The sequence below is a fragment of the Neisseria chenwenguii genome (genome assembly GCF_002216145.1).
GTDB classification, from domain to species: domain Bacteria; phylum Pseudomonadota; class Gammaproteobacteria; order Burkholderiales; family Neisseriaceae; genus Neisseria; species Neisseria chenwenguii.
In genome coordinates this window covers 1,409,461-1,640,146 of the sequence record NZ_CP022278.1, presented here as the reverse complement: position 1 = coordinate 1,640,146, position 230,686 = coordinate 1,409,461, and the positions used below count along the sequence as shown (strand labels likewise).

At 53.3% G+C, this 230,686-nt stretch carries 199 protein-coding genes, 7 tRNA genes, 3 rRNA genes, 1 other RNA gene and 7 pseudogenes (2 of these 217 running past the window's edge); 92 read left to right on the top strand and 125 right to left on the bottom strand.

The genetic code is table 11. The features are described from left to right. The 13 genes from BG910_RS08055 to BG910_RS07995 form a co-directional block, all read right to left on the bottom strand. Nucleotides 1–246, bottom strand: partial view of a Na+/H+ antiporter family protein gene (locus BG910_RS08055; RefSeq protein WP_089036389.1) — the 5' end (the start) only. Its footprint begins 1,125 nt before the window's first position; only the first 246 of its 1,371 coding nucleotides appear in the window; its start codon is at nucleotides 244–246; its stop codon lies off the left edge, out of view. A 325-nt stretch (nucleotides 247–571) separates the two neighbouring features. Beyond that, a complete protein-coding gene (locus BG910_RS08050; RefSeq protein WP_089036388.1) occupies nucleotides 572–949 on the bottom strand; it encodes a glycine zipper domain-containing protein in 378 nt (125 codons plus the stop codon). Nucleotides 950–1,082: 133 nt separating this feature from the next. Further along, a complete protein-coding gene (gene prmC / locus BG910_RS08045) occupies nucleotides 1,083–1,901 on the bottom strand; it encodes a peptide chain release factor N(5)-glutamine methyltransferase (protein WP_089036387.1) in 819 nt (272 codons plus the stop codon). 325 nt (nucleotides 1,902–2,226) lie between these two features. Continuing rightward, on the bottom strand, nucleotides 2,227–3,141 hold the full coding sequence (locus BG910_RS08040) for a DUF58 domain-containing protein (protein ID WP_089036386.1): 915 nt from the start codon (nucleotides 3,139–3,141) through the stop codon (nucleotides 2,227–2,229). Next, nucleotides 3,128–4,036 (bottom strand): AAA family ATPase, encoded by a 909-nt coding sequence (locus BG910_RS08035; RefSeq protein WP_089036385.1) that lies wholly within the window; start codon nucleotides 4,034–4,036, stop codon nucleotides 3,128–3,130. The genes BG910_RS08040 and BG910_RS08035 overlap by 14 nt, the downstream gene beginning before the upstream one ends. Nucleotides 4,037–4,434: 398 nt before the next feature. Beyond that, the gene (locus tag BG910_RS08030) at nucleotides 4,435–5,613 is read right to left on the bottom strand and encodes an NADH-dependent flavin oxidoreductase (protein ID WP_089036384.1); all 1,179 of its coding nucleotides are present in this window, start codon (nucleotides 5,611–5,613) and stop codon (nucleotides 4,435–4,437) included. A 243-nt stretch (nucleotides 5,614–5,856) separates the two neighbouring features. Continuing rightward, on the bottom strand, nucleotides 5,857–6,516 hold the full coding sequence (locus BG910_RS08025) for an NAD(P)H-dependent oxidoreductase (RefSeq protein ID WP_089036383.1): 660 nt from the start codon (nucleotides 6,514–6,516) through the stop codon (nucleotides 5,857–5,859). Between the two features lie 200 nt (nucleotides 6,517–6,716). Next, nucleotides 6,717–9,926: a carbamoyl-phosphate synthase large subunit gene (carB, locus tag BG910_RS08020; protein WP_089036382.1), complete on the bottom strand. Its 3,210-nt coding sequence runs from the start codon at nucleotides 9,924–9,926 to the stop codon at nucleotides 6,717–6,719. A 25-nt stretch (nucleotides 9,927–9,951) separates the two neighbouring features. Further along, nucleotides 9,952–10,704: an LEM-3-like GIY-YIG domain-containing protein gene (locus BG910_RS08015; protein ID WP_089036381.1), complete on the bottom strand. Its 753-nt coding sequence runs from the start codon at nucleotides 10,702–10,704 to the stop codon at nucleotides 9,952–9,954. A 587-nt stretch (nucleotides 10,705–11,291) separates the two neighbouring features. Beyond that, nucleotides 11,292–11,819 (bottom strand): REP-associated tyrosine transposase, encoded by a 528-nt coding sequence (locus BG910_RS08010; RefSeq protein WP_089036380.1) that lies wholly within the window; start codon nucleotides 11,817–11,819, stop codon nucleotides 11,292–11,294. A gap of 379 nt (nucleotides 11,820–12,198) precedes the next feature. After that, on the bottom strand, nucleotides 12,199–13,332 hold the full coding sequence (gene carA / locus BG910_RS08005) for a glutamine-hydrolyzing carbamoyl-phosphate synthase small subunit (RefSeq protein ID WP_089036379.1): 1,134 nt from the start codon (nucleotides 13,330–13,332) through the stop codon (nucleotides 12,199–12,201). A gap of 356 nt (nucleotides 13,333–13,688) precedes the next feature. Next, nucleotides 13,689–13,763: transfer RNA gene (locus tag BG910_RS08000), tRNA-Arg, on the bottom strand. 15 nt (nucleotides 13,764–13,778) lie between these two features. Further along, entirely contained in the window at nucleotides 13,779–14,753 is a 975-nt protein-coding gene (locus BG910_RS07995) for a polyprenyl synthetase family protein (RefSeq protein ID WP_089036378.1), read from the bottom strand. Nucleotides 14,754–14,998: 245 nt separating this feature from the next. Between BG910_RS07995 and rplU the strand changes: the two genes are divergently transcribed. Together rplU and rpmA are read left to right on the top strand one after the other, a co-directional pair. Beyond that, nucleotides 14,999–15,307 (top strand): 50S ribosomal protein L21, encoded by a 309-nt coding sequence (gene rplU / locus BG910_RS07990; RefSeq protein WP_089036377.1) that lies wholly within the window; start codon nucleotides 14,999–15,001, stop codon nucleotides 15,305–15,307. A gap of 27 nt (nucleotides 15,308–15,334) precedes the next feature. Beyond that, the gene (gene rpmA / locus BG910_RS07985) at nucleotides 15,335–15,604 is read left to right on the top strand and encodes a 50S ribosomal protein L27 (RefSeq protein WP_066080875.1); all 270 of its coding nucleotides are present in this window, start codon (nucleotides 15,335–15,337) and stop codon (nucleotides 15,602–15,604) included. A gap of 162 nt (nucleotides 15,605–15,766) precedes the next feature. On the opposite strand, the gene BG910_RS07980 is transcribed toward rpmA, so the two are convergent. After that, on the bottom strand, nucleotides 15,767–16,153 hold the full coding sequence (locus BG910_RS07980) for a hypothetical protein (RefSeq protein WP_089036376.1): 387 nt from the start codon (nucleotides 16,151–16,153) through the stop codon (nucleotides 15,767–15,769). Nucleotides 16,154–16,438: 285 nt separating this feature from the next. Here BG910_RS07980 and BG910_RS07975 point away from each other — a divergent pair, with 285 nt between their 5' ends. Both BG910_RS07975 and BG910_RS07970 read left to right on the top strand, forming a co-directional pair. Next, nucleotides 16,439–17,329 (top strand): YoaK family protein, encoded by an 891-nt coding sequence (locus tag BG910_RS07975; protein ID WP_089036375.1) that lies wholly within the window; start codon nucleotides 16,439–16,441, stop codon nucleotides 17,327–17,329. Nucleotides 17,330–17,495: 166 nt separating this feature from the next. Continuing rightward, nucleotides 17,496–18,176: an OmpA family protein gene (locus BG910_RS07970; RefSeq protein ID WP_089036374.1), complete on the top strand. Its 681-nt coding sequence runs from the start codon at nucleotides 17,496–17,498 to the stop codon at nucleotides 18,174–18,176. 239 nt (nucleotides 18,177–18,415) lie between these two features. On the opposite strand, the gene BG910_RS07965 is transcribed toward BG910_RS07970, so the two are convergent. Further along, entirely contained in the window at nucleotides 18,416–19,393 is a 978-nt protein-coding gene (locus BG910_RS07965; RefSeq protein WP_089036373.1) for a hypothetical protein, read from the bottom strand. Between the two features lie 380 nt (nucleotides 19,394–19,773). Here BG910_RS07965 and BG910_RS07960 point away from each other — a divergent pair, with 380 nt between their 5' ends. The 3 genes from BG910_RS07960 (at nucleotide 19,774) to rpmG (ending at nucleotide 21,724) form a co-directional block, all read left to right on the top strand. Further along, nucleotides 19,774–21,021: a M23 family metallopeptidase gene (locus BG910_RS07960; protein ID WP_089037197.1), complete on the top strand. Its 1,248-nt coding sequence runs from the start codon at nucleotides 19,774–19,776 to the stop codon at nucleotides 21,019–21,021. 281 nt (nucleotides 21,022–21,302) lie between these two features. Further along, nucleotides 21,303–21,536: a 50S ribosomal protein L28 gene (gene rpmB, locus BG910_RS07955; RefSeq protein ID WP_002216391.1), complete on the top strand. Its 234-nt coding sequence runs from the start codon at nucleotides 21,303–21,305 to the stop codon at nucleotides 21,534–21,536. 32 nt (nucleotides 21,537–21,568) lie between these two features. After that, entirely contained in the window at nucleotides 21,569–21,724 is a 156-nt protein-coding gene (gene rpmG, locus BG910_RS07950) for a 50S ribosomal protein L33 (RefSeq protein ID WP_003684373.1), read from the top strand. Between the two features lie 309 nt (nucleotides 21,725–22,033). Here rpmG and ubiM read toward each other — a convergent pair whose 3' ends face one another. Together ubiM and BG910_RS07940 are read right to left on the bottom strand one after the other, a co-directional pair. Continuing rightward, nucleotides 22,034–23,218, bottom strand: coding sequence for a 5-demethoxyubiquinol-8 5-hydroxylase UbiM (ubiM, locus tag BG910_RS07945; RefSeq protein WP_089037196.1), 1,185 nt, complete (start codon nucleotides 23,216–23,218; stop codon nucleotides 22,034–22,036). A 240-nt stretch (nucleotides 23,219–23,458) separates the two neighbouring features. After that, nucleotides 23,459–24,616, bottom strand: a complete 1,158-nt coding sequence (locus BG910_RS07940) for a cytochrome-c peroxidase (protein WP_089036372.1) — start codon at nucleotides 24,614–24,616, stop codon at nucleotides 23,459–23,461. 302 nt (nucleotides 24,617–24,918) lie between these two features. Here BG910_RS07940 and BG910_RS07935 point away from each other — a divergent pair, with 302 nt between their 5' ends. The 7 genes from BG910_RS07935 (at nucleotide 24,919) to BG910_RS07905 (ending at nucleotide 28,644) form a co-directional block, all read left to right on the top strand. Further along, nucleotides 24,919–25,908, top strand: coding sequence for an NAD(P)H-dependent glycerol-3-phosphate dehydrogenase (locus BG910_RS07935; RefSeq protein ID WP_089036371.1), 990 nt, complete (start codon nucleotides 24,919–24,921; stop codon nucleotides 25,906–25,908). A gap of 111 nt (nucleotides 25,909–26,019) precedes the next feature. Continuing rightward, nucleotides 26,020–26,466, top strand: a complete 447-nt coding sequence (locus BG910_RS07930; protein WP_089037195.1) for a hypothetical protein — start codon at nucleotides 26,020–26,022, stop codon at nucleotides 26,464–26,466. 9 nt (nucleotides 26,467–26,475) lie between these two features. After that, nucleotides 26,476–26,772 (top strand): cell division protein ZapA, encoded by a 297-nt coding sequence (locus BG910_RS07925; protein ID WP_089036370.1) that lies wholly within the window; start codon nucleotides 26,476–26,478, stop codon nucleotides 26,770–26,772. A gap of 10 nt (nucleotides 26,773–26,782) precedes the next feature. After that, a non-coding RNA gene (ssrS, locus tag BG910_RS07920) (6S RNA) lies at nucleotides 26,783–26,961 on the top strand. Nucleotides 26,962–27,102: 141 nt separating this feature from the next. After that, nucleotides 27,103–27,534 carry a 50S ribosomal protein L13 gene (gene rplM, locus BG910_RS07915; protein ID WP_089036369.1) on the top strand — a complete coding sequence of 144 codons (432 nt, stop codon included), beginning with the start codon at nucleotides 27,103–27,105 and terminating at the stop codon, nucleotides 27,532–27,534. 9 nt (nucleotides 27,535–27,543) lie between these two features. Continuing rightward, nucleotides 27,544–27,936 (top strand): 30S ribosomal protein S9, encoded by a 393-nt coding sequence (gene rpsI, locus BG910_RS07910; protein WP_002227789.1) that lies wholly within the window; start codon nucleotides 27,544–27,546, stop codon nucleotides 27,934–27,936. Between the two features lie 456 nt (nucleotides 27,937–28,392). Next, on the top strand, nucleotides 28,393–28,644 hold the full coding sequence (locus BG910_RS07905; RefSeq protein ID WP_089036368.1) for a GlsB/YeaQ/YmgE family stress response membrane protein: 252 nt from the start codon (nucleotides 28,393–28,395) through the stop codon (nucleotides 28,642–28,644). 218 nt (nucleotides 28,645–28,862) lie between these two features. On the opposite strand, the gene BG910_RS07900 is transcribed toward BG910_RS07905, so the two are convergent. From BG910_RS07900 to BG910_RS12330, 9 genes are all read right to left on the bottom strand, one after another. Beyond that, the gene (locus BG910_RS07900) at nucleotides 28,863–30,911 is read right to left on the bottom strand and encodes a M3 family metallopeptidase (RefSeq protein ID WP_089036367.1); all 2,049 of its coding nucleotides are present in this window, start codon (nucleotides 30,909–30,911) and stop codon (nucleotides 28,863–28,865) included. A 308-nt stretch (nucleotides 30,912–31,219) separates the two neighbouring features. Continuing rightward, nucleotides 31,220–32,083 (bottom strand): hypothetical protein, encoded by an 864-nt coding sequence (locus BG910_RS07895; RefSeq protein WP_089036366.1) that lies wholly within the window; start codon nucleotides 32,081–32,083, stop codon nucleotides 31,220–31,222. A 97-nt stretch (nucleotides 32,084–32,180) separates the two neighbouring features. Continuing rightward, entirely contained in the window at nucleotides 32,181–33,038 is an 858-nt protein-coding gene (locus BG910_RS07890; RefSeq protein ID WP_089036365.1) for a mechanosensitive ion channel family protein, read from the bottom strand. A gap of 33 nt (nucleotides 33,039–33,071) precedes the next feature. Further along, nucleotides 33,072–33,374, bottom strand: a complete 303-nt coding sequence (locus tag BG910_RS07885; protein ID WP_089036364.1) for a HigA family addiction module antitoxin — start codon at nucleotides 33,372–33,374, stop codon at nucleotides 33,072–33,074. Between the two features lie 10 nt (nucleotides 33,375–33,384). After that, complete coding sequence (locus tag BG910_RS07880; protein ID WP_089037194.1) at nucleotides 33,385–33,660, bottom strand: type II toxin-antitoxin system RelE/ParE family toxin; 276 nt, start codon at nucleotides 33,658–33,660, stop codon at nucleotides 33,385–33,387. A 132-nt stretch (nucleotides 33,661–33,792) separates the two neighbouring features. Then, nucleotides 33,793–36,009 carry a UvrD-helicase domain-containing protein gene (locus BG910_RS07875; protein ID WP_089036363.1) on the bottom strand — a complete coding sequence of 739 codons (2,217 nt, stop codon included), beginning with the start codon at nucleotides 36,007–36,009 and terminating at the stop codon, nucleotides 33,793–33,795. A gap of 195 nt (nucleotides 36,010–36,204) precedes the next feature. Next, nucleotides 36,205–43,881, bottom strand: coding sequence for a YadA-like family protein (locus tag BG910_RS07870; RefSeq protein WP_198344771.1), 7,677 nt, complete (start codon nucleotides 43,879–43,881; stop codon nucleotides 36,205–36,207). Continuing rightward, entirely contained in the window at nucleotides 43,838–44,692 is an 855-nt protein-coding gene (locus BG910_RS07865) for an ESPR-type extended signal peptide-containing protein (RefSeq protein WP_089036361.1), read from the bottom strand. Before BG910_RS07865 ends, BG910_RS07870 begins: the two co-directional genes overlap by 44 nt. Before the next feature lie 270 nt (nucleotides 44,693–44,962). Next, a complete protein-coding gene (locus tag BG910_RS12330; RefSeq protein WP_157694052.1) occupies nucleotides 44,963–45,109 on the bottom strand; it encodes a hypothetical protein in 147 nt (48 codons plus the stop codon). A 122-nt stretch (nucleotides 45,110–45,231) separates the two neighbouring features. Here BG910_RS12330 and ubiB point away from each other — a divergent pair, with 122 nt between their 5' ends. Continuing rightward, nucleotides 45,232–46,743 (top strand): ubiquinone biosynthesis regulatory protein kinase UbiB, encoded by a 1,512-nt coding sequence (ubiB, locus tag BG910_RS07860; protein ID WP_089036360.1) that lies wholly within the window; start codon nucleotides 45,232–45,234, stop codon nucleotides 46,741–46,743. Between the two features lie 337 nt (nucleotides 46,744–47,080). On the opposite strand, the gene BG910_RS07855 is transcribed toward ubiB, so the two are convergent. Together BG910_RS07855 and hemN are read right to left on the bottom strand one after the other, a co-directional pair. After that, nucleotides 47,081–47,344: a DUF1289 domain-containing protein gene (locus tag BG910_RS07855; protein ID WP_089036359.1), complete on the bottom strand. Its 264-nt coding sequence runs from the start codon at nucleotides 47,342–47,344 to the stop codon at nucleotides 47,081–47,083. 66 nt (nucleotides 47,345–47,410) lie between these two features. Next, complete coding sequence (gene hemN / locus BG910_RS07850; RefSeq protein WP_089036358.1) at nucleotides 47,411–48,814, bottom strand: oxygen-independent coproporphyrinogen III oxidase; 1,404 nt, start codon at nucleotides 48,812–48,814, stop codon at nucleotides 47,411–47,413. A 145-nt stretch (nucleotides 48,815–48,959) separates the two neighbouring features. Here hemN and fnr point away from each other — a divergent pair, with 145 nt between their 5' ends. Next, nucleotides 48,960–49,694 carry a fumarate/nitrate reduction transcriptional regulator Fnr gene (fnr, locus tag BG910_RS07845; RefSeq protein WP_089036357.1) on the top strand — a complete coding sequence of 245 codons (735 nt, stop codon included), beginning with the start codon at nucleotides 48,960–48,962 and terminating at the stop codon, nucleotides 49,692–49,694. A 99-nt stretch (nucleotides 49,695–49,793) separates the two neighbouring features. Here fnr and BG910_RS07840 read toward each other — a convergent pair whose 3' ends face one another. Further along, nucleotides 49,794–50,744, bottom strand: a complete 951-nt coding sequence (locus BG910_RS07840; protein ID WP_089036356.1) for a CysB family HTH-type transcriptional regulator — start codon at nucleotides 50,742–50,744, stop codon at nucleotides 49,794–49,796. A gap of 429 nt (nucleotides 50,745–51,173) precedes the next feature. Here BG910_RS07840 and BG910_RS07835 point away from each other — a divergent pair, with 429 nt between their 5' ends. After that, complete coding sequence (locus BG910_RS07835; protein WP_089036355.1) at nucleotides 51,174–51,917, top strand: OmpA family protein; 744 nt, start codon at nucleotides 51,174–51,176, stop codon at nucleotides 51,915–51,917. Between the two features lie 213 nt (nucleotides 51,918–52,130). Here the strand turns inward: BG910_RS07835 and BG910_RS07830 are convergent, their stop codons facing one another. Together BG910_RS07830 and BG910_RS07825 are read right to left on the bottom strand one after the other, a co-directional pair. Further along, nucleotides 52,131–53,030: a metal ABC transporter solute-binding protein, Zn/Mn family gene (locus BG910_RS07830; protein WP_089037193.1), complete on the bottom strand. Its 900-nt coding sequence runs from the start codon at nucleotides 53,028–53,030 to the stop codon at nucleotides 52,131–52,133. Nucleotides 53,031–53,301: 271 nt separating this feature from the next. Beyond that, nucleotides 53,302–54,675 carry a 3'-5' exonuclease family protein gene (locus BG910_RS07825; RefSeq protein WP_089037192.1) on the bottom strand — a complete coding sequence of 458 codons (1,374 nt, stop codon included), beginning with the start codon at nucleotides 54,673–54,675 and terminating at the stop codon, nucleotides 53,302–53,304. 117 nt (nucleotides 54,676–54,792) lie between these two features. On the opposite strand from BG910_RS07825, the gene BG910_RS07820 reads away from it, so the two are divergent. From BG910_RS07820 to trhA, 3 genes are all read left to right on the top strand, one after another. Beyond that, nucleotides 54,793–54,869, top strand: a tRNA-Arg gene (locus BG910_RS07820). Between the two features lie 12 nt (nucleotides 54,870–54,881). After that, nucleotides 54,882–54,956: transfer RNA gene (locus BG910_RS07815), tRNA-Glu, on the top strand. A gap of 248 nt (nucleotides 54,957–55,204) precedes the next feature. Beyond that, complete coding sequence (gene trhA / locus BG910_RS07810; protein ID WP_089036354.1) at nucleotides 55,205–55,831, top strand: PAQR family membrane homeostasis protein TrhA; 627 nt, start codon at nucleotides 55,205–55,207, stop codon at nucleotides 55,829–55,831. A 91-nt stretch (nucleotides 55,832–55,922) separates the two neighbouring features. On the opposite strand, the gene BG910_RS07805 is transcribed toward trhA, so the two are convergent. After that, on the bottom strand, nucleotides 55,923–57,344 hold the full coding sequence (locus BG910_RS07805; protein ID WP_089036353.1) for an alanine/glycine:cation symporter family protein: 1,422 nt from the start codon (nucleotides 57,342–57,344) through the stop codon (nucleotides 55,923–55,925). 335 nt (nucleotides 57,345–57,679) lie between these two features. Here BG910_RS07805 and BG910_RS07800 point away from each other — a divergent pair, with 335 nt between their 5' ends. Next, nucleotides 57,680–58,408 (top strand): YebC/PmpR family DNA-binding transcriptional regulator, encoded by a 729-nt coding sequence (locus tag BG910_RS07800; RefSeq protein WP_089036352.1) that lies wholly within the window; start codon nucleotides 57,680–57,682, stop codon nucleotides 58,406–58,408. A 311-nt stretch (nucleotides 58,409–58,719) separates the two neighbouring features. Beyond that, the gene (locus tag BG910_RS07795) at nucleotides 58,720–60,378 is read left to right on the top strand and encodes an electron transfer flavoprotein-ubiquinone oxidoreductase (protein ID WP_089036351.1); all 1,659 of its coding nucleotides are present in this window, start codon (nucleotides 58,720–58,722) and stop codon (nucleotides 60,376–60,378) included. A gap of 334 nt (nucleotides 60,379–60,712) precedes the next feature. Here BG910_RS07795 and BG910_RS07790 read toward each other — a convergent pair whose 3' ends face one another. Further along, nucleotides 60,713–61,846 (bottom strand): polyamine ABC transporter substrate-binding protein, encoded by a 1,134-nt coding sequence (locus BG910_RS07790; RefSeq protein WP_089036350.1) that lies wholly within the window; start codon nucleotides 61,844–61,846, stop codon nucleotides 60,713–60,715. Between the two features lie 157 nt (nucleotides 61,847–62,003). Between BG910_RS07790 and BG910_RS12570 the strand changes: the two genes are divergently transcribed. The 3 genes from BG910_RS12570 (at nucleotide 62,004) to parE (ending at nucleotide 64,810) form a co-directional block, all read left to right on the top strand. Then, the gene (locus tag BG910_RS12570) at nucleotides 62,004–62,144 is read left to right on the top strand and encodes a hypothetical protein (protein WP_198344852.1); all 141 of its coding nucleotides are present in this window, start codon (nucleotides 62,004–62,006) and stop codon (nucleotides 62,142–62,144) included. After that, entirely contained in the window at nucleotides 62,132–62,677 is a 546-nt protein-coding gene (locus BG910_RS07785) for an RNA pyrophosphohydrolase (protein WP_089037191.1), read from the top strand. The genes BG910_RS12570 and BG910_RS07785 overlap by 13 nt, the downstream gene beginning before the upstream one ends. Before the next feature lie 150 nt (nucleotides 62,678–62,827). Beyond that, nucleotides 62,828–64,810, top strand: a complete 1,983-nt coding sequence (parE, locus tag BG910_RS07780) for a DNA topoisomerase IV subunit B (RefSeq protein WP_089036349.1) — start codon at nucleotides 62,828–62,830, stop codon at nucleotides 64,808–64,810. 154 nt (nucleotides 64,811–64,964) lie between these two features. Here parE and porB read toward each other — a convergent pair whose 3' ends face one another. The 5 genes from porB to BG910_RS07755 form a co-directional block, all read right to left on the bottom strand. Then, on the bottom strand, nucleotides 64,965–66,062 hold the full coding sequence (gene porB / locus BG910_RS07775) for a trimeric porin PorB (protein WP_089036348.1): 1,098 nt from the start codon (nucleotides 66,060–66,062) through the stop codon (nucleotides 64,965–64,967). Nucleotides 66,063–66,674: 612 nt separating this feature from the next. After that, on the bottom strand, nucleotides 66,675–67,226 hold the full coding sequence (orn, locus tag BG910_RS07770) for an oligoribonuclease (RefSeq protein WP_089036347.1): 552 nt from the start codon (nucleotides 67,224–67,226) through the stop codon (nucleotides 66,675–66,677). Between the two features lie 83 nt (nucleotides 67,227–67,309). Next, complete coding sequence (locus BG910_RS07765) at nucleotides 67,310–67,714, bottom strand: type II toxin-antitoxin system HicB family antitoxin (protein ID WP_089036346.1); 405 nt, start codon at nucleotides 67,712–67,714, stop codon at nucleotides 67,310–67,312. A gap of 108 nt (nucleotides 67,715–67,822) precedes the next feature. Beyond that, nucleotides 67,823–68,005: a type II toxin-antitoxin system HicA family toxin gene (locus BG910_RS07760; protein ID WP_089037190.1), complete on the bottom strand. Its 183-nt coding sequence runs from the start codon at nucleotides 68,003–68,005 to the stop codon at nucleotides 67,823–67,825. A 197-nt stretch (nucleotides 68,006–68,202) separates the two neighbouring features. After that, the gene (locus tag BG910_RS07755) at nucleotides 68,203–69,879 is read right to left on the bottom strand and encodes a formate--tetrahydrofolate ligase (RefSeq protein WP_089036345.1); all 1,677 of its coding nucleotides are present in this window, start codon (nucleotides 69,877–69,879) and stop codon (nucleotides 68,203–68,205) included. 159 nt (nucleotides 69,880–70,038) lie between these two features. On the opposite strand from BG910_RS07755, the gene BG910_RS07750 reads away from it, so the two are divergent. From BG910_RS07750 to tyrS, 5 genes are all read left to right on the top strand, one after another. After that, nucleotides 70,039–70,470, top strand: a complete 432-nt coding sequence (locus tag BG910_RS07750; RefSeq protein WP_089037189.1) for an EamA family transporter — start codon at nucleotides 70,039–70,041, stop codon at nucleotides 70,468–70,470. A gap of 111 nt (nucleotides 70,471–70,581) precedes the next feature. Then, nucleotides 70,582–71,673 carry a redox-regulated ATPase YchF gene (ychF, locus tag BG910_RS07745; protein ID WP_089036344.1) on the top strand — a complete coding sequence of 364 codons (1,092 nt, stop codon included), beginning with the start codon at nucleotides 70,582–70,584 and terminating at the stop codon, nucleotides 71,671–71,673. A 171-nt stretch (nucleotides 71,674–71,844) separates the two neighbouring features. Then, a complete protein-coding gene (locus BG910_RS12325; RefSeq protein ID WP_123805963.1) occupies nucleotides 71,845–72,195 on the top strand; it encodes a hypothetical protein in 351 nt (116 codons plus the stop codon). Between the two features lie 60 nt (nucleotides 72,196–72,255). Continuing rightward, nucleotides 72,256–72,561, top strand: a complete 306-nt coding sequence (locus BG910_RS12320; RefSeq protein WP_123805964.1) for a hypothetical protein — start codon at nucleotides 72,256–72,258, stop codon at nucleotides 72,559–72,561. A 792-nt stretch (nucleotides 72,562–73,353) separates the two neighbouring features. Continuing rightward, entirely contained in the window at nucleotides 73,354–74,649 is a 1,296-nt protein-coding gene (gene tyrS / locus BG910_RS07735) for a tyrosine--tRNA ligase (RefSeq protein WP_089036342.1), read from the top strand. Nucleotides 74,650–74,845: 196 nt separating this feature from the next. Here the strand turns inward: tyrS and BG910_RS07730 are convergent, their stop codons facing one another. From BG910_RS07730 to BG910_RS07700, 7 genes are all read right to left on the bottom strand, one after another. Beyond that, complete coding sequence (locus BG910_RS07730) at nucleotides 74,846–75,316, bottom strand: type IV pilin protein (protein WP_089035780.1); 471 nt, start codon at nucleotides 75,314–75,316, stop codon at nucleotides 74,846–74,848. A gap of 210 nt (nucleotides 75,317–75,526) precedes the next feature. Continuing rightward, entirely contained in the window at nucleotides 75,527–75,832 is a 306-nt protein-coding gene (locus tag BG910_RS07725) for a ComEA family DNA-binding protein (RefSeq protein ID WP_089035781.1), read from the bottom strand. Between the two features lie 437 nt (nucleotides 75,833–76,269). Continuing rightward, nucleotides 76,270–76,383 (bottom strand): 5S ribosomal RNA (gene rrf, locus BG910_RS07720). A 110-nt stretch (nucleotides 76,384–76,493) separates the two neighbouring features. Continuing rightward, nucleotides 76,494–79,381 (bottom strand): 23S ribosomal RNA (locus tag BG910_RS07715). A gap of 331 nt (nucleotides 79,382–79,712) precedes the next feature. Then, nucleotides 79,713–79,788 (bottom strand) — tRNA-Ala (locus BG910_RS07710). A gap of 28 nt (nucleotides 79,789–79,816) precedes the next feature. Beyond that, nucleotides 79,817–79,893 (bottom strand) — tRNA-Ile (locus tag BG910_RS07705). Nucleotides 79,894–79,983: 90 nt separating this feature from the next. Beyond that, nucleotides 79,984–81,524 (bottom strand): 16S ribosomal RNA (locus BG910_RS07700). The 16S, 23S and 5S rRNA genes sit together here with 2 tRNA genes alongside, the layout of an rRNA operon. A 514-nt stretch (nucleotides 81,525–82,038) precedes the next feature. Between BG910_RS07700 and BG910_RS12815 the strand changes: the two genes are divergently transcribed. Together BG910_RS12815 and BG910_RS12810 are read left to right on the top strand one after the other, a co-directional pair. Further along, entirely contained in the window at nucleotides 82,039–82,512 is a 474-nt protein-coding gene (locus BG910_RS12815) for a DDE-type integrase/transposase/recombinase (protein ID WP_232462177.1), read from the top strand. After that, nucleotides 82,509–82,649, top strand: a complete 141-nt coding sequence (locus BG910_RS12810) for a hypothetical protein (protein ID WP_232462176.1) — start codon at nucleotides 82,509–82,511, stop codon at nucleotides 82,647–82,649. Before BG910_RS12815 ends, BG910_RS12810 begins: the two co-directional genes overlap by 4 nt. A gap of 113 nt (nucleotides 82,650–82,762) precedes the next feature. Here BG910_RS12810 and BG910_RS07690 read toward each other — a convergent pair whose 3' ends face one another. Continuing rightward, nucleotides 82,763–83,572 carry a cytochrome C assembly family protein gene (locus tag BG910_RS07690; RefSeq protein ID WP_089036341.1) on the bottom strand — a complete coding sequence of 270 codons (810 nt, stop codon included), beginning with the start codon at nucleotides 83,570–83,572 and terminating at the stop codon, nucleotides 82,763–82,765. Nucleotides 83,573–83,722: 150 nt separating this feature from the next. Here BG910_RS07690 and ffh point away from each other — a divergent pair, with 150 nt between their 5' ends. Continuing rightward, entirely contained in the window at nucleotides 83,723–85,093 is a 1,371-nt protein-coding gene (gene ffh, locus BG910_RS07685; protein ID WP_089036340.1) for a signal recognition particle protein, read from the top strand. Between the two features lie 190 nt (nucleotides 85,094–85,283). Here ffh and BG910_RS07680 read toward each other — a convergent pair whose 3' ends face one another. Continuing rightward, on the bottom strand, nucleotides 85,284–85,889 hold the full coding sequence (locus BG910_RS07680; protein ID WP_089036339.1) for a nitroreductase family protein: 606 nt from the start codon (nucleotides 85,887–85,889) through the stop codon (nucleotides 85,284–85,286). Nucleotides 85,890–85,911: 22 nt separating this feature from the next. Next, complete coding sequence (locus tag BG910_RS07675; RefSeq protein ID WP_089036338.1) at nucleotides 85,912–86,313, bottom strand: DoxX family protein; 402 nt, start codon at nucleotides 86,311–86,313, stop codon at nucleotides 85,912–85,914. A gap of 100 nt (nucleotides 86,314–86,413) precedes the next feature. Here BG910_RS07675 and BG910_RS07670 point away from each other — a divergent pair, with 100 nt between their 5' ends. The 3 genes from BG910_RS07670 (at nucleotide 86,414) to BG910_RS07660 (ending at nucleotide 88,171) form a co-directional block, all read left to right on the top strand. Further along, nucleotides 86,414–87,304, top strand: coding sequence for a LysR family transcriptional regulator (locus tag BG910_RS07670; protein WP_089036337.1), 891 nt, complete (start codon nucleotides 86,414–86,416; stop codon nucleotides 87,302–87,304). 41 nt (nucleotides 87,305–87,345) lie between these two features. Continuing rightward, nucleotides 87,346–87,693 (top strand): C40 family peptidase, encoded by a 348-nt coding sequence (locus BG910_RS07665; protein ID WP_089036336.1) that lies wholly within the window; start codon nucleotides 87,346–87,348, stop codon nucleotides 87,691–87,693. Nucleotides 87,694–87,859: 166 nt separating this feature from the next. Next, complete coding sequence (locus tag BG910_RS07660; protein WP_089036335.1) at nucleotides 87,860–88,171, top strand: C40 family peptidase; 312 nt, start codon at nucleotides 87,860–87,862, stop codon at nucleotides 88,169–88,171. Nucleotides 88,172–88,215: 44 nt separating this feature from the next. On the opposite strand, the gene BG910_RS07655 is transcribed toward BG910_RS07660, so the two are convergent. The 4 genes from BG910_RS07655 to zupT all read right to left on the bottom strand — a co-directional run bounded on the left by BG910_RS07655 (nucleotide 88,216) and on the right by zupT (nucleotide 92,302). Beyond that, a complete protein-coding gene (locus tag BG910_RS07655; protein WP_089036334.1) occupies nucleotides 88,216–88,668 on the bottom strand; it encodes a DUF417 family protein in 453 nt (150 codons plus the stop codon). 332 nt (nucleotides 88,669–89,000) lie between these two features. Then, nucleotides 89,001–89,990 (bottom strand): S49 family peptidase, encoded by a 990-nt coding sequence (locus BG910_RS07650; protein ID WP_089036333.1) that lies wholly within the window; start codon nucleotides 89,988–89,990, stop codon nucleotides 89,001–89,003. Between the two features lie 91 nt (nucleotides 89,991–90,081). Further along, nucleotides 90,082–91,302: a bifunctional glutamate N-acetyltransferase/amino-acid acetyltransferase ArgJ gene (gene argJ / locus BG910_RS07645; protein WP_089036332.1), complete on the bottom strand. Its 1,221-nt coding sequence runs from the start codon at nucleotides 91,300–91,302 to the stop codon at nucleotides 90,082–90,084. A 181-nt stretch (nucleotides 91,303–91,483) separates the two neighbouring features. Next, nucleotides 91,484–92,302 (bottom strand): zinc transporter ZupT, encoded by an 819-nt coding sequence (gene zupT, locus BG910_RS07640; RefSeq protein ID WP_089036331.1) that lies wholly within the window; start codon nucleotides 92,300–92,302, stop codon nucleotides 91,484–91,486. 534 nt (nucleotides 92,303–92,836) lie between these two features. On the opposite strand from zupT, the gene gap reads away from it, so the two are divergent. The 9 genes from gap to thrB all read left to right on the top strand — a co-directional run bounded on the left by gap (nucleotide 92,837) and on the right by thrB (nucleotide 101,130). Beyond that, nucleotides 92,837–93,868, top strand: coding sequence for a type I glyceraldehyde-3-phosphate dehydrogenase (gene gap / locus BG910_RS07635; RefSeq protein WP_089036330.1), 1,032 nt, complete (start codon nucleotides 92,837–92,839; stop codon nucleotides 93,866–93,868). Nucleotides 93,869–94,156: 288 nt separating this feature from the next. Further along, on the top strand, nucleotides 94,157–94,483 hold the full coding sequence (locus BG910_RS07630) for a hypothetical protein (protein WP_089036329.1): 327 nt from the start codon (nucleotides 94,157–94,159) through the stop codon (nucleotides 94,481–94,483). A gap of 127 nt (nucleotides 94,484–94,610) precedes the next feature. Beyond that, entirely contained in the window at nucleotides 94,611–95,852 is a 1,242-nt protein-coding gene (locus BG910_RS07625; RefSeq protein WP_089036328.1) for an aromatic amino acid transporter, read from the top strand. A 69-nt stretch (nucleotides 95,853–95,921) separates the two neighbouring features. Beyond that, nucleotides 95,922–96,365 (top strand): DUF7832 domain-containing protein, encoded by a 444-nt coding sequence (locus BG910_RS07620; protein WP_089036327.1) that lies wholly within the window; start codon nucleotides 95,922–95,924, stop codon nucleotides 96,363–96,365. 44 nt (nucleotides 96,366–96,409) lie between these two features. Further along, nucleotides 96,410–97,483 carry a glycosyltransferase family 4 protein gene (locus tag BG910_RS07615; protein WP_089036326.1) on the top strand — a complete coding sequence of 358 codons (1,074 nt, stop codon included), beginning with the start codon at nucleotides 96,410–96,412 and terminating at the stop codon, nucleotides 97,481–97,483. 20 nt (nucleotides 97,484–97,503) lie between these two features. Further along, on the top strand, nucleotides 97,504–98,073 hold the full coding sequence (gene gmhB / locus BG910_RS07610) for a D-glycero-beta-D-manno-heptose 1,7-bisphosphate 7-phosphatase (RefSeq protein WP_089036325.1): 570 nt from the start codon (nucleotides 97,504–97,506) through the stop codon (nucleotides 98,071–98,073). Between the two features lie 279 nt (nucleotides 98,074–98,352). After that, nucleotides 98,353–99,087, top strand: coding sequence for a lysophospholipid acyltransferase family protein (locus tag BG910_RS07605; RefSeq protein ID WP_089036324.1), 735 nt, complete (start codon nucleotides 98,353–98,355; stop codon nucleotides 99,085–99,087). A gap of 3 nt (nucleotides 99,088–99,090) precedes the next feature. Beyond that, nucleotides 99,091–99,780, top strand: coding sequence for a M48 family metallopeptidase (locus tag BG910_RS07600; RefSeq protein ID WP_089036323.1), 690 nt, complete (start codon nucleotides 99,091–99,093; stop codon nucleotides 99,778–99,780). 432 nt (nucleotides 99,781–100,212) lie between these two features. After that, nucleotides 100,213–101,130 (top strand): homoserine kinase, encoded by a 918-nt coding sequence (gene thrB / locus BG910_RS07595; protein ID WP_089036322.1) that lies wholly within the window; start codon nucleotides 100,213–100,215, stop codon nucleotides 101,128–101,130. A 44-nt stretch (nucleotides 101,131–101,174) separates the two neighbouring features. Here thrB and BG910_RS07590 read toward each other — a convergent pair whose 3' ends face one another. From BG910_RS07590 to BG910_RS07575, 5 genes are all read right to left on the bottom strand, one after another. Next, complete coding sequence (locus BG910_RS07590) at nucleotides 101,175–102,701, bottom strand: DHA2 family efflux MFS transporter permease subunit (protein WP_089036321.1); 1,527 nt, start codon at nucleotides 102,699–102,701, stop codon at nucleotides 101,175–101,177. An 18-nt stretch (nucleotides 102,702–102,719) separates the two neighbouring features. Beyond that, a complete protein-coding gene (locus tag BG910_RS12315; protein ID WP_123805976.1) occupies nucleotides 102,720–102,950 on the bottom strand; it encodes a hypothetical protein in 231 nt (76 codons plus the stop codon). Continuing rightward, on the bottom strand, nucleotides 102,931–104,118 hold the full coding sequence (locus BG910_RS07585) for an HlyD family secretion protein (protein ID WP_089036320.1): 1,188 nt from the start codon (nucleotides 104,116–104,118) through the stop codon (nucleotides 102,931–102,933). Before BG910_RS07585 ends, BG910_RS12315 begins: the two co-directional genes overlap by 20 nt. Nucleotides 104,119–104,589: 471 nt before the next feature. Continuing rightward, on the bottom strand, nucleotides 104,590–105,987 hold the full coding sequence (locus BG910_RS07580; RefSeq protein ID WP_089036319.1) for an efflux transporter outer membrane subunit: 1,398 nt from the start codon (nucleotides 105,985–105,987) through the stop codon (nucleotides 104,590–104,592). A gap of 42 nt (nucleotides 105,988–106,029) precedes the next feature. Beyond that, nucleotides 106,030–106,524, bottom strand: coding sequence for a MarR family winged helix-turn-helix transcriptional regulator (locus BG910_RS07575; protein WP_089036318.1), 495 nt, complete (start codon nucleotides 106,522–106,524; stop codon nucleotides 106,030–106,032). Nucleotides 106,525–107,164: 640 nt separating this feature from the next. On the opposite strand from BG910_RS07575, the gene queF reads away from it, so the two are divergent. Both queF and BG910_RS07565 read left to right on the top strand, forming a co-directional pair. Next, nucleotides 107,165–107,638, top strand: coding sequence for a preQ(1) synthase (queF, locus tag BG910_RS07570; RefSeq protein ID WP_089036317.1), 474 nt, complete (start codon nucleotides 107,165–107,167; stop codon nucleotides 107,636–107,638). A 138-nt stretch (nucleotides 107,639–107,776) separates the two neighbouring features. Next, complete coding sequence (locus BG910_RS07565) at nucleotides 107,777–108,463, top strand: 7-cyano-7-deazaguanine/7-aminomethyl-7-deazaguanine transporter (RefSeq protein WP_089036316.1); 687 nt, start codon at nucleotides 107,777–107,779, stop codon at nucleotides 108,461–108,463. Between the two features lie 66 nt (nucleotides 108,464–108,529). On the opposite strand, the gene BG910_RS07560 is transcribed toward BG910_RS07565, so the two are convergent. The 3 genes from BG910_RS07560 to BG910_RS07550 all read right to left on the bottom strand — a co-directional run bounded on the left by BG910_RS07560 (nucleotide 108,530) and on the right by BG910_RS07550 (nucleotide 111,191). Further along, a complete protein-coding gene (locus BG910_RS07560) occupies nucleotides 108,530–108,880 on the bottom strand; it encodes a L,D-transpeptidase (protein WP_089037188.1) in 351 nt (116 codons plus the stop codon). Between the two features lie 91 nt (nucleotides 108,881–108,971). Beyond that, a complete protein-coding gene (locus BG910_RS07555; RefSeq protein ID WP_089036315.1) occupies nucleotides 108,972–109,484 on the bottom strand; it encodes an outer membrane protein assembly factor BamE in 513 nt (170 codons plus the stop codon). A 408-nt stretch (nucleotides 109,485–109,892) separates the two neighbouring features. Beyond that, nucleotides 109,893–111,191 carry an OmpA family protein gene (locus BG910_RS07550; protein WP_089036314.1) on the bottom strand — a complete coding sequence of 433 codons (1,299 nt, stop codon included), beginning with the start codon at nucleotides 111,189–111,191 and terminating at the stop codon, nucleotides 109,893–109,895. A 13-nt stretch (nucleotides 111,192–111,204) separates the two neighbouring features. Here BG910_RS07550 and BG910_RS12310 point away from each other — a divergent pair, with 13 nt between their 5' ends. Beyond that, nucleotides 111,205–111,372, top strand: a complete 168-nt coding sequence (locus tag BG910_RS12310; protein WP_157694051.1) for a hypothetical protein — start codon at nucleotides 111,205–111,207, stop codon at nucleotides 111,370–111,372. 49 nt (nucleotides 111,373–111,421) lie between these two features. Here BG910_RS12310 and BG910_RS07545 read toward each other — a convergent pair whose 3' ends face one another. Next, the gene (locus BG910_RS07545; RefSeq protein WP_089036313.1) at nucleotides 111,422–112,054 is read right to left on the bottom strand and encodes an MBL fold metallo-hydrolase; all 633 of its coding nucleotides are present in this window, start codon (nucleotides 112,052–112,054) and stop codon (nucleotides 111,422–111,424) included. Nucleotides 112,055–112,357: 303 nt separating this feature from the next. Between BG910_RS07545 and BG910_RS07540 the strand changes: the two genes are divergently transcribed. After that, complete coding sequence (locus tag BG910_RS07540) at nucleotides 112,358–113,167, top strand: DNA ligase (protein ID WP_089036312.1); 810 nt, start codon at nucleotides 112,358–112,360, stop codon at nucleotides 113,165–113,167. A gap of 80 nt (nucleotides 113,168–113,247) precedes the next feature. Here BG910_RS07540 and BG910_RS07535 read toward each other — a convergent pair whose 3' ends face one another. From BG910_RS07535 to pilB, 10 genes are all read right to left on the bottom strand, one after another. Further along, a complete protein-coding gene (locus BG910_RS07535; protein WP_089036311.1) occupies nucleotides 113,248–114,396 on the bottom strand; it encodes a 5-methyltetrahydropteroyltriglutamate--homocysteine S-methyltransferase in 1,149 nt (382 codons plus the stop codon). Nucleotides 114,397–114,511: 115 nt separating this feature from the next. Further along, a complete protein-coding gene (locus tag BG910_RS07530; protein WP_089036310.1) occupies nucleotides 114,512–115,225 on the bottom strand; it encodes a class I SAM-dependent methyltransferase in 714 nt (237 codons plus the stop codon). Further along, nucleotides 115,216–116,154, bottom strand: coding sequence for a glycosyltransferase family 2 protein (locus BG910_RS07525; RefSeq protein ID WP_089036309.1), 939 nt, complete (start codon nucleotides 116,152–116,154; stop codon nucleotides 115,216–115,218). Before BG910_RS07525 ends, BG910_RS07530 begins: the two co-directional genes overlap by 10 nt. Nucleotides 116,155–116,161: 7 nt before the next feature. Further along, nucleotides 116,162–116,494: a GtrA family protein gene (locus tag BG910_RS07520; RefSeq protein WP_157694050.1), complete on the bottom strand. Its 333-nt coding sequence runs from the start codon at nucleotides 116,492–116,494 to the stop codon at nucleotides 116,162–116,164. A 29-nt stretch (nucleotides 116,495–116,523) separates the two neighbouring features. Next, a complete protein-coding gene (locus tag BG910_RS12565) occupies nucleotides 116,524–118,014 on the bottom strand; it encodes a hypothetical protein (protein WP_198344769.1) in 1,491 nt (496 codons plus the stop codon). Between the two features lie 284 nt (nucleotides 118,015–118,298). Further along, on the bottom strand, nucleotides 118,299–118,484 hold the full coding sequence (gene yacG / locus BG910_RS07505; protein WP_089036306.1) for a DNA gyrase inhibitor YacG: 186 nt from the start codon (nucleotides 118,482–118,484) through the stop codon (nucleotides 118,299–118,301). Between the two features lie 13 nt (nucleotides 118,485–118,497). Then, complete coding sequence (gene coaE, locus BG910_RS07500) at nucleotides 118,498–119,112, bottom strand: dephospho-CoA kinase (RefSeq protein ID WP_089036305.1); 615 nt, start codon at nucleotides 119,110–119,112, stop codon at nucleotides 118,498–118,500. A gap of 1 nt (nucleotide 119,113) precedes the next feature. Next, a complete protein-coding gene (locus BG910_RS07495; RefSeq protein ID WP_089036304.1) occupies nucleotides 119,114–119,977 on the bottom strand; it encodes a prepilin peptidase in 864 nt (287 codons plus the stop codon). Between the two features lies 1 nt (nucleotide 119,978). Next, entirely contained in the window at nucleotides 119,979–121,220 is a 1,242-nt protein-coding gene (locus BG910_RS07490) for a type II secretion system F family protein (RefSeq protein ID WP_089036303.1), read from the bottom strand. Between the two features lie 70 nt (nucleotides 121,221–121,290). Continuing rightward, nucleotides 121,291–122,970: a type IV-A pilus assembly ATPase PilB gene (gene pilB / locus BG910_RS07485; protein ID WP_089036302.1), complete on the bottom strand. Its 1,680-nt coding sequence runs from the start codon at nucleotides 122,968–122,970 to the stop codon at nucleotides 121,291–121,293. Between the two features lie 511 nt (nucleotides 122,971–123,481). On the opposite strand from pilB, the gene rfaQ reads away from it, so the two are divergent. Further along, nucleotides 123,482–124,552 (top strand): putative lipopolysaccharide heptosyltransferase III, encoded by a 1,071-nt coding sequence (rfaQ, locus tag BG910_RS07480; protein WP_089036301.1) that lies wholly within the window; start codon nucleotides 123,482–123,484, stop codon nucleotides 124,550–124,552. Between the two features lie 171 nt (nucleotides 124,553–124,723). Here rfaQ and BG910_RS07475 read toward each other — a convergent pair whose 3' ends face one another. From BG910_RS07475 to BG910_RS07460, 4 genes are read right to left on the bottom strand one after another with little or no spacing between them, the layout of a single operon-like run. Further along, nucleotides 124,724–125,596, bottom strand: a complete 873-nt coding sequence (locus BG910_RS07475) for a peptidylprolyl isomerase (RefSeq protein ID WP_089036300.1) — start codon at nucleotides 125,594–125,596, stop codon at nucleotides 124,724–124,726. 21 nt (nucleotides 125,597–125,617) lie between these two features. Beyond that, entirely contained in the window at nucleotides 125,618–125,887 is a 270-nt protein-coding gene (locus BG910_RS07470) for a BolA family protein (RefSeq protein WP_089036299.1), read from the bottom strand. Continuing rightward, on the bottom strand, nucleotides 125,887–126,177 hold the full coding sequence (locus tag BG910_RS07465; RefSeq protein WP_089036298.1) for a YciI family protein: 291 nt from the start codon (nucleotides 126,175–126,177) through the stop codon (nucleotides 125,887–125,889). The genes BG910_RS07470 and BG910_RS07465 overlap by 1 nt, the downstream gene beginning before the upstream one ends. A 2-nt stretch (nucleotides 126,178–126,179) precedes the next feature. After that, nucleotides 126,180–126,713 carry a septation protein A gene (locus tag BG910_RS07460; protein WP_089036297.1) on the bottom strand — a complete coding sequence of 178 codons (534 nt, stop codon included), beginning with the start codon at nucleotides 126,711–126,713 and terminating at the stop codon, nucleotides 126,180–126,182. A gap of 307 nt (nucleotides 126,714–127,020) precedes the next feature. Here BG910_RS07460 and BG910_RS07455 point away from each other — a divergent pair, with 307 nt between their 5' ends. The 3 genes from BG910_RS07455 (at nucleotide 127,021) to BG910_RS07445 (ending at nucleotide 132,895) form a co-directional block, all read left to right on the top strand. Then, nucleotides 127,021–129,342 (top strand): FimV/HubP family polar landmark protein, encoded by a 2,322-nt coding sequence (locus BG910_RS07455; RefSeq protein ID WP_089036296.1) that lies wholly within the window; start codon nucleotides 127,021–127,023, stop codon nucleotides 129,340–129,342. A 253-nt stretch (nucleotides 129,343–129,595) separates the two neighbouring features. Beyond that, nucleotides 129,596–130,339 carry a class I SAM-dependent methyltransferase gene (locus BG910_RS07450; protein WP_089036295.1) on the top strand — a complete coding sequence of 248 codons (744 nt, stop codon included), beginning with the start codon at nucleotides 129,596–129,598 and terminating at the stop codon, nucleotides 130,337–130,339. A gap of 531 nt (nucleotides 130,340–130,870) precedes the next feature. Next, nucleotides 130,871–132,895, top strand: coding sequence for an OPT family oligopeptide transporter (locus BG910_RS07445; protein ID WP_089036294.1), 2,025 nt, complete (start codon nucleotides 130,871–130,873; stop codon nucleotides 132,893–132,895). 168 nt (nucleotides 132,896–133,063) lie between these two features. On the opposite strand, the gene aroG is transcribed toward BG910_RS07445, so the two are convergent. From aroG to mraZ, 21 genes and pseudogenes are all read right to left on the bottom strand, one after another. Next, nucleotides 133,064–134,107: a 3-deoxy-7-phosphoheptulonate synthase AroG gene (gene aroG, locus BG910_RS07440; RefSeq protein ID WP_089036293.1), complete on the bottom strand. Its 1,044-nt coding sequence runs from the start codon at nucleotides 134,105–134,107 to the stop codon at nucleotides 133,064–133,066. Nucleotides 134,108–134,517: 410 nt separating this feature from the next. After that, nucleotides 134,518–135,720 (bottom strand): cell division protein FtsZ, encoded by a 1,203-nt coding sequence (gene ftsZ / locus BG910_RS07435; RefSeq protein ID WP_089036292.1) that lies wholly within the window; start codon nucleotides 135,718–135,720, stop codon nucleotides 134,518–134,520. A gap of 332 nt (nucleotides 135,721–136,052) precedes the next feature. Then, the gene (gene ftsA, locus BG910_RS07430; RefSeq protein ID WP_089036291.1) at nucleotides 136,053–137,294 is read right to left on the bottom strand and encodes a cell division protein FtsA; all 1,242 of its coding nucleotides are present in this window, start codon (nucleotides 137,292–137,294) and stop codon (nucleotides 136,053–136,055) included. A gap of 134 nt (nucleotides 137,295–137,428) precedes the next feature. Further along, a complete protein-coding gene (locus BG910_RS07425) occupies nucleotides 137,429–138,163 on the bottom strand; it encodes a cell division protein FtsQ/DivIB (protein ID WP_089036290.1) in 735 nt (244 codons plus the stop codon). Then, nucleotides 138,153–139,064, bottom strand: a complete 912-nt coding sequence (locus BG910_RS07420) for a D-alanine--D-alanine ligase (RefSeq protein ID WP_089036289.1) — start codon at nucleotides 139,062–139,064, stop codon at nucleotides 138,153–138,155. The genes BG910_RS07425 and BG910_RS07420 overlap by 11 nt, the downstream gene beginning before the upstream one ends. Nucleotides 139,065–139,121: 57 nt before the next feature. Then, on the bottom strand, nucleotides 139,122–140,528 hold the full coding sequence (gene murC / locus BG910_RS07415; RefSeq protein WP_198344768.1) for a UDP-N-acetylmuramate--L-alanine ligase: 1,407 nt from the start codon (nucleotides 140,526–140,528) through the stop codon (nucleotides 139,122–139,124). Between the two features lie 311 nt (nucleotides 140,529–140,839). Next, entirely contained in the window at nucleotides 140,840–141,907 is a 1,068-nt protein-coding gene (gene murG, locus BG910_RS07410; protein ID WP_089036288.1) for an undecaprenyldiphospho-muramoylpentapeptide beta-N-acetylglucosaminyltransferase, read from the bottom strand. A gap of 3 nt (nucleotides 141,908–141,910) precedes the next feature. After that, nucleotides 141,911–143,074, bottom strand: coding sequence for a putative lipid II flippase FtsW (gene ftsW, locus BG910_RS07405; RefSeq protein WP_089036287.1), 1,164 nt, complete (start codon nucleotides 143,072–143,074; stop codon nucleotides 141,911–141,913). A 62-nt stretch (nucleotides 143,075–143,136) separates the two neighbouring features. After that, entirely contained in the window at nucleotides 143,137–144,474 is a 1,338-nt protein-coding gene (gene murD, locus BG910_RS07400; protein ID WP_089036286.1) for a UDP-N-acetylmuramoyl-L-alanine--D-glutamate ligase, read from the bottom strand. A gap of 26 nt (nucleotides 144,475–144,500) precedes the next feature. Beyond that, nucleotides 144,501–145,253, bottom strand: coding sequence for an SLATT domain-containing protein (locus BG910_RS07395; RefSeq protein WP_089036285.1), 753 nt, complete (start codon nucleotides 145,251–145,253; stop codon nucleotides 144,501–144,503). Nucleotides 145,254–145,332: 79 nt separating this feature from the next. After that, nucleotides 145,333–146,415: a phospho-N-acetylmuramoyl-pentapeptide-transferase gene (gene mraY, locus BG910_RS07390; RefSeq protein ID WP_089036284.1), complete on the bottom strand. Its 1,083-nt coding sequence runs from the start codon at nucleotides 146,413–146,415 to the stop codon at nucleotides 145,333–145,335. A 362-nt stretch (nucleotides 146,416–146,777) separates the two neighbouring features. Continuing rightward, the gene (locus BG910_RS07385) at nucleotides 146,778–148,154 is read right to left on the bottom strand and encodes a UDP-N-acetylmuramoyl-tripeptide--D-alanyl-D-alanine ligase (RefSeq protein ID WP_089036283.1); all 1,377 of its coding nucleotides are present in this window, start codon (nucleotides 148,152–148,154) and stop codon (nucleotides 146,778–146,780) included. 154 nt (nucleotides 148,155–148,308) lie between these two features. Beyond that, on the bottom strand, nucleotides 148,309–149,094 hold the full coding sequence (locus BG910_RS07380) for an Abi family protein (protein WP_198344767.1): 786 nt from the start codon (nucleotides 149,092–149,094) through the stop codon (nucleotides 148,309–148,311). Nucleotides 149,095–149,437: 343 nt separating this feature from the next. Next, a complete protein-coding gene (locus BG910_RS07375; RefSeq protein ID WP_408633795.1) occupies nucleotides 149,438–149,929 on the bottom strand; it encodes a M23 family metallopeptidase in 492 nt (163 codons plus the stop codon). Nucleotides 149,930–150,119: 190 nt separating this feature from the next. Beyond that, nucleotides 150,120–151,128 (bottom strand): annotated as a pseudogene (locus tag BG910_RS07370) (hypothetical protein). A gap of 187 nt (nucleotides 151,129–151,315) precedes the next feature. After that, nucleotides 151,316–152,116, bottom strand: coding sequence for an NYN domain-containing protein (locus tag BG910_RS07365; protein ID WP_089036282.1), 801 nt, complete (start codon nucleotides 152,114–152,116; stop codon nucleotides 151,316–151,318). Between the two features lie 278 nt (nucleotides 152,117–152,394). Further along, nucleotides 152,395–153,897, bottom strand: coding sequence for a UDP-N-acetylmuramoyl-L-alanyl-D-glutamate--2,6-diaminopimelate ligase (locus BG910_RS07360; RefSeq protein ID WP_089036281.1), 1,503 nt, complete (start codon nucleotides 153,895–153,897; stop codon nucleotides 152,395–152,397). Nucleotides 153,898–154,012: 115 nt separating this feature from the next. Next, nucleotides 154,013–155,764, bottom strand: a complete 1,752-nt coding sequence (locus tag BG910_RS07355; protein WP_089036280.1) for a peptidoglycan D,D-transpeptidase FtsI family protein — start codon at nucleotides 155,762–155,764, stop codon at nucleotides 154,013–154,015. Between the two features lie 243 nt (nucleotides 155,765–156,007). Further along, nucleotides 156,008–156,271: a cell division protein FtsL gene (ftsL, locus tag BG910_RS07350; protein WP_089036279.1), complete on the bottom strand. Its 264-nt coding sequence runs from the start codon at nucleotides 156,269–156,271 to the stop codon at nucleotides 156,008–156,010. 47 nt (nucleotides 156,272–156,318) lie between these two features. Further along, a complete protein-coding gene (gene rsmH / locus BG910_RS07345) occupies nucleotides 156,319–157,278 on the bottom strand; it encodes a 16S rRNA (cytosine(1402)-N(4))-methyltransferase RsmH (protein WP_089036278.1) in 960 nt (319 codons plus the stop codon). Continuing rightward, nucleotides 157,275–157,730, bottom strand: a complete 456-nt coding sequence (gene mraZ, locus BG910_RS07340) for a division/cell wall cluster transcriptional repressor MraZ (RefSeq protein WP_089037185.1) — start codon at nucleotides 157,728–157,730, stop codon at nucleotides 157,275–157,277. Before mraZ ends, rsmH begins: the two co-directional genes overlap by 4 nt. Before the next feature lie 370 nt (nucleotides 157,731–158,100). Between mraZ and BG910_RS07335 the strand changes: the two genes are divergently transcribed. The 11 genes and pseudogenes from BG910_RS07335 (at nucleotide 158,101) to BG910_RS07290 (ending at nucleotide 165,762) form a co-directional block, all read left to right on the top strand. Continuing rightward, on the top strand, nucleotides 158,101–159,252 hold the full coding sequence (locus BG910_RS07335; protein ID WP_089036277.1) for a class I SAM-dependent methyltransferase: 1,152 nt from the start codon (nucleotides 158,101–158,103) through the stop codon (nucleotides 159,250–159,252). Between the two features lie 157 nt (nucleotides 159,253–159,409). Further along, a tRNA-Met gene (locus BG910_RS07330) sits at nucleotides 159,410–159,486 on the top strand. 7 nt (nucleotides 159,487–159,493) lie between these two features. Beyond that, a tRNA-Ala gene (locus BG910_RS07325) sits at nucleotides 159,494–159,569 on the top strand. A gap of 357 nt (nucleotides 159,570–159,926) precedes the next feature. After that, nucleotides 159,927–161,742, top strand: a pseudogene (hutW, locus tag BG910_RS07320) (heme anaerobic degradation radical SAM methyltransferase ChuW/HutW). A gap of 165 nt (nucleotides 161,743–161,907) precedes the next feature. Then, nucleotides 161,908–162,699 (top strand): heme/hemin ABC transporter substrate-binding protein, encoded by a 792-nt coding sequence (locus BG910_RS07315; RefSeq protein WP_232462266.1) that lies wholly within the window; start codon nucleotides 161,908–161,910, stop codon nucleotides 162,697–162,699. A 93-nt stretch (nucleotides 162,700–162,792) separates the two neighbouring features. Continuing rightward, nucleotides 162,793–163,666: pseudogene (locus BG910_RS07310) on the top strand (FecCD family ABC transporter permease). Between the two features lie 3 nt (nucleotides 163,667–163,669). Next, nucleotides 163,670–163,945: pseudogene (locus BG910_RS13005) on the top strand (ATP-binding cassette domain-containing protein); the annotation flags it as partial. A gap of 61 nt (nucleotides 163,946–164,006) precedes the next feature. Next, nucleotides 164,007–164,405, top strand: a complete 399-nt coding sequence (locus BG910_RS13000; protein ID WP_267897804.1) for an ATP-binding cassette domain-containing protein — start codon at nucleotides 164,007–164,009, stop codon at nucleotides 164,403–164,405. Between the two features lie 123 nt (nucleotides 164,406–164,528). After that, complete coding sequence (locus BG910_RS07300; RefSeq protein WP_089037183.1) at nucleotides 164,529–164,891, top strand: VacJ; 363 nt, start codon at nucleotides 164,529–164,531, stop codon at nucleotides 164,889–164,891. Beyond that, a complete protein-coding gene (locus BG910_RS07295) occupies nucleotides 164,891–165,277 on the top strand; it encodes an acyl-CoA thioesterase (RefSeq protein ID WP_089036276.1) in 387 nt (128 codons plus the stop codon). Before BG910_RS07300 ends, BG910_RS07295 begins: the two co-directional genes overlap by 1 nt. Continuing rightward, on the top strand, nucleotides 165,274–165,762 hold the full coding sequence (locus tag BG910_RS07290) for a peroxiredoxin family protein (protein ID WP_089036275.1): 489 nt from the start codon (nucleotides 165,274–165,276) through the stop codon (nucleotides 165,760–165,762). Before BG910_RS07295 ends, BG910_RS07290 begins: the two co-directional genes overlap by 4 nt. Before the next feature lie 358 nt (nucleotides 165,763–166,120). Here BG910_RS07290 and BG910_RS12305 read toward each other — a convergent pair whose 3' ends face one another. Next, nucleotides 166,121–166,261, bottom strand: a complete 141-nt coding sequence (locus tag BG910_RS12305) for a hypothetical protein (protein ID WP_157694049.1) — start codon at nucleotides 166,259–166,261, stop codon at nucleotides 166,121–166,123. Here BG910_RS12305 and BG910_RS07285 point away from each other — a divergent pair. Then, on the top strand, nucleotides 166,242–167,612 hold the full coding sequence (locus BG910_RS07285; RefSeq protein ID WP_089036274.1) for a chloride channel protein: 1,371 nt from the start codon (nucleotides 166,242–166,244) through the stop codon (nucleotides 167,610–167,612). The two genes, BG910_RS12305 and BG910_RS07285, sit on opposite strands and share 20 nt — an antisense overlap. Nucleotides 167,613–167,723: 111 nt before the next feature. On the opposite strand, the gene BG910_RS07280 is transcribed toward BG910_RS07285, so the two are convergent. After that, nucleotides 167,724–168,419 carry a thiol:disulfide interchange protein DsbA/DsbL gene (locus BG910_RS07280; protein ID WP_089036273.1) on the bottom strand — a complete coding sequence of 232 codons (696 nt, stop codon included), beginning with the start codon at nucleotides 168,417–168,419 and terminating at the stop codon, nucleotides 167,724–167,726. Between the two features lie 303 nt (nucleotides 168,420–168,722). Here BG910_RS07280 and murJ point away from each other — a divergent pair, with 303 nt between their 5' ends. Further along, nucleotides 168,723–170,264 (top strand): murein biosynthesis integral membrane protein MurJ, encoded by a 1,542-nt coding sequence (gene murJ, locus BG910_RS07275; protein ID WP_089036272.1) that lies wholly within the window; start codon nucleotides 168,723–168,725, stop codon nucleotides 170,262–170,264. A 343-nt stretch (nucleotides 170,265–170,607) separates the two neighbouring features. Here murJ and lysS read toward each other — a convergent pair whose 3' ends face one another. Then, complete coding sequence (lysS, locus tag BG910_RS07270) at nucleotides 170,608–172,119, bottom strand: lysine--tRNA ligase (protein WP_089036271.1); 1,512 nt, start codon at nucleotides 172,117–172,119, stop codon at nucleotides 170,608–170,610. A 489-nt stretch (nucleotides 172,120–172,608) separates the two neighbouring features. On the opposite strand from lysS, the gene BG910_RS12995 reads away from it, so the two are divergent. Continuing rightward, complete coding sequence (locus BG910_RS12995) at nucleotides 172,609–172,731, top strand: hypothetical protein (RefSeq protein ID WP_269766450.1); 123 nt, start codon at nucleotides 172,609–172,611, stop codon at nucleotides 172,729–172,731. A 350-nt stretch (nucleotides 172,732–173,081) separates the two neighbouring features. Continuing rightward, entirely contained in the window at nucleotides 173,082–173,204 is a 123-nt protein-coding gene (locus BG910_RS12300) for a class IIb bacteriocin, lactobin A/cerein 7B family (RefSeq protein WP_123805981.1), read from the top strand. Nucleotides 173,205–173,391: 187 nt separating this feature from the next. On the opposite strand, the gene BG910_RS07265 is transcribed toward BG910_RS12300, so the two are convergent. From BG910_RS07265 to ccoN, 9 genes and pseudogenes are all read right to left on the bottom strand, one after another. After that, entirely contained in the window at nucleotides 173,392–174,024 is a 633-nt protein-coding gene (locus BG910_RS07265) for a 7-carboxy-7-deazaguanine synthase QueE (RefSeq protein ID WP_089036270.1), read from the bottom strand. Continuing rightward, on the bottom strand, nucleotides 174,024–174,395 hold the full coding sequence (locus BG910_RS07260; RefSeq protein WP_089037182.1) for a DUF1304 domain-containing protein: 372 nt from the start codon (nucleotides 174,393–174,395) through the stop codon (nucleotides 174,024–174,026). Before BG910_RS07260 ends, BG910_RS07265 begins: the two co-directional genes overlap by 1 nt. After that, complete coding sequence (queD, locus tag BG910_RS07255) at nucleotides 174,395–174,817, bottom strand: 6-carboxytetrahydropterin synthase QueD (protein ID WP_089036269.1); 423 nt, start codon at nucleotides 174,815–174,817, stop codon at nucleotides 174,395–174,397. The genes BG910_RS07260 and queD overlap by 1 nt, the downstream gene beginning before the upstream one ends. 67 nt (nucleotides 174,818–174,884) lie before the next feature. Continuing rightward, nucleotides 174,885–175,277: pseudogene (locus BG910_RS07250) on the bottom strand (DUF1543 domain-containing protein). A gap of 289 nt (nucleotides 175,278–175,566) precedes the next feature. Continuing rightward, nucleotides 175,567–176,214 (bottom strand): annotated as a pseudogene (queC, locus tag BG910_RS07245) (7-cyano-7-deazaguanine synthase QueC); the annotation flags it as partial. Nucleotides 176,215–176,376: 162 nt separating this feature from the next. Continuing rightward, nucleotides 176,377–177,774 (bottom strand): cytochrome-c oxidase, cbb3-type subunit III, encoded by a 1,398-nt coding sequence (gene ccoP / locus BG910_RS07240; RefSeq protein WP_089036267.1) that lies wholly within the window; start codon nucleotides 177,772–177,774, stop codon nucleotides 176,377–176,379. A gap of 30 nt (nucleotides 177,775–177,804) precedes the next feature. Then, nucleotides 177,805–177,969: a cbb3-type cytochrome oxidase subunit 3 gene (locus tag BG910_RS07235; RefSeq protein WP_089036266.1), complete on the bottom strand. Its 165-nt coding sequence runs from the start codon at nucleotides 177,967–177,969 to the stop codon at nucleotides 177,805–177,807. 4 nt (nucleotides 177,970–177,973) lie between these two features. Then, entirely contained in the window at nucleotides 177,974–178,585 is a 612-nt protein-coding gene (gene ccoO, locus BG910_RS07230) for a cytochrome-c oxidase, cbb3-type subunit II (protein ID WP_089036265.1), read from the bottom strand. Nucleotides 178,586–178,607: 22 nt separating this feature from the next. Continuing rightward, nucleotides 178,608–180,041 carry a cytochrome-c oxidase, cbb3-type subunit I gene (gene ccoN, locus BG910_RS07225; protein WP_198344765.1) on the bottom strand — a complete coding sequence of 478 codons (1,434 nt, stop codon included), beginning with the start codon at nucleotides 180,039–180,041 and terminating at the stop codon, nucleotides 178,608–178,610. A 324-nt stretch (nucleotides 180,042–180,365) separates the two neighbouring features. On the opposite strand from ccoN, the gene BG910_RS07220 reads away from it, so the two are divergent. Both BG910_RS07220 and BG910_RS07215 read left to right on the top strand, forming a co-directional pair. Further along, nucleotides 180,366–182,120 (top strand): M61 family metallopeptidase, encoded by a 1,755-nt coding sequence (locus BG910_RS07220; RefSeq protein WP_089036263.1) that lies wholly within the window; start codon nucleotides 180,366–180,368, stop codon nucleotides 182,118–182,120. Nucleotides 182,121–182,405: 285 nt separating this feature from the next. Continuing rightward, nucleotides 182,406–182,840, top strand: coding sequence for a TIGR01244 family sulfur transferase (locus BG910_RS07215; protein WP_089036262.1), 435 nt, complete (start codon nucleotides 182,406–182,408; stop codon nucleotides 182,838–182,840). A 497-nt stretch (nucleotides 182,841–183,337) separates the two neighbouring features. On the opposite strand, the gene BG910_RS07210 is transcribed toward BG910_RS07215, so the two are convergent. From BG910_RS07210 to BG910_RS07195, 4 genes are all read right to left on the bottom strand, one after another. Further along, nucleotides 183,338–183,772, bottom strand: coding sequence for an ExbD/TolR family protein (locus tag BG910_RS07210; protein WP_089036261.1), 435 nt, complete (start codon nucleotides 183,770–183,772; stop codon nucleotides 183,338–183,340). Nucleotides 183,773–183,775: 3 nt separating this feature from the next. Further along, nucleotides 183,776–184,435, bottom strand: coding sequence for a MotA/TolQ/ExbB proton channel family protein (locus tag BG910_RS07205; RefSeq protein ID WP_089037181.1), 660 nt, complete (start codon nucleotides 184,433–184,435; stop codon nucleotides 183,776–183,778). Nucleotides 184,436–184,500: 65 nt separating this feature from the next. Beyond that, entirely contained in the window at nucleotides 184,501–185,418 is a 918-nt protein-coding gene (locus BG910_RS07200) for an energy transducer TonB (protein WP_089036260.1), read from the bottom strand. A 285-nt stretch (nucleotides 185,419–185,703) separates the two neighbouring features. After that, nucleotides 185,704–186,147 carry an RrF2 family transcriptional regulator gene (locus BG910_RS07195; RefSeq protein ID WP_089036259.1) on the bottom strand — a complete coding sequence of 148 codons (444 nt, stop codon included), beginning with the start codon at nucleotides 186,145–186,147 and terminating at the stop codon, nucleotides 185,704–185,706. A 140-nt stretch (nucleotides 186,148–186,287) separates the two neighbouring features. Between BG910_RS07195 and BG910_RS07190 the strand changes: the two genes are divergently transcribed. Continuing rightward, a complete protein-coding gene (locus BG910_RS07190) occupies nucleotides 186,288–186,653 on the top strand; it encodes a hemerythrin domain-containing protein (RefSeq protein WP_089036258.1) in 366 nt (121 codons plus the stop codon). Nucleotides 186,654–186,791: 138 nt separating this feature from the next. Further along, nucleotides 186,792–187,949 (top strand): NnrS family protein, encoded by a 1,158-nt coding sequence (locus tag BG910_RS07185; RefSeq protein WP_089036257.1) that lies wholly within the window; start codon nucleotides 186,792–186,794, stop codon nucleotides 187,947–187,949. Between the two features lie 354 nt (nucleotides 187,950–188,303). On the opposite strand, the gene BG910_RS07180 is transcribed toward BG910_RS07185, so the two are convergent. After that, nucleotides 188,304–188,681: a carboxymuconolactone decarboxylase family protein gene (locus BG910_RS07180; protein ID WP_089036256.1), complete on the bottom strand. Its 378-nt coding sequence runs from the start codon at nucleotides 188,679–188,681 to the stop codon at nucleotides 188,304–188,306. On the opposite strand from BG910_RS07180, the gene BG910_RS07175 reads away from it, so the two are divergent. Continuing rightward, nucleotides 188,655–189,116 carry a MerR family transcriptional regulator gene (locus tag BG910_RS07175; RefSeq protein ID WP_232462175.1) on the top strand — a complete coding sequence of 154 codons (462 nt, stop codon included), beginning with the start codon at nucleotides 188,655–188,657 and terminating at the stop codon, nucleotides 189,114–189,116. The two genes, BG910_RS07180 and BG910_RS07175, sit on opposite strands and share 27 nt — an antisense overlap. Before the next feature lie 129 nt (nucleotides 189,117–189,245). Here BG910_RS07175 and uhpT read toward each other — a convergent pair whose 3' ends face one another. The 3 genes from uhpT to BG910_RS07155 all read right to left on the bottom strand — a co-directional run bounded on the left by uhpT (nucleotide 189,246) and on the right by BG910_RS07155 (nucleotide 192,752). Further along, the gene (uhpT, locus tag BG910_RS07170; protein WP_089036254.1) at nucleotides 189,246–190,640 is read right to left on the bottom strand and encodes a hexose-6-phosphate:phosphate antiporter; all 1,395 of its coding nucleotides are present in this window, start codon (nucleotides 190,638–190,640) and stop codon (nucleotides 189,246–189,248) included. A gap of 593 nt (nucleotides 190,641–191,233) precedes the next feature. Beyond that, nucleotides 191,234–192,118 carry a prephenate dehydrogenase gene (locus tag BG910_RS07160; protein WP_089036252.1) on the bottom strand — a complete coding sequence of 295 codons (885 nt, stop codon included), beginning with the start codon at nucleotides 192,116–192,118 and terminating at the stop codon, nucleotides 191,234–191,236. Nucleotides 192,119–192,212: 94 nt separating this feature from the next. Then, complete coding sequence (locus tag BG910_RS07155; protein WP_089036251.1) at nucleotides 192,213–192,752, bottom strand: DUF924 family protein; 540 nt, start codon at nucleotides 192,750–192,752, stop codon at nucleotides 192,213–192,215. 319 nt (nucleotides 192,753–193,071) lie between these two features. On the opposite strand from BG910_RS07155, the gene BG910_RS12295 reads away from it, so the two are divergent. The 4 genes from BG910_RS12295 (at nucleotide 193,072) to BG910_RS07135 (ending at nucleotide 196,901) form a co-directional block, all read left to right on the top strand. Further along, complete coding sequence (locus tag BG910_RS12295; protein ID WP_157694048.1) at nucleotides 193,072–193,215, top strand: hypothetical protein; 144 nt, start codon at nucleotides 193,072–193,074, stop codon at nucleotides 193,213–193,215. 253 nt (nucleotides 193,216–193,468) lie between these two features. Further along, nucleotides 193,469–194,098 carry a 16S rRNA (guanine(527)-N(7))-methyltransferase RsmG gene (gene rsmG / locus BG910_RS07145; RefSeq protein WP_089036249.1) on the top strand — a complete coding sequence of 210 codons (630 nt, stop codon included), beginning with the start codon at nucleotides 193,469–193,471 and terminating at the stop codon, nucleotides 194,096–194,098. An 84-nt stretch (nucleotides 194,099–194,182) separates the two neighbouring features. Next, nucleotides 194,183–194,959 carry a ParA family protein gene (locus BG910_RS07140; RefSeq protein ID WP_089036248.1) on the top strand — a complete coding sequence of 259 codons (777 nt, stop codon included), beginning with the start codon at nucleotides 194,183–194,185 and terminating at the stop codon, nucleotides 194,957–194,959. Between the two features lie 166 nt (nucleotides 194,960–195,125). Further along, nucleotides 195,126–196,901, top strand: coding sequence for an acyl-CoA dehydrogenase (locus BG910_RS07135; protein WP_089036247.1), 1,776 nt, complete (start codon nucleotides 195,126–195,128; stop codon nucleotides 196,899–196,901). Between the two features lie 51 nt (nucleotides 196,902–196,952). On the opposite strand, the gene BG910_RS07130 is transcribed toward BG910_RS07135, so the two are convergent. The 4 genes from BG910_RS07130 to BG910_RS07115 are packed head-to-tail and all read right to left on the bottom strand — an operon-like array spanning nucleotide 196,953 to nucleotide 200,766. Next, complete coding sequence (locus BG910_RS07130) at nucleotides 196,953–197,603, bottom strand: ABC transporter ATP-binding protein (RefSeq protein WP_089036246.1); 651 nt, start codon at nucleotides 197,601–197,603, stop codon at nucleotides 196,953–196,955. Continuing rightward, nucleotides 197,600–198,397, bottom strand: coding sequence for an ABC transporter permease (locus BG910_RS07125; protein ID WP_089036245.1), 798 nt, complete (start codon nucleotides 198,395–198,397; stop codon nucleotides 197,600–197,602). The genes BG910_RS07130 and BG910_RS07125 overlap by 4 nt, the downstream gene beginning before the upstream one ends. Then, complete coding sequence (locus BG910_RS07120; RefSeq protein ID WP_089036244.1) at nucleotides 198,397–199,563, bottom strand: capsule biosynthesis protein; 1,167 nt, start codon at nucleotides 199,561–199,563, stop codon at nucleotides 198,397–198,399. The genes BG910_RS07125 and BG910_RS07120 overlap by 1 nt, the downstream gene beginning before the upstream one ends. A 24-nt stretch (nucleotides 199,564–199,587) precedes the next feature. Then, complete coding sequence (locus BG910_RS07115; protein ID WP_089036243.1) at nucleotides 199,588–200,766, bottom strand: polysaccharide biosynthesis/export family protein; 1,179 nt, start codon at nucleotides 200,764–200,766, stop codon at nucleotides 199,588–199,590. 195 nt (nucleotides 200,767–200,961) lie between these two features. Between BG910_RS07115 and BG910_RS07110 the strand changes: the two genes are divergently transcribed. The 12 genes and pseudogenes from BG910_RS07110 (at nucleotide 200,962) to BG910_RS12805 (ending at nucleotide 221,545) form a co-directional block, all read left to right on the top strand. Continuing rightward, the gene (locus BG910_RS07110) at nucleotides 200,962–202,170 is read left to right on the top strand and encodes a stealth family protein (RefSeq protein WP_089036242.1); all 1,209 of its coding nucleotides are present in this window, start codon (nucleotides 200,962–200,964) and stop codon (nucleotides 202,168–202,170) included. Further along, a complete protein-coding gene (locus tag BG910_RS07105; protein WP_089036241.1) occupies nucleotides 202,121–205,870 on the top strand; it encodes a CDP-glycerol glycerophosphotransferase family protein in 3,750 nt (1,249 codons plus the stop codon). Before BG910_RS07110 ends, BG910_RS07105 begins: the two co-directional genes overlap by 50 nt. 32 nt (nucleotides 205,871–205,902) lie before the next feature. Next, nucleotides 205,903–209,484 (top strand): PIG-L family deacetylase, encoded by a 3,582-nt coding sequence (locus BG910_RS07100; RefSeq protein WP_089036240.1) that lies wholly within the window; start codon nucleotides 205,903–205,905, stop codon nucleotides 209,482–209,484. 10 nt (nucleotides 209,485–209,494) lie between these two features. After that, nucleotides 209,495–209,770, top strand: a pseudogene (locus tag BG910_RS07095) (SDR family NAD(P)-dependent oxidoreductase); the annotation flags it as partial. 288 nt (nucleotides 209,771–210,058) lie between these two features. Continuing rightward, the gene (gene rffG, locus BG910_RS07090; RefSeq protein ID WP_089036239.1) at nucleotides 210,059–211,123 is read left to right on the top strand and encodes a dTDP-glucose 4,6-dehydratase; all 1,065 of its coding nucleotides are present in this window, start codon (nucleotides 210,059–210,061) and stop codon (nucleotides 211,121–211,123) included. Nucleotides 211,124–211,299: 176 nt separating this feature from the next. Further along, on the top strand, nucleotides 211,300–212,166 hold the full coding sequence (gene rfbA, locus BG910_RS07085; RefSeq protein ID WP_089036238.1) for a glucose-1-phosphate thymidylyltransferase RfbA: 867 nt from the start codon (nucleotides 211,300–211,302) through the stop codon (nucleotides 212,164–212,166). Between the two features lie 156 nt (nucleotides 212,167–212,322). After that, on the top strand, nucleotides 212,323–212,862 hold the full coding sequence (rfbC, locus tag BG910_RS07080) for a dTDP-4-dehydrorhamnose 3,5-epimerase (protein WP_089036237.1): 540 nt from the start codon (nucleotides 212,323–212,325) through the stop codon (nucleotides 212,860–212,862). Between the two features lie 127 nt (nucleotides 212,863–212,989). Then, nucleotides 212,990–215,065: a capsular polysaccharide biosynthesis protein gene (locus BG910_RS07075; protein WP_089036236.1), complete on the top strand. Its 2,076-nt coding sequence runs from the start codon at nucleotides 212,990–212,992 to the stop codon at nucleotides 215,063–215,065. 160 nt (nucleotides 215,066–215,225) lie between these two features. Continuing rightward, entirely contained in the window at nucleotides 215,226–216,563 is a 1,338-nt protein-coding gene (locus BG910_RS07070) for a capsule biosynthesis protein (RefSeq protein ID WP_089036235.1), read from the top strand. A gap of 193 nt (nucleotides 216,564–216,756) precedes the next feature. Next, the gene (polA, locus tag BG910_RS07065; RefSeq protein ID WP_089036234.1) at nucleotides 216,757–219,552 is read left to right on the top strand and encodes a DNA polymerase I; all 2,796 of its coding nucleotides are present in this window, start codon (nucleotides 216,757–216,759) and stop codon (nucleotides 219,550–219,552) included. Between the two features lie 106 nt (nucleotides 219,553–219,658). After that, nucleotides 219,659–220,975 carry an acyltransferase family protein gene (locus BG910_RS07060; RefSeq protein WP_123805968.1) on the top strand — a complete coding sequence of 439 codons (1,317 nt, stop codon included), beginning with the start codon at nucleotides 219,659–219,661 and terminating at the stop codon, nucleotides 220,973–220,975. A gap of 399 nt (nucleotides 220,976–221,374) precedes the next feature. Beyond that, a complete protein-coding gene (locus BG910_RS12805) occupies nucleotides 221,375–221,545 on the top strand; it encodes a hypothetical protein (protein WP_232462174.1) in 171 nt (56 codons plus the stop codon). 317 nt (nucleotides 221,546–221,862) lie between these two features. Here the strand turns inward: BG910_RS12805 and BG910_RS07050 are convergent, their stop codons facing one another. Beyond that, nucleotides 221,863–222,075 carry a PspC domain-containing protein gene (locus BG910_RS07050; RefSeq protein WP_089036232.1) on the bottom strand — a complete coding sequence of 71 codons (213 nt, stop codon included), beginning with the start codon at nucleotides 222,073–222,075 and terminating at the stop codon, nucleotides 221,863–221,865. A 198-nt stretch (nucleotides 222,076–222,273) separates the two neighbouring features. Between BG910_RS07050 and BG910_RS07045 the strand changes: the two genes are divergently transcribed. Continuing rightward, on the top strand, nucleotides 222,274–222,852 hold the full coding sequence (locus BG910_RS07045) for a DJ-1/PfpI family protein (protein ID WP_089036231.1): 579 nt from the start codon (nucleotides 222,274–222,276) through the stop codon (nucleotides 222,850–222,852). A gap of 285 nt (nucleotides 222,853–223,137) precedes the next feature. Then, nucleotides 223,138–223,362, top strand: coding sequence for a cytochrome-c oxidase (locus BG910_RS07040; protein WP_089036230.1), 225 nt, complete (start codon nucleotides 223,138–223,140; stop codon nucleotides 223,360–223,362). Between the two features lie 86 nt (nucleotides 223,363–223,448). Here BG910_RS07040 and BG910_RS07035 read toward each other — a convergent pair whose 3' ends face one another. Together BG910_RS07035 and BG910_RS07030 are read right to left on the bottom strand one after the other, a co-directional pair. Further along, nucleotides 223,449–224,789, bottom strand: a complete 1,341-nt coding sequence (locus BG910_RS07035; RefSeq protein ID WP_089036229.1) for an MFS transporter — start codon at nucleotides 224,787–224,789, stop codon at nucleotides 223,449–223,451. 324 nt (nucleotides 224,790–225,113) lie between these two features. Further along, nucleotides 225,114–226,151 (bottom strand): LacI family DNA-binding transcriptional regulator, encoded by a 1,038-nt coding sequence (locus BG910_RS07030; RefSeq protein WP_089036228.1) that lies wholly within the window; start codon nucleotides 226,149–226,151, stop codon nucleotides 225,114–225,116. 409 nt (nucleotides 226,152–226,560) lie between these two features. Between BG910_RS07030 and pgi the strand changes: the two genes are divergently transcribed. Further along, nucleotides 226,561–228,192, top strand: a complete 1,632-nt coding sequence (gene pgi, locus BG910_RS07025) for a glucose-6-phosphate isomerase (protein ID WP_089036227.1) — start codon at nucleotides 226,561–226,563, stop codon at nucleotides 228,190–228,192. A 162-nt stretch (nucleotides 228,193–228,354) separates the two neighbouring features. Here pgi and BG910_RS07020 read toward each other — a convergent pair whose 3' ends face one another. After that, nucleotides 228,355–229,245: a viperin family antiviral radical SAM protein gene (locus BG910_RS07020; protein ID WP_089036226.1), complete on the bottom strand. Its 891-nt coding sequence runs from the start codon at nucleotides 229,243–229,245 to the stop codon at nucleotides 228,355–228,357. 371 nt (nucleotides 229,246–229,616) lie between these two features. Beyond that, a protein-coding gene (locus BG910_RS07015) for a hypothetical protein (protein WP_089036225.1) crosses the window boundary here: on the bottom strand, nucleotides 229,617–230,686 show its 3' portion. The gene runs 529 nt beyond the window's last position; 1,070 of the gene's 1,599 nt are visible here — the last part of the coding sequence; its start codon lies off the right edge, out of view; the stop codon is at nucleotides 229,617–229,619.

The window sequence follows — 230,686 nt, the reverse complement described above, 5'->3', positions numbered from 1 at the left end:
CGCCATCGCAAACGCACCGAGCATGGCGTAAGACAGCGCAATCGTCGCTCCGCCCGCCAAACCTTTCTGGAACACGGTGATAATACCCTCCACCGCTTTTCCGTCCGCGCCCGCCGCCACATCGGTCAGCGGCATACCTGCTACCAGCCCGCCGACAAACGCGCCGATGACCAAACTCAACACGACGTGCACCCGCGCCAACGACAGCGCCAACATCACTACAACCGCAATCACAACGGCATTCATGTTTCCTCCATTCTATTAGACCGCAGCGCGGTTTCAGGGGTGATCAAGATAACGTCAGAAGAAATATCATAACCTAACACGCTTTTACATACCAGTTTTAAGCAGTTCCCAAAACGCAGAAAGACCGTCCGAAACAGCCCTCCGAACTGCACTGTTTCCTTAGGACTAACGCCGGCAGATCTTGGCCGGTCTTCCGTTTTGTCCAAAAGACCATGCTGTCTGAAACAGAGACCCGGCAAAAAACAAAAAGGCCGTCTGAAAAGCATTCTGGCTTTTTCAGACGGCATGAGTCAGGGAGTTGTGATACTGGGAAATCCTATCGGAATCAGGTGTTCTCGTCATCCCAATCTTCATCCCACTCGCGGTAATGGCGTTTGTGATGGCGCTTTGCCTTGTGCTTGCGATCCTTATACCAGTCGCGACGGGCATCGTGCCAGCGGCGTTTACGCTCTTCGCGCGCGTCTTCCTGATTTTTCTTCTTATTGCGGTAGGCATAGGCATTACCCGCCAAACCGCCGGCTGCTGCACCGACCAGCATACCTTTGCCGTTCGCACCCATGATGCCCGCCAGTGCCGCGCCTGCGGCCGCACCGGCCAACGTGGCTTTGGTACGGTTCTCCGTACCGCGCGCCTGAACGGTGGTACTTGGGAAAATCAGCGCAGCGGCGGTCAGCGCGACTGCGATTTGTTTTTTGTAACTCATGTCCTCGTCCTTTCATACATACGGGAGTGAATGTATGGTGATTATGCCCCCATTTCCGCCGCCGTTTTGTAGCCGCTCGGCAAAAGCGCGTAAACAAAACCCGCCCTTTCGTCATCTTACCAAAAGATAACTTTCACGCGCGTAACCATTGTCCGAATGTCACCCTGTCAAGCCCTGCCAGATCAGGCAGCGTTTCCACGTTTTCAAACTCTTGATTTATAAGAATTTTTTGAACCTCATTACCCTGATTGTAACCGTGTTCCAACAAAATCCAACCGCCCGTTTTCAGATATTCCGGCGCACCCGACGCCAGCGCGCGGATGCAGGTCAGGCCGTCTGAAAAATCCGTCAGCGCGTTTTGCGGCTCGAAACGCAGGTCGCCCTGTTGCAGATGCGCATCATCTTTTTCGATATACGGCGGGTTGGAAACAATCACATCATAGCTGTTTTTTTCAGACGGCCTGTCAACCGCAAACCACGAACCGAGCGCAAATTCCACCGCCGCGCCCAGTTTGGCCGCATTGCCCTGCGCCGTTTCCAGTGCCTCCTCGCTGATGTCCGACGCGCGAACCGCTGCATCGGGGCGTTCCAACGCCAACGTCACCGCCACCGCGCCGCTGCCCGTTCCCAAATCCCACACGCGCCCGCCCTGCGGCAGCCGCGCCATCGCCGCTTCGACCAAATGCTCGGTCTCGGGGCGCGGAATCAAAACGCTCGGATTGACCGCAAACATCCGCCCGTAAAACCCGCGTTCACCCAAAATATACGCCACCGGTTCCCCCGCCTGCCGGCGTGCAACCAATGCCGCCAATGCCTCCGCTGCCACACCGGGCAGCGCTTCATTTCCACGCGTTACCAGCTCCGCCCGCGAAAACCCGCCCGCAAACTGCAACAGCATCCGCGCTTCCGAACGCGGCAGCGGACAGGCGCGCAGCCATTCATCCAAAGTCATTTCAGACGGCCTTTTTCCATAAATAAAACGGCCTGCATTATAACAGGCCGTCTGAAAAGGGCTTGGGTTGGCAAGATGCCGTCTGAAAGGTTTGGACTTTTCAGACGGCATTATCATTCGGACGGTTGAGCTTTGCTTAGGGATAAAGCTAAGCGTTCCTCGCGACCTGCCTACTGAAACGCCGTTTGCCGTAGGCCGGGCTTCAGCCCAGCAGGTTTAATGAAATGTTTCGGAAAATTTTGCCGGGCTGAAGCCCGGCCTACAAAGCCTCCTTATTCAGGCCGTCTGAAATATTTTCAGACGGCCTCTGCCCTTCCATCCGACCCTACCACAACGCCAGCGCCGTCAGCGCCATTTCCCGCTGCCCTTTCTGCGGGGCAACGGTTTGGCTGGGCAGCTCTAATTCGTAGCGCAGGCCGCAGCGTTCGGCTTCTAGGATTCGGAAACACAGCCGTCCGGCGAGTTGGTCGGTGCTGCTGTCGGGCGGGTAGTCGCGGTAGGAAATGATGTGGCTGCCGCGGTTTTGTTCCACGGATTCAAAGCGTTTGTCGAGCATTTCGCCGGTTTTGGCGTAGGCTTTCCATGCGATGTGCTGCAATGACGTGCCGTCTTGGTGCGCTTGCAGGTGGGACAGGTCGTCGCTGCTTTGGGCAAACACAGCCTGTGTTTCGCGGCTTTCATCGGCGTGGAAACCCGGCGGGGCATCGTGGGCGATGGGCGCGGGGAAGACGATTTTGTCGCTGTGCCATGTCCACGCGGCTTCGGCGGTGCAGATGCCGAAGGGGGCGGCTGTGGCAATGCGGATTTCAGGCAGGCGCAGATAGCCGCGCATGGGTGCAGTAAGGGTTTGCGGCAGGCTGTCCATACCGTCTGAAAGCGGCCACTGCTGCCAGTTTTCCTGATGGTTGTGCACCAGCCGGAGATGGCGGCGGCGGGTGTTGCCAGCGGCGTTTAGGGTAAACGCGGCGGGCTGGCCTGCGAAAATTTCAGACGGCATCGTCCATTCGAGGCGCAGGCCGGTAAGCTGGCGCAGGTTTTGCATCACGGCGGCAATGATGAAACCGAACAGCCAAAACGCGGCGATGTAGGCGAGGTTGGCTTGGTAGTTCAGCCCGACCAGCCAGAGCAGCCCGACCATCACCGCCAATCCGAGGCCGAGCCGTGTCGGTCTGAAACGGATGTGGCGCAGCGCTGCGGCTTCGTGCGGCGCGACGGGCGGGCAGTTTTCAGACGGCCACATGGTCGAGCATTTCCGTCAGAACCTGCGCCGAAGACACACCCTGCTGCACGGATTTGACGCGGTGGTTGGCCACGGCGACCCACACGGCTTTGATGTCGTCGGGCAAAACGTGGCCGCGCCCCTGCATATACGCCCACGCTTTGGCGGCGTTTACCACGGACAAACCCGCGCGCGGGCTGAGCCCCATCACAAAACGCCCCGATTGGCGCGTGGCCTGAACCAGGCGGAACACATAATCCGCGGCAGCCTGCGAAAACGCGACGTCTGCCGCTTCGTACTGCCAAAGCTGCAAAGTTTCGGCGTTGCACACCGCCTGCAAAGCGCCAATCAGGCTGCGGCTCGTACCCTGAAAATAAAGCTGCCGCTCGGCCTCGGCGCTCGGATAGCCCATGCTCAGGCGCATCATGAAGCGGTCGAGCTGCGATTCGGGCAGCGGAAACGTGCCGAGCTGTTCGGTCGGATTCTGCGTCGCCATCACGATAAACGGGCGCGGCAGAGGGTAGGTTTTGCCGTCCACCGAAACCTGCCGCTCCTCCATCGCCTCCAGCAGCGCGGATTGCAGCTTGGGCGACGCGCGGTTGATTTCGTCGGCAAGCAGAAATTCGTGGAACACGGGGCCGGCGTGAAACTCGAATCTGCCCTCGTTCGGCCGGAAAATGTTCACGCCGAGCAGGTCGGAAGGCAACATATCGTTGGTGAACTGAACGCGCTGGTAGCGCAAACCCAAAACCGCCGCCGTACCCTGCGACAGCGTGGTTTTACCGACGCCCGGCACGTCTTCGAGCAGAATGTGCCCGCCCGCCAAGACTGCGGCGAAAAGCTGCTGCAAAACGTGTTCCTTGCCCAGAATCAGACCGCCGAGCTGATGTAATGCGTGTTGGATTTTTGTATTCATGATTGTTAATTTCGTCATTATAAATTCAGACGGCATTTTAACACGACAAACGGCATCAGGCCGTCTGAAAACGACGAAACGATATTTCAGACGGCCTTGAGTGTTGTATCAGCGGGAAGGTTTGAGGAAATCAGGATGGCAGCAGTAGGTACGGTTAGCCGCCCCAAAGGCGGCGTAACCGTACAAACCCGCAAAAGCCGTATCGCACAAATCCCCAAAGCCCGCAGCCTTATTTTTCAGACGGCATAGCCGGCAGGTACGTCCAAACAGCGTACGGTTACGCCGCTTTAGAGCGGCTAACCGTACCTACCACTATTCAAAACGAGGCCGTCTGACTTCGGCTGCGCTCAGCAACCAATTTTCAGACGGCCTCGTTCACAAAAAAAACAGCCTAACGCCTAACCCGCGTCCAGCGGTTTCCAATCCGCACTTTTGCCTTTCACGGGCGGCAGGAAGTCCAAGCCCAACGGTTGCAGGTTCCAGAGGTAATCGGAATAGCCGTAGCGGTCGGGGCGGTCGAGGTCGATTTCGGTTTGGATTTCGGCTTCGCGGCCTTCTTTAATCAGCGTGGCGAAATTCGGGTTGATGAGCACGGTTTTGCCGAACGCGAGGAACTCTGCCCAGCCGGTGTTCAGCGCGTTTAACGCATCGTCGGCGGTAAACAGGTTGCCGACGCCGATGAGCGGCAGCGCGCCGCCGAGACGTTCGTGAATCAGGTCGAGGCGGCTGCGCACGGTGTCGGCGCCGCGGCGGGCTTTTTTGTAGAAATCCCACAGCGAAGCGTGCAGATATTGCAGCGGTTTCTGTTTCAGCGCGTCAATCAGCGCGAAGGTGTCGGCCATTGTGATGCCGTCTTCCTGCGGCTCTTCGGGTGAGAAGCGGTAGCCGACGATAAAATCATCGCGGGCGTGTTTGGCTTTCGCCGCGCACACGGCGTCCACCACCGCCATCGGGAAACGCAGGCGGTTTTCGATGCTGCCGCCCCATTGGTCGCTGCGGCGGTTGAAATGTCCGGACACGAATTGTTGCAGCAGATAGCCGTTGGCGCCGTGGATTTCCACGCCGTCAAAGCCTGCGCGGATGGCCAAATCGGTTGCAAAACCAAAGGCTTGAATCACGTTTGCGATTTCTTCTTCCGTCATCGCGCGGGCGGCGGTAGTCGGCGTGCCGGTGGAACTCACACCGGGCGGCACGTCGGACGGCGCGACTTTGTCCGCCCCGCCGATGAGTTCGTCAACCGCCTGATAACCGCCGTGATGAAGCTGCAAAACCGGCTTGGCGCCCTGTTTTTTAATAATATTGGCCGCCTCGGTCAGACCGGCAAGCTGCGTTTCGGCAAACGCGCCCGGCTCGCCCGCAAACGCCTTGCCCTCGGGCGACACCAGCGTCGCCGCCATGATAAACATGCCGAAATCCTGCGCACGGTTGCCGATAAACGTGCGCTCGGCGTCGGAAAGCGTGCCGTCTTCGTTTGACGCCCAATGCGTCATCGGCGCGACGACGAGGCGGTTTTTGATTTCGACGCCGTTGTTGAGCGTATAGGGCTGAAACAGCGGCGCGTATTTTTCGTGGGTCATTTTTTTGCCTTCTTTAAAGTGAAACGTTGTGTTGATGTTGGCACGGTTTGGCAGATTTCAAGCACGGGGGAAGATAAAGGCCTGAGGCTTTTGCAAAAGTCTCAGGCCGTCTGAAAACCGTACAGACAACAATGCCGTCTGAAAACTAACAAACTTTTCAGACGGCATCTTAATCAATCCCAACCGTTCGTACGATTACGCCGCTTGCGGCGGCTAATCGTACCTACGCAGTTGAAAGACGGCCTATTCCACCCACTGAACCACTTCTTCCACAGGTTTGCGCGCTTTTTTGGCGATGTCTTTGGCGCGGTAGCCGAAAGTGCACATCGTCGCGATGCCCCATTCGGCAGGGTCGAACACGCCCGCGTCGGTGAAGAGTTGGTTCACTTTGTCGTATTCCAAACCCTCAATCGGGCATGAGTCGATGCCGATTAACGCCGCGCCGGTCATCATATTGCCCAGCGCGATATAGGTTTGCTTGGCCGCCCAGTCAAACAGCGTCTGCTCGTTTGCCGCCTGTTTCATATCGTTTACCTGAAACGCCTTATATTTTGCCAAACCTGCCTCAAGCTGTTCGCCCGAGAGGCCGCGGCGGATCAAGACGTTGCGCATGAATTCGCTGTCGTAGCGGGCGTTTTTCTTGGCCAGAATGACCACCAGATGGCTGCAATCGTCCAACTGCCCTGCAACGCCCCAGCCTATGGGTTTGATGGCATCGCGCAGCGCTTTGTTTTGGACAACCACGAATTTCCACGGCTCGGAGCCGACGGAGCTGGGCGAAAGCCGCCCCAATTCGAGGATGTAGTCCATGTCTTCGCGGCTGATTTTTCGGCTGCCGTCGTAGTGGCGGCAGGCTGCACGGAAGGTGAACGCGTTTAAAACGTCTTGTTTGGATACGGTCATTTTTCAGCCTCGTTTACAGAGTTGGAAAGAATGGGAACATTATACGGCGGACGTTCGCCCGGGGAGAAGCGTTGGGGCGGTTTGCCGAACAGGAAGTACCCGCACTGAGCGTAATCGAAGTGTCAGACGTCCTGAGACCTTTATAAAAATCAAAAAGGCCGTCTGAAAATTTTCAGACGGCCTTTTACGCTCTTACCGGCCTACTTCTTCAATCTTCCATGCAGTTCCTGCACGCTGTAAACATGCGTGTCGTTCAAACTGCGCAAGCCCGTGCTGATGGCTTCGCCGCCGGCTACGGTGGTGTATTGCGGGATGCGCTGGGTGAGCGCGCTGCGGCGGATGCTGTGGCTGTCGGTGACGGATTGGGGATCGCTGCCGACGGTGTTGACGACGACGGCGATATCGCCGTTTTTAATCATGTCCACGATATGCGGGCGGCCTTCGAGCACTTTGTTGACCGGCTGGGCGATGACGCCGTGTTCGGCCAGATACGCTGCGGTGCCGCGGGTGGCGCAGAGGCCGTAGCCGAGCGATTGGAAGTTTTTGGCGGTTTGCAGCACCAGCGGTTTGTCTTCGTCGCGCACGGCGATAAAGACTTTGCCGATGGCAGTGAAGCGCTCGCCTGCGCCAAGCTGGGCTTTGAGGTAGGCTTCTCCGAAGGTTTCGGCCACGCCCATCACTTCGCCGGTTGAGCGCATTTCGGGGCCTAAAATCGTGTCCACGCCGGGAAATTTGATGAAGGGGAACACGGCTTCTTTGACGGCGTAGAAGTCGGGGATGACTTCTTTTTCAACGCCTTGTTCTTTCAGCGAAATTCCAGCCATCGCGCGTGCGCCGACTTTGGCGAGCGGCACGCTGGTGGCTTTGGAGACGAACGGTACGGTGCGGCTGGCGCGCGGGTTCACTTCGAGTACGAACACCACGCCGTCCTGCACGGCGAACTGTACGTTCATCAGGCCGACCACGTTCAGCGCATAGGCCATAGCTTTGGTTTGGCGGCGGATTTCGTCTTGGATTTCAACGCTTAAGGAATACGGCGGCAGCGAGCAGCCGGAGTCGCCCGAGTGGATGCCGGCCTGTTCGACGTGCTGCATGATGCCGCCGATGACGACGTCGGTGCCGTCTGAAACGCAGTCCACGTCCACTTCGATGGCGTTGTTCAGGAAGAAATCGATCAGCACGGGGCTGTCTTCGGAAACCTGAACGGCTTCGCGCATATAGGTTTTGAGCTGTTCCTGCGAATGCACCACCTGCATGGCGCGGCCACCGAGTACGTAAGACGGGCGCACCACCAGCGGATAACCGATTTCTTCCGCCAAAACAAGGGCTTCTTCTTCGTTGCGCGCGGTACGGTTGGGCGGTTGGCGCAGGCCGAGGTCGTTCAGCACTTTTTGGAAACGTTCGCGGTCTTCGGCGGCGTCGATGCTGTCGGCGGACGTGCCGATGATGTTCACGCCGTTTTCAACCAGCGCGTTGGCGAGTTTGAGCGGGGTTTGCCCGCCGTAATGCACAATCACGCCCCACGGGTTTTCTTTTTTCACGATTTCCAGCACGTCTTCCAGCGTGAGCGGCTCGAAGTAGAGGCGGTCGCTGGTGTCGAAGTCGGTGGACACGGTTTCGGGGTTGCAGTTCACCATGATGGTTTCGAAACCGCTTTCGCGCAGGGCGAGCGCGGCGTGTACGCAGCAGTAGTCGAACTCGATGCCTTGGCCGATGCGGTTGGGGCCGCCGCCCAAAATCATCACTTTTTTGTTTTCAGACGGCCTCGCTTCGCATTCTTCTTCGTAGGTGGAGTAGAGGTAGGCGGTGTCGGACTGGAACTCGGCGGCGCAGGTGTCCACGCGCTTGTACACGGGGTGCAGCTTCAGGCCGTAGCGGTGTTCGCGCACTTCTTTTTCAGACAGGCCTAGCAGTTGCGCCAAACGCCTGTCTGAAAAACCTTTGCGTTTCAGACGGCGTAAGGTGTTGAAATCCAAATCTTTCAGGCTGCCTGAAGCGACGGTTTGCTCTTCTTTCACCAAGTCTTCGATTTGCGCCAAGAACCACGGGTCGATGGCGCAGATTTCGTGGATTTCGGCGATGGTGAAGCCCGCACGGAACGCGTCGGCGACATACAGAATGCGGTCGGGGCCTGGGTTGGCCAGTTCGCGGCGGATTTCGGCTTTGTCGTCGGTTTTCGGGTTGAAGCCGCACAAGCCGGTTTCCAGCCCGCGCAGGGCTTTCTGCATGGATTCCTGAATGGTGCGCCCCATCGCCATCACTTCGCCCACCGATTTCATCTGCGTGGTCAGGCGGTCGTCGGCGGCGGGGAATTTTTCAAAGGCAAAACGCGGGATTTTCGTTACCACATAATCAATCGAAGGCTCGAACGATGCCGGCGTGCGGCCGCCGGTGATGTCGTTGCGCAATTCGTCCAAAGTGAAACCCACCGCCAGCTTGGCCGCCACTTTCGCAATCGGAAAGCCCGTGGCCTTGGAAGCCAGCGCCGAAGAACGGCTCACGCGCGGGTTCATCTCGATCACAATCATCTCGCCGTTGGCCGGGTTTACCGCAAACTGCACATTGGAGCCGCCCGTGTCCACGCCGATTTCGCGCAACACCGCCAAACTCGCGTTGCGCATGATTTGGTATTCCTTGTCAGTAAGCGTTTGCGCGGGCGCAACCGTGATGCTGTCGCCCGTGTGCACGCCCATCGGGTCGAAGTTTTCGATGGAACAGATGATGATGCAGTTGTCGTTTTTGTCGCGCACCACCTCCATTTCGTACTCTTTCCAGCCGAGGACGGACTGTTCAATCAGCAACTCATGCGTGGGCGACGCATCGAAACCGCGTTCGCAAATCGCCAAAAACTCGTCTTTATTGTAGGCAATGCCGCCGCCCGAACCGCCCATCGTGAAAGACGGACGGATGAGCGTCGGAAAGCCGACCTGTTCCTGCGCCGCCAAGGCTTCGTTCATCGTGTGGCAGACAAAAGATTTCGGGCAGGAGAGGCCGATTTTCTCCATCGCCTCCTTAAAGCGGCCGCGGTCTTCCGCCTTGTCAATCGCGTCTTCCGTCGCGCCGATTAACTCGACGTTATACTTCGCCAGCACACCGTTGCGCGCCAAATCCAGCGCGCAGTTCAACGCCGTCTGGCCGCCCATGGTCGGCAGCACCGCATCAGGGCGCTCCTTGGCGATAATCTTTTCCACGGTCTGCCACATAATCGGCTCGATATAGGTAACGTCGGCCATATCGGGGTCGGTCATAATCGTGGCAGGGTTGGAATTGACGAGAATGACTTTATAGCCCTCCTCGCGCAAAGCCTTGCACGCTTGCGCGCCGGAATAGTCGAACTCGCAGGCCTGGCCGATTACGATGGGGCCGGCGCCGATGATTAGGATGGATTTTAGGTCGGTACGTTTGGGCATGGTGTTTTACCTTAGAGATTTTGAGTTATTTAAAGCTATATTTAACGGGATTGCTGGCACTCCGTTTACGATATTCTTCGGGCAGCCTTTTGCGTTGATATTTATGGCGTACTTCATTATTTTTAGAAAGTGATTCTCCGTGAAAACCAAAACGTCCTTCTATGGTTTCATTAAGCTCAGGAAAATTTTCCTTAGTAGCAGGCAGCCATTCATGCGCTTGCAAAACATCCACAATTAAGCCTTTTTCAACCGCCAAGATGTAATGCGCACGCTTTGCCCGCTCAACATCAAGCCGCCAGGCTAGGCGAACAGCATCATAAGCTGATTTTTCTTTATCTAAAGAACGATTAATATTAATAATCAATAAATTGTGATTACTGTCAAATTGTGCAACAGGTGCATCGTATTTACCTTGTATTTCGGATACATGCATCGAACCAAATTCACTATTGCCATGCCCGTTTTGTTCATTTGATAGCCCTGGATAGGCATCTATTAAAGCAGCTTCTACTTCAAAAGCGGTTTTCTCATTCATGCCATGTCGATGAATGATATGGATAACTTCCAATCCGGCTTTTTGGATAGCGCGAATCCTACTATATTTCAAAGTCAGTTCATCTTCGCCATCTTCCGTTATTTTCAAACATTGTTTCAAATGTTCAAAAACTCGGTTGTCCTTGCCTTTGCCCACATAAAAAGTTTCACCATTTCTTGGGTCAATTAAGCGGTAAACGTAATATGCAAGGGCTTTGCAAACTTCAGATGAAAACTTGTTCATATTCTTTTTTCCTCAAATGTATTTAGATAGCAAGCGTAGGTTGGGTTGAAAACCCAACATTACATCGTTCAATTATTTCAAAACGTTGGGTTCGACAACCCAACTTCTTTAACGGGTCAATACCCAACCTCTTCTTAAATTTAACGGTTTTGTTGGGTTTGCAACCCAACCTACGGGGTTGCTGTTGTTTCAAAGCAACCGTAGGTCGGGCATTTATGCCCGACTGTTACTTGGGTGCGAATTATTTCGGGCATTAATGCCCGACCTACCAAAAGCAAGCAAGCGTAGGTTGGGTCGTGACCCAACATTTTCTTAAATTTCACGGTCTTGTTGGGTTTGGCAACCCAACCTACGGCGTTGCCGAAACTTCAAAGGCCGTCTGAAAACGTGGAATTTCTGTGTAGGTTGGATCATGACCCAACGCTTTCTTAAATTTCACGGTTCTGTTGGGTTTGGCAACCCAACCTACGGTGTTGCCGAAACTTCAAAGGCCGTCTGAAAACGTGGAATTTCTGTGTAGGTTGGGTCATGACCCAACGCTTTCTTAAATCCTACGGCTTTGTCGGGTTTGGCAACCCAACCTACCGTTATTCCCCAAAATTTCCTTCAATTTCCGCGCCGTTGCCCGCCCAATCTTTCGGCAAAATCCCGTTTGCCACATACCGGTGAAACGATGAAAACGGCCAATCCGCCACGCGCGTTACATATCCGTGTTTGACGGGATTGAAATGAATGTAATCAATATGGGCATTCAAATCGCGCTCGTCGCGGATTTCGTGTTCCCAATAACGCCGCTGCCAAATACCGCGTTCGTTTTTGCTTTGGCGTGAAGCGGACAGGTTTTCTGTCTTGGGTAACGCCTGCGAGAATTTGGCTTTAATCAAGCGCAGGCGGGTGGGGTAGTCGCTGTCGTTTTCAGGCAGCCTGACCAATAAATGCAGGTGTTCGGGTAAAACGCATACGGCAATGATTTCAAAAGGATGCCGTTTTTTGACCACATAAAATGCCTGTCTTAATTCGTCAATATGCCGCACCAGCGTGTCTTGTTTCCTGTCTTGCAGGGCAAGGGTAAAGAAATAGCAGCCGCCTCGGGTAAAGGCACGACGGTAGCGCATGGCGGTTCCTGTGTTTCATGTGATTGGGTGTTTTGAATTCGAGACGCGATGCGTCACAAACCATACTTAAATTCAGCCCAATCGTTTTTGTTGGGTTTTCAACCCAACCTACGGTATTGCCGAAATTTCAAAGGCCGTCTGAAAATTCGGCTGCCGTCATTCCCGTGTAGGCGGGAATCTATGGTTAAAATCAAGCAATATGCTGTTTTGAAATATGTTTCATAAAATCAGGCATGGATTCCTGCCTGCACCGGAATAACGGCAGTTGGCATTTTGTCTGTTGCAAACGGCTTTGAGGCAGACATTTTGTTTTGTGCAAAGGTCTCAGCTAGAACGGTTTTTCAGACGGCCTTATTGTGTGGCAGGCCGTCTGAAAGTTTTATGCTGCTTTGGCCGCTTTCATGCTGTCGATGAATTTGTCGAACAGGTAGGCGACGTCGTGCGGGCCGGGGCTGGCTTCGGGGTGACCTTGGAAACTGAAGGCGGCGCGGTCGGTGAGTTCGATGCCTTGCACGGTGCCGTCGAACAGGGAACGGTGGGTAACGCGCACGTTGTCGGGCAGGGTGTTTTCGTCGACTTGGAAGCCGTGGTTTTGGCTGGTAATCATCACGCGGCCGCTGTCCAAATCCTGCACGGGGTGGTTGGCGCCGTGGTGGCCGAAGGGCATTTTGCTGGTTTTGGCGCCGCTGGCGAGGCCGAGCAGTTGGTGGCCGAGGCAGATGCCGAATACGGGTTTGCGGGTGGCAAGGATTTCCCGAATGGCGGTGATGGCGTAGCCGCAGGGTTCGGGGTCGCCGGGGCCGTTGGACAGGAATACGCCGTCGGGGTTCATGGCGAGCACGTCGGCGGCGGGGGTTTGCGCGGGCACGACGGTCAGGCGGCAACCGCGTTCGGCAAGCATACGCAGGATATTGGTTTTGACGCCGAAGTCGTAGGCGACGACGTGGTAGGGCATTTCAGACGGCCTGCCGAAGCCTTTGCCGAGCTGCCATTCGCCTTCGGTCCATTGGTAGGCTTCGGATACGGTTACTTCTTTGGCGAGGTCTTTGCCGACCATGCTGCCGAATTGGGCGATGAGTTCGCGGGCTTTTTCGGCGGTGGCGTCGGCGCCGGTGAGAATGGCACCGGCCTGTGCGCCTTTGTCGCGCAGGATACGGGTGAGACGGCGGGTGTCGATGTCGGCGATGGCAACGGTTTGGTTGCGAACAAGATATTCCTGCAGGCTTTCACTGCTGCGGAAGTTGCTGTGCAGCAGGGGCAGGTCGCGGATAATCAGGCCGGCGGCATAGACGGCGCGGCTTTCGGTGTCTTCGCCGTTGGTGCCGGTGTTGCCGATGTAGGGGTAGGTCAGGGTAACGATTTGTTTGCAGTAAGACGGGTCGGTGAGGATTTCCTGATAGCCGGTCATCGAGGTGTTGAACACTACCTCGCCGGAAGTCGAACCGTCAAAACCGACGGATACGCCGTGAAATACGCTGCCGTCTGCGAGAACCAAAAGTGCCGGAGTAGTCATGGGGGAATTCCTGTCTGCGTGATTTTTTTGAAGAGGCCGTCTGAAAACTGGGGTTGCTTTTCAGACGGCCTGTAAGGTATCTGCTTAAAGTATCAGGTTAAAAAAAAACACGCCCCGCAGATTTCAAACCTGCGTAACGTGCTTTTTTCGGCCTCAGCCGCCATCTCGGGCTGCGCCGTAGAAGCAATGCATTCTAAGCCAAAACGGCTTCGGTTTCAAGGCGGCAGAGGAAATTTTGTTGACAATCTGTCTGGAAGTCCTGCTGTGTTGGCTTTAGGGTTTATTCTAAGTGTTTGAAACGGCAGATCATAAGGAAAAAGGCTGTCTGAATTTTTCAGACGGCCTTTTCTCGAATCTGGCCCCGCCGACAGGAATCGAACCTGTATTTTACGCTTAGGAGGCATACGTTCTATCCGTTGAACTACGGCGAGGTTCCCAAAACTTTATCAGCTTACCCGCGCCAGCGATTCCTCCGCCAGTTGGCGCATGGCTTCGGTGATTTCGTTCTGCGGCAGCGCGTTCAGGCAAGCCACCGCCTGTTCCACCGCCTTGCGCGCCTCACCGACGGAATACGCCAGCGCATCGGAATTGACGACATGGTCGTGGATTTTCTCAAAATAACTGCGGTCGGCATTTTCCAAAGCCGTGCGCACATCGTTTGCCGCCTGTTCCGAGCCGTTTCGCATCAGATAAATCAGCGGCAGCGTCGGCTTGCCCTCGGCCAAATCGTCGCCGACGTTTTTGCCGATTTCTTCCGTTTCGCCCGAATAATCCAACACATCGTCAATGATTTGGAACGCCGTGCCGACGTACATCCCGTAATCCTTCAGCGCCTGTTCCTGCTCGGGCGTGGCACCGCCCAAAATCGCGCCGACCTGCGCGGCGGCTTCAAACAGCTTGGCGGTTTTGTATTGAATCACCCGAACATATTCGGCTTCGGTAATGTCGGTGTTGCCGATGTTCATCAGCTGCATCACCTCACCCTCGGCAATGATGTTGGTCGCATCCGCCATCACTTCCAAAATCTTCATGCTGCCCGAACCGACCATCAGTTGGAACGCGCGCGTATATAAGAAGTCGCCCACCAACACCGCCGCCGCGTTGCCAAACAGATTATTGGCCGTTTTTCGTCCACGCCGCAATTCGCTCTCATCGACCACATCGTCGTGCAACAGCGTCGAAGTATGGATAAATTCCACCATCGCCGCCAACGAATACAGTTTTTCATCATCATAACCGACCGCCTTGCCCGCCAAAATCGTGATAATCGGGCGCAAACGCTTGCCGCCTGCGCCGATAATGTAGGTACCGATTTGGGAAATCAGCGCCACATCAGACTGCACGGCCTGGTTGACGACCACATTGACTTTGGCCAAATCATCGGGCAAATGGCGTTGGAAATAAGGCAGATTTTCGAGCATGACAGAAACTTTAACGGGAAACGCAAACGCGCAGGGTTTGTCGGCAGGATAAGAATGTTACGGCACGCGATTATAGCAGCAACGTGCCGACAAAACATCTTTCCGCTGCCCTTTTCAGACGGCATCATACCGCAGACTGCCAAGCACCCGAAATATCTTTGACAAAACAGCCCGATACCGATAAAATTCCGCGTTCTGCACATGGCGTGCAGATTGATTTAACCATAATTCTCATGGAGTTGAGTATGTACGCGGTCGTAAAAACCGGCGGTAAACAATACAAAGTTACCGTTGGCGAAAAATTGAAAGTAGAACAGATACCAGCCGAACTCGACAGCCAAATCGAACTGACCGAAGTTTTGATGATTGCTGACGGCGAATCTGTAAAAGTAGGCGCACCTTTTATCGAAGGCGCAAAAGTAACGGCTAAAGTAGTGGCACACGGTCGTGGCGAAAAAATCCGCATTTTCAAAATGCGCCGCCGCAAACACTACCAAAAACGCCAAGGCCACCGTCAGAATTTCACCCAAATCGAAATCGTGGCAATCGCCTAATTTCAAGCTAGTTTAGGAGTATTACAAATGGCAAGTAAAAAAGCAGGCGGCAGCACCCGCAACGGCCGCGATTCAGAAGCCAAACGACTGGGCGTGAAAGCCTACGGCAACGAGCTGATTCCCGCCGGTTCCATCATCGTCCGCCAACGCGGCACCAAATTCCACGCCGGCGACAACGTAGGCATGGGCAAAGACCACACCCTGTTTGCCAAAGTGGACGGCTACGTCGAGTTCAAAACCAAAGGTGCATTGAACCGCAAAACCGTTAGCATCCGCCCTTACACCGGCGAAGAATAAGCGGCATCAGGAAAAACGCGCTTCTTTTTTTGGGAGGCGCGTTTTTTGTTTGCCAGTTTCCGTTTTTACCACGCCAAAGCGGGAAAAGGCCGTCTGAAAAGCCGTTCCCACAATGCAACTTTTCAGACAGCCTCTGTCATTTTCCCAAACACCCCGGCCAAACTACCACCAAAACGGATGGCGGCGGAACGGATAGCCGTAAAAATCGTCCCAATAATCATAGCGGTTGCGCATTTCCTGCAAACGCTGCTGCGAGATATAGTTCTGCCAAGCCAATTTATAGCAGGATTGGAACATCGGATCGGCGGTTTTATCCACATAGCGCAAACGAAACGCTTTCGGCGCCTGAACGCCCTGCTCCATCATATCGAACTGCCGCCGCATCAAATCCGCAGTTTCCCTGTCGCACTGCGCCGCCAGCGATACCTGAAGATTCTGCTCATAACGCCGCTGCGCCGCCTCGCGCGCGGCTTTCTGTTCGGGTGTCAGCGCGCAGGCGGCAAGCGCGGCAGCCGAAGCAGCCAATAATAAAATCCGGACAACTTCCATAGTCCCTCCTTTGTCGAAAACTGTTCTCAACAACTAAAATCTACGCCTGTCATCCTTATTTCGCAACAAGAAATTTCCACTACATTTTTCAGACGGCCTAAGCTGCCGACATCCCCCTACATTCTGAATCATTGATAAAATTCCCATATGGCAACAGGCCGTCTGAAAAACGAAAAATATAGTGAATTAAGATAAAAAATCTACTTCGTTGGCTGCAGCTTGTCGTACTACCCGTACTGTCTGCGCCTTGCCGCCTTGTATCTTTCTTATTTTATTTCACTATATATGGAAAACGACATCCGCCATCATGCGCCCAAACGGCGCAAACGCCGCCACGCGCCGCCGTTTTGGCAGGCCGACCGCCCCTACCTGCGCGAGCAGCAGGTATCGGACGCGCGTTTCCGTTTTTTAGGCTACATCATGGCCTTTCTGGCCGGAGCGATTAATGCCGGCGGCTTTTTTGCCTTTGCCCGCTACACTTCGCACGTTACCGGTTCGATGTCGCTGCTTTCCGACATGATTTATCTGGGCGAATGGGGCATTGCAGCCGTTGCCTTTATCAGCATCCTCTGCTTTATCGGCGGCGCGGCGCATTCGAGCTGGATTGTCTTTTGGACGCAGCAGAAACGCTTTCGCGGCAGCTTCGGCTTTTCCATGTGGCTGGAAGCGGTTTATTTACTGGTTTTCGGCCTGTTCGGCACCACCGCGCTGCATTGGAACGTCGGACTCGACGGCATGGTGATGCCGTCGTTGGCCTTGTTTTTACTGTGTTTCATCATGGGCATGCACAACACCGTCATTACCCTGCTCTCAGGCGGCGCCATCCGCTCCACCCATATGACCGGTTCCGCCACCGATTTGGGAATCGAGCTTTCCAAGCTGTTGTATTACAAAAAGAAACAACACCCCTGCTTACCACACGTCAACGTCAACCGCCCCAAAATACGCCTGTTAACCGGGTTGATGAGCGCCTTTCTCGGAGGAGGGTTCATCGGCGCATGGGGGTATCAAACCATCGGCCACCATTTCGCCCTGCCCGTTGCCGCCATTCTCTTCATACTCGGCGCAGGATCCGTGGGCTACGATGTCAAACTGCGGATTAAATTCATGTTGGTCAGATGGTATAAAAACCATCAGCAAACCAAAAACGGCCGTGAAAAATCCCTGCGCCCGTAAGCCCCGACGCCACATAATGATTAACATCCGCTAACAGTTGTAATATCAGGTTAAGCAAATTCTAAAGCAGCAATCAGGTTGGTTATCATAACTAACGTTTCAGCCTTCTGAGGCACAAGCGTTCTTCAGACGGCCATTACATCATCCACACCCGAAAGGAAAAAACATGAAACTCCTGAAACCCCTGACCCTCGCCGTTTTGGCAGCTCCCCTCGCATTGGCAGGCTGCGTAACCGACGCCTACACCGGCCAGCAAAAAGCCAGCAAAACCGCCATGTACGGATTGGGCGGCGCCGCAGCCTGCGGCATCGTCGGCGCCCTGACCCACGGCGGCAAAGGCGCGCGCAACTCCGCATTGGCTTGCGGCGCGCTCGGCGCAGGCATCGGCGGCTACATGGACTACCAAGAGAAAAAACTGCGCCAAAGCCTCGCCAACACCAACGTGGCCGTCGAACGCCAAGGCAACCAAATCAAACTCGTGATGCCTGAAAACGTCACCTTCGCCACCGGCAGTGCCGCCTTGAGCAGCAACGCCCAAAGCGCTCTGAACGCCGCTTCCGAAACGCTGGTTCAATATCCCGACACCACCCTGACCATCAACGGCCACACCGACAGCACCGGCTCCGACGCCATCAACAACCCGCTTTCGCGCAACCGCGCCCAAGCCGTTGCTTCCTACCTGCAATCCCGCGGCGTCAGCGCCGGCCGCCTGACCACCGCCGGTTACGGCTCGCGCCAACCCGTTGCCTCCAACAACACCGCTGAAGGCCGCGCCCAAAACCGCCGCGTCGAAATCCTGATCAACCCCGATCAGAACGCCGTTAAAGCCGCGCAACAGCAAATGTAAGCAGCGTTAATTGCGTAAAGAAACAGGCCGTCTGAAAGTATCAGACGGCCTGTTTTAAATTTGTATAGTGAATCAAAAAAAGAAATCTACAGCATTGGCTGCGCCTTGCCGTACTACCTGCACTGTCTTCGGCTTGCCGCCTTGTATCTTTCTTATTTTAATTCACTATACAACAGCTTGAGCATGAAGTTTCAGACGGCCTCAAAATACAGAACTTCACAACGCAAGGTTTCCGCGCATTACCAAATCCCCGCAAACGGCTTCTCTTTGCGCCAAAACGCCAGCCGTGATTTCGACGTAACCGCCAGTTCGCCGCCGTTTTCGCCGTCAGTGGCAATGGTCAGTTTTTTCAGACGGCCTCGCGCCAATGCCTGCTGTGCAGGGGCAAACCAGCGCGTTTCCCAGTTTTGCAGAATATCGTGATAAGCCCACACATCGCCGGTTTGCCCGCTCACGACCAAATCATCGAGAAAAATCAGGCCGTCTGAAAACTTCAGTCCGGCCGCATCTTCCAGCCATGCGGCAAGGTTGTCGGGCAGCGCGGTTTTTGCGCCTTGGTAAAACTGCGCCCAGCCGCTGTCTGCCGCCAAACGCGCTTCGGGCTGACTGCCCTGCCAATCCCGATTCCACAGCCACAGGCCGTTGATGGGGGCGGCGCCGTTATCCGTGCGGGTTTGGTTGAGCGGGTGGTTGTGCAGCCACATTTGGATTTCGGTCTGCCTGCCCAGCCAGTCGAACCCGTCGGCTGAGGCCGTCTGAAAAGTGTCGATGCCCTGCCCGCAGATGTCCAACACGGGCGCAGCGTCCCAATCGGGTTCAGACGGCATGGAAAGCAGCCAGAAATCAGGGCGCAGCGGGTAAAACTGCCAGCCGTCGACGCGGTAAAATTCGTTTAGCCCGCGGCAAAGTTCCGCCGCTTCTTCGGCGCGGATGCCGATATAGCTGCCGCCGATAATGTTGGCCTGATGCAGCCCCATTTCCTGCGAAACGGGCGCGGCAAACGCGACGGGTTGAGCCGACGGCAGGTTCAGCGCGGCTTTGGCCTGCGCCGCCAGACTGCCGCGCCAAAGATAACGGCTGTAAAATTCAGACGGCCTTGATGCCTGCTTACGCAATCTGCCGTAACGCAGCAAACGGTTAAATGCAGGAAGGTCGAGCGGCGGAACTGTTTCATCGCTGCAACGGTTGAGCGAGGGAACGGCAAACGTCAGATTCATGGCGGCAAACGGCGGTTAAAACGCGCATTTTACGCGACCGCACCCCACCCTCCAAGCAGATACCGCAAGGCTTTTTCAGACGGCCCACATGCGGATTGTGGTATAATATCCACAAGGTAAAGTTCAGAAAACAATGGTGTAGATCAAACAGTCAGCCCCGATAATATCGGATGCTGTCAGGGCGGTTTTCCACCGCCGCACTTTTCAGGCCGTCTGAAACGGTTTGACAGCGCAACAAAAAATGCCGTCGATACCGATTAAAAACAGACGATTCGGCAAACAAACCATGAATAAAAGGATGAAGAGTGTCAAAACAAGCCAAATTCTCATTTCTCAGCCGTTTTTGGAAAAACAAGCCCGTGCGCTGGTCGCTCTTGGGCATGCTGTTGCCCGTATCCGGCGTGATGACCGCTTATGCCGTTACCGATCCGATGCCCAAACGCTATGATTTCAAAGTAGAACGCGTTTCGGAAGAGCTGCCCGCGGTGTTTGTGGAAGCCAACAAATTCCAGTCGAGCTACTGGACACAGGAAGTCGTTCAGGAAGGCGACTCGCTGGCCGACGTTTTGAAACGCATGGGCGTGGCCGATGCCGACATCAAAGCCATCATGGCAAAAAACAATGCCGACCGCGACATGACCAATCTGCGTCCAAACCAGTCGGTTAATGTCCGTGTGGACGCCTCCGGCGCGGTAACCGATGTGCAGTTTTTTGCCGACGAAGAGCTGGAACGCAATTTGGTCGCACTGGAAAAAGTGGACGGCAAATGGCAGGCTTCCACCTCCGAAATCGACATGAAAACCATGCCGACGCTGCGCGCCGTGCAAATCCGCAGCTCCGCCATCGGCGATATGCTTCGCGCCGAAATCCCGTCGGATGTCTATATCCAGTTGAAAGAAATCTTTGCCGATTCTTTCGATATGCAGGAACTCAAAGAAGGCGACTCCATCCGTCTGCTGTATAACAGCATGTATTTCCGTGGCCAGCCGATGACAGCCGGCGACATTCTCGCCGCTGAAGTCGTCAAAGGCGGCAAAGCCTACCGCGCGTATTATTACAGCCAGGGCAAAGGCGACGAGGAAAACGGCAGCTATTACGACGAAAACGGCAAATCGCTGCAACACAAAGAAGGCTTCAACACCCAGCCTGTTATCTACACCCGCATTTCCTCGCCGTTCGGCTACCGCGTCCACCCAGTATTGCACACCGTCCGTATGCACACCGGTATCGACTACGCCGCCCCGATGGGCACGCCGATTCGTGCTCCGGCCGACGGAAAAATTACCTTTAAAGGCTGGAAAGGCGGCTACGGCCACACCGTGATGCTGACACACGCCAACGGCGTTGAAACGCTTTACGGCCACATGAGCGCATTTTCCGATGCCAACGGCAGCGTTCGCGCCGGCGACATCATCGGTTACGTCGGCTCATCCGGCCGCTCCACCGGCCCGCACCTGCACTACGAAGCCCGCATCGGCGACCAACCCGTCAACCCAGCCACCGTCGCCCTGCCGACTCCGAAGCTGACCCCGACCAACATGGCTGCATTCCGCAACCGGCAGAAAGAGTCGGACGCCACATTGGCAGCCGTACGCGACTTGCCCGTATCCGTTGCACAGTTGGATTAGGCCGTCTGAAAAGCCGGTCAAAGCCCCTGAATATTCAGGGGCTTTGTTTTCCCGAAACACTCAAAAAACCCGTTTATTTTTTCCAGACGGCCTTACTATTTCTGTTGAAAAATATTCTTTTAAATTCAACCAGATAATAAAGTTCCCCCACATTCGCACAGACACAACAAACCCGTTTTCCCGCACAGCAAAACACCGTTTTTTCAGAAAGATACTTGAACCAAAACCCTGTTTTGTGGTATAAATCAAGTTTTACTATATTTAGAAGTTTGGAGACCAACATGGCACGAGTTTGCAAAGTGACCGGTAAACGCCCGATGTCTGGCAACAACGTATCACACGCCAACAACAAAACCAAACGTCGTTTTTTGCCTAACTTGCAATCACGCCGTTTTTGGGTTGAAAGTGAAAACCGCTGGGTTCGCCTGCGCGTATCTAACGCTGCATTGCGCACCATCGACAAAGTAGGCATTGACGTCGTATTGGCTGATTTGCGCGCCCGCGGCGAAGCTTAATTTAACGAACGCTTATTTTAAGGATTACTGCGATGCGCGATAAAATCAAACTGGAATCAAGTGCAGGTACTGGTCATTTCTACACCACGACCAAAAACAAACGCACTATGCCCGGCAAACTGGAAATCAAAAAATTTGACCCGGTTGCCCGCAAACACGTTATCTACAAAGAAACCAAACTGAAATAATCCGGTTTCTTTCAAAAACGGCAAAAGCCTCTGCATTTCGCAGAGGCTTTTATATTTGGCTGCGCATTAACAATATGGTGATTTTTGCGTAGGGTGGGTACTTGCACCCACGCAGCTTGGGTTGTTATTTGTTTTATATTCCCTGAAAGCATTAAAACGCGTGGGTGCAAATCCACCCTACAGGAACTTTCATCATATCAGCGCATTATCCAAACACAGCCTGAGACCGTTACAAAAATCAAAAGGCCGTCTGAAAACCAAGCCGCACAAGCAGCGGGGTTTTCAGACGGCCTTTCGTCAACATTCAAACTAACCCGTCAACTGTTTGGTAATCAACGCTTTCAGCGGCGGGAAATTGTTGCTGGCGCGCAAAACCAAGCCGCGCAGAATTTTAGCGGGGGCGGTTTCGTTGGTAAACAGTTTCAGCAGCATATTGGTGCCGTGATAAATCGGATGGGCGTGCATCATGTGTTTGCTGCCGTATTTTTCCAGCAACGAAGCCGTGCCGACATCCTGACCGCGCTGCTCTGCTTCCAACACCAGCTTGGACAGCAGATCCGCGCCGGACAAACCCAAGTTGAAACCGTGCGCGGTAACGGGGTGCATGCCGACCGCCGCATCACCGATCAACGCGCTGCGCTTGCCGTAAAAACGCTGGGCAATCATGCCGACCAACGGATAATTGTGAACCGTGCTGACCAGCTCCATATCGCCTAAACGGCCTTTGAGCTGTTCTTTCACCGTCACCGCCAACTCCTCGGGGCTGAGTTTTTTGACGGAATCGGCCTTATCGCTATCCACCGTGATCACGGTATTGGTTAGATTTTCTTCAAGCGGCAAGAGCGCGATGGTACGGCCGTAGTGGAAACATTCAAACGCCGTATGCTGGTTTGACAAGGTATGTTTCATACGGCAGACGAACATCGTTCGGCTGTAATCGTGCATATCCGACGAAATGCCGAGCTGGCGGCGGGTTTGCGAGAAACGGCTGTCGGCTGCCAAGAGCAGGCCTGCGGTCAGCACTTCGCCGCTGTCCAAAACCACCTGCGCTTCATCATCGGAAACCGCCACTTCTTTCACGCCCGTACCCGCCAAAATAGTCACATTGTCGAGTTCGGACACCACTTCATAAGCGGCCTTGCGGATATTGTGGTTGGAAATCAGAAAGCCCAAACAATCCGCCGGCTCGCCGCGCGCCTGAGTCGGCGCAGGAAAATGAAGCTGGTAGTCGGACTGCCCGTTCAACACTTTCGCGTCGCGCAACGGGTAAATCTCATCTTTCGGAATCAAATCCCACATCCCCAAACGCTGCATAATTTCGCGCGACACATGCGTCAGCGCAATCTCGCGCCCGTCGTAAGGCGGATTTTGCAACACCTCAAGCGGGCTGCGTTCAAGCAACGTCACCTTCAAACCGCTACCCGCCAAGCCGGCGGCAAAACTCAAACCTGCCGGTCCTGCGCCGACAACGAGAATATCGCTGTGTACACTCATGAGGTATCCTTTATTTTTTATATGGCATTTTGTATTTTTCAGACGACCTTCCATACGCTTCCTGTATAAACGGCTCGGGGCATACAAAGGCCGTCCGGACATCTTGGTAGTTTATAGCAAAATATCCGATAGGACAAAGTAAAGATTCAAACAAAATACCGCTTTCAAAGAATGCAAAAGCCGTCTGAAAACCAAACGTTTCAGACGGCCTGCCAGCCCGTTCAGGCAAAACGGAAACCGTTATTTATTGTCGGGGTGCGACTCCAGCGGTTTGGAAAGCGGCAACTCAGGCACGGTACGCGCCTCGGCTGAAACCGAACCGGACAAAGCGCCCAAGAACGCCACGATATTGTCCACATCCTCTTTCGGCAAGTCCTTGCCCAGCTGGGTCTGACCCATGATTTTCACCGCCTTATCCAACTCCCAAACGCTGCCGTTGTGGAAGTACGGATACGTTTTCGCCACATTGCGCAAGCCCGGCACGCGGAAGAAGAATTTGTCTTCTGCTTTTTTGGTTACCTCCTCGCGACCCGTATCATGCTTCGGATCGTCGATAAACTTCCAGTAAGGCCCCTGCACCAAGCCGAATTTTTGGAACGAGCTGCCGCCCAAGTTCACACCCGCATGGCAGGCGATACAGCCGTTGTCCATAAATGCGCGCACACCCTTGCGCTCCTGCTCGTTTAAGGCATTGATATTGCCTTTCAGGTAATCATCCCATTTGGTCGGCGTCAGCAGCGTGCGTTCAAATGCCGCGATGGCTGTGGTAATGTTTTTAAACGATACCGCGCCGTCTCCCGGAAACGCCGCTTTAAACAATTCCTGATATTCAGGGATATTGGCAATTTTGCCCGCCGCCGCCGCTTCATCGGCATTGGCCATTTCCACCGGATTCAGCAGCGGGCCGCCGGCCTGCTCTTCCACATCTTTTGCACGGCCGTCCCAAAACTGGGTATCCAACAGCGCCGCATTCAGCGCCGTCGGCGAATTGCGGCCACCAAATGCACCTTTGTGCCCCTGGCTGGTCGGCAGGTTGTCTACACCTGCAGAAGCAAGGTTGTGGCAGGAGTTACAGCTGACCGTATTGCCTTTCGACAGACGCGGCTCATACCAAAGCTGGTGTCCGAGTTTGACCTGCTCCTCGGTAAACGGCCGGATTTTCTGCATTTCCTCCGCGTTTGGCAGCGGTTTGAAAACACCTTGTGCACGTTTGAGCAAATCTTGGTCTTCCGGCGAAGCATTGCTGTTGTCAACCGCAGCACCTGTAGAAGATTGGGACGATTGGACAGCCGATGCCGCCGCACCGTCTGCTTTTTGCGCAGCCTTGTCGCCGCAGGCCGCCAATGCGGCCAAAACGGCAAAAGACAGAGCCGCTTTTTTAAGGATGACGTAATTCATAATGTATTTCCTTTTGGCAAGTTAGTTTGGTTCAAAACTCGAATGTTCTTCAAAACTCGAATGTTCGAACAGGTATAAACCTTCTTTCTCCGCCACCTGCATCCTGTTGTATTATGTAGCCGGAGTATAGCCAGTCTTTCAAAGGACGTTTTTGCGATAAATCAAAAATAAATTTACGATAGCATTATTTAATTTAATTAATAGATAAGACACTCTAATACAGAACCCGGAAACTGCCGAAAACTTGCGGCGTACCGCCGATTGTTTTAAAGTTAGGCGCAACTTTTACACGGAAGACCACCATGAAAATCACCGTTATGGGCGCAGGCTCTTGGGGAACCGCGCTTGCCCTGCACTTCGCACATCACGGCAACGACGTCGCCCTCTGGGCACGCAATGCCGAACACGTCGCCACGCTCCAAGCCGATCGCGAAAACAAACACGCCCTGCCCGGCTTCGCTTTTCCTGAAAATTTAAACGCACACGCCGAATTGTCCGACGCGCTGCAAAACGCCGATTTGGCCTTAATCGTGACCTCCGTCGCCGGCCTGCGCAGCAGTTGCGGGCTCTTAAAAGCCAACGGCGCGGCAGATTTGCCCGTGCTGACCGCCTGCAAAGGTTTTGAACAGGATACCGGCCTGCTGACGTTTCAAGTGGTCAAAGAAGTTTTGCCCGACAACAAAAAAATCGGCGTCCTCTCCGGCCCCAGCTTCGCGCAGGAATTGGCACAGCAACTTCCCTGCGCTGTTGTACTCGCCTCTGAAAACAAAACCTGGATTGAAGAACTCGTACCCCAACTCAACACCAACGTAATGCGCCTTTACGGCAGCAGCGACGTCATCGGTGTCGCAGTCGGCGGCGCGGTAAAAAACGTCATGGCCATCGCCACCGGTCTTTCAGACGGCCTCGAATACGGCTTAAACGCCCGCGCTGCACTGGTTACGCGCGGTCTGGCCGAAATCACCCGCCTCGCCGTTGCCATGGGCGCACAACCCAAAACCATGATGGGTCTGGCCGGCATCGGCGACCTGATTCTAACCTGTACCGGCGCCCTCTCGCGCAACCGCCGCGTCGGCCTCGGCCTCGCCGAAGGCAAAGAGCTGCATCAGGTTTTGGTAGAAATCGGCCACGTTTCCGAAGGCGTGAGCACCATCGAAGAAGTGTTCAACACTGCCTGCAAATACCAAATCGACATGCCGATTACCCAAACCCTGCTGCAACTCATCCGCAAAGAAATGACCCCGCAGCAAGTCGTCGAGCGGCTGATGGAACGCAGCGCGCGTTTCGAATAAACCAACCATACAGGCACCGGCCGTCTGCCCCCTTTTCAGACGGCCTTTTATTGACAGCCGCAAAGCAACTCTCTATGCTTGCAAACCATTATCCAACGCAAAAAACACGCTATGAACCAATCTCTCGACAAACTGGAAGCCAGCGTTTACCGGCTTACCCAGAAGTTTGAAACGCTCTTGGGCGAGAATGCCCGCCTCAACAGCGTCATTACCCAACTCAAACACGAGCAGGAACAAAAAACGCGCGAGCACCAAGCCGAAACCGAGCGCCTCAAGCGCGAGCATCAGGAAGCCGCCGAAAAGCTCAAACAGAGCCACAACGAAGAAACCCTGCGCCTCACTCAGGCACAGGAACGCCAAAAGCTCGAACACGAAGCCGCCGTTAACGAATTGAGCGAAGCCCTACTGGTTCAAGTCGGCAGACTCAAAGAAGACCTGCAAACCAAAATCGATGCCCTGACCGAAGAGAAAAACCGCTACCGCAGCGCCCTCGAAGAAAGCGCCGACCATCTGCGCAGCCTGCTCTCGCGCCTGCCCAAAGAAGAACATTCGCACTAAGGACAAACAATGAGCATCGAACAAGTCAGCCTCGACATCCTGCACATCAACCTGACCATCAACACTCCGAGCGAAGAAAAAGCCACCTTGATGCAGGCCGTTGATTTACTAAACAAAAAAGCCGAAGCCATCAAAGACAGCGGCCGCGTCGTCGGCAGCGACCGCATCGCCGTCATGGCCGCCCTCAATGTCGTGCACGATCTACTCAAAATCAGCCTGAAAGATGATTTGGCAATCGGCGAATTTGAGCGTAAAATAACCGACATGACTAATGCGTGTGAAAAAGTATTACACCGCTTAGATTAACATTTTTCCTTTTTCCCTGCGGTGTTCGTGAAGGCATACATTCCTTTGAACCAATACGTTCGCTTAAGGTTGCCGGGAGTTGCAATGGGCGCGATTGTCTCTCTGAGACGAACCCGAAATTGCCCGAGGTGACCGCCTTGTCAGCAAGGTTCAAGCGGATTCAGTCGAAACGGCATCTGCGGGGATTCCCCATAAAGCCATACCCTTACCGGTATGGCTTTTCACTTTCCGCCGCCCGATAAAAGCATTTCAGACGGCATCAACACGATTGACAAAAAGCAATCCGACCTTTAAAATCTGCAACTTTCTATATCTATTTGGATTTCCACCATGAAAACCTTTTCAGCAAAACCGCACGAGGTGAAGCGCGAATGGTTTGTCATCGACGCTCAAGACAAAGTTTTGGGTCGCGTTGCAGCCGAAGTTGCCCACCGCCTGCGTGGCAAACACAAACCCGAATACACGCCCCACGTTGACACCGGCGACTACATTATCGTAATCAACGCCGACAAACTGCGTGTAACCGGCACCAAATTCGAAGGCAAAAAATACTACCGCCACTCCGGCTTCCCCGGCGGTATCTACGAGCGCACTTTCCGCGAAATGCAAGAGCGGTTCCCCGGCCGCGCTTTGGAAAAAGCCGTTAAAGGCATGCTGCCCAAAGGCCCCTTGGGTTACGCCATGATCAAAAAGCTGAAAGTGTACGCAGGCGCCGAACACGGCCATGCTGCGCAACAGCCTAAAACTTTAGAATTGAAATAAGGACGCGACATGAACGGTAAATACTACTACGGCACAGGCCGCCGCAAAAGTTCAGTGGCTCGTGTATTCCTGACCAAAGGCACCGGCCAAATCATCGTAAACGGCCGCCCTGTTGACGAATTTTTTGCCCGCGAAACCAGCCGCATGGTCGTCCGCCAACCGCTGGTTCTGACTGAAAACGCCGAATCTTTCGACATCAAAGTAAATGTTGTCGGCGGCGGCGAAACCGGCCAATCCGGCGCAATCCGTCACGGCATTACCCGTGCACTGATCGACTTTGACGCAGCATTGAAACCCGCTCTGTCACAAGCCGGCTTCGTTACCCGCGATGCCCGTGAAGTCGAACGTAAAAAACCGGGTCTGCGCAAAGCACGTCGCGCAAAACAATTCTCAAAACGCTAATCCGTTTTACCCGATACAAAAAGTCCGCTACTGGCGGACTTTTTCTTTTTTTCCCTTTTCCTTTTGAATTTCAACCAAGCTCATACTTGAGGCCATCTGAAAAACAGCATTTTTTTCAGACGGCCTCTTCATAAAACATAGTGAAATAAAATAAGAAAGATATAAAGCGGCAAGGCGCAGACAGTACAGTTAGTACGCGACAGATGAACTTGGCGCTTCAGCGCCGCGCCTTAGTGAATCGTCCTCTTTGAGCCCGGCCGCAGCCAACGAAGTAGATTTTTTATTTTAGTTTACTATGTTAACGATATGCAAATTCATGCAATTACCCCACATCAAATCCAACCAAACCAGTATGATGCTGCCCGCAACACCCGTTATAAAACAGCTTGACAAATCCCACCGCAACATCCGCCGAAACTTGGCGGCTTGCAACACATCACAACGAAAGGAACCATCATGGGCTGGTTAGTTACAGTTATCGTCGGCTTTATCGTCGGTGTTTTGGCAAAATTTCTGCACCCGGGTAACGACAATCTCGGCTTCATCATGACCACAATTCTAGGTATCGCAGGCGCTGCTTTGGCCGGCTTTGTCGGCGAAGCAGCCGGTTTGTATCAGGTTGGCCAGCCCGCAGGCTGGATTGCCTCAACTGTCGCCGCCGTCGTCATCTTGGCGGTTTACACCCGCTTCATCAAAAACCGCCGATAAAAGCCAATAAAAAAAGCAGGCCGAAAGCCTGCTTTTTTATTTCAATATTCCCCCATCCAAATCAATACCTCATCGAATTCTATTTTTCTCTGCCTCAATAAATCACGGCAATACAAACGTCAGAAGCACTCAATCATTTTAGCGGGGGAGACCTTTGGACGGATACAAAATCCGCCCAAGCAACTGCTGCGTTGAAACTTTATTTCTATGCAAACCCGTTATGCAGCGTTGTCAAAACCGCTGTGGCGCAGCAGCGCGTCTATGCTCGGTTCGCGGCCGCGGAAGGCTTTGAATGATTCGGCGGCGCTGCGGCTGCCGCCGACGGCGAGGATTTCCTGCCAGAATTTCTGGCCGGTGGCTTTGACGTCGTTGCTTTCTTCAAAGGCGGCGTAGGCGTCTGCACTCAAGACTTCCGCCCAGGCGTAGCTGTAATAGCCTGCTGAGTAGCCGCCGGCGAAGATGTGGCCGAAACTTTGGGCGAAGCGGTTGTATTCGGGCGGGCGGATGACAGCGACTTCGCGGCGCACATCGTCCAAAACCTGCTGCCAGTTCTTCAGACGGCCTGCGTCGCACTCACTGTGGATCAGCATATCAAACAGCGCAAATTCCATCTGGCGCACCATAAACATGCCGCGCTGGTAGTTTTTAGCGGCAACCATTTTGTCGAACAGCGCACGCGGCAGCGTTCCGCCGCTTTCTTCGTGCGCCGACATTCCGGCCAAAACGTCGTATTCCCAAACGAAATTTTCCATAAACTGGCTGGGCAGTTCGACCGCATCCCATTCGACGCCGTTGATGCCGGAAACGCCGAGTTCTTCGACTTGGGTGAGCAAGTGGTGCAGGCTGTGGCCGGTTTCGTGGAAGAGCGTGATGATTTCGTCGTGGTTCAGGCGCGCTTCGCGGCCGGCGACGGGCGGGGTAAAGTTGCAGACGAGGTAGGCGGTCGGGGTTTGAAGCTGTCCGGCGTTTTCGCCGCTGAGGATACGGCGGCGGCCTTTGTAGTCGTTCATCCACGCGCCGCCGCGCTTGCCTTTGCGGGCGTACAGATCCATGTAAACGCCGCCGATGAGGCGGTTGTCTTTTTCGAGCTCGAAATAGCGCACGTCTTTATGCCACGCGGGCACGGTTTTTTCGATGAAGTTCACGCCGTATAATTTATTGATTTGGCTGAATAATCCTGCCAACACTTTGCCGACGGGGAAATATTTTTTCACTTCGGTTTCGCTGAAGGCGTATTTGGCTTCGCGCAGTTTCTCGCCGGCGTAAGTCAAATCCCACGGCTGCGGTTCGGCCAGACCGAGTTTGTCGGCGGCAAAGGCTTTGACTTCGGCCAAATCTTTTTCGGCAAACGGTTTGGCGCGGGCGGCGAGGTTGTGCAGAAAGGCCAAAACCTGCTCGGGCGTGTCGGCCATTTTGGTGGACAACGACAATTCGGCATAGTTTGCAAAACCCAGCAACTGCGCGGCTTGCAGCGAAATTTCCAGCGTGCGCGTGATATTGGCGGTGTTGTCGAATTTGCCGTCGTTGCTCAATTCGCTGGCGCGGGTCGTGTAGGCGCGGTAAATCTGTTCGCGCAATTCGCGGTTGTCGGCATACTGCATCACGGCCAGATAATGCGGCATCTGCAAGCCGACTTTGTAGCCGGTTTTGCCCTCTGCTTCGGCGGCGGCAGCAAACATCGCCAGCGAATCTTCGGGAATGCCCTCGAGCGCGTCGGCGCTGTCGAAATAGAGCGCAAACGCATCGGTGGCGTCCAACACGTTTTGCGAAAACTGCGCGCCAAGCTGCGCGCCTTCGGTTTGCAGCGCCGCCAGTTCGGCCTGTTTTTCAGACGGCAGTTCCGCGCCGCTCAAAACGAAATCGCGCAAATCGTGGGCGAGTTTGGTCTGCTGCGCGCTCGTGAGTTTGTCGAATTCGGCGGACTGCTTAATCGTTTTGAAACGCTCGTAAAGCGCAATATCTTGGCCGATTTCGGTGAAAAATACGGTAACTTCGGGCATCAGCTCGTTATAAACGGCGCGCAGTTCGGGCGTATTAACAACGGAATTCAAATGCGCCACCACGCCCCAAATGCGGCCGACGCGCTCGGTAATGTCGGTCAGGCGCTCGACCGTGTTCGCCCAAGTGATCTCGCTTTGGGCTTTGACCGCGGCAACCGCTTCGCGCGCTTCGGTAATGGCAGTCTGCACTACAGGCTTGATGTCGGCGGTCTGAATCTCGTTGAAACGCGGCTCGTCGCCGAGGTTGAGGAGGATGTTGTCGCTCATCGGTGTTCCTTCTTGTTGGTGAAAGTGGGTTTCAGACGGCCTTTTTGGGGTGAGGCCGCCTGAAAAAATCGGTTGGGATAATAAGGTATGGCGGTTTGTTATTTCGGATACTTCGGTTCGGCTTCAAACAGTCCTCTCCCCACCCCTCTCCCGCGGGGAGAGGGAGCGGGTTTGCGGAACGCCTAAAATTTCCGGCATCTCCAAACAAACCGTATTTCAATCTTTCAGACGGCCTGAAAACCAAAAGGCCGTCTGAAAAACCATTCCTTCCAAACAGATAGTGCCACCCCGCAAATTTTCCAAGCCGTTTATTCAAATCCGCGCGGATTGGATTTCAGCGGAGCTTCGGTCTCGAGGCGCATGGGCACGCCTTTGGGAGCAGACACGGCTCTCGAGAGGTTGGTTTGCAGTGATTCGGCAAACGCGCCGCTGTAAATTTTCGCGCCCTGATGGGTCAGGTTGGACTGCACGTCAACGTAAACTTCGCCGCCGATTTGCTGCCAGAGGCGGCAGAAGGCATAGTCTTCAGAGAGGTAGCGGCGGCTTTCGGGATCGATCATGCAGTCGTAAAAACGGTAGTGAAAACCGTTGTCTTCGGCGTAATCGCTGTCGGAAACGTAGCGCAGCTCGGGATAGGCGGCAGCCATTTTTTCAAACACGCTGCGTTTGACCGCCATAAAGCCCGTGGGCGCGTCTTCCACGCGCATGAAGCCGTCGGCATCGACTTTGAGCGCGATGTTGCCGTTTTCGTCGGTTTGCTGGGCGTTGATGGTGTAAGAGGCGTAACGGCGTTCGAAATCTTCGCGCGTCGTGCCCTCGGGCAAACCTTCTTGCGGCCAGTTTTCGCGCTTGAGCGGATAAATGCCCGCGGCGATGTCGCGGTCAGCCAGCAGCAGGCGCCGGAAGGCTTCGGCGGAAAAGCCGATGTCGGAATCAATCCAGACGAGGTGCGTCCATTCTTTGTTTTCCAAAAACTGCGCCACGCAATTATTGCGCGCGCGGGTAATCAGACTCTCGCCGCGCTGCATGACGACCTGCACGTTCAGGCCGTCTGAAGCGCAACGGTGGACAAGGTTGAGCAGCGACAAAACGTAATTGTGGAAATATTTGCCGTCGTGGCTCGGCGTCATGATGACAGGGTACATTTCTTTCAGGGCTGATACGGGCAGCATCGGTTTCCTTATTATTTCAAAAAGTTTGCAATGTTTGATTTGTTTTTTTCAGACGGCCTGAAACAGTTATAAAAACCAAAATGGCCGTCTGAAACTACTAAGCCGGCGACAGCGCGTTCAACAACCGGTACTGCACGCGCATAAATTCGTCCAACACCGCCTGCTGGATTTCCAAACGGCGGTACACGGGCGAAGCGAAGCGCACGACCACATGATAAACCTTGTCGTCATGCGGAACGCGGGTAATGCGCGGCTGCGCGGCGGGCGTGATAAACAGTTTTTCAGCCTGCACCGCCTCGAGATGGCGCGCGATTTCCTCGACATAAGGCAGGCAAAGCGGATTGAGCACCGCTTTGAGCGCATTCACAACTGCGTCGGAATCCAAATGAACCGGCACGGGAATTTCCACCGTATGAATCACGTACGACCCCAAAATATTGTCACGGCGCACGGGATGGCTCAGCAGCAGGCTGTTGGGAAACGACACCGTCTGCCCCGACAGCTGCCCGACAGAAGGATGCGGCCCGAGCTGCATCATCAGCGTGTTTAAAAGATTAATATCGACCACCCGCCCGCGCAAGCCGTTGATTTCAATATAATCGCCCACCGAATACTGCTTGGTCGCCAGCCGCAGGATACTGCCCGACACACACATAATCAGCTCTTTCGTCGCCAGCACGAAAGCTGCCGCAACGGCAAACATCGACAGCGCCAGCGTCTGAATCTGCGCCGCCCACACCATCGCCAGCCCCATCAGCGTCACCACCAGCGTCAGATTGCGGCTGAACACCACCGAGCGGCGTTTTTCCTCAATTTCAAGCTCGGGATGGCTGCGGAAATACGCACCCAAAAAAATCCCGCGCAAAGCCAAAACCGCGGCAATCATCAAAACCGATTCGATGACTTCCGCGCTGACGGGCAGGTTTTCAAGCCATTTTTGCAGGGTGTCGAACATGAGGAATCCTGTGGTGTAGAGACGTTTTTCCAGCTAGTGCATTGAGGCCGTCTGAAAATTCAGCGGCTTGACGGTAACGGCTTGCGGCTGTTTGCGCAGCTGCCACAAATCATATTTTGCTTGGAGGTTGAGCCACATTTCGGCGGTACTGATGCCCGCCTGTTCCAAACGCAGCGCCAGTTGCGGCGTAATCGGCGTTTTGCCGTTAAGCGTGCGGCTGAGGGCTTCGCGGGTATAGCCCAGATGTTCGGCAAATGCGGTAACGGTCATACCCAGTCCGGGCAGAACATCTTCGCGCAGAATGTCGCAGGGCGGGGGCGGATTGTGCATACGCATGGTTTTGCTCCTAGTGGCAGTCTTCGTAATTGACGATATGGACATCGCCGTTTTGCAATTCAAACGTGATGCGCCAGTTACCCGAAACCGTCAGCGACCATTGCGGATAGCGGCCGCCTTCGAGTTGGTGGCAGCGCCACAGTCCGTTGAGCTGTTCGATGGCGGAAAGCTCGTCCAAAACAGCCAGAATACGGGCAAGTTTGGCGGCATGGGCAGCCTGAATGCCTGATTTGCTGCCCGTCAGGAAAAATTTTTCCAAACCTTTATGGGTAAAACTTTTAATCATTGCGCCTTCCTCTGCGCCTTCCTCGTTTTCTGTAACATCATAAATCACAAACTGTAACTTATCAAGTTACAGATACCGTCTGATACTCCGGCTGCTGTGCACAACAACCGTTTTTCAGACGGCATCGTTTTTTCAGACAGCCTCCAACTTCGCAAACTTCGTATCCAATTCCTTCACGCCCTGTTTGCCGAAATTAATCGTCAGCCGTGCGGATTCGCCTTTATCGACAGCCTCGATAATCACGCCCGTGCCGAATTTGGCGTGGCGGACGTTTTGGCCGATGCGGAAACCGCCGTAGGTTTTGTCGGCCTGATAGGTTTCGGCGGCGCGGATGTCGGTGCGGCGAGGTTTGGGCGTATCGAAGCCGAAGCTGTCAAATGATTGTTTTTTCGGGGAAAGATAGTGCAAAACTTCGGGCGGGATTTCTTCGACGAAGCGGGAAACGATGCCGAACTGGGTTTGCCCGTGCAGCATCCGCTGTTGCGCCATGGTGATGTAGAGGCGTTTGCGGGCACGGGTGATGGCGACGTACATCAGGCGGCGTTCTTCTTCAAGGCCGCCGCGTTCGGCGAGGCTCATTTCGCTGGGGAATCTGCCTTCTTCCATGCCGGTGAGGAATACGGCGTTGAATTCCAAGCCTTTTGAAGCGTGTACGGTCATGAGCTGGACGGCTTCTTCGCCTTCGCCCGCCTGATTTTCGCCTGATTCCAGCGCGGCGTTGCTTAAAAAGGCCAACACGGGAAACGCAGGGTCGGCGGCGGCGTTTTCGGGCAAGATTTCAAAATTGCTTTCTTCGGGTTTGAACTCGACGGCGGCGTTGATAAGTTCGTCCAAGTTGTCCAAACGGTCTTGGTTGTCGCCTTTCTGGGTTTGGTAAAACTCAATCAAACCGCTGTCTTTCACGATGCCGACCATGATTTCGGCGAGGTTGAGCTGGCCGATTTGGTTTCGGAAACTTTCAATCAGACGCACGAATGCGGCGACTTTTGTCGCTTTCGCACCCGCGTTGCAGGCGGCCTGCCACAAAGAAACGCCCTGCTCGCCCGAGGCCGTCTGAAGATTTTCCACCGTACGCGCGCCGATGCCGCGCGGGGGCACATTAATGACGCGCAAAAAGGCGTTGTCGTCGTCGGGATTGACGGCGAGGCGCAGGTAGGCCAGCGCGTGTTTGATTTCCTGACGCTCGTAAAAACGCAAACCGCCGTAGATTTTATACGGCACGCCTGCGCGGAAAAGTGCCTGCTCAATCACGCGTGACTGGGCGTTGCTGCGGTAGAGTACGGCCGTTTCGTTGAGCGGCCAGCCCTCGCGTTGCAGCGATTTGGCCTCGTCGATGACAAACTGCGCTTCGTCGAAATCGCTGGGAGCGGAAAGGAAACGGATTTTCTCGCCCGCTTCGGCATCGGTGCGCAGGTTTTTGCCCAAACGCTCGTCGTTGTTTTCAATCACGGCGTTGGCAGCGGCGAGGATATTGCCGACGGAACGGTAGTTCTGTTCCAATTTAATCGGCGCCTCAATCTGAAATTCGCGCATCAGCGCGGTCATATTGCCGACGTGCGCACCACGGAAACGGTAAATGCTCTGGTCGTCGTCGCCCACCGCAAACACCGCCGCCGAATCGCCCGCCATCAGCTTCAGCCAAGCGTATTGCAGCTTGTTGGTGTCTTGAAATTCATCGACCAGGATATGATTGAAACGGTTTTGGTAATGCAGGCGCAGCGTTTCGTTGCTTTGCAGCAGCTCGTAACTGCGCAGCATCAGTTCGGCAAAATCCACCACGCCTTCGCGTTGGCAGATTTTGTCGTATTCCGCGTAACATTCGATCATCCGATGCGTGTGCGGGTCGGGCGCGTGCAGGGCGGAAGCGCGCAGGCCGTTTTCTTTCTGCGCGTTGATAAAGCCCTGCAAACTGCGCGGAGCGATGATTTCTTCGGCGATGTTCAACGCCTTGAGCATCCGTTTGACCAAAGCAAGCTGGTCGCCGCTGTCGAGGATTTGAAACGCCGAAGACAAGCCCGCATCGCGGTGGTGCAGGCGCAGAAAACGGTGGCAGAGGCCGTGAAACGTACCCAGCCACATCGCGCGCACGTTCACCGGCACCATCGCGCCCAGCCGCATCTGCATCTCTTTGGCCGCTTTGTTGGTAAACGTAACCGCCATAATGCTGTGCACACCCGCCTGCTGCGTCTGCAACAGCCACGCAATCCGCGTCGTCAGCACCCGCGTCTTGCCGCTGCCCGCCCCCGCCAACACCAGCGCCGACTGCGGCGGCCAGGTCACGGCGGCAAGCTGTTCGGGGTTCAGCCCCTGAAGAAGTGCGGATGGTGATTCGGAAGATTGGGGAAACATGATGCGGCCGTCTGAAAAAATGGATGGTGCGGTATTTTAAAGGAAAACGGCGGGCGGATTAAAAGGCCGTCCGAAAATTTTTCAGACGGCCTGCGGAGAAAAAACTGCCCTGCAAACTTGAGATCAAAACAAAAAGGCCGTCTGAAAAGCATTTCGCTTTTCAGACGGCCTTTGCTTTACGCAATCAGCGTCGGATTACCACTGGTACAGCGCACCCGCACCCACGCCCATGTGGCCGCCGGTATTGGTAGAGAAGTTACCTTTGACAATCCAGTTACCGCCGTCGCTCATCGACGATACGCCGATGGCCATCGCAGACTCGCCGCCGTAGTAGCCGCCGCCGATACCCAAGCCGGTTGCGCCCGGACGGGTTACTTGCGGAATCGAGCTTTGGGCAATTGCGCCCGCTACACCCGCATAGGCTTTGCGGCCAACGTTGTGGATGTTGTTTTGCAAGGCGTCTCCCATACGGGCAAGCTGGTTCACGTTTACCGCATCGGTCGGTGCGCGGCCTTCGCCGACGTTGTGGATGACAACCGGTGCGTTTTTATCCGCGCCGGCCAAGGTCACGTCGTTGCTCGGTACGCCGCCGTTGGCTGTAACCGGCGTATCGGCGTTGCTGTACTGCACCACGCCTGCGCCGCCGTTTTTCAGCGCGGTCACGTTACCGGCGACGTCTTCCACAGCTTTGTTGGTGTAGTAGAGCTGGCTGCCGTTGACGGCATCGGTCGAAGTGGCGGAAACCACACCGGCTGCGACGTTTTGGATCTGACGGGTTTTGCCTGCCGCGCCGACGCTTACTACGCCGACGACGTCGTCTTTACCGGCTACGCCGTTTTCATTTTCGGCTTTGTAGGTGTAAGAGCCTTTGTTAACGGCGGTTGCGGCGGATTCGTTACCCAGAATCACGGAGTTTGCCAGGGTTTGGGTCACGTTGTTGCCGACGACAAAAGCATTGTCGGTGGCAACGGTGTTGTCGTTACCGAAAGAGTAACTACCGCTACCGCTGACGGTACTCGGGTCGCCGATGGCGCCTGAGTTTTTGCCGCTGACGATGTTGCCGGTACCGATGGCGATGGTGTTTTCCGCCAATGCCTGCGAGCCTTTGCCGACGGCGACGGCGTTACTGCCGCTGGCGACCGACTGGTAGCCGATGGCGGAAGCGTAGGCGCCGCTCGCGCTGGAGTCTTCGGTGTTGGTGGCTTGGGTGGCCGGGTCAACGCTGCTGTCGTTGGTATGGAAGAACTTGATACCCTGTTCGTTCATGCGGCCTACGGCTTCGATGACGTTGTTGGTCACATACATACCCCGATCTTCGACATTGTAAGTCGTCAGCGTGTAGCCGTTGGATTCGGCAACCCGGGTATTGTTGGTGACGTTGGTCACGTTCGGATTGTTGCTGTTGTCCACCAGCGTGATGCCTTTGATGTTGCCGACATTGCTGGTGCCCGTGCCGGCATCGGTTCTCGGCGTGGTGGTGTTGACCGTTGCGCCGTTGCTGCCGATGACTTGGTACACCTGATAGAGCTGGCCGCCGTTTACGGCATCGGTGCTGTCGGCCGATACTGCGCCTGCGGCGACGTTGGTTACTTTGTTGCCGCCGTTGTCGAGGCCGTCTTTGCTGATGACTACCTTGCCTACTTTGAGGCCGTCTGAATTCACAACGGTATTGCCTGCGGTCACGCTGTCAACTTTCACGTCTTTGGCCAAATTAAAGGTCACGTTGTCTGCATCTGCGGTCTTGCTGATGACGATGTTACCGTCGGCATTGTTCAGGTCAACCGTGTCGTTCGGCGCAACTTGGCTGCCGTTTTGGCCTTGCGCAGTCAGCTTCCAGCCGGCATTGGCCGTTGCATTCACGGAGGCAATGGCGTCATGGACGTTGTCTTTGCCTGTGCCGCCGATGTCGGCAGTAGAGACAGTTCCGTTCGGATTCACGACTGCATTACCGCCCAAATAGGTTTTGGCTGCATCGGCGGCGGCAAACAGCTGGCTGCCGTTAACCGCGTCTTTGCTGTCTGCGGCAACCGTTCCGGCGTTCAATCCGCTGATCACGTTGGTATTACTGTTGACGGTAATACCGCCTGCTGTCAGGCCGTCTGAAGTCAGGGCGACGTTTTTGCCGACGGTAACGCCGCCGTTGTTCACAACGGTATCACCTGAGGTAACGCTGTCCACAACCAAATCTTTCGCCGTTTTCACGGTATAGACGGTTTGGCCGTTTGCGCCTTCTTCGGAAGTCACTTCAATGTTGTCGCCCTGTTTCACTTCGGTTTTCGCCGCTTTGGCTGCGGTGTTGACCGATTCGATGGCGTCATTGACGTTGCCTTTGCCTGTGCCGCCGATGTCGGTATTTTCATACGCGCCGGTCGCCGGGTTGTAAGTCGTGTTGCCGCCGATGATGTTTTTCACACCTTCGCCTTGGGCAAACAGCTGGCTGCCGTTAACCGCGTCTTGGCTGTCTGCGGCAACATTACCCGCACCGACGTTGGTCACTTTCTCACCGCCTGCATCCAAGCCTTTGGCTGTTACCTTGCCTTTGAATGTCGGTGCATCCGCGAGCTTGATGGCAATCGTGCCGGTAGCGGCATCGGCTTCGGTGATGATGTTGTCGGCTGAAGCCGGGTTGTTGTAGTTGCCGCCGACGATGCGTACGGTCGAACCCAATTTGCTTTCAACAGTCGAGCCGGAATCCGCTTCGAAATACAGCGGGCTGGTTACGGCTGTATTCAATGCACCCAACGCAGCGCCTACGTTGTCGTATTTGGCGGCTGTGCCGTCTGAAGGCGCACCGCTGACCAGCGTGTATTCAGGGGCTTTGAACGTGCCGTCTGAATTTACAGCCGCACCGCTACCCAAGGCATCAGCCGCGCCTTTGAGTTGGCTGACGTTAACGGCGTCGTTGTTGTTCACACCAGCTTTGACATTAGCCAAAGTGGTCGGCGTAGTGGTTTTGCCGTCAGCGTTTTGCATAGAGGCAATCACGTCGCCTGCGGCTACTTCGCTGTTCGCTTTGTCGTTCAGGTCGGTGTAGAACTTACCGCCTTCCTTATAGACTTTGGTGCCGTCTGCTTTGGTGTACACCACGGGCAGTTGGGCGGTTTCGGCCAGTTTTTGCGCGTCAACGTTGACTTTGACGGTGGTCGTTGCATTGCCGTCTGAAGCAACTTCTACGGTCGTTCCGGTGCCGTCAACAAAGTTTACGGCGTCGTAGGCTTTGACGAAGTCAACGTCTTTGCCGTTACCTTGTACGTTCCAACCGGCGTTCAGAATGTCGTTAACCGTTGCGGCGTTCGAACCCTCGTTGCCAGCCAATACGGGCGCGGTTTGTTTTGTGGTTGGTGTGCCGGTATTGGTGGTTACAGGCAAGGTATTGCTTAAGCCTGAAATCACGCCTTGAGTACCATCAATCGTTACAGGTTTGTTCGTGCCACCTGCCGAGCCAATGGTAATGCTGTCATTAAGCTTAAGCTGCACACCGCCGGCAACTGTTTCACTGCTGATATTGTTATCGCCTTTGACATTGATGGTATCGCCCAATGCGTATTGGTTGCTGCCCGTTGTGCCGCCGACATTGATGCCTTTGGCAATATTGGCAGCGTTGGCCGCAATATTGGTTTTATTGGTTTCCGCTTTTTGGTCAACATCATAAAGCTGGCTGCCGTTAACCGCTTCTTTGCTGGCTTGGGTAATATCGCCGTTTTGAACATTGGCAACTTTCTGATTACCCGCGTCGATGCTTTTTGCAGTAATGCTCGGGCTGTCGGAAACTTTCGTTCCTTGCGCGTCAACGAAAGTCAGGCCGTTTGAATCGATCTTCGTTCCGCCTGCGGTTACGCTGTCAACTTTTACATCTTTAGCCAGTTTCACATCCAACGTACCGTTGCCGTCTGAAACTACGCCGATGTTGCCGTCTGAAAGTTTGGCTGTGTCGGTTACGCCGCCTTTAACGGTTACGGTGCTGCCCAGTTTGCGCCCGGACGGCGTGCCGCTGTCGCCTGCGAAAGTCAGCGGGCTGTTGGCAACTTTATCCACAGCTGCCAATGCGTCGCCTACGTTGTTGTAGGTTTTGTCTGCCGCCCCTGCATCCGCGCCGCTCAACAGCGTGTATGCAGGGGCTTTGAACGAACCGTCCGAATTTACAGCCGCACCGCCGCCCAAGGCATCAGCCGCGCCTTTGAGTTGGCTGACGTTAACGGCATCGTTGTCTTTACTGCCGGCTTTAACATTGGCCAAAGTGGTTGGTGCAGTTGTTGTACCGTCAGCGTTTTGCATAGAGGCAATCACGTCGCCTGCGGCTACTTCGCTGTTCGCTTTGTCGTTCAGGTCGGTGTAGAACTTACCGCCTTCCTTATAGACTTTGGTGCCGTCTGCTTTGGTGTACACCACGGGCAGTTGGGCGGTTTCAGCCAGTTTTTGCGCGTCAACGTTGACTTTGACGGTAGTCGTTGCATTGCCGTCTGAAGCAACTTCTACGGTCGTGCCGGTGCCGTCAACAAAATTTACGGCGTCGTAGGCTTTGACGAAGTCAACGGCCTGGCCGTTGCCTTGTACGTTCCAACCGGCATTCAATACATCGGTTACGCTGGCGGCGCGGCTGCCTTCGTTGCCGGTAAAGGCGGGGACGGCCTGTGAGGTTGTACTGGCGGGCTCGGCAAGAGTGTTGCCCAAACCGCTGATGACATTGCCGCCTGCGGCTGCGCCGTTAACGGTGATGCCGCCTACGGTGATACTGTCGCCCAAACCGACAGTAATTTTGCGGTCGTCAACTTTGGTGGTTACGCCGTCTTCGCCGACGATGTCAAAGCGGTTGTCTGCTTTGCCGACTTCGATGCCGGCGGCAGTTGCGGCTGCATCTGCGCCTACGGTAAACGAACCCAGCTTACTGTCTGCTGCGGTGTTTACGGCTTTAATGGCGTCATTGATATTGCTTGCGCCTGTGCCGCCGATGTCGGTATTGGTGTAAGTGCCGGTGGCCGGATCGTAAACGGTGTTACCGAGAATATCGGCCACGCCTTTGCCTTGGGCATAAAGTTGGCCGCCGTTCACAGCATCCGTGCTGTTTTGGAGTACATCGCCTGTGGCAACGTTGGTGATTTTCTCACTGCCTGCATCCAGACCGTCGGCGGTCAGTTTGCCGGCAAAGGTCGGCGCGTCGGCCATTTTGATGGTAACCACGCCGGTGCCGTCGGCATGGGTCACGATATTGTCTGCGGAAGACGTACCGGTGTAGCTGCCGCCTTTGATGCTCAAATCCGTGCCCAAAGTACGGGGAATATCTCTGCCCGTATCCGCCTTAAAGGTAATCGGCGTTGTGCCCAAATTGTCCAAAGCGCCTTGGACGGACGTTGCGGTTTTACCGCCGGCGGTGGTGTAGCTCGGCGTAGTCAACATTCCGTTATTGTTGAACGTCAAACCAACCGCTTCGGCAATTTTGCTCAACTGTCCGACATTGGCAGCATCTCCGGCAGCCTTGCCGGCAGCCACATTGCTGATGACTTTATTGTTGGCATTCAGACCGGCATCGGAAATATAGGTATTGCCGCCGACTGCTACGCCGTTGCCGTTTAAGGTAACGGCGGACGCACCCGTGCCTGCCGTTACCGAAGTGAACGACACGTCGTCTTTGGTGGCAATGGTAATTTTACGGTTGCCCTCATCCGCCTGCGTCAGCTTGATGTTTTTATCGGCTTCAAAAGTAACGGTATCGCCGCTGCTGACGTTGTCGCTTACGGAAGCCGCATTGCCCAATTGGCCGTCTGAAGTCGCCGAAGCGGTCAGCGTGAAGCCGCCGGCTGCCGAAGCGGCAACATCGGCTACCGCGCGCAGCTGGGAAACGTTGACCGCATCGTTGTCGGCCGAACCTGCGGCTACGCCCGTAATCTGACGGTTTTGCGTTGCGCTGCCGACCGATACGCCTGCGAGGGTGTTGGTAGCGGTAGCTTTAACGGCATCAATGTTTGCAGAAGACGCATTTGTGTTGGCATATACCGTTGTCGGCGCAGTATCGGCAGTTACTCTGATGGTGGTTGCGCTTGTTGACGGCGCATTGCCGATGGCGGCGCGGTTGGCAACGGAATTTTTACCCAGCGCCACGCCGTTGCTCTGGGTAACGGAGGTATCGCTGCCCAAGGCGACGGCATTCACTTCAGTCGCCTTTGCATTGCTGCCGATTGCCAGCGAGCTGGTTTTAGCGGCTACGGAACGTGTACCGAGCGCCATAGCATCTGCCTGATTTGCCTGAGCCGTATTACCAATGGCAACGGCGCTGGTGCCGACGGCTTGCGAACCCGTACCGAATGCCAAAGAGCTGACACCGAGCGTATGGGCGCCGTCACCCAATGCCACCGAGCTGGTATTGCCGGCTATTGCCTTGTAGCCCAGCGCTGTCGAATAGGTACCCGAAGCATTGGCGCCCGCACCCACGGCAGCTGCGGAAGAGCCTGCCGTAGCTGCATTACCGACAGCTGTTGACTGCCAGCCGTTTGCTTTAGCATCTTGGCCTGCCGCAATGGCGGCTGAAGCAGCAGAAGTTCCCGTACCCAAAGCCGTACCGCCCGCCCCGGTCGCTTTTGCCTCCTTACCTGCCGCAACAGAATTTTCCCCCGAAGCAACGGTATTCGAACCCAAAGCAAATGCCCCTTTGCCGCTGGCATTTGCCAATACGCCCGAGGCTACAGCCTCATCTGCGGAAGCCGAAGCACGGTCGCCCATCGCCAGCGTTCTCGCCGCTGTCGCTTTCGCTTGGGAGCCGACGGCGGTACTGTTTTCCGCTGCCGAAGTCTGAAAACCTACGGCAACCGCCCTTTCGCCGGATGCTTTGGCTTCGCGGGAAATTGCAACCGTGCTGACGTTGGTTGACTGAGACTGGTAGCCGATGGCAATGGCGCTGCTGAAAGTCGAATCATGCAATCGTCCTTCTTCTTCGGTTGCGCCTGCCTGAAGCCCTACCCCCGCTGTACTGCTTTCACCAATGGCAATCGATCGACCGTCTTTGGCCTGAGCCTGATAGCCCACGGCAACGGCCGTACCACGGCCTGCCGACGCATTATTACCGACGACGACTGTGTTCGGATTGGTGGCCGCACTTTCCGATCCGATGACAATAGCTCTTAACCCTGATGCATTACTGCTTCTACCGATAGCGATGCTGTCTGTGTCCGATGCCTTAGCTTCCGTACCTGCAGCAATACTATTTCCTCCGGACGCAACAGCTTGGTCGCCTAAGGATAGTGCTGAAGCACCGCTGGCTGTATTACCAACACCGAAAGCCGATGCGCGTGCGGCTGTCGCAATCGACCAACGGCCGATTGCAGCCGCGTTTTGAGCCGTTGCCTGAGAGCTGACACCAAAAGCCTGAGCCCCCTCCGCATTTGCCAAAACACCTTGTCCGATAGCGGTTGTCCATTTTGCCGTTGCCTGTGCATTATCACCGATAGCAATAGATTGTTCGCCCTGCGCATTGGCCCCCGTTCCCGCAGCCAAGGCATTTCCTGCCGTCGCTTTCGCACCGGAGCCGACTGCAACTGACATTTTGCCCGAAGCGGTGGAGGTATTGCCTACAGCTAAAGCATAATCGGCGGAAGCTGTCGTTTTGTCATTTATCGCAGCATTGTCATCCGTACTGCTGATAGCGATTGCACCAATCCTAGTGGCTGCCGCTCCCGAACCCAACGCAGTCGCACCAACCACGGATGCATTAGCATTTGTACCAACTGCAGTTGTACCGGCCGCCGTACTTTTCGCGCCGAAACCGACAGCAATGGAGTAATTGCCGGAAGCCGTGGTTGCATTGATTTCATTATTAGCACCACCGATTGCCGTCGCATTAAGATCCAGAGGCAACAGATTGTGCGCCGGTTGCTGTTGCATATATCCCTGAGGATTGTGAACCAAAGCCGACAGCGGTTGCCTGCGAATTTGTTGCTCGTGCAGTATACCCAAGTGCGGTTGCTCCACCTTTCCCGGCAATAGAGTTATAACCGACGGCAACAGCATTACTGGTCGTCTGTCCCGCATTTGCACCGGCTCCGATCGCAACCACATGCTGTCCATTAATACCGCTTGCGGCACCAGTACCGATGGCAACGATGTTATTGGCCGTAGTTGCACCGCTTAAGGCATTCTCGCCGATAGCGATATTTCGCCCCCCCCCGGATACGCCTGCGCCGGCTGACTTACCGATAGAAACACCTGCCTCACCCAAGGCTTGTGCGCCCTCACCCACAGCCACCGTCTGATTGTTCAGCGCTTTCGCCGACGAGCCGATTGCCAACCCAGAGGTAGAAGAAGCCATCGAATTCGAGCCTAGTGCCACATTACTTTCGCCTGCAGCCTGGGCATTCAAACCCAAGACTACCGACTTCCCTGTTTTACCATCATATACACCCGCTGCTGACGCCCTTTCACCGCACACAACGTTTTTACTCCCCGTATCGAAGAAACACTGCAAATCGCCTGTTGTCTGCGCATCAGTTCCCGTTACAGCCATTACCTGCCCAGTTGCCAACAGAAAAACCGACATCAACATGGTATAAGCAAAGCGGACGCGTTTCGGTGTAACAGCAGGACTGCCGACCGAGCACTCACTCTGCGCGCTCTTGCCTTTGGCGGTTTCGATTTCGGATACGGCTACCCATGCTCCCAGTGAGTCGTTCCAGATTGTGCGGTAACTTTTATTCATGATGTTTCCTATAAGTATTGGTTCAAGTGCCGTTTATCGGTTTTTCCGACCGACTGACGAAAATTGTCAAGATTGTGCAAACTCCGTCAGCATTGAATATTTTGATGGAGATAGTTTCTTTAGTTTTTGATTTTTTTCTTTTATCTTAAAAATCTACCGTTTATCATCAATCGAACGGCAAATTTCTGCGTTTCCGTAATGCGTTTTTTGTATTGCTAAATATCAATAAGCATGTGGAATGCCATTTTTTGGAATTTTGTAAATTTATTTTCAACAAATTGTTTTTAATGATTTTTTAAATAATTTCCCGCTGTCGTTTTGCATCAGGCCGTCTGAAAGTTTTTCAGGATGCTGCCCCGCTAAACCACCGCTGCATTTGGCAGGATCGGATGGATTGAGTGTTGCCGGCAAGCGCATGGATTTTTATCGGATGTGCAAACGCCAAAGGCCGTCTGAAAACATTTCAGACGGCCTTTGTTTCGGCAAACCGCGGCCATGCTTTATAATTCCCCACTTTCCCGCGCAACCGGATTTCCGCTATGAAATGGCTCAAACGCATCAAAACCATCGCCCGCACGCTGTATCTCTACGCCCTTGCCGACCTTTTGGCCGGCCGTATCCGCCAAAACTGGCTGCGCAGTCTGGTGTCCAAGCTGCCGAAATTGGCGCAATACGCGGACGAGCCGCTGCCTGTGCGCCTGCGTTTGGCGCTGGAAAATCTGGGGCCGATTTTTGTGAAGTTCGGGCAGGTGTTATCGACCCGCCCTGATTTGATTCCGCATGATTACGCGGTGGAACTGGCGAAGCTGCAAGACAAGGTACCGCCGTTTGACGCGGCGCTGTCGAAACGCCAAATCGAGGCGGCGCTGGGGCAACCGGTGGAAACGCTGTATGCGGAATTTGAAACCGAACCCGTCGCCAGCGCATCGATTGCGCAGGTGCACAAAGCGCGGCTGCATACGGGCGAGGCGGTGGCGGTGAAGGTGTTGCGGCCGAATCTGGTGCCGGTTATCGAGCAGGATTTGGCGCTGATGCGGCTGGGTGCATATTGGGTGGAAAAGCTGTTTTCAGACGGCAAACGCCTGAAGCCGCGCGAGGTGGTGGCGGAATTCGACAAATATCTGCACGACGAACTGGATTTGATGCGCGAAGCAGCAAACGCCAGCCAGCTTTACCGCAATTTCCAAAACAGCACGATGCTGGTTGTGCCCAAAGTGTTTTACGATTATTGCAGCCGCGACGTTCTGACGATCGAATGGATGGACGGCACGCCCGTTTCCGACATTGCCACGCTGAAGGCGAAAAATACCGACCTGAAAAAACTTTCGGAATACGGCGTAGAGATTTTCTTTACCCAAGTGTTCCGCGACGGCTTTTTCCACGCGGATATGCACCCGGGCAATATTCTGGTGGCCGACGACAACCGCTACATCGCGCTGGATTTCGGCATCGTCGGCACACTCACCGACTACGACAAGCGCTATCTGGCGATTAATTTCCTCGCTTTTTTCAACCGCGACTACCACCGCGTCGCCACCGCCCACATCGAATCGGGCTGGGTGCCCGCCGACACGCGCGCGGAAGAGTTGGAAGCCGCCGTGCGCAGCGTGTGCGAACCGGTGTTCAACAAACCGATTTCGCAGATTTCGTTCGGCATCGTGTTGGTACGGTTGTTTGAAGTCAGCCGCCGCTTCAATGTCGAAATCCAGCCGCAGCTCGTGTTGCTGCAAAAAACCCTGCTCAACATCGAAGGCTTGGGCCGCCGGCTCGACCCCGATTTGGATTTATGGGCAACCGCCAAACCGTTTCTCACCAAATGGATGAACCAGCAAATCGGCCCCAAAGCCTTTTTCAACAGCCTGAAAAACGAAGCCCCCGACTGGGCGCAAATCCTCCCCGCCCTGCCGCGCAAACTCAATGCGCTGGTGGACGAAAACCGCCGGCAGGAAATGCGCGACGCCTATATCCATCTGGTCAAAATCCAGCAGCGCCAAAGCCTCTGGCTCGCCGTGATTGCCGTGGCGCTGGTGTTGATTTTGCTGTTTAAATAGGCCGTCTGAAAATTTTACTACCGCTGTCCCCCCTCCTCCGGAGAAAGTCGGTTTACGGAACCCGGCCTGCAGCGCCGACCGATGTAGGCCGGATATTTACATCCGACATTTTCAGACGGCTTTATTCTCCCACAGAAGTTTTGCCCTTTTGTCGGATTCAAGAATCCGACCTACGGCGCTGCGAAGGCCAGGCGGCAAAAATCAAACCGGTTTCGCTGGAAAAAATGGCCACGCGCTATGCAAAAGGCGGGTTGGAACAGATTGTGAAGTAAGGTTTTTTTGAATAGAAAGAGGCCGTCTGAAAATTTTCAGACGGCCTTTGTCGTGTCTGCGTGTTTTAGAAATCAAACCCGATCTGCCCGCTTTTTTCCGTTGCGTTGCCTGTATCCGAAAAATGCTCGAGTCCCCATTGTTTGTTGCGGATTTTGCTGCGGCGCACGGCTAAAAGGCGCATGACTTGGTGCTTTTGGCCGTCGGTCATCTGTTGCCAGTAAAGCCGCTCTTCGCGGCTGCGCAGGCAGCCTTTGCAATAACCTTTGCTGTTGGCTTCGCAGACGCCGATGCAGGGGCTGGGGATGGCAAAGAGGTCGGGTTGGTCCATGACGGGGAGAAGTGCGGAAGGCCGTCTGAAAAATATTTGTCTATTTTCAGACGGCCTGTGTTGCGTTTAGACGGTTTGCGAGTATTTTGCTTTGGTTTCTTTGTGGCGCAGGTGGTAGTCGAACACCATGGCGATGTTGCGGATGAGGAAGCGGCCTTTTGGGGTAACGGTCAGGCTGTTAGGGGCTAGGCGAACCAGTCCTAATTCCTGTAAGCCCTGCAAGTCGGCCAGTTCGGCTTTGAAATATTCGGGGAACGAGAGGTGGAAGGTCTGTTCGTAAGTGGCAAAGTTGAGGGCGAAGCGGCACATGAGGTCTTGGATGATGCCGCGGCGCAGGATGTCGTCCTGGTTGAGTTGGTAGCCGCGCATGGCGGGGAGATGGCCGGCGTCGATGGCGGCGTAGTAGGCGTCGATGTCGCGTTCGTTTTGAACGTAGGTGCTGCCGATTTTGCCGATGCTGGAAACGCCGATAGCGACCAAGTCACAGTCGGCGTAGGTGGAATAGCCTTGGAAATTGCGTTGCAGCCGGCCTTCGCGCAGGGCGACGGAGAGTTCGTCGTCGGGTTTGGCGAAGTGGTCCATGCCGATGAAGACGTAGCCGCGTTGGGTCAGGGTTTGGACGCAGTATTGCAGCATGTCGAGTTTTTCTTCGCTGTCAGGCACGGCATCGGTGTCGATGCGGCGCTGGGGTTTGAAAATATGCGGCAGATGGGCGTAGTGGTAGAGGGCGAGGCGGTCGGGGGTGAGGCCTAATACGGTGTCGATGGTGGTATGGATGCTGTCGATGGTTTGGTGCGGCAGGCCGTAAATCAAATCGACGCTGACGGATTTGAAACCGGCGTCGCGGGCGGCGTCGATGACTTCTTTGGTTTCTTCGTAAGACTGGATGCGGTTGACGGCTTCCTGTACTTTGGGGTCGAAATCCTGAATACCGACGCTCATGCGGTTGAAGCCGAGTCGGGCAAGGTGTAACACGGTTTCGCGGCTGACTTTGCGCGGGTCGATTTCGATGGAGTATTCGCCGTCGGGAAGGGGTTGGAAATGTTGGCGGATCATTTCAAACACGCGTTCGAGCTGTCCGTCGCTGAGGAAGGTGGGCGTGCCGCCGCCGAAGTGGAGTTGGGCAAGCGGATGGCGGCCTTTAAGGTACGGGGCGAGCAGCGCCATTTCGCGTTCGAGATATTCGAGATAGGCGTCAGCGCGGGATTTGTCTTTGGTGATGATTTTGTTGCAGCCGCAGTAGTAGCAGATGGTGTTGCAGAAGGGGATATGGATATAAAGCGAAAGGGGCTTGTTTAAAGCCCCTGTGCGCTGCTCTAAGGCGCGGATGTATTCGGCTTCTTTGAAACCTTCGTGAAAGCGGTCGGCGGTCGGGTAGGAGGTGTAGCGCGGGCCGCTGGCGGGCAGTTTGGCAATTAATTCGCGGTCGAATTCTGGCAATTCGTTGTTTTTAATTGGGATAATTTTCATATTCGACAGGAGTTTATGTATAAGTTAATGAATTAGTAAAATTTTGGATAGTTTGTTAGAATGCCACGCTATGATAATCTTATTTTGACCTGAGTCAATAATTTATCAGTCCGATCACAAGAAGTTTTTACAATAAAGGTGTTTTATGGCTGCGCACAATGATTCACATCCGATGAAAACTTTATGCTCCACCTGTTCTTTGCGTGAGCTTTGTTTGCCCGTGGGGCTTGTGCCGGACGAATTTACCCAATTAGATGCCGTTATCCGCCAGAGCCGCCGTCTGAAAAAGGGCGAATACCTGTTTCGCGCGGGCGAGCCGTTTACTTCGCTTTTTGCCATCCGCGCCGGTTTCTTCAAAACCACCGTCGCCAGCCAAGACGGACGGGATCAGGTAACCGGCTTTTTTATGTCGGGTGAGCTCATCGGTATGGACGGTATCTGCGCCCATGTTCACAGCTGCGACGCGGTCGCGCTGGAAGACAGCGAAGTGTGCGAACTGCCGTTTGCGCACATGGAAGAATTGGGACAGAACATCCCCAGCCTGCAAACCCACTTTTTCCGCCTGATGAGCCGCGAAATCGTGCGCGATCAGGGCGTGATGCTGCTGCTCGGCAATATGCGCGCTGAAGAACGTTTGGCAGCCTTCCTGCTGAATCTGTCCAACCGCCTGTATGCGCGCGGTTTTGCCGCCAACGATTTCATCTTGCGGATGTCCCGCGAGGAAATCGGCAGTTATTTGGGGTTGAAACTGGAAACGGTCAGCCGTACATTGTCGAAATTTCATCACGACGGATTGATTCAGGTGGAGCACAAACACATCAAACTCTTGGATACGCAGGCTTTGAAAAAAATGGTATCGGGTTGTGCACACGCGATGTAAGCCCAACCTAAATATTGATAAATGAAAAAGGCCGTCTGAAAACTTCAACTGCGCTCAGCAATCGAATTTTCAGACGGCCATTATTTATATCCCTAAAAACTAAATCGAGAAATCTTCGACAATCGGCATATAAAGAATGCGGTCAACCGCTTCCCGCGTCAGCTTGGGCGAGAACATCTCAATAAAATCATAAGTGTAGCCGCGCAGATAAGTATCGGCGCGTACCGCAATCCAAACCGGTGACGGTTCAAACAGATGGGCAACATCGACGGCCTGCAAGTCTTTGTCGGTTTCGGCGTTATAGGCCGTTTTTGCCATCAAACCCGCGCCCAGTCCCAATCGGACATAAGTTTTCAACACATCGGTATCGGCTGCGGCCAACACAATTTCGGGGTGATCCAGCCCGGCTTTCTCAAACGCCCGAGCAACGCTGCTGCCGGCCTGAAACGCGGATTCGTAAGTCAGCAGCGGAAACGACGCCAAATCCTCAATACTCAAAGGATTGCGGCATTCCAGCAGCAGATGGCTGTCGGGTACAAAAACTGCATAATTCCATTGGTGACAATCTAGTTTGCGCAATTCCGGCTGCTCGTCAAGTTTTTCCGTCACAATGGCAATATCCGCCTCGCCGTTTCCGACCATTTGCGCAATATCCGCAGAGCTACCCTGTTTGACTGTCAGTCTGACTTTCGGATAACGCTTGACAAAATCCGCTACAATATGCGGCAGAACATAACGGGCTTGGGTGTGCGTGGTCGCAATGGTCAGCGAACCGCTGTCGTAATCGGTAAATTCGCTGCCTATGTTCTTGATATTTTGGACATCCCGCAGAATCCGCTCGGAAATTTCCAAGACTGCCATGCCCGGCTGCGAGACCGAAACCACGCGCTTGCCGCTGCGGATGAAAATCTGAATGCCCAGCTCTTCTTCCAACAGCCGGATTTGCTTGGAAATGCCCGGTTGCGAGGTAAACAGCGCATCGGCTGCTTCGGAAACATTCAGATTGTGTCGGTAAACTTCAAGGGCGTAGCGGAGTTGTTGCAGTTTCATATCGGCTTGGTTGTGGGTTTTGTACGACAAACAGCGCGTAATTTAGCATATTTTGCCCGAGCCTGCCCGATGCAGTTTAACAGGATAAGTAGCTGTTTGTTTTTTATTAAAGTATCCGAATGCAATATATAAAAATGGAATGCAATGGAAAATTTATGTTGTTTTCCCGCAACTTTTAAGTGCTTAGAATAGAATTTTCCGCCTAAATGAATGACACACCGTTGGTTTTTCGGCATGATTGCCCGCAGGAGGCAAGCAGTTTCGCTATAAATCGGCAGTTTGAGTATTGACAGCCTGCACTTTGCTTCTTTATAGTGCAACCTGAAATATCCGATTGACCGCCGTTTTTTATGCTGCGGTTTGTATATTGGTGAACTTGTAGCGGTTGCTTCCGTATCCGTTGCATAACAATCTTGATGAGGGAATAAAATGACCAAACAGCTGAAATTAAGCGCATTGTTCGTTGCTATGGTTGCTTCGGGCACCGCAATGGCAAGTGAAGCGCATACCAAACACGGCTACACCGTAAGCAGCCAGTCTCAAGAAGTCGTACGCAACAGCTACGGCGAGTGTTGGAAAAATACTTACTTCGATAAAGCCACTCAAGGCCGCATCGAGTGCGGTGATGCACAAGAAGTCCGTCAGGATCCCGAATACGTTGACGAAACTGTTTCTCTGTCTGCCAAAGCTCTGTTCGGTTTCGACAAAGACATCCTGCGTCCTGAGGCTCAAGAAAACCTGAACACTCTGGCTCAACGCCTGAGCAATGAAAACGTACAAACCGTACGCGTTGAAGGTCATACCGACTTTATGGGTTCCGAGCAATACAACCAAGCGTTGTCTGAGCGTCGTGCCAACGTAGTGGCTAACTACTTGGTAGGTCAAGGTGTTGCTTCAAGCAAAATTTCCGCTGCCGGCTTGGGTGAGTCTCAAGCGCAGATGACTGCCACTTGTGAAGCAGAAGTTGCTCAAATGGGCAAAAAAGTTTCCAAAGCCAAACGTCGCGCTGCGCTTATCGCCTGTATCGAGCCTGATCGTCGCGTAGATGTTAAAATCCGCAGCCTAGTTACCCGTCAAGTTTCTCCGGGTCAAGTACAAGGCGAGCGTCCTGCTGTTGACGAGGGCTGGATTCCTGCTCCTTACAACGGTGTACACGGCTACGCCAAACCTTAATCGGTTATCTGATAAAAACCCCGCTTACGCGGGGTTTTTTTTGATTTACCATGTTAAAGCCCAAAATCTTTCCTTTCTAATCCAGAAGCCTACTCCGATGTTCGTTTTATCCCTCATGTAAAACAGGAGGCGCCGCCGCAATGTTTTTAAATTTGGATTAATTGCATCAGATAATCCCCGGTTTGATTCAGACGGCCTCCTCCACTCCCAAACTTAACGCTTCATCGCATCAGTCAGCGCTTTCACATTGTAGCGGTACATACCGATGTAGCTGTTGGCAGGCGCGCCGCCCAGCGCGTCGGAATAGAGCTTGCCGCTCACGCGTACGCCGGTTTCTTTGGCGATGCGGTCAACCATGCGCGCATCTTTGATGTTTTCCGCAAACACCGCCTTAATGCCCTCACGCTTGATTTGGCGGATGATGGCGGCGACCTGTTTAGCCGACGGCTCAGCCGCGCTGCTGACGCCTTGCGGCGCAATGAAGTTTACGCCGTAACGCTTGCCCATATAGGAAAACGCGTCATGTCCGGTCAAAACCTTGCGTTTGGCGGCAGGAACGCTGTTAAACGCCGCCTGCGAATCGCTGTGCAGTTTTTTGAGCTGGTTTTGATACGCCGTCAGCCGCTGCTGGTAATACGCCTTGCCCGCAGGATCGGCCTGAATCAGCGCGTTGCCGACGTTTTGCGCATAAGTCTGCATCAACACAGGGTCTGCCCAGACGTGCGGATCAAATTCGCCGTGGTTGTGGTCATGGCCGTCGTGTTCGTGATGATGGCTCCCCTCTTCCGCTTTCAAAGCCTGAATGCCTTTCGCCGCCTCGGCAAACGGCACTTTGCTCCGCTTGACCGCGCGCTGGACATCAGCCGCTTCCAGACCCAAGCCGTTGAGCAAAACCAGCTTGGCCGCGCGGATTTTCTTCACATCACCCGCAGTCATATGATAAGCATGCGAATCCTGATTCGCGCCGACCAGATTCTGCACCGCCACACGCTCGCCGCCAATCTGTTTGGTCACATCGCCCAACACGCTGAAGCTGGTCACAACCGGCATCGGCGCCGCATAAGCCGTACCCGAACACAAAGCCGCCACCAGACCGAGTTTCCAAGATTTCATGATTTTTCCTTTGATATAACGTAACATTGCCGACAGTTTAAAACAGCCCGCCGTTTTAAACAAGCAGGCCGTCTGAAAAAATTCGCCGAAAAGCAGTCTGCAAGGCAATCAGCGGAATGTGCCAGACGAAGCCGGCGGGGATTTTTTAGGTTCGAACATTCAAACAGAAGCAGGCCGTTTTTTCAGACGGCCTGCTTCTGTTTACCTTTGCCTACAAATTAAACGCCGTGAAAAAATCAAAACCTGCCTAATAAAGGCCGTCTGAAAAAACTCAAGCAATCACTTTCACCGTGCCCTGCTTAAACTTCGCTTTCAACACCGCCGGCAGCGTTTCATCGTAATACCAACATCCGTCCGGCAGGGCAAGCGCACCACCGGCGCAGGTTAGCGTGATGCTTTGCCCAGAGAGCGGATCGGTTTCGGTAATTTCGATTTCGTGCGCCCGCCCCCAATCGGCAACGGGCAGCAGGCGGGCAAACTCGCGGATGCGGTCGTTTTGCACCGCATCGTCGTTTCCGCAGGCGCAGCGGCCGGACGCCGAGACGGGGCAGGGTTCGTTTTGGGCATAGGTTTCGGGCAGGATTCCAAGCGTATCGGGGCAGAGGTTGTGGGTTTGCGCCCAATCGGCCAGCGCGCGTTTGGCAGCTTTTTTGTGCAGGAAAAAACCGTAGCTGCGGGTGCTTCGGCTGCCGTTTTTCATCGGCACAATCCGCGCTTGCAGCCGTCCGCGTTCGTCTTCGGCAAACTGCACGGTCACGGCGGTACGGACGTTTTCAGACGGCCTCAGATTGTGTTCCCGCATGGCCTGTGCTTTCAGCCATAAGGCGTGCAGGCTGCCGAGAGCAGGCAGAAATCTGACCGCCGAAGCGGAACGCATATAAACCGGCACTTTTTTGCTGTGAAGCTGCGCGGCGATTTCGGGATACGCCCGCTCGTGCGCCTCCACCGCCTGCGCCTGCCCGAAGGCGTCAAACCACACCGACACGCCTGCGCCGTCAGGCAGCGCGTAAAGCGGTTCGACCAGATGATCCGGCAGCCAGGTCGGCAGCATTTTCGGATTTATCAGCGCACGGCACTGGTTTTCCCAGTCGTCGGCATTTTTTTCGCCCAAACTGTGTTCCAAAAAATCACACAGCGCCAAAACATCAGTCATGGCGCGGTGGCGGCTTCCCACTTCGATGCCGAAGCGCTCGATGATGCTGTCGAGATTGTGTTTGTGAAACTGCGGATAGAGGCGGCGCGAAAGCTGGACAGTACACAGCGCGGGCGCGGCAAACGCCAAACCGGCACGCTGAAATTCGCTGCGCAAAAAGGGATAATCGAAACGGCTGTTGTGCGCCACAACCAGCGCACCGCGCAACAGCGGCAGCAAATCGGGCGCGATTTGGGCAAACTCGGGCGCATCGGCGACCATTTCGTCGGTAATGCCGGTCAGACGGACGATAAAGTCGGAAATCGGCTGCCGTGGATTCACCAACCATTCATGGCGCGTTACTCGGCCGTTTTCAAAACGCACCACCGCCGCTTCGGTAATCCTGTCCTGCATCATATTGCCGCCCGTCGATTCCAAATCCACCACCGCCACAGGCAGGCCGAGTCGGGCAAATGCAGCAGCCAAACGCGGCCAGCGGGAAGCGTGCGCCATTTTCTTTCCCTGTAAATTCAACAAATAAACGCGCATTTTACACGCTCCCGAAATTTTTTCCAGCTAAATGCTTGACAGATACGGCAACCGCCCATAGAATACTGACTTCGTTGTGTTGCACCCGTAGCTCAGTTGGATAGAGTATCTGGCTACGAACCAGAGGGTCGGGCGTTCGAATCGCTCCGGGTGCGCCAAACACAATATCCGCGCCCATCGTCTAGCGGTTAGGACATCGCCCTTTCACGGCGGTAACCGGGGTTCGATTCCCCGTGGGCGTGCCAGATTTTGAAAAGCGCTTCTGTTTCGGCAGAAGCGCTTTTTGCTTTTGTGCGTTTTGTTTTGTGCCCACCGATCCGCCATTTTTTCCCGCTATTAAGAACTCATGCCGTCTGAAAACTTTTCAGACGGCATGAGTGTTTTTAGGAAGCGCCTACCCAAAACCCTTAACCAATCTTTATCTTTCAGACGGCCTTTTTGAACCGCCTTTCGCGTACACTTATATTCCATCCGAAAAATGAGAACAAATCCTATGTATCACGGTGAACGTTTTAACGCATACAGCCATCTGGCCGGCTCGATGCTGGCCGTTGCCGGCATGGTGCTGATGATTGTGAAAGCAGTGTCGGATTTCGACCCCTACAAACTCGCCAGCGCCATCACTTACGGCGTGTGCCTGTTTCTGCTCTATTTGGGTTCGACGCTCTATCACAGCATCCCTCAACCCAAAGCCAAATCGGTTTTGCAGAAAATCGACCATTGCATGATTTACCTGCTGATTGCCGGCAGCTACACACCGTTTACGCTGGTTACGCTCAAAGGCGGTTGGGGCTGGTCGCTGTTCGGCGTGTCGTGGGGGTTGGCGCTGTTCGGCATCATTCAAGAGCTGACCATCGGGCGCAGGAGCGAGAAACGGCTGCTGTCGCTGGTGATTTACGTCGTGATGGGCTGGCTGATTCTGGTGGCGATGTACCCGCTGGCGAAAACGCTTTCTGCCGCAGGGCTGTTCTGGCTGGCGCTGGGCGGCATTTTATACAGCGCCGGGATTTACTGGTTTGTAAACGACCACAAAATCAAACACGGCCACGGCATCTGGCATCTGTTTGTATTGGGCGGCAGCCTCGCGCAGTTTGTCTGTATTTATTTTTACGTTTTATAGGTTTTCAGACGGCCTCAGCCGCTTGGGATGCCGTCTGAAAAAAGAAAAACCTCTCAGTTTGCCTGAGAGGTTTTTTGTTTGCGCCGACAGTTTAACCTTTGTCGTGAAACTCATGAAATTCATACTGATACGACAGTTCTTTTCCGGCTTTGGTCTGCGCCAGATAGTCGTCGTAAACAGCGCGGATTTCTTTGCGCAACAAGAATAAGGCGATTAAGTTTGGAATGACCATGAAGCCGTTGAACATATCCGACAGACTCCAAACCAAATCGACTTTGCCAAGCGTACCCAATACGATGGCACACAAAACCAAAGTGCGGTAAATACCCAAATGCCGTCCGCGGAACAGGAAGCAGATATTGGATTCGCCGAAGTAATACCAGCCGATAATGGTAGTAAAGGCAAAAAATGTCAGGCAGACGGCGAGGAGTTTGGAGCCGATGCCGCCGAATGCAGTGGTAAACGCCTGTTGTGTTACTGCCGCACCTTTCAAGCCCGAAAGGTTGGCATCGGTCAGCAGAATAATCAGCGCCGTTGCGGTGCAGACCAAAATGGTGTCGATAAATACGCCGATAAACGCTGCCAAACCCTGTTGGACAGGGTGTTTGACATCCGCCGTTGCGTGGGCGTGCGGCGTCGAACCCATACCTGCTTCGTTGGAAAACAGGCCGCGTGCCACGCCGTAACGCACCGCTTCGCGCATGCCGATGCCTGCGGCACCGCCCATCACGGCTTCAGGATTAAATGCAGCGACAAAAATATGGTTAATCATCGGGCCGATGTGATCGGAAAATTGAAACAGAATGACCACCGCACAAATAATATAAATTACCGCCATAAACGGCACGACAAATTGCGCGACATTGGCGATACGGTCAACACCGCCGACGATAATCAGTCCAGCCAACACCGCCAAACCGATACCGACCACCAGAGCCGGAACATCAAAAGCAATGGTAACGGCCGAAGCAATGGAGTTCGCCTGCGTGGCATTACCGATGAAACCCAGCGCAACAATGATGGCAATCGAGAAAAAGCCCGAGAGAAAGCGCGCCGGCGTGCGCCCGATTTTCGGCGTCAGACCGTGGGTAATGTAAAACGCCGGGCCGCCGATGTATTTACCGTGGCTGACCACGCGGTATTTCTGTGCCAAAACTGCTTCGGAGAAAATCGTGGACATCCCCAAAACGGCAGACAGCCACATCCAAAAAATCGCGCCCGGCCCGCCGGCAGTAATCGCGGTAGCGACGCCGGCGACGTTACCCGTGCCGATTTGCGCCGATACGGCAACAGCCAGCGCTTGGAATTGGGATAGAGACTTGTGGTCTTTATCGCCGCTTTTGCCGAACAATCCGCCGAATACAGACTTGAATCCCGTTCCGAGTTTGGTAATCTGCGGCGCACCCAGATAAAGCGTAAAAAACAGACCGATGCCGATTAAGGCATAAATCAGCAGATAATCCCACAAAACCGTATTGACCGAGCCCACCAGCTGAGACAATGTTGCTTCCATAAAAAACCTCTGAAAAAGAGAAAGTTAACAGATATACGGAACGCGGCGGCAGCTACTCCCCTTGTGTTCCGCATTTTCAGACGGCCTTCCGTCCGAACGCCCTGTTTTGGCAGAAACAGAGCAAGCCCATAACTATAAAGAGCTTTTATTCAAAACACAAACCTTGGAAGGTTATAACAAAAGTTAACGGAATGCCGCCGTAAAACCGGCAGGCCGTCTGAAAACCACGCGCCGGCCGCCGAATTTCGGGGGCGTCAAACTTATGTTAAAATGCGCGTATTTCAAATACCGACCCAATCTGCGGCGTAAACCGCAAAAAAGCGAAAGGATTCAACATGGCAGGCCACAGCAAGTGGGCGAATATCCAGCATAAAAAAGCCCGACAAGACGCCAAACGCGGCAAAATCTTCACCAAACTGATTAAAGAAATCACCGTCGCCGCGCGCATGGGCGGCGGCGATGCAAGCGCCAATCCGCGCCTGCGTCTGGCTTTGGAAAAAGCCGCCGAAAACAATATGCCCAAAGACAACGTGCAGCGCGCCATCGACAAAGGCACGGGCAACCTAGAGGGCGTGGAATACGTCGAACTGCGTTACGAAGGCTACGGTATCGGCGGCGCCGCGCTGATGGTGGACTGCCTGACCGACAACAAAACCCGCACCGTCGCCGACGTGCGCCATGCCTTTACCAAAAACGGCGGCAACCTCGGCACCGACGGCTGCGTCGCGTTCAACTTCGTTCATCAGGGCTATCTGGTTTTCGAGCCGGGCGTTGATGAAGACGCGCTGATGGAAGCCTCTCTGGAAGCGGGTGCAGAAGATGTGGTCGTCAACGACGACGGCTCGATTGAAGTGATTACCGCGCCAAACGACTGGAGCAGCGTAAAAGCCGCGCTGGAAACCGCGGGCTACAAAGCCATCGACGGAGAAGTGACCATGCGCGCGCAAAACGAAGCCGAATTGAGCGGCGAAGATGCGGTGAAAATGCAGAAACTGATTGATGCGCTGGAAGATTTGGACGACGTGCAAAACGTTTACACCTCTGCCGTTCTGAATTTCGACTAAGTGGCGGATAAGTAAAAAAGCAGGTTCGACAGCCTGCTTTTTTTGTTTGGGAACGGGAAGCCGGATATTTTCAGACGGCATTTCGGCATTGAGGCCGTCTGAAAATCCGTTACCAAGTACAGCCGAAGCACTTGTGCCGAGCATAGCCGAAGCATTCAGACGGCCCCTGTTTAACTTATCTGCATTGGTAACAATTTGTTACTACTGTATAATTCCGCGCCTTGTCTGTATTCTGCCAATCGGGCGGCCGTCTGAAAACCGCCCTGCCCGTCTGACCCTTTAAACTAAAAAACACCACAGGAACCACTACCATGACCGAATCCATCGAACGCGACAGTATGCAGTACGACGTCGTGATTGTCGGCGCAGGCCCGTCGGGCTTGTCGGCCGCCGTCCGGCTCAAGCAGCTTGCCGAACAGGCGGGGCGCGAAATCAGCGTCTGCGTGGTGGAAAAAGGTTCGGAGGTTGGTGCGCATTCGTTGGCGGGCGCGGTCATCGATCCGATTGCGCTGGGCGAACTGCTGCCCGATTGGAAAGAACGCGGTGCGCCGCTGATGCGCAGCGTGACTCAAGACAAGGTTTTGTTTTTAAGAGAGAAAAAAGCGTTCAACCTGCCCGTTACGCCGAATTTCGACAACCGCGGCAACTACATCGTCAGCTTGGGCGAACTCGTGCGCTGGCTGGCGGAGCAGGCGGAAAATATGGGCGTGGAAATCTATCCGGGCTTTGCGGCGGAGGAAGTGCTTTACCATGAAGACGGTTCGGTCAAAGGCATTGCCACGGGCAATATGGGCGTGGGAAAAGACGGCGAACCGACCGACAATTTCCAGCCCGGCATGGAGCTTTGGGCGCAGCAGACGCTGTTTGCCGAGGGCTGCCGCGGTTCGCTGAGCAAGCAGATCATCGAGAAGTTCGGCCTCGACCAAAACAGCCAGCCGCAAACTTACGGCTTGGGCATTAAAGAAATTTGGGAAGTGCCGTCTGAAAAACATCAAGCGGGCTTGGTGGTGCACACCTGCGGCTGGCCGCTCGACAGCAAAACCTACGGCGGCGCGTTTATCTACCATCTCGACGACAGCAAAGTCGCGGTCGGATTCGTGGTCGGTTTGGATTACCAAAACCCGTATCTGTCGCCGTTTGAAGAGTTCCAACGCTTCAAAACCCATCCCGACATCCGCACAACATTCGAAGGCGGCCGCCGTATCGCCTACGGCGCGCGCGCGCTGGTGGAAGGCGGTTTGCAAAGCCTGCCCAAACTGACGTTTGGCGGCGGCGCATTGGTCGGCGACGCCGCCGGTTTCCTCAATATGCCGCGCATCAAAGGCATCCATACCGCCATGAAATCCGCCATGCTGGCGGCAGAGGCCGTGTTCCCGATATTGGAAAACTTGGAAGAAACCGAGTGCACAAGCGGCAAAGAAGCGGCGCAATACCAAGAGCTGTTTGAACAAAGCTGGGCGCATCAGGAACTTCACGCCGCGCGAAACGTGCGCCCCTCGTTTAAATGGGGTTTGTATGCCGGCATGGTTTACACCGGTCTCGACCAGATGATTTTCAAAGGCAAAGCGCCGTGGACGCTTAGCCACCACGGCAAAGACAACGAGCAGCTCAAAAAAGCCGCCGGCTGTACGCCGATTCACTATCCGAAACCCGACGGCGTATTGACCTTCGACCGCCTGAGCAGCATTTTCCTCGCCAACACCGCCCACGAAGAAAACCAGCCCGACCACCTGACCCTGAAAAATCCGCAGGTCATGATCGACGTCAACTACAAACAATACGCCTCGCCCGAAACCCGCTACTGCCCTGCGGGCGTGTATGAAATCGTCGAAGAAGGCGGACAGCCCAAACTGCAAATCAACGCCGCCAACTGCGTACACTGCAAAACCTGCGATATCAAAGACCCGACGCAAAACATCGTCTGGATTTGCCCTGAAGGCGGCAGCGGGCCGAATTACGGGGCGATGTAGGATATTGGGAAATAAACGATGCCGTCTGAAATTTTTCAGACGGCATCGTTTTATCGGGTTGTTTTTTTTATGTTCGGCACGGATTTTAAGATCTTCGGGAACGCAGAGACCTCAGGCCGAAACGTGTGTAAAAATTGGAAGGCCGTCTGAAACGCCAAATCCGTCATTCCCGCCTGCACGGGAATGAAGTCGGTTGAATGATTAACCGTTTCAGACGGCATTCGGGTGGACGTTTCTTAGTTTTGCAAAGGTCTCGGCTATCAGATCAAAACGCGTGCAAAAACAGAAGGCCGTCTGAAAACTTTTCAGACGGCCTTCTGTTTGATGAAACCACTTACCGGCCTGCTTTCAAACCCTGCCAAAGTTTGACAGCGAATTTGGTGGCGGTCGAAGATTTCGGCAGCACGACGAAGCTGTTTTTACGCACTTCTTCGCTCGGGAAAATCGACGGATCGTCAGCATATTTTTTCTCCATCAACTCGCGCGCGGGTTTGCTGGCGGGGCCATAGGTGACGAAATTGCCGTTTTTCGCCGCCACTTCGGGCGTGAGCGTGTAGTTGATGTATTTGTGCGCGTTGGTGGCGTTGTGCGCGTCTTTCGGAATCATGAACGAGTCGATCCAAATGCCGACGCCGCTTTTCGGGGTCAAGACTTCGAGGTTGACGCCGTTTTTCGCTTCGAGGGCGCGGTTTTTTGCGATGTTGAGGTCGCCGCCGTAGCCGATGGCGACGCAGAGGTTACCGGTTGCCATGTCGTCGATGTAGCCGGACGAGCTGAAGCGTTTGATGTCGCCGCGCACTTTTTTCATCATGGCGACGGCTTCTTTCATGTCGTCGGCGCTTTCGCTGTTCGGGTCTTTGCCGATATATTTCAAAGCCAGCGGCAGCTGTTCGGTGGCACTGTCGAAATAGCTGATGCCGCAGGATTTCAGTTTGGCGGTGTATTCGGGGTTGAATACCAAATCCCATTCGTTTTCAGGCAGTTTGTCGGTACCCAGCGCTTTGGCTACGAGGTCTTTGTTGATGGCCAGCGTGTTGATGCCCCAGAAATAAGGCACGGCGTATTCGTTGCCCGGATCAACCTGATCCATCATTTTCAAGAGTTCGGGGTCGATGTTTTTGTAGTTGGGAATTTGGGATTTGTCGATTTTCTGATACGCGCCGGCTTTGATTTGGCGGCCGACGTTGGCAATCGAGGGAGCAACGAGATCGTAGCCGGATTTGCCGGTCAGGATTTTGGCTTCCAACGTTTCGTTGCTATCGTAATAAGCGGATTCCACTTTGATTTTATTGGTTTTTTCAAACTCAGTTACGGTAGCCGGATCGACGTAGTCCGACCAGATGTAGAGGTTGAGGCGGTTGGAAGCAGGCGCGCCTGCGGCTTGGGATTCGGAGGAGGCGGCTTTGTCGCCGCCGCATGCAGTCAAGAGGAGCACCGTCAGAGCGGAGGCCAACAGTTTTTTTTTCATGGTAGGAAGTCCTAAAAAATCGTTTTACAAACAGCGGAAACGGTTGGCCGCACGCGCTGGCCGCAGGATTTCGGCGGCAGCGTATTAAACGGCAAAACCCTTTTCGGCGCAAGGGTTTAGAATCAATAAAACGGTAAATTTTTCAGACGGCCAAGCTATGGTTTTCATCGTAAACAATATTTTTTCAGACAGCCTTTCAGACTTGTGTTTCAAATTTGTTTTCGGGCGCGGAACAGGCCGTCTGAAAAGCGGCGGATTTGTCAAAGCGGGCGGGTTTATGGGAAAATTACGCGATTAAATTTAACGAAGGGCGGCACCGTGTTAGACAGAGAAGGCTATCGCCCCAATGTCGGAATTATCCTGACCAACCAGCGGAACGAAGTGTTTTGGGGCAAGCGCGTGCGCGAGCATTCATGGCAGTTTCCGCAGGGCGGCATCAAGCCGGGCGAAAGCCCCGAAACGGCGATGTACCGCGAACTGATGGAAGAAGTCGGCCTCTTGCCGCAACACGTCAAAATCTTGGGGCGCACGCGCGACTGGCTGCGTTATGATGTACCGAGCAACTGGGTGCGCCGCGAATGGCGCGACTCTTACCGCGGGCAGAAGCAGATTTGGTACCTCCTGCGTCTGGTCGGGCGCGAAAGCGATGTCAACCTGCGCGCCACCCTACACCCCGAGTTTGACGGCTGGCGCTGGCACCAATATTGGGCGCCTGTTGACGAAGTGATTGATTTCAAACGGGATGTATATCTCAACGCTTTAAGCGAACTTTCCCGCTTCCTGCGCGGCATGGGAACTTACGAGGCGTTCAGCCTGCGCAATGCAGATTGAATGTCTGTTTTGATAAAAACGCTTTCAGACGGCCTGAAAGCGTTTTTTGTTTTCAGACGGCCAAACGGCCTGTTTGAGGCCGTCTGAAAAGCGCGGTGTAACGTGTTAGAATACCGCCCGAATCTTTTAATCCCGCACCCCGCAACCGATATGAGCAAAACACAATACAGCGAATCCAGCATTACCGTCCTAAAAGGGCTCGACCCCGTCAAAGAACGCCCGGGGATGTACACCCGCACCGACAGCCCGACCCACATCTGCCAAGAAGTCATCGACAACGCTGCCGACGAAGCGCTCGGCGGTTTTGCCACGGAAATTAAGGTGGAAATCCATGATGACGGTTCTTTATCGGTCAAAGACAACGGGCGCGGGATTCCGGTGGGGCTGCACCCGACCGAGGGGCTGCCGGTGGTCGAACTGGTGTTTACCCAGCTTCATGCGGGCGGTAAGTTTGACAAGAAAAGCGGCGGCGGTGCGTATGCTTTTTCAGGCGGCCTGCACGGCGTGGGCGTATCCGTCACCAACGCGCTTTCCAGCCGTTTGGAAGTGACGGTCAAACGCGAAGGGCAGATTCACCGCATCGTGTTTTCAGACGGCCATGTCATCGAGCCTCTGGCGCAAATCGGCAAATGCGCGGTACGCGATTCGGGCACGGAAGTGCGGGTGTGGCCGAACGGCAAATATTTCGAGTCGCCCAATTACAGCATTACCGAGCTGGAACGGCTATTGCGCGCCAAAGCCGTGCTGTTGCCGGGTGTGGAAGTGTCGCTGACGCGCACGCCCAAAGGCCAAACCGAGCCGCAGACGCAGACTTGGCATTATCCGAACGGCCTGAAAAGCTACCTCTCTGATTTGATCAGCGAAGCGCAGGAAGCCGTGCCCGTTTTCGCTTCGGAAAACTACATTCCGGCTGGGCACGACGGCGATTTTACCGTGGGCGAAGGCGCGGCGTTTGCGCTGACCTGGCTGGAAGAAGGTTCGTGCGCCAGCGAAAGCTACGTCAACCTGATTCCCACGCCGCTGGGCGGCACGCACGAAGCGGGCTTGAAACAGGCGGTTTTTCAAGCGGTAAGCAATTTTATCAACCACCACAACCTGTTGCCGCGCGGCGTGAAAGTGCAGAGCGACGATGTGTTCGGCAAAGTTGCGTTTGTCTTGTCCGCGCGGGTGCTCGACCCGCAGTTTCAAGGCCAGACCAAAGACAAATTAACCAACCGCGACGCGCTCAAGCTCGTGGCCGCCGTGTCGGGCGATCCGCTGGAATTGTGGTTGAACCAAAACGTCGAAGCAGGCAAAAAAATCGCCGAATTGGCGATTAAGCAAGCGCAGGCACGGATGCGTTCGGTGAAGAAAATCGAGAAGAAAAAAGGCAGCGGCGTAGCCGTTTTGCCCGGCAAGCTGACCGACTGCGAAAGCGAAGACATCCGCGAAAACGAGCTGTTTTTAGTGGAGGGTGATTCGGCGGGCGGCTCGGCCAAACTCGCGCGCGACAAGGCCACGCAGGCCATTCTGCCGCTGCGCGGCAAGGTGTTGAACAGCTTTGAAGTGCACGCCGACCAGCTTTTCGGTAACGCCGAAATCCACGATATTTCCGTCGCCATCGGCGTCGATCCGCACGGCGTGAACGACAACCCCGACCTCAGCGGCCTGCGCTACGGCAAAATTGCCATTCTGTCGGATGCTGACGTGGACGGCTCGCATATTCAGGTTTTGCTGCTCACGCTGTTTTACCGCCACTTCCCCAAGCTGGTTTCAGACGGTCATATCTACGTTGCCCAACCGCCGCTGTTCCGCGTGGACGTGAACGCGCAGGGCAAAAACAAGCCCGCCCGAAAGTTTTACGCGCTCGACCAAAACGAGCTGGACGGCATTCTCGAGCGGCTGAACAAAGAGGGTTTGAGCGAAAACAAATATTCCATCAGCCGCTTCAAAGGCTTGGGCGAGATGAACCCCGACCAGCTCAAAGACACCACCATGCACCCCGACACCCGCCGCCTGTTGCAGGTACGAATTCCCGAAGATGCGGGCGACGAAACGCAGAGCATTTTCGTGAAGCTGATGGGCAAAGGCGAAGCCGCCAACCGCCGCGCTTGGATGGAACGCGAAGGCGATACGGCGGAAGTGGATATTTGATTTGAGGTTGAGGAAAGGCCGTCTGGAATTCAGACGGCCTTAGATATTCGAAACGACAGGCGCGAGGCGGGGGATTGTTGTTTAAGGAGAAAAAATGGCAATGAAAAAAGAGCCTGCTTTTTAGCAGGCTCTTTCTCAGGCTAATCTTTTCAGATTAGAATTTGTGGCGCAGGCCAACCAAACCACCGTAGTTTTGGATTTTGTTATCGCCTTTACCGGCTTTCAGCCAGCCGCCGGATACCAAAGCGGTAGTGCGTTTGCTGAAGTCGTAGTCGGCACCGACAACTACTTGGTTGTATTCGGAACCATCCTGTTTCACACCGTTTGCTTTAGCTTTGAAGCCGTGGGCATAAGAAATACGCGGAGTAACGTTGCCGAAGCGGTATGCACCAGTAGCTGCAACCTCAGTAGCTTCTACTGCACGGTCATCGCTGTCCGCATCAATAAGACCGTTAGACAAGGCATTTTGGTACTGACCGTAAGATTCCCAATTTTTACCGTATTGGCCGGCAACAGCAACAGCCAAATTGTTGGCATCATAACCGACAGTTAAACGGTGCAGTTGGCCGTCTTTGCGACCCAACGAGCGACGGACAGTACCATCGTCATTTTTCAGCAGAGTGTGTTTACGATAGCCACCAGCATATTGACCGAAGAAACCAGAATTTTCATAGTTCAAACCGGCATAATAAGTGTCGCCACTAGCAGTTGCGTGGCTATATTTATCGTCCGGGTTCTCGTTGTCGCGTGGAGCGTATTGTACGCTGGCACTGAAACCGCCGAATACGGGAGTGTCGTAGCGTGCAGATACTTTGCGTTCGCTAACTGAATCACGAGTGAATACACCCATACCTAAAGCAGGGTTGCTGTATTCCCAAGGGTCGATGGCATCGTCAGTGTTTTTAACGGTGGTATCCAGTTTACCGGCGCGGATTTTACCGAAGCCGCCCTCCAAACCGATGAAGGACTCACGGGTACTCCAACCATTATCAGTACCGGCTACGGAAGCATTCTGCTCCAATTGCCAAATGGCATTCAGATTGTTACCCAAGTGCTCGTGGCCTTTGAAACCGATGCGCGAACCGAAGTCGGCGATTTCTGAAGCGGTAGCAGATTTTTGGGTGTTACCGTTGGTGGTTACTTTAACTTTAGAAACCTCAACGCCTGCTTTGATTTGACCGTAGAGGGTCACGTCAGCCATTGCGGCAACAGGCAGAGCAGCCAAAGACAGAGCAATCAGAGATTTTTTCATTGCTGTATTCCTTTTCTATTATGAAGAAACAACTTAAGTAGTTCGAATGAAGCTACCTACGCTTTTACATCGCTGGGAATCAGCGATTCCACAGCTTTACTATAATGGGTAGGGCGCAAAAAAACAAACTTTATTTGCGTTTTGTGCCGTATTTTTTTCAAATCCCGCCTCCCCTACCGAAGAACGACTGATTTTTTCCCTTTATAATCATTTGGTTATGTATAAATTCTGTCGTATATGTTTTTTTACAACACTACGGCAAATTTGAGCGGTTATTCCTTGCGGGTAGTGTATTTTTTTGTTAAGGCCTCAAAAATCACGCCCTTTAATTAAATTTAAGCCGACCGGCATTTGCCGCAATTTGATTCAGTCAGACCTGAAGCTTATGCCGTCTGAAACAGATTTACTATTACTATATTTACTATTACTATATATTATATAGTGTGTATGGTACCTTTTGCAAAAACCGAAGAGGTCGTCTGAAACTTTCACGGACGTCATTCCCGCGCAGGCGGGAATGACGTCCGTTAAGGTGTTTACCGTTTCAGACGGCCTTTAGGCGGATATTTCTGATTTTTGCAAAGGTCTCGGGCCTTAATCTTACCAAACGTCCTACTCAGGCAGTTTCAAAAAATGTTCGCGGTAGTAGCGCATTTCCTCGATGCTTTCCAAAATATCGTCCAGAGCCTGATGCGAACCGCGTTTGACCACGCCTTTGGCAACGGCGGGGTACCAGCGGCGGGCGAGTTCTTTCAGGGTAGAAACGTCTAAGTTTCGGTAGTGGAAATACGCTTCGAGGCGCGGCATGTATTTCACCATAAAGCGGCGGTCTTGATGGATGGTGTTGCCGCACATCGGCGTGGCTTTTTCGGGTATCCAAGCGGCCATGAAGTCCAGCAGCTTCTGCTCGACCTCGGCCTCGGTCAGCTTCGACTCACGCACGCGCTGCGTCAGCCCCGTGCGGCCGTGTGTGGCGGTGTTCCACTCGTCCATCGCGTTCAACACCTCGTCGCTCTGGTGGACGACATACACTTCCGACTGCACCAACACGTTCAGATCTTGGTCGGTAATAATCACCGCCACTTCGATGATTTTGTCGGTCTCGGGGTTCAGGCCGGTCATTTCCATATCGAGCCAGCAGAGATTGTTTGCGTTTTGGGGCATTTCAGACGGCCTTTTTGGGAATTTTTGCAAGATTTGGAATTATACAGGATTGATTTCAGACGGCCTGTATTTGGAAATCAGAGCTATGATTGCTGTTGCAACATCTGCTGTGCGGCTTTGGCCAAGAAACCGGAACGGGTTTCATGATGAGCGGCGGCATAGGCATCCACTCGGCGCAACAGATATTCTGGCCAGCTCACATTGAAGCGGGTTTGCTTGTTGCTGATTTTGCTCAAATCCACGTCAACCAAAGCCCAGGTTGCACCATCGTAATCACCAGATTCCTGCAAATCGGCAATTCTACTGGGGGTCAAGCTGTCGAATTCACCATCTGCCAACATACCCTCAACATGAAATACTACAGCTTGTCGGGTATTATGCAAGGCTTCTTCCTCTGTTTCACCGTATGAAAAACAGCCCGGAAGATCAGGTACGGATACACCAAATATCGATTCTTCATCTTTATGAATGGCAACCGGAATAAACATAATAAAACCCTCAATATGGTCATAGTTTGAAAATGTCAGACCCGTGAGTTGTCCAACTAATCGGCATGATATATCAAAAGGCAGCAGGAAAGTCCTGCTGCTTTTGAGTTACTTGATGCCCGCCTGCTTCAAAATGCTGTTGATAGTACCTTTCGGCAAGTCTTTTTTAGGATGGGGTACCGTTACACGGCCTTTTTTATCAGGGTGTTTGTACTGCCAGTGGCTGTCTTGGGTGGCAACACAATACCATCCGTCGGCTTCAAGCAGCTTAATGACTTCACTGCTCGTCATCGCTGTATCCTTTTCAGCCGTCTGAAATATGAAAAAGTATGGCAGGTTTGCCATGTGTGTATAATTACACATCTCAATCTTGCCGTCAAGATTTATGTGTGCATTTACACATAAACAGGCCATCTGAAAGCTGCACTCTGCTTTCAGATGGCCTGTTAGTTTGCGACGAGTTATCTAACCGTTAAGTTCAAGCTAAATCAGAACAACCCGCTAATCACCCCGTTCTCATCTACATCAATCTTCTCGGCAGCGGGCACTTTCGGCAGGCCGGGCATTTTCATCATGTTACCGCACAGGGCGACGATGAAGCCGGCACCGTTGGAGACGGTGATGCCGCGCACATTGATGCGGAAGCCTTCGGGGCGGCCGAGCAGTTTGGCGTTGTCGCTCAGGGAATATTGGGTTTTGGCCATGCAGACGGGGAGTTTGTCGAGGCCGAGTTTTTCCAACGAGGCGATTTCGGCGAGGGCTTCAGCGCTGAAATCGACGTCTTCGGCACCGTAGATTTTTTGGGCGATGGCACGGATTTTATTGGGAATGCTGTCGGCGACATCGTAGGCGAAACGGAATCCGTTGGGCTGGGTTTCGATGGCATTGACGACTTTTTGCGCCAAATCCGCGCCGCCTGCGCCGCCTTTGCCCCATACTTCGGTCAGCGAAACTTCGACGCCGTGTTGTGCGCAGGCCGTCTGAATCATTTCCAGCTCAGCGTCGGTGTCGGAAACGAAGCGGTTGAGCGCGACGACCACGGGCAGGCCGAACACGTTTTTCAGATTGCTGATGTGTTTCAACAGGTTGGGCAGGCCTTTTGCCAGCGCGTCGAGATTTTCTTCGCCCAAATCGGCGCGTTCCACGCCGCCGTTGTATTTGAGCGCGCGCACGGTGGCGACGACCACGGCGGCATCGGGTTTGAGTTCGGCCAAGCGGCATTTGATGTCGCAGAATTTTTCCGCGCCCAAATCGGCGCCGAAACCGGCTTCGGTGACGGCATAGTCGCCCAAGTGTTTGGCCAAACGGGTGGCGGTTACGGTGTTGCAGCCGTGTGCGATGTTGGCGAACGGACCGCCGTGAACGAATGCGGGCGTTCCGGCGATGGTTTGCACCAAGTTTGGCTTAATCGCGTCTTTCAGCAAGGCCGCCATCGCGCCGTGCGCTTTCAAATCGCGCGCGTAAACGGGGCTGCCGTCTTTGGCATAGGCAACCAGAATACTGCCCAAGCGTTCTTTCAAATCGGTAATGTCTTTTGCCAAACAGAAAATCGCCATCACTTCGGAAGCGACAGTAATGTCGAATCCGTCCGGACGCATCACGCCGTCCACACTCTTGCCCATGCCGTCGATGATGTTGCGCAACTGGCGGTCGTTCATATCGACCACGCGCCGCCACAGCACGCGTTTGGGGTCGATATTGAGCGCGTTGCCCTGATAAATGTGGTTGTCGAGCATGGCGGCCAGAAGGTTGTTGGCTGCGCCGATGGCGTGGAAATCGCCGGTGAAGTGCAAATTGATGTCTTCCATCGGCAAAACCTGCGAATAACCGCCGCCCGCCGCGCCACCCTTCACACCGAACACGGGGCCGAGCGACGGTTCGCGCAGGGCAATCACAGCCTGCTTGCCGATATGGTTCAGCGCATCCGCCAAACCGATGGTCACGGTGGTTTTGCCCTCGCCTGCGGGCGTGGGGTTGATAGCCGTCACCAAAATCAGACAGCCCTGTTTTTTCGGCAGGGCAAACGCGTCGGCAGGGTTGATTTTGGCTTTGTAATGGCCGTAAGGTTCGATTTTTTCGGTGTTCAAACCGATTTTCGCGGCGATTTCCGCAATCGGGCGCATGATGGAAGATTGGGCGATTTCGGCATCGGATTTGAAGCTCATGACAACTCCTCTATGGCAAATGTTTGAAAACATTAAATAACACGCTATCCGCTGGCTTTGCGGCGGCAATACTTCTATTATAGCGTTTTATGAGAATGAATCGCAGTGAAAAAACGGCGGTCGTTCAACAAAACCGTTCATCTGGACAAGGGAGAAAAAATGGCGGTACATTCATGGCTCTATTGGGCGCTGGCCTCCGCAGGTTTCGCCGCACTAACGGCGATTTTTGCCAAAATCGGCTTGCAGGGCATCGACTCCGACTTCGCCACGTTTATCCGCACGCTGGTCATCCTCGCCGCGCTGATGCTGTTTCTCAGCTACACCGGCAAATGGCAGGGTGTGGGCGGTTTTACGGGGAGGAACTGGACCTTCCTCATCCTCTCCGGCCTCGCCACCGGCGCATCATGGCTCGCATATTTCAAAGCCCTGCAACTGGGCACCGCTTCGCAAGTCGCCCCTGTCGATAAATTCAGCCTTGTCTTGGTCGCGCTGATGGCGGTGGTGTTTTTAGACGAACGCCCGAGCACGCAGGAATGGATAGGCTTGGGACTGGTTACGGCGGGCGTTTTGACACTGGCGCTGAAGCGTTAGGCCGTCTGAAAGGCTGTCCGGCATCTGTTTTCAGACGGCCCCATCCCCTGCAAAACCCGTCGGATATGCTATAATTGCCGACCAAATTTCTTTGCAATTTCAGGAAAAAACATGAGCTTAAAATGCGGCATCGTCGGTCTGCCCAATGTGGGCAAATCCACACTTTTCAACGCGCTTACCCAATCCGGTATCGAAGCGGCCAACTACCCCTTCTGCACCATCGAACCGAACGTCGGCATCGTCGAAGTGCCCGACCCGCGCATGGCCGAACTGGCGAAAATCGTCAACCCGCAGAAAATGCAGCCCGCCATCGTGGAATTTGTGGACATCGCCGGCTTGGTGGCCGGTGCCAGCAAAGGCGAAGGCTTGGGTAACCAGTTCCTCGCCAACATCCGCGAAACCGACGCGATTGTGAACGTGGTGCGCTGTTTCGACGACGACAACATCGTCCACGTCGCCGGCAAGGTTGACCCCATTGCCGACATCGAAACCATCGGCACCGAGCTGGCTTTGGCCGACTTGGCCAGCGTGGAAAAAGCCATCGTCCGCGAAGAGAAACGCGCGCGCAGCGGCGACAAAGATGCGCAAAAACTGGTGGATTTGTGCAAAAAACTGCTGCCGCATTTGGACGAAGGCAAACCCGTGCGCTCGTTCGGCCTCGACGCAGAAGAACTCGCCATGCTGCGCCCCCTGTTCCTGCTGACCGCCAAACCCGCGATGTACGTCGGCAACGTCGCCGAAGACGGCTTTGAAAACAACCCCCATCTCGACCGCCTGAAAGAACTGGCCGCCAAAGAAAACGCGCCCGTCGTCGCCGTATGCGCCGCCATGGAAAGCGAAATCGCCGAACTAGAAGACGAAGAAAAAGCCGAATTCCTCGCCGAAATGGGCTTGGAAGAACCCGGCCTCAACCGCCTCATCCGCGCAGGCTACGACCTGCTCGGCCTGCAAACCTACTTCACCGCCGGCGTAAAAGAAGTTCGCGCATGGACAATCCACAAAGGCGACACCGCCCCGCAAGCCGCCGGCGTCATCCACACCGATTTCGAACGCGGCTTCATCCGCGCCCAAGTCATCGCCTACGATGACTTCGTGGCCCTAGGCGGCGAAGCCAAGGCCAAAGAAGCCGGCAAAATGCGCGTGGAAGGCAAGGAATATGTAGTGAAAGACGGCGATGTGATGCACTTTTTGTTTAATGTGTGATGTTTATCCGAAACAAACAGATATTAATACTGTGGGTTGTGCAATGTATGCTGGGCTTCATCAGCCCAGCAAGTTCTAGACTAAAATTAATATTTTTAATGATCTAGTCTGTCTTAAAAATATAATACTTAAGTTTATGGATCAGCGAAAACAGGAAAAAAATGAATCAGCATGGCCAGCATGGCTGTCTGCAATTTCTGCATTATTTTCAGCTATTGCTGCTGTATTGCTATATATATTGCCTACAAATCAAATGAAAGTAACATTGATCATAGCAAGAAATCAGTTACTCCTTTGCTAAGCCTATTTCCCAAAGGTGAAAAAGATACTAAGGAATATGGAGTTTACTTATCTAATCAAGGGTTAGGTCCCGCTAAAGTTAACTCCATTAAAATAAATAATCAATATTACTACAAAATAGATAGTATGGATTGGTTAGATTTATTCTATAAAGCAGAAATTGAAGCACAAAAAGCATTTGTAAAGAACAAATGGAGCATAACATACTCATATCCAATATAGCCTCAATAAAAAATTCAAATTATAGTGAGCTATCAAAAAAATACGAAATTAAGCAGTTATATGAATTTAAACCTTTTTTTCATAAAAACTTGTGAAAATCCTACAGCAGCTAATATAGTGTATTCTTTTTGGGAATGCTTGAAAACAGGTTCAATAAAAAATGGTTCCATTATTAGATCTGGAGATACAGAAAAACTCTTGGAAGTTAAACATGATAAAATTAATGATGAAATATGTACAAAAAATATAATAGGATTTTCTAACTGGTTAATTGAATCAGGATTTGAAATAGATTATGGATCCCCTTTATACCCAGAGTCCTCTGAACAAAACCTTAAAGGTACGGTTAAAATTCATGAATTTTAATTTGCCGAACTAAAGTCTAGTTTGCAGGCCTTTTTCATGTCTTAAGATGAATTATAAATACCTGTCTTAAAACTTGCTATAACCAGACTTTGCTAAGCTAAATCCAGTCGATATCCAAAACAAAAGCTGCAATCTTTATACTACTGTAGGCCGTTTGAAAAATGCGAATCTATGTATCCACCCCGTATACAGCGTTTGTTTCTTTCTAATATTCGGCTTGAAAATCTTTGTCGGCTGCTGATTATGAAACATATCCAAAAATTCAGGCAGGCATTCGGGCAAACTAGTGAAAAACATCCTTTCAAGCTTCACAGCATGATCGCTCTACCCGAACACGTTCATATACTTATAACAATGTCAAAATAGCGGACACTGCTCAACCATTGTTACCAATTTGAAACTCTGTTTTCATGAAACTTGCTATTTAAATAGGTAGTCAGCATCAGTCGTAAAGCCAAGCTTGAACAGGGCATTGGGCAGCGGCGTTATTGGGAACATACTATTCGAGATAAACGTGATTTTGCCAGTCATATGGATTATATTGGCTATAATCCTGTCAAGCATGGTTATTTTAATCAAACAAGAGATTGCCTTATTCAACTTTTTTAAAGTGTGCCAAACAAGGAATATATCCTTCAATCTAGGGAGACAATCCTAAAGCAGATATTTATCACAACTGATGGTTAAATTGCCTACCAGATTTTTAATAACTTATCTGTGCTAGGCTAAAGCCCAGCTTACCCTGAAAAAGCCATCTTACTATAAATTATATTTAAGCACTGAAAGAAACCTATGAATGTCCTCCAAGACCTCCAATCGCGCGGCCTGATCGCGCAAACCACCGACTTTGAAGCCCTCGAAACCTTGTTGAACGAGCAGAAAATCGCGCTCTACTGCGGTTTCGATCCCACCGCCGACAGCCTGCACATCGGCCATCTGCTTCCCGTATTGGCCTTACGCCGTTTCCAGCAGGCGGGGCATACGCCGGTTGCGCTGGTGGGTGGGGCGACGGGCATGATCGGCGACCCGAGTTTCAAGGCGGTCGAGCGCAGTTTGAATTCCGCCGAAACCGTGCAAGGCTGGGTGGAAAGCATCCGCGGCCAGCTCAAGCCTTTTTTGAGTTTCGAAGGCGACAACGCGGCGGTGATGGCAAACAATTACGACTGGTTTGGCGGCATGGGCTGCTTGGACTTTCTGCGCGACATCGGCAAGCATTTTTCCGTGAACGCGATGCTGGCGAAAGAGTCGGTCAAACAGCGCATCGAGCGCGACGACGTGGGCATTTCGTTTACCGAATTTTCCTATGCGCTCTTGCAAGGCTATGATTTTTCGGAACTAAACCGCCGCCACAACGTAGTGCTGCAAATCGGCGGTTCCGACCAATGGGGCAACATCACTTGGGGCATCGACACCACACGCCGTCTGAACCAGAAACAGGTGTTCGGCCTGACCCTGCCGCTGGTAACCAAATCCGACGGCACCAAATTCGGCAAAACCGAAGGCAGCGCGGTGTGGCTGAACGCGAAGAAAACTTCGCCCTACCAGTTTTACCAGTTCTGGCTGAAAGTGGCCGATGCCGATGTATATAAGTTCTTGAAATACTTCACGTTTCTGACCGTCGGGCAGATTGACGAAATCGAAGCGAAAGACCAAGCCAGCGGCGCGAAACCCGAAGCGCAGCGTATTCTGGCCGAAGAAATGACCCGCCTGATTCACGGCGAAGAAGCCCTGAAAGCCGCGCAACGCATTTCCGAAAGCCTGTTTGCCGAAGACCAAAGCAATCTGACCAAAGCGGACTTCGAACAGCTCGCCCTCGACGGCCTGCCCGTGTTTGAAGTATCAGGTCGTCTGAATGTGGTCGAAGCTCTGATTACCGCCAAACTCGCAGCTTCCAACAAAGAAGCGCGCGGTTTCGTTTCCGGCAACGCCGTTGCCTTAAACGGCCAAACCGCCGAAAAAAACAACGCCAACTTCGCGTCGGAAAAACCCGACGATGCGTATCTTTTGACCGACGATCACAAACGCTTCGGGAAATACACCATCCTGCGCCGCGGCCGCCGCAACCATGCTCTTTTGGTTTGGAAATAACCGAACTTGCAATAAATAAAGATCGAGCCTTTGCAAGACCACTGAGAATACCTCATTCTCAGCGGTCTTTAATTCGGCATAAATGACAAAAAAGGATCTAAAAACCGCCACAAGCCTTAATAATATAGGCTCTTAAGAATTTTTAGCCTCCAATTTATCCCTTATGCCACAAAGCCCCCCACCTTCATCCAAGGCTTTACCCGAAAGGCCGGCACTCCTTATCCCCGCCCCCGCCGAAATACGCCTTCCCGTCCGTACACCGGCTGTCCGAACGCCCGCACAACACCGCCGACAAACCCCCGTCCAGCTTCAGCACCCGCGGTTCGCCCTCATGATCCTTCGCCACCGCCTTCAGCATAAACTTATCCGCCCGCGCCCCACGCGGATTTCCGTTTAAACGGATACAGAATCCGCCCGCCTCCTTAACCGGCAACTCCGGCCAGGTCGTCGAATTCGCCTTAAAACTCCCCCGCTGCGCATAAAACCGCTCCATAAACTGCGCATTCTCCAACAGCGCCGCATGGGCAGCCCGCAGATTCGCAGCACGGACATGATCCCGATAGAGCGGATAGGCAACCGTCGCCAAAATGCCGGTAATGGCCAGCGTGACCAACAGTTCCGTCAAGGTAAAGCCGGAAAGCCGTGTTTGCGGATGAATCTGTTTCATTGTTTCCCTTTTGTCTACTTTGCCGTGTGCCGTTTTACTATAACAGACATGGAAATAACTTCGGTTGCCGTCTGAACCGTTTCAGACGGCATCAGGTATTCCGTATTTCTAACCGACTACCGGAACTTTGACCTTTTTTCCGTCCCGCAGATGCAGCAAAGGCCGCCCGACCCCGTTTCCGGTTTCAGACGGCCTCCGGCAGGATCTGCCCTATTTCTTCACCACCGGCTGTTTCACTGCCGGTACGGCTGCCTTCTTCGCAGGCGCACCGCCAACCGCCACCTCGGCCTTCAGCTTCGCAAAAATGCCTTCGCCGATGCCTTTGACGTTCTTCAGCTCGTCCACACTCTTAAACTGTCCGTGCTGACTACGGTAGGCCACAATCGCCTTCGCTTTGGCCGGACCCACACCCGGCAGCGTTTCCAGCTCGGCCTCACCCGCAGTATTGATGTTGACTGCCGCCAGCGACAGCGCTGTACCCAATGCCGCTACCGCAGCAAAAATGAATTTTTTCATGATTTTTTTCCGTTTCCTGTGAAATCCGTAATGTCCAAACACTCACCGCATCCGCCCAACCGCCGGCTGTTTTTCCGCGGCTGCACCGATGCACCAGTCGTTATGATAAATAACTTTCCACGCCGTTTTAAACCCTTTCTGATTATCGTGGCATTTATAGTCATCAAATGTTTCATCCGAACAACACCGGAACCGTTTGTCTTTTTCCCTTATCTGCATTCCCGTCCGCCCCTCACTCTCTTCTCACTCACTTTCCCTTCCTACAGCCCTCCCTTTCCTGACTGACAGCACAACCCCTTCCTCCCCATCGGCTACCCCCTTACCCGCTCTTATCCGCCTCCCCTGCATCGCCTCTTTTGCACCCTCTCTTTGTTTTCTCCACCGTTTGCTCCGTCCAAAAACAAAGCCCCCGACATCGTCGGGGGCTGGGAATGGGTGTTTGGCAGTGACCTACTTTCACATGGAAGAACCACACTATCATCGGCGCTGAGTCGTTTCACGGTCCTGTTCGGGATGGGAAGGCGTGGGACCAACTCGCTATGGCCGCCAAACTTAAACTGTACAAACCGGTAAAGCCGCAATCCCTCAGGATTGGCAAATCAACTGTATGGTGATGATCAAATCATCAGTAAGCTTTTATCTCTGAAATTCTTCAAATGATAGAGTCAAGCCTCACGAGCAATTAGTATCGGTTAGCTGCACGCGTTACCGCGCTTCCACACCCGACCTATCAACGTCCTGGTCTCGAACGGCTCTTCAGGAGGGTTATACCCTCAGGGAAGTCTCATCTTCAGGCGAGTTTCGCGCTTAGATGCTTTCAGCGCTTATCTCTTCCGAACTTAGCTACCCGGCAATGCGACTGGCGTCACAACCGGTACACCAGAGGTTCGTCCACTCCGGTCCTCTCGTACTAGGAGCAGCCCCCGTCAAACTTCCAACGCCCACTGCAGATAGGGACCAAACTGTCTCACGACGTTTTAAACCCAGCTCACGTACCACTTTAAATGGCGAACAGCCATACCCTTGGGACCGACTACAGCCCCAGGATGTGATGAGCCGACATCGAGGTGCCAAACTCCGCCGTCGATATGAACTCTTGGGCGGAATCAGCCTGTTATCCCCGGAGTACCTTTTATCCGTTGAGCGATGGCCCTTCCATACAGAACCACCGGATCACTATGTCCTGCTTTCGCACCTGCTCGACTTGTCGGTCTCGCAGTTAAGCTACCTTTTGCCATTGCACTATCAGTCCGATTTCCGACCGGACCTAGGTAACCTTCGAACTCCTCCGTTACTCTTTGGGAGGAGACCGCCCCAGTCAAACTGCCTACCATGCACGGTCCCCGATCCGGATCACGGACCTGGGTTAGAACCTCAAAGACACCAGGGTGGTATTTCAAGGACGGCTCCACAGAAACTGGCGTCTCTGCTTCTAAGCCTCCCACCTATCCTACACAAGTGACTTCAAAGTCCAATGCAAAGCTACAGTAAAGGTTCACGGGGTCTTTCCGTCTAGCAGCGGGTAGATTGCATCTTCACAACCACTTCAACTTCGCTGAGTCTCGGGAGGAGACAGTGTGGCCATCGTTACGCCATTCGTGCGGGTCGGAACTTACCCGACAAGGAATTTCGCTACCTTAGGACCGTTATAGTTACGGCCGCCGTTTACTGGGGCTTCGATCCGATGCTCTCACATCTTCAATTAACCTTCCAGCACCGGGCAGGCGTCACACCCTATACGTCCACTTTCGTGTTAGCAGAGTGCTGTGTTTTTAATAAACAGTCGCAGCCACCGATTCTCTGCGACCCTCCAACGCTTACGGAGCAAGTCCTTCACGTCAGAGGGCATACCTTCTCCCGAAGTTACGGTATCAATTTGCCGAGTTCCTTCTCCCGAGTTCTCTCAAGCGCCTTAGAATTCTCATCCTGCCCACCTGTGTCGGTTTGCGGTACGGTTCTGATCCAACTGAAGCTTAGTGGCTTTTCCTGGAAGCGTGGTATCGGTTACTTCTTGTCCGTAGACAATCGTCGTCACTTCTCGGTGTTATGAAGACCCGGATTTGCCTAAGTCTTCCACCTACCGGCTTAAACAAACTATTCCAACAGTTTGCTAACCTAACCTTCTCCGTCCCCACATCGCATTGAATCAAAGTACGGGAATATTAACCCGTTTCCCATCGACTACGCATTTCTGCCTCGCCTTAGGGGCCGACTCACCCTACGCCGATGAACGTTGCGTAGGAAACCTTGGGCTTTCGGCGAGCGGGCTTTTCACCCGCTTTATCGCTACTCATGTCAACATTCGCACTTCTGATACCTCCAGCATGCTTTACAACACACCTTCTTCGGCCTACAGAACGCTCCCCTACCATGCCTTGCGGCATCCGCAGCTTCGGTTACAGATTTGAGCCCCGTTACATCTTCCGCGCAGGACGACTCGACCAGTGAGCTATTACGCTTTCTTTAAATGATGGCTGCTTCTAAGCCAACATCCTGGCTGTCTGGGCCTTCCCACTTCGTTTACCACTTAATCTGTCATTTGGGACCTTAGCTGGCGGTCTGGGTTGTTTCCCTCTTGACAACGGACGTTAGCACCCGCTGTCTGTCTCCCGAGGAGCAACTTGATGGTATTCTTAGTTTGCCATGGGTTGGTAAGTTGCAATAACCCCCTAGCCATAACAGTGCTTTACCCCCATCAGTCTCATACTCGAGGCACTACCTAAATAGTTTTCGGGGAGAACCAGCTATCTCCGAGTTTGTTTAGCCTTTCACCCCTATCCACAGCTCATCCCCGCATTTTGCAACATGCGTGGGTTCGGACCTCCAATACCTGTTACGGCACCTTCATCCTGGCCATGGATAGATCACTCGGTTTCGGGTCTACGCCCAGCAACTAGTCGCCCTATTAAGACTCGGTTTCCCTACGCCTCCCCTATCCGGTTAAGCTCGCTACTGAACGTAAGTCGTTGACCCATTATACAAAAGGTACGCAGTCACGGAACTTGTCCGCTCCCACTGTTTGTATGCATCAGGTTTCAGGTTCTGTTTCACTCCCCTCCCGGGGTTCTTTTCGCCTTTCCCTCACGGTACTGGTTCACTATCGGTCGATGATGAGTATTTAGCCTTGGAGGATGGTCCCCCCATCTTCAGACAGGATTTCACGTGTCCCGCCCTACTTTTCGTATACCTAGTACCACCGTTGAAATTTCGAATACGGGACTGTCACCCACTATGGTCAAGCTTCCCAGCTTGTTCTTCTATCTCAACGGCTATCGTATACAGGCTCCTCCGCGTTCGCTCGCCACTACTTGCGGAATCTCGGTTGATTTCTTTTCCTCCGGGTACTTAGATGGTTCAGTTCTCCGGGTTCGCTTCTCCTACCCTATGGATTCAGGTAGGGATACTGCACCGAATGCAGTGGGTTTCCCCATTCGGACACCACCGGATCATAGCTCTATTGCCAGCTCCCCGATGCTTTTCGCAGGCTTACACGTCCTTCGTCGCCTATCATCGCCAAGGCATCCACCTGATGCACTTATTCACTTGACTCTATCATTTCAAGAACCTCTCTGACTCCGCTTTCGTTCCCGTTGACTAGGCAACTTGGCTTGAAGTCTTTACTTTGATAAAGCTTACTGCTTGTTGTGTCTTAACCCTGCCTTTTGTGTTTCAGGGTTAAGTCGATACAATCATCACCCAAATACTGTGGTTTGCTTCTCCAACCTGCCTGCTTTTGCAAACAGAATCTTCAAATCAAACCGACATTGTCTTTGTTTGTTGATTTCGGCTTTCCAATTTGTTAAAGATCGATGCGTTCGATATTGCCATCTACTCCGCAAATCAAAACAGACTCTTCAATCTGCTTTGATTTGGGAAGTAATGGTGGAGGCAAACGGGATCGAACCGATGACCCCCTGCTTGCAAAGCAGGTGCTCTACCAACTGAGCTATGCCCCCAGTGTACTACCTTCCGGCTGCCGTCTTGTGGTGGGTCTGGGAGGACTTGAACCTCCGACCCCACGCTTATCAAGCGTGTGCTCTAACCAGCTGAGCTACAAACCCAAGGTCCTTGACCGTACCATGCGGTACCGTCCTGCATCTTCTATACAGTTTACCGATAAGTGTGGATGCCAAAACCCCTTCTTTCTCTAGAAAGGAGGTGATCCAGCCGCAGGTTCCCCTACGGCTACCTTGTTACGACTTCACCCCAGTCATGAAGCATACCGTGGTAAACGACCTCCTTGCGGTTAGTCTATCTACTTCTGGTATCCCCCACTCCCATGGTGTGACGGGCGGTGTGTACAAGACCCGGGAACGTATTCACCGCAGTATGCTGACCTGCGATTACTAGCGATTCCGACTTCATGCACTCGAGTTGCAGAGTGCAATCCGGACTACGATCGGTTTTGTGAGATTGGCTCCACCTCGCGGCTTGGCTACCCTCTGTACCGACCATTGTATGACGTGTGAAGCCCTGGTCATAAGGGCCATGAGGACTTGACGTCATCCCCACCTTCCTCCGGCTTGTCACCGGCAGTCTCATTAGAGTGCCCAACTTAATGATGGCAACTAATGACAAGGGTTGCGCTCGTTGCGGGACTTAACCCAACATCTCACGACACGAGCTGACGACAGCCATGCAGCACCTGTGTTACGGCTCCCGAAGGCACTCCTCCGTCTCCGAAGGATTCCGTACATGTCAAGACCAGGTAAGGTTCTTCGCGTTGCATCGAATTAATCCACATCATCCACCGCTTGTGCGGGTCCCCGTCAATTCCTTTGAGTTTTAATCTTGCGACCGTACTCCCCAGGCGGTCAATTTCACGCGTTAGCTACGCTACTAAGGCATCAAGTGCCCCAACAGCTAATTGACATCGTTTAGGGCGTGGACTACCAGGGTATCTAATCCTGTTTGCTACCCACGCTTTCGGGCATGAACGTCAGTGTCATCCCAGGGGGCTGCCTTCGCCATCGGTATTCCTCCACATCTCTACGCATTTCACTGCTACACGTGGAATTCTACCCCCCTCTGACACACTCTAGTCCGCCAGTTCAAAACGCAGTTCCCAGGTTGAGCCCGGGGATTTCACATCTTGCTTAACGAACCGTCTGCGCCCGCTTTACGCCCAGTAATTCCGATTAACGCTCGCACCCTACGTATTACCGCGGCTGCTGGCACGTAGTTAGCCGGTGCTTATTCTTCAGGTACCGTCATATGCCCGGGGTATTAGCCCAAACCCTTTCTTCCCTGACAAAAGTCCTTTACAACCCGAAGGCCTTCTTCAGACACGCGGCATGGCTGGATCAGGCTTGCGCCCATTGTCCAAAATTCCCCACTGCTGCCTCCCGTAGGAGTCTGGGCCGTGTCTCAGTCCCAGTGTGGCGGATCATCCTCTCAGACCCGCTACTGATCGTCGCCTTGGTAGGCCTTTACCCCACCAACCAGCTAATCAGACATCGGCCGCTCGAATAGCGCGAGGTCTTGCGATCCCCCGCTTTCCTTCTCAAAGCGTATGCGGTATTAGCCATCCTTTCGGACAGTTATCCCCCACTACTCGGTACGTTCCGATGCATTACTCACCCGTTCGCCACTCGCCGGCAGAAGTGCAAGCACTCCCCCGCTGCCGTCCGACTTGCATGTGTAAAGCATGCCGCCAGCGTTCAATCTGAGCCAGGATCAAACTCTTATGTTCAATCTCTAACTTTTTAACTTCTGGTCTGCTTCAAAGAAACCGACAAGATTTTTTTCTTGCCTGTCTTTCAAACAGTGTGGGGCCCAAGCACCCACACTTATCGGTAATCTGTACTGTTAAAGAACGCTTCCGGACCAAACTCCGGCCCGAAAAAACCGCTGCAAAAGCAGCGAAGAACCGAACTATACACACCCCCACCACTCAGCGTCAACCATATCCCGGAAACTATTTCACCAAAAAATACAAACCCGCTGTTTTACAAACGTATTTTGTTTCACCCCAATCCCAACCTCCCGTAAAAAATCTGAAGTGTAGAAAAACCTAACTTTGTTTAAGTATCCGAAAGAAAATACTGTTATGGACATCCACAAAAACCACCCGCCTCACTCCGCACAGCCGTCAAGCCGTTTGGCGGGCCCACACCCAAGACAAAGAAAGCGTCACTTCGTTATCCCGACGCTACAACGTCAACAGGGTTACCGTTTACCGGGGCCTCAAAGCCGCCCGCGGCAGATTGCCGGTACCGCAAAAAAGCTCCAACAACCGATTCAAACAGGCAAAATACGGCATCAAACGGCTGGCTAAGGTCGAACGGGAAATCGAAGAAAAGCTCAAAAAGAAAGCCCGACGCTACAACAAATCCTATCCCGGCGAAATGGTGCATTTCGATACCAAACGGCTGCCGCGGCTGAAAAAACAAACCGTTGCCGACCCGTCCGAGTACCTGTTTGCCGCCATCGACGACTATTCCCGCGAGCTGTACGCGGCCATCCTGCCCGACCATACCGCCTCAAGTGCCGCCAAGTTCCTGCTGCGCGATGCGATTGACCGCTGCTCGTACACTGTCGGGTGTGCGTATTCGGACAACGGGGTGGAATACAAAGGCAACGGCTCCCTCCCGTTCGGCGCTGCCTGCCGTCAAACAACATCGTTCAGAAGTTCACCCGCATTGCCCGTCCGCAAACCAACGGCAAAGCCGAGCGCGTGATTCGGACGCTGACGGAGATGCGGCACGGCAAACGGACGGTTGACGACCCCGAACACCGCCGTAAGGAGTTATGCCGCTTTGTGAACTTTTATAATACGGTTAAGCCGTACAGGGGCTTGGAACAATACGCCGTTTGAGATGACGAAGGCTTATTTTTCTCAGCCTGTTGTGTAAACAACGCGATGATTTTCTACATCCAGGCCGTCTGAAATTATTGCTTTCAGACGGCCTCTGCAATTTCTCAAAAAACTTATTTTTTCAACACCACTTCCAATACAAATTTACTGCCCACATAAGCCAACATCAGGCTGATAAATCCGACAATCGTCCAGACTGCCGCTTTTTTGCCGCGCCATGCGGTCATGCCGTGTTTGAGCAACAGTCCGCCGTAAATCAGCCACGATAAGATGCCGAACACGGTTTTATGGGTAAGCGTAACGGGTTTGCCGAACACGCTTTCGGCGAAAAAAGTGCCACTGACGACGGAATAAGTCAGCAATACGAAACCTGCCAACATCCCTTGAAACATCAGTTTTTCCAAACTCAAGAGCGACGGCAGGAAGCTGACCAATGATGAAAACCGACGCTTGTGCAGACTACGGTTGAGCAGCAGAATCAAAACGGCAAACAGCGTTACGATGCCGAACAGCCCGTAGGCCAGCATAGATGTGCCGACGTGCAGCATAAACGGCAGGTCATTGATCTGATAGCCGATAAATTTCCCGGGGAACACCAGCCCCAGCAGCAAAACAAACGCTGCGCACGGATAAAGCAGCAGCTGCAAACCGCGCAGACAGTAGAAAAAGCTGCCCAAGCAATACATCATCAGCATCAGCCACGCAATCAGGCTGACGGAATAGCCGAAGCCCGTAATCAGCACTTTATCCTGAAAAACAGGCACCATCAGCGCCGCGCCATGCGCCAAGAGCGCTACGCCCAAAACCGCCAGCTCGACGCGTATCGGATATTCGGCGCCCGCTGCCTGTTTTTTATGGTAAAACCAGACAAAACCCGACAATCCTGCATACACCAGCAGCAGGCAAATTAAAATAACCGGCATAAACAAACTTTCCTGACGTGCGCATTCGTCTGAAGACGTGCGATGGTGTAAAATAAATCCGATTCTATTTTACCAAAATGCCCCGCCGAACAGGGCAAACTTTTCAGACGGCCTGAGCTTTTGCCACTGCGCCGTTTTACGAGGAACAATATGTTAGACAACCTAACCGGACGCTTCAGCAGCGTCCTCAAAAGTATCCGCGGCCAATCCAAGCTGACCGAAGAAAATATTAAAGAAGCCCTGCGCGAAGTGCGTTTGGCTTTGCTGGAAGCCGACGTCGCCCTGCCCGTTGTCAAAGATTTTATCAACAACGTCAAAGAGAAGGCGCTCGGCCACGAAGTTGTCGGCAGCCTGACGCCCGATCAAGCCTTTATCGGCGTGGTCAACGATGAGCTTATCGCTTTGATGGGCAAAGAAAACAAAACGCTGGATTTGGCCGTTTCCCCGCCGGCCGTGGTATTGATGGCCGGCTTGCAGGGTGCGGGTAAAACAACCACCGTCGGCAAACTTGCGCGTTTGCTGAAAACCGAACAGAAGAAAAAAGTTTTGGTCGTTTCCGCCGACGTGTACCGCCCCGCCGCCATCGAACAGCTCCGCCTGCTGGCCGAACAGGTCGGCATCGACTTTTTTCCGTCCGACACCAGCCAGCAGCCCGTCGAAATCGCCTGCGCCGCCGTCGATTACGCCAAAAAACATTTCTACGACGTTTTAATGGTCGATACCGCCGGCCGCTTGGCGATTGACGAAGAAATGATGAACGAAATCAAAGCGCTGCACGCAGCGGTTAATCCGATTGAAACCCTGTTTGTCGTCGATGCCATGCTCGGCCAAGACGCCGTCAATACCGCGCAGGCATTTAACGAAGCGCTGCCGCTGACCGGTGTGGTTCTGACCAAAATGGACGGCGATTCGCGCGGCGGTGCGGCCTTGTCGGTGCGCCACGTTACCGGAAAACCGATTAAATTTATCGGTATCGGCGAAAAAGTCACCGGCCTTGAGCCCTTCCACCCTGACCGCATCGCCAGCCGCATTTTGGGCATGGGCGACGTTTTGAGCCTGATTGAAGACGTTCAAAAAGGCATAGACGAAGAAGCTGCCGCCAAAATGGCGAAAAAGCTGCAAAAAGGCAAGGGCTTTGATTTGAATGACTTTAAAGACCAAATCCAGCAAATGCGCAACATGGGCGGACTGGAAAGCCTGATGTCGAAAATGCCGGGCGAACTCGGCCAGATGTCGAAGCAGATTCCCGAGGGAACGGCTGAAAAAGCAATGGGCAAAGTGGAAGCCATCATCAATTCCATGACCCCGAAAGAACGTGCCAATCCCGCACTGATCAAAGCCAGCCGCAAACGCCGCATCGCTGCGGGCGCAGGAACGAATGTTCAGGAAGTCAACAAAATGCTCAAGCAGTTTGAGCAGTCGCAGCAGATGATGAAAATGTTCAGCGGCAACGGCATGGCCAAACTGATGCGCATGGCCAAAGGCATGAAAGGCATGAAGGGAATGTTTCCCGGTCTGTAAGCCGTTTTGAACCACAGGCCGTCTGAAAACTTGGGTTGCAGGTTTTTCAGACGGCCTGAAGTTTTGGTGCAGACTGCGACCGAAACCCGACATTCTCAATTTGTTTTTTAAAAACGGAAAGGCCGTCTGAAATTTTCAGACGGCCTTTAGCCTTTCACTTCAACCAATCAATAAACCAATGAAAAAATCTTTATGCGCCGAACACTTTCAAACGTGCTTCCAACGGCTGGAAGGTTTTTTCGCCGGCGGAGGCTTCGATGCCGCCGATGACCATTTGCGCGCGCAGTTTCCAGCTTTCGGGCAGGTCGTATTCTTTGGCGACGGCGGCATCCGGCAGTGGATTGTAGTGTTGCAGATTGGCGCCTACGCCTGCGGCGGCCAACGTGGTCCAAACGGCGTATTGGTGCATGGCGTTGGCGTGGTCAGCCCAAACGGGGAAGTTTTCCGCATAAGCGGGGAACTGTTCCTGCAAGCCTTTGACGACGTCTTGGTCTTCAAAAAACAATACAGTCGCCGCGCCGGCTTTGAACATTGCCAGCTTTTGCGCGGTCGGCTCGAATTTGTCGGCGGGTACGATGGCGCGCAAAGTATCTTCGACAAAGCCCCACACTTTTTCGTGTTCTGCGCCAAACAATACGACGACGCGGGTAGATTGCGAGTTGAACGAAGACGGGGTGTGCAATACGGCGTGTTCGATGATTTTCTGCACTTCGGCGTTGCCGATCGGCAGGTTTTTGTTTAAAGCGTAAATGCTGCGGCGGGTTTCGGCCGCCTGTTGGACGTTTTGATAAGACATCGTTTTACCTTTCAGGGAAATTTCAGAATTTGTTTTTCGCGAACTTATTATCCAAAGCCCACGCGCCGCCGCCTGCTGCGGCGATATAGATGAAAATAAAGCTGAACAGCGCGGCTGCTTCGCCGCCGTTCAACAAGGGAAACAGCGGCGCTTCAGAGGCGTGCGCCATAAAGTAGGCAACTGCCATCTGACCTGACAGAATAAACGCTACGGGGCGGGTAAACAAACCCAAAAGCAGCAGCAGGCCGCCGAAAAATTCCAAGATACCCGCCGCGCCGTAAAGCGAGAGGATTTGTAGATTGTCGAACATTTCGACGTGCGGCAGGGCAAACAGTTTGGCCGAGCCGTGCAGCATAAACATATAGGCTGCGGCGATGCGCAATACGGAAAGCAGAACCGGTTGGAAGCGTGTGAGGAAATTCATGTTGTTTTTTCTCGTTAATCAGACAGGTTGGCAGTATAGATGGTGTTTAAAAGTTAATATATACTGCTTTCATTGACATACTTTTTCCAAACAAGAAAACATGGACACCTTGCTCAGCCTGAAAATTTTCCGCCAAGTCGTGCAAAGCGGCAGCTTTACCCGCGCTGCCGAACAGCTTGATATTTCCGTGGCGATGGCAAGCAAACACATCAGCCATCTGGAAAACACCGTCAAAGCCAAGCTGCTGCACCGCAACAGCCGCAGCCTCCACCTTACCGAAGCGGGCGAAGAATACTACCGCCAATGCAGCTACGCGCTCGACACGCTCGACACCGCCGCGCAAAAAGCCGCCGGCGGTGTCGACAAACCGCAGGGGCAGTTGCGCGTGACCATGCCGCTTTGGTTTGCCAACCCACTTTTAAGCGGCTGGCTGACCGAATACCGCCACCTTTATCCCGAAGTTTCCCTCGATTTGGTACTCGACAACCGCCACATCGACCTGATTGCCGAAGGCTTCGACCTCGCCCTGCGCGTTTCCAAAACGCCCGCACCCTCGCTGATTGTGCGCCCGCTGGCCGAAATCCGTTTCGTCATCGTCGCTTCGCCCGCCTATCTGGCCGAACACGGCACACCCGAAACGCCCGAAGATTTGGTGCTCCATCAGGCCGTTCTGCCCTCTTATACCGATATGCGCCACCTCACGCTGACCCACCGCGAAAGCGGCCGGACCTCCGACATCACCCTCACGCCCGTGATTCAGACCGACAACACCTTGATGATCCGCGAGCTGGCCGCCGCCGGCGCGGGCATTGGCGTGCAGCCGCATTTGGCGGTCGAACAGGATTTGCAGCAAGGCCGCCTCGTGCACCTGTTGCCCGATTATGACTTGCCCGGCAACCCGCTCAACGCCGCCTACGTCGACCGCGCGTTTTTAAGCGCGAAAGTGCGCAGTTTTATTGATTTTCTCACCGAAAAAATGGAAAAGCTGTAACACATGCCGTCTGAAAAATTTGCGCAAGCACCACACAAAGCATGAAAACCTTGCCCGTTGCCGCCATCCTCGCCCTCTTCCTCCTTTCCGCCTGCGCCGCCGAATGGCAGAAACGCACCGCCCCGCAAGGCCAGCCCCGCTATGTTTTACAAACCCGCCGCGTCGGCACCATTCCGTCCGAAGGCCTGAAAACCATTACCGAACGCGACCTGCGCGCGGGCGATATTCTGTTTTCCTCCGAGCGCAGTCTGGTTTCCGTCAACGTGCGCCTGTTTAACCGTTCCGCCGTCAGCCATACCCTGATTTACCCGGGCAGCGGAGAAATCGCCGAAGCCGTCGGCGCAGGCGCTCAAAGAAACCAACCTGACCGCCGTTTTCAGACGGCCTGACCTTGACGATGGCGCCGTTGAAAAAATCCGCACCTTCGCCCGCCAACACCAAGGCAGCCGCTACAATCCCTTCGGCATCATCAAACACATCCCCTACTCCATCACCCGCCGCGCCTGCGACCTGCCCGTCATCCCGCGCCACATCCGCCTCTTCTGCCTCAGCTCGATGGCAGTCGTGCAGATTACCCCGTTCAACAGCAGCCGCTTTTTCTGCTCGCAATTCGTCGTCGAAGCCTTCAACCGCGCCTACAAACCGCTGACCGACACCGAGCCCGAATGGATTACCCCGTCCGACATCCTCAACATGCGCGAAGGCGATGTCCCGTCCGTCACCCCCTGTAACCAAACTGCAATGCGTCGGCCACCTGCAATGCAAACGCTCGGTTTGGAACTGGAGCTGTCGGGCACGCAAAGCGGCGGAGTAACACGCCCCGCAAATCAAATGCCGTCTGAACATCTGTTTTCAGACGGCATTTGATTTGCTGAGGCAGGCGCCCTGCCTGCGCAGTTTGCGTTTTTCATTCACTCCACTATATTTTTTACAACCGGGATGACCTGCGCTTTTTTGACCTTACCGAAATCATGTTTCAACAACACCAGCCCCGCGCCCAGCAGGATGATGTCTTTCACGATAAAGCTGTCCATACCCACCTGTGGCAGCGTGCTCAGCGTCACCACGCCGATGAGGATGACCAGCAAATCGCCGACGACGCCGATTTTGGGTTTGACATAACCCAGCGCCAGCGCGATATAGGCGATGCCCTCGACGACGCCGAGAAAATAGCTGGCGCCGTGAAAACCGAACAGCGTGTAAAGGAAATTGAGCCAAGAGCCGGAAATCAGCGGCTTGAGCGCCTCAACCTCAAAATCAAACCATTTGTAGATACCGAACAGCGCAATGATAAAGATAACGGAAAAACGCAATACGGCGATGTCGATGTCGGATTGTTGAAACCGTTGGCACAATGTTTTCATTTCATACTCCCGTCTTTGGTTAATCTGTCGATGCCGTATACAGCCGCGGCGCTTGTTTGCAGACGGCCGTATATAGGATTAGACAGAGCAGGCGGGATATTCTGACAAATCCGCCGCCGCCCGCCTGCAAACAGACGGCAGACAAGCCGATGCCGTCTGAAAATACAGCTTTCAGACGGCATCGGGGTTTTGCTTGAATTGTTTAAAAAACAGGAACATATAGTGAAACTTCTAAAAAACCAAACTGAGTAGGCCGGGCTGAAGCCCAGCCTACATATTTCGTTTTTTTCAGTCATTACACTATAACCGTAGATCGGGCATCTTGCCGAATCCTACCAAATCCCGTGCAGCGCCTCTTTAACCTGCGCTTTTACTTCCGCACCGAATTTGCGGCCCAGCAGTTTGCTCCATTCGTCTTCGGGCGTGTAGTTGACCAGATTCGGTGTTTTCACCACATCGCGGGCGACGCTGTAAATGTTGCCGAAATCGTCGATCAGGCCGACTTTTTTCGCCTCAACGCCGGTATAGATGCGGCCGCTGAACACGTCGGGATTGGCGGCGTCTTTCAGACGGCCTCCACGCCCGAGTTTGACCGCTTTGATAAATTCGGCGTGGATGTCGCCCAAAGTCTGCTGCCAGATTTTGGTTTGTTCGGGCGTTTCAGGCGTAAACGGGTCGCCCATGCCTTTGTTGCTGCCGGCGATTTTCAGACGGCGTTTGACGCCGAGTTTGTCCATCAGACCGGTCGCGTCGAAACCGCCACCGATCACGCCGATGCTGCCGACCACGCTGGATGGGTCGGCATAAATTTTGTCCGCTGCCGCGGCGATGTAGTAACAGCCCGAAGCGCACATGTCTTCCGCCACGACATACACGGGGATTTTCGGATGTTGTGCCTTGAGTTGGCGGATTTCATTAAAGGCGATACTGGAAACGACGGGCGAGCCACCGGGACTGTTGGCGCGGATAATGATGGCTTGGGCCTTGCCGTTTTTATAGACCGCCTCCATGCTGTCGCGCAGCATTTTGACCTGGTCGTCGAAACCGCCGCCGATGACGCCGTTGAGGCTGATCAGCGCGGTATGTTTTTCCGATGCCTGCATCTGCATCATCGGGCTCTTGCTGTCGCCACTGCTGCTGACTGCGCCTAAGAAGCCGAGAAACAGCAGCGCCGCCACGCCGCGCCAGATATTGCGCCAGATTCGGGCGCGGCGCTGTTCTTTGTAGGCTTCGAGCAGTACGTCGCGCAATGTATCACGCTCCCAATTTCCGCTTGAAGACTGCGGTTTCGGATTTTCCAATTCATTGAGTTTGTAGGACATTTTATTTACTCCATTCTCTTGATGTTGCGGATGATAAGGCCGTCTGAAAACAGTTCCCAAACACCAAAACTTTTTCAGACGGCCTCAGCCGTTACGAGCGGTAGTCCGCGTTAATCGACACATAATCGTGCGACAAATCGCAGGTATAAACCGCTGCTGCCGCTTTGCCGCGCTGCAAGTCGATGCGCACGGTGATTTCGTCGCGGTTCATCACCGCCTGACCCTGTTCTTCGGTATAGCTTTCCGCGCGGCCGCCCAGCTCGGCGACCAATACGTCGTCCAGCCACATTTTCAGGTGGTCGGTGTCCAAATCGTCTATGCCCGCGTAGCCGATGGCGGCGAGCAGACGCCCCAAGTTGGGGTCGGACGCGAAAAACGCGGTTTTCACCAGCGGCGAATGGGCGACGGCGTAAGCGACTTTGCGGGCTTCGTCGCGGTCGGCGGCGTTTTCCACTTTAATCGTGATGAACTTGGTCGCGCCTTCGCCGTCGCGCACGATGGCCTGCGCCAATTCCAGCGCGAGGCCGCCGAGCAGGGTTTTGAGCTGCTCATAACGCGGGTCGGCGGTGTTGTCGATTTCGCTTTGGCCGCATTTGCCGGTGGCGATGATGACGAAGCTGTCGTTGGTGCTGGTATCGCCGTCAACCGTGATGCAGTTGAACGACATATCGGCGATTTCCTTGGTCATCAGCTGCAACACGGGCTGGGAAACTTTGGCGTCGCAGGCGATAAAGCCGAGCATGGTCGCCATGTTGGGATGAATCATGCCGCTGCCTTTGGCGATGCCCGTAGCGCGCACGACGTGGTTTTCACCGACCTTGCCCTCGCGGCTGGCGGCTTTGGGCACGGTATCCGTGGTCATAATCGCGCGGGCGGCATCTGCCCACGATGCGGGTTTGACACGCGGCAGCGCGGCGATGATTTTTTCAGACGGCAAGGGCTCGAGAATCACGCCTGTGGAAAACGGCAAAACCTGCGTGGTTTGGCAGCCGGCGTGTTTCGCCGCGGCGGCGCACACTTCCACCGCATCCGCCCGCCCCTGCCCGCCCGTACCCGCGTTGGCGTTACCGGTATTGATGACCAGCGCGCGCACGCCGTCTTCGTCAAACAGGTGCGATTTGGCGATATACACGGGCGCTGCACAGAAGCGGTTTTGGGTAAAGACCGCTCCGACAGTGTTGTTCGGCGACAAAACCATCAGCGTCAAATCGTCGTGGTCGGGCTTTTTCACGCCCGCCTGACCGATGTAAATCTGTATGCCGTCGATGTGGCGCAGCTCGTTTTCGTGTTTTTCAACCAGGTTTACAGCCATTTTCGAAATCCTTTGTATGCGTTTTCAGACGGCATATTCATATTAAAGAGCGGTAAGGCCGTCTGAAAAGGGGCTTGAAATTTGAAGCCGGTTATTTCTCCGGATACGGTTTGAATCATAACGCGGCAAAGGCCGTCTGAAAACCCTGTGCGGGATTTCAGACGGCCTCTTTCTACGCAAATCAAAAACGGAACAACACCAAACTCAGCGCAATCACCCCCATGCCCGTTGTCAGGCCGTACACCGTTTCATGGCCGTCTGAATAGCGTTTGGCGGCCGGCAGCAGCTCGTCGAGCGCAAGAAACACCATCACGCCGGCAATCAGGCCGAACACCGTGCCGAAAACGGCAGGCGAAAGAAACGGCTTGAGAAACACATAACCCAACACCGCCCCCAGCGGTTCGGCCAAACCAGAGACCAGACAGGCCAAAACCGTTTTCCGCCTGCTCTTCGTGGCGAAATACACCGGCGCGGCAATGGAAATGCCCTCGGGAATGTTGTGGATGGCAATCACCAGCGCCAGCGGCATACCGACCTCGGGATTGTCCAGCGTGGCAAAAAACGTCGCCAGCCCCTCGGGAAAATTGTGCGCCGTAATGGCAAACGCCGCCATCATGCCCACGCGCGCGATGTGGCTGCGGCGGCGTTCCTGAAAATCCGGATCTTCCGCATCCAACGTTTCATGCGGATTGGGAATGAAATGGTCAATCAGCGCAATGCCGCCCATGCCCGCCAAAAAAGCCAGCGTCGTCGCGGCAAACCCGTGCTGCTGCCCGAATGCCGCCGCAAACGCTTCGTTGGATTTGGTAAAAATCTCGGTCAGCGACACATAAACCATCGCCCCGCCGGCAAATGCCAAACCAAACGACAACACGCGCGGGTTGGGCGTTTTGGAAAACATCACCAAGCCGCTGCCGAGTACGGTAAACAGGCCGGCGGCAAAGCTGATGCCGAAAGCGGTCAAAAGCTGGAACGTGGTTATGGAAGACAAAGCGTTCATGGCGGTTCAAATGAAAAAAATGGAAAACAAAATTTGTGCAAATGATAAAGTATATCATTTAAAACGAAAAGTCTGATTTGCAACTGGTGGGGATTTCTTTCAGACGACATGGAACTTTACAAAAAAAGCTGAAAGTCTCGGGAAACACTTGCAGGGGCGGGTTTTACACCCGCCCGAACGCCGGTATTTCTGAAATATTAAATATTTTCAATAGATTGAATATTTACAGGCGGATATAACCCCCCCCTGCAAACGGCGTTTCTTATTTTCAGACGGCCTTACCCGCCCCATCTGCCTGTTACTCCATGTAATCAAAATCCCCGCCATTTTTACCGATACGGAAAGTTTTAGTTAACAATAAAGAAAAGCCAAAGCCGATAAACACAGCCCGTTCAAACAGATTTCAAAAAAAAACCGCCGAGATTCGCACCCAAACTCAATAAAATATTAATTACATCACACTACATTTCTGTTATAATTCCGCCTGCTTTTCCGCGCCAACCTACAAGCCATTATATTAAAGAGGACAATCCTATGAGCATCAGAGTCGCCATCAACGGATACGGCCGCATCGGTCGCCAAGTCTTGCGCGCCATCTACGACTACGGTCTGCAAAACAAGCTGAAAGTCGTTGCCGTCAACGCCAGCGGCAGCTTGGAAACCAACACCCACCTGACCAAATTCGATACCGTACACGGCCGTTTTGATGCCGATGTCCGCCATGATGCCACCCATCTGATTATCAACGGCCACAAAATCCCCTACTTTTCCACCCGCAACCCCGCCGAGCTGCCGTGGAAAGACCTCGACGTCGATTTGGTATTGGAATGCACCGGCGCGTTTACCGGCAAATCCAAAGCCAACGTCCACCTCGAATCCGGCGCGAAAAAAGTGCTGATTTCCGCTCCGGGCGAAGCCGATGTTGACGCCACCGTCGTTTACGGCGTCAACGACGACGTACTCGCCCCCGAAATGACCGTCGTCTCCAACGCCTCCTGCACCACCAACTGCCTCTCGCCAGTCGCAAAAGTATTGAGCGAAAGCATCGGCATCGTCAAAGGCGCAATGACCACCATCCACGCGCTCACCAACGACCAAACCGTGACCGACGTGCGCCACAAAGACCTGCGCCGCGCCCGCAGCGGCGTGGAAAACATGATTCCGACCAAAACCGGCGCCGCCAAAGCCGTCGGCCTCGTTCTGCCCGAATTGAAAGGCAAACTCGACGGCCTCGCCATCCGCGTGCCCACCGTCAATGTTTCATTGGTCGATTTGAACTTCGTCGCCGCCCGCGACACCAGCGCGGAAGAAATCAACGGCCTGATGAAAGCCGCCGCCGAATCAGGCCGTCTGAAAGGCGTGTTGGGCTACAACGGGCTGCCGCTGGTTTCCATGGATTTCAACCACACCTCCGAAGCCAGCCACTTCGACGCGACGCTGACCAAAGTGACCGACGGCAACATGGTCAAAGTTTTCGCGTGGTACGACAACGAATGGGGGTTCAGCTGCCAAATGCTCAAAACCGCGTGCCGGATGTTTGACATGGAAGTGCCTGAGTTTAAATAAGGTTTTTTGATAAAACTGTGTTTTAACGATGTTGATTTTTGCGTAGGGTGGTGCTTGCACCCTACGAAAATTTCACTATATCAACGTATTATCCAAACACAATCTTAGTAAAAAGGCCGTCTGAAACCGTTTGCCGAGAGTAATCGAATTTCAGGCGGCCTTGTGTTTTTTCAGACGGCCTCACGCCGCACCACCTTCCCATGCCGATTCCGACGACGCGGCGTATAATTTTCAGACAGCCTCCCGATTATCAAAGGCCGTCTGAAACCGAACGAAAGGCATCCTATCATGATGAACCTCGTCAACACCCTGCCCATGCGCGTCATTCCCATCGACCGTGACCGCGCCGATTATGCCGTTTCCAAAAACCGCCTCAGCGACTACTTCGTCCGCAATCCGCAAGCCTTGAAACTGGCGATGCAGGCCGAACACACCGCACGCGCCGTGCGCATCGCCGCCCACGCCTGCGGCCTGTGGTTTGCCGAATGGCAGAACCCCGACAGCCGCCAAACCGTCCTCGCCGTCGCTCGCAAAGACACCATGCCCTTTGCCGCGATGTTTGAGAAAGCCTTAAACAGCGCGGATGTGACGGCGGCGCTGCGGCGGAACAGTTAAACAGGCCGGATTCAATAATCCGGCCTACAGCTGCGCCCGGCCCGCCCTTACCTATTCCCCCGCTTTACGGCATAATACGGCCCGTGTTTCCACATTCTTCCCGATAAAAGATAAAGGCCGTCTGAAAATGTCTGACAAAACCCCGTCGCTGTTTGGCGGCGCGATGATTATCGCCGGCACGGTAATCGGCGCCGGTATGTTTGCCAACCCCACCGCCACCTCGGGCATTTGGTTTCTCGGTTCGCTGGCGGTCTTGTTTTACACCTGGTTTTCCATGCTCGCGGGCGGGCTGATGCTGCTGGAAGCCAACACCCACTATCCGTACGGCGCGAGTTTCGACACTATGGTCAAAGACCTGCTCGGACAGGTTTGGAACGTCATCAACGGCCTTGCCGTGGCTTTCGTTTTATACCTGCTGACCTACGCCTATATTTTCGTCGGCGGCGACCTGACCGCACAGGGTTTGGGCAGTCTCGCCGGCGGCAAGGTTTCGCTGCCGGCCGGGCAACTGGTGTTCTTCAGCATTTTGGCCTTTTGCGTGTGGGCATCGACGCACTTGGTTGACCGCCTGACCTCGGTTTTAATCGGCGGCATGGTACTGACTTTTATTTGGGCGACGGGCGGCCTCCTGGGCAGCGTGAAACTGCCCGTATTGTTCGATACCGCGGCGCCTGCGGATACGCAATACTGGATTTACCTCGCAGCCGCCCTACCCGTCTGCCTTGCCTCGTTCGGCTTTCACGGCAATGTTTCCAGCCTGCTGAAATATTTCAACGGCGACGCGCCGAAAGTGGCGAAATCGCTCAAAGCGGGCACGCTGCTGGCGCTGGTCATCTACATCCTCTGGCAGCTTGCGATTCAGGGCAACCTGCCGCGCAACGAATTCGCGCCCGTGATTGCAGCGGAAGGACAGGTTTCGGTCTTGATTGGAATACTGGCGAAATTCGTCGCCGTCGGCAGCGTCGGCACGGCCTTGTCGCTGTTCGGCTATATGGCGATTGCCACCTCGTTTCTCGGCGTAACGCTCGGCCTCTTCGACTACATCGCCGATATGTTCAAATGGAACGGCACAGCCGCCGGCCGCACCAAAACTGCCGCGCTGACCTTCCTGCCACCGCTGGTCTGCTGCCTGTTGTTCCCCACCGGCTTCGTGACCGCCATCGGCTACGTCGGCCTCGCGGCTACCGTCTGGACGGCGCTCGTCCCCGCCATGCTGCTCTACAAAGCGCGGCAGAAGTTCGGCAGATCGCCGCAATACAGTGTGCGCGGCGGCTTCGGCCTGATGGTCTGGGTATTCCTGTTCGGCCTGATCAACATCGCCGCGCAGGTATTGAGCCAACTCGAATGGGTACCCGTGTTCAAAGGTTGAGCATTTTGCGAAAACAGAAACCGTGCATTTTTGAATGCCGTCTGAAAACCAAAAAAACAAACCCCCGCCATGTACGACTACATCCAATTCCACACCGACGAAAACTACCCCGAAAACCTGCCGCCCGAAAACGCCGCTACCCACATGGGCATGTACTGGCAATGGGCAGCCTTGCAGGGGCTGGCCAATCCCGTCTGGCAAACCGCACCCGAAACCGCCGCCGACTTCGCCGCCATGCAGGCCGGCCGCATGAGCGGTGCGCAGTTTCTGCTCAAACACATGGGCGGCGCACTCACGCCCGAAGACTTTACCGAGTGGGGGCAACGCTTTACCGAGTTCTACTACGACGACGAAGAAGACGGCTACGGCGCATTCATGGAAGACTACGTCAAAACCCTCAACACCCCCGCGCTGGGCGGCTTCTACTGCGCCGCCGACACCCCCGAAACCTACGCCGCCCTCGCCCCCGTTTTTCAGACGGCCTACCTCAACTGGAAACGCACGCTGAAATAATGTCCGACACAACAAACAACGCTTCGCAAAGGCCGTCTGGAAAAATGAACCGGTTCCCCCGTATCGACATCGCCGTCAACTGCTTCCGCCGCGGCGGCGGCATGGAGAGCTACACCCTCGACCTCGTGCGCGGGCTGACCGCACGGCAGAGCGCCGTAACCGTTTACGCCGCGCAGACCGACCCCGCCCTGCCCGAATACGCGCTGACGGAAGTGCACCAAATCAGGCAGAACCTGATCCCGAAAAAGCTGCGTCCCTATCTTTTCTCCACGCAGCTCGAAAACGCCCGAAACGGCAGCGATGCCCCGCTGATTGCCTGCAATCCCAGCGCTCATGCCGACATTTTCGTCTGCGGCGGCACGCATCTGGGCTATCTGGAAAATATGCGGCAAACCGCCACGCCGCTCGACAAGCTGACCGTGCGCCGCAACCGCAGCAATTACACCACCGCCAAATCCGTTATGGCACATTCGCACCTGATGCGGCGCGAGCTGGAAACACTGTACGGCGTGCCGTCTGAAAAAATCCGCGTCATCCACCCGCCCGCCGACACCGCCCGTTTCCGCCCCGACCCCGAAAACGCCGCAGCCGCCCGCGCCAAATACGGATTCAAAGACGACGAAACCGTGTTTCTATTCCCCTCCACCGGCCACAAACGCAAAGGCTTGGATCTGCTGGCGGAATTTTTCGAACACACCGATCTGCCCGTCAAACTCGCCGTCGCGGGCTCGCCGCTGCCGCGCCCGATGAAAAACGCAGTCGGACTCGGCTTCTGCAACAATATGCCCGAACTCTACCGTGCCGCCGATTTCACCATCATGGCCTCGCTCTACGAACCTTTCGGGCTGGTCGGTGTCGAATCCGTATTATGCGGCACGCGTGCCGTCCTCTCCGACAACATGGCCTGCACCGAAGTCATGAACGCAGACGCCGGCTTTTTCTTCTCCCGCCAACGCCCCGAAACGCTGGCCGAAGCCGTTTCCCAAGCCGTCGCCCTCAAACAGCGCAGTGAACACAGAATCGCCGACCCCGCCGCCGCGCTGACCTACGACCCGACATTGGAACACCATATCGACCGCCTGTACCAAATGCTGGCCGACTACACACAGGCCGTCTGAAACCCGCCAAAGGAACACCCGTGAAACTCATCATCCTCGACCGCGACGGCGTCATCAACCAAGACCGCGACGACTTTGTCAAATCCGTTGACGAATGGATTCCCATCGAAGGCAGCATGGATGCCATCGCCTTTTTGACGCAGGCCGGTTACACCGTCGCCGTCGCCACCAACCAATCCGGCATCGGCCGCAAATACTTTACCGTTCAGGATTTGAACGAAATGCACGCCAAAATGCACCGCCTCGCCGTACAGGCCGGCGGCGTCATCGACGGCATCTGGTTCTGCCCGCATCTGGCCGCCGACAACTGCAACTGCCGCAAACCCAAACCCGGCATGGTTCAAGATATTTTGGAACGCTTCCAGGCCGAAGCCGCCGAAACCTGGCTGGTCGGCGACAGCCTGCGCGATTTGCAGGCCATTGAAGCCGTCGGCGGCAAACCCGCGCTGGTGCTGACCGGCAAAGGCAAAAAAACGCTGGCCGAAAACGAAAGCAAACTGCCTGAAAACACACAGATTTTCAACAACCTGCTGGCTTTTTCGCAATATATTATGGGTTTGGAAGCAGAGAAGGCGGCTGAGGCCGTCTGAAAAAAATTTAGATACCGGTCGTAGGTCGGATTCCCGAATCCGACAATTTTCCTGAAGCCACCAATTTGTCGGGTACAAATATCCGACCTACGTTTGGCTACCATTCTTTTTCAAACGGCCTTTAACGCTGTTACCGCCAAATGCCGTCTGAAAAAGCCAATCCATCACAAACCTGTCCCCTCCCCCGCCGGCGGGGGAGGGTTAGGGTGGGGGTGGAAAGTCAGGCCGTCTGAAAAAACCAACTCAACGCCGCCCAAAAATCCGCAAGAAAGCCCTCTTATGCTCTTGATTAAAAACCTGATTTACTGGCTGATTCTCGCCACCACCCTGATTGCTCTGTTCCCCTTTATGCTCGCCGGCGCGCTGTTTCCCGGCGGTGCGCACAAAATGGCGCAGGTTTGGGTCGCTATCCTCAACTGGTCGCTCAAACACGTTATCGGCCTGAAATACACGCTGATCGGCGCGGAAAACATTCCCGACCGACCGTCGATTATCTGTTCCAAACACCAAAGCGGCTGGGAAACACTGGCTTTGCAGGAAATTTTTCCGCCGCAGGTTTATGTTGCCAAACGCGAGCTGTTTAAAATTCCGTTTTTCGGCTGGGGGCTGAAACTCGTCAAAACCATCGGCATCGACCGCAGCAACCGCCGCGAATCCAGCGAGCTGCTGATGCAGCAGGGTCTGGCGCGTAAAAACGAAGGCTACTGGATCGCCATTTTCCCCGAGGGCACGCGCCTGCCGCCCGGGCAGCGCGGCAAATACAAACTCGGCGGCGCGCGCATGGCAAAAATGTTCGAGATGGACATGGTGCCCGTTGCGCTCAACAGCGGCGAGTTCTGGCCGAAAAATTCCTTTCTGAAATATCCGGGCGAAATCACCGTCGTCGTCGGCAAACCGATTGCCCACAACAGCGGCGACGAAGCGGCGATGATGGCCGAATGCGAAAACTGGATCGAAGCGCGGCAGGCCGAAATTACCGGGCGCGGGCCGTTTGCGCCGAAAAAGGCCGTCTGAAACATGGCGCACTACCCGCACACCCTTTCAGACGGCCTCGAAATCCGCATCGCACTCAAACGCAGTGCAAAGAAAAACCTGATTCTGCGCCCGATAAACGCGCACGAAATCAGCATCAACATCCCGCCGTTCCTCAGCGAAAGCCGTCTGAAAAAATGGCTAGACGAAAACGAAACCCTGCTGCGCAAAACCCTAGCGCGCAAGCCCGCCGCGCCCGATCCGCACGAAAAACCCGGCAGCATCTGGTATCGGGGCGTTCAGACGGCTTTGGGTGAACACGGCGCCCAAACCATCGCGCTGATGCCGTCTGAAATCCTGCTGCCGCAAAAAGACTGGGACGCGCAAAAAAACCACCTGCGCCACTTCCTCACCGAACGCGCCGCCGAATACCTCCTCCCCCGCCTGCTGCGCCACGCCGACGCGATGAACCTCGCTCCCACCGCCGTCGGCCTCAGCAACGCCAAAACCTTCTGGGGCGTCTGCCGCGCCAAAACCGGCATCCGCCTCAACTGGCGGCTCATCGGCGCGCCCGAAGCCGTCGCCGACTACGTCTGTATCCACGAACTCTGCCACCTCCCCCACCCCGACCACAGCCCGCGCTTCTGGGCAATGGTTCACCGCCACACCCCGAACACCGACGAAGCCAAACGCTGGTTGAAAGCCAACGGCGGAGCGCTGTTTGTGTTGGGGTGAAGGCGGGTAGGCCGTAGGTACGGTTAGCCGCCCAAAGGCGGCGTAACCGTACTCCACGCGGTTCGAATGCTGATGCCGTCTGAAAAATGAGCAGACGTAGGCCGGGCTTCAGCCCGGCGGCTATCACAAACTAGGATTTTTGCTGGGCTGAAGCCCGGCCTACGGACTGTTATTTTTCAGAGTAGGTACGATTCGCCGCCCCAAGCGGCGTAACCGTACTCCACGCGGTTCGGATACGGATGCCGTCTGAAAAATAAAGCGGTACGGCTTGCGCGGGTTTGTACGGTTACGCCGCTTGAGGCGGCTAACCGTACCTACCGTCCTTCCCGACACCCCACCAATGCTGTCTGAAAATCCCCCCGATTCCCTTACGCCGAAATGTAAAATTTTGGTATGATTCACCCCTGTTTCTACCGTTCAGGCCAACCGATTATGTCCGTTTACACCAGCGTTTCCGACGACGAAATGCGCGCCTTCCTCACCAACTACGACTTAGGCGGATTCGTCTCCCTGCAAGGCATCGCGCAGGGGATTACCAACAGCAACTACTTCCTCACCACCACCGCAGGGCGTTACGTTTTGACCGTGTTTGAAGTGTTGCAACAGGAAGAACTGCCGTTTTTCCTGCGTCTGAAACAGCACCTCAGCGACAACGGCGTCGCCTGCCCCGCCCCCGTCGTGTGCAAAGACGGGCGCATGGATTCCGTCCTGGCCGGCAAACCCGCCTGCCTCGTTACCTGCCTGAAAGGCTCGGACACAAGCTGGGCAACCGCCGCACAATGTTTCAACACCGGTGCCATGCTGGCGAAAATGCACATCGCCGGCCAAACTTTCCCGCTCAAAATGGAAAACCCGCGCTACGACACATGGTGGCGCGAATCCGCCGCCAAACTGCTGCCCGTTTTGGATGCCGCCGATGCCGCGCTGCTGCAAAGCGAAATCGCATTTTTAGACCAACATTCAGGCAGCCACCTGCCCTCCGGCATCATCCACGCCGATTTGTTTAAAGACAATGTCTTGCTCGACGGCGAACAGGTCGCCGGTTTCATCGACTTCTACTACGCCTGCAACGGCAACTTCATGTACGACCTTGCCATCGCCGTCAACGACTGGGCGCGCACTGCCGACAACAAGCTCGACCAAGCGCTGTTTGAAGCCTTTTTAAACGGCTACGAAAGCGTGCGCCCACTTTCCGACGAAGAACGCACCTACTTCCCCACCGCCCAACGCGCCGGCTGCATCCGCTTCTGGGTCTCGCGGCTCTTGGATTTCCACTTCCCTCAGGAAGGCGAAATGACGTTTATCAAAGACCCCAACACCTTCCGCGATTTGCTGCTGAGCTTGAAATAACAAACAGGCCGTCTGAAATTCAGACGGCCTGTTCCTTTCCTCTTTCAATGCCCACCGCTTCCGCTACCGCCAAACGGCGGTTTGGCAAACCAAATCACGGCAATCATCAAGATAAACAACACACTACCTGCCATAAAGATTTCGTTTGAGCCGAGGATAAAACCTTCGCGGGTAATGGTGCGGACAATCTGCTCCACTGCCTGCGGCTGCGACAGCCCCTGCTGCATCATTCCATCTACCGCCTGCTGCGCGGCGGCGGAATACGGCGTGATGTGTTCAGCCATCTGCGTGTGGTGCAAGGCTTCGCGCCGCTCCCACATGGTGCTGACCACCGACACGCCGACGCCGCCCATAAATACGCGCAGGAAGTTTGACAGGCTGCTGGCGGTGGCGATTTGGTGGCCTTTCATCTGCGACAGGGTAATCGTGGTCAGCGGCAGGAAGAACATCGCAACGCCCAAGCCCTGCCAGAACTGCGGCCAAACGACGCTGCCCATATCCATGCCTGCGTAAAAATCAGTGCGCCAGTGAAAGGTAAAGGCGAACACCAAAAAGCTCGCGGTAACCAAAATCCGCATGTCGATGCGGTGGCCGAAACGCCCGATTATCGGTGACAACACAATCGGCAGCAGCCCGACGGGGGCGGCGGCCAGACCCGCCCAAGTGGCGGTGTAGCCCAGATTCGACTGCAACACCAGCGGCAGCAGCGTCAGCGTGCCCATATACACCATAAAGCCCAGCGAAGTCGCCAAAACGCCGATGGTGAAATTGCGGTTTTTAAACAGCGACAAATCGACAATCGGGTATTTTTCGCCCAATTCCCACACAACAAAATACGTCAGGCACACTAGCGCAATCACGCTCAGCGTGATGATTTCAGCCGACGCAAACCAGTCGAGCTCTTTGCCGCGGTCGAGCATCATCTGCAACGCGCCCACGCCGACCACCATCAGCACCAGCCCCGTGTAGTCGATAGGCGTTTTCACGATTTCCGTTTCACGTCCGCCCAGTTGCCGGCGGGTAATCCAAGCCGACATGATGCCGATGGGGATATTGATGAAGAAAATCCAACCCCAATGCCAGTTGTCCGAAATCCATCCGCCGAGAATCGGCCCCAATACGGGTGCAACCACCACCGTCATCGCCCACAAAGCCAGCGCCAGCGTGCGCTTTTCGGACGGGTACGACGCCATCAGCAGGCTTTGCGACAGCGGAATCAGCGGCCCTGCAATAAAACCCTGCAACACGCGGAACAGCACCAGCAGGCCGAGGTTAGGCGCCATGCCGCACAGCCACGAGGTGACGACAAACCCGATGACCGCCCAGACAAACACCCGCACCTCGCCAAACCGCCGCGCCATAAAGCCTGTCAGCGGCACCGACACGGCATTGGCCACCGCAAACGCGGTAATCACCCAAGTACCCTGCGTCGTCGCCGCACCCAAATTGCCCGCAATCACAGGCAGCGCGACGTTGGCGATGGTCGAGTCCAAAACTTCCATAAACACCGCAAGGCTTAAGGCCACCGTTACCAGCGCCAGCCGCAAACCCTGCAAAGGGGGATGGTTCATATTGTTTTTCCCAAAAATTCAGACGGCCTGAGCTTGGCTGAACGTCTGTCTGATGCGGATAAAAAAGCCGCGGCCTTGATAAAGGTCGGAAAGGCCGGGACCTTTGCAAAGGCTCAGGCCGTCTGAAATTTCTGTCGGCAGTATGGCTTTTTCAGACGGCCTGCATCGTTTCCAACCTTCCAAAACAACACGGCCTCTTCGAATCCAATCCAAGAGGCCGTCTGAAAACTTACTTCGCGTATTTCTCAAAAATCTGTTCGATTAACGCATCGGCAGCCGTCCAATCCACGCTGCCGGTGTCGGGCGATTCGGCGCCGCGTTCGGCCGCCGCCGTCATGGTTTTGCCCGAACCGTCGCCGCTGACATCCACATCAACCGTCATCGACAAACCGACGCGCAGCGGGTTGGCTTTCAGCTCTTTCGGATCCAGACTGATGCGCACGGGAACGCGCTGCACGACTTTAATCCAGTTGCCCGTCGCATTTTGCGCCGGCAGCAACGAAAACGCGCTGCCCGTACCGGCCGACAAGCCCATGACTTTGCCGTGGTAAACCACTTTACTGCCGTACAAATCCGCCGTCATTTCAACGGGTTGGCCGATGCGCATCCGGCGCAGTTGTGATTCTTTGAAGTTCGCATCCACCCATAAATTATCCAGCGGCACCACCACCATCAGCGGTGCACCCTGCGCGACCTGCTGGCCGACTTGGATGATGCGTTTGGCAACCTGGCCGGCAATCGGCGAACGGATTTGCGTGCGCTGCAGATTCAGCCACGCATTTTTCACATGGCTCACGGCCGTCTGAACGGCGGGCTGCTGGCGCAGCGGAATATTGTCGCCCAACGCCGCTTTCGCCGATGTTTCCTGCGCTTCCACCGCTTTGAGCGCCGCCTGTGCCTGCACCACCGCCGCGCGCGCGTGGCTCAATTCTTCGCCGGAAACCGCATCCGTGCCCTCAAGTTGTTCGCGGCGGCGCAAATCAGCCTGCGCCCGCGCCAAATCGGCCTTGCGCAACAAAACCTGTGCTTTGGCCTGCGAATTGTCGGCGGTACGCTGTTTGTTTTGGCGGATGGCCTGAACCAGCTCATTTTGCGCACGTTCGTAAGCAAGCTGGTAATCGCTGTCGTCCAACACCACCAGCACATCGCCTTTTTTTACCAAATCGGTGTCTTCGGTCATCACCTTGCGCACCGTGCCGCCGATTTGCGGGGTAATCTGCACCAGATGTCCCGCCACATAAGCATCTTCGGTTTCTTCCTCATGCTGCCAAATCAAAAAATAAGCCAGCACAAAACCCAGCGCGATAATGATAAACAGCAAAGTCACTACCGTCAGATTACGCTTGCGGCGGTTTGGCGCACCTGAAACCGTTTTTCCCAAACCGCTTTGCGGGCTAGCGCCATGTTCCGTATCCATGAATACTGTTCCCAATTTTTCGATAAAACGCTAATAGTAAAATAAAAAATCTACTTCGTTGGCTGCGGCTTGTCGTACTACCCGTACTGTCTGCGCCTTGCCGCCTCGTATCTTTCTTATTTTATTTCACTATAAAAAACCGTTTGCCGATAAATACTTAAAATTCCTGCCAACGCCCGATTCATCTGCCGTTGCGGCGGGAGGAAAAGAATGGTGCATTTTATAACCGCCCTATGGCTCAAGCAAGTGACTATACCTGCATCAACGCAGGTATAGTGAATCAAAAGAAAAAACCTACTTCGTTAGCTGCGGCCGGGCTCAAAGAGAACGGTTCACTAAGGCGCTGAAGCGCCAAGTTCATCTGTCCCGTACTACCCATACTGTCTGCGCCTTGCCGCCTCGTATCTTTTTTATTTTAATTCACTATAAAAGGCCGTCTGAAAAGTTCAGACGGCCTGTATCCGGCAACGTTTACCACATCCGAAAACCGCCGCCGAGCTGGTTGTGTACATTACTCCAAGCGGTCAGCAGTTCGGCGCGCTGTTGCGCGGCCTGCATTTTGACTTTTAAGGCCTCGTCCTGTTTTTTCAGGGTATCCAAGCCGTTTTCCAAACCGGCTTTCACGCGGCTGCGGGCGGATTGCACGGATTTTTCGGCGGTGACGGCCATTTTGTCGGTCAGGTTCTGCTTGGCGCGCTGGTTTTGATAGTCGGAAACGGCATCGGCGGCCGCGCGCATGGCGTTGAGCACGGTTTGGTCGTAAAGGGCGACCTGTTCGTTATACTCGGCGCGGCGGCCGGCGAGCTTGGATTTCAGCGCACCTGCGGTGAAAATCGGCAGGTTGACGGCGGGTACGATGCCCAACATTCCGGAACTGCGGCCGTGTACGACATTAAATGCGTCGATGTGCGACAGGCCGGCCAAAACTTTCAGCTCGATGTTGGGGTAAAACTCGGCTTTCGCGGCGGCAACGCTGCTCATGCGCGAGGACAGCAGGGCTTTTTGCGCGGCGATGTCGGGGCGGGTCGCCAAGATGTCGGCGCGGACTTTGTCCACCGCCAAAACCGGCGCGACTTTGGCTTTTTCGGGTGCGTCTATCATCAGGCCGTCGGGCGTTTTTCCACACAAGGCGGCAAGGCTGTGGCGGATTTGCGCGTTTTTTTGTTCTAACGACAGGCGTTCCATCTGCAACTGCTGTTTCTGCAATTCCAACGGATAAAGGTTTTCAGACGGCATCAGCTTGGCGTTGATGCGCCGCTGCATGAGCTGGCGGATTTTTTCGACGGTTTCGATGCGCTGTGAAATTAAGGCGGATTGTGCGTTCAGCGCCTGCCAGGCGAAATATTGCGCGGCCACGGCGTGCGCCAGCCCGTTGCGGGTTTGCACGGCTTCATACGCCAGCGCCTGCTGTTTGCCTAATACGGATGCGATTTCGGCGCGGTTTTTGCCCCAAAAATCAAACGACCAGCTGCCCTGCAATGCGGCATTGGCCAGCAGCAGGGTGTGGTCGGTTTCGGCTTGAGGCGAGGTGGGCTTGGGCGAAACGTAGGCACCGATGCCGCGTGCGGTCAGACCGGCTTGCGGCAGGTTGGCGGCGCGGGTAATGCCCAACTGCGCCTGCGCCTGATCGAAACGCGCCTGCGCGGCGCGCAAGTCGGGCGCGGTTTTGACGGCTTCTTCAATCAGCCGGTTGAGTTTTTGATCGCCAAGCTGCTTCCACCAGCCGTCTTGCGCGACGGCGGATTTGGCTTGGGATAAAGAATGCGCCGCGGGCTCTGCCAACGGCGCCTGTTTGCCAAACGGGGCGCAGGCTGCCAATGCGGTTGCGGCAATGACGGCTGCGCCCGTTTTGACGGTTGTGTATTTCATGGACGGACTCCGTGTTGTGCGCAGCCGCCCGAAAAGCGGAAATCAGTCTTCCAGATTTTTAAACAACTTATCCAAAAGATGCTGCAACTGCGCATAATCTTCTTCGGTGAATGCTGCCCAAGCCTCGCCGCTTTTTGCAGAAACAAACGGCCATACTTTCTGGATAAACGCCTCACCCTCTGCAGTCAATTTTAGCACAATCTGGCGGCGGTCCTGCTGGTTGATATGGCGCTCGACCCAGCCGTGTTCGACCATTTCGTCGGAAAGGCGGGTGGCGCTGGTACGGGTCAGATCCATCAGATCGCTCAGGCGCGAGGGCAGGATTTCGCTGTTGGGGCTGACATAAACGGCCATCATGGCAAACCACAGGTTTTCGTTAATCCCGTAGGATTTCAGTCCCTCGTTCAGACGGCCCGTCAGGCGCTCGGTCACGACACGCATCAGACGCGACACCCGAACCTGAGACTCGGGGAAATTAGGAAGGCGCTCAGACAAAAGCTGCAGGGCGGTAATTAATTCGGCTTGTGAAAAACTCATTTGTATTGTCTCTCTTGAAATGGTTGGTTGTTGTATGACAAAGTAAAATAAAACGACAAAACGGTTCGGCTTCAATGCAGATATTTGCTATTCAGGCGTTATACTAATTCAGCCGAAATTTTTTCCAATGAAATTCTGACAATCGGTAGTTTCCGCATACAAACGGACAAACCCATTTATTCAAAATTTCACAACTACATGTATTATTTTAAAATTTTTTTGTTTTATATTTTTATTGCATATATCGTCATCATACCACCAAAGATTGGTCTTACCTACCTTTAGTAACAATTTAGAAAGACATATTTTCAATTTGGTTCACGCCTTTTTCAGAAGCCTCCAACCCACACCCATGAAATCATTCCGAAAATTTCCATTCGCCCCCGCAAATGTAAACCCAAAATGTTTAAATAAACCTGATAGTTACATATCTTAATAACTACCCGGCAAACGTTTGTATCCGCAAAAAACAGCGGCCAAGCCACCCACACTCCCCCATCATACAGATGCCGTTTTTCTGCAACACAAAATACAACACTCCCCTCCCCGCTTATATTAAAATATACGGCCTGTGGTTCGAAAACCTCCCACTTGACGCCGCCCGTCCACCGCGTCTAAACAAAACTAAGGAAACCGAAAAATGTCCCGCAACGATGCCGAACTCGGCAGCCTTTCCCTTTTAGGCAACCAAAACACGCGCTATCCCGACCGATACGCGCCCGAAATCCTCGAAGCCTTCGACAACAAACATCCCGGCAACGACTATTTCGTCAAATTCGTCTGCCCCGAATTCACAAGCCTCTGCCCCATGACCGGCCAGCCCGATTTCGCCACCATCGTCATCCGCTATATTCCCGGCGTCAAAATGGTGGAAAGCAAATCGCTGAAACTCTATCTGTTCAGCTTCCGCAACCACGGCGATTTTCATGAAGACTGCGTCAACATCATCATGAAAGACCTCATCGCGCTGATGGCGCCGAAATACATCGAAGTATTCGGCGAATTTACCCCGCGCGGCGGCATCGCCATCCATCCGTTTGCCAACTACGGCCAAGCCGGCACCGAGTTCGAAACGCTCGCCCGCAAGCGTTTGTTTGAACACGACTGCCAATAATTCCCCTCAATATTTTTCAGACGGCCTATCTCTTATAAAAACAGGCAGGCCGTCTGAAACCTGTGTTTTCCGTTTTTTCAGACGGCCTGATGTATGCCCAATGCCGTCTGAAAACCGCATTCCCGAAAGCAAACCAATATGTATCGATTTACTTCCGCCCAACAGCACAAAGCCCTGTTTTGGCTCGTTTTGTTCCACATCCTCATCATTGCCGCCAGCAACTATCTGGTGCAGTTTCCGTTTCAGATTTTCGGCATCCACACCACTTGGGGCGCGTTTACCTTTCCGTTTATCTTTCTCGCCACCGACCTGACCGTGCGCATTTTCGGCGCACGGCTTGCGCGGCGGATTATTTTCCGCGTGATGTTTCCCGCACTGGCGCTGTCTTATGCGCTGTCCGTGCTGTTCAGCAACGGTGCTTGGACGGGCTTTTCTGCGCTGTCGGAATTCAACAGCATTGCAGGCCGCATCGCGCTCGCCAGTTTCGCCGCCTACGCGCTCGGCCAGATTCTCGACATCACCGTCTTCAACCGCCTGCGCCGTCTGAAATCATGGTGGGCCGCGCCGACCGCCTCTACTTTTCTCGGCAACGCGCTGGATACGCTGGTCTTTTTCAGCATCGCCTTCCACGCCGGCAGCGACGCTTTTATGGCAAGCCATTGGCCGGAAATTGCTTTTGTCGATTATCTGTTCAAACTCGCCATCTGCACCCTCTTCTTCCTGCCCGCTTACGGTTTGGTATTAAACATCCTGGCCCAAAAACTGACTTCGCTGCAACAAACGGATTCGGAACAAACCGCCGAATTGGCCGCGCAAGAGTTGTAAAAAACGCCGGAAAACACAAAGGCCGTCTGAAATTCTTCAGACGGCCTTTGCTGATTTTGCGGGCGTTTAAATGACTTCCAATACGAAATAATGACGCAGTTTGTTATATACCTTATCGGTTACATTGATGCAGCCGTTGGTCATGATGCGGTCGGACACGCGCTTGGACGCAATCCGCTGCATACGGCGTTCCGACGGAATCTGCGTCCACACGCGGTGCAGCGCAAACAGGAAATCGCCCTGCTCTTTAAAGCCGATGACTTCGCCGCCGTAACCGGGCTTTTCGGTACGCATCAGGCGCAGGTTGAATTGGCCTTTGGGCGTGGTTTTGCCGATTAACACGGGGTAACATTTTTTGTCGTCGGCAAAGCAAAGCTCGGCCCTCGAGGTATCGACGACCACTTTTTTGCGTTTCATAAATTCAGCCGCAGTCTCGGCTTGGACAAAAGACGCCAAGCCGGCAAACAGGACGGCGCACAAAATCAGTTTGTTCAAAAATCTTCCTTAATTATTGACGGATACGGCGCGGCGTTTTCTCCACTTCGCGGATAATCACTTCCGGCTCTGCTTTGGGTGCCGGCGGCGGGCAAACAGCGTCTTTCGGAAACACGGGATTCCAGTGGAAGCTGCGCGCGTATCGGTTTTTATCATAAATAACTTTGTATTGGCAAGTAGTTACGTCTTCCACGCCGGAAGTGTTTTCAGGGTCGGCGCCTACGCCCGGTGTGTGGAAGTGGAACAGGTAATCCCACTCGCGCACGCGGAACATTCCTTCGTCGTAATGCGGACGGCCTAAAATTTTATAAATATCGTCTTTGGTCAGGCCGGGCTTCATTTTTTCCAGCTCGTCAAAAGTCGGGAACGTGCCGCGGCCTTTGTTGAACGTAAGCGAGTAAGGTTTGGGGAATACCGGATTTTCGGTCGTACCGTCTGCTTTGACGTCGCTTTTGGTGGCGCAGGCAGCCAAAAGGCTTACTGCCAACAATGACAGACCCGCTTTGATGATTTGTTTGGTTTTCATAGAGTTAGATCCTTTTTGATTTCCCGCACGTTTGAAAAAAGGCTGCGCACAGCCGAATTTTCAGACGGCCTGTTAGTAAAACGGCAATGATTTCGGAATCCGCCAAACGCCTGCTTTGCCCTGTTGATGCTGACATTTATTGTCAGTTTGTAACACTTATCCGCCGAAACGGCGCCGTATTTCTACGGAGGATTTTGCCGAAGCGGCAAACTGCGTTTGCGTTGTTTCTTTTAAGCGCTGTTTTCTTTGGATTTTATTTTTTCATTGTTCGTCGTTTGGCTTTCCTTGCTGATAATCCATGCAAATTCCATGCCATTTTTTTCAGACGGCCATGCAGACGCACAAAGGCCGTCTGAAAAACAGGACTGCTGTTTTCAGACGGCCTTGATTTCAAAAAAACTAAACGGCTTAACCTTCGACTTTGACTTCGACGCGGCGGCCTTCGGCATCGTTGCCTTGTGCGCCGACGCTGGTTTCAGGTTTGCGCAATTCGATGCTTTCGGCTTTCACGCCTTGTGCTTCAAAGAAGGCTTTTACGGCTTGGGCACGTTTTTTCGACAGGGCTTCGTTGGATTTTGCGTTGCCGGTGCTGTCGGTGAAACCGCTGATGACCAGTTTTTTGCCTTCTTTGCCTGCGGTAATCACGTCGGCAACAATGCTTTCTGCGCCGTCGGCGATGTCGTTTTTACCGGTGGCAAAATAGAATTTGGCCACGCCGTTTTCGTACACTACGCGGGCGTTGGCGCTGTTTTGCGCAGCAGGGGCGGAAGCGTCGGCAGACGCAGAGGCGGCAGCCGCTTGAGATGCAGCAGAAGCGGAAGAAGCGGAAGAAGCGGAAGAAGCGGAAGAATCAGCCGGTGCAGACGAAGGCAGAGCCGCGGCGAATGCGCCGGATGCAGGAATATCAGTCAGCATAGCATTGTCGGAAGTGCCCGATGCGCCGGATGCGGCAGAGGCTGCGGACGCGGCGCTTTCAGACGGCGCTGTGCCTTTTTTGTCGCTGCAACTCTTGAAGGCAAACAATGCAGCGAACAGCGCAATGCCCAAAACAATCCATTTGCCGGTGCCGCCGCCCGATTTGGCTGCAACAGCCGTACCGCCGACTGCCGCAGTAGTCGCGCCCGCTGCACCGAAGCCGCTGACGATGTTGCCCAAGCCGCCAAACAGGCCGCCCAGGCTGCCGATGCCCAGCGCAGACAGCATATTGCTGCTCAGGGCGCTGGAAAGCCAGCCCTGCTGTTGACCGAGCAGGCCGAGAATTTGCGAACCGCCCAGGTTGTCGCTTTGCGCTTTACCGCGCAGCGCCGACAATACCAGCGGCAGACCCAATGACAGGGTCGAACCTGCGGCGGCCTTGGAAACGCCGCTTTCCTGTGCGATTTGGTCGGACACGCTGGCTGCGTTGCCGCCCAAAAATTGCGGCAGCAGTTTGTTGCCCAGTTCGGTCAGGCCGCCGACATTGCCGTTTGCGGCTTGGGCGACGGTGTCGCTCAGATTTTGGCCGCCTGCGCCGCTGATTAAGTCAACCAAGCTCGAAGCATTGCCTGCGCCGCCGCTGACGTGTTTGACCAAACCGGCTACCAGTGCAGGCACGGCCAAACCGGCCGCTTTGCTGCTGTTTTCGGCATTTTCGCCGTTAGCGGTCAAGAATTGGCTCAAAACGCCGCCTACTTGGTTTTGCAATAAATTACCCAAATCAAAAGACATCGCTGTTTCCTCAATGATGGTAGAAAAAAATGACGGGACGACGGATGGTTCCGCGGCTGTTTTTCCGGTTGAAAAAACGGCTTTGCAGGCAAAACGCCTGCAAACCCCTGTATATAAAATCTCTGAATTTGGTCGCAATACTACAACAGGCCGTCTGGAAAATCCTACCCCGCGCCCTTGAATTTAAACTCTTTTTACTAACTCTTTAGCTTATGCAAACTTCTCTGAACTTATAAAAACGGATTATGGCGCCGCTCGTGGCCGATGGTGGTCATCCTGCCGTGCCCCGTTATCACGCGGGTTGCTTCGGGCAACACCAGCAGTTTGCTTTTGATATTGCTGATTAAATCGTGATGATTGCCGCGCGGAAAATCAGTTCGGCCGATAGTTTCGTAAAACAAAACATCGCCCGCAATCAGTAAATCCGCCGCCGCGCAGTAAAATACCACCTGCCCGGGCGTATGGCCGGGGATATGTAAAACCTGAAACTCATACGCGCCCACCGACAGCGTTTCGCCCTCATGCAGCCAACACGTCGGCACAAACGCGGGCGATACGGGAAAACCGTAACCCGCCGTGGTTTCTGGTAGGGATTGCAACAGAAACTCATCGTCTTCGTGCGGCCCGATAACAGGCACATCGTGATGACGCAAAAATTCCACCACCCCGCCCGCATGGTCGAGATGGCCGTGTGTCAGCCAAATTTCCTTAACATTCAAACCTTTGGATTTGATTTCTTTGAGCAGATACGGCACATCGCCGCCCACGTCGGTCAACACGGCTTCTTTGGTTTCGTCGTCCCATAATAAAGTGCAATTCTGGCGGAACGGCGTAACCGCGATAATTTCAAACTGCAAAGACATATTTGGTTCCTTAAATTAACAATCTGATTTTATAGTGAATTAAAATAAAAAATCTACTTCATAAAAAATCTACTTCGTCGGCTGCGGCTGAGCTCAAAAGAGAACGATTCACTAAGGCGCTGAAGCGCCAAGTTCATCTGTCCCGTACTATCCGTACTGTCTGCGCCTTTGCCGCCTTGTATCTTTCTTATTTTACTTCACTATAACTGGCAAAGGCCGCCTAAAAACCCAAACGCATATTTTTCAGACGGCATTTCAATCATTCGGTATAATAACCCGTCTAATAAAAACATCAGGGAAAACATGAAAACCATCATACCGATTTTCGCCGCACTTTTCATCAGCGCCGCCGCCTACGGCGCGGATTTGATGCTGGCGCAGGAATATAAAGACCAAAACATTACCGGCTGGGCGATGAGCGAAAAGCTCGACGGTGTGCGCGCCTATTGGGACGGCAAACGGCTGGTCAGCCGCCAAGGCTACGCGTTTACCCCGCCCAAAGGCTACACCCGCCATTTTCCGCCCTACCCGCTTGATGGCGAATTATTCAGTGCGCGCGGGCAGTTTGAACAGATTTCTGCCGCCGTCCGCACCGAATCGGGTGACTGGCGCGGCATCAAACTGCACGTTTTCGACGTTCCCCAAGCCGGCGGCAATCTTTATCGCAGGCTCGCCGTGTTGCAAAACTGGCTGACCCTCCATCCCGACGCCAACATCGCCGTTATCCCGCAAACGCCCGTGAAAAGCGCCGAACACGCGCAAGCGTTTTTAAAAGAAGTAGAAACCGCCGGCGGCGAAGGGGTAATGCTGCGCCACCCTGATTCCGCCTACCAAAGCGGCCGCAGCAGCCTTTTGCTGAAACTCAAAAGCGAACACGACGCGGAATGCACCGTCACGCGCCACTACGAAGGCAAAGGCCGCAACGCGGGCAGGCTCGGCGCGGTCGGCTGTAAAAACGAATTGGGCGAATTTAAAATCGGCAGCGGTTTCAAAGACACCGACCGCGTCAACCCGCCACCCGTCGGCGCACTCATCACCTACCGCTACCGCGGATTTACCCAAAAAGGCACGCCGCGTTTTGCGACGTTTCTGCGGGTGCGGCGGGATAAGTAAAGCGTTTGAAAACAAGGCCGTCTGATATTTCGGCTACGGTAACCGGATTTCAGACGGCCTTTGTCTATCTCAACAGCGGATTATTTGCTGCCCCACACTTCTTCAACGATGCTGCGGATCAGCGCCAGTTTTTTCCATTGGTCTTCTTCGGTCAGCTCGTTGCCTTCTTCGGTAGAGGCAAAACCGCATTGCGGGCTGAGGCAGAGCTGGTTGATGTCCACATACTGCGCGGCTTCTTTGATGCGCTCGATGATGGCTTCTTTACTTTCCAGTTCGCCTGTTTTGGAAGTGACCAAACCTAACACGACTTGCTGGTCTTTGATGAAACGCAGCGGTTTGAAGTCGCCGGCGCGGTCGCTGTCGTATTCCAAGAAGAAACCGTCCACACGGCAGCCGCCGAACAGGATTTCGGCCACCGGCTCGTAACCGCCGCTGGAGAACCAAGTCGAGCGGAAGTTGCCGCGGCAGATGTGCATGGTAACCGCCATATCGGCAGGCGCGGCATCACGGATGTCGTTGAGCATTTTCACATAACTCTTGGCAGTAGCGTCCACATCCACGCCTTGCGAGGCGTAAAGCGCGCGTTTTTCTTCCGAGCAGAACTCGCCCCAAGAGGTATCGTCGAGCTGGAGAATGCGGCAGCCTGCGTCGTAAAACGCTTTAACGGCGTCGATGTAGGCGGCGGTGATGTCGGCCAACAGCAGGTCGTTATTGCCCGCATAGCGTTCAATCAGCTGCGGATTGGGCGTGCGCACGCAGGTAATAAGGTGAAGCATACTCGGTGACGGAATGGTAAATTTCACGGGATAGCCGTCGGCTTCTTCCTGCAAGGCTTTAAAATGATTCAAAAACGGGTGAACTTTGGGAAACTCGATTTTATCGGTAATCTTTAAGGTCACGGGGCGGTGCATCGTCGCTTTAAACTGCGTGCTGTATTGCTCGGTTTCAATCAATTCCACGCCCAAAAGTTCAAACAGAAAATCCAAATGCCACCAAGTGCGGCGGAATTCACCGTCGGTGACGTTGGGCAGGCCGACTGCTTTTTCTTTGGCAATCAACTGCAAAACTTCCTCGTCTTCCACTTTGTGCAGCGCTTCGGCCGAACAGTCGCCGCAAGCGCATTGGCGGCGCGCCCGCTTCAGCGCTTCCGGACGCAAAAAGCTGCCGACAATATCGAAACGGTAAGGCGCACGGTCGCGCATGGTTGCTTGGGGGAATAATTTGCTCATGATTTATCCTTTTGGGTTGGCATTGAATACAGGGATTGAGTATAGCAGAAAGCGCGTTCAGACGGCGTTTGCGGCAAGAGGCCGTCTGAAAAAGATTTTTCAGACGGCCTCTTTGTCAATCCTTTTTCGCCAGACAGAATACCGTTAATCCGGCAAGGCGGTTGAGATGCTGAACCGGCAAATCCAAGCGGCACAAAGCCGATAAAAATCCGTTAACCGCCGGATGATGGATTTTCAATTGCGACTCAACCCGTTGCGGTTTCAGACGGCCTGCCATACGGGTTACGGCGGCAATGGGAAAAACCGTTCCAAAGCCGTAATGGCTCTTGATAATGCGCAAACCTGCCTTTGTAACGACATTTTCCAACTCTTGGAGATTATAGCGGCGGCAATGTTCTAAAAACACATCATGTCCGCTCCATAAAAATTGGAAGGCCGGTACGGAAATCAGAAATTTTACTCCCCCTTCATTTTTCACTTTTCCGATATATTCCTGCAACAATGACAAGTCGTCTTCAACATGCTCCAATACATCCATCATCAGCACCAAATCTGCATCGGCAGTTTCAATATTCCGGCGGAAGCTGACCGGTTTGTCCGCATACGTTCCGTTTCTGTCTGCCCCGTAGCTGATGTCTACACAGCAGGCGGATTGTGCGACTGTATTTTCCAAAAGGTAGCGCGTAAAAAAGGCCGAACCTGCGCCTACGTCCAAAATGCGCGAAAAATCCTGTCCCTTTAAAAGTTCGGTTACAGCCCGCGCTTTTGCCCGATAATACCAGTGCCGGCTGATGTCGCTGCCTAAAATATCACTCTCTTTTAAATCCATTCGTTTTTCTTAACCGTTTTGTTTTTCAGCAGATAGCGGGGACGCTTTTTCGTTTCCTGATAAATCCTGCCGATGTATTCGCCCAATATTCCGATACCGATAAGCTGTATACCGCCTAAAAACAAGACCGATACCAGTAAAGACGGGTAACCTTTGACATCGCTCCCGAAAAGCAGGGTGCGGATGACAATCCAAGCTCCGTAGCAAAAGGCCGAACCGGCCAAAAGCATCCCGATATAGGTCCAAATCCTCAGCGGGACGGTTGAGAAACCCGTAATGCCCTCCAAGGCCAGATTCCAGAGTTTCCAGCCGTTAAACTTGCTTTTACCGACCACCCGTTGCGGACGGCTGTACCCGACCACAGCGGTATTGCCGCCCACCCACGACAAAACGCCTTTCATAAATAGATTATGCTCCGGCAGGCTGACAATGTTTTGCAATGCTTCCCGCGAAATCAAACGGAAATCTCCGACATTTTCTTCGATTTTCAGACGGCTCATTTTATTGTGGATCTTATAAAATGCCGATGCACTCCACCGCTTGAAGCAGGAATCATCGGCACGGTCAGTCCGCTTGGCCAATACCATATCCGCCCCTTCCTGCCACTTTTCCACCATCAGCGGGATCACTTCTATCGGATCCTGCAAATCCACATCCATGGGAATAACCGCATCCCCGCCCGCATGCTCCAATCCGGCAAACAACGCAGCTTCTTTTCCAAAGTTACGGGTAAAATGCAGTGGCCTGACCAGCGGGTCGGCAGCGGCCAACATATCCAGCAACTCCGCTGTTTTATCGCTGCTGCCATCATTGATAAAGACGATTTCCACGCGGTAGTCTTGAAGTTTCGGAAACGCCCTTACAGCCTGATAAAACAACGGTATCGTATCTTCTTCATTGAATACGGGCACAACCAGAGAAATATTCATGTTATTTTTATTTTTGCCTGAAGATTAAAAAATTCGAACCTAAAAAGCCCAAAAGCCAACTGCCGGTTGCCGTCATGACCAAAGCAAATGCAGAGTGAAGCTGAAAAAAATCCGTCAGCCAACCACCTGACACTGCTAAAACAGCCATCATGCAGACAAACCCCAGATAAGTTTTTTTCTTCGGAACCTGTCTGAACGTCCATTTGGCATTTATCCAAAAACCAAACCCTGTTGCCGCGAGAAATGCTAAAAGGTTGGCTGCCCATACCGGCCACTTTGCCACAGTGACCAGGCCGGCCAATACCGCAAAATGCAGCAGCGTATTGGCGATGCCGACCATGCTGTAATGTTTGAATTTTTGCCCGATATTCATTGTACCGCCGGATTTTCAAACAACAGCCACTGCCCCGCCTGCTTATTCAGTCTGACACTGTTGCAGCGGGGGTTGCGGTCAAGCAGGCGTTGTAGCTCCCCCGGTGTTTTTTGGGTGCGCACAAGCAAATAGCTGTAAATCGAACAATCCAGTATTTCAGTCAGATTTTTCTCATCAACCAAACGGTTATAGCCATATCCCGGATACATTTTTTTCAGCTTGAGCCGAACCGGCATTGCATGTGCGGAAGCAAAGCTGTAATCCGCCCAACCGCGCTTTTTCACCTGATACCATTGAGCAAAATGCAGATATTCCGCAAAAGATGTCAATTTGCCGTCTCCCCACATAAACGGCTCGCCCAAGCCCAATATCCGTTTTTCAGACGGCATGGTTGCGACAACTTCGTCAAAATCCTTTACTGTCTCGGAAGAATCAAACAAAACATTATTGCTGTACACTTTAAACATCAGCGCCGCCACTGCACACACAAACGCAGTCACAGCTACCTGTTTCATATCATATCTGCGCCCCGCTGCCTCTTGGGGCTGCCAAACCAAATACCAGAATACAGGCACAAACAATCCGAACCGCTGATAGATATAGGCCGTCTGAAAACCAATATGGGGAAGCGCATACCATATTGCCAGACTACCAAGCAATAAGGCATAGCGTTTTACATCTCTGCTCGGCCGGTAACCGAGCAGGGGCGGAGCAAGCAGCAACGCTGCGCAGGCGAAGTCGTAATAAAAGAGCTGCCCCATGTTCCACGGATAAAACAGCAACTCAGAAGTTTTTTGAAAAATACCCGGATTCTCCCAACGCCCCTCCGGATAATACATAAACGGCTCAGGATTAGGCTTTGTCAAATAACGCAGCAGCATTCCTGCAAACAGCAGATACGGGAGCGTCAGCATACCCCGCTGTTTCCAAGACAGCCTGCGGAAATCTACCAAAAACATCCCGTAGGAAATAAAACAGAAAAAAGCAAACGTCAGGACATGGCTGTAATACGACCAGATACCTAAAAAAGCGATCATCCACAGATACTTTGGCTTTTGGGTATCCAGCCAAAATTTATTGGCGGCCAAAAACAGCATTCCGACCGGAATACCGGCAAGAAAACTGACAAATCCCCATTGAAAGGCAAACCCGAAAAAGCAGGTCAAAGCCACCCAATCCGTCAGCCGGCTTGCTCTGAAGGCCCGGCGAACCAAGCGTACCGAAGCCATATAAAACAGTAAAATCAGGATGACGACAATTTTTGGTGACCACGCCATCCCGATAAACTGGTGTAGCAACAGCCATACCGAATAAGTGGTCCAATACGGCGTATCCCAATGCAAAACCAGCATATCCGACCACGGGCTTCTGCCTTTGAGTAAATCATCCAGCACCGCCACTTGTACCGCGTGTTGCGGCAGATCAGCCATCGGAAGGTAGGCTGGGTATAACAGAAAGGCAACCGTTACCAACATAACGGTTGCCATCAATCCCCGATGTATATTCTTATCCTCTAAATACATTTTTATTTGTTTTTACAAAATTTGATGGTTTCGTTATTATAATCACTACAAGTTTTTTACAAAAACAAAACCGTATTTTCCAATATGCCAATCTTGAAAAGTGTCTCTTTTACCACAAGTACTATAATTTCTTTCTCTGTTCCCGAAATCCGACATAAGCACAGCAAGCGAATATCCCGCGCCATTCTGCACATGATTAACCGCTGTTTTTCATCTATCCCTCAAAGTGCGACAGTTTTTCCAACAACCTAATGCTTCAACACTTCCGACAATGTGTCGTCCTCTTCCGCCGCCACGGTGTATTTTTCCTCTGCCCATTCACCCAAATCGATCAGCTTGCAGCGCTGCGAGCAAAACGGGCGGTATTTGTTTTCCGCTGTCCATTTTACGGGCTTTTGGCAGGTCGGACATTTGACGGTCAGTGCTTGGCTCATGCAGTTTCCTTTTTCAGACGGCATTAAGTTTCAAAACATGGCGGTAGAAATTGTGCAGACGGCTGATTTTTTCTGCCAATTCGGCTTCGCTGCCTTCGTTGGACAAAACATCATCGGCGTAAAGCAGGCGGTCGCGGCGGGAAGCCTGCGTGGCCATGATGCTGCGGATTTCGCTTTCGCCCAAACCGCTGCGCTGCTGTACGCGGCGGATTTGTACGGTTTCTGCCACGTCTATGACCAAAACCCGTTTGACCAACGCCGAAAACTGCGGCTGTTCAATTAACAGCGGTACGTCAACAATGCCGTAAACGGCCTGCGGATATTGCGTCTGCTTCACTCCGATTTCTTCTAAAATCAGAGGAAACATGATGGATTCAAGCGTTTTTTTAGACTGAGGCCGTCTGAAAACTTCATCCCGCAATGCGGCACGGTTCAGACGGCCTTCAGAGTCAAACATCCCGACACCAAAGGCGGCGCGGATAAGCGGCAGGGCTTTTCCGCCGTCGGCAGTCAGGCTGCGGCTGACGGCGTCGGCATCAATGTGCGGTACGCCCAGTTTGAAAAATCGGGCGGCAACAGAGGATTTTCCGCTGCCGATGCCGCCCGTAAGCCCGATCCATACGGTCATTTCAGAATCCTGATTTTGTCAGCCACCATTGTACCAAACGGGAAACCGGCTCGTTGGCGATAAACATCACCCAACCGGCAATCGCAAGACTGGGGCCGAAGGCGAACTGTTGGTCTTTAGCGACTTTCATGACCACGGCGCCGGTTAATCCGATAACGGAAGCCATCAGAATCAACACCGGCAAAGCGCCCACACCCAGCCATGCGCCCAAGGCAGCCAAGAGTTTGAAATCGCCCATGCCCATGCCTTCTTGGTTGCGGAGCAGGCGGTAAAGATTGGCGATCAGCCACAAGCTCATATAACCGCAAACGGCGCCCAATACGGCAGAGTGCAAAGGTGCAAACGCGCCGTTAAGATTGAACAGCAGCCCCAACCACACCAGCGGCAGAGTCAGCTGGTCGGGCAGATACTGGGTATCGGCGTCGATAAAGGTCAGCGCCACCAGTATGGCGGTTAATACCAACCCGCCCAATGTAATCCATGTCCAGCCGTATTGCCATGTAACCGCGGCGAATAAAATACCAGTCAGAAGCTCGATTAAAGGATAACGCTTGCTGATGGGCGTTTTACAGGTGCCGCATTTCCCGCCAAGCAAAATATAGCTGACGATGGGAATATTTTGCCAAGCCTTGACGGGCGAATAGCACTTCGGGCAGCGGGAATCGGGTTTGGCCAGATTAAACGGCTGTTTTTCTTCTTCGGTCAGGTCCAAATGCAAATGCTCTTTGGCAAACCGCGTCCAATCGCGCTCCATCATCACGGGAACGCGGTAAATCACAACATTCAGAAAACTGCCGACCAGCAAACCGAAAACGGCTGCCAAAGGAATGGCAAAAGCAGCCAACTCGTTGAAATATTCTGCCATATCAGCCTACTACATTACCTAGGTTGAACAGCGGCAGATACATGGCGACCAACAATGTACCGATTAGAGAACCCAACACCACCATAATAATCGGCTCCATCATTGAAGAAAGCTGCGCCACGGCGTTATCAACTTCGTCTTCGTAAAACTCGGCGGCTTTGTTCAGCATATCGTCCAAAGAGCCTGATTCCTCGCCAATCGCGGCCATCTGAAGAACCATATTCGGGAATAAATCGGTACTCTGCATGCTGGAAGTCAGCGACAAACCCTGCGCCACTTTAGCGCGGATGTCTTGGGTTGCTTCTTCGTAAAGAATATTACCTGCTGCGCCTGCAACGGAATCCAATGCCTCAACCAACGGCACGCCCGCGGCAAACAGGGTCGAGGTGGTACGCGCCCAGCGGGCAATCGTCGCTTTGCGTACAATCCCGCCGAAAATCGGCATTTTCAGCAAAGCGGCATCTACTTTTTTCTGAAACACCGGTGATTTCTCATGCAGTTTAAACAAACCGAATCCGACAATAATGATGCCGACAATCATCATCCAGCCATACGCGACAAACAAATCGGAAAGGTTCATCACGATTTGGGTCAGTCCCGGCAATTCTGCGCCCATACCCTCGTACACTTCTTTAAATGCCGGCAAAACAAACATCATCATCACAAACATCAAAACCACCGCAACCACCACAATGGCAATAGGATAGGTCAATGCCGTTTTCACTTTTTTCTTAATAGCTTGCGTTTTTTCTTTATAAATCGCGAGCTTATCGAGCAATCCCTCCAAAACACCACCGGCCTCGCCGGCAGAGACCAAGTTGCAATAGAAACGGTCGAAATATTTGGGATATTTGGCAAACGAAATACCCAGCGCACTACCCTGTTCCACATCGGCGCGCACCTGCATCAGCATCTGCGTCATCGAAGGGTTGGAATGGCCGCGCGCGACGATTTCAAACGCCTGCATCAGCGGCAGCCCTGCTTTCATCATGGTTGCCAGCTGGCGGGTAAAGACGGTAATGTCTTCTTGGGTAATCCGTTTCTTGCGGACTGCTTTGACTTTGGTCACGCGCATCGGCTTGATGCCGCGGCGCTGGAGTTTTTTACGCGCTTCTTCTTCATCTTTGGCGACGACCTCGCCGCGCACCAATTGTTCGGTACTGGTATTTTTACCCTCAAAGGTAAAGCGTTTGCCTTTACTTTTCGAGCCGAACGCCCCTTGTTTTTGCCCTGCTTGAGCCATGAGTTACCCCTTGCGTTTGTTGGAAAGTGAGAGAAGCAATCCCCTTGCTTCGGTTTTGTATTGTTTGAAATTAATCGTTGGTGTTTGCGGTGACTTCTTCCAAAGAAGTCAGCCCCTGCATAACTTTGAGCAAACCGGCGCGACGCAAATCGACCATACCCTCCTGATAAGCCATGTTCATAATATCGACTTCGGTGCCGTTATTCATAATCACGCGCTGCATTTCTTCGGTAATCGGCATCACTTCGTAAATACCGGCACGGCCTTTGAAGCCTTTTCCGCGGCAGCTGTCACAGCCAACCGGACGGTACAGCTTCCAGTCTTTTGCCAAATCTTCGTCGGTAAAGCCTGCTTTTTTCAAAGCCGGTACAGGCGGACGCTCCACCTCTTTCTTACAGCTCGGGCACAAACGCCGCAGCAGACGCTGCGCCATAATCAGGCTGACCGAGCTGGCGATGTTAAACGGCGCAACACCCATATTCAGCATACGCGACAGGGTTGCTGGCGCATTGTTGGTATGAAGCGTTGAAAACACCATGTGGCCGGTTTGCGCGGCTTTAATGGCAATATCCGCAGTTTCCAAATCGCGAATCTCACCCACCATGATGATGTCTGGGTCTTGGCGCAGGAATGATTTCAACGCGGCGGCAAAGGTCAAACCCTGCTTGTCGTTGACGTTTACCTGGTTAATCCCCGGCAAGTTGATTTCCGCAGGGTCTTCTGCGGTGGAAATATTCACATCTTCCGTATTGAGAATGTTCAGACAGGTATAAAGCGAAACCGTTTTACCCGAACCGGTCGGACCCGTCACCAACACCATGCCGTAAGGGCGGTGAATCGCCTCCAGCAGCATTTCTTTTTGGAAAGGTTCGAAACCGAGCTGGTCGATATTCAGCGATGCCGCATCCGAGTTCAAAATACGCATCACCACTTTTTCGCCGAACAAAGTCGGCAGAGTGCTGACACGGAAGTCGATCGGCCGGCCGTGTTTGTGGAAGGCGATTTGAATACGGCCGTCTTGCGGAATACGTTTTTCCGAAATGTCCAAACGCGCCATCACCTTGATGCGCGAAGCCAACTGACCGCGCACAGCGACCGGAGGCTGCACCACTTCGCGCAACACGCCGTCCACACGGAAACGCACCCGCGCCATTTGTTCGTAAAACTCGAAATGGATATCCGAAGCACCCGCGCTCAAAGCATCCGAAAGCGTTTTATGGATAAAACGCGGAATCGGGCCGTCTTCCGCCTCTTCATTATCGATATACAGCGCTTGGGCCGGTTGCGCCGCCTCCTGCTCCTGATTCATTTCTTTCAAAATGGTGGTCGAACGCTGTCCGAGCCATTCCAAAAGTGAGCTGAGCTGATCGTCGGGAACCACAACCAAATCAACCGTCGCGCCCGAATGAAAGGTAATTTTCTGGAAATTCTGGATTTGGGTCGGATCGGATACTGCCAGATAAACCTTATGACCACGGCGGAAAATCGGCACACAGCGGTTTTGCACCATCTGCTCTTCCGTCAGAATGTCCGACAAAATATTGTTGCGTGGGTAATACTGAAAATCCAGCAACGGATAGCTGAACGTACGGGCAAGCAGTTCGCCCAATGCCTTGGCAGTGATGATTTTGTCGCCAAACAGCATCTGCAATACGTTTTTACCCGTTTTTAATTCATTGTTGTAATGCTCAGCCTGCTGGCTGGTAATAATTTGGCTCTGCACCAAAACGCGCAATAATCCGACACTCATTTTCTATCAACCCAACTGATTAATTCAGCCTTTTACCTGAAAAAAGCCGCTTCGACCATTTTATTCATTCTCTCATTCGGCATGGACGGCTATTATAAAACAAGCGGCCTGAGGTTCAAACCGACTTCTGAAATTCCGGGCTCAAAAGAAACTATTTCGCCACAAACATTCCTCCGGAGGCGTAAAAACCGTTTTCTCATGATTTAAGGCTGTCTGAAAATATAGTGAAATAAATTAAGAAAAATATAAGGCGGCAAGGCGCAGACAGTACGGGTAGTACGGGACAGATGAACTTGGCACTTCAACGCCTTAGTGAATCGTCCTCTTTGAGCCCGGCCCCAGCCAACGAAGTAGATTTTTTATTTTATTTCACTATAATCAACCAACTTTCAACGTTTTTTCAGACGGCCTCCCTACTCCGCCAAACCTTCCTATTAAAGAGAATATTTCCCAACACGTCCTTTCCACTTACAATACCGCTCATCATCAACAGGCCGTCTGAAAATCCAGTATGTCTCTCTCCCAACCCAAACGCATCCTGATTATCAAGCTCCGCCATCACGGCGATGTTTTACTGACCACGCCGGTCGCCGATGCGGTCAAACAACATTTTCCCGATTGTGAAATCGACATGCTGGTTTACAGCGAAACCGCCGATATTATTCGAGACAACAACCAATTCGCACAGATTTTTACTATCGACCGCCAATGGAAAAAGCTGGGAACAAAAGCCCGGCTCCTTCATGAATATGCGCTGTTCCGCCAACTCAAAGCCCGAAATTACGACTGGGCGTTCAACCTTTCCGATCAATGGCGCGCCGCATTGATTGCCAAACTTTGCGCCAAATGTACCGTCGGCTTCAGCATTAAAAAGCGGAACAACATCATCTGGAAAAAACTGCATGACTTCCTTAATCCTGTGCTAGACGTTGATCACCACATCGTTGAGGCGCATCTTGCCGTTTTACCGCCCCTCGTTCGACCCGATGATTACACACCCCGCGTCCGTATGGAAATCAGTCCCAAAATCAGAAACAGCCTGCATGAAAAACTACGCGCCGCAGGTTGGCAGGGCCAAGATTACGTTTTGATGCACCCCGGCTCGCGCTGGATGTTTAAATGTTGGGAAGACGGCAGAAATGCCGCACTAGTGCAACTACTGCTCAACCATGGGCAAAACGTCGTTTTAACCGCCGCACCAAGTGCAGACGAACAAAAAATGTTGGCAGAAATCTTGGCGCGCCTAAATATTCCGGCAGGCTCAAATGTTTGTACACTATCCGGCAATCTCAACCTGCGCGAGCTGGCTGCCGCAATAGACGGCGCAAAACTCTTTATCGGTGTTGACTCCGTTCCCATGCACATCGCAGCCGCCCTCGACAAACCCCAAATCGCCCTGTTCGGACCAAGCTGGGTCAATCGCTGGCGCCCTTATTCAGACAAGGCCACCGTTATTTGGGCGGGTGACTTCAGCGAACTCCCCCACCCCGACTCCATTCATACCGATGATAAAACCCGACTGCTCAAAGCCATTACGCTGGAAGCTGTATGGGAAAAAACCAAAGAAAAATTAGGTTTATAGCCCTGTTTTTCAGACGGCCTCGAAACCGTAAAACAATGCAGCATTCTCCTCCGCGCCAAAGGCCGTCTGAAACTCGGTTACTGAGCGTAATCGAAGTATCAGACGGCCTCCTCATTCCAAAATAAAATGCCGTTGCATTAAACAACGGCATTTTCCTCATCAACATCAAAACTACTTGGCCGATTTAATCACTGCTTTTTTCATCAGTGACTGCACCGCTGCATCCACCCGTGCATCGGTGAGATCACGTCTGATGGTGTTTTTAACCTGTTCATAAGACGGCACTTTAATATCGCGGCGGTCAAGCACATAAAAAATCGTGTGGAAACGGCCGTTTTGCAGCGGCTTGGCAGTATAGCCGCCTTTTTTCAAGTCTTTAACAGCCGCATAAATCGGTGATGCGGACTGTTGCAAATCCTTCAATGGCACATAGTCCCCCCAAACACCGCCCGCCTTTTTAGCCGACTCGTCAGCCGAATATTTTTTAAATACTTCGGCAAAACTTTTTTTCGTACCCAATTCAGCAACAGCCTTACCCGCCTCAGCGGTACTGCGCGCAGAAATTTCACCCAGCTGCACTTCCTGCGTGCCTTTATAGAATTTCTCGAAACCCGCATAAGCCGTTTTCACGTCTTTTTCCTGAACAGGATTGCTGCGGGCGATATGAATTGCGTAAGCCTGTCCAAGCAAATCGCTTTCAAACATTCCCCATTCGGCCTGAAAGCCGGCTTTTTTATCCGCACCGCTTTTTTTCGCCGCCTCACGCGCCTGAGTCAAAGTTTTCTTGTATTCCGCACTCTGATCCAGTTTCAAGCGTTTCGCTTCTTGTCCGACCACCGTGCCGAGCACCAAGCGGTTAATCAGATTTCGGCGCAAAGCAGACGTATCCTGCACATTTTTATCATCGGCACGAATGGCCTTGACTTGGGCATCAATGACGCTGCTGTCCACCGCCTGTCCGTTTACCGTAACTAAAGCCTGTGCAAACAACCCGCCCGAAAGCAATGCCGCCGACACAGCGGCTGTGATATACGTTTTATTCATGATTCCCTCGATACAAATGTATTATTTAAAATATTCGCCGTGCGTCAGCGCCTTGATGCTCAAAGCGTGTATCAGGCCGTCTGAAAACAAGTCCTGCAACAAATTCTTTACCATGCGCTGGCGCTCGACGCGGCCGACACCGGCAAACGAATTGCTGACCACCAAAACCGCATAATGCCCGCCGCCTTTATTGCCCGCATGACCGACATGAAGATGGCTGTCGTCGCGAAACTCAAATACTTGCGGTGACAGCGTTTTCAGACGACCTTCAATCGTTTGGCGCATATCCATTATTTAAACACCGCTTTAAAAGGCTTGATCAACACTTCCTCATAAACGCCCGCGTCCACATAAGGATCCGCTTCCGCCCAAGCCTGCGCTGCGTCCAGCGATTCAAACTGCGCCACAATCAGGCTGCCGGAAACGCGCTCGGGATTGTCCGGCATCGGATTCGGCCCCGCCGTAATCAGACGGCCTTCTGCCTGCAAAGCCTCCAAACGCTTCAAATGCGCCGGACGGGCGGCCATACGCGCCTCATGCACATCCTCGCCATCCGTCGCCAAAAGCATAAAATATTCCATTTTTAATCCTCCTTAGGCAGATGTCTGCTCAAATACAGACCCTGTCCGATAAAAAACACAATCATAAAGCCGGTCGAGCCAAACAGCTTGTAGCTCACCCATTGCGACTCACTAAAGTTTTGAAACACCACAATATTTGCAATGCCCATAAAAACCAGAAACGCCACCCAGGCATAAGTCAGCTTCGTCCAAACCGCATCCGGCAGTTCCACTTCCTTGCCCATCGTCGCTTTCAAACCGTTTTTACCTGCCAAATGACTGCCCAGCAGCACCAGCGCCCCGATCCAAAACAGCGCCGTCGGCTTCCACATAATAAAGTGTTTGTCTTTCAGCAGAATCGTCGCTCCGCCCAACACCACAATCAAAACCAGGCCGACCCACTGCATCGTATCCAGCTTTTTATGTTTCCAATAAGTAAAGGCCGCCTGAAGCACGCCGATGACCAAAGCCACGGCCGTCGCGTAAATCATGTTTTTAGTCAGCGTATAAGTCGCAAAAAACAGAATAACGGCAAGCAGGTCGCTAAGAATTTTCATAACACAATACGGAACAAAACAAACAAACTGCAATCATACAGGCAGGCGCAGAGTTTTGCACCTGCATTCATGCAGGCCCCAGCGCCCTCCCCTGCCGTCTGCCCACCCCGTTTTCAGACAGCCTCTCCCGCCGCCCCAAGCCCGCAAAAATACAGTTAGTGGCGATAAAGCAGCAATTTGCCACACCTTTTTAACTTAATTTATCGGTTTGCTTGGCAGCGCGGGGTTTAGAATATATCATGACGTAATATATAGTTTAATCATGTAGTATTGCAGCATAAATGCAATTTCACACAGGGGACAAATTTTGAAAAGCCACCATAAAATCAAACTAATTGCCGCCTCCATCGCCTTAACCGCATCATTCGGCGCAACCGCCGGTCTGGGCGGTTTGAACGTCCGTTCGAATCTGGGCGAACCGTTTTCCGGCAGCATTACCGTTACCGGCGACGAAGCCCGCGCTCTGCTCAACGGCGGCAAAGCCTCCGTATCCGGTAACGGGCTGTATACCAGCGTACGCAAATCCGGCAACAACGCCATCGTCAACATCCGTTCCAGCCGACCCATCCAAGACCCTGTGCTGATTTTCCAAGTCGGCGTAGGCTCGCAGTCGCGCGAATACACCGCCATCATCGACCCTGCCGACTACAACGGCAAATCCGACGGCTCGACCCGCCGCGCAACCCGCGTTGAAAACACAGCCGACAACAATACCGATACAGCCGCTCCTGACACACGTTCTGCCCGCACAGAAAATGCCCGCAAGGCAGAAAACCGCCAGCAGCAAAAACCACGGCAGCCGGGCCGTATTGTTTATGGTCAGCGCCACTTGGTACAGGAAGGCGAAACCCTAATCGGCATTGCCACCAAAATCCGCCCTCAGGGCATGACCGTTGTGCAGACCATTCACGCTTTGGTCAATGCCAACCCGAAAGTCTTCGTTAACAACAACGCCGACTTCATGCTGGCAGGCAAAGTATTGAATATTCCTACCGGCAACGAATTGAAACGGCTGGCCGGCCGCCCCTCATCCATGCGCATCCCTGCCGAAACCATGGCTCAGGCGCAAACCCCGTCGGCAGGCGCTTCCGCCACGCAAGCTCAGGCAGTAGCACAACCCAAAGCCGAGCCGCAAGCCCCCGTTCAAACCCAAACCGGACCGACAGCATCCACCGGCAACACGGCTTCTAAAACACAACCGGCAGCCCAAACCCAAGCCGCCTCAGCGCCTGCGCAAACCGCAGCAGCATCCGCGCCTGCAGCCGCCGCATCCGAAGCCCCTGCTTCCATGCCGTCTGAAACCGCAGTAACCGCATCTCCGGCAGCGAGCTCAGCAGCATCCGTGCCCGCAGCAGAGCAATCCGAAAGCGGAATGTGGCGCTGGCTGCTCATCGGCGGCGGCGCATTGATCGGCCTGTTTGTCCTGTCCAAAATCTTGGGCAACCGCAAAAAAGACGAGCCCGAAGCCTTTGCCGCCGAGCCTAAGTCCGCCACATTGGTTGATGAAGACGAAGATGAAATCAACGTCATGCCCGCCGAACACGAATCAGCGTTCTCCGGAAATTCCGCGTTTACCGACAGTAAACCCACTTCAGCCGCAGCCATCGGCGCCGCCACAATGGCCGTCGCGACCGCAGCTGCAGCCGTCGCCGCAAAAACTGCGCAAACCAAAAAAGAAGACGACAGCCTGACCGTTGAAGACGATTTCAACGACGACATCTTCTTCAACAACATCCGAACCGAGCCGACCGGCAAACAAGACGACATCCGCGTCGATCTCAACACGCTCGACACCACGCAGGGCGACATCCTTTCCAGCGCCGTTACCCACGACGAAGAAACCGAAAAACGCCGCAACCTTGATTGGGACACCGTCGAATCGACCGAAAGCGTTTACGAGCCCGAGCCTGAAAACCAATACGCCCGTTTCGATGCCGTAAGCACTCCGGTTCAGACGGCATCAACCCTGTTTGACGAAAAAGCCGAAGCAGCAGAAACCGCCGCAATGCCGTCTGAAACCCAAGCGCCCGCTTCCGTTGAAGACAGCTCATGGAACTTCCGCGACGACCAAGCAGCCGAAGCAGCAGCGCCCGCACCTGCCGACGAGCCTTTGGAATTTACCCCGTTTGCAGACGCAGGGCCCGCCGCCGTAGAAACGCCTGCCGTAGATGCAGAACCCGAAGCCGTTTCAATCGAAACCTTCGAAGCCGCAACGCCGGCCACTGCTTTCGCCGCATCAGATTCCCTTGAAGCCGAAATCGAAAAAGCCGAAACCGCCTTCGAAGCAGAAAGCGAACCGTTCGCCACGCAACCCTCATCCACCTTCGCCCTAAGCGACAGCGACACATTCGACGGACAACCGCTGCAAACGGCCCAACTTGACGAAACTATCGAATGGGACGATCTCGATGTCGGCAATGCCGACAGCAGCGGCAGCAGCGATGCCGGCTTTATCTCCGAATCCGTCGGCATGACCGCTCCTCTGGAGGCCAAGTACGAGCTGGCGAAAATGTATGTCGAAATCGGCGATCCTCAGGCCGCCCGCGAAACACTGCAAGAGCTGCTGGAAGAATCCGAGGGGGACATTTCGGCTAAAGCCAAAAGCCTGTTAAACGAAATCAACGCTTGAGTTTTTTAGCAAAGATGGAAGAGATGCCGTTTCTGTTTTCAGACGGCATCTCTTTATTTTTTAGTACACTCAAGGAAATTCTCCATCCCGAAACAGACTGAAAATCCGGCTTTTACTTTACATGCAAAGTAAAAGCGGCGGGCTTAAAAGTTACCTCCATCCCGACCAACCACGTACAGCATAAACCGTACCCGAAGCAGCCAATCTGGCTGGTATCAAATATATTTATTGTCCGCAAAGGCCGTCTGAAAATATGACCCTGATTTACTTTACCGACACCGCACCCGAATCCCTGCGCCAAACCGCCGAAACCTTCGGTCTTGCCGCCGCGCCCCAAGTGCCCGCATCGGGCAGTTACCTGCTGGCGGATTCAGACGGCATCAGCCTATGCAAAGCCGGCGAAAAAGGCCGCGTGCGCGTTGATTTTACCGGCGGCGCCGCGCAATACCGGCGCACCAAAGGCGGCGGCGAACTGATTGCCAAAGCCGTCAACCATACCGCCGAACCGACCGTTTGGGACGCCACCGGCGGCTTGGGGCGCGACAGCTTCGTCCTCGCCTCGCTGGGGCTGACGGTACACACCTTCGAGCAAAATCCCGCCGCCGCCTGCCTGCTTTCAGACGGCCTCAACCGCGCCCTGCAATGCGGCGACACCGCCGAAACCGCCGCGCGCATCTCCCTCCATTTCGGCGACGCCTGTGTCATCATGCCCGCATTAGCCGCGCAAAACAGCCGCCCCGACGTGGTTTACCTCGATCCGATGTACCCCGAGAGGCAAAAATCCGCCGCCGTCAAAAAAGAAATGGCCTACTTCCACGACCTCATCGGCGCCGCGCAGTACGAAGCCGAACTGCTCGCCACCGCCCGCGCTGTCGCCAAAAAGCGCATCGTCGTCAAACGCCCGCGCCTCGGCGAATTTCTCAACGGCGAAAAACCCGCCTACCAATATTCCGGCAAAAGCACGCGCTTTGACGTTTATCTGCCCGAAAATGCTTGAGTCGGAAAACGACGATACAGCCATCTGCCAAACAGGCCGTCTGAAAATCTTGAAACAGGTTTTCAGACGGCCTGTTTGGTTTTACGAACATTACAAGCCGGAATCTTTGTAGAAAACCCAAAATAAAACGGTCGTCTGACACTTCGACTACGCTCAGTGCAAGAACTTCGACTGCCCAGCGCAAACATTTTCACGGACGTCATTCCCGCGCAGGCGGGAATCCACGTTTGATTTTCTGAAACTGTGTTAAAACAAGATATTGGCTGTTTTTAACCGTGGATTCCCGCCTGCGCGGGAATGACGCCCGCTAGGGAATTAACCGTTTCAGACGGCCTTTAAGTGGATGTTTCTGATTTTTGCAACGGTTTGAGGCCGTCTGAAAAAATACTTCTTGCCCAAACAGCATTTTCATTCTTTCAGACGGCCTCAAACCGTCTTACCCGAATATTATATTTTCGTTTTTCAACCAAACTTGACATTTTCTTGCCATGCTTACACTATGCAGACTGTGATTAAGACAAGGGCAACAGCATGAATCCCCACGACCCCTACGCGGATTACCGCGAGCTTACCCTGCGCGGGATGATACTCGGCGCGCTGATTACCGTGGTGTTTACCGCATCCAACGTCTATCTCGGCCTGAAAGTCGGGCTGACGTTTGCCTCGTCGATTCCGGCGGCGGTGATTTCGATGGCGGTTTTGAAGTTTTTCAAAGGCGCGAATATTTTGGAAAACAATATGGTGCAGACCCAAGCCTCGTCGGCGGGTACGCTTTCGACCATTATTTTCGTGCTGCCCGGCCTCCTGATGGCGGGCTATTGGAACGGTTTTCCGTTTTGGCAGACCACGCTTGTCTGTATGGCAGGCGGGATTTTGGGTGTGATTTTCACCATTCCGCTGCGCTATGCGATGGTGGTAAAAAGCGAACTACCCTACCCCGAAGGCGTGGCGGCGGCGGAGATCCTGAAAGTCGGCAGCCATGAGGAAACCGGCACTTGGCAGGGCGGCAGCGGCATCAGGGAAATTGCGGCCGGCGGTTTGCTGGCGGGAGTGGTCAGTTTCTGTACCAACGGCCTGCGCATCGCGGCCGACAGCGCAGGCTATTGGTTTAAGAGCGGCGCGGCCATTTTCCAAATTCCGATGGGCTTTTCGCTGGCACTTTTGGGGGCTGGCTATCTGGTCGGCCTCACCGGCGGCATCGCGATTCTGGTCGGCATTTTCATCGCTTGGGGCGGCGCGGTACCGTATCTTTCGTCGGTGATTCCGCAGCCTGCCGATGCGGATATGACGGCGTTTGCCATGCAGCTTTGGAAAGAAAAAGTACGCTTTATCGGCGCGGGCACCATCGGCATCGCGGCGGTTTGGACGCTGATTACCCTGCTCAAACCGATGGCCGAAGGGATACGCCTGTCGTTCCGCGCGCTGGGCGGCGGCGGTGAGGAAAACATCGAACGCGTGTCGCAGGATTTGTCGCCTAAAGCGATGATTTTGTGGACGCTGGGCATGATGCTGGTGCTGGGCGTAATCTTCTCCCAATTTGTTGCCGATTCCCACCTTTCAGGCGGCATCGCGTGGACGTTGGTGATTGTCTGCACACTGCTGGCTTCGGTTATCGGTTTTCTCGTTGCCGCCGCCTGCGGTTATATGGCAGGTTTGGTCGGTTCATCGTCTAGCCCGATTTCCGGCATCGGCATTGTGTCGGTTGTCATGATTTCGCTGGTATTGCTGCTGGTTGGCGAATCTTCCGGCCTGTTTGCCGACGAAGCCAACCGCAAATTCCTGCTGGCGCTGACGTTATTCAGCGGTTCGGCGGTGATTTCGGTCGCCTCGATTTCCAACGACAACCTGCAGGATTTGAAAACAGGCTATCTGGTCAAAGCCACGCCGTGGCGGCAGCAGGTCGCGCTGATTATCGGCTGTATCGTCGGCGCGCTGGTGATTTCGCCCGTTCTTGAGCTGCTCTACCAAGCCTACGGCTTCACCGGCGCGATGCCGCGCGAAAACATGGACGCATCCCAAGCGCTCGCCGCGCCACAGGCCACGCTGATGACCACCATCGCCAGCGGCATTTTCGACCACAACCTGCAATGGGACTACATCTTTATCGGCATCGCCATCGGCGTTGCGCTGATTATCGTGGACTTCGTATTGAAAAAATCTTCCGGCGCCAAACTCAGCCTGCCCGTACTTGCCGTCGGCATGGGCATCTACCTGCCGCCGTCCGTAAACATGCCGATTGTCGTCGGCGCGGTTTTGGCCACCGTAGTCAAACACCTCATCAGCCACAACCCGCAAAACCGCGAAGGCCGTCTGAAAAACGCCGACCGCATCGGCACGCTGTTTTCCGCCGGCCTGATTGTCGGAGAAAGCCTCGTCGGCGTAGTGATGGCCTTCATCATCGCCCTTTCCGTAACCAACGGCGGTTCCGACGCCCCGCTCGCCCTGAATTTGGAAAACTGGGACACCGCCGCCAAATGGCTGGGCTTGGCGTTTTTCATTACCGGCGCGGTGTGGTTTGCAAAACGGGTTTTGAAAGCGGGTCGTTATAGTAAATAAACCTGATTTGAAGAACACTTTTGGATAACCCGGCCCTACGGCTCCATACGACCGATTTGCTTTGAAGCGGTACCCAAATCGGGGGGATTAACTATAAATCAGGCCGTCTGGAAATCTGAACCAAAAAAGGCCGTCTGAAATTTCAGACGGCCTTTGCTCATCTCAATCTTAGACACGCACGCGGTTGGCTTCGGCTAAAAGCTCGAGCATGGTTTCAGTGGTTTCCCAGCCGATGCAGGCGTCGGTAATACTTTGGCCGTAGGTTTCGGGTTTGTCTTGACGGCCTTCGACCAAATGGCTTTCTACCATTACGCCCATGATGTTGTTTTCGCCGTTTTTGATTTGTGCGGCAACATCTTCGGCCACTTCCATCTGCCGTCTGAAATCTTTGCGGCTGTTAGCGTGGCTGAAATCAACCATGACTTTCGGCGTCAGGCTGGCTTTTTCAAGCTGTTCGGACGCTGCTTTAACGTGTTCCGTGCTGTAATTCGGCTCTTTGCCGCCGCGCAGAATCATATGGCAATCGGGATTGCCACTGGTATGGACAATGGCGGAATGGCCGCTTTTGGTCACGGAAAGGAAATGGTGCGGATGGCTGGCGGCACCGATGGCGTCGATGGCGATTTTAAAGTTACCGTCGGTACCGTTTTTAAAGCCGACCGGGCAGGACAAACCGCTGGCCAGCTCGCGGTGAACCTGGCTTTCGGTCGTGCGCGCGCCGATTGCGCCCCATGAAATCAGGTCGGCGTAATACTGCGGGGTAATCATGTCGAGAAACTCGGTGGACGCGGGCATGCCCATGTTGTTCAGCGTCAGCAGCAGACGGCGGGCTTGACGCAGGCCGAAGTTGATGTCGAACGAGCCGTCAAGATGCGGGTCGTTAATCAGACCTTTCCAGCCGACGGTGGTGCGCGGTTTCTCGAAATAAACGCGCATCACAATCAGCAGCTCTTTTCCGTATTTTTTGCGCAGAGGCAGCAGGCGCTCGGCGTATTCCAGCGCGGCTTTCGGGTCGTGGATGGAACACGGGCCGATGATAACCAGCAGGCGGTTGTCCCTGCCGTGTACCAAATCGGCGATTTCTTTGCGGGTTTGGTGGACAAGCTCGGCGGCTTCGTCACTGATTGGCAGTTCGTACAAATGGGCAATCGGTGGAAGAAGCTCGGTTACGGCTTTGATTTTTACATCATCGGTTTGATAGAGTCGGTTCATTTTTTTTTGCTTTCTCAAAACAGATGGACACAGGGTAACGGCTTTGCAAAACATTAACAAGTTTTTCTGAAAGATTTTTGCAATTTCATTTCAATAAACTTCTTTATACGGTTTTTATGGATTTAAAATTTTTATATTTTTTTATTTTTGGAATAAAATTTCAAACTTATTTTTATTGCACCGGTTCAGAGGAGATCAGTTGTTCACACCTGTTTGAATACGGTTTCATTGCCGGATGCCGTCTGAAACATTTCGGAAGACTGGTTTCATCTTTTCTGTCCTCCCTTTGCTTTCTTATTGCATTCCCCGCACTTTTTTAATTGTATTCCTGCTTTTTTTATCCGTCGCCCTCGTTTCAAAACAATCAGGCCGTCTGAAAACTTTTCAGACGGCCTGCGTATTTCTACAACTTATTTCTTATCGGCAGAATGCTGGCGGCGAAGAATAGCCGGAATCTCGAAATCATCCAAAACAGACTGGTTGCTGAAATCGGATGCAGTCAGATTCATGCTGCGTGTGCCGCGGCCGGAACGTACCAAGCCGTCAACGCTGCTGCTTTGATGTTGCTGCTGCGCGCTGTAACCCGCATCATCACGACCGCTCGCCATTTGCTGCGCACGCGCAGCGGCACGCATTTGCAGGGCACTGCCATTTTCTTTCAAACCGGTAGCAATGATGGTTACGCGGATGGCGTCTTCGGTCATACTGTCATCTTCAGCCGTACCGTATTTGCATTCCGCATCGGGATGAGCGTTTTCATTAACAACTTTCATGATTTCGCGGTATTCCGACATTTTCAAGCAGTCAGGAGCGGTTGTGATGTTGACCAATACGCCGCGCGCGCCATCCAGAGTCACATCGTCCAGCAGCGGGCTGGAAATCGCCTGCTCGGTTGCCAAGCGGGCTCGGTCGATACCTTGCGCATAACCGGAACCCATCATGGCCATGCCTTTGATGCTCATCACGTTTTTCACGTCGGCAAAGTCCAAGTTGATGAAACCCGGGCGGGTAACGACTTCGGAAATACCGGCTACCGCATCGCGCAATACGTTGTCTGCCATGCGGAAAGCTTCGCGCATGGTAACGTCTTCATTGATGAAGAGTTTGTCATTCGGAATCACAATCAGTGAATCCACTTGACCTTTCAACTGCTCCAAGCCTTCTTGGGCAATGTGGACGCGTTTGCCTTCGTAACCAAACGGACGGGTAACGACGGCTACGGTTAAGATGCCCATTTCTTTGGCTACTTCAGCAACAACAGGCGCCGCACCGGTACCCGTACCGCCGCCCATGCCGGTGGTAATGAACAGCATATTCGCGCCGCGGATGGCATCCTCAATGGCTTCGCGGTCTTCATGCGCGGCGGCACGGCCGATTTCAGGATTCGCGCCCGCGCCCAAACCGCGGGTCAGATTAGTGCCCAGTTGGATACGTTTGGTTGCATTGCTTTTGCCCAATGCCTGCGCATCGGTATTGGCACTGATGAATTCGACACCCTGAATGGTGTTTTCAATCATGTTGTTAATTGCGTTGCAACCGCCGCCGCCCAAACCGATTACTTTAATGACCGCAGGGCTTGCGGCTGACTCGGCTACATCGTAAACAAATTCCATTCAAATACTCCCCCGCGCCCTTTTGAGCCGGTCTAAAAAACAAAATAAATTACTGCGCATTATAAAGAAGTATCAGACTGCTGGCAAAACACTTCTTGCAAAGAAGACGGCTGCAACACGCCGTTGCTGCATTTATTAACAAAAAAAATACAGTTTTTACATTTGCAAAAAAGCTCCGAATCCGCCAAGCCCGTATTTCCGGATGACATGATGTCTCGAAAAATACCCATAAGCCGATTCAGAGCTTTTTAAACCGTCGGAATGTTTTCATTATACGCAATTTATCATTTCTGCATACACGAAAATCATACCGCACATTTCCCGGTCTTTACTTAGAAATTATCCTTCAGCCATTTTTGGAATTTTGCCCACAAGCTGACTTTCTCGCCTGTATCGGAAACGTGAACCGCGCCGCTGACCGGTTGGCCGTCTTCTTCGCCGCGCGCAGCTTGAAGCAGGCCAATGGCAGTAGCGTAGCGCGGGTTACGGATGCGTTCGGATACGCCGCCCATTTCCTGCGGAACGCCGATGCGTGCAGGCAGATTGAATACGTCTTCGGCCAGTTCGACGATGCCGGTCAACATGGATGCGCCGCCGGTCAGAACGATGCCGGACGTCAGCACTTCTTCGGGGAAGCCGGAACGGCGCAATTCGTTTAAGGTCAATTCCAAGATTTCCTCTACGCGCGGGCCGATGACGCTGGCCAATACGCGGCGCGAAATTTGGCGCGGCTGGCGGTCGCCGACGCTGGGAACTTCGACCATTTCGTCCAAACCTTCCATCGTCGGAATAGCAACGCCGTAATGGATTTTGATGTATTCGGCGGCACTGTGCGGTGTGCGCAGGGCTTGTGCCAAGTCTTTGGTAATCAGGTCACCGGCCACGGGAATCACGGCGGTGTGGCGGATGGCGCCGTTGGTGTAAACGGCAATGTCGGTAGTGCCGCCGCCGATGTCGATGACGCACACGCCCAAATCTTTTTCGTCTTCAGTCAGTACCGCCTGACCGCTGGCCAAAGGCTGAAGCATGATTTGATCCATCTGCAAACCGCAGCGGTGGATACATTTTTGGATATTTTGCAGCGCGGTATTGGCGCCGGTGATGATATGTACGCGCGTATCCAGGCGCACGCCGCTCATGCCGATAGGCTCTTTCACGCCTGGTTGGTTGTCGATGATGTATTCCTGAACCACGGTATGCAGGATATTGTGATCGGGTGGAATGTTGACCGCTTTGGCAGTTTCAATCGCGCGGTCGATATCCGCCTGACTGACTTCGCCGTCTTTGATTTTGACCACGCCTTGAGAATTGAGGCTGCGGATATGGTTGCCCGCGATACCGGTGGTAACGTGGGAAATTTTGGTATCCGCCATCAGTTCGGCTTCGTTGACCGCCTGTTTAATGGCCTGTGCGGTAGCATCGATATTCGTGACCATACCCGCTTTCAGACCGCGCGACGGCGCCTGTCCCAAGCCGACGATGTGGATTTCGTTGTCTTCCTGCACTTCTCCGATGAGCGCGATAACTTTTGACGTACCGATGTCTAACGCGCTGATGTATTTACCATGTTCCATAAATGACCATTCTTTATTTAAATCGCTGGTTGTATAGTGAATTAAAATAAGAAACCTACAGCGTTGGCTGCGCCTTGTCGTACTACCTGTACTGTCTTCGGCTTGCCGCCTTGTATCTTTCTTATTTTACTTCACTATATTTTCCCTGAACCGTTTTCAGACGGCTCGTCCAAAGGTTTGCTGTACCGCACTGCGAATCCGTCTTTATAACGCATATCCACATAGCTCAGGCGGCTTTGATGTTCGCGCAGCAGGATCGGCCAGATGTCGGCAAACTGTTGCAGGCGCTTGATTTCGTTTTCGCGGCCGAGCCGCACGGTAATGCCGTTATCCAGCACCACCGCCCACGCCGAACGCGGCGTATAAACCAATTCCCGGATTTTCAGGCCGCGCACGCTCAGGATTTTGCCGAAGTCGTGATAATGCTGAACCATGTCTTTGCCCGTACCCGGGCGGCCGTCGAATACCGGCAGCTTGTCTTTCACATCCGCCTGAAACACATTGCCTTCGGTATCGACCAGCCCCGAATCTTTCCAGCGCGCCAGCGGCACGCGTTCGGTCAGCACGATTTCGACCGTATCCGGCAGTCGACGGCGCACCAGCGCGGAATCAATCCACGGCAGCTTTTGAAACGCCGCCTGCGCGCCGTTGACATCGGCACGGAAAATATTGCCGCGCATATATTGCCGGGCAATGGTTTGCAGGGCTTTTGAATCGGCGTGTTTCAGACGGCCTTCAATCGCCACCTTTTTCACCGGAAAGAAATCCGAATGATACAGCCACGCCAAACCCGCACCGGTCAGCATGACCACGACCGCGAGCAGCATCCATCTGGTTAATCGCCCTAAGGCGCCGGCATCATCCCACATGAGCAGTTTTCAAAATTTCAACGCACAAATCGGCAAAACCCACACCCGTCTGCGCCGCAGATTTCGGTACCAGGCTGTGACCCGTCATTCCCGGCAGGGTATTGATTTCCAAAATATAGAGTTTGCCGGCTTCGTCTTTCAAAAAATCCACGCGCGAACAGCCCTGCGCGCCGACGGCATCCGCCGCGCGGACAGCCAGTTCGCGTATCAGCGCTTCGTCATTATCGTTCAAATCCGACGGACATTGGTAAACCGTATCGTCACGGTTGTATTTCGCCTCGTAATCGTAAAACTCGGTGGCTGGAATGATGCGGATGCTCGGCAGCCCTTTGCCGCCCAACACGGGGCAGGAATATTCGCCGCCGCCGATAAAGCGTTCGGCAATGATTTCGCCCTGAAGGTGTTTCAACTCTTCGTAAACCGCTTTCAGACGGCCTGATTCTTTAACTTTGACCACGCCGACGCTGCTGCCTTCTGCGGCGGGTTTGACGAACATCGGCAAACCCAATGACTGCTCGACCGCCTCAAAATCGCTGTCTTCGCGCAACACAGCAAATTCGGGTACGGGCAGACCCAAAGCCTGCCAAATCAGTTTGCAGCGGTATTTGTCCATACCGATAGCGGAAGCCGCCACACCGCTGCCGGTGTAGGGAATACCCAGCAGTTCCAACGCGCCTTGCACCGCGCCGTCTTCGCCGTAGGTGCCGTGCAAGATATTGAAGGCCGTCTGAAAACCCTGTGTTTTCAATTCGCCCAGCGGCGTTTCTTTCGGGTCAAACGGATGGGCATCGACGCCTTTGCTGCGCAAGGCTTCTACGATTGCCGCGCCGCTGTCCAACGAAATTTCGCGTTCGCTGGAAAATCCGCCCATCAATACGGCGACTTTACCAAAATTCTGCATGATTCGGTTTCTTTCCCTGTTTTCAGACGGCCATACTTTTCAGACGGCCTTTCCCTGTTATTGTTTGGATAATTCGACTAAAGTGGCGGGAACACGGTTGATGCTGCCCGCGCCCATATTCAAAACGACGTCGCCGTCCTGCAAAACATTCAACAGCATTTGCGGCAGCTCGGCCACGTTTTCGCAGTAAATCGGCTCTAATTTACCCAACACGCGGATGGCGCGCGCCAAAGCGCGGGCATCCGCGGCGGCAATCGGCTCTTCGCCTGCGGCATAAACTTCGGTCAAAACCAACGCGTCAACGGTGTTCAGCACTTTGGTGAAATCTTCAAACAAATCGCGTGTGCGGGTGTAGCGGTGCGGCTGGAACGCCAATACCAAGCGTTTGTCGGGATACGCACCGCGCGCGGCGGAAAGGGTGGCGGCCATTTCGACGGGATGGTGGCCGTAGTCATCGACCAGCAGCGCCGTTCCGCCGTTGGGCAGTTTGATGTCGCCGTATTTTTGAAAACGGCGGCCGACGCCTTCAAATTCCAGCAGCCCTTTTTGAACCGCCTCGACCGACGCACCCACTTCCAAAGCCACGCCGATGGCAGCCAGCGCATTCAATACATTATGGCGGCCGGGCATATTCAGCACGACGTCAAACGGCTCGCGTGCCTCGCCCTTGCTTTTGACGTGAACGGTAAACTTCATCTGCGCGCCGATGTTTTCCACATCGGTGGCGTAAATATCGGCGCTCCCGTCCAAGCCGTAAGTGGCGTAGGGTTTGCTCACTTTCGGCAGAATGGCGCGGACGTGTTCGCTGTCGATACACAAAAACGCTTTGCCGTAAAACGGCATGCGGTGGATAAAATCAACGAAAGCCTGATGCAGCTTCTCGACGCTGTGGCCGTAGGTATCCATGTGGTCTTCGTCGATATTGGTCACAACCGACATAATCGGCGTCAGATGCAGGAACGACGCGTCGGATTCGTCGGCTTCCGCCACGATGTATTCGCCTTTCCCCAAGCGCGCATTGCTGCCGGCGGCGTTCAATTTACCGCCGATAACGAAGGTCGGATCCAAACCGGCTGCGCCCAAAATCGAGGCGGTCAGGCTGGTGGTCGTAGTTTTACCGTGTGTACCCGCGATGGCGATGCCGTCGCGGAAGCGCATCAGTTCGGCCAACATCAGCGCGCGCGGAATCACGGGAATCTGCTGCGCGAGCGCGGCAACCACTTCAGGGTTTTCACGGCTGACGGCGGTCGAAGTAACGACTACATCGGCGCCGTTGACGTGTTCGGCGGTGTGGCCGGGATAAACCTGAATCCCCAGGCTGCCCAAATGTTCGGTAACGGCGTTTTTCGCCTGATCGGAGCCTGAAACTTTAAAACCGAGATTGTGCAAAACTTCGGCAATGCCGCTCATTCCGACGCCGCCGATGCCGACAAAATGGATATTGCTCACGCGGTTTTTCATCATGACTCCGTATTCCGTAAGAAAATTTAGTGTAAAGCCGTTATTTTAAAGGGCGGCGGCATTCTGCGCCATTGTTTTTATTGTAAAGGAAATATAAAGAATCACCTTGCAAGGCCGTCTGAAAACCGCCCTATCCACTTGCGCCATGCTGTTTTGGTTTTTTCCTCAGCAGACAATGTTCCGCCGAGAAACCGGGAATTATTAAAATAAAATGCCGTTTGTCTAAAAATACTTTTTTGACGGTAAAACAACAAAGGCCGTCTGAAAACCTTTTCCCTTTGCAGAAAAGATTTTCAGACGGCCTTGAATACAACTTACTTCACAACACCGATGGCAATTTCCGCAACATCATCCGCGCTGTCGGGCAAAGCCAGCGTGCGCGCGTTTTCTGCCCATTGCAGGCATTTTTCGCGGGTCAGGCCGTTTAAGACTTCGGCCAGTTTTTCAGCGGTCAGTTGCGGCTGGGGCAGCAGCAGCCCTGCTTCGGCCTGCACCATAAAGCGCGCGTTGGCGGTTTGGTGGTCGTCCACCGCGTGCGGATACGGCACCAGCAGCGCGCCTACGCCCGCAGCGGTCAACTCAGCAATCGTCAGCGCGCCCGCGCGGCAAATCACCAAATCAGCATCGCGGTAGGCGGAAACCATATCGGTGATAAATTCCACGCATTCGGCTTCCACGCCCAGCGCGTCATAATCTGCCTGAAGCGTGCCCAGCTTGTTGCGCCCAGATTGGTGGTACATCTGCGGGCGGCTGTTTTCCGGCAGCAGCGCCAGCGCCTGCGGCAGGGTTTTGTTCAACACATCCGCACCGAGACTTCCGCCCATCACCAAAATTTTCAGACGGCCTTCACGTCCGGCAAAACGCGCCGCAGGCGCGGGCAGGTTGGCAATGTCAGCACGCACGGGATTGCCGACCAAGCCGTCTGAATCGGGAAACGCTTTCGGAAACGCATACAAAACGCGCGCCGCCCAGCGCGAAAGCTGGCGGTTGGACAAACCCGCCACGGCGTTCTGCTCGTGAATCACAATCGGGACGCCCAAAAGTTTCGCCGCCACGCCGCCGGGAAAGGTGACGAAACCGCCGAAACCGATCACACATTCGACGCGGTGTTTCTGGATAATCTGCTGCGCCGCGCGCACGGTTTTGAACAGCGTAAACGGCAGCATCAGCTTGCGTTTCAGACCGTTGCCGCGCACGCCTTTAATCGCCAGCGTTTCCAGCAGAATGTCGTATTGCGGCACGATACGCGTTTCCATCGCGCCCTCGCTGCCCAGCCAAATCACATGATGCCCGCGCGCGCGCAGCGCATCGGCTACCGCCAGCGCGGGGAAAATATGGCCGCCCGTGCCGCCGGCCATCAGCATAAAGGTTTTACCGCCCATGTTTTAATTCTCCACCTGATAACCGCGCATTTTCTGGCGGTTTTCATAATCAATCCGCAGCAGCAGCATCATGCAGACCAGCATCACCAAAACCGCTGAACCGCCGTAAGACATCAGCGGCAGCGTCAGGCCTTTGGTCGGCAGCACGCCGATGTTTACGCCGATGTTGAAAAAACTCTGAATACCGAGCCAGATGCCAATGCCGTTGGCCACATACGCGCTGAAAATCAAATCCAAATCCCGTGCCTGGCGGCCGATGGAAAACGCGCGCAACACCAGCCAGCCGTAGCAGAACACTAAAACGCACATCCCGAGAAAGCCGAACTCCTCACCGATGACGGCGAAAATAAAGTCGGTATGCGCCTCGGGCAGATAAAAGCGTTTTTCCAAACTCGCGCCCAAGCCAACGCCCGTCCACTCGCCGCGCGCAATCGCCATCAACGAATGGGTCAGCTGGTAGCCCTTGCCCAGCGGGTCGGCAAACGGATCCAAAAATGCCGCCACACGCTTCATGCGGTAAGGTGCAGCCACAATCAGAGACGCAAAACCCGCCAGCACCACCGCCACCATTGTGACAAAATACTTCCACGGAAAGCCCGCCAGAAACAGCATGCCCAGCATAATCGCCACGATAACCACAAACGAGCCGAAATCGGGTTGCAGCATAATCAGCATCAAGCCCGCCGCCACCAGCACGGCCGGTTTGATAATCTTCGTTACCGACTGCAACACTTCCGCCTTGCGGGTAAACAGACTCGCCAAATACAGCACCACCGCCAACTTGAACATTTCCGTCGGTTGTAGGTTGACCGGACCGACGTGAATCCAGCGCGTCGCACCGTTAATCTCGCGCCCCACCACCAAAACCAGCAGCAGCATCACGCCGCAGGCCGCAAAAAACCACGGCATGATTTTTTTCCAAGTGTGCATCTTCATCAGCGACAAACCGCCGCACACCGCCACGCTGCCCAAAACAAACAGTGCCTGTTTGGTCAGAAACGAATACTGGTCTCCGCCCTCCGACGCCGCATACGCAATCGATGCGGAATAAATCATCAGCAGGCTGAACGCCGTCATCAACACCACCATCCACAGCAGCGACATATCGATTTTCTGCCCGCTGCGGACAATCGGGCGTTCGAGAAATTTTTTGGATACTTTAATCATATGAAATCTTTGTTACAGCTTGAGCGAAAAATTTTCAGACGGCCTCTGACGGTTCTTCGGCCTCACAAGCCCTCAAACGCCTCGACGAACACTTCCGAGCGATGCGCGTAGCCTTTAAACATATCGAAGCTGGCGCAGGCAGGGCTGAGTAGGACGATGTCGCCGCTTTGCGCTTGTGCAAACGATTTCTGCACCGCTTCTTCCAGCGTCGCGCAATCGGTCATTTCCACACCGCAGCCGTCCAAGTCGCGGCGGATTTGCGGGGCATCGACACCGATCAGCATCACGGCTTTGGCTTTGCCGGCGAGTGCGGCGCGCAGCGGGGTAAAATCCTGCCCTTTGCCCTGTCCGCCCAAAATCACAAACAGCGGGCTTTGCAGGCCGGCGATGGCGGCGGCGGTGGCGCCGACGTTAGTGCCTTTGCTGTCATCGATAAAGACCACGCCGTTTTTCTCACCGATTTTTTCCACGCGGTGCGGCAAACCTTGGAAGGTTTTGACGTGTTCGAGCAGCGCTTGGCGCGGCAGGCCGACGGCTTCGCACAAGGCCAGCGCAGCCAGAACGTTGGCGGCGTTGTGCAGCCCTTGCAGCGGGATTTCGTCCACACCGAGCAGGCCGGTTCCGCCGTTTTTCAGACGGCCTGTCGCGCGGTCGAACCAGTAGTCGGTTTCGCATTCGAGCGAAAACCATTTCACGTCGCGCCCCGCGCGGCGCATGGCGCGGCAGAGCACGTCGTCGGCATTGAGCACCTGCACGCCGCTGCCGCGGAAGATTTTGTCTTTGACGCGGGCGTAGTCGAGCAGGTCGTCGTAGCGGTCGAGATGGTCTTCGGAAATGTTGAGCACCGTAGCGGCATCGGGGTGTAGGCTTTCGGTGTTTTCAAGCTGGAAGCTCGACAGTTCGAGCACCCACACGTCGGCGGGCTTGCCGCCGCGCTGCAACTCGGCTTCCAAAACGGGCGTACCGATGTTGCCCGCGATCACGGCGTCCAAACCGCATTTGATGCAGAGATAGCCGACCAGACTTGTGACCGTGGTTTTGCCGTTGCTGCCAGTAATGGCGATGACTTTGTCGCCGCGCTCGTTCAACACGCCCGCGAGGATTTCGATGTCGCCGACGACTTTGCCGCCGTTTGCCTTAAATTCGGCAATATCGGGCTGGCGCTCGGAAATGCCCGGGCTGATGGCCAAAACGTCGAAACCGCTATCCAATGCATCTTTCAGACGGCCTGTGTAAAACACCAGCCCGTCAAACAGCCTGCCGATCTGCGAAACGCGCTCGGATTTCAGCTCCGCATCGTAGGCCACCACTTCCGCGCCTGCCTTGCGCAGAAACGCAATCATGGAAACGCCCGTACCGCCGAGTCCGGCGACTAAGATTTTTTTGTTTTGCCAGTTCATGGTTGTTGTCTTTTGCATTTGAACATTTACAAGTCAGGTAAGATATTTGTAACTCTGATAAGATCAGTAATAACTAAAAGCTCTAACAACATCATAAATAATGGAATCAAGAAAGAAATTGTATGTAAATTCCAAAATTTCTTAAAATAATAAAGACTAAAAATTCTTTTACACAACTTTTTATCTTCAAATTGATAAATAAGATAATCCAAATCAGTATGTTGTTCAGATGATGAAACTATACGATGGTATTCTTTCTGATACTGTTTTAATTCATCCTCTGAAAATTCAACTATATCATTGCCATTACCACCGTCTTTAACCTTATTTTCCTTTTTTAATCTCAACTTCTTAACAAAAGCTCTTAACTGTCCACCACAATCTTGCAATTTATAAATCCTTAAATCATACCCCGCCATAGAAATAATTACCGAGTACACCAAAGTAGCAACTGCTAAGAATATTTGAAATATATTCAAAAATTCATTACTAAATTTATGCGGGTGAGGATAATGAGTTGCCCATAGTGGTATAAAAATTAATCCTAATGACAACATAGTTGTTACGCAAAATGTAAGCAACTTAAACTTTGTAAGTCTTGTAGCAGCTCCATATTTACAATTTGCCGTAGTTCTAGCTGAATACAACAATTGTTCAAAAGCCGAATGCTTTATGCTTTTTATCACTTCCCTTATTATCCAATTGATTTCCCTGACAATTTCAAGATACTTCAAACAAGTAAAAACCGGTTTCCCGTAGGGTGGGTTTAAACCCACCATTCCCCATGCCGTCTGAAACAGCAGGTTCACACCCACCCTATCCCAGCTTTTCAGACGGCCTCTGTTTTTCAGACAGGCATTATCGGATTTTCAGCGTGCTCAGCCCCACCAGTACCAGCACAATCGTGATAATCCAAAACCGCACCACCACCTGCGTTTCCTTCCAGCCTTTCTGCTCGTAGTGGTGGTGGATGGGCGCCATCAGGAAGATGCGTTTTTTCGTGCGTTTGTACCAGCCCACCTGCAACATTACCGATATGGCTTCGACCACAAACAGGCCGCCCATAATCACCAACACGAATTCCTGACGGATAATCACGGCCACCGTGCCCAGCGCCGCGCCCAGCGCCAATGCGCCGACGTCACCCATAAACACTTGTGCAGGATAGGCGTTGAACCACAAAAATCCCAAACACGCGCCGCACATGGCGGTACAGAACACTACCACTTCGTTGGCGCCGCTGACATAAGGCAGTTGCAGGTAGCGGGCAAATTCGGAGTGGCCGCTGGCGTAGGCGAAAATCGCCAGCCCTGCCGCCACCAAGACCACTGGAAACGCCGCCAGACCGTCCAAACCGTCGGTGAGGTTGACGGCGTTGGAGGTTCCGACGATGGTGAGGTAGCTCAGTACCAAAAAGCCGAAAAAGCCCAAGGGCAGCGCGATTTGCTTGAAAAACGGCACGATTAAAATATCGTTGGCGCTGCTGCTGGCAAGGAAAAACAAGGCCAGACCCGCGCCGAGCGCGACGGCGGTCTGCCATGCCATTTTGAAGCGGGCGGAAACGCCGTTGGGATCTTTATAGACCACTTTGCGCCAGTCGTCGTAAAAGCCGAGCGCACCCGTTGCCAGCAAAACGGCCAGCAGAATCCAGATATACGGGTTCGCCCAGTTGCCCCACAACAGCGTGGACACAGCGATTGCGGTCAGAATCAGCGAGCCGCCCATGGTCGGCGTACCGTTTTTCACCAAATGGGTTTGCGGCCCGTCGTGGCGCACGGCCTGGCCGACTTTCAGCTCGGTGAGCTTGCGGATGGTCCACGGCCCCAGCAAGAGCGAGAAAACCAGCGCCGTCAGCGCCGACATCACCGCGCGGAACGTGGTGTATTGAAAGACGTTCAGCGCAGAAAACCAGTCGCTGAAATGGGCGAGCCATAAAAACATGGGATGCTTCCTTTTATTTTTTAAAATCACAGCGCAAGGCCGTCTGAAAAAACGGGGGTGTGCGTATGTTTTGTTATGTTTTCAGACGGCATCTGCGCCCCGAAAGGCCTTATGCCGTCTGAAAACGGATTAATCTGACATTATAAAGCCGAGTCATTGACAACAAAACGGATTTTTCAACAAAAAACCGTTTTACCCCGCCCGAATGTTTTCAGACAGCATAAAACGCCGGCAGGCGGCAGAGACCGTGGTTTTACGGGCAGCGGCAGAATGCAGAAATGGCGCAGAAGGCCGTCTGAAATTTCGCGGGTCAGGCAAGTATTTTTCAGACGGCCTCAAGCAATCACTTAAACCGTCCTGCCCTACTCTGACAACCTCTCAACCACCTCTTCCATCTTCATAAACCGCGACCCCTTTACCAACACGTTCGCGCCTTCGGGCAAATCGTGGGCGAGCACCTGAACCAGCGGGTCTTTGGCGGCGAACCACAGCCCTGCTTCGCCGAACGCTTCGGCGGCTTCCACGCTGTCGTCGCCGACGAAATAGGCCGATTCGATGCCCTTATCGCGGGCGTAGGCGCCGACTTCGGCGTGCATGGCGGCGGCTTCGGTTTCGCCGAGTTCGCCCATATCGCCCATCACGAACACGCGCGGGGCGGGGAGTTGGGCGAGCACGTCGAGCGCGGCTTTCATGCTGTCGGGGTTGGCGTTGTAGGTGTCGTCGAGCAGGGTTGCGCCTTTGATGCCGCGTTTGACGTTCAGACGGCCTTTGATGTTGGCGAATTCGGACAGGCCGTCTGAAATTTCCTGCAAACTCAGACCCGCGGCCAGGGCGAGCGCGGCGGCGGCGCAGGCGTTGGCGGCGTTGTGGCGGCCGGGCACGGGCAGGTTGACTGCCGCCCGTTGGCCGCCGGCAACCAAATCGAAGGCGCACGAGAGCGGTTGCAGCACGATATTTTCGGCGTGCACGCCGCCGCTGTCCGCGCCGAAGGTCTGCACGGTCAACCCCGTTTGCGGCAAAGCGTTGCAGGCCGTCTGAAAAACGGCCAGATTGGCGTCTTCGGCAGGCAGGATGGCCGTACCGCCCTGTTTAAGCCCCTGATAAATTTCGCTTTTGGCTTTGGCGATGTCGGCCGTGCCGTCGAAGCCGCAGCCGACGTGCGCGCGTTGGGCGTTGTTGACCAGCGCGGCGTCGGGGCGGGCGATGCGGGTGAGCGCGGCCAGTTCGCCGAAGTGGTTCATGCCCATTTCAATCACGGCGTAGCGGTGGTTTCCGTTTAATTTCAACAGGGTAAGCGGCAGGCCGATGTGGTTGTTGAAATTGCCCGCGGTGGCCAGCACGGCATCTTCGCCGAACTTGCGGCGCAAAATGCCGGCCAGCATTTCTTTCACGGTGGTTTTGCCGCTGGAACCGGTGATGCCGAACACGAACGGATCGGTTTCGCCGCGCCACGCTGCGGCCAGCGTTTGCAGGGCTTCGAGCGTGTCGGCCACTTTCAGCGCACGCGGCAGCGCGGCGCAGTCTGCGCGCGACACCACCGCCGCGAGCGCGCCTTGTTCGAGCACGTCGGCCACGAAGTCATGCGCGTCGAACCGCTCGCCCGAAAGCGCGAAAAATACATCGCCCGCGCGGATGTCGCGGCTGTCGGTTACGATGCGTTTGATTTCGACAGTGCCGTTTTCAGACGGCACAGGCAGGTTCAGGGCTTGGCAAAGGAAGGATAGGGTCAGGGTTTTCATGGGTTCTTTCGGTATGGGGTTTTCAGACAGGCATTAATCTGCCGGTATAATTGTTTAATTAACCATTGCTAAATATGCTTGATACAAGCCGTTTTCTTGCGTATCATTCTATCCGACATGACCGTCCACCTCTGCTTAATGCATGTGGCGGTCTTTATTTTTGCCTGTTCCATAACGGCCATTCACAGTAATCTTCAATCAGGCCGAACGGTTCCAAGCTGACGTTTTTACCGATATGAGAGGGAAATTCTGTCAACAATGCATTGAAACGCTCCGCCCATTTCGAATTTGGACACAGTACATTCAACATTTGCTGCATGATGCAAAAATAGAAAAACGGCCGGGAATTTTCCAACTGTACCCAAAATTTGTCTTCCTTAACCGGCCCAGATTTTTGTACGATTCGGATGTTCCACAAACGATCGTAGTGCGCGGCAATATTTCGGATTTCGTTCAAACTCCGCAGCCATTGTGCAAACACATCTCCCCGAACTGCACCGTATTTCTGCGCAATCACATTTTGGTCTTTATGCTTCATTCCTTCATATAAGCGCGACATCGCACCGAAATCCCACAATCCGCTTACCGCCCAAACCGGGAGCTTTCCATATGTTTGCAGATTGTGCACGACACAGGCCGTTTTCCGCCGTTCGGCTTTCCGTACCAATTCATTTAAACGTGCCAACCATTGCTGATGTTTGGTTTGCCCGTCTGTCTGAATAATTTTAGTGAATTTACCGTCGAAACAAGCAGGGTTTTCATGAGCCATCGGATCTTGTTTGCCTAAAATATGCACAATATCCACCCGCACGGCCATTTCAATCCGCTCCAATGCATCCAACGCAAGCAAACGGAGCTTTTTATCAAACAAATATAAAGATAAAACCGTTTCAAAATCGCTATTAGGCCTAAACTGTTCCAGCAGATTTTCCCATCCCACTGCCGGAAAACATGAAAATACCCGCTCAGGCGGTAATAGCCGATGCAGCTCAGATAGTTTTCGGCGCGTTGCACATCGTCAATCCGCATCCCCCTGTGTTGCAGCAGCCCAACCTGATCGGCAAAGTCCCGCCACGGTTTAATCTGTTCATACATTTTTAACGTTTTCCATTTTTATTGGCTACTGAAAGCAGACAAAGTCAGTAGCACTCATTTTTCAGACAGGTATGGGCTGTTGCCGCGTAGCAACTGTATTTTTAACCCCGTCGGGTAAAAATACAGTTGCTACAGACTACTACTGCTGTTTTCCAAATTCAGACAGGCATTTTCAGACGGCCTTCCGCTTAATCGTCCTGACGGATCAGCGGGAACGGGTTTACCGCGCCGTCGGGCAGGTACACGCCGTAGTGCAGATGGGCGGGGGTGTTTTTGGCGTTGCCGGTTTTTCCGACTTCGCCGATGACCTGCCCTGCTTTCACGCGCTCATACAGTTTTACCCGCCGCGAGCTCAAGTGCGCATAGTAGTGCCATGCACCCGGCCCTTGGATACCGATGACTTTGCCGCCAAGGCGGTTTTTGCCCGCTTTGGTGACGATGCCGTCAGTGGTGCTGCGCACGTTGGTGCCTTTTTTGGCGAAGATGTCTACGCCTTCGTGGCGGCGCCCGCCGCTGCGCGCGGCCTGCCAAGTGTCGGCGAATTTTTTGCCGCGCACGGGGTTGATGAGGCTCTGCATTTCGGGCGGGGCTTCCGCGCGCAGGCGGTTGATTTCGGCGGTCGGGCGCGGACCGGTGGCGGTACAGCCCCACAGGGCGGCAAGCGCGGCGAGGGCAAGGATACGGGTTGTTTGTTTTGCGTTTTGGGGTTTCAAAATGTTTCCTTTGGGTTGGGTTTCCGTGGGAACGTTTTGCCGCCCGTTTGTGTGGTTTTCAGGGTTCGGTACGTTTTGGGCGTCCGGACTTTTTTGTGGGTTTTCAGACAGACATTCGTGTAGGGCGGGCGTGAACCTGCCATTTTTTCAGACGGCCTTACATAACCGTGCGGATATGCTTCATCAGCGTTTTCGGGGTAACGAACGTGATGCCGTACATGCTGCCCAAGGCTGCGGCCTGCGATTCTTCCAAATCGGCGGCCAAAATCACGAAACGGTTGTCGGGCAGATTCAGGCGTTTTTTCAGGCGGACGCATTTTTCGATGTCGCGCCTGAACTCGCCCGATTTGCATTCGACCACAATCGGCTGTCCGCCCGCAGGCATGAAGACGACGTCCAGTTCGTGCAAATCTTCGTTGGCAAACCGTACTTTCACGCCGCGGGCGCATGAAAAGGCGTAGTTTTTACCGCGCTGTTTGGCTTCCGCCAGCATTTTCCCCAATGCAAACCATTCGAGCCAGCCGCCGCTGAAGAAGTGTTTGATGGCTGTGGCGTTTTGCAGGCTCAGGCGCACGATTTTTTCCTGTTTTTGGTAGATATATTTGGAAAACAGGGTATGGCTGTAAAACTGGCGGCACATATTGTTCAGAAGCTGTGCATCCTGCTGCGACATTTTGTCCAAATTCAGGTTCAGGCCGGTATGGTTGTTTCGGTATGCCCAGCCGATACGGCCCAAAATATCTTTGGTAATGTGGAACTTGCCGCCGAGTTCGGCTGCCGCTTCGTCGAAATAACCGCTCATGTCGACGGCGGAAAAGTCAAACTCGGGCGAAATATTCTGTTTGGCAAACCATTGTTTCAACGGTTCGTGCTGCTCCGCAGTCGCCAATACGTCGGTGGCCGACAGGTTTACGCCGACCAGCGGATTGTTCTGAATCCTGTCCGGCAGACTCCGTTTGTGCCGTATCGGACACAGCGGGCGTTTCCTCTTTCAAGGACTGCAATTCGCGGTAAACGGCAAAATACCGCTCCAGCAGTTTCTGTACGAAAAACAGTGTGCCATAAACCTTTACCGCCGTTCCGCATTTTGCGCAGGCTATATCGGCCATGCCCTGATGGTGGGGGTGTTCGGCCAAATGGCCGCATTTGCATCGATAGATACCCATAACGTTTTCCTTTTTATCAAGAGATTAGTGTTTCAACCTGTTTCAGACAGGCATTCGGTTTTACCGTAGGGTAGGTGTGAGCCTACCGTTTTATGCTTGCTTAACTGGGCTTTAGCCCAACGATACCGGGAAAGGTTTGTTTACATAAACTCACTGGGCTGAAGCCCAGCCTACGGCGTATATGTATTTATCCAGCCAGCTTCACATACATATGTTCATGCTTATTGTCGTCTGAAACAGGGCGCATTTCGTACGCAAAAATCTTACGGTGGTTTTTAACCAAGTCACCCAGCTTCTTATAGCCGTAGGTTCTCGGATCAAAATCCGTTTGCAATAATTTCCATTGTGAACCCAACACGCTGGCTGTAATCCATTCGCTGTCGGACTGTTCGAAAATTTTGCGGATGATGTCTGTCGGCAAAGCAGGTTTTCCGTCTTTTGTCTGTGCCGCTGCCAGATCGGATTTTTCTACTTTTTCCGATGAGGTTTTACCCGCAGTTTTTTCTTTCTTAGTTTCCGTTTCATCCAGCAGGTTTTCTACATAGATAAATTGACTGCACGCATTACGGAAAGCCACCGGTGTTTGTGTTTTACCGAAACCGTAAACAGTTGCGCCCTGCTCTTTGAGCCTGATGGCAAGTGCCGTGAAATCACTGTCGCTGGATACGATACAGAATCCGTCAAAACGGTTGGTATAAAGCAAATCCATTGCATCAATAATCATAAAGCCGTCGGTTGCGTTCTTTCCCGATGTAAATGCAAACTGCTGCATAGGCTTGATAGCATATTGATTGATTGTTTCTTTCCATTGCCCGTTTGCCGAAACGAAGTTGCCGTAAATCCTTCTGACTGTGGCTTCGCCATATTTGGTAATTTCTTCCAAAATTGCTTTGATGCTTTTAGCAGAAGCGTTATCTGCATCAATCAGCACAGCTAATCTGGTTGTTTTTTCTTCGACAACGTTAAAGCTGGTTTTGATTTTTGACATTTGAGTTTCCTTAGTAATGTGTTGAAATAAAAAGCTGGGCAGCTTGTTTTTTCAGACGGCCTCGTCAAGCAAAATGCCTGTCTGAAAATTTTAAATATGATATTTATATTGCATTAAATCCCCAACAAAATCCGTTCAGGCCGTCTGAAACCGTTGGGTTTTCAACCCAACCTACGACTGTTTTCCAAAATTCAGATAGGCATTTCAGACGGCCTCTGCGTATCAGCCAATGCCTGTCTGAAAACAGTTTGCCGTTCCATAATTTTTTCAGACAGGCATTACGCTAAACGCTTGGCCAATGCGGCTTCGGCGATTTCGAAGTCGGAAAAGTGCTGTTTTTCGCCCTGAATGTCCTGATAGGTTTCGTGGCCTTTGCCGGCAATCAGGATGATGTCGGCGTCGGCGGCGCGGGAGACGGCGTAGGCGATGGCGGCGCGGCGGTCGGGGTTGACGTGTTCGGGACGGGGTACGGCGGGGAGGATGTCGTTGATGATTTCCTGCGGGTCTTCCATGCGCGGGTTGTCGCTGGTCACGACGGTTTTGTCGGCGCCCTGCGCGGCGGCGGCACCCATCAGGGGGCGTTTGCCTTTGTCGCGGTTGCCGCCGCAGCCGAATACGCACCAGAGTTTTGCGCCTTGGGGTTTGATTTCCTGCAACGTGGCGAGGGCTTTTTCGAGGGCGTCGGGGGTGTGGGCGTAGTCGATGACGACGAGGGGTTTGCCGCTGTTCATGATGCAGTCCATGCGGCCGGTGGCGGGGCGGATTTGTGCCAATGCGGCCAATACTTTTTCGAGCGGATAGCCGTTGGCGCAGAGCAGGCCGACGCAGGCGGCGAGGTTTTGGGCGTTGAAGCGGCCGAGCAGGCGGGTGGTGCATCGGCCGCTGCCCCACGGAGTGTCGAGGGAAACGGTCATGCCGTCTGAAGATGCGGCGAAGCGGGTGATGCGGATGTCGGCGCGTTCGGTGAAGCCGTAGCCGTACACGGCGGTTTCGGGGCGGTCTTGTTTCAGACGGCCTGTGAGTTCGGCGCCGTATGCGTCGTCGGCGTTGATGACTGCGTGTTTGAGGCCGCGCCAGTAGAAGAGGCGGGCTTTGGTTTCGCCGTATTCTTCCATGCTGCCGTGGTAGTCGAGGTGGTCGCGGGTGAGGTTGGTGAAAATGCCTGTCTGAAACGGTACGCCGTTGACGCGGAATTGGGCGAGGCCGTGGCTGGACACTTCCATGGCGACGGCGGTTGCGCCCTGCTGTTTGAAGCCGTGCAGCAGAGTTTGCAGCGACACGGGGTCGGGCGTGGTGTGGGTGGCTTCCTGCAATGCGCCCCAGAAGCCGTTGCCGACGGTGCCGACCACGGCGCAGCTTTTCAGACGGCCTTCAAGTATGTCGACGGCCTGCGCAAGCCATTGGGTGACGGAGGTTTTGCCGTTGGTGCCGGTTACGCCCCAGATGCGGAGGCCGTCTGAATGCCTGTCTGAAATGTTGCCGTACACCTGCGCGGCAAGGATGCCGGCACGGGTTTTGAGATCGCGGATGCCTTGGTTGGGCACATTCCATTCGGGGTTCCAGACGAAACTGCCGTCGTCATCCCAAAATACGAACGCCGCGCCGTTTTCGATGGCGGCGGGAATAAAACTGCGCCCGTCGGTATATTCGCCCTGACAGGCAATGAAAATGTCGCCGGGCTGGATTTTCCGACTGTCCGAATGCAAGAAATGTCCTGCGTGATGGGGGCAGAGAAGTTTGGGGAGGGCGGTTTCGGCTAACGGGGTGAGTTCGCTGTACATAATCGTATCTCTATGAAAAAAGAGTCTGCCTTCATTACGCCGCTTGGCGGAATGCAGACAGACCCTGCGGCGGATTCGGAATATGAAGGATGTCGCCGAATCCGCTCGGCTTGAATCAGGATTTTACTTTAACGGTCGGAACGGCTGCGGTCAGGGGTTTGGTCGGGGAAACGCCCAAGATGTTGAGGCTGCCGCCCATGACTTGTTTGAACACGGGGCCTGCGACCACGCCGCCGTAGTAGCCGTTGGTTGTCGGCTCATCCACATTCACAGCAACAATTACGCGCGGTTTTTTGGCGGGCGCAAAGCCGACAAAGGTGGCGCTGTGTTTGTTGTCAACGTAGCGGCCGTTAACCAGCTTGCGGGCGGTACCGGTTTTCGCGCCGACATCGAAGCCGTCAACCGCGCCTGCCGTACCCGTGCCGCCCGGCTCGGTAACGGAAACCATCATCTCGCGAATCTGGCGCGCGGTTTCGGCTTTAATCACTCGGTGCCCTTTGGGCGCAACCGCCTGTTTTTCAAAGCTGACGGGCAACAGCTCGCCGTCGTGGGTCAGCATGGTGTACGAACGCGCCAACTGCAACAGGCTCAACTGCAAACCGTAGCCGAACGACATGGTTGCCTGCTCAATCGGCTGCCATTTTTTCCAGTTGCGCAGCAAACCGGCGGATTCGCCCGGGAAGCCGGAATGCATCCGCACGCCCACACCCATTTCGTGATAGAAATCATACATTTCTTTCGGATTGAACATTGCCGAAAGTTTACTGGTACCGACGTTTGACGATTTCTGCATGATGCCGCGCAAATCCAAAACCGGATAAACATGGGTATCGCGCACGGTCGCACCATTGATTTGATACGGCAAGGTATTGAATTTATCACTGACAGATACTTTACCCGAATCCAAAGCCTTCGCAATGGTAAACGGTTTCATCGCCGAACCCGGCTCGATCATGTCGGTAACGGCGCGGTTGCGGCGCTGCTCGCTGTCGGCCGTTCCCGGTGTATTGGGGTCGTAGGCAGGGCTGTTGGCCAAGGCCAGAATTTCGCCGGTTTGCGCATCCAATACGACAACCATACCTGCTTTGGCTTTGTGATGCTCAACCGCTTTGTTCAGCTCTTCATAAGCCAGCGTCTGAATGCGCTGGTCGAGCGACAGCACCATATCGGCACCGTTTTTCGGATCGCTGTTGCGCGGCGAATCCAAGCTGTCAACGATATTGCCTTTGTTGTCGCGCAAAACGACTTTAGCGCCGTTGGTGCCGCGCAGACTGTCTTCACGCGAAAGCTCCAAGCCCTCTTGGCCTTTGCCGTCGATATTGGTAAAACCGATAACGTGCGCAAACAGGTTGCCCATCGGGTAATGGCGTTTCAATTCTTTTTGGAAACCGATGCCTTTGATGCCCAAAGCGGCAATTTTATCGGCCGTTTCTTTGCTGAGCTGACGCTTCAGATAGATGAAATCTTTATCTTTTTTGGCAAACTTATCCTGAAGGCTTTCGACGGACATGCCCAAAATCGCCGCCAATTTTTCCATCTGCGCGTTGGTCGGCATTTCGTCGATTTCAGACGGCATGGCGTACAGCGATTCGGTCGGCGCACTCAAAGCCAAAGTCGCGCCGTTGCGGTCGGTAATCGTACCGCGCGACGCAGGCAGGCTCAGGGTGCGGACGAAACGCTGGTCACCCTGGTTTTTCAGGAACGCGTGCTGCGAGGTCTGCAAATAAACGCCGCGCACCAAAAGTCCGCCGAACGCGACGGCAACTGCGCCCAACACCAGATAAATACGGCCGTCGCTGGTGATGGCTTTTTTCTCTTTGACCGGTTTTGCAAGCATCTGGGGCTTGTATTCATTCTTGATCAGCATGATGACTTCTCGTTATCGTATTTTTGCGGGTTGAGTCGTTATCGTAATCCGCGTTTATTATTCCATTATTATATGTTTTTGGGTTTAAATTATCTTCTTCTCATGCCCAAACGGATAATTAAGCAGAACAACGGTATTTCCAGTTTGAAGATCGCCCTGAAAACCTGACGGGCGGTTTTGCCGCCTCATCTGTTCCACCCGAATTTTCCGCAAACGGCAGCACATGGAAAATCCGAAACCGTTTTACTTCCTGCGCTCGACCATAATGGTGTTATGCGCGCTTGGCGGTTGCAGGTTTTGTTTTTCCGCCGCCGATTTAATCAATTTATGGTTGGACAACCGCGCCTGTTCCAACTTCAAACGGGCATAGTCCTGCTCCAGCTTGATTTCCTGCTTTTGTGCCTTATCCAAGGCGATAAAGTGCTGGCGCGACTGGTTTTGCACGGAAACCACCGCAAAACCCGAAGCAAAAGCTGCCAGCAGCAAAATAATGTTCAGCTTGTTCATTTGATTTTTTCAGACGGCCTCTGCAAAACCGCCCTCCCCTACCGTTGTCATTCCTCTGTAAAACTGCCTGATGTACGCTCCGCCACACGCAAAACCGCACTTCGCGCTCTCGGGTTTTCCGCCGTTTCCGTTTCAGACGGCCTCACAGCCTTACCGATCAATTTCAGCGGCGGCTGCGGCAAATCCGCTTCTTTCACAGCAGCCCAACGCGGCAGGGGCTTGTGTTGCGAATGTTTTTTCATAAACTGCTTGACGATGCGGTCTTCCAAAGAATGAAAGGCAATCACCGCCAAACGCCCGCCCGTTTTCAGACGGCCTGCAACCTGCGGCAAAACCGCTTCTACCTCTTCGAGTTCGCGGTTAATAAAGATGCGAACTGCCTGGAAGGTGCGCGTCGCCGGGTCTTGTCCGCGCTCGCGAGTACGGACGTTTTGCGCCACGAGCTGCGCCAGCTTGCTGGTTGTATCGATGGGAGATTCTTCGCGTTGCGCAACAATGGCACGCGCAATCCGGCGACTAAACCGCTCTTCACCATAATTTTTAATAACCTCGTGCAATTCCTGTTCACCTGCAACGGCAATCCATTCCGCAGCCGATATTCCGCGCGTCGTATCCATGCGCATATCCAGCGGTGCGTCAAAACGGAAACTGAATCCGCGGGCGGCTTCGTCAATCTGCGGCGACGAAATGCCCAAATCAAACAGCGCACCGTCTATTTCACCGATTCCCAGCCCGTCCAAGGCCGTCTGAAAAGTGGCGAAACCGTCGTGTACCACGCTGACCCGCTTATCCTGCGCCGCCAATTCCTGCGCCACGGCAACTGCCTGCGGATCTTTGTCAAACACCACCAAACGGCCTTCGCTGCCCAGCTTCGACAAAATCAGTCGGGAGTGCCCTCCCCTGCCGAATGTTCCGTCAACGTAAATACCGTCTTCCCGGATATTCAGCGCATCGACCGCTTCGTTCAGCAGCACGGTAACGTGTCGGTAAGTTTCCGCCCCGCTCACAGCTGCAAATCCGTTTGACTGAGTTGGAACGCCAATTCATCGGGATCGTCATCAAGCGCCTGATTCATCTCAGCTTCCCAGTTTTCGCGGCCCCACAGTTCCAAGCGGTTGGCGCGGCCGACCAGCGTCACTTCTTTCTCAAAATCCACGCGCTTGCGCAGGTTGGCCGGCAGCAAAATACGCCCCGCGCTATCCCATTCCAGCGTATCCGCGTTGTGCAGCAGCAAATTTTGATAACGCTGCAACACGGGATTACCTGCTGTTTTCAAGCTCAAAAGCTGTTTGGAGACCTGCTCCCATTCCGCCTCCGGATACATCAGCATTTTCTGACGAGAATCCAGCGTCACCACAATCGACGGCGTGTAATGGCGCAGCAAAAGATCGCGGAACTTAGCCGGAATGGCCAACCGCCCTTTGCTGTCTATGCTCAATTCATGAGAACCGCCGAACACTTTTTTCGTCCTGTCGATGAAAGTTGCTGAAATGGAAATTTTTCGGAAATTTTTGGGCAATGCGGACACTTTCTCCCACATTGCCCCACTAGCCCACACTATAAGAAATTTTAAAGGCTCGGTCAAATCAACCAAAAGGAAAGAACACCGCCATTTGCATAAAAAACTCCTTAAAACACAACGAGATGCAATCCTAGAGCAATCACACCAAACTACACCCCCCACCCTTAAGGAGTAAAAAAACACAATATCTTGTATTTTCACCACCGGCAAACTACAAGATATTGCGCATACCGACGTCAAAAAACGACTGCGGTTTTCACGTTATAATGAACAGACAAAATTCAAAATTTTACATTATCTAACAGTCATGAACTCCAAAATCCCCCCTATTTCCGCCGATGCACAACAGTCATCCGAGAAACTGTCCGTACTGATTTCACAAGAAATTACAGCCGCTAACAAACCCATGCCGTTTTCCCGTTTTATGGAGCTTGCACTCTACGCACCGCAATACGGTTATTACACCGGCGGCAGCCATAAAATCGGTGCAGACGGCGATTTCGTAACCGCCCCCGTTTTAACCCCGCTTTTCGGCAAAACGCTGGCCGTCCAACTCAACGCCCTGCTTCCGCAAACCGCCGGCAACCTCTACGAATTCGGCGCCGGCACGGGCGATCTGGCCGCCACACTGGTTCAAAACCTTTCAGACGGCCTCAACCGCTACTACATCATCGAACTTTCCCCCGAGCTTGCCGAACGCCAACGCGCCCTGATCGCGCAAAAACTGCCGTCTGAATTATTCAAAAAAGTCATCCATCTCAACACCTTGCCCGAATCATTCGACGGCATCATCATCGGCAACGAAGTTTTGGACGCCATGCCCGTCGAACTCGTCTGCCGCGAAAACGGCGGATTCCGACAAATCTGCGTCGGCCTTAAAAACGGCGGGTTTATCCAAACCAAACAACCACTTACCCACCCCGGCTTATCAACCGCCGCCGAAAACTATTTCCCCGCCGTCGAACCCTACACCAGCGAATTACACCCGCAACAGCACGCCTTTACCGCCACCCTCGCCGCCAAACTTACCCGCGGCGGCATCATCTTCATCGACTACGGTTTCGACGCCGCCCAGTATTACCACCCGAAGCGCAGTGGCGGCACGCTCATCGGCCACCACCGCCACCGCACCGTACACGACCCGTTTTTCCGCATCGGCCTGACCGACCTCACCGCCCACGTCAACTTCACCGACATCGCCCAAGCCGGCACCGACGGCGGTTTGGACTTAATCGGCTACGCCACCCAAAGCAGTTTCCTGCTCAACCTCGGCATCACCGACCTGCTCGCACAAGCCGGCGACAGCGCCTCTCCCGCCTACCTGCGCGCAGCAGCAGCCGTCCAACAACTCATTAATCCGCACGAAATGGGCGAATTATTTAAAGCCATCGCGTTCGGCAGAAACATCGACGTAGATTGGCAGGGCTTTATCACGGGCGACATTTGCCACAAGCTGTAAACCGCGAGGCTGTCTGAAACTGTTTTTTTCAGACGGCCTCTGTTTTCCAACATCAAATCCGTAAAATTTTTACCTTTTAAATCAAAACACAAAACCAAACCTACCATTTTCCCCTTGCCAAACAAACGAAAAAACCTATAATAGCGCTTTCCTAAACGGCGAATTAGCTCAGTCGGTTAGAGCAGAGGAATCATAATCCTTGTGTCCGGGGTTCGAATCCCTGATTCGCCACCAAATCTTGGGGGGTATAGCTCAGTTGGTAGAGCGCTTGCATGGCATGCAAGAGGTCAGCGGTTCGATCCCGCTTACCTCCACCAGATAAAAAAAATCCCTTGCTTTAACGGCAAGGGATTTTTTTGTCTTCAATTCAGCCGAATCAGGGTTAATCAGATTAAAAATATTTCTTTGATGCCTTCTGTTTTTATCTCAAAAAGCAAAGCTGCATAACAAATAAAACCTTTCCACCAAGCGCATTGCCTCCATTGCACCCGGCTTTCCCATTAGCATTTCTATGCGATACATTTGTTAAACCCTAAATTCAGTCCTACATACCTGTCTCTTCAAAAATCTCTGCTACTTATTTCCTTTCAAAGCCATCTGAATTCGTGTTTGTATGTTTGAAATTTTTTCTATTGCTTTAATATAATAAGATAATCATTGTTATTTATTAAAAAATGAGTGACTCTAAAATCTGGACTCTGCGCCAATCCTCGCCCCGAGCCTTTCCCGAACGGCGAACTTTAATGCCTGTTTGGGGCGGGGTTCCGATTCCGCGCCAACAATGGCAGAAGCTCTGGCAACAGAAGCTGCCCCATGCCGCAGACGAGGATGCGTTTGCCTACCTGCACATCCCGTTTTGCGCCAACCACTGCGTTTTTTGCGGTTTTTACCGTAATGCATGGAGAGAAGATTCCGGCAAAACTTATACCGACAAAATCATTGCCGAAATGGCTGCCGAAGCGGAAATCTGCCGAGGAAACAGCAAAATTCGCGCCGTATATTTTGGCGGCGGTACGCCGACCGCTCTTTCAACCGGTGATTTAACCCGCCTGATCCGCACCTGTTATCAATACCTTCCCCTGTCTGGCGATTGCGAATTTACCATTGAAGGGCGCATGAGCCATTCGATATGGAAAAAGCACAAGCCTGTATTGATGCCGGGGCAAACCGGATTTCCATCGACGTACAGACTTTTGATACAGCCATCCGGCGCCGTTTGGGCAGGAAACATACGGGAGAAGAAGCCTTTGCCTACTTGGAACAATTTTGCAGGCTCGACTGCGTTACCGTTATCGACTTAATGTTCGGTTTGCCCGGCCAAACCGACGAAGTCTGGGAAAACGACTTGGAACGCGCCGCTTCTCTGTCAGTTTCGGGTTTAGACACTTACGCGTTCAACCTCTACCCCATGCTGCCGATCAACCGCATGATTGAAAAAGACGCATTTCCCCAACCGCCGGGCTTCAATATTCAGGCCGACAATACGCTCATGCCGTGGAAACGCTGAAAGGAAAAGGCTGGACACAGGTCAGCAACAGCCACTTCGCCTACCCGGGACGCGGCGAACGCAACCGCTACAATTCACTGGTCAAATCCAATATGCCCTACCGCGCATTCGGATCCGGTGCGGGCGGCAATTTCGGCGGATTCAGCTATCAAGTCGAAAGTACGCTGGAGCGCTGCCTCGACACACCCGACGGCGGCAAACCCATAGGATTCATGAGCTTTCACGGCCCGCACAAAACGCTGCTGGGTCTGATCCAGTACGATATGGACTTAGGCCATCTGAATACTGCGCTATTTAACGGCAATGACGAAGCGCAGAAACTCATTGCGCAATGGGAAGAGATGCAACTGCTTGAAACGGATTCAGACGGCCTTGCACACCTCAACACCAGCGGGCGCTACTGGGCGCCCCCCCTCATCCGCAAACTCATGCTTACCCTCCCCAACCAGGAAAAGGACAACACCATGCAGAAACTCTCCGCAGAACAGCAGTCCGTGCCGCGCCAGTCACTTGCGGCAAATCCCGGCCAGATTCTCGAGATGCTTGCCGCACAAAACCAATGCAGCTACGAAGAAGTGTTGAACTGCCTGCCGCCGGAATCCGTCTGCAAAACCGACGGCAGCCGCATTGTCGAAATCCTCCAATCCGTAGCTTCATGGAACGATTCCGTAACCTTCATCGCCCACTCGCCCGACGCCATTGTCGAGGTCAGCGGCAAACTGCCGAACGGCAAAGTCGGCAGCGGTTTCTACAATTTCGAATCACCCGAAACCGAAGGCGGGGTTCACGGACACATCTACTATGAAAACTGCGCCGCAATCTACCTGCTTGAACGCCCGTTTATGGGCAAAGCCACCTGTTCGCTTAATTTCATCAACCGCAGCGGAGGAGCAATGTTCAAAATTTTCGTCGGCCGCGATGAAACAGGCGGACTCAAAACCTCACAAATCCAAGCCATGAAAGCCTTGTTCTCGAAGGATTGAACCATGCTTCTGGTTTTCGGCGCCAACGGCGCATCAGGACGGAACGTCGCCGCCTCGGACAGCCTGAAATTCTAAGCAGATCATTTAAAACATTTGAGGCCGTCTGAAAAAATGTACAAATCTTTTCAGACGGCCTGACGACAAAGAAAGAACACCATCGTGAAAATATCTACAAAATCCGTCTGTACCGCCCTGCTGCTGGCCTTGCCTCTGGCCACATACGCGCAGCGTATCGCCGTCATTACCCCCGACGCCGCCGACATCGTGGTTGCACTCGGCTCGTTCGGCGAAATCGTCGGCCGCGACCAGACCGTCCAAAATCCCGCATTAAAATCCAAACCCTCCGTCGGCATCCACCGCAACCTGACCGTCGAACCCATTGCCGCCGTCAAACCCGACATTGTCATCGGCTCGTGGATGGCACAGCCGGCCACCATCTTTGCGCAACTGAAAAAAGCCCGCATCAATGCCGTCAATGCCGCGCCCGACGACAGTTTGGACGCCTATCCGAAAAGTATCCGCACCATAGGCGGACTTATCGGGAAAAGCGCCCAAACCGACAGGCTGGCAAAAAAATGGCAGGCCGAAATGAAACAGATGCCGGCCAACGGCAAGCGTTATCTTCTGAGCTACGACGGATGGCTGGCCGCAGGCAGAAACACAGCCGCCGACGAACTTATCCGCCGCGCGGGCGGTATCAATGCCGCCTCCGCATTCGATGGTTTCAAACCGATGACCCGCGAAGCATGGCTGGCAGCAAAAACCGACGTCATCATCATTGCCGACCATAACGCCGCACGCATCGGCAGCATACGGAAATTCGCCGCCCAACCCGAAATCGCCGCCAGCCCCGCCGCCAAAAACGGAAAAATCTATCTTTGGAAAGCCAACGATATGTTCCGCTACGGCTTGGATACGCCGCAAGTCGTGAAAAAACTGAACGAAGCGGGCAAATAGCCGATAGCCGGACGCTGCAAGGCCGTCTGAAAACACGGCCGCCCTCTTCCCGCAATCCGGCAATACCGCCCGAAATCTGCCGATGAAAACCAGATGAAACCGAGCCTCCTCATCTCCGCCCTAATCCTGTCTGCCGCAACCGTCTATTTCTGCTGCGGCATCGGATTCGGCACTTGGCAGCCGCCGTTTGAAATGGACGAAACAGTCCGCCAAATCCGCCTGCCGCGCATCTACACCGCCTTACTGGCCGGTGCAGGGTTGGCGGCTTCGGGCGCGGCGCCCGGCGTCATTTTGGTACTCGCGCTCGGCATCGGCGGCATCGGTGTTCCGACGGCCGCAATTTGCAGGGGCACTGGGCGTGTGCCTGCTAATTTTGGCAATACACCGCCTGATCGGCGGCGGCACATTGGGGCTGCTGGTATCGGGCTTTGTCTTAAGCGCGTTTTCAGGGGCGGCGGTCAGCCTGATTTTGTTTTTGTCCGACGACTTGGTTTTGCGCAGCGCCACAACTTGGCTTTCGGGAAGCCTGTCGGAAGCAGGCTTTTCGTCTCCGCTGACGGCGGCCGTATCGATGGCGGCAGGGTTTGCGTTGCTGTTGTATTGCGGACGGCGGCTGGATATTTTAATGACGGGAGAAGAAACCGCCGCCAGCATAGGGGTTTCGCCCGGGAGCGTACGCGTGCAGACCGTCGTCGGCGCCGCCCTGATGACAAACGCCGCCGTATCGCTGACCGGCATTATCGGCTTTCTGGGCATGATGGTTCCCAACGTACTGGCGCAGACAATCGGCGGCGGCAGGCGCAGACTGATTGCGCTTTCGGCCTGGTCGGGCGGCATCTTCCTGATGTTAGTGGACGGCGCGGCCCGCTGGGCGGACTACCCCGTCGATTTGCCCGTCGGCATTGTGCTGGCCTTGCTGGGCGGGCCGTTTTTCCTCTATCTGTTTCTCAAACCGCTTAGGGACTGAGGCATGGATGCCGCATTCGGAATCGAATCACTGCACGTGGAAGTGCGCGGACACACTCTGCAGGAAACCGGCAGGCTGACATTTCCGAAAGGAAAAACCACAGCAGTCATCGGCCCCAACGGCGCAGGAAAATCCACTCGGCTCAAAGCCTTGCTGGGCTTGGCCGGCAAAGGCGGCATTTCCCTATTCGGCCGTGCCGCCGCGCCGCAAATCCGGCAGGGAAAGGTTGCATGGGTCGGGCAGCACGGCCGTTACGCCATGCCGATGAATGTGCGCGAATATGTTTCGCTTTCGACCTTTTCCGCATCAGGCCGTCTGAAAACCGGCCGGCAGCAAACCGATGCCCTTCTTGGACTATTTCGAACTGACTGCGCTGGCAGACAAACGCATCGGGCAGCTTTCGGGCGGCGAACAGCAGCGTGCCAATATCGTCCGCGCCTTGTTGCAGAACGCCTCCGTCATACTGCTCGACGAGCCATGTAACCACCTCGACATCCGCCACCGCCACCGGCTGATGCAGTATCTCAATGATAACAAACCGTTTTTTATCTCTATCATGGTTTTGCACGACCTAAACCTTGCCGCACGTTATGCCGACCACATCATACTGATAAACAAAGGAAAGCCCGCCGCCGAAGGCAAAAGCTGCGAAATCCTGAAAAGCCCGCTGCCGGAAGAAATCTACGGCTGGCCGCTGGAACGGATTTGCGACGGAGACAGGGTTTATTTCAAAGTCTGACTTGTTTTGAATCCGAAAAAGAGCACAGGCCGTCTGAAAACCCGCAGCCGTTTTCAGACGGCCTTTGCCATTTCCACCGCTTTTACGTTATCATTTCCGCAGATTAATCAAAAGGAAACCGCCATGTACGAAGTCAACCGCAGCGTCTTTCTGCTCATTCCGCTCGAGCCGTTTTACAGCTGGCTGCAAAACCTGCCGGGCAACCACCTGAACGGTCTGACTTTGGAAGACATTCAGGCCGATGCCAATTCCTATCTGGTGCGCCCGTGCGAGACCGCCGATGAGGTTTGGGACGAAATCGAAGCGCGTTTTGAAGACATCTTCGCCGCCGAACTCGCCGACTGGTGCGAAGACGAGCGCGAGTGGCCGGATTTGGACGCGGATATTTTCAACGAATGGTTCGACATCCAAATCTCTACCGTCATCACCGACCTCGAACACGAGCCCATCGCCCGCGACGAGTTCCAACCCATTAATTTAAACTGATGGACATCCGCATCCGCAATTACCACCTCGACGGCTACGGACACGTCAACCACGCGCGCTATCTCGAATTTCTCGAAGAAGCACGCTGGGCGCTTTTTGACCAACGCGATTTGCTGCGCTTCCTCGAAGGCATCCAGCTCGTCGTCGCCCGCATCGACATCTGCTACCGCCGCGCCGCCGTGTCCGGCAATGTTTTGCGCATCGAAAACCGCGTCAAAGAATTGACCGCACGCCATTTGGTGTTGACCCAAACCATCGTTTTGGCCGAAAGCGGTAAAACCGCCGCCGAAGCCGACGTGACCCTGATGCCCGTTGCCGCCGCCACCGGCCGCAGCATGAAGTTTCCCGAATCCCTGCTCACCCCGCTTAACAAACTGCTTTTATGAAAAAAATCCTTCCCCTCATCACCATCGTCCTGATCGGCTCGCTTTTGGCGTTTGTCCTGATGCCCGACAAAAAATCCGCCCCTGAATTTTCCCTGGCCGACCTGAACGGCAAAACCGTTTCCAACGCCGATTTGCAGGGCAAAGTCACCTTCATCAACTTTTGGTTTCCCTCCTGCCCGGGCTGTGTGAGCGAAATGCCCAAAGTCATCAAAATGGCGAAAGACTACCGCGGCAAAAACTTTCAGGTTTTGGGCATTGCCGAGCCCTTCGACCCGCCCGAAAGCGTGCGCGAATATGTGCAGCAATACGGCCTGCCCTTTACCGTGATGTACGACAGCGACAAAGCCGCCGCCAAATCGTTCGGCACGCAGGTTTACCCGACTTCGTTTCTAATCGGCAAAAACGGCGAAATCTTGAAAACCTTTGTCGGCGAACCCGATTTCGGCAAACTCTATCGGGAAATCGACGCGGAATTGGAAAAATGAAAACAGGCCGTCTGAAAACTTGGTTTTTCAGACGGCTTTTTTAACGGCCGCTGTTTGGCGTTCCTACAATCTGTTCCCTCTCCTGCGCCTTGCGCGGGAGAGGGAATGACGCCGCTTGGGGAATTGACTGTTTCAGACGGCCTTCAAGCAGTCTTCAGTTTTTTTTTGCAAAACGCTTGTCCTTATTCCCAGTCAGTCCCCCCTCCAAAAAAAAAACGTAAATACAACACCTGCCCCCGTCCGCCTGATATTTTTTCAGACGGCCTGTGCCGTTTTACCTCTCTTTAAAACACCCACCCATTTGATTTCAAACAACTTTTCAAAAAAAATACTCCCGATTTTCCCCGTCACACACCGTTCAGGCCGTCTGAAAAATGCCGTTTAAGGCAAAAACGCTGCCGCGCATCCGCCCAATCAAGGGTAAAATTTCTTCTTTTTCAACCGCGTCTTTTTCAGACGGCCATCTTCCGGTTTCCGCCATGCCTGCCAATAAATCCATCGGCTATCAGATTGCCCACAAAATCAAGCAGACCCAACGTCTTTCCCGCAAAACCATTGCGTTTGCCTTTCTTCTGACCGGATCCGCGCTGGTGGCGCTGACGGCGCTTTTGTTTGCGCACATGGCGGAATTTGCGTTGGCGCTCAATGCGGATTTGGTCAAACGCTACCCGTGGTTTGCGTGGGTCGCGCTGCCGCTCGGCCTGCCGCTGATTGTCTGGATCACCAAAAAATACGCACCCTACACCGTCGGCAGCGGCATTCCGCAGGTGTTGGCCTCGCTCTCGCTGCCGCACGGGCCGCAGAAAACGCGGCTGATTGCGCTCGGGCAGACGGTGTTGAAAATTCCGCTGACGTTTTTGGGCATGGTTGCAGGCGCATCGATCGGGCGCGAGGGACCGTCGGTTCAGGTCGGTGCGGCGGTGATGAGCGCGTGGGGCGCATGGTGCAAAAAAAACAATCTTGCATTCAAGGGAATGCAGGAAAATGATCTGATGGCGGCGGGCGCGGCGGGCGGTTTGGCGGCGGCGTTTAATGCGCCGCTGGCGGGCGTGGTGTTTGCGATTGAAGAACTCGGGCGCGGGGTAATGCTGCGTTGGGAACGCCAAATCCTGCTCGGCGTATTGGCGGCGGGTTTCATCCAAGTGGCGATTCAGGGCAACAACCCGCATTTTTCGGGCTTTCGCGGCAGCGAATTGGAACATATGCTGACGTGGGTTTTAGCAGCAGGGCTGGCCTGCGGCATTGCCGGCGGGCTGTTTGCGCGTTTTCTGTATAAAGGCGCGGCGGCGTTTGCGCCGGAAAAATACCGCGGCTGGATACGCCGCCATCCGCTGATGCTGGCGGCGCTGATGGGCGTGTTGCTCGCGGCTTTGGGCACGGTTTATCAGGGGCAGACTTTCGGCACGGGTTACGCCGAAGCCTCCGCCGCCCTGCGCGGCGAATACGATGCGCCGCTCGGCGTGGCGGTTGCCAAATGGGCGGCAACGGTATTTTCTTACTGGGCGGGCATTCCGGGCGGCATCTTCACGCCCTCGCTGACCGTCGGCGCGATGCTGGGCGAACGCCTTTCCGCCATCGCCCAACTCGACAGCGGCGCGAACGTTGTGGTGTTGCTCTGCATGGCTGCATTTCTCGCTGCCGCCACCCAGTCGCCGATTACCGCCAGCGTGGTGGTAATGGAAATGACGGGCGGACAAAACCTGCTGTTCTGGATGCTGATCGCCTGCATCTTCGCCTCGCAGGTGTCGCGCCAATTCTGCCCGCGCCCGTTTTACCACGCGGCGGGAATGCGCTTCAGGCAACGGGTTCAGGAAGAACACACGAAAGCGGCGGAAGGAAAAACGGAGTAGGTTCCGTAGCAGTTGCCGTCTGAAACAGCCTTACCTTCCGTTTTAAAAATCCCTTCTCCAAAAAAACTTCAGGCCGTCTGAAATTCAGACGGCCTTTCCGTTCCGGCAACTTTATTTTGCCGCCGCTTTTTTCTCTTCGCGGACTTTATCCACCAGCAGGTCGATGACTTTCATACCGGATTCCCAGTCGGAAAATTCCACTTTGTATTTGCCGCCGACAATCACCGCAGGCGTGCCGTCGATTTGGTAGGTTTTGGTCAGCTCCGCCATTTTGTCGGCGCGGGTTTGGCTTTCGGGGTTTTCGTAGGCCGACAAAACTTTTTTGCCGTCAAACGCGGTTTGCTGGGCGAGCCAGTTTTTCAGCGTGGCTTCGTCGTTGAGTTTGATTTTTTGTTCGACCATGGCGTTGAAAATCGCGCTGTCGGCTTTTTCGCGTTCGCCGGTCATTTCAACCGCGGCGGCGAGGCGGGCCAACGGTTTCATTTCGTCGCCCCAAACAACATGTTCGCTGCTCAGGTAGGTATCGGGTTTGAAGGTTTTGACGTGTTTGCTCAACACGGGTTCAAGATGGGCGCAATGCGGGCAGAAGTAGCCGAAAAATTCCAATACTTCGACTTTGTCGGCCTGCTGCTGCGGAATGGCGTTGGGCAGTACGGTGTAGTTGGTGCCCTCAATCAGGGTAACGGGCGCGGCGGGGGCGGATGCGGCGGCGCCGGTGGCGGGTACGCTGGTTTCTGCTTTTTTCTGTTCGCAGGCAGCCAGCGCGAAAACGGCGAGTGTGGTGAGGGCGATTTTTTTCAAAGTCATGATTTTGCTTTCGGATGTTTGTTTGATACGGGGCGTAAAATGTTGCCCGATGAATAGTTTGCTATTTTATTGTATTTTTCCGGTTTGATGAATGGCTTGGGGCGAAAAAGAGTGTTTGGACGGAGGAAAGGGTAACAGGCCGTCTGAAAATTCCTGTTTTTCAGACGGCCTTCCCGCCGATACAAATCTGTTTTTTGAATTAAAAGGCGGTACAATCGCGGTTTCCCGAAATAAATCAAAGGCCGTCTGAAAATGCGGCAACGGTTTTTCAGACGGCCTCAAACTCTTTTTTAAAGTGAATTTATGAATCTACTCGGTGCTTTGGCAAAAGTCGGCAGTCTGACGATGGTGTCGCGCATACTCGGTTTTGTCCGCGACACGATTATTGCGCGCACGTTTGGCGCGGGCATGGCGACGGATGCGTTTTTTGTGGCGTTCAAGCTGCCCAACCTGCTGCGGCGGGTGTTTGCGGAAGGGGCGTTTGCACAGGCGTTTGTGCCGATTTTGGCGGAATACAAGGAAACGAAATCGCCGGAGGCGACGCAGGAATTTGTGCGCTATGTGGCGGGAATGCTGTCGTTTATTTTGGTGATTGTCACGGCGGCCGGTATTTTGGCGGCGCCGTGGGTGATTTATGTATCGGCACCGGGTTTTGCCGAAACGCCGGACAAATTCCAGCTTTCGGTCGACTTGCTGCGGGTGACATTCCCCTATATCTTGTTGATTTCGCTCTCTTCTTTTGTCGGTTCAATTCTCAACAGCTACCATAAATTCAGCATTCCCGCGTTTACACCGACGTTTTTAAATGTGTCGTTTATCGTGTTTGCGCTGTTTTTCGCGCCGTATTTCACCCCCCCCGTGATGGCGCTGGCGTGGGCAGTGTTTGTCGGCGGGCTGTTGCAGCTCGGTTTCCAGCTTCCCTTTCTGGCGAAACTGGGCTTTTTGAAGCTGCCGAAACTGGATTTGAAAGACGCGGCGGTCAGGCGCGTGATGAAACAGATGGCGCCGGCGATTTTGGGTGTTTCCGTGGCGCAGATTTCGCTGGTGATTAACACGATTTTCGCGTCGTTTCTGCAATCGGGCAGCGTGTCGTGGATGTATTACGCCGACCGACTGATGGAGCTGCCAACCGGCGTGCTCGGCGTGGCGCTGGGCACAATTCTGCTGCCGACATTGTCGAAACACGCGGCGGGCAACAATCCGCAGGAATTTTCCGGCCTGCTCGACTGGGGTTTGCGGCTGTGTATGCTGCTGGCGATGCCCGCGGCGGTGGGGCTGGCGGTATTGTCGTTCCCGCTGGTGGCGACGCTGTTTATGTACAAAGAATTTTCGCTCAACGACGCGGTGATGACGCAGCACGCGCTGATTGCCTACTCGTTCGGCCTCATCGGCCTGATTATGATTAAGGTGCTGGCACCCGGTTTTTACGCCAAGCAAAACATCAAAACGCCGGTGAAAATCGCGGTTTTCACGCTGGTGTGCACACAGTTGATGAACCTCGCCTTTATCGGCCCGCTCAAACACGTCGGCCTCGCGCTCGCCATCGGCTTGGGCGCGTGTCTGAATGCAGGGCTGCTGTTTTTCCTGCTGCGTAAACACGATATCTACCGCCCGGGCGCAGGCTGGGGGGCGTTTCTCGCCAAAATGGTGCTGGCGCTGGCAGTGATGGGCGGCGGACTGTGGGCGGCGCAGACCTTCCTGCCGTTTGAATGGGTCAACGTCGGCGGCATCCGCAAAGCCGCGCAGCTATGCGTATTGATTGCCGTCGGCGGCAGCCTGTATTTCCTCGCACTCGGCCTGCTCGGCTTCAGACCGCGTGATTTTAAGCGTTCGGTGGAACGGTAGGTGTTTGGGTGGATTGAGGCCGTCTGAAAACTTCGGGATTGTTTAAACGAAGTTTTCAGACGGCTTTTGATGTTTATGGATGGTTTAGTAAGAAAAAGCAGTTGATGCCGTCTGAAAAGTTTAGGTCGGAACAACAGCCGTAGGTCTGGCAAGCCGGTACGCTCTACGGCTTATCTGCTTCAGACGGCACATGGTTTTACTTTATTTTGTCTTGTCTGTTCAAAAATCAGAATATCAAGATTGGGACTTTTGCAAGAAATCAGAAAGAGAAAGGCCGTCTGAAAACTTCGGAATCGTTCAACCAAAGTTTTCAGACGGCCTCTAATGTTCTATCAACCCCGCGTTACTCGGGGCGCATCTGCGGAAACAGAATTACATCGCGAATGGTTTGTGCATCGGTCAGCAGCATAACCAAGCGGTCGAGGCCGATGCCGGAGCCGCCGGTGGGCGGCAGGCCGTATTCCATGGCGCGGATGTAGTCGGCATCGTAGTGCATGGCTTCATCGTCGCCGGCGTCTTTTTGGGCGACCTGGGCTTTGAAGCGGGCGGACTGGTCTTCGGGGTCGTTCAACTCCGAATAGCCGTTGGCCAGCTCACGGCCGACGACGAACAACTCGAAGCGGTCGGTCAGACCGGGTTTGGTATCTGAGGCGCGCGCCAGCGGGGAAACTTCGACGGGGTAGTCGATGATGAAGGTCGGGTTCCACAGCTTGCCTTCGGCGCAGCCTTCAAACAGCGCCAGTTGCAGGCTGCCGATGCCGGGCGAGGGCGGGATTTTTTCGCCGTGTTTGACGATTTCCTGCTTGAGCCACGCTTCGTCTTGCAGTTGCGCGTCGGTGTATTGCGGGTTGTATTTTTTGATGGCGTCTAAGATGGTCAGGCGTTCAAACGGGCTTTCCAGATCGACTTCTTTTCCGTTGTAGGTGATTTTCGCCGTGCCGCAAACCGCTTTGGCGCAGGCGCGGATGACGCCTTCGGTCATTTCCATCATACGCTCGTAGGTGCAGAAGGCTTCGTAAAACTCCATCATGGTAAATTCTGGGTTGTGGCGCGTGCTCATGCCTTCGTTGCGGAAGCTGCGGTTGATTTCAAACACGCGCTCGAGGCCGCCGACTACGAGGCGTTTCAGGTAAAGCTCGGGGGCGATGCGCAGGTAGAGTGGCATATCCAGCGCGTTGTGGTGGGTAACGAAGGGTTTGGCCGTTGCGCCGCCGGGAATCGGGTGCATCATCGGGGTTTCGACTTCGAGATAGCGTTCGCCGACCATATAGTTGCGCACGGTTTGGATGATTTGGCTGCGTTTGACAAAAATATCGCGCGATTCTTTGTTTACAATCAAATCGACATAACGCCGGCGGTATTTCTGCTCTTGATCGGCCAAACCGAAATGCTGGCTCGGCAGCGGGCGCAGCGATTTGCTCAACAGCTCGAGCTTGGCGGCGCGCACGGTCAGTTCGCCGTGATTGGTTTTGAACAGCGTGCCTTCCACGCCGATGATGTCGCCCAAATCCCAGTGTTTGAAAGCGTTGTGCACGTCTTCGCCCACACCTTGATTATTCACATACACCTGAATCTGGCCGCTCATGTCTTGCAGCGTGGCAAAACTCGCTTTGCCCATCGCGCGCTGGAGCATCATCCGGCCGGCCACCTTGACGGGCACGCCCTGCGGGTCGAGCTCCTCTTTGCTCAGAGCATCGTATTGCGCGTGTAAATCCCCCGCAAACGCATCGCGCTTGAACCGGTTGGGAAACGCAACGCCCTGTTTGCGGATTTCGTTTAATTTTTCACGGCGCAGCGCGATGATTTGGTTTTCGTCCAACTGCGGCTCGGTTTGCGGAGTGTTTTGTTCGCTCATGTTTTTTCCGGAAAATAAAAGACAGGCCGTTTTTCAGACGGCCTGAAAAGATAGGGGGTCGGGCGGTATTTTACGCCAAGTGTGGCCGTCTGAAAATCCGACCGTGCAACATAACCCGGTTTTTCAGACGGCCGTAAATTTCGACAGTTATCATTTTTTAAAACAACAATAACTTTTAATTAACATGACTATATTGTAATACAGAATTCTAAACCCCAACCATGCCGCATGATTTTGCAAACTTACTGTAAGTTTATTATGAAATTTTCAAATAAAAATACTTTTATGGTAAAAGAAATTTAAATCTTCTTTTCAGAAAACTTCCCAAAATCAAGAAACAAAATCAAGAAACGGCATGTCTTACTAACACGGATACAGTATTCGGCAACCCGGTTATGCAGGCGGATTGTTTAATTTATTGTGATTAAAAACAAACGCTCTATGTGTAGTGTAGGACGATATTTTTCCAAACAGGAGGATTGAAGAATTATGAAACCGTTGGGCTTGAACGAATTGGAACAGGTAGCGGGCGGCGAAGCTTGGATGCCCGCACAATTCGGTTTTTATCCGCGCAGGACATCCGTTGTCGACCGATTGGCAGAGCGCGACTAAGGAATTCGGACGGAAGATGCAAAACCGCTTCTTTCGTTTGGAGATGGAGGAAGCTGGTGTTTCTTTCTCTATTATTTTATGCCTGAGTGATTCAGGTTTAAATTAACTTTTTAATCTTAAGGAGGTTATTATGAAAGAACTGAATCAAGTTGAATTGGAAAGTGTAGCCGGAGGCGGATTTTTCGGGCCTGAACCTTGTGACCTTATGCTGGTTAGAATTGGACGGAAATCACCACTATGGAATAGCTTGAGTTCGGGATAAGAGAATATTTATCTGTCGAAATAAAAAGAACTTAATTCTGTTATTCCCGCGCAGGCGGGAATAACGGATTCTTGTTAAGGAGATTATTATGAAAGAATTGAATCAAGTTGAATTGGAAAATGTTGCAGGCGGTTTGTGGCCAGGTCATCCCTGTACTCCTGACCTTTTCCCTAAACCGAACGGTCCCTTTAAATTTCCATTTCCGTTTTAAACTTCCGTAACAAGCGTAGGCCGTGTCAACGAGGCACAAACGTAACACGACACAGCTTTGTCTGAAAATTTTCAGACGGCCTTCGGACAATTCAAAGGCCGTCTGAAAACCAAATTCGGTTACGCTATCTGAGCCGTCCTACGGCGGCTCCGGCTGTTGGAAGATTACAATCATGCAGAACTTCCCCCTATTCAATCCCTGCCCACTTATGCGTCTGCACGCTGAGCTGCCAATACACGGGCGCGTTTTCGCGGCTGTTGAGCAGGCCGATTTGGCGGATGGTGTCGTAGATGTTCATTTCCCCGCCGCGCTCGCAGGGCGAGAGGTAGTAGCGGGCGGTGCAGATTTTCCGTTCCATTTTTTCGCAAAACGCCACGACATCGCCGTCGGCAACAATCCGCACTTCGTCGGCGGCGGTGATACATTGTTTTTCGTATTTTTCCGCGTAGCAGGCTTTGGGGCTGGCGGCGATGTAGTCGAACTGCGCGGGCGCGGGGTTGAGGCCGTTGGTTTCGAGAAATAGTTTGTAACCTTCTGATTTCAAACGATTCAACAAAATATCCAAATGCGGCTGTATGGTCGGCTCGCCACCGGTGATGATGATGTTGCGGGCGCTGTGGTTTTTCAGACGGCCTAAAATCCCGGAAAGCGGCACGCTGTCGAATTTCAGATAATCGGTGTCGCACCACGCGCAGGCGAGGTTGCATTTGCCCAAGCGGATAAACACGGCGGGCATACCGGTGTTGTAGCCCTCACCTTGCAGGCTTTCAAACATTTCGACAAGGCGGTAGCTCGGGTTTTCGGGGCGGATTTCGGTCATCAATACGCCCCCGCTACGGCCAGCATCGCCAAAACGGCGGGCAGTCCCTGTCTGAACAAAATGCCTTTATTGGCGGTTTTCGCGCCCCAAAGCGCGGCGGCAATCACGAAACCGAGAAATAGCGCCAGCGCGCCGAAACGGGCGTTTTCGGGTGCGGCGAACTGCGCCCAGATGAGGCCGACGGCGAGAAAACCGTTATACAGCCCCTGATTGCTGAACATTTTCTGCACATGCTTTTGCTGCATAAACTCCTGCGGCAGCCCGAAAATCCTCGCTGCCTGCGGGCCGGGGATTTTAAACATTTCCAAATACATAATGAAAAAATGTTCCGCCGCCACCAGCAAAACCAAAATCAAAGCCAAAATCCGCATCATTCGCCCTCATACTCGGCGCACGAAATCGGCGTTTCCCAAAGTTTGACGCTGCACACGCACACGCCGCGTTTTTTCAGACGGCCGTAAATTTCGAACGCCATGTTTTCGGCGGTGGTACGGCAGGCGAGGCGCAGGGTTTTCATGTTCCAACCTTCCAAAAGCGCGGCAATCTGGCTTTCGCGCGCGTTTTCGCCGTGATAGATGAAGGCATGGTCGAACGGCTCGATGATTTCCTGTTTGGCAACGGCTTTCAGGTCGGCAAAATCCATAACCATTCCGTCTTTCGCCCCGCCCCGAATCAGGCCGTCTGAAACGGTAATTTCGAGCTTGTAGGTGTGGCCGTGCAGGTTTTGGCATTTGCCGTCGTGTCCGTCAAGCATATGCGAGGAATCGAATGTGAAGATTTTGGTGATTTTCATGGTGGTTTGGTCGTTGAGGCCGTCTGAAAACAGCGGATAAAAAATGAGAAAACAGACGGAAGCGGGACTAAATCGGATGGTAACCCTGAAAACCGATTTCAGACGGCCTACCCTCGGGATTGGGCTGCAAGACAATGTGGCAGCCGCCGATTTCGTTTAACTCCAACAGGTTGTCCACGTCTTTTAAATTATCTTTGTGTAACTGGAAATGATTGGGCAGCAGCGAAGTTAAGGCTTTCTGTTTGGTCTCAGCAGGGCTTTCGGCGACAAACAGTCCGAACGAGTGCGCCTCGGCAAGACTGCCTGCTCAATAACCTCCGACATTGACGAAATACAGCCGCTTCGGATTTTCAGACGGCCTGTCGGCCAAGCGGATGTCGAAGCCGTCTGCCCAGTCGACAACCTGCCAGCCGTCGATGTGGATTTTGTCTGCATCGCCAAACCAGGCGGCTTTGAGCATGGGAACGGCATCCTGCTATTCTTCCACTGCCGCAAACTGTACGTCGTGAACTTCGATATTCGAACGGCCTGCATTGCCGCCCAGATAAAACATATAAAGCTGTTTCATGATATTTCCTTTCGACTTGGAATTAAGACGAATGCACAACGAGCTTGATTGCAGTGCTTTGCCGGCGGATTAAGCATGGCAATACCTTTGCAAAAATCAAAAGTGCTTACCTAAATGCCGCCTGAAAATCTGTTTGAACGCGCGACAGAATGTTCCTATCCACGCTTACGCGCCGTTCTGGCTTTTCCGCAAGGTATTCCGCCAGCCCGCGTTCGCGCAAAACGCAGCTCGGGCATTCGTGGCAGCCGCCTTCGACGCCGAGGTAGCAGGTGTGGGTGTGGTCGCGGATGTAATCGAGGCAGCCCAAATCGTCGGCGAGCCGCCATGTTTGCGCTTTGGTGAAGTACATCAGCGGGGTGTGGATTTGGAAGCTGTAACCCATGGCGAGGTTGAGGGTGACGTTCATGGATTTGACGAAGATGTCGCGGCAGTCGGGATAGCCCGAAAAATCGGTTTCGCACACGCCGACGATGATGTGGCAGATATTTTGGCTTTTGGCGTAAATGGCGGCGCAGAGTAGAAACAGAGCGTTGCGGCCGTCCACAAAGGTATTGGGCACGCCGCTTTCGGCGGGTTGGATCGCCGCGCCCCCTTCCATCAGGGCATTGCGGGTGATCTGCTGCATCAAGGTGAGGTCGAGCTCGGTCTGTTTGACGCCCAAATCTTCGGCAATTTGGCGGGCGCGTTCAAGCTCAACGGCGTGGCGCTGGCCGTAGCGGAAGGTAATGGCTTCGACGTTTTCGCGCCCGTATTGTGCGATTGCCTGAATCAGGCAGGTAGTGGAATCTTGGCCGCCTGAAAAGATGACCAATGCTTTTTGGTTTGACATTTGGAATCCTAGTTTTGGTTTTGAACGGCGGCTCACGGCGGGAGGGTTGCGAACCGCCTTGAAAAGCATTGAATTATAGCAGATTTTTTCAGACGGCCGCGGGCGGCCTCAATAAAAAACCACCCTTGCGGGTGGTTTTTTATATTTACGGATTCGCAAATATCAGCCTTCGACTTTAACCTCAACACGGCGGCCGGCGGCGTCGTTGCCTTGGGCTGCGGTTGTGTTTTCGGGTTTGCGCAACTCGATGCCGTCGGCTTTTACGCCTTGAGCTTCAAGAAAGGCTTTAACGGCTTCGGCGCGTTTTTTAGAAAGCGCGGCATTGGAAGCGGCGTTGCCGGTGCTGTCGGTGTAACCGCTGATGACCAGGCGTTTGCCTTCTTTGCCGGCTTTGACGATTTCAGCCAAAACGGTTGCCGCTTTGTCGGAAACTTCGCTCTTGCCGGTGGCAAAGTAGAAAGTGCCGAGCGGTTTGCCGTTGTTGGCGCTGAAGGTTACATCTGAAACATTCTCAGCAGGCGCAGAGGCTTGTGCAGGGGCCGATGCGGCGGGCGTTGAAGCAGTGCCGGCGGCGGCAGGTGCAGCTGTGGATGCAGCGGCCGGTTCAGGCTCGGCTTTTTTCGCCGGCGCTTTGCCGTCTTTGTTGGACAAGCCCCAAACATACGCTGTCATGATGTGCAGTTTGTCTTTATCCAGGAAGTTGCTCCAAGCCGGCATTTGGCTATGACGGCCGCCGGTAATGGTTTCGATGATATTTTTCTGGCTTCCGCCCCACAACCAAGTATCGTCAGTCAGGTTCGGACCCAAACCTTGGATGCCCTGGCCTTTGTCGCCGTGACAGGTAAAGCAGTTTGCGGGCGGGCCGCCGAACAGCGTTTTACCGCGTGCGGCGCGTTCTTCGTCATACTGGTCTTTCGGTTTGGACAGCGACATAACGTAGTTGGCAACGTCTTTTACGCCCTCTTCACCCAATGCAGGACCCCAAGCCGCCATCACACCGACACGGCCTTTTTCGATGGTTTGCTGGATTTGCTCAGGCGAACCACCCCAGAGCCAGTCGTGGTCGGTCAGATTCGGGAAGCCTTTGGAACCTTTGGCGTCCGAGCCGTGACATTGGATACAGTAAGTGTCAAACATGTTCTTACCGATCCGACGGGCTTCGGGATTTTTAGCCACTTCTTCAATCGGCATTTTGGCAAATTTGGCATACATCGGTTTGTATTGCTCGTCTGCCTTTTTGACTTCCTGCTCATACTGGCCTTTACTGCTCCATTTGAAATAGCCTTTGTAATCGCCGATACCGGGATAGAGGAACAGATAGGCGGCGCCAAACAGCCAAGTCATGACATACAGCCAAAACCACCAGCGCGGCAGGGGGTTGTTGTATTCGGAAATACCATCCCACTCATGCCCTGTGGTTTTGACTTCTTCGCCTTTTTTCAAAGGCTTGACCACGTTTTGCGACAAGAGCAGCCATGCCAAGCCGATAAAGCTGAGCACGACGATGACGGCAATGTAGATTGTCCAAAAATTACTGGTAAATTGGGAAGTTGTGTTCATTCTTTTGCTCCGTTATCACGGATTAACCGGTTATCGCCCGTTTTGGTCGGACGTATCTTCTTTATCATCAAAAATACTGCTGGCGGCTTCGTCGTAGTTTTTCTTGTTGCGTCGGTTGAACACAATATAGAGCACTAACATAAAGCTGACGAATATCCAAAGCGTAAAAAGCGAGCGGGCCCAGTTAACGTCCATGCTGTTACCTTACGTTTTTCAATGCCAAGCCCAGACCTTGCAGGTAGGCGATGACGGCATCCAGTTCGGACTTGTTGGCCAAGGCCTCAGGAGCTTTCTTAATGTCTTCATCGCTGTAAGGCGTACCGACGGCGCGCAGCGCTTTCATGTGGTTGACCGTTGCTTCGGCATCCACTTTATTGCGCGCAAGCCACGGGAACGCGGGCATATTGGATTCGGGCACGACATCGCGCGGGTTAATCAGATGGATACGGTGCCATTCGTCGGAATAGCGGCCGCCCACACGCGCCAAGTCAGGACCGGTACGTTTGGAGCCCCATTGGAACGGGCGGTCGTAAACCGACTCACCCGCAACGGAGTAGTGGCCGTAACGCTCGGTTTCGGCACGGAACGGACGAATCATCTGCGAGTGGCAGTTGTAGCAGCCTTCGCGGATGTAGATGTCGCGACCTGCAACACGCAGCGCACTATACGGTTTCACGCCCGGAGCGGGCTGGGTAACGGCTTTGGTAAAAAACAGCGGAACGGCTTCGATCAACAAACCGACACTGACAACCAACAGCGTGAATACAATCAGGAAACCGACTTTTTCTTCAGCTAATTGTTGTAATTTCATTTGGTAGCCTATCTTTCTTATCTTAGTGGTGCTGTGATTGAGAAACCGCAGGAATCTCAGCATTCACCGGTTTGCCACTCATCGCCGTACGGTAAACATTGTATGCCATGATGCACATACCGCTCAGATACAGGATGCCGCCGGTCAGACGGATTGCGTAGTAAGGCATGGTGCGTTTGACAGATTCAACGAAAGAATAAGTCAGCGTGCCGTCGTCGTTCAGACTGCCCCACATCAAACCTTGCAACACGCCCGCGATCCACATCGCAGCGATATAGAGCACGACGCCGATGGTGGCAATCCAGAAATGCGCTTCAACCAATTTGGTGCTGTGCATTTCGTTGCGGCCGAACAGACGCGGAATCATGTAGTAAACCGAACCGATGGTCACAAAACCCACCCAGCCCAATGCGCCGGCGTGAACGTGTGCGACAGTCCAGTCGGTGTAGTGGCTCAAAGCGTTGACGGTTTTAATCGACATCATCGGACCTTCAAAGGTGGACATGCCGTAGAAAGACAGGGAAACGATCAGGAATTTCAGAATCGGGTCGGTACGCAGTTTGTCCCACGCGCCGGAAAGCGTCATGATGCCGTTGATCATACCGCCCCAAGACGGCGCGAACAGAATCAGCGACAACACCATACCCAGTGACTGCGTCCAGTCAGGCAGCGCGGTGTAGTGCAAGTGGTGCGAACCTGCCCACATATAGGTAAAAATCAGCGCCCAGAAGTGAACGACAGACAAACGGTACGAGTAAACCGGACGGCCTGCCTGCTTAGGAACAAAGTAGTACATCATGCCCAAGAAGCCCGCAGTCAGGAAGAAACCCACCGCATTGTGGCCGTACCACCATTGGACCATTGCATCAATTGCCCCCGCATAAACCGAGTAAGATTTCATCAGCCCCGCAGGAATACTGATATTGTTCACGATGTGCAGCAGTGCAACCGCCAGAATAAAGCTGCCGTAAAACCAGTTGGCCACATAGATATGCTTCACTTTACGCTTGGCAACCGTACCGAAGAATACGATGGCGTAGGCAATCCACACCAGCGCGATCAGAATATCAATCGGCCATTCCAGCTCGGCGTATTCTTTGGCTTGGGTGAAACCCATGGGCAGCGTAATGACCGCGGCCACAATCACGGCCTGCCAACCCCAGAATGTAAACGGCACCAGCCAGCCGCCAAACAGGCGGGTATTACAGGTACGCTGCACGACGTAGTAAGATGTGCCGATCAGACCGCAGCCGCCGAACGCAAAAATCACCGCATTGGTATGCAGCGGACGCAGGCGGCCAAAGTGGAACCAGGGGCCTATCTCGGACAAATTAAGGGACGGTGCGAACAATTGGGCGGCAACGATGACACCGACCAACATACCCACAATCCCCCAAACAACGGTCATGATGGCAAACTGGCGCACCACCTTGTAGTTGTAGGTTTGTGTTTCCATGGGAGTCTCCATAAACTATGGGAATGAGGTTTTTCTTATCCGCCGCTGCAACCGCAAGCCGCAGGAATGGCAGAGTTTAAATTTTTCCGAATTTAACATATATGGCAAAACACGCCAAGCAATATTACACTTTTCGACATACCGGAAATACTTTCCCAACGCTTTTAAATTCATTTAAAATCAAAGTATTGCCGGAAACAATAGAACATCTGCTCTTCATTTTCAACTTTCACGTGGCATTTTCACACCGTTTTTTGACCTAAATTAAACCAATCCTATTTATACGCCGAATGTCAATAAATTTTAACAAACAGAGTTATAGATATGCTTAATTATGAAATCACCCCCTCACCGCTTGCCCACCAATGGCACATTACCCTTTCGTTCACCCGGGAAAGCGCCCAAACCCTCGAATTCAGCCTGCCAAACTGGGTTCCCGGCAGCTATTTAATCCGCGATTTCTCGCGCTACATTACCGCCCTTTCCTCCACCTGCAACGACGCGCCCGCAGAATTGGTACAACTCGATAAAAACACCTGGCAAGCCGCCGCCCAAGCCGGCGAATGGCGGATTGACTACACCATTTACGCCTTCGACCTCTCCGTGCGCGGTTCGTTTCTCAACACCGAACGCGGCTTTTTCGATGGCGCCTGCCTGTTTTTAAAAGTCAAAGGCAGCGAACAGCAGCCCCACCGCCTCCGACTCAGCGGCCTGCCCGCACATTGGCGAACCGCCACCGCCATGCCGCAAACCGCGCCCGATGTTTTTCAGACGGCCTCATACGCCGAATTCATCGACCACCCGTTTGAACTCGGCCGCATCGAATTTCTCGACTTCACCGCCGTCGGCATTCCCCATCGCATCGCCCTCAGCGGCTACTACCCCGCATTCGACCGCGCCCGCCTGACTGCCGACATCAAAAAAATCTGCGAAACCGAGCTGGCCATGTTCCTCCCTGCGCCCGCCCCGTTTGCCGAATATCTCTTCATGCTCCACGTCGGCGACGACCTTTACGGCGGCCTCGAACACACAGCCTCCACCGCCCTCCTCGCCGACCGCCACAGCCTGCCATCTGAAAACATGCAGGAAGCAGACGATGCCTACACCCAACTGCTCGGCCTGTTCAGCCACGAATACTTCCACGCGTGGAACGTCAAATCCATCAAACCCGCCGCGTTCGCCCCCTACGACCTCGACCGCGAAAACTACACCGAACAACTCTGGGCATTCGAAGGCATCACCTCCTACTACGACGACCTCTTCCTTGCCCGCAGCCGCACCATCAGCCCCGAAGCCTACCTCAAACTGCTCGCCCAAACCCTCACCCGCGTGCAGCGCGGCAAAGGCCGTCTGAAACAGACCCTCGCCCAATCCAGCCTCACCGCGTGGAACAAATTCTACAAACAAGACGAAAACAGCCCCAACGCCATCGTCAGCTACTACCAAAAAGGCGCGCTCGCCGCCCTCTGCCTCGACCTCCTCATCCGCCAAAAAAGCAACGGCCGCCACAGCCTCGACACCGTCATGCAGCAGCACTACCGCGACTGGCTTGCTACCCGCCGAGGCATCCCCGAACAACAATGGCAGGTACGCTGTCAAGCCATTACCGGATTGGATTTAAACGACTTTTTTCAGACGGCCTTATACAGCACACGCGACCTCCCGCTCGCCGAAACCCTCGCCACCGCAGGCGTCCGCCTCACATGGCACGCCCTGCCCCGCAGCCACAACGGCGGTCTGACCAACGATGAAACCGCCGTCCAACCCGCCACCGACCTCGGCGCCCGTTTCAAACAAAACCCCAACCACGCCCTACTGACCCACGTTTTCAACGGCGGCAGCGCCGAAAACGCCGGCCTCAGCCCGCAAGACAAAATCATCGCCGTCAACGGATACGCCTGCACCGACCTCGCCGCCCAGTTCGGCCGTCTGAAAAACGGCGAACGCGCCCAAATCCACTTCTTCCGCAGCGGCGTCTTGCTCAACACCGTCATCACCGCCCAAACCGCCGAAGCCGACACCGCGCTGCTGGAAATTACCGGCCGCGATTTATTGGAACGCTGGCTGTTCGGTGAATGAAGATTTGAAAGGTTTTCAGACGGCATTCCGAAATTTGCACAGCAAAAAACGATTGAGGCCGTCTGAAATATTTGAAAACCCGCCGCTTGTCTGAAGGGCAAGAAAACAAACCGCTTGAAAAATTTCCAGACGCTTGGATTTTGACCTGCACTCAAACGGTGGGTTTACATCCACCCTACCCCTCTCCCATGAGAGAGAAGGGACAGATTGCAAAATCTTTAAACATTCAGACGGCATTCCACCCCTAAAGGCCGTCTGAAACCACCCCACCCGAAAGGAAAAAACATGACCATCTTAAAACTCGCAGAAAACCTCTACATCGCCCCGCAACTGACCGCCGCCGATGCCGCGCAGGCCGCCGCACTCGGGGTTCAAGCCGTGATTTGCAACCGTCCCGACGGCGAAGAGCCGGACCAGCCCGCCGCCGCGGAAGTCAAACAATGGCTGGCGGATGCGGGCATCGGCCAATTTGCCCACCAGCCCGTTACCGCACCCGCCGCCGGCACCGCCGATGCCGCCGCGTTCCAAAACCTGTTTGCGCAGTCAGACAAACCCGTTTTGGCCTACTGCCGCACCGGCACGCGCAGCGTGCTGCTGTGGGCGCTTTATCAGGTGCAAAACGGCATGAGTGTCGCCGAAGCCAAAACCGCCGCCGCCCGGGCAGACGTGGATTTGACGAATTTCGAAGCGAAATTGCAGGCGGCAAAAGAGGCCGTCTGAAAACCTTCAGCGGTGCAGGCCGGGCTTCAGCCCAGCTTGTTGAGCTGCCTTGCCGGGCTGAAGCCCGGCCTACAACTGCTGTAAAAACGGATGATTTTCGACGCCAAATTTTGAAGTTACTACAATCTGTCTCCTTTCCTGCGCCTTGTGCGGGGGAGGGTTAGGGAGAGGGTGGTGCTTCGCAGAAGCACGTCCTGCGAGACTTTCGGAAAAATTTACCTTTTCAGGAGAAAAACCGCCCCACCCCGGCCCTCCTCCCCTTCGAGGGCAAGCGTTACGGCGGGAGGGGGAGCAGATTGCAGAAACCCAACCATTGCCGATTTTGAATCCGGCCGAAGCTGAAAATGCCGGGAATATCAGCGTTTCAAGATTTCAGACGTCCTTTAAGTGGACGTTTCAGCTTTTTATAAATTTCTCTGCCTGAATCCCGCAAAAAACCAAAACAGGCCGTCTGAAAAACTTTCAGACGGCCTGTTATCTATAATACCGAAATCCGTTTACTGCGCTTTAGTCTCGGTAACAAATCCGATTTTACTGATACCCGCTTCGCGCGCGGCACCGAGGGCCTTGTTGACGTAGTCGTATTCGACCGCTTTGTCGGCGCTGACGGCGACAATCACGTTTTCATCTTTTGCCTGCGCCTCTTTCAGCTTGGCGGTAACATCTTCGATGCTGAGTTTGGTAACGGAATCCGCGCCGATGTAATACGCGCCGCCGGCATCAATCGTCAGCCGCAGAGGATCGGTCGGCTGCTTGTCTTTTTTCGCCGCCTGCTCCGAAGTGGTCGGCAGTTCCAGCGGAATCGAGTGCGTCAACACGGGCATGGTAATCATGAAAACAATCAGCAACACCAGCATCACATCAACCAGCGGCGTTACATTGATGTCGGACATCGGCGCATCGTCGCCGTTATTCATCGAGCCGAAAGCCATGGTTTAATCCTTTTGGTTCAACAGACGCACATGCAGGTCATGGGCGAAAGCATCCATATCCTGCGACAGGGATTTGTTGCCGCGCGTCAGGAAGTTGTAGGCCAACACGGCGGGAATGGCAACAAACAGGCCGGCGGCGGTGGCCACCAGTGCTTCCCCGATCGGGCCGGCAACGGCAGCGATGCTCATCTGGCCGCTTTGGCTGATGTTGATCAGCGCATGGTAAATCCCCCAAACCGTGCCGAAGAGGCCGATAAACGGCGCCGTTGCACCGATGGAGGCCAGCGCGGCCATGCCGCCGTCAAACTGGCGCATGATCTGGCTCATGCTGTTGCGGATCTGGATGACCAAATATTCATTGAGCGGCAGCGCGGTCGCCAATGTTTTGTCGCTGCTTTGACGGTAGCCCTGATACGCGCGAACGGATTCGGCGGTCAGCTGCCCCATTGGTGATTCGTTTGAACCGAGTTTCTGAGCGGCTTCTTTCAGGGTAAACGCGCCCAAAACGGTTTTCTTCGCCTCGGCATTGCCCTGCTTGACTTTGCGCAGGCGGACGAAACGCAAAACGATAATGCTCCAAGTAGTGATGCTCATCGCAACCAACATCAAAAATACGGCAATCAGAACAAAATCGCCTGATTGGAATACCAATGATAAGTTCATAGTTTTTTTCCAAAAAACAAAATAAAACAAAAAATAAAATCTTAGTTCCGGAGGTTCCAGACAACCTAATTCAGCGTAAAATTAACCCTGCCTTTATAAACCAGCCATTTCCCGTTATTCGCATAGCTGCCCTGCTGGGCCGCTTTGCGTGCCGCACGGTCCAATGCCGCCGAACCGCTGCTCTTCACAATCTTGACGCTTTCGACACGACCGCTCGGATTAACCAAAACATCCATCACAACCGTACCCTCTTCACCGTTTTCAATGGCCGAATCCGGATAAGGCGGCGTTGCCAGCGTACCACCGGCACGGATGGGATTGCTTCGGCTGCCGCCGGCACCGCTGCCGCCTCCCTCACCTCCCGAGCCCTCACCGCGATCGCCTTTTCGGCCTCCGCTGCCTTTTCCTTCTCCTTCACCACGGCCGCCGCCTTCGCCTTTTGTTCCCCCTCCTTTTGCACCTTCCTTCTCACCGTTTCCGCTACGACCCACTGCTTCCCATTTACCTTTTTCAGCATCGGAGCCAACTGCTTTCGGTTCGGCTTTGGGCGCCGGAGCCGGTTCTGCTTTCGGAGCCGGTTCAGGCTTGGGCTCGGGTATCGGTTCCGTTTTTGACGGTTCGGCCGGTTTGGGTTTCGGTTTTTCGACCGGTTTTTCCTTCGGCTGCTGAATGTCCGCATCCGCCTTTTTGGTTACTACGGGCTTGATGACGGTTTTTTCCGGTACGGCCGGCTTGGGTTTCGATTTGGGTTTGGGCAGCTCGGCTTTCGGCTTGGGCGGCTCGGGAGCCGGTTCGGCAGGTGCGCCCGCACCTTCGGGGGCACCGTCTCCTCCGCCCAAACTGCCCAAATCGACAACTTCGAAAGAGGCGGTTTCAACTGCTAAAGGCGGCGTACGCGCGTGCCAAAGCAGCGCCATCAATCCGACGTGGAGAAAAGTAACTGCGGCAATGACCGCAGGGCTCAAAATGCGTTGATTCTTCATAGTGGCGTCATGTTAATAGCAACTATTCCTGTTTGCAAACTATTTCTTATAAACGGCAGGTAAAGTTTACAAACGGTTGCCGTCGGAATATTTTTATTTCAAGTCAACGGAGAATAATATGACGTAACTTGGCGTTTCATGATGCAAGCCCGGACGGTTTGCCAAATACGAAAAGGCCACCTGGAGCTGCTCTTTTCCCCCATAAATAAAGTTCAGACGCCCTGCTTTTCCATTCAGGCCGTCTGAAGAATTAAATAATTTTAAAATTTTAAGCAGCAGAAAGATTCATGCTGTTGCCGGAATTTCTTTCTGAAAATAAAGCAGATCGTAAGTCGGTTTGTTGATCAAATCGGCCAGCGTAAAGCCGTCGAGATGGTTGAAAAACGCTTTCAGCCCGCCGTTCAACACGCCCATCAGGCGGCAAGACGGGGCAATCAGGCAGCAGTTGTTGTCGCCCATACATTCGACAATCTGCATCGGCTCGAGATGGCGTACCACCGTGCCGATGTTGATTTTATCCGCACTCTGCGCCAGCTTCAGCCCGCCGCCCTTGCCGCGTACACTGGAAAGGAAGCCGCCTTTTACCAGCGCGGTAACGACTTTCATCAGGTGGCTTTTGGAAATGTTGTAGGTTTCGGCAATAGTCGCGATGTTGACCAGCGCATCGTCGTTGATAGCGGTATAGATCAGCACGCGCAGGCCGTAGTCGGTGTGTTGGGTGAGGTACATAATGTTTTGCCTGAGTATTCTTATATATTTTCAGGCGGCCTGGGGCAGCCGCCGTATGTATTTGACTTGATAAGGAAATAAGTTTCATAATATATGAAACTTCACACAAAATCCAGTTACCCCCTACCGAAACCGCCGCAATGAAACCGCTCAAACGCCACCCCGCCCTCATCGAACTTTCCCGCGAACACCATCATTCGCTGGCATTGTGCGTACGCCTGCTGCGGGCGCCGTCTGAAAACCATCAGGCGGAATTGGTGCCACATTTTGCCGAATTAGCGGTGCATTTCCAAAGCGAAGAGGCGCAGTTCGCCCCGTATTGGCATTTGGTCGCCGCCGATCTGCGCGGGCGCTTCGAAGCCGACCACGCCAAACTGCGCGCCATGATGGCGGCGCCCGAATTTGAAAATGCGGCGTGGAACACGGATTTCGCCACCACCCTGCGCGACCACGCGCGTTTTGAGGAACGCGAGCTGTTTCCCGCGGTCGAGCCGTTTTTGGATTGAGGTTTCCAGACGGCCTTTACGGTTGTCCGACCTACGCGCCTGTTTCAAGAATATCAACGGCCGTCTGAAAACTTCCATTTATAAGTTTTCAGACGGCCTCCCAAGTTTTCAAATACAAAAACCACTAAGGAACCCACCATGATCGCTTTGTTCAAACACCCTGTCTGGGCAATGGCATTCCGCCCGTTTTACTCGCTGGCCGCGCTTTACGGCGCGCTGTCGGTGCTGCTTTGGGGCTTCGGCTATCAAGGCACGCCCGAGCTGCCCGGAATGTACTGGCACGCGCACGAAATGATTTGGGGCTATGCAGGCCTGGTCGTCATCGCCTTCCTGCTCACCGCCGTCGCCACTTGGACCAGCCAGCCGCCCACGCGCGGCGGCGTGTTGGCGGGGCTGGCGGCGTTTTGGCTGCTGGCGCGGATTTGCGCTTTTATCCCCGGCTGGGGCGCGGCGGCAAGCGGCATTTTCGGCACGGTATTTTTCTGGTACGGCGCGGTTTGCATGGCGCTGCCGGTGTTCCGCACCAAAAATACGCGCAACTATGTCGCCGTGTTTGCCATTTTCGTTTTGGGCGGCACACACGCCGCGTTCCACCGCCAACTCAGCCCGTTCGACCCCGCCGCGCTGCTGACCGGTCTGCAATCGGGGTTAATTATGGTCGCAGGCTTTATCGGCCTCATCGGCACACGGATTATCTCGTTTTTCACTTCCAAACGCCTGAACGTCGCGCAAATCCCCAGCCCGCAATGGGTCATGCACGCCACACTGTGGCTGCCGATGCTGACCGCCATGCTGATGGCGCACCAAATCCTGCCCGCCGTGGCCGCGCTGTTTGCCTTCGCCGCAGGCGCAATCGGCCTGATTCAGGTGTACCGCTGGTGGTATAAAGACGTTTTGAAAGAACCGATGCTGTGGATTTTATTTGCCGGCTACTTCTTTACCGCGCTGGGTCTGGCAGCAATCGGCGCATCCTATCTCAACGCAAATTTCCTGCGCCTCGGCGTCCACCTCATCGGCGTCGGCGGCATCGGCGTACTCACGCTGGGCATGATGGCGCGCACCGCACTGGGGCACACCGGCAACCCGATCTACCCGCCGCCCAAATCCGTGCCCGTCGCCTTTTGGCTGATGATCGCCGCCACATTGGTGCGCATCCTCGCCACCTTCGTCAGCGGCACGGCCTACACCCACAGCATCCGCTGTTCCGCCGCCCTCTTCGCCGCCGCGCTGCTGGTTTACGCATGGAAATACATCCCCTGGCTGATCCGCCCGCGCGCCGACGGCCGCCCGGGTTAAGGCTTGGTCGGGCAACCGGATAAAATGATGCCGTCTGAAAAATTTGGAATGTTTTCAGACGGCATTTTAGTAGTTCGAACCGTTCGTACGATGGCCCGTGATGGTCGCCGCCGCTACTGACTCCGGCGGCTTTCTGATTTTCCGCGAACCGGCGACGATTTTTCTACTGTAATGGGTGGATTCGAACGCAATACCTGAGACCTTTGCAAAAAAGTGAGAATACTGTTCGTCGTCATTCCCGCACAGGCGGGAATGACGACAGAGAAGTTTCAGATGGAAATTTTTAACTTTGCAAAGGTCCCTACCTGTCTGAAAATACAAAGGATTTTTCAGACAGACATTGTTGCTCCCCGTTTATTTCCGCTGTTCAAACACTTCTTTGGCCACGAACACCGCATTCAATACTTTCGGGAAACCCAGATAGGGTATGCAGTGGACAAACGTTTCGATGATTTCGTCGCGGGCAAGCCCGACGTTGAGCGCGGCGTTGACGTGGACGCGGAGCTGTTTTTCGCAGCCGCCCTGCGCCGCCAGCGCCGTCAGCGTAACGAGTTCGCGCTGTTTCAAATCAAGCTGCGGGCGGCTGTATATTTCGCCGAAAAGAATAATCAGGTACTGCCCCAAATCGGGCGCGATACCGGCAAGCGTATCGGCCACGGAACGGCCGTGTTCCCCGTCGACAATGTCCAATTGTTCCAAGCCGCGTTGCAGCAGTTTTTCGTTGTCCAGCATGATGGCTCCTTAATCAATGGTTTGCAGGATTGCCCGGTCAGGTTAGACTATGGAGTGCGCTCCAATGCAAGGATAACCATGTACATCAAAGAATTTTCGGCACAAACAGGGCTGTCGGCCGATACGCTGCGTTTTTATGAAAAAGAAGGGCTGCTGATGCCCGAGCGGGACGGCAACGGCTATCGGATTTACGGCGCTCGCGATGCAGATTGGATAGGATTCATTCTGCGGCTGAAAGAAATGGGCGTGCCGCTGGCGCAAATTAAAGAATATGCCCGCCTGCGCCATCTCGGCAATGAAACAATTCCCGAACGGTTTGTTATTTTGCAGGAGCATCAAAAAGCGTTGGCCGAAAAACAGAAAATCTTGGCGGAACACCAAGATTTTCTGGAGCGAAAACTGGCTGTGTATCGAGCAGCAATGAATAAAAATTAGGGCTTATCCAGTACAGCCCCCTTTAATATTTAAATGGCTGGTATAGCAGACAGACCGTCTGAAACCGGCCTCACTCGGCAACTAAACTTTTCAGACGGCCTTATTCCACATCATTCCACATCAAAACATTCAATGTTCCCCAAGCTGCTGTTTCATATGGCGGATTCGTTTTTCCTCTCCGAAGGCCACCGCCACCAGCAGGACAATCCCTGCAAACAGCGCAGCGTAAAAGACGACGAACACATCCGACCAACCGTGCAGCGTATGGCCGAACACCGTCAGGCCGCCGCGTTCGGGGTCGGCGATGGCGGCCAGACCGACTTTCGCCACCGAGTCGCCGAAGAGATAGCCAAACGTACCCGTCATCCCGTTGGCCACGCTGATGCCTTTTTTCGGCACGAAACCGACCAACGAAATCCCGATCAGAAGCTGCGGGCCGAAAATCAGCGCACCCAAAAGAAACAGCGACACGTTCACCATCATCACGCTGGTTGCGTTCCGATAAAGCATCACCGCGAAAATAATCGCCACCATGCAGCTCACGGCCACCGCCGCGCGCCGTCCGTTGAGCAGGTCGGAAACATAGCCCCAGCTCATGCTCGCCAGCATCGCGCCGACTTCGAAATAGAAAATCGTATTGACCGCATCGAGTTTTCCGAAGCCCAGCTCCTCGGTCACATACAGCGGCGCCCAGTTATCAATGCCGATGCGCACGATATAGACGAAAATATTCGCCGTACACAAAATCCAAATCCACGGATTTTTCAAAACAAACTGCTTAAACGCCTGCCACATCGGCATTTCGTCGGCCTGATTGTTTTCCTCTTCCACCGGCTCGCCGAAAATCTCCTCGCAGCGGTTCCAGCCCAGCTCTTCCGGATCGTCCTTGCCGATAAACAGCCCGGCCACGCCGATAATCAGCGCAATCACCGCCGGAAAAATAAACATCCCCAGCACATTGCCACCGAAAAACACGTTCGCGCCCCACAAGGCCAAACCGCCCGCAATGGCGCCGCCGATGTTATGCGACATGTTCCAAAAGCCCAGATAGCGCCCGCGCTCGGTACGCGGCGCCCAGCGCGAAATGGTCGAATACGAAGCCGGTCCGCCCGCCGCCTGAAAGACGCCGTTCAACCCCCAAAGCACGATAAAAATCCCGATGACCGAACCGTAGGCGCTCAATAAAAAACCCATCGACAACACCGTCAGCGACGCGCCGATCAGCATATAAGAGATGGATTTTTTGGTATTTTTATCGCTGATGTAATAACCGACCGCTGTTTTGCCCAACCCGTAGGTAATGCTGAACGCCAAGCCGATATAGCCCAAATCCAGCGTCGACAGCCCGAGCTGCTCCTTCATCATCGGCTGTGCGGCTTTGAAGTTGTTACGAATCAGATACATACACATATAAGTAACAAACACTACCATAAAGGCCTTCAAAAACTGCCGCAGCCACATCCGCCGCTGTTCGGCAATGGGAATACCCTTATTGGGAATTTTGTCGATAGCGAGAAACGACATAACACGCTCCTTTGGCGTTTTAGCCACAGTGAAATAAAAGTTTAAATTTCTATTTTAAAACAATTAGTAAAGCAGAGTTCGGCCTAGTTATCCAGGACAGCCCCTTTGATTATCTTATTTTTCATTTTCTGTCTTACTTTCAGATGAAAACTCCCCACCGATAAACAAGATTAGGGCGAAAAACAAGATAAAGGCAAAAAACCAAAACATAGACATAGCGACTCCTTGATACTCTATTCTATGGGATTCCGATTGACAGACAAGCATGTGTTGACTGTTATTTCCAAATGAATCAAGCAGTGCGGCCTGTTTTTTGAAACCGCTAAACACGCCCGACACTGCATACCCACTTAGACTAAACATTGGAAATATAGTTCAAATCTTAACGATTGACGGCGGAGAAAGAAAAGGCGTAGTCCGCATCAGCCGCCCCAAGTGGCGCCTCGCAAGTAGGATTCCCTGTTTGTACGGAAACGACGGCGGTTGGACCGGTTCGGACAGCCGTAGGTCGGATTCTTGAATCCGACCTGCCTGAAACCGCAAAGGCCGTCTGAAAAACCGCGCAAAACGCACACGGATTTTTCAGACGGCCTCTACTGCTCCTTCAACCACGCATCGCGCGTCTGCTTCGCCTCTTCAAAATAACGGTAGAGCGCCGCTTTGTCGCCCGAATCCAAAATGCCGTCGAGCGTATCGAGCTGGCGGCGCATTCCGCCGATGAGGCCGCGCAGGCTGTCGCGGTTGGCCATGCAGATGTCCGCCCAGATGGCGGGGTGGCCGGAGGCGATGCGGGTGAAGTCGCGGAAGCCGGATGCGGCGAATTTCAGATAGGTTTGGCCGTCGGGGTGGTCGAAAATTTCGTGCACAAACGCAAACGCGACCAGATGCGGCATATGTGAAACGGCGGCGAAAACGGCGTCGTGTTCCGCCGCGTCCAACCGGAAAGCCTGCGCGCCGACGGCCTGCCAAAGCGCTTCAATCCGCGCAAGGCCGTCTGAATGTTCCGCGCCGTGCGGCGTGATGACCAGCTTTTTGCCCTGAAACAGTCCGAACTGCGCCGCCAGCGCGCCGTGCCGGTCGGAACCTGCAATCGGGTGCGCCGCAATGCAGTTGGGCAGATGTTCGGGCAGATGTTCGCGGAACGCCGCAATCGCGGAAAGTTTGGTACTGCCCACATCCGACACCAGCGCATCCGCTTTCAAAAACGGCTTCAGCGCGCGGCAAATCGCCGGCAGCGTGGAAACAGGCGTGGCAACCAACACCAAATCCGCCCCGCCGACGCTCTTTTCGCAAATCTCTGCAAACGCCTCGTCCACCACCCGCCGCTCCAGCGCACGCTCGAGGTTTTCGCGGTTTAAATCGATGCCGACGACTTTTTCCGCCAAACCCAGCCGTTTCAAATCAAGCACAAACGAGCCGCCGATCAGACCGACGCCGATCAGGGTGATTTGTTTGAGGGGGGCTGCGGTGGGATTCATGGCGGAATACGGTTGGGGGAAATGGCTTCAAGTTTACCCGATTGGGTGGAGGGTTGAAAGGATAGGCCGTCTGAAAATTCAGACGGCCTCCTGCTCAAAACGACGAACCTTCCTGCTGCAAAAATTCCGCCTCTTCCGCCGTCGTTTCTCGTCCCAGCGTTTCGTTGCGGTGCGGATAACGGCCGAAGCGGTCGATAATGGCCTTGTGCCGCATTTCGAAATCCAGCGTGTTCGTGCTGCTGAAGCGCTCAAACAGCGGCACGGCGGCGGCGTGGACGGCGGGGCTTTCGCTGTGCATCATCGGCAGCAGCATAAAATTGCGCCCGGCCTCGCCCATTTCTGCGAAATCCGCCTGTTTCACCGCTTCCTGCGCCAGCACCAGCGCCATGCCGTCCTGCGCAAAAGCCTGCGCGCTGCCGCGCCATAAGTTGCGGGAAAACTGGTCGAGCAGAATGATTTCGGCCAAACGGCCTTGCAAAGTATCACGCCACGCCGCCAGCTCGCCCCGCGCGGCCTGTTGCCACGCATTGAAAAACTGCACTCGGATCTGCGCGTCGAATTCGTCGCTTTTGGCAAACCAAAACGGACGGCTGCTCTCGGCGAACCAGAAGTTTAAAACTTGGTTCGGGGTCATGATTTTTCCTTTCTGTCAGGAGGGGCCGTCTGAATATTTGTTTGCATTGTCTGCAAACCGGCAGTCCGCGCCCGTAAGGGGAACGGAGTTGCAAAAAGTGTACATCCGGCATTTTCAGACGGCACATTCTATCAGCCTGCCCTGCGGGGCAAAACCGCACACCGCCCGCCATTATCACCCCCACACACAAATTTTGCGTACCCTTTGCGCAAAACCAACCCGAAAAAGCGTACATTGCGCGTATTTTGACCCACCTCATCAAAGGAAAAAACATGACTGTTTCCAAACTCCAATCCCTGTTCGGCCCGGCGTCATCAGCGTGCTTTCCGCCACCGCGCTGTCAGGCTGCGTCGTTTCCGACGATCCCGCCGTCTGCCGCGCAACTACCGCCCCAGCCCCAACGCCCGCATCCACTGCGTCGACAACATCGACGACTACCGCCGCCAACACCCGTGCGGCATGAACCGCAATATGCGCCGCAACGGCCGCATGATGCCGCGCGGCCGGGAAATCCGCCCGCCAATGAACCGCGGCCGCTTCGGTAATCCGCGAGGCGGATTCTGACCAATCCGATGCCGTCTGAACACGGAGGTTCAGACGGCATCGTTTCAAACCGCAGATACCGTTACACAAAACAGCAAGAGGCCGTCTGAAAACTTTCAGACGGCCTCGTTTTCCATTACCATACCGCCCAAACCGTCAACTAGGAAAACCTTATGAACCACGCGCAGCAGCTTCAAAACGGCATCGCCGAAATGGGCTTGGACATCCCCGCCGGACAGCAGGCCAAACTTCTCGAATACATCGGCCTGCTCAAAAAGTGGAACAAAACCTACAACCTCACCGCCCTGCGCGACGAAACAAAAATGGTCAGCCACCACCTGCTCGACAGCCTCAGCCTGCTGCCCTACCTCAACGGCGCCGCAACCGTGCTCGACGTCGGTTCCGGCGGCGGCCAGCCCGGCATTCCCGCCGCCGTCTGCCGCCCCGGTTTGCAGATTACCCTTCTAGACGCCAACACCAAAAAAACCGCGTTCCTCCAACAAGCCGTTATCGAGCTGGGTTTGGACAACGTGCGCGTCGTCAGCGGCCGCGTCGAAGCCGTGCAGGATGTTCAGGCCGACCTCATCACCAGCCGCGCCTTTTCCGAACTCGCCGATTTCGTCGGTTGGACGGCGCACCTGCTCAAACCCGACGGCCGCTGGCTCGCCATGAAAGGCGTGTACCCCGAAGACGAAATCCGCCGCCTGCCCGAATTTGCCGAAGTCGTGCAAACCGACGAAATCCGTGTTCCCCAACTTGATGCGGAACGGCATATGGTCGTGATGCGGAAAAAGGCCGTCTGAAAAACACGATTTCAGACGGCCCATGTTCAGCCCCTCCGATTAACGGTACAATTCCTGCCAATCCATCAAACATTCCGTCCCATCATGAGCGCAAACATCATCGCCGTCGCCAACCAAAAAGGCGGTGTCGGCAAAACCACCACCACAGTCAACCTCGCCGCCTCGCTGGCCGCCAAAGGCCGACGCGTTCTGGTCATCGACCTCGACCCGCAGGGCAACGCCACCACCGGCAGCGGCATCGACAAAGGCAGCCTCGAAGCCGGCGTGTACCAAGTCGTTTTGGGCGAAACGCCCGTCTCCGAAGCCGTTGTCCGCAGTGAAAGCGGCGGTTACGACGTGCTCGGCGCCAACCGCGCGCTGGCGGGTGCGGAAGTCGAGCTGGTGCAGGAAATCGCCCGCGAAGTGCGCCTGAAAAACGCGCTCAAAGAAGTGGAAAAACAATACGACTTCATCCTCATCGACTGCCCGCCCTCGCTGACCCTGCTCACGCTCAACGGCCTGGTCGCCGCCAACGGCGTGATTGTGCCGATGCTGTGCGAATACTACGCACTCGAAGGCATCTCCGACCTCATCGCCACCGTGCGCAAAATCCGCCAGGCCATCAACCCGCAGCTCGACATCACCGGCATTGTGCGCACGCTCTACGACGGCCGCAGCCGCCTGGTGGCGGAAGTGGGCGAACAGCTCGCCAAACACTTCGGCGCACTGATGTTCGAAACCACCATTCCCCGCAACGTCCGCCTCGCCGAAGCCCCCAGCCACGGCATGCCCGCGCTGGCCTACGACGCTTCCGCCAAAGGCGCGAAAGCATATCTGAATCTGGCCGACGAATTGTTGGCACGGGTCGGCAAACAGGCTTAATCAGGAAAACCGGAAAGGCCGTCTGAAACTTGGCTGCGAATGTGGGCAGGTTTTCAGACGGCCTTTTTCCGCAAAATTTGCCCCGCCTCAATCTTTGGCGGATTAACCGTTTCCAACCGCATGATTTCGTAATAAAGTAAACCCGTTGATTTTTAGGAGAATCCGTATGAACTACCGCGCCCCTGTTGACGAGCTGCGCTTTGCCCTGCGTGTTCACGGCAATTTAGACGATATTCTGCAACTGCCCGCTTCAGACGGCCTCGACGCTGATACGGTGGACGCGGTATTGGAAGAGGCGGCCAAATTTGCCGAACAGGAATGGGCGCCGACCAACCGCACGGGCGATTTGAACGGCGCGTCGCTTTCAGACGGCCTCGTGCAGACACATCCCGATTTGGCGACGGCCTACCGTTCGTTTTGCGAAGCGGGCTGGGCGGGCTTGCGCGCGCCGGCGGAATTCGGCGGACAGGCGCTGCCTGCGGCGGTATCGGCGGCCTGCGAGGAGATGTGGTGTGCGGCGAATCTTTCGTTGTCGCTGATGCCGATGCTGACGCTGGGCGCGGTGGATGCACTGTTGAAACACGGCAGCGATGAGCAGAAGCAGACCTATCTGCCGAAAATGTGTACGGGCGAATGGAACGGCACGATGGTGTTGAGCGAGCCGGATGCGGGTTCGGACTTGGGCAATCTGACGACACGCGCCGAGCCGTTTTCAGACGGCACCTACCGCCTCAACGGCCAGAAAATCTTCATCACTTGGGGCGGGCAGGAAATGACGGAAAACACCGTGCATCTGGTGTTGGCACGGCTGCCCGACGCAGCGGCGGGCGTGCAGGGAATTTCGATGTTTGTCGTGCCGAAGTTTCTGGTCAATTCAGACGGCACTTTGGGCGGGCGCAACGGCGTGCACGTTATCGGCTTGGAACACAAGCTCGGCCTGCACGCCAGCCCGACCTGCACCATGCAGTTCGACAATGCCGTCGGCTATCTGGTCGGCCGCGTGGGCAAAGGCTTGGCCTATATGTTTACCATGATGAAAACCGCGCGCCTGAACGTGGGCATCGAAGGCCACGCCGTTGCCGAACGCGCCTACCAAAATGCGCTCGCCTACGCCAAAGAGCGCGTGCAGGGGCATGATGCGGAAAACAGCGACGGCAGCGCCGTGCCGATTATCCGCCACGCCGATGTGCGCCGTATGCTGTTGGTTCAAAAAGCCACGCTCGCCGCGCAGCGCGCCCTCTATCTGCGCACCGCCGCGCTGGTCGATACCGCCGCGTCGCACGAAGACAACGTCGTGCGCAAACAGGCCGAGCGCGAAGCGGATTTTCTGATTCCGATTGTCAAAGCATGGCTGACCGACAACAGCACCGTGTTGACCAACCTCGCCATCCAAACCTACGGCGGCGCGGGTTATGTCGAAGAAAGCGGTGTCGCCCAATATATGCGCGATGCGCGGATTACGCCGATTTACGAGGGCACCAACGGCATTCAGGCCGCCGATTTGGCAGGCCGCAAAACCAGCGGCAAAAACGGCGCCCTGCCCTGCTCGCTGCTGGCCGAAGGCAAAACACTGGCGGAAAAACTGTCTGCCGCCGACCCGACGCTTGCCGAACAACTGCAAAACGCCGTTGCCGCCGCCGAAGAAAGCGTCGCCGAACTCGTTTCCCTCGCCGACGCCCCCGTACTGACCGCCGCCGCATCGGCCGCCTATCTCCAGCAAATGGGCCTGACGCTCGGCGCCATCGGCCTTGCGCGCACCTATGTTGCCGCACAAGACGCGCTGGACGGCAAAACGGAAAACCTGTTCGGCCATGATTTTTACACCGCCCAACAACACAACGCGCGCGTTTATTTTGCCTATGTTCTGCCGCAAGTCTATACCTGCGCCGCGCAGATCAAACAGGGGCAGGCGCTGCTGGATGTGCCGTTGGTGCTGTTTTGACTGCAAAACAAAAGGCCGTCTGAACATTCAGACGGCTTTTTTCATTCAAAATCAAAGCAAAGAATGGTAATACGCATACGCTGCGTCCATATCGGCAAACTTACTCAAATGCCCGTTTTCCAACACCATCGCATTGTCGCAATACTGCTTCATGGCGCTATGGCTGTGCGACACCAGAATAATCGAGCGGTCGCGGCGTTTTTCAAACAGCTCGTAACGGCATTTTTCCGAAAAGCGCGAATCGCCGACGGCGATGACTTCGTCAATCAGATAGCAGTCAAACTCCACCGCCAGCGAAAGCGCAAATGCCAAGCGCGCCTTCATGCCTGAAGAATAGCGTTTGACCGGCTCGTAAAGATATTGGCCGAGCTCGGAAAATTCTTCGGTGAAGTTTTTCACATAATCGATATCGACATCGTAAATGCGGCAGATGAAACGTAGGTTGTCCATACCCGTGAGGCTGCCCTGAAACGCGCCGGAAAATGCCAGCGGCCAAGAAATGCTCATGGTGCGTCGGATTTCCCCCTCGGTCGGCGGTTCGACGCCGCTGATGAGGCGGATCAGCGTGGACTTGCCCGCGCCGTTGCGGCCGAGAATGCCGATTTTCTCGCCTTTCTGCAGCTCGAAGTTGATGTCGTTCAACACCGTGCGCCAGCCCTGACGGGTTTCATAGCGTTTGGAAACGTGTTCGACGGCAATCATTGAGGCTCCACCCCTTTACTGAATTTCGCCACCATCGCCAAGCCGAGCAGCAGCAAAACCAAATCCGACAAAACGATAAAGCCGATGCTTTCGTAAGTAATCACCGAGCTGCCGAAATAACCCGCGCGGAACATCTCCGTACCATGCACTATCGGCAGCATCAGCGCATACTCGCGCACGTTGTTCGGCAGGCTATGGACAAAGAAAAATGCGCCGGAAAGCGGCATGAATACAAAACTCAACGTATTCCAGATTTTGCCGAACGCCTCGAATTTAAACGCAACCGAACAAATCACCAGCCCCAGTCCGACAGCAAATAAGGCCATCAGAATCCAGGCAATCAGCATATAAAATATATCTGAGGGCGCATCCATCCAACCCATAATCACCAACACCGCCATAATCGCCATCTGCGCGATGGTTGCGCCTGCAATTTCCAGCAGCATCCGCGTGAAAATCGTGTCCAACACGCGCACATTGCGGTGGTAAAGCAGGCTGGCGTTGGACGAAATGGCGCCGATGGCGCGGTTGGAAGCGTTGCGCCACATCATCATCAGCGGATAGCCGGTAACGACAAACGCCACAATGTTCAGCGTCGAAACCGAATCCGCTCGGAAAAACGTCCAAATCATCAGGATAAAGGCAGTCATCAAAAGCGGCTCGACAAACAGCCACAAAAAGCCGATGTTGTTGCGCCCGTAGCGGGTAATGATTTCGCGCATCAGCAATGCGCCCGTTACCCGCTTCTGAATCATCAGTGATTCCCAAAGCGTTGTTTTATGAAGTTCTTTCATCAGTTTTTATGCTCGCGGACGCTGGCAGTCAGCAGGCTCAGAATGCCGTAGAGAATCAGGCCGATGACAAAGGTCGCCAAAATGTTGTAAAACCGTTTCGGATACAGCGCCACATCAGGCTTGCTCGGCTTGGAAATCACTTCCAGATAAAGCTGCTGCTGGTCGGCTTCCGATTTGGCCTGCTCCAGCGAAGCCATGGTCGCGGCAAGCTGTTTTTCCGCCAATTCGTTTTCAATAAAAAGCCGCTGGTATTCCGCCGCTTTTCCGGCAATCGAGCCGTCGCCCTTACCCGAAATCAGGCGCATCTGCTGGCTGATTTCTTTGCGCAGGCTTTTCTCGCGGGCAATCAGGCCGGGAATCTGCGGGTTGTCGGGCGTTACCGCGCGCACTTGGTCGAGCTGGGTCTGAATCACAATCAACTCGTCTTGCAGTTTGGACACCAAACCCATCTGCACGCCGGATTGCTCCTTCAAATCGAAAATACCGTTTTCGGTACGGTAATTCATCAGGTTGTCGGCCGTTTCCTTAACCCGCTCCTCCGCTACCGCGACATTTTTCTCGGCAAACGAAACCGTATCCTTACGGGCGCGGTCGTTTAAGCGGTTGATCAGTTCTTCGCCTTTTTTCAGCAGTGCTTCATTGATTTTTTTCGACTCCGCCGCATCAAACGAGCGGACGTGCAGCACCGAAATGCCCGATACCGCATCCAGATTGATGTTTACCTTACCCAGATAATATTGGTAAAACTCCTCATCCGAGCCGGTCAGACCAAACGGATTGAAACGGCTGAACAAATCGCCCTTCTCTTCATAATAAGTGCGCACCGGAATCTGCTTTTTCAGTTCATCCAACGCCGTGCGCGAACGCATATATTCCTGCACAGTATAAATATCGTCTTGCGAACGCGTAAAACCCGTGTTTTGCAACAGCGCGCCCAAGCCCGAAACCGTGCCCTGCTGGCGCGCCGAGCGCACCACAAAACTCGACTCCGAAGTATATTGGTCGGACGCCATCACCGAAAAATACACCAGCGAACACACCGTCGGTACAATTACCGTCGCCCACAGCAGCGGACTGATTTTTTTCAGACGGCCTTTCGGCTTTTTCTTAGCGGCCGTCTGAAGATTACTTTCAGACAGCATCGTTACATTTTCCTGTTCGGACATTATTCCCAGCCTTTACTCGTTTGATTAATTAGCAATATTGTTGACACTGTTCACACTGCTGACCACGGGCGAAAAGATAAATTGCAGGAATTTCTGCGTTTCCGCCAGCGGCGCATTGGATACATAAACAATATCCTTGTTTTTCACAGGGAAACGCTGCATCCAAAACAGCGAATTGGCATCCTGCATATTCACACGGTACACCACCGGAATTTCCGCATCCGCCGAATAACCGTTCGCCGCCCAACGGCTTTGTTCACTTCGCGGCAACTCAGGCAGCGGCGCATAACGGAACACAAATACCCCGCGCGCATCTGCACGGCGGTCCTGCAAACCGCCCATACGGCCCACTGCCTCGGCCAACGACAAACCCTTCACAGAAAAACCGATCTGCTCCGTTTTGCCCACCGCGCCCATCGCCGTAAACGTACTCGGATTCGTAATCATCGTGACTACATCGCCGCGGCGCAGCAGAATATTCTGGCGCGGATTGGCCACCAAATCCTCCAGCGCCACCGTTTTCACCGCATTACCGCGAGTCAGCTGCACATTCGTATCCTGCACATTCGCCGTCGAACCGCCGACCGCAGCCACCGCATCCAACACACGCTCACCCGCCTGCGTCAACGGCATGCGCACGCTGTTGCCCGCACGGATCACCGAAACATTCGCCGCATTGTTCTGCGACAAACGAACCATTACCTGCGGCTGGTTAGCCATTCTTTTCAGACGGCCTCTGATAATTTCCTGAATCTGCACCGGCGTCTTACCCGCCACCGCAACATTCCCGATAAAAGGCACCGAAACCGTACCCTTCGCCGAAACCATCTGCTCGGGCAACTTGACCGACTGCGCACTACCCGAACCCACGGAAGACAGCGCCCCGCCGAACAACACCGCCGGCGCCGCCTCCCAAACTGTAATGTCCAAAACATCGCCCACATTCACCGCACCCGCCGAAGCATAACCCTCGCCCAAATCGGCAAAAGACTGCTTCAAACGCTGCTGGTACAAACTGCGGGCAACCGCATCGTCCACATCGACCACCGCCACATCGGGCACTTTTACCCCACCCCGCTGTTGTCCTAACGCAACAACTTTTTTTCCGCTCGGGCCGGAAGTCGGAATACTTCCGCAAGCAGCGACAGCCAAAGCCGACAGCGCCGTCAGAATAATATGTCTTTTAAATAAAATACTTGGCATTTCCACTCCCGGGTTAAATTCTCTTTACACGCCATTGCGCCTGTTTTACGGAAAAACTATAATCCATTTGATGACTTTGTTTAAAGTAACTAAAACTTGGCATTGCCGCATTTTAACACAAACAAACCAAACACAAGAAACTCCTTGCGACAAACAACGCAACATTACCGTTAACCCTTACCCACTTAAAACCCCATGAAATCCACCGGCAGCGTCAGAAAAATCAGAAAGCTGATCAAACAGCCCGGCATATTTTTCCGCGATTACCTCAACAAAAAATATCCCGTTGTAAACAGCGAAATTTCCGTTTCCGAAAACGATGAGCACACCCTCATCCGCTACGGCATCCTCCTGCACGACCAAGATGCCCAAACGCTGGTATCCGATAATCCCATCGACGTCGTGTTCACATGGGTAAACAACCAAGATCCCGTTTGGCAAAAAAAATTTCAGACGGCCACACAAACAGGCCGTCTGAAAGAACAAGGCCGCCACGCCGACGATGCCGCGCGCTTTGCCAACCACAACGAACTCTACTATTCCGTCCACAGCATCCGGAAATACCTGCCGTGGGTGCGCAATATTTATATTGTTACCGACGCCCAAACCCCCGACTGGTTTCACGGGCAATACAGCAACATCCGCATCATCGACCACACCCAAATCATCGATGCCGCCTACCTGCCGACCTTTAATTCCCATGTAATCGAAGCCCACCTGCACCGCATCCCCGGCCTGGGCGAAAACTTCATCTATTTCAACGACGACGTATTCGTCGCACGCCCCTTGCAGCCGCAGCATTTTTTCCGCAACAACAACATCGCATCCATTTTTATTTCCGGCAAAAGCCTGCGCCAAATGCAGCAAAAGGGCACCGGCACCCCCACCCTCGCCGCCTCGTTCAACTGCATCCGCCTTTTGAAAACCCGCTATAACATCAACATCGATGCGCCGCTGGTGCACACCTATGTACCGCTGAAAAAAAGCATTTTTGAAAAGGCTTGGCAGCTTTACCAAGACGAAATCCAAGCCTTCCTGCCCAACAAACTGCGCACCAATCGGGATTTGAATTTAGCAACCTTTCTCATACCGTGGCTGATGTACCTCGAAGGAAAGTCCGTTCCCACACACGAAATCTGCTACTACTTCAACATCCGCTCGCCTCATGCGCTGACACAATACCGAAAGCTGATAGAGAAAAAAGCAACCGACCGCCAACCCCATTCTTTTTGCGCCAATGATTTCAACAGCCTGAACCAGATTCCTGATTATCAGGAAAAATTGATGGCGATGCTGGAGAGCTATTACCGAATTTACAAAGACAAACAACATACACCACTTAGGAAAACGAAAAATGAACCGCAAACTGCGAAAATTAAAAAGAGACCCAAAACTTTTCTTTAAAGACATGTACGACAAATACGCTTTAAAGATGAAGAAACACATCCCTGTCAAATACACAGGCAGCCACCATTTCACGGTGGTTACGGCTGTTTACAACGTCGAGAAATATCTCGACGAATTTTTCGACAGTTTGGTCAAACAAACACTGTCTTTCAAAAAGCACATCCAAATCATCTGCGTAGACGACGGCTCAAAAGACCACTCCGCCGAAATCATCAAAAAATGGCAAAAAAAATACCCGAACAATATCCGCTATATCTACAAAGAAAACGGCGGACAAGCATCCGCGCGCAATTTGGGATTGAAATCCGTAGAAACAGAATGGGTTACATTTATCGACCCCGATGATTTTTTAAGTCCCAATTATTTCCAAGAAACGGATAAAAACCTGTCGGTTCACGCTAATACATCCATGGTGGTGTGCAATTTGAAAATGTTCATGGAAAACAAAAAGATTGTGCAAGATACCCATCCGTTGAAATACCGCTTTCCCAAAGCGGTAAATGCCGTTGCCGTAAAAGATTTAAACAATCATCTAAACCTTTCCGCTGCTTCCAGCTTCTTTAAAACACAAATTATCAAAACAAATAAGCTTACCTTTAACCACCACATCAAACCTAATTTTGAAGACGGCAAATTTATTGCAGACTATCTGTTGGCAGCAGAACACACTCAAGCATTATTTCTGAAAGAGGCAGTTTACTTTTACCGTAAGCGTGAAGACGGTACTTCCACACTAGATGGTTCCTGGCAGAAACCCGAAAAATTCAAAGATGTATTTATACACGGCTTTTTGCCGATGCTGGAAAAATACCAGCCGGAATTAGGATATATCCCCAATAACATTCAAAAAACCGCGCTTTACGATATGTATTGGTATTTATCTTACCTAATCAATCGCCCTGAAAAAATAGGCTTTTTATCCGAAACACAAAAAGTTGAATTCTATCAATGTTATGAAAAGGTATTTCAATACATTGATGAAAAAAATATTATGGAATTCAACATCGCCGGAGCATGGTTTTTCCATAAAGTCGGGATGCTTGGCGCATTCAAGCAACAACGCCCTCCATTCCAAATTGCATATATCGAAAATATCGACAGAGAAAACAAACAGGTTTTAATCAGCTATTTCTCTTACTTCGACGATAACTGCTCTTTTGAAGTAAACGGCAAAGATACCATCCCAGCCTATCAGAAGACCGTAACCAACGAATTCAACGGCAAACTGTTTGCCTATGAAAAAAGAAGCTGGCTGCCATTTTTCGAAGGGAAAGATTTACTGACCATTAAATTAAACGGCACACCGATGCGGATTTCGGTTAAAGGAAAAACCTTTACCAAAGGTATTTCTTTCAAAGAACTGCTTGATTTGTTCAGGCCGTCTGAAAAATATCTTTCAGACGGTAGTTGGCTGTTGATGGACAGAGAAACTAAAGCCGATGACAACGCCGAACATTTCTACCGCTATATGATGCGAAACCATCCCGAGCAAGCATGCTGTTTCGTCTTAAACAAAGACTCAATCGACTGGCCTCGTTTGGAGAAAGAAGGATTCAATTTGGTTGAATTCGGCTCTACCGACTATGAAAAACACCTGCGAAAAGCGAACAAAATTATCAGCAGCCATTTAGAAAAGCATATTAACAATTACTTCGGTGACAACTACGAATTCAGCAAGAAATTTATATTCCTGCAACACGGCATTACCAAAGACGATTTATCTCAATGGTTTAACACCAAAAAGAATTTTCACGGTTTAGTCACTGTAACCATTCCCGAATATCATTCCGTAATAGAAGAAGGCAACAAATACAAACTCGGCAAAAAAGAAACCTTTCTTACAGGATTTCCACGCCATGACAGCTTGCTTTCAGGTAACGTAGAAAATGCAAAAAAAATTCTGATTGTACCGACATGGCGCAGCTACATTATGGGAGCACACATCGGAAACGGTGCTAATACGCGCGAATTAAACAGCCGTTTTCTGGAAACAGACTACGCCCAACACTGGTATGCCCTGCTGCACAGCAACAAACTCGAAGCCCTTGCTAAGCAATACGGTTATGAGATTACCTTTGCACCACATCCGAACATCGAACCTTATTTGGCACTGTTTGATGTTCCGCCATACATCAAAATATGGGGCGCAGCCACATCCAACAACAGTATGCAGAATCTGTTTCAGCAATCATCCATGTTGATTACAGATTATTCGTCCATTGCTTTTGAAATGGCGTTTTTAGGTAAACAGACGCTGTATTACCAATTCGACAAGGAGGCATTCCGCTCAGGCATCCATACCTACCAGCAAGGTTACTTCGAATACGAAACAGATGGCTTCGGGCCGGTTGTCGAAACATTGGACGAACTGACCGATAAGCTGGAAAGTATTCTGAAAAATGGTGGGAAGATTGAATCCGACTACGCAGTACGCATCAAACAAACGTTCAAATACCGCGACACCGACAACTGCAAGCGGGTTTACGAAGCTATTATCCGAATGGACAAACTCCCGACAGAAACAGATTTCAGTATTGTCAAAACCATGCTGGAATCCGCCCTTGCTGCCCAAGACTGGAAAAACGCAACGTCAAGAGCGCAGTTGCTGCTGAGTTCGAAAGATGCTGAAAATAAGGCATTAGCAATAACTGCATTATGTACAGCAGCATTGGAAACTTCCGATATACAAGCGGCTTCCGATTTGTTGGAACAAGACGGGCTGTCCCAAACCCAACGTGCGCTACTCAACTCCTGTCTGAACTACCGAAACCTGCAATGGCAGGGAGTAATTGATGCATTGCAACCCTTACTGTCCCTAAATGAAACGCACCAAGTATGGCTGCTTCAGGCTTACGCCAAACTCGGTCAAACCGACAAAGCCCGTCAATGCGCTGATATTCTACTGCCGACAATCGACGGTAACAAAGCTGCTTTGGCACAGGCATGGGTAAACGCAGCAGCGGAAGATTGGTACGGCGTTATCCGACTGCTGTCTAAGGCCGTCTGTAAAGACAAAAAAGATTTGCAGCTCTACCAGCCTGAGCTGCTGCTTTCGCGTGCTTATCGGAATACGGGCAATTATGAACAGGCACACCAATGCCTAGTAAATTTTGAAAAACATACTCGAGGCTTTGTACCTGCGCGTATCGAAATTGCCCATCTAGCCTACACTAAACAAAACTATAAAAAATGTATCGACCAAATAGACAAATGTTTCGATAAAGATTTAAGCCGTTTTTCAACCGAAATCTTGCTTGAATATGCGGTATCTCTTGCCAAAACGGGTCAATTCGAAGTACTGAAACAGCTTATGGAAAGTACGGCTGGCGCAGAAATCTTTAAATTTCCTGAATTGGTTTCTGCATATACTGAAATACTGGCAAAAAACAAAAACTGGTACGGAATATTAGATTATGCCCAAAATTTGCCCGAATCTCTTCTGAATGCAGCAATGTATCCGCTGATGCTGGCACACTACCGTTTGGGTAATACTGAATATGTTTACAAACACCACAGGATGCCAACCGCCAAAGATGCCTACGAATATTGGGAAATCGTTGCTGAAACAGCGTTGTTTGAAGGTGATGTAAAGTTGGCAGTACATTGCTATAAGCAAATGATTGCTATCTATCCCGAATACAGCAAGCAGGCAAATCTAATCAAATTGCTGGATTTGATTCAAAACAAGGTACATTGAAGACAAAGTTATTTTTATAAAGGTACTTAAAGATGTTTAATAAGAAAATTAAAGAAACTAATAATATATACGCATTTTGGGAATCTAAAAACGGATTACCCGCCTATTTGGATTTATGTAAACAAACGTGGGAGAAGCATATTCCCAATGCTAAAATTCACATTTTGAACTATCAAAATCTCGAATCCTATATCGGCGATATCTACGATATTGAAAAATTAAAAACCATTCCTCTGGCAATGCAGTCCGACATCATCTCGGCGGCGGTATTGGAAAAATTCGGCGGTCTGTTTTTAGATATCGACTGCATTGCTACAGGTGATGTATTTGCAATTTTTGACAAGATTGCCCAAGACAAACTGGTTGCTTTTGGTCGCCCAAATGATTTTGCCATCCATTTAGCTGTGCTGTACTGTAAAAAACCGGGCAACCCGATTCTGCGTGAATGGCGCAAAGAAGCCCAAGACCGCTTAAACAATAAGCCGGAAAAATTCGGCTGGGCTTATTTTGGCAATGAAATCATCAATCCTTTGCTCAAATCAAACCGATACCGCGATGATTTTTACATCATTGATCGCTCTGTTAGCGGTAATATTTTGGAATCCTGCGCCATTATGGATACTGATCCGTCAAGAGCCATTGCGGATTATAAAAACTTCTGGTTCAATGAATGTTTAGGGTTTTCTCCTGCAGCCTTAGAACTGGTAACTTGTCGCATTATCTCCCTGCATAATTCATGGACACCTGAAAAATACCGCAACATCCGAAATATCAAAGAGTTCTTATCGAACAACATCCCGATTGCTCGCCTGTTAGAATATGTGCTTTCCAACAAAAAAACCGTATCTGATAGCATTAACTATCCGATTTTGGAGGGGTATTTAGTTTCTGAATTAAACAATAAAAATATTGCTGTCAGCCGTAAATATTTCCGTAATATGCTGGTTTTGGATTTTAATACTGCAGGCAGAGGATTTGCTTTTGACATTACTGTTTCAAATGGTAACACCGTCTCTCTCGACCTAGTATTAAGAAATTTTTCTTCATCAGAAATTGAGACGCTTCCTTTTTTCAAAAACTTTGCTTTTGAACACAATAAAGCACGGATTGCGGTATGCCATAACCATGCCGATGTACTTAAGCGGATTCTCGAATGTTGCGATGCTTTTTCAATTACTCGGCCTGCCAATACAACGCAAACCGCTTTATTGACAAATGCAGAACATATCTTAGCTGATGATACACACATTAATGACGTATATATTGATTTAGAAAATATTGAAATTAAAAACAATAAATTATTCTTATCCGGCATTGCCTTTATTAAAAATGTCAATGTTGCCGACTGGTCGGATATTGACTACAAATTAATTTTCAAATCTAAAGAAAAAGAATACACCAAGCAACTTGCCAAGCTGCATAAAACGGAAATTACCGAACAGTTTTCAGACGGCACCTGCCGTTACGACAAATGTTATTTCACTACCTTCAACCAAGAAGGTTTGGATTTAACGGACATTGCATTTGATAACTACGAACTGTTCTTATCACTGTCAGCAGGCGGTTTGACCAACCAACAAAAACTGCGTACAACCAACCACAATCTGCTCCGACAACCTGCATTTTCAGGTGACATCAAGGGTAAATGGTTGTATTTGGATATGCTCATTATCAATGCAGATATTGCAAGTACCTTAGTAGTACACGACAAAACCAAACAACCTATTGTTGAAAGTTTTACAGATACCGCAGGCAACCGCCTGACTGTTCCTAAAAACAGCAACAACTGTTTTGTACGCTTTGAAGGCAGAGACAATATCGTAGAAATTGATCCCGAAGCCAATATCCACAATCTGTATATTGAGATGATGGGAAACGGTGGTACGGTCAAAATCGGTAAACAGGTCAGCCTGCACGGAACCATCCGTATCGGCTTCGGTTGCGAAGTACGCATCGGTGACCGTACCTCCAGTACCAACCCGATTTACGCCACCTGCGCCGAACAAACCCGCCTGATTATCGGTAGCGACTGTATGTTTGCAACCAATAACCAACTGCGTACCGATGATGCGCACGCCATTTATGATGTGCATACAGGTAAACGGACAAACAAGTCCAAAGATATCATTATCGGCGACCATGTATGGATTGGCTATGGTGCTACTATTTCCGGTGGTACTGTTATCGGTTCAGGATCGGTTGTTGGTGCCTTTTCCTTCGTTCGTAACAAATTTCCAAACAACTGCGTGATTGCAGGAGTACCCGCCAAACTGGTTAAAAAAGACATTTTTTGGGAGCGTCCGTTGCTCTTGAATGCACAAGACGAAATTTCATTTTCCGGCGAAGAACTTGCTCAAAAAAGCCATTGTCAACCTACACAAGAAATCGTCAATGATGCACAAAAACATGCCGCTCCACCAACCGTATCTAAAAACCTTGATGTTTTCATTCATGCCCATCCTGACGACATCGAACTATTTATGAGCGTAGCGGCTACACAAGCCATCAACAACGGCAATAATGTCGTCATGCTGCTGATGACTTCTGGGGACGGGGGAGCCAAAAACCGCTTTTTGGATGCAAAAAACGGCAGCAAAGTCAGCTACCCCGAAGGCCGTCTGAAAGCGCATGATGCGGCTATACAATACTGGCTGGGTGGAAATTCCATGCAAACAAAAGGCAGAAAAACAGTCGGTAATCATAAGATTGATTTTGTCCATTTCGATACCAAAGTTGCCTCCTATAACCTAATGCTGCCTGACGGCTATAAAGGTATCGGTTTCGATGCTAACAATTATGAAACACTGGCAAGACTATACGAAGGAAATATTAATGAAATTAATAGCTTGGATGGAAATTGTTATCGTGGAACGAGCGATTTGGAAAACACAATCGTGACTTTATTGCAACATTATGTCAATCAAAACCGCAATATTGTGTTCCACATTCCCGAATTTAATGCCGAACAAAATAAAAACTCCCATTCCGACCATTACCTGACTGGTGAAATCATGCGCCGTATCATTGCAGCCAACCATTTCGGCAATGTTGAAGTCAAACTGTATGCCGACTATGAAAATGGAGGTAAACCTGTAAATTTATCGCCCGAAGTAGAAAAAGAACACCGCAAAGTCAATTCCTTGGTTGATGATGTGCTGATTGCCAACGGACGTGATGAACAAGTCAGAAAAATTCACCTGCCTTTCCTCGGTAAAGAATATGTTACCCGCAGTTTTACTACCCAAAGCCTAGCCGAACTAACCGAACAAATTCTGCCGACTGAAAACGGTTATCCTGCATTAGAACGTTTCTTGATATCAGCCTTAAAAGCCCGCAATATCGTCCATAGCAAAAAATATTTCCGAAATATGCTGATTGTTGATTTTAATGCAAATGGTACGGCATTCTCTTTCGACCTAACGCAAGCTGCCGACAATACCGTTTCCGTGGATTTGGTATTAAGAAACCGTGCCTCAACTGAATTTGACGAACATCCATTGTTCAAACAATTTACTTTCATCAACAATAAAGCCCGTATAGCCGAGAAATGCAGCAAAGAAGAAACACTGGATTGGATGGCACGGTGTCTTGATGGTTTTTTAACAGTTAACTAATTTTAAATTTATGAAAAAAATCCTCGTTACCGGCGGCACTGGCTTTATCGGTTCGCACACGGTTGTATCGCTATTGGAAAACGGCCATCAGGTTGTGATTTTGGATAATCTGTGCAAATCCAGCATCAATATTCTGCCGCGTTTAAAAGCGATTACCGGTCAAAACATTCCGTTTTATCAAGGCGATATTCGCGACCGTGAGATTTTGCGCCGTATTTTTGCTGAAAACCAAATCGATTCGGTCATTCATTTTGCCGGCTTAAAAGCCGTGGGTGAAAGCGTGGCCTAGCCGATGAAATATCATGATAATAATGTTTCAGGCAGCAACAGTAGGTACGGTTAACCGCCCCAAGCGGCGTAACCGTACGGACGCTTCCGTATCTCTATGGCAGTTTCGTACGGTTACGCACAAAAAACCGCGCTAACCGTACCTACGGGTTCGGACAAAATAAATCCCCCCGATGCCGTCTGAAAACTTTTTCAGACGGCATTTTCTTAATCGACGCATATAGCCGTAACAGCCACTGTATAGTATAGTTCCTCTGTTTACCTAATCACCCACCCTTTCAAAACCATGAAAAAAATCCTCGTCACCGGCGGCGCGGGCTTTATCGGCTCGGCGGTTGTCCGCCATATCATTGAAAACACGCAAGATTCTGTCATCAATCTCGACAAGCTCACTTATGCAGGCAATTTGGAATCGTTGGAAAGCGTGTCCGCCAATCCGCGTTATGCGTTTGAAAAAGTGGACATTTGCGACCGCGCCGCGCTTGACCGCGTCTTTGCCGAACACCGTCCCGACGCGGTAATGCACTTGGCGGCGGAAAGTCATGTCGACCGCTCGATTGACGGCCCTGCGGCGTTTATCGACACCAATATCGTCGGCACTTACACCCTTTTGGAAGCCGCGCGTGCGTATTGGCACACTATGCCGTCTGAAAAAAAAGCAGCGTTCCGTTTCCACCATATTTCCACCGACGAAGTGTACGGCGATTTGCACGGCACGGACGATTTGTTTACCGAAACCACGCCTTACGCACCTTCCAGCCCTTATTCCGCGTCCAAAGCCGCCAGCGACCATCTCGTGCGCGCGTGGCTGCGTACCTACGGCCTGCCGACGATTGTGACCAATTGCTCCAATAATTACGGCCCGTATCACTTTCCCGAAAAACTGATTCCGCTGATGATTTTGAATGCGCTCGACGGCAAGCCGCTGCCGGTTTACGGCGACGGCATGCAGATCCGCGACTGGCTGTTTGTCGAAGACCACGCCCGCGCACTTTATCAAGTCGTGACCGAAGGTAAAGTCGGAGAAACCTACAACATCGGCGGCCACAATGAAAAAGCCAATATCGAAGTGGTCAAAACCATCTGCGCGCTGCTGGAAGAATTGCGCCCCGCCAAACCCGTCGGCGTAGCGAAATACGAAGATTTGATTACCTTCGTCAAAGACCGCCCCGGCCACGACGTGCGCTACGCCATCGACGCGGCGAAAATCGGCCGCGAACTGGGCTGGAAACCGCAGGAAACCTTTGAAAGCGGCCTGCGCAAAACGGTGCAATGGTATTTGGACAACAAAACCTGGTGGAGCCGCGTGCTGGACGGCAGCTACAACCGCGAACGTTTGGGCGTGAAATGATAGCAGTAGGTACGGTTAGCGTGGTTTTTACGCGTAACCGTACGCAAATCCCGATACAGTACAGAAGCGTTCGTACGGTTACGCCGCTTGTGGCGGCTAACCGTACCTGCACAAGACTATATTTTCAGACGGCATCGGATACCGTCTGAAAACGCATAATAAATAAAGGAGTAACAATGAAAGGCATCATTCTCGCAGGCGGCAGCGGTACGCGCCTTTATCCGATTACCCGCGGCGTATCCAAGCAGCTTTTGCCCGTGTATAACAAACCGATGGTTTACTACCCGCTCTCTGTCCTGATGCTGGCGGGCATCCGCGATATTCTGGTCATTACCACGCCTGAAGACAACGCCGCCTTTCGCCGCCTTTTGGGCAACGGCTCGGATTTCGGCATCAACCTCTCCTACGCCGTCCAGCCCAGCCCCGACGGCCTCGCGCAGGCGTTTCTCATCGGTGAAGAATTTATCGGCGGCGACAGCGTTTGTTTGGTGTTGGGCGACAATATTTTCTACGGCCAACACTTCAGCCAAACCCTGAGAGAAGCCGCTGCGCGCCAACACGGCGCCACCGTGTTCGGCTATCAGGTCAAAGATCCCGAACGCTTCGGCGTGGTCGAATTCGACGAAGATTTCAAAGCCGTTTCCATCGAAGAAAAACCGCAGCAGCCCAAATCCGATTGGGCGGTAACGGGCCTGTATTTCTACGACAACCGCGTGGTTGAATTTGCCAAACAGGTCAAACCGTCCGCACGCGGCGAGCTGGAAATCACCTCGCTCAACCAAATGTATCTCGACGACGGCAGCCTCAACGTGCAACTGCTCGGCCGCGGCTTCGCCTGGCTCGACACGGGTACGCACGACAGCCTCCTCGAGGCCGCCTCTTTTGTCGAAACCATCGAACACATCCAAAACCTGCAAGTCGCCTGTTTGGAAGAAATCGCCTGGCGCAACGGCTGGCTCTCCACCGAAAAACTCGCCAGCCTCGCCGCGCCGATGGCGAAAAACGAATACGGGCAGTATCTGCTGCGGTTGGCGGGCAAATAGTTTTTTCAGACGGCACAGGCTGTCTGAAAAAACTTCAAATCCGCGTAGGCTGGGCCTCAGCCCAGCAAAAACCACTCACAAATGCCGGGCTGAAGCCCAGCCTACCCATCTTTCAAATGCCAAAGGCCGTCCGAAAAACCCACAGGAACCCAAAACATGAAAATCATCGACACCCGCATTCCCGACGTCAAATTATTAGAACCGCAAGTCTTTGGCGACGCACGCGGTTTTTTCATGGAAACCTTCCGCGACGAATGGTTTAAAGCCAACGTCGCCGAGCGCACCTTTGTTCAGGAAAACCACTCCAAATCCGGCAAAGGCGTCTTGCGCGGCCTGCACTACCAAACCGAAAACACACAAGGCAAACTCGTGCGCGTCGTCGTCGGCGAAGTGTTTGACGTTGCCGTCGATATGCGCAAAACCTCCCCCACGTTCGGCCAATGGGCAGGCGAAATCCTCTCCGCCGACAACAAACGCCAGCTCTGGGTACCCGAAGGCTTTGCGCACGGCTTTTATGTGTTGAGCGACGAAGCCGAGTTTGTCTATAAATGCACCGACTACTACAACCCCAAAGCCGAACACTCGCTGATTTGGAACGACCCCGCCGTCGGCATCGACTGGCCGCTCGCCGGCGAACCCAGCCTCTCGACCAAAGACTTGGCGGGGAAACCGCTGGGTGAAGCGGTAACGTTTTGAGGTTCAACCTTTTGCGAAAATCATCAAGGCCGTCTGAAATTTTTCAGACGGCCTTTGTCTGCCCAACAATAAATCACGGTACAATAACGCCTCACACAACAAACGTCTTTCCACATTCTCCTCCGTCATGAAACCCTCTCTGATTTTCTCGCACGGTATCGCCAAGATTCCGCATCTGCAAGCCTTCCTGCCTGAATGCCGTCTGAAATTTGTCCGCCCGTTTACCGCGCGTTTTACCGCTGCGGCGGGGGTCATCGGTTGGGGTTTGCGCCCGACAACCCGCAAGGCGCGGGCGTTTGCGGCGGCGAAGGGGCTGCCGTTTACTGCGCTGGAAGACGGATTTCTGCGCTCGGTCGGGCTGGGGGTGGCGGGTTATCCGCCGTTTTCGGTTGTGGTCGATGATATGGGGATTTATTACGACACCACCCGCCCGTCGCGTTTGGAACAGTTGATTTTGAACGCGGATACCATGCCGTCTGAAATGCTGGAAACGGCGCGGCGGGCGGCGGAATTGATCTTGGCGCACGGCCTGTCGAAATACAACCACGCGCCCGACTGTTCAGGCGGCCTCAAGGCGCAGAGGCCGTCTGAACAAGCTGTCGTCCTCGTTATCGACCAAACTTTCGGCGATATGGCGGTGCAGTACGGCAGGGCGGATGAGGCGGCGTTTGAGGCGATGTTTCAGACGGCCTTAAGGGAAAATCCCGAGGCGCAGATTTGGGTGAAAACCCATCCCGATGTGTTGAGCGGCAAGAAGCGCGGCTATCTGACTGCGCCGTCGCTGCAATCGGGGCGGGTGAAACTGATGGCGGAAGACATGAATCCCACGTCGCTGCTGCGTTTGGCCGACAAGGTTTACTGCGTCACGTCGCAGATGGGTTTTGAAGCGCTGCTGTGCGGCAAGCCTGTGGTGACGTTCGGTCTGCCGTGGTACGCGGGCTGGGGCATGAGCGACGACCGTCATCCGCAGGCGGCGGCGTTGCGGGCTGAGGGGCGGCGCGCCCCGCGTTCGCTGATGCAGCTTTTCGCCGCGGCCTATCTGCAATACAGCCGTTACATCAATCCGAACACGGGCGAAGCGGGGGATATTTTCGACGTCATTGACTACCTTGCCGCCGCGCGCCGTGCCAATGAAAGGCTGCGCGGCGAGGTGTACTGCGTAGGGATGTCGCTGTGGAAACGCGCGGTGGCCAAGCCGTTTTTCAGGCTGCCTTCATGCCGTCTGAAATTTGTGAAATCGGTGGAACGGCTCGAACACGCCTTGCTCCCGCCCGACGCGCGCCTGCTGGCGTGGGGCAACGGCAAAGAGGCGGTAACGGCGTTTGCCGCGCGCCGCAATCTGCCGCTGTTGCGCATGGAAGACGGCTTTATCCGCTCGGTCGGGCTGGGTTCCAACCTCGTGCCGCCGCTTTCGCTGGTGGTGGACGACACGGGCATTTATTTCAATCCCGAAACGCCGTCACGGCTTGAGCTGATTCTGCAAAATCAAATCTTTACCGAACGCGATGTCCAGACGGCCTTGCTGCTGCAAAAAGCACTGACCGAAAACCACATCAGCAAATACAACGTCGGCAGCCAAAACTTTACCCCGCCGCAAACCGACAAAACCGTGATTCTCGTGCCCGGGCAGGTGGAAGACGATGCCTCCGTCCGCCACGGTTCGCCCGAAATCCGCAGTAATTTGGACTTGCTCAAGGCCGTGCGCGCCAGAAATCCCGATGCCTACATTATTTACAAACCGCATCCCGACGTGGTCAGCGGCAACCGCATCGGCCAAATTGCGCCCGCAGATACCGCGCGTTACGCCGACCAAGTCGCCGCCGAAACCGACATCCTCACCTGCCTGCAGCACGCCGACGAAGTGCATACCATGACTTCGCTCACCGGCTTCGAGGCGCTCCTACGCGGCAAAAAAGTCAGCTGCTACGGCCTGCCCTTTTACGCAGGCTGGGGGCTGACCGACGATCTGCTGCCGCTCCCCCGCCGTACACGCCGTCTGAAATTGGCCGAACTGATTGCGGGTACGCTGGTTTACTACCCGGGCTACGTCCACCCCGAAACGCGGCAGCTCATTGACGCGGCAACGGCGGTCGGCGTGTTGAAAATGCAGAAGGAATTGCAAAAAAACAACACAAATTTACAGAGGAGCGCATTAAAAAAACAATGGGGAAAACTGGTCCAACTATACCGCTCATTACTATAAAAGCTGAAAATTCCCAAATTTTTCATACGTAAAGCATATTTTCAGACGGCATTTTCAGCTTTACCCACACAGCAATCCATCGTATGCTTAGCACTACCGTTTAAATGCGTTATCCAACCGTTTATCCATTTCATAAAAATATCTTGACAGCATTGCGACGATGAACTCACTCAAAAGCAACCTCTACGAATTGGTTAACTCCGCCGACAATATCCTGCTGCTGCAAGGCCCCATCGGCGCGTTTTTCCAAACCTTCTCCCGCTGGCTCTCCGGCGAACACGGCAAAACCGTACACAAATTCAATTTCAACGCCGGCGACGAATATTTCTACCCCGAAACCGCCGCACACACCACCGCCTACACCGGCACTTACGACGCCTTTCCCGAATTTCTCGCCGCCTACATCAGACAGCACCGCATCCAAGCCGTCGTCTGTTTCGGCGACACACGCACTTACCACCTGCTCGCCCGCGCCACCGCCGCGCAATGCAATGTATCGTTTTGGGCATTTGAAGAAGGATATTTCCGCCCGTTTTTCATCACATTGGAAAAAAGCGGTGTCAACGCCTACTCCGACCTGCCGCACAATGCCGGTTTTTTCGCCGACGCGTTTCCCAAACTCGAACAGAAGGAATACCAAGCGCCGCCCGCCGTTCCCGGCGGTTTCGCCCCAATGGCGAAAAGCGCCGTGCGCTATTACTGGGAAGCCGCGAAAAACCGCCGCAAATACCCGGATTACGTCCACCACCGCGCGTTCAATTTAGGGCACTACCTCAACCTCTGGTCGCGCTCCGCATTCAAGCGCCTCAACTATTGGATTGAAGACGCCAGCTTTGCCAAAAAAGTCGAAGCCGGCCGTTTCGGCAAATTTTTCATCGTACCGCTGCAAGTGTTCAACGACAGCCAGGTGCGCATCCATTGCGACTTTTCATCGGTAAAAAGTTTCCTGCTGCACGTTTTGACCTCGTTTGCCGCCCATGCACCCGACGACGTCAACCTCATCGTCAAACACCACCCGATGGACCGCGGCTTTATCGACTACCGCCGCGACATCAAAGCGTTCGTCAAAAAGCATCCCAAGCTCAAAGGCCGCATTTTTTATGTACACGACGTGCCCCTGCCCGTCTTCCTGCGCCACGGCCTCGGCATGGTCACAATCAACAGTACCAGCGGCCTCTCCGCCCTGATCCACAATATGCCCGTCAAAGTCTTGGGACGCGCCCACTACGACATCCCCGGCCTGACCTGCCAAAACAGTCTCGGCGATTTCTGGCGCCACCCCACCGCGCCCGATGCCGCGCTGTTCCACGCCTACCGGATGTACCACATCAACATCACTCAGATTAACGGCAGCTTTTACAGCCAAGTCAATTTTCCCGACATCCCTTCGCTGAAAAAAGCCACGCCCGCCGCCACACCGCAAGTGCCCGTAGCCGAACGCTCCCTCCTTATCGGTGCCGCCGCACCCGCCATGCGCCGCACCCACCGCAAACCGTAACCTTCTGCAAACAAACAGGCCGTCTGAAATTCAGACGGCCTGTTCCTTTTTGAGAAGTGAATTCAAACGGCTACCGCGTTGCTGCGTCTTGTCGTACTTGATGTACTGCCTGCGACCTGCTGCCTTGTATCCGTGTGAATTGACTTCACTATATAATCCCCCTCATCTTCAATTTTTCAGACGGCCTTAAATCATGACCACCCAAACCCTCCTCCTCGTTGACGGCTCTTCCTACCTCTACCGCGCCTATCACGCGATGAGGCAGAATCTTTCCGCGCCCGACGGTACGCCCACGGGCGCGCTTTACGGCGTGTTGAACATGCTGCGCCGCCTGCGGGCGGATTATGCGCACAGCCATTGCGCGGTGGTATTTGACGCAAAAGGGAAAAACTTCCGCCACGCAATGTTCCCCGACTACAAAGCCACGCGCCCGCCGATGCCGGACGATTTGCGCCCGCAGGCCGAGGCGCTGCCCGAGTTGGTGTGGCTGATGGGCTGGCCGGTGCTGGTCGTGCCCGATGTCGAGGCGGACGATGTGATCGGCACGCTCGCCAAAGAGGGCGAGGCCGAGGGTTGGGACGTGGTGATTTCCACGGGCGATAAGGATATGGCGCAGCTCGTGAGCGCGCGGGTGACGCTGGTGAACACCATGAGCGGCGAAACGCTGGACATTGCGGGCGTGCAGGCCAAATTCGGCGTGCGCCCCGAGCAGATCCGCGATTATCTGGCGCTGATGGGCGACAAGGTGGACAACGTGCCGGGAGTGGAAAAATGCGGGCCGAAAACGGCGGCGAAATGGCTGGCGGAATACGGCACGCTCACGGAAGTGATGGCGCACGCAGCAGACATCAAAGGCAAGGTCGGCGAGTATCTTCAGGCAGCCCTGCCGCAGCTGCCGCTGTCTTACGAATTGGTCACGATTAAAACCGATGTGGATCTGCACAGCGAGCTTTCAGACGGCCTGCACAGCCTGCACCGCCAAACGCCGCGCTGGTCGCAGCTGGTTGCCGAATTCAAACGCTACGGCTTCCGCACCTGGCTGAAAGAGGCGGAAACGCAGATGCAGGAAACGGCAAACACCGATTTGTTCGGCAGCGAATACATCGGCGAACAGGCCGCGCTGGCGACGGAAACCATGCTGTCTGAAAAAGCATTCGAACGCCCGGCCGCACCGGAAACGCTGGATTATCAAGCCGTTACCACCGAAGCGCAGTTCGCCGCGCTGTTGGACAAACTCGCCGCTGCCGAAGCCATCGGTCTCGACACCGAAACCACTTCGCTCGACGCCATGACCGCCAAGCTGGTCGGCATCAGCATTGCGTTCCAAGCCGGCGAAGCCGTGTATATTCCGCTCGGCCATACCCCCGCCGCCGCGCCGCAGCAGCTTGATTTGTCAGACGTATTAGGCCGTCTGAAACCCCATCTGGAAAATGCCTGTCTGAAAAAAATCGGCCAGAACCTGAAATACGACCAGCACGTTTTCGCCAATTACGGCATCGCGCTGAACGGCATCGCGGGCGACGGGATGCTTGCGTCCTACATTCTCGAAAGCCATCTGGGGCACGGTTTGGACGAATTGTCCGAACGCTGGCTGGGTTTGCAGACGGTGAAATACGAAGATTTGTGCGGCAAGGGCGCGAAGCAGATTTCGTTTGCCGACGTCGCCATCGGCCAAGCCACAGAATACGCCTGCCAAGACGCGGATTTCGCGCTGCGCATCGAAAGCTGGCTCAAAGCGCGTATGACGGCGCAACAGCTTGAAATGTATGAAAAAATGGAGCTTCCCGTGGCGCAGGTTCTGTTTGAAATGGAACGCACGGGCGTGCAGATCGACAAGGCCGAACTCGACCGCCAAAGCCACGAACTCGGCAACCAGTTGATTGAACTGGAAAAACAGGCCTACGAAACCGCCGGCCAGCCGTTCAACCTCAACTCGCCCAAACAGCTTCAGGAAATCCTGTTCGACAAAATGGGCATTCCCACCAAAGGCCTGAAAAAAACCGCCTCGGGCGGCATTTCCACCAACGAAGCCGTGCTCGAAACCCTCGCGCCCGACTATCCGCTGCCGAAAATCATCTTGCAAAACCGCAGCTTGGCGAAACTGAAATCCACCTACACCGATAAACTGCCCGAGATGATCAACCCGCGCACCGGCCGAGTGCACACCACCTACGCGCAGGCCGTCGCCATTACGGGGCGGCTGGCCAGCAGCAACCCCAACCTGCAAAACATCCCCATCCGCACCGCCGAAGGCCGCCGCGTGCGCCGTGCCTTTACTGCGCCTTCAGGCAGCCTGATTGTCTCCGCCGACTACTCCCAAATCGAGCTGCGCATCATGGCGCATTTGAGCGGCGACAAAACCCTGCTCGAAGCCTTTAAAAACGGCGAAGACATCCACCGCCGCACAGCCGCCGAAGTGTTCGGCGTGCCGCCCGAAAACGTCGGCTCCGAACAGCGCCGCTACGCCAAAACCATCAACTTCGGCCTGATTTACGGCATGGGGCAATACGGCCTCGCCAAATCGCTGGGCATCGACAACCTCTCCGCCAAAAACTTCATCGACCGCTACTTCGCCCGCTACCCCGGCGTGGCCGACTACATGCAGCGCACCAAAGAACAGGCCGCCGCACTCGGCTACGTCGAAACCCTGTTTGGCCGCCGCCTCTACCTGCCCGACATCCGCGCCGCCAACGCAAATGCCCGCGCAGGCGCCGAACGCGCCGCCATCAACGCCCCCATGCAGGGCACTGCGTCCGACCTCATCAAACGCGCCATGATCGACGTGCGCAACTGGCTGGTTTCAGACGGCCTGCAAAGCAAACTGATTATGCAGGTGCATGACGAATTGGTGTTGGAAGTGGTTGAAACGGAACTGGATTTGGTGCGCGGAAAACTGCCCGAGATTATGGCGAAAGTGGACGGGGGGATGCTGGATGTACCGCTGGTGGCGGAAGTGGGGAGTGGGGAAGATTGGGAAGGGGCGCATTGAAAGGAAGGCTTTCTGAAAACAGGTAAAATTGTAGATACGCGATGACATACATAAAAATTATGTCATCAGTAATGAGTCAACAATGAATCACTATAAAGGAAAATCAATGGAAAAATTAAAAAAGCATATTTCACAAAATCTTTTTAAAACCAAAAAAACAGCTCATCACCAAAAAGTAGCTAACAATTTCCACAAAAAAGAAGATAAAAAGATACTAGGTAGTACCATTCATATAGTTTCCTTAAGCTCAATTTTTGGTATGGTATTAGGTGGCATTCTTTCATTTATCTATTTACAAAATATAGGATTACCCAGCATTTTCCCAGAAGTTATCAATCAACCGTCCAGTTTAATCACCATTCTTTTGGTATTTGGGTTGATTACATTCATGATATTTACAAGTTTTTCAGCACCTTGTTTTATCTTTAGCTTCCTATCCGACTTTAAGGAATTCCCGCTAATATTAGATTTTATAAAAACCAAACTAATCAAAAATACAATCCCATTGTCGTTTTTTTCGCTCATATGGCCTATAATCTTCTATTTAGTCTTTGTATTTTTAATTCAAAACTGTGACAGCCTCCCCAAAGATGGTCTAACAATTTTATTCTATGTAACAATATTATTACCGATACCATTTTCTTTATTTTTTTGGAACAAATTCATTTCAAAATCTCTTAAAAACTTGTGGAATCAAAAGAAAAACTGGTTATTTCTTATGGGAATACTATTTTTTATTTCTTTTTTCATGTCATCCTACCCCATACTCATCTATCTCTCGATAGCAACTTGGCTCCCAGAAGGAAACTTACAATTTTTGTATCTCTACCTTGTTGGGATTTTATTATTAGCAGACCTATTCTTAATTACAACTTTCGCAACCACTTATACAAAAAAAGACAAACACAAATATTTAATCATTCCGGCATTTTTTACATTATTTTTATTTATACTGACACCATACTTCACATCAGATCATAGTAACTTTTCGACACGCATACTGAATGTAGTTAGATTTACTGAATTGCCCCAAAATGCTTCTTGGTATTTATTACATAATAACTTTCAAAAAAATGACGGCTCACAAGAGAGTAGCGGAATCGAGCCTAACGATTTACAACGCCTGAAGCAAGTGTTCAAACACCCAAAATCAGAAAATACTTGCTCTCGGCTTGACTATAGAAATAATGCCTTATTTGGTTACATGGCTTGGAACTTGGGCAATACAAAAGTTTTTTGCCCCTCTACGGTAAGTAATATTTCTAAAAAAGAAAACGAACATAAAAAACTATCCGAACTATCCGAGAAATGTTTAGTAATCAACACCCAATTCCTACAACCCATACCAAACAACTATATCGGAACGAACTGGAAATTTGACAATAATTCCGTACCAACAAGCCGTAGTTTGTATGGAATGTAACGCTCAGGTTGGGTTGCCAAAACTAGTATCCACCATGGTTTTAGCAAGAGTAGGTTGGATTAGCTGTAAGCGTAACCCAACAAAACGGCAGCACAACAGTTGCGTTTCCAAGGTTTCACATGTTGTTGAATTATGATTTTTAAATTCAAGTCGCCTAATCTAACCTAGGTTGAGGCCGTCTGAAAAAGTTTTCAGACGGCCTCAAACGATTTACGCGAATATCTCCAAGGTGCTGTTTAAGACAAAGAAAAATCCCAAGAAAACAAAGCGGCTTTGGAATACATCCGCTATCTGTTTAAAGACTACGCCTTCCGCGATGAAGAAGAATTCCGCCTGCTGTAAATCGAAGCGTCCGGTTCAGACAAAGTACAATACTGCCCCGCCACCAACACCACCTTTTTGGAATACGGCGATATTTGCGGCAGGTTGGACGAGGTGGTTTTGGGCACCAACTACGAACGCACGGATGCGGGATTGAAAGTGGAAGTGTTCCGCCATCTGCTGAAACGGAAAAATCTGAACATCAAAGTATCGCATTCGTCCCTGCCGATTAATCCGGTCGGACGGTAGCCTTTGCGTTGCAAACCGTTTGCGAAAATCCGCAGGCTGTAATTCGAAGGCCGTCTGAAATATATAGGGTGGGTGTAAACCCACCATTCCAAAATTTCAAAACAAAACGGTGGGTTTACACCCACCCTACCAGTCATAAAGGCCGTCTGAAAATTTTCAGACGGCCTTTGTCTTTAATTATTCTGCGTTCGGAATCTGGTTCGGCTTGTTTGAACAGCGTAGGTTGGGTTGCCGCAGGTGCCATCCAACAAAAATGTCCAAGTTTTACACTGAGGCCGTCTCAACCATTTTTCAGACGGCCCTGTTATCCGACATTTCTACCGGTACGATTCCGCCGTGGCGTTCGGCATCATGATCCACAATACGATATAGACTAGTATTCCCGGCACGGCGACGCTGGCGCAGGAAAGGATGACAAACAGCAGGCGGGTAAGGAAGGGCGACCAGCCAAGGTATTCGGCGATGCCACCCATCACGCCGGCGATGATGCGGTAGTTGCGGGAGCGGTGCAGTTTGATGAGTTTGGCCATTTTGTGTTTCCTTGTTAATGCTTGCGATACAAATGGTGCGGTTTGGCCGGAAATCAAGTTTGCGGATGAAGCGGATGCCTGTCTGAAAGTTTTCAGACAGGCATTGCTGTGTGTAAACCGCTGTGCCGGCGGGCGGTAATCGGTGTACCATCGCATTGTGCGCGTGCACGAATGTTGTTAATTGATAAGGAGTTGGCGATGAGCAAAAAAATTCTGCTGTTGGCCGGCGATTATGCCGAGGATTATGAAACGATGGTGCCGTTCCAGTTTTTGCTGGGTCTGGGTTATACCGTACACGCGGTGTGTCCGGACAAAAAAGCGGGGGATACGGTGGCGACCGCGGTACACGATTTCGAAGGTGAACAGACGTACAGCGAGAAGCGCGGCCATAATTTTGCTGTCAATTATGATTTCAATGAGGTGAATCCGGCGGATTACGCGGGGCTGGTGGTGCCGGGCGGGAGGGCGCCGGAATACCTGCGCCTGAATCCGCGGGTGCTTGAGATTGTGCAGGCGTTTGACCGCGCGGAAAAACCGATTGCGGCGGTTTGCCACGGTGCGCAGCTGCTGGCGGCGGCCGATGTGTTGCGCGGACGCCGCTGTTCGGCCTATCCGGCCTGTGCGCCCGATGTGCGCGCGGCGGGCGGGGAATATGCGGAAATCGGGCTGGACGAGGCGGTAACCAGCGGTCATTTGGTAACGGCGCCGGCCTGGCCCGCCCATCCGGCCTGGTTGCGGCAGTTTGCAGGCCTGCTGGGGGCGAAGATTGAAATTTGACGCGTCCGGCTGGTGTGTGCCTGTCTGAAAACCGGTTTTTCAGACAGGCATTTTGATGTGTTTGGCCGGTTGTGCCGCGTGGCTTTAAGGGTACGAATAATCGGGCATTATGAAGAAGCGGTTTGGGCTGGCAGATAATGTTTTTCGTGCCGGCGGCGGGCGGAACGAAGTCCGGTTTTGTTTTCAGACAGGCCCCCTGTTACGCTGTCCGACGGTTTGACACATCCGCTCCGTGCCTTTACAGTTTGTTTTTTTGTGTTTAATCAGGCTATTGAGGAGAACAAGATGGGATTGTCCGACGATGACAAAAAAGTGGATGTGCGCAAAATCAAGCCGCAGCCTTATGAAAGCTTTGAGGAAACCGAAGCCAGGCGCGAGCAGGAGGCGACGGAGGTTAATGCGCCGTTGACTGAAGAGCAGAAACGAATTGTGCGCGAGCAAGCGGACATTAATCCTGTGGCGCAGACGGTAAACGATGTATTGAAAGACGATACGCAGAAAGCGAAATAGGCTCGGCTTGCCGTTGATAAGCTGATGACAAACCAAAAGGCCGTCTGAAAATTTTCAGACGGCCTTTTGGTTTGTCAGGATGCGGTTTATTCTGCGCCTGCGGGTTTGTTGCTGGTTTTAATCATCAGCGTCAACACGGCGGCGATCAGGAGGAATACGCCGGCGAAGTTCATGGCGTTGGCGGGATTCGAGCCTAAGAAGACGTTGTAGATGCCGTCAAACAGGAATGTTTTGCCGAAAGTAACGGTTTGGATCAGCATCGGGATAACGATCATCATGTTGACGATACCCATGTAAACGCCGTAACGTTCTTTGGGAATGGAGTGCACGACAATCATAAACGGTACGCCCATCATGCTTGCCCAGCCGATACCGAAGCCGATCATCGGGGCGAACATCAGGTATTTGTCGCTGATGTGCGGGATGGAAAGCAGCGCCAGCGCGGCGAGGGTAACGGCAAAAGCGTGAACGTATTTGGCGGCGTATTTGCGTGCCAAAACCATCAGGCCGAACGCGGAGACGAATGTCACGACGTTGTAGAAACCGTTGACCAAACCAGTCCAGGCAACGGCCTGTTCGTAGGCGTGTTTGTCGGCGGAAGTCGCGTGCCATACGGATTGCACGATGCTGTGGGAAATGTATTGCCAGTAGATGAAGAGCGCGTACCACTGGAAGAGGTACACCAGCGCGAGCTGCCAAAGGGCGGTCGGCATTTCTTTGATGGCGGTGCCGATTTCGGCAATGGCGGGAATGAAGCCGCGCGGTTTGGCTTGGATTTCGGCCATTTCTTCAGGCGTAGGCTCGTCTTCGGGAGTGGACATCACGGTTACCAAAACCGAACCGATCGAGCAGACGGCGCCGATGTAGAACGATCCGAACACCCAGTAGGGAATGCCTGCTTCGGAAGTCTGCGTCAGCCAGCCGATCTGCTGGAAGATATAGAGCGACACGTTGGCCAGCGTAATACCCAAGCCGGTAAACACCGACTGCATCAGGAAGCCTGTGGATTGTTGGTGTTCCGGCACTTTGTCGGCAATAAAGGCGCGGTAGGGTTCCATCGCGGTGTTGTTGGAGATGTCCAAGAGCCACAGCAGCAGCACGGCAACCCACAGCGCGGTAACGTGCGGATAGATAAACAGACACAAGCTGCAACCAATTGCGCCGATCAGGAAATACGGACGGCGGCGACCCAAGCCCGGAATCCACGTCCGGTCGCTCATGGCGCCGATAAGCGGCTGCACCAACAGGCCGGTAATCGGGCCTGCCATGTTTAAAATCGGCAGTTGGCCGGGGTCGGCGTTGAGGAAACTGAAAATCGGGTTGATGGCGGTCTGTTGCAGACCGAAGCTGTATTGGATACCGAAGAAACCGAAGTTCATCAGCATAATCTGACGAAGTGTCATCGCGACTTTGGGGGATATTTTCATTGAACTCTACTCCCGTTGATTAAAATAAATAGGGTTTCCCGTAAACAGCAAAACGCTGCTTTGCAGACAAAGCCGCTGCGGGGTCGGCGGCTGATTCGAGGTATAAAACTACGAATTCTTTTTTTTTCAGACGGCCTGTGTTTTTTCTGAAGCGCATCAGGCCGTCTGAAATTTATTTTGAGATTGTTTTTTTACAAACCGGTATGGGCGGCGGATTTGGGCGGCCGTTTTTTCAGACGGCATTTAACCGGCATTCGCGTTTTTTACAAAAGTCCCGACCTTTTGATTAATATCCATAACAACAGGCCGTCTGAAAACCAAGCATCAACCCAAAGTCGTTACCGACTGCCGCCAAACAGTTCCGCCGGCGACTTTTACCGGCATATCCGGCGCGCTGCCCTTTTCTTCGGCTTCCTGAAACAGCATATCCGCCGCCAGTGCGCCCATGCTCAGGTAGGGAAGCTCGGTGCTGGTCAGCGGCGGGAACAGCGTTTCGGCAATCGCGCTGTGGTTGTCGTAGCCCGCAACCGACATCTGCTCAGGCACGCGCACGCCGCGTGTGCGCAGAATGCCGTATACCCTGACCGCCATTTCGTCGTTGCCGCAGCAAATCACGGTCGGCGGCTGCGGCAGCGAAAGCAGGCGGACGACGGCGGACAGAAGCGGCCCGCTGTCGTTGCGGGCGTCGGGATAACCCGTCTGCACCAAATCTTTGTCAAAGCCGATATTGGCGTCTTCCAACGCACGGCGGTAGCCGGCGATTCTGAGCCGCGTGGCTTCGATGCCCGGCTGAAGGCTTAGATAGGCGATGCGGCGGTGACCGTGGCGGGCGATCTCGCGCACCAAATCGTATTGCCCCTGCCCGTCATCGGGAATTACCGAGGGCGTGCCTGCGGCGTCAAAACAGTTCACCAACACAATCGGGCAGACGTTGACCATTTCGGGCAGCACGATTTCGCAGTGGTATTCGGCCACATACAGAATACCCTCGACGCGGTGTTCCATAAAGGTGCGGATTAACGGCCCGATGTGTTCGGCGCGGCTGTCGCTGTCGGCAATCATCAGCGTTTTGCCGCCCGCCCTCACCTGCTGCTGGATGCCTTTTATCAGAAACATATCGGGCAGGCCGTGAACGCCGTTGTCGCCCGTGCGCGAGATGGCGCCGGTAATCAGGCCGACCAGCCCCGAGCGGTGGGAACGCATATTGCGCGCCGCCAGCGACGGGATATAGCCCAAAGCAGCAATGGCAGTCTCGACTTTGGCGCGCGTCGCCTCGCTGACCGGCGCATCGCCGTTGATAACGCGGCTGACCGTTTTCGGCGACACGCCTGCGCGGGCGGCAACGTCATAAATTGTAGCCATATTACGGTTTCTGCTTTGCCTGTTTCAATAATGTTACACAATATAGCACAACTGACATCGGTGGCATACTGATTTTTTAACACTTCCTTGATGAAAATCAAGCATCAAAACGCAATATGCAAACGAAATTTAACTTTGCCGTCTGAAAAGTAAATCACGGTACAATGTTTAAAATTTCTTTTCCATAATCTGTTTTTCAAACACAAAAAATTGCGCTAAACCATAAAATCGAAGCAGATACTGGCGAATATCGAAAAAGCATCCGCAACGCCGGCGGGCCTGGTATAGGATTAAAAGCTATTATTGCCGTCTGAAAAATTTCAGACGGCATGAAAAAAGCAGGAATTTAGAAGCATCTTATTGTTTTCAAAAAGAATCAACCCAAACCGTTTTTTTCAAAGGAAATCCTATGCCGACCTCCACCGCCGCCTGGCAGGCGCTCACTGCACATTATCAAGCAACGGCAAATATCCATATGCGCGAGCTGTTTGCCGCCGATCCGCAGCGTTTCGACACCATGCATGAAACGCTGCACGGCCTGTTATTTGATTACAGCAAAAACCGGATTTCCGAAGAAACCCTGACCCTACTGTGTAATTTAGCTGAAGAAATCGGGCTGGGCAGCCAAATGCAGGCCATGAAAAACGGCGCCAAAATCAACACCGGCGAAAACCGCGCCGCGCTCCACACTGCCCTGCGCCTGCCCGAAAACGCCGAACCCGTATTGGTAGATGGTGAAAACATCCTGCCCAAAATCCACCTCGAGCTCGACCGCGCGCTCGCCTTTGCCGAAAGCATCATCAACGGCGTGCACACCGGCACCACGGGCAAACGCATTACCGACTTCGTCCACATCGGCATCGGCGGCTCCGATTTAGGCCCGCAGGTTTGCGTGCAATCGCTCAAAGCCTACCGCAAAAACGTGGCTGTCCATTTCGTCAGCAACGCCGACGACGCCGAAATCGCCCGCACCCTCGCCGTGCTCGACCCCGAAACCACCGTGTTCTGCATCGCCAGCAAATCGTTCGGCACACCCGAAACTCTGCTCAACGCCCACGCCGCCCGCAACTGGTACCGCGACGCCGGTCTGCCCGAATCCGGCATTTCCCGCCATTTCTGTGCCATTTCCAGCAACGTCGATACCGCCCGCAATTTCGGCATCCCCGCCGACCGCGTGTTTGCCATGTTTGACTGGGTCGGCGGACGCTACTCCGTCTGGTCGGCCATCGGCCTGCCCGTCATGGTCGCCGTCGGCGAAACCCGCTTCCGCGAGCTGCTGCGCGGCGCACACGCCATGGACGAACACTTCTTCAACACCCCGTTCCGCCGCAACATCCCCGTTTTGATGGCGCTCCTGCACGTCTGGTACAACAACTTCCACCTTTCAGACGGCCACACCGTCGTCCCCTACAGCCACGACATGCGCCGCTTCCCAAGCTGGCTCAACCAGCTCGACATGGAAAGCTGCGGCAAAAGCCGCACCGCCGGAGGGCAGCCCGTCGCCGTTTCCACCGGCGGCATTGTCTTCGGCGAAGAAGGCGTCAACTGCCAACACGCCTACTTCCAACTCCTCCATCAGGGTACACGCCTCATCCCCTGCGACTTCATCGTTCCCATGACCACGCCGCACCGCGTCGGCCACCAGCACCGCTTTACCGTCGCCAACGCCTTCGCCCAAGCCGAAGCCCTGATGCGCGGCAAAACCCAAACCGAAGCGGAAGCCGAACTCGCCAACCAGTCCGAAGCCGAATGCACCGCCCTCGCCCCGCAGAAAACCTTCCCCGGCAACCGCCCGAGCAACAGCTTCCTCATCGACAAAATCAGCCCCTTCAACCTCGGCATGCTGCTGGCCGCCTACGAACACAAAATCTTCGTACAAGGCACCATCTGGAACATCAACCCCTTCGACCAATGGGGCGTCGAATACGGCAAAATGCTCGCCAAAACCATCGAGCCCGAACTCAACCTCGGGCACGAACCCAAGCACGACAGTTCTACCAACGGCCTAATCCGCTTCTATCGGGATTGTCAGGAACGGTAGGCAAGCCAAGTGAAAAAGGCTGTCCGAACCAGATTATCCGTTTCAGACGGCCCCTTTAATTGATTCCTGCAAAATTTCAGGTCAGAACCTTTCCAAGAAAAGCAAATTAAAATTCCAGGCCGTCTGAAAGTATCAAAACTTTCAGACGGCCTGGAACTTTTTTCAAGCAGCTTTTCTCTGCTTAATCGTAATATATCGCTGCCGATATTTCTCCGTATCCACATACATTTCCGTAAGTGCACGTTCTGCACCGACTTGGTAAATCGGCTGGCTGTAACGGTAGCCGCCGCAAACCTGTAAACTGTTTCGGAAAAATCTGCCCAACGGATCAATCATCACATAAGAATCTACCATTTCATTGTTGTTTTCCGAACAAATCAGATGATGGAACTCTTGATGTCTGTCCAAAAACTGCTGAAACTGCGTGTCGTCAATTGATAAATCTTCGGTAATCATGGGCAGCATTTTGAAGATTTTCCATTTGTCGGGCGCGACCTCGGCAATAAAATCAGCCATATTTTCCCGATAATTCAACTGATTCACTACTGTATTGATTTTAATGCCGATATTCGGATTGCCAGCACGGATGGCCTGAATCCGCCGCACAACCTGTTCAGACGGCATAAGTTGATTTTTCGCATGGCGGCCGATGTCTAGATTGGTTTGTCCACTCACTGAATCAATACTGATACCGATACCCTTAAAATCACGGGCAATCACTTCGCACCATTCATCATCCAACAAACTACCGTTGGTAACCATAGACAAAGCCAGCCCTTGCTCGCGCGCCGCGCGGATAATCTGCATGGTCTGTGCTTTGTATAGCAGCGGTTCTCCACCAACCAGATTCAAACGTACGCTGTCGAACGACGTGCCTTTTTGCTGATTAAACAAAACTGGTAGCTTGGCAATTTCCGTTATCATAGCTGCAATGCCGTCTGAAAAATGCAGCAGTTCTCTGCCGCTTTTTTCCCATTTGGCAAAGCAATAACGGCAGACGTAATTACAGGCTTCGGCAATGTGCCAATTAATTGTGAGTTCTTGGTTGTTCATATTTGTACCCCGAGTAAGGTTTGTATAAATTTTCTAAAAAGTATTTACAGCAGTATTGGGCATAGTCCTCAAAACTAACAGGCGGTTTGAGAAATAAGCTGTATATTCCCAGGTTGCTATGGTTATATTGCAAGACTCCGCCGTTTACGGCAGTTCTATAAAATTTTTCTTGTGTTTTACGGTCTATCTTTTTCATTGAGGCCGCTAATGCAAGGCAATCACATGCAATTTCAGATAATTGGATACCAAAATGTCTACTTTTTCCTGCTTCTAATGCCTGTTGAAATAATTCTAATGCTTCGTCAAACTTATTCTGATAAAGCGCATGACGTGCTTTATATTTCAGAATAGGAACATTCCATAATTCACTTTCAGTATTGCTTTCTGCTTGTTTCAGTATTGCTTTCTGCTTGTTTCAGTAAGTTTGTAACTTGAACACAATCATCTGCTTGGCGAATTGATAGGTTTAATTTGTTATGTAATTTTTCTAAAATTACACACATCTTTTCCCTATCTGTTTTAGCATTTTTTTCCAAATATTTCATAAATGATTTTTGTCGTGAACGATTCAAATCTTTATACACATGACGAAGTGCCTCAAAATTGTTTTCTTGCTCTAGAGCTTGAGAATTGTTCAATAAACCCCTAATACGTTCAATGTCGTGTATAAGTTCGCCATAGTAAGTAATGTATTTCAATTTATATTCAACTGCTTTAAGGCTTTTAGGGTACTCAGGGTAGGAAAGAAAATCAGGAAGGTCATCTTCCGCCCAATCAAAATATTGCGTTAATACTTGGCTTAATTCGGCTATTGCTCGATTTTCATATACATCAGATGGCAAAATACCTGAAAAAAGAGTTAAATAATCCAACTGATATTTTTGCAACTCTTTCTCAAAATATTTATTTTCTCTGAATTCGGAAAAGTAGTCTTTATCTCCAACCTCCACATTAGCCTCAACAGTCAAGTTGTAAATAGCATGATAAATATCAATTATTTGTAATATTTTATTGGTAGAAGGTTCTGCACATAAAGGGGATACTTCAGGAAAAAGAAATTTCAATAACCGGATATAGCCATCTTGAAACATACGAGCCATTAAAAAACGGTGGCGGACAATTTTATTGGCCGGTTTTTGGTATCTTTCTGCAACCCATTTCACAAAGTATGCTTTTTCCCAATCTTCGCTCTCTTCATCAGGTATTTGATTTAGCAGTAATTCAGCATATAGCTCTTTGGCATTCAAATTTTTCTTATTCATAAATGCTTTTGCTGCTTGATACTGTTCCTGAAGTGATAAAGAATCTTCCAATTCAAAACAGCCAGAAAACTCCAATTTCAAATCATCACGGAAATATTCTCGAATCGTTGCGACTTCTGGTGTTACGCCGTTTTGCCATTTATTGAACATTCTTTCTACTGAATCTGCCTTATGTTTAT

Bases quoted from the DNA above. Each gene is read 5' to 3' on its own strand.
- BG910_RS08050 (WP_089036388.1), bottom strand. From the start codon at position 949: ATGAGTTACAAAAAACAAATCGCAGTCGCGCTGACCGCCGCTGCGCTG.
- prmC (WP_089036387.1), bottom strand. From the start codon at position 1,901: ATGACTTTGGATGAATGGCTGCGCGCCTGTCCGCTGCCGCGTTCGGAA.
- BG910_RS08040 (WP_089036386.1), bottom strand. From the start codon at position 3,141: ATGTGGCCGTCTGAAAACTGCCCGCCCGTCGCGCCGCACGAAGCCGCA.
- BG910_RS08035 (WP_089036385.1), bottom strand. From the start codon at position 4,036: ATGAATACAAAAATCCAACACGCATTACATCAGCTCGGCGGTCTGATT.
- BG910_RS08030 (WP_089036384.1), bottom strand. From the start codon at position 5,613: ATGACCCACGAAAAATACGCGCCGCTGTTTCAGCCCTATACGCTCAAC.
- BG910_RS08025 (WP_089036383.1), bottom strand. From the start codon at position 6,516: ATGACCGTATCCAAACAAGACGTTTTAAACGCGTTCACCTTCCGTGCA.
- carB (WP_089036382.1), bottom strand. From the start codon at position 9,926: ATGCCCAAACGTACCGACCTAAAATCCATCCTAATCATCGGCGCCGGC.
- BG910_RS08015 (WP_089036381.1), bottom strand. From the start codon at position 10,704: ATGAACAAGTTTTCATCTGAAGTTTGCAAAGCCCTTGCATATTACGTT.
- BG910_RS08010 (WP_089036380.1), bottom strand. From the start codon at position 11,819: ATGCGCTACCGTCGTGCCTTTACCCGAGGCGGCTGCTATTTCTTTACC.
- carA (WP_089036379.1), bottom strand. From the start codon at position 13,332: ATGACTACTCCGGCACTTTTGGTTCTCGCAGACGGCAGCGTATTTCAC.
- BG910_RS07995 (WP_089036378.1), bottom strand. From the start codon at position 14,753: ATGCTCGAAAATCTGCCTTATTTCCAACGCCATTTGCCCGATGATTTG.
- rplU (WP_089036377.1), top strand. From the start codon at position 14,999: ATGTACGCGGTCGTAAAAACCGGCGGTAAACAATACAAAGTTACCGTT.
- rpmA (WP_066080875.1), top strand. From the start codon at position 15,335: ATGGCAAGTAAAAAAGCAGGCGGCAGCACCCGCAACGGCCGCGATTCA.
- BG910_RS07980 (WP_089036376.1), bottom strand. From the start codon at position 16,153: ATGGAAGTTGTCCGGATTTTATTATTGGCTGCTTCGGCTGCCGCGCTT.
- BG910_RS07975 (WP_089036375.1), top strand. From the start codon at position 16,439: ATGGAAAACGACATCCGCCATCATGCGCCCAAACGGCGCAAACGCCGC.
- BG910_RS07970 (WP_089036374.1), top strand. From the start codon at position 17,496: ATGAAACTCCTGAAACCCCTGACCCTCGCCGTTTTGGCAGCTCCCCTC.
- BG910_RS07965 (WP_089036373.1), bottom strand. From the start codon at position 19,393: ATGAATCTGACGTTTGCCGTTCCCTCGCTCAACCGTTGCAGCGATGAA.
- BG910_RS07960 (WP_089037197.1), top strand. From the start codon at position 19,774: ATGCTGTTGCCCGTATCCGGCGTGATGACCGCTTATGCCGTTACCGAT.
- rpmB (WP_002216391.1), top strand. From the start codon at position 21,303: ATGGCACGAGTTTGCAAAGTGACCGGTAAACGCCCGATGTCTGGCAAC.
- rpmG (WP_003684373.1), top strand. From the start codon at position 21,569: ATGCGCGATAAAATCAAACTGGAATCAAGTGCAGGTACTGGTCATTTC.
- ubiM (WP_089037196.1), bottom strand. From the start codon at position 23,218: ATGAGTGTACACAGCGATATTCTCGTTGTCGGCGCAGGACCGGCAGGT.
- BG910_RS07940 (WP_089036372.1), bottom strand. From the start codon at position 24,616: ATGAATTACGTCATCCTTAAAAAAGCGGCTCTGTCTTTTGCCGTTTTG.
- BG910_RS07935 (WP_089036371.1), top strand. From the start codon at position 24,919: ATGAAAATCACCGTTATGGGCGCAGGCTCTTGGGGAACCGCGCTTGCC.
- BG910_RS07930 (WP_089037195.1), top strand. From the start codon at position 26,020: ATGAACCAATCTCTCGACAAACTGGAAGCCAGCGTTTACCGGCTTACC.
- BG910_RS07925 (WP_089036370.1), top strand. From the start codon at position 26,476: ATGAGCATCGAACAAGTCAGCCTCGACATCCTGCACATCAACCTGACC.
- rplM (WP_089036369.1), top strand. From the start codon at position 27,103: ATGAAAACCTTTTCAGCAAAACCGCACGAGGTGAAGCGCGAATGGTTT.
- rpsI (WP_002227789.1), top strand. From the start codon at position 27,544: ATGAACGGTAAATACTACTACGGCACAGGCCGCCGCAAAAGTTCAGTG.
- BG910_RS07905 (WP_089036368.1), top strand. From the start codon at position 28,393: ATGGGCTGGTTAGTTACAGTTATCGTCGGCTTTATCGTCGGTGTTTTG.
- BG910_RS07900 (WP_089036367.1), bottom strand. From the start codon at position 30,911: ATGAGCGACAACATCCTCCTCAACCTCGGCGACGAGCCGCGTTTCAAC.
- BG910_RS07895 (WP_089036366.1), bottom strand. From the start codon at position 32,083: ATGCTGCCCGTATCAGCCCTGAAAGAAATGTACCCTGTCATCATGACG.
- BG910_RS07890 (WP_089036365.1), bottom strand. From the start codon at position 33,038: ATGTTCGACACCCTGCAAAAATGGCTTGAAAACCTGCCCGTCAGCGCG.
- BG910_RS07885 (WP_089036364.1), bottom strand. From the start codon at position 33,374: ATGCGTATGCACAATCCGCCCCCGCCCTGCGACATTCTGCGCGAAGAT.
- BG910_RS07880 (WP_089037194.1), bottom strand. From the start codon at position 33,660: ATGATTAAAAGTTTTACCCATAAAGGTTTGGAAAAATTTTTCCTGACG.
- BG910_RS07875 (WP_089036363.1), bottom strand. From the start codon at position 36,009: ATGTTTCCCCAATCTTCCGAATCACCATCCGCACTTCTTCAGGGGCTG.
- BG910_RS07870 (WP_198344771.1), bottom strand. From the start codon at position 43,881: ATGCAACAGCAACCGGCGCACAATCTGTTGCCTCTGGATCTTAATGCG.
- BG910_RS07865 (WP_089036361.1), bottom strand. From the start codon at position 44,692: ATGAATAAAAGTTACCGCACAATCTGGAACGACTCACTGGGAGCATGG.
- BG910_RS12330 (WP_157694052.1), bottom strand. From the start codon at position 45,109: ATGCGCTTGCCGGCAACACTCAATCCATCCGATCCTGCCAAATGCAGC.
- ubiB (WP_089036360.1), top strand. From the start codon at position 45,232: ATGAAATGGCTCAAACGCATCAAAACCATCGCCCGCACGCTGTATCTC.
- BG910_RS07855 (WP_089036359.1), bottom strand. From the start codon at position 47,344: ATGGACCAACCCGACCTCTTTGCCATCCCCAGCCCCTGCATCGGCGTC.
- hemN (WP_089036358.1), bottom strand. From the start codon at position 48,814: ATGAAAATTATCCCAATTAAAAACAACGAATTGCCAGAATTCGACCGC.
- fnr (WP_089036357.1), top strand. From the start codon at position 48,960: ATGGCTGCGCACAATGATTCACATCCGATGAAAACTTTATGCTCCACC.
- BG910_RS07840 (WP_089036356.1), bottom strand. From the start codon at position 50,744: ATGAAACTGCAACAACTCCGCTACGCCCTTGAAGTTTACCGACACAAT.
- BG910_RS07835 (WP_089036355.1), top strand. From the start codon at position 51,174: ATGACCAAACAGCTGAAATTAAGCGCATTGTTCGTTGCTATGGTTGCT.
- BG910_RS07830 (WP_089037193.1), bottom strand. From the start codon at position 53,030: ATGAAATCTTGGAAACTCGGTCTGGTGGCGGCTTTGTGTTCGGGTACG.
- BG910_RS07825 (WP_089037192.1), bottom strand. From the start codon at position 54,675: ATGGCGCACGCTTCCCGCTGGCCGCGTTTGGCTGCTGCATTTGCCCGA.
- trhA (WP_089036354.1), top strand. From the start codon at position 55,205: ATGTATCACGGTGAACGTTTTAACGCATACAGCCATCTGGCCGGCTCG.
- BG910_RS07805 (WP_089036353.1), bottom strand. From the start codon at position 57,344: ATGGAAGCAACATTGTCTCAGCTGGTGGGCTCGGTCAATACGGTTTTG.
- BG910_RS07800 (WP_089036352.1), top strand. From the start codon at position 57,680: ATGGCAGGCCACAGCAAGTGGGCGAATATCCAGCATAAAAAAGCCCGA.
- BG910_RS07795 (WP_089036351.1), top strand. From the start codon at position 58,720: ATGACCGAATCCATCGAACGCGACAGTATGCAGTACGACGTCGTGATT.
- BG910_RS07790 (WP_089036350.1), bottom strand. From the start codon at position 61,846: ATGAAAAAAAAACTGTTGGCCTCCGCTCTGACGGTGCTCCTCTTGACT.
- BG910_RS12570 (WP_198344852.1), top strand. From the start codon at position 62,004: ATGGTTTTCATCGTAAACAATATTTTTTCAGACAGCCTTTCAGACTTG.
- parE (WP_089036349.1), top strand. From the start codon at position 62,828: ATGAGCAAAACACAATACAGCGAATCCAGCATTACCGTCCTAAAAGGG.
- porB (WP_089036348.1), bottom strand. From the start codon at position 66,062: ATGAAAAAATCTCTGATTGCTCTGTCTTTGGCTGCTCTGCCTGTTGCC.
- orn (WP_089036347.1), bottom strand. From the start codon at position 67,226: ATGCCCCAAAACGCAAACAATCTCTGCTGGCTCGATATGGAAATGACC.
- BG910_RS07765 (WP_089036346.1), bottom strand. From the start codon at position 67,714: ATGTTTATTCCGGTTGCCATTCATAAAGATGAAGAATCGATATTTGGT.
- BG910_RS07760 (WP_089037190.1), bottom strand. From the start codon at position 68,005: ATGACGAGCAGTGAAGTCATTAAGCTGCTTGAAGCCGACGGATGGTAT.
- BG910_RS07755 (WP_089036345.1), bottom strand. From the start codon at position 69,879: ATGAGCTTCAAATCCGATGCCGAAATCGCCCAATCTTCCATCATGCGC.
- BG910_RS07750 (WP_089037189.1), top strand. From the start codon at position 70,039: ATGGCGGTACATTCATGGCTCTATTGGGCGCTGGCCTCCGCAGGTTTC.
- ychF (WP_089036344.1), top strand. From the start codon at position 70,582: ATGAGCTTAAAATGCGGCATCGTCGGTCTGCCCAATGTGGGCAAATCC.
- BG910_RS12325 (WP_123805963.1), top strand. From the start codon at position 71,845: ATGGCCAGCATGGCTGTCTGCAATTTCTGCATTATTTTCAGCTATTGC.
- BG910_RS12320 (WP_123805964.1), top strand. From the start codon at position 72,256: ATGAATTTAAACCTTTTTTTCATAAAAACTTGTGAAAATCCTACAGCA.
- tyrS (WP_089036342.1), top strand. From the start codon at position 73,354: ATGAATGTCCTCCAAGACCTCCAATCGCGCGGCCTGATCGCGCAAACC.
- BG910_RS07730 (WP_089035780.1), bottom strand. From the start codon at position 75,316: ATGAAACAGATTCATCCGCAAACACGGCTTTCCGGCTTTACCTTGACG.
- BG910_RS07725 (WP_089035781.1), bottom strand. From the start codon at position 75,832: ATGAAAAAATTCATTTTTGCTGCGGTAGCGGCATTGGGTACAGCGCTG.
- BG910_RS07690 (WP_089036341.1), bottom strand. From the start codon at position 83,572: ATGCCGGTTATTTTAATTTGCCTGCTGCTGGTGTATGCAGGATTGTCG.
- ffh (WP_089036340.1), top strand. From the start codon at position 83,723: ATGTTAGACAACCTAACCGGACGCTTCAGCAGCGTCCTCAAAAGTATC.
- BG910_RS07680 (WP_089036339.1), bottom strand. From the start codon at position 85,889: ATGTCTTATCAAAACGTCCAACAGGCGGCCGAAACCCGCCGCAGCATT.
- BG910_RS07675 (WP_089036338.1), bottom strand. From the start codon at position 86,313: ATGAATTTCCTCACACGCTTCCAACCGGTTCTGCTTTCCGTATTGCGC.
- BG910_RS07670 (WP_089036337.1), top strand. From the start codon at position 86,414: ATGGACACCTTGCTCAGCCTGAAAATTTTCCGCCAAGTCGTGCAAAGC.
- BG910_RS07665 (WP_089036336.1), top strand. From the start codon at position 87,346: ATGAAAACCTTGCCCGTTGCCGCCATCCTCGCCCTCTTCCTCCTTTCC.
- BG910_RS07660 (WP_089036335.1), top strand. From the start codon at position 87,860: ATGGCAGTCGTGCAGATTACCCCGTTCAACAGCAGCCGCTTTTTCTGC.
- BG910_RS07655 (WP_089036334.1), bottom strand. From the start codon at position 88,668: ATGAAAACATTGTGCCAACGGTTTCAACAATCCGACATCGACATCGCC.
- BG910_RS07650 (WP_089036333.1), bottom strand. From the start codon at position 89,990: ATGTCCTACAAACTCAATGAATTGGAAAATCCGAAACCGCAGTCTTCA.
- argJ (WP_089036332.1), bottom strand. From the start codon at position 91,302: ATGGCTGTAAACCTGGTTGAAAAACACGAAAACGAGCTGCGCCACATC.
- zupT (WP_089036331.1), bottom strand. From the start codon at position 92,302: ATGAACGCTTTGTCTTCCATAACCACGTTCCAGCTTTTGACCGCTTTC.
- gap (WP_089036330.1), top strand. From the start codon at position 92,837: ATGAGCATCAGAGTCGCCATCAACGGATACGGCCGCATCGGTCGCCAA.
- BG910_RS07630 (WP_089036329.1), top strand. From the start codon at position 94,157: ATGATGAACCTCGTCAACACCCTGCCCATGCGCGTCATTCCCATCGAC.
- BG910_RS07625 (WP_089036328.1), top strand. From the start codon at position 94,611: ATGTCTGACAAAACCCCGTCGCTGTTTGGCGGCGCGATGATTATCGCC.
- BG910_RS07620 (WP_089036327.1), top strand. From the start codon at position 95,922: ATGTACGACTACATCCAATTCCACACCGACGAAAACTACCCCGAAAAC.
- BG910_RS07615 (WP_089036326.1), top strand. From the start codon at position 96,410: ATGAACCGGTTCCCCCGTATCGACATCGCCGTCAACTGCTTCCGCCGC.
- BG910_RS07605 (WP_089036324.1), top strand. From the start codon at position 98,353: ATGCTCTTGATTAAAAACCTGATTTACTGGCTGATTCTCGCCACCACC.
- BG910_RS07600 (WP_089036323.1), top strand. From the start codon at position 99,091: ATGGCGCACTACCCGCACACCCTTTCAGACGGCCTCGAAATCCGCATC.
- thrB (WP_089036322.1), top strand. From the start codon at position 100,213: ATGTCCGTTTACACCAGCGTTTCCGACGACGAAATGCGCGCCTTCCTC.
- BG910_RS07590 (WP_089036321.1), bottom strand. From the start codon at position 102,701: ATGAACCATCCCCCTTTGCAGGGTTTGCGGCTGGCGCTGGTAACGGTG.
- BG910_RS07585 (WP_089036320.1), bottom strand. From the start codon at position 104,118: ATGGATACGGAACATGGCGCTAGCCCGCAAAGCGGTTTGGGAAAAACG.
- BG910_RS07580 (WP_089036319.1), bottom strand. From the start codon at position 105,987: ATGAAATACACAACCGTCAAAACGGGCGCAGCCGTCATTGCCGCAACC.
- BG910_RS07575 (WP_089036318.1), bottom strand. From the start codon at position 106,524: ATGAGTTTTTCACAAGCCGAATTAATTACCGCCCTGCAGCTTTTGTCT.
- queF (WP_089036317.1), top strand. From the start codon at position 107,165: ATGTCCCGCAACGATGCCGAACTCGGCAGCCTTTCCCTTTTAGGCAAC.
- BG910_RS07565 (WP_089036316.1), top strand. From the start codon at position 107,777: ATGTATCGATTTACTTCCGCCCAACAGCACAAAGCCCTGTTTTGGCTC.
- BG910_RS07560 (WP_089037188.1), bottom strand. From the start codon at position 108,880: ATGAAACGCAAAAAAGTGGTCGTCGATACCTCGAGGGCCGAGCTTTGC.
- BG910_RS07555 (WP_089036315.1), bottom strand. From the start codon at position 109,484: ATGAAAACCAAACAAATCATCAAAGCGGGTCTGTCATTGTTGGCAGTA.
- BG910_RS07550 (WP_089036314.1), bottom strand. From the start codon at position 111,191: ATGTCTTTTGATTTGGGTAATTTATTGCAAAACCAAGTAGGCGGCGTT.
- BG910_RS12310 (WP_157694051.1), top strand. From the start codon at position 111,205: ATGATGGTAGAAAAAAATGACGGGACGACGGATGGTTCCGCGGCTGTT.
- BG910_RS07545 (WP_089036313.1), bottom strand. From the start codon at position 112,054: ATGTCTTTGCAGTTTGAAATTATCGCGGTTACGCCGTTCCGCCAGAAT.
- BG910_RS07540 (WP_089036312.1), top strand. From the start codon at position 112,358: ATGAAAACCATCATACCGATTTTCGCCGCACTTTTCATCAGCGCCGCC.
- BG910_RS07535 (WP_089036311.1), bottom strand. From the start codon at position 114,396: ATGAGCAAATTATTCCCCCAAGCAACCATGCGCGACCGTGCGCCTTAC.
- BG910_RS07530 (WP_089036310.1), bottom strand. From the start codon at position 115,225: ATGGATTTAAAAGAGAGTGATATTTTAGGCAGCGACATCAGCCGGCAC.
- BG910_RS07525 (WP_089036309.1), bottom strand. From the start codon at position 116,154: ATGAATATTTCTCTGGTTGTGCCCGTATTCAATGAAGAAGATACGATA.
- BG910_RS07520 (WP_157694050.1), bottom strand. From the start codon at position 116,494: ATGGTCGGCATCGCCAATACGCTGCTGCATTTTGCGGTATTGGCCGGC.
- BG910_RS12565 (WP_198344769.1), bottom strand. From the start codon at position 118,014: ATGGCAACCGTTATGTTGGTAACGGTTGCCTTTCTGTTATACCCAGCC.
- yacG (WP_089036306.1), bottom strand. From the start codon at position 118,484: ATGAGCCAAGCACTGACCGTCAAATGTCCGACCTGCCAAAAGCCCGTA.
- coaE (WP_089036305.1), bottom strand. From the start codon at position 119,112: ATGACCGTATGGATCGGGCTTACGGGCGGCATCGGCAGCGGAAAATCC.
- BG910_RS07495 (WP_089036304.1), bottom strand. From the start codon at position 119,977: ATGGCAGAATATTTCAACGAGTTGGCTGCTTTTGCCATTCCTTTGGCA.
- BG910_RS07490 (WP_089036303.1), bottom strand. From the start codon at position 121,220: ATGGCTCAAGCAGGGCAAAAACAAGGGGCGTTCGGCTCGAAAAGTAAA.
- pilB (WP_089036302.1), bottom strand. From the start codon at position 122,970: ATGAGTGTCGGATTATTGCGCGTTTTGGTGCAGAGCCAAATTATTACC.
- rfaQ (WP_089036301.1), top strand. From the start codon at position 123,482: ATGTCTCTCTCCCAACCCAAACGCATCCTGATTATCAAGCTCCGCCAT.
- BG910_RS07475 (WP_089036300.1), bottom strand. From the start codon at position 125,596: ATGAATAAAACGTATATCACAGCCGCTGTGTCGGCGGCATTGCTTTCG.
- BG910_RS07470 (WP_089036299.1), bottom strand. From the start codon at position 125,887: ATGGATATGCGCCAAACGATTGAAGGTCGTCTGAAAACGCTGTCACCG.
- BG910_RS07465 (WP_089036298.1), bottom strand. From the start codon at position 126,177: ATGGAATATTTTATGCTTTTGGCGACGGATGGCGAGGATGTGCATGAG.
- BG910_RS07460 (WP_089036297.1), bottom strand. From the start codon at position 126,713: ATGAAAATTCTTAGCGACCTGCTTGCCGTTATTCTGTTTTTTGCGACT.
- BG910_RS07450 (WP_089036295.1), top strand. From the start codon at position 129,596: ATGACCCTGATTTACTTTACCGACACCGCACCCGAATCCCTGCGCCAA.
- BG910_RS07445 (WP_089036294.1), top strand. From the start codon at position 130,871: ATGAATCCCCACGACCCCTACGCGGATTACCGCGAGCTTACCCTGCGC.
- aroG (WP_089036293.1), bottom strand. From the start codon at position 134,107: ATGAACCGACTCTATCAAACCGATGATGTAAAAATCAAAGCCGTAACC.
- ftsZ (WP_089036292.1), bottom strand. From the start codon at position 135,720: ATGGAATTTGTTTACGATGTAGCCGAGTCAGCCGCAAGCCCTGCGGTC.
- ftsA (WP_089036291.1), bottom strand. From the start codon at position 137,294: ATGGAACATGGTAAATACATCAGCGCGTTAGACATCGGTACGTCAAAA.
- BG910_RS07425 (WP_089036290.1), bottom strand. From the start codon at position 138,163: ATGTGGGATGATGCCGGCGCCTTAGGGCGATTAACCAGATGGATGCTG.
- BG910_RS07420 (WP_089036289.1), bottom strand. From the start codon at position 139,064: ATGCAGAATTTTGGTAAAGTCGCCGTATTGATGGGCGGATTTTCCAGC.
- murC (WP_198344768.1), bottom strand. From the start codon at position 140,528: ATGATGAAAAACCGCGTGAGCAATATCCATTTTGTCGGCATCGGCGGC.
- murG (WP_089036288.1), bottom strand. From the start codon at position 141,907: ATGGGCGGTAAAACCTTTATGCTGATGGCCGGCGGCACGGGCGGCCAT.
- ftsW (WP_089036287.1), bottom strand. From the start codon at position 143,074: ATGATTAAAGTATCCAAAAAATTTCTCGAACGCCCGATTGTCCGCAGC.
- murD (WP_089036286.1), bottom strand. From the start codon at position 144,474: ATGAACTGGCAAAACAAAAAAATCTTAGTCGCCGGACTCGGCGGTACG.
- BG910_RS07395 (WP_089036285.1), bottom strand. From the start codon at position 145,253: ATGGTGGGTTTAAACCCACCCTACGGGAAACCGGTTTTTACTTGTTTG.
- mraY (WP_089036284.1), bottom strand. From the start codon at position 146,415: ATGTTTTTATGGCTCGCCCATTTCAGCGACTGGTTTTCTGCGCTGAAC.
- BG910_RS07385 (WP_089036283.1), bottom strand. From the start codon at position 148,154: ATGAAAACCCTGACCCTATCCTTCCTTTGCCAAGCCCTGAACCTGCCT.
- BG910_RS07365 (WP_089036282.1), bottom strand. From the start codon at position 152,116: ATGTCAAAAATCAAAACCAGCTTTAACGTTGTCGAAGAAAAAACAACC.
- BG910_RS07360 (WP_089036281.1), bottom strand. From the start codon at position 153,897: ATGTACAGCGAACTCACCCCGTTAGCCGAAACCGCCCTCCCCAAACTT.
- BG910_RS07355 (WP_089036280.1), bottom strand. From the start codon at position 155,764: ATGCTGATCAAGAATGAATACAAGCCCCAGATGCTTGCAAAACCGGTC.
- ftsL (WP_089036279.1), bottom strand. From the start codon at position 156,271: ATGAACAAGCTGAACATTATTTTGCTGCTGGCAGCTTTTGCTTCGGGT.
- BG910_RS07335 (WP_089036277.1), top strand. From the start codon at position 158,101: ATGAACTCCAAAATCCCCCCTATTTCCGCCGATGCACAACAGTCATCC.
- BG910_RS13000 (WP_267897804.1), top strand. From the start codon at position 164,007: ATGCCCTTCTTGGACTATTTCGAACTGACTGCGCTGGCAGACAAACGC.
- BG910_RS07300 (WP_089037183.1), top strand. From the start codon at position 164,529: ATGTACGAAGTCAACCGCAGCGTCTTTCTGCTCATTCCGCTCGAGCCG.
- BG910_RS07295 (WP_089036276.1), top strand. From the start codon at position 164,891: ATGGACATCCGCATCCGCAATTACCACCTCGACGGCTACGGACACGTC.
- BG910_RS07290 (WP_089036275.1), top strand. From the start codon at position 165,274: ATGAAAAAAATCCTTCCCCTCATCACCATCGTCCTGATCGGCTCGCTT.
- BG910_RS07285 (WP_089036274.1), top strand. From the start codon at position 166,242: ATGCCTGCCAATAAATCCATCGGCTATCAGATTGCCCACAAAATCAAG.
- BG910_RS12305 (WP_157694049.1), bottom strand. From the start codon at position 166,261: ATGGATTTATTGGCAGGCATGGCGGAAACCGGAAGATGGCCGTCTGAA.
- BG910_RS07280 (WP_089036273.1), bottom strand. From the start codon at position 168,419: ATGACTTTGAAAAAAATCGCCCTCACCACACTCGCCGTTTTCGCGCTG.
- murJ (WP_089036272.1), top strand. From the start codon at position 168,723: ATGAATCTACTCGGTGCTTTGGCAAAAGTCGGCAGTCTGACGATGGTG.
- lysS (WP_089036271.1), bottom strand. From the start codon at position 172,119: ATGAGCGAACAAAACACTCCGCAAACCGAGCCGCAGTTGGACGAAAAC.
- BG910_RS12995 (WP_269766450.1), top strand. From the start codon at position 172,609: ATGAAACCGTTGGGCTTGAACGAATTGGAACAGGTAGCGGGCGGCGAA.
- BG910_RS12300 (WP_123805981.1), top strand. From the start codon at position 173,082: ATGAAAGAATTGAATCAAGTTGAATTGGAAAATGTTGCAGGCGGTTTG.
- BG910_RS07265 (WP_089036270.1), bottom strand. From the start codon at position 174,024: ATGACCGAAATCCGCCCCGAAAACCCGAGCTACCGCCTTGTCGAAATG.
- BG910_RS07260 (WP_089037182.1), bottom strand. From the start codon at position 174,395: ATGCGGATTTTGGCTTTGATTTTGGTTTTGCTGGTGGCGGCGGAACAT.
- queD (WP_089036269.1), bottom strand. From the start codon at position 174,817: ATGAAAATCACCAAAATCTTCACATTCGATTCCTCGCATATGCTTGAC.
- ccoP (WP_089036267.1), bottom strand. From the start codon at position 177,774: ATGAACACAACTTCCCAATTTACCAGTAATTTTTGGACAATCTACATT.
- BG910_RS07235 (WP_089036266.1), bottom strand. From the start codon at position 177,969: ATGGACGTTAACTGGGCCCGCTCGCTTTTTACGCTTTGGATATTCGTC.
- ccoO (WP_089036265.1), bottom strand. From the start codon at position 178,585: ATGAAATTACAACAATTAGCTGAAGAAAAAGTCGGTTTCCTGATTGTA.
- ccoN (WP_198344765.1), bottom strand. From the start codon at position 180,041: ATGGAAACACAAACCTACAACTACAAGGTGGTGCGCCAGTTTGCCATC.
- BG910_RS07220 (WP_089036263.1), top strand. From the start codon at position 180,366: ATGCTTAATTATGAAATCACCCCCTCACCGCTTGCCCACCAATGGCAC.
- BG910_RS07215 (WP_089036262.1), top strand. From the start codon at position 182,406: ATGACCATCTTAAAACTCGCAGAAAACCTCTACATCGCCCCGCAACTG.
- BG910_RS07210 (WP_089036261.1), bottom strand. From the start codon at position 183,772: ATGGCTTTCGGCTCGATGAATAACGGCGACGATGCGCCGATGTCCGAC.
- BG910_RS07205 (WP_089037181.1), bottom strand. From the start codon at position 184,435: ATGAACTTATCATTGGTATTCCAATCAGGCGATTTTGTTCTGATTGCC.
- BG910_RS07200 (WP_089036260.1), bottom strand. From the start codon at position 185,418: ATGAAGAATCAACGCATTTTGAGCCCTGCGGTCATTGCCGCAGTTACT.
- BG910_RS07195 (WP_089036259.1), bottom strand. From the start codon at position 186,147: ATGTACCTCACCCAACACACCGACTACGGCCTGCGCGTGCTGATCTAT.
- BG910_RS07190 (WP_089036258.1), top strand. From the start codon at position 186,288: ATGAAACCGCTCAAACGCCACCCCGCCCTCATCGAACTTTCCCGCGAA.
- BG910_RS07185 (WP_089036257.1), top strand. From the start codon at position 186,792: ATGATCGCTTTGTTCAAACACCCTGTCTGGGCAATGGCATTCCGCCCG.
- BG910_RS07180 (WP_089036256.1), bottom strand. From the start codon at position 188,681: ATGCTGGACAACGAAAAACTGCTGCAACGCGGCTTGGAACAATTGGAC.
- uhpT (WP_089036254.1), bottom strand. From the start codon at position 190,640: ATGTCGTTTCTCGCTATCGACAAAATTCCCAATAAGGGTATTCCCATT.
- BG910_RS07160 (WP_089036252.1), bottom strand. From the start codon at position 192,118: ATGAATCCCACCGCAGCCCCCCTCAAACAAATCACCCTGATCGGCGTC.
- BG910_RS07155 (WP_089036251.1), bottom strand. From the start codon at position 192,752: ATGACCCCGAACCAAGTTTTAAACTTCTGGTTCGCCGAGAGCAGCCGT.
- rsmG (WP_089036249.1), top strand. From the start codon at position 193,469: ATGAACCACGCGCAGCAGCTTCAAAACGGCATCGCCGAAATGGGCTTG.
- BG910_RS07140 (WP_089036248.1), top strand. From the start codon at position 194,183: ATGAGCGCAAACATCATCGCCGTCGCCAACCAAAAAGGCGGTGTCGGC.
- BG910_RS07135 (WP_089036247.1), top strand. From the start codon at position 195,126: ATGAACTACCGCGCCCCTGTTGACGAGCTGCGCTTTGCCCTGCGTGTT.
- BG910_RS07130 (WP_089036246.1), bottom strand. From the start codon at position 197,603: ATGATTGCCGTCGAACACGTTTCCAAACGCTATGAAACCCGTCAGGGC.
- BG910_RS07125 (WP_089036245.1), bottom strand. From the start codon at position 198,397: ATGAAAGAACTTCATAAAACAACGCTTTGGGAATCACTGATGATTCAG.
- BG910_RS07120 (WP_089036244.1), bottom strand. From the start codon at position 199,563: ATGTCCGAACAGGAAAATGTAACGATGCTGTCTGAAAGTAATCTTCAG.
- BG910_RS07115 (WP_089036243.1), bottom strand. From the start codon at position 200,766: ATGCCAAGTATTTTATTTAAAAGACATATTATTCTGACGGCGCTGTCG.
- BG910_RS07110 (WP_089036242.1), top strand. From the start codon at position 200,962: ATGAAATCCACCGGCAGCGTCAGAAAAATCAGAAAGCTGATCAAACAG.
- BG910_RS07105 (WP_089036241.1), top strand. From the start codon at position 202,121: ATGAACCGCAAACTGCGAAAATTAAAAAGAGACCCAAAACTTTTCTTT.
- BG910_RS07100 (WP_089036240.1), top strand. From the start codon at position 205,903: ATGTTTAATAAGAAAATTAAAGAAACTAATAATATATACGCATTTTGG.
- rffG (WP_089036239.1), top strand. From the start codon at position 210,059: ATGAAAAAAATCCTCGTCACCGGCGGCGCGGGCTTTATCGGCTCGGCG.
- rfbA (WP_089036238.1), top strand. From the start codon at position 211,300: ATGAAAGGCATCATTCTCGCAGGCGGCAGCGGTACGCGCCTTTATCCG.
- rfbC (WP_089036237.1), top strand. From the start codon at position 212,323: ATGAAAATCATCGACACCCGCATTCCCGACGTCAAATTATTAGAACCG.
- BG910_RS07075 (WP_089036236.1), top strand. From the start codon at position 212,990: ATGAAACCCTCTCTGATTTTCTCGCACGGTATCGCCAAGATTCCGCAT.
- BG910_RS07070 (WP_089036235.1), top strand. From the start codon at position 215,226: ATGAACTCACTCAAAAGCAACCTCTACGAATTGGTTAACTCCGCCGAC.
- polA (WP_089036234.1), top strand. From the start codon at position 216,757: ATGACCACCCAAACCCTCCTCCTCGTTGACGGCTCTTCCTACCTCTAC.
- BG910_RS07060 (WP_123805968.1), top strand. From the start codon at position 219,659: ATGGAAAAATTAAAAAAGCATATTTCACAAAATCTTTTTAAAACCAAA.
- BG910_RS07050 (WP_089036232.1), bottom strand. From the start codon at position 222,075: ATGGCCAAACTCATCAAACTGCACCGCTCCCGCAACTACCGCATCATC.
- BG910_RS07045 (WP_089036231.1), top strand. From the start codon at position 222,274: ATGAGCAAAAAAATTCTGCTGTTGGCCGGCGATTATGCCGAGGATTAT.
- BG910_RS07040 (WP_089036230.1), top strand. From the start codon at position 223,138: ATGGGATTGTCCGACGATGACAAAAAAGTGGATGTGCGCAAAATCAAG.
- BG910_RS07035 (WP_089036229.1), bottom strand. From the start codon at position 224,789: ATGAAAATATCCCCCAAAGTCGCGATGACACTTCGTCAGATTATGCTG.
- BG910_RS07030 (WP_089036228.1), bottom strand. From the start codon at position 226,151: ATGGCTACAATTTATGACGTTGCCGCCCGCGCAGGCGTGTCGCCGAAA.
- pgi (WP_089036227.1), top strand. From the start codon at position 226,561: ATGCCGACCTCCACCGCCGCCTGGCAGGCGCTCACTGCACATTATCAA.
- BG910_RS07020 (WP_089036226.1), bottom strand. From the start codon at position 229,245: ATGAACAACCAAGAACTCACAATTAATTGGCACATTGCCGAAGCCTGT.